The sequence below is a fragment of the Bradyrhizobium ontarionense genome (assembly GCF_021088345.1).
Classification (GTDB): Bacteria; Pseudomonadota; Alphaproteobacteria; order Rhizobiales; family Xanthobacteraceae; genus Bradyrhizobium; species Bradyrhizobium ontarionense.
In genome coordinates this window covers 7,771,242-7,992,851 of record NZ_CP088156.1, presented here as the reverse complement: position 1 = coordinate 7,992,851, position 221,610 = coordinate 7,771,242, and the positions used below count along the sequence as shown (strand labels likewise).

Annotated in this window: 239 protein-coding genes and 1 pseudogene; 100 read left to right on the top strand and 140 right to left on the bottom strand. The window is 64.1% G+C overall.

The annotated features are described in order from the left end of the window. The first annotated feature begins 130 nt into the window (after positions 1-130). Positions 131-859, top strand: a complete 729-nt coding sequence (locus tag LQG66_RS35150) for a hypothetical protein (protein WP_231320554.1) — start codon at positions 131-133, stop codon at positions 857-859. Positions 860-1,032: 173 nt separating this feature from the next. Further along, positions 1,033-1,764 carry an alanyl-tRNA editing protein gene (locus tag LQG66_RS35145; protein WP_231320552.1) on the top strand — a complete coding sequence of 244 codons (732 nt, stop codon included), beginning with the start codon at positions 1,033-1,035 and terminating at the stop codon, positions 1,762-1,764. A gap of 235 nt (positions 1,765-1,999) precedes the next feature. On the opposite strand, the gene LQG66_RS35140 is transcribed toward LQG66_RS35145, so the two are convergent. Further along, positions 2,000-2,491, bottom strand: a complete 492-nt coding sequence (locus LQG66_RS35140) for a P-loop nucleotide/nucleoside kinase family protein (protein ID WP_231320550.1) — start codon at positions 2,489-2,491, stop codon at positions 2,000-2,002. A 638-nt stretch (positions 2,492-3,129) separates the two neighbouring features. Here LQG66_RS35140 and LQG66_RS35135 point away from each other — a divergent pair. Further along, the gene (locus tag LQG66_RS35135) at positions 3,130-3,420 is read left to right on the top strand and encodes a PepSY domain-containing protein (RefSeq protein ID WP_231320548.1); all 291 of its coding nucleotides are present in this window, start codon (positions 3,130-3,132) and stop codon (positions 3,418-3,420) included. 53 nt (positions 3,421-3,473) lie between these two features. Beyond that, positions 3,474-4,073 carry a cytochrome b/b6 domain-containing protein gene (locus tag LQG66_RS35130; RefSeq protein ID WP_231320546.1) on the top strand — a complete coding sequence of 200 codons (600 nt, stop codon included), beginning with the start codon at positions 3,474-3,476 and terminating at the stop codon, positions 4,071-4,073. A gap of 5 nt (positions 4,074-4,078) precedes the next feature. Here the strand turns inward: LQG66_RS35130 and LQG66_RS35125 are convergent, their stop codons facing one another. Further along, complete coding sequence (locus tag LQG66_RS35125) at positions 4,079-4,258, bottom strand: hypothetical protein (protein ID WP_231320543.1); 180 nt, start codon at positions 4,256-4,258, stop codon at positions 4,079-4,081. A 301-nt stretch (positions 4,259-4,559) separates the two neighbouring features. Here LQG66_RS35125 and LQG66_RS35120 point away from each other — a divergent pair, with 301 nt between their 5' ends. Next, entirely contained in the window at positions 4,560-5,597 is a 1,038-nt protein-coding gene (locus LQG66_RS35120) for a M15 family metallopeptidase domain-containing protein (protein WP_231320541.1), read from the top strand. 160 nt (positions 5,598-5,757) lie between these two features. After that, positions 5,758-6,624, top strand: coding sequence for an urea carboxylase-associated family protein (locus LQG66_RS35115; protein ID WP_231320539.1), 867 nt, complete (start codon positions 5,758-5,760; stop codon positions 6,622-6,624). Between the two features lie 75 nt (positions 6,625-6,699). Here the strand turns inward: LQG66_RS35115 and ahcY are convergent, their stop codons facing one another. The 3 genes from ahcY to LQG66_RS35100 all read right to left on the bottom strand — a co-directional run bounded on the left by ahcY (position 6,700) and on the right by LQG66_RS35100 (position 10,927). Next, the gene (gene ahcY / locus LQG66_RS35110) at positions 6,700-8,136 is read right to left on the bottom strand and encodes an adenosylhomocysteinase (RefSeq protein ID WP_231320537.1); all 1,437 of its coding nucleotides are present in this window, start codon (positions 8,134-8,136) and stop codon (positions 6,700-6,702) included. 189 nt (positions 8,137-8,325) lie between these two features. Next, positions 8,326-9,522 carry a methionine adenosyltransferase gene (metK, locus tag LQG66_RS35105; protein ID WP_231320535.1) on the bottom strand — a complete coding sequence of 399 codons (1,197 nt, stop codon included), beginning with the start codon at positions 9,520-9,522 and terminating at the stop codon, positions 8,326-8,328. A gap of 55 nt (positions 9,523-9,577) precedes the next feature. Continuing rightward, positions 9,578-10,927: a hypothetical protein gene (locus LQG66_RS35100; protein WP_231320533.1), complete on the bottom strand. Its 1,350-nt coding sequence runs from the start codon at positions 10,925-10,927 to the stop codon at positions 9,578-9,580. Positions 10,928-11,077: 150 nt separating this feature from the next. Between LQG66_RS35100 and LQG66_RS35095 the strand changes: the two genes are divergently transcribed. From LQG66_RS35095 to LQG66_RS35065, 7 genes are all read left to right on the top strand, one after another. Then, on the top strand, positions 11,078-12,178 hold the full coding sequence (locus LQG66_RS35095; protein ID WP_231320531.1) for a retropepsin-like aspartic protease: 1,101 nt from the start codon (positions 11,078-11,080) through the stop codon (positions 12,176-12,178). Between the two features lie 163 nt (positions 12,179-12,341). Then, complete coding sequence (locus tag LQG66_RS35090; RefSeq protein ID WP_231320528.1) at positions 12,342-14,006, top strand: caspase family protein; 1,665 nt, start codon at positions 12,342-12,344, stop codon at positions 14,004-14,006. A gap of 196 nt (positions 14,007-14,202) precedes the next feature. Further along, a complete protein-coding gene (locus LQG66_RS35085) occupies positions 14,203-14,580 on the top strand; it encodes a DUF2147 domain-containing protein (protein ID WP_231320526.1) in 378 nt (125 codons plus the stop codon). 58 nt (positions 14,581-14,638) lie between these two features. Then, entirely contained in the window at positions 14,639-15,331 is a 693-nt protein-coding gene (locus LQG66_RS35080) for an SGNH/GDSL hydrolase family protein (protein WP_231320524.1), read from the top strand. A 103-nt stretch (positions 15,332-15,434) separates the two neighbouring features. Further along, a complete protein-coding gene (locus LQG66_RS35075; protein ID WP_231320522.1) occupies positions 15,435-16,559 on the top strand; it encodes an acyltransferase family protein in 1,125 nt (374 codons plus the stop codon). Between the two features lie 100 nt (positions 16,560-16,659). Then, complete coding sequence (locus LQG66_RS35070) at positions 16,660-16,953, top strand: type II toxin-antitoxin system RelE/ParE family toxin (RefSeq protein ID WP_231320520.1); 294 nt, start codon at positions 16,660-16,662, stop codon at positions 16,951-16,953. Between the two features lie 3 nt (positions 16,954-16,956). Beyond that, the gene (locus tag LQG66_RS35065; protein WP_231320518.1) at positions 16,957-17,286 is read left to right on the top strand and encodes an addiction module antidote protein; all 330 of its coding nucleotides are present in this window, start codon (positions 16,957-16,959) and stop codon (positions 17,284-17,286) included. A gap of 310 nt (positions 17,287-17,596) precedes the next feature. Here LQG66_RS35065 and LQG66_RS35060 read toward each other — a convergent pair whose 3' ends face one another. The 6 genes from LQG66_RS35060 to LQG66_RS35035 all read right to left on the bottom strand — a co-directional run bounded on the left by LQG66_RS35060 (position 17,597) and on the right by LQG66_RS35035 (position 23,984). Continuing rightward, on the bottom strand, positions 17,597-18,715 hold the full coding sequence (locus LQG66_RS35060; protein WP_231320516.1) for a cobalamin-independent methionine synthase II family protein: 1,119 nt from the start codon (positions 18,713-18,715) through the stop codon (positions 17,597-17,599). A gap of 471 nt (positions 18,716-19,186) precedes the next feature. Continuing rightward, complete coding sequence (locus LQG66_RS35055; protein ID WP_231320514.1) at positions 19,187-19,906, bottom strand: ABC transporter ATP-binding protein; 720 nt, start codon at positions 19,904-19,906, stop codon at positions 19,187-19,189. Then, complete coding sequence (locus tag LQG66_RS35050) at positions 19,906-20,652, bottom strand: ABC transporter ATP-binding protein (RefSeq protein WP_231320512.1); 747 nt, start codon at positions 20,650-20,652, stop codon at positions 19,906-19,908. Before LQG66_RS35050 ends, LQG66_RS35055 begins: the two co-directional genes overlap by 1 nt. Further along, complete coding sequence (locus LQG66_RS35045; RefSeq protein WP_231320510.1) at positions 20,649-21,686, bottom strand: branched-chain amino acid ABC transporter permease; 1,038 nt, start codon at positions 21,684-21,686, stop codon at positions 20,649-20,651. The genes LQG66_RS35050 and LQG66_RS35045 overlap by 4 nt, the downstream gene beginning before the upstream one ends. A gap of 7 nt (positions 21,687-21,693) precedes the next feature. Next, a complete protein-coding gene (locus LQG66_RS35040) occupies positions 21,694-22,563 on the bottom strand; it encodes a branched-chain amino acid ABC transporter permease (protein WP_231320508.1) in 870 nt (289 codons plus the stop codon). Between the two features lie 239 nt (positions 22,564-22,802). Continuing rightward, positions 22,803-23,984 carry an ABC transporter substrate-binding protein gene (locus tag LQG66_RS35035; protein WP_231320506.1) on the bottom strand — a complete coding sequence of 394 codons (1,182 nt, stop codon included), beginning with the start codon at positions 23,982-23,984 and terminating at the stop codon, positions 22,803-22,805. Positions 23,985-24,266: 282 nt separating this feature from the next. Between LQG66_RS35035 and LQG66_RS35030 the strand changes: the two genes are divergently transcribed. After that, on the top strand, positions 24,267-24,563 hold the full coding sequence (locus LQG66_RS35030; protein WP_425601268.1) for a hypothetical protein: 297 nt from the start codon (positions 24,267-24,269) through the stop codon (positions 24,561-24,563). Positions 24,564-24,575: 12 nt separating this feature from the next. Here LQG66_RS35030 and purU read toward each other — a convergent pair whose 3' ends face one another. Further along, positions 24,576-25,439 carry a formyltetrahydrofolate deformylase gene (gene purU / locus LQG66_RS35025; protein ID WP_231320503.1) on the bottom strand — a complete coding sequence of 288 codons (864 nt, stop codon included), beginning with the start codon at positions 25,437-25,439 and terminating at the stop codon, positions 24,576-24,578. Positions 25,440-25,594: 155 nt separating this feature from the next. On the opposite strand from purU, the gene LQG66_RS35020 reads away from it, so the two are divergent. Continuing rightward, positions 25,595-26,437, top strand: coding sequence for a uroporphyrinogen-III synthase (locus LQG66_RS35020; protein ID WP_231320501.1), 843 nt, complete (start codon positions 25,595-25,597; stop codon positions 26,435-26,437). 12 nt (positions 26,438-26,449) lie between these two features. Here the strand turns inward: LQG66_RS35020 and LQG66_RS35015 are convergent, their stop codons facing one another. Next, positions 26,450-27,244 (bottom strand): N-acyl homoserine lactonase family protein, encoded by a 795-nt coding sequence (locus LQG66_RS35015; RefSeq protein WP_231320499.1) that lies wholly within the window; start codon positions 27,242-27,244, stop codon positions 26,450-26,452. A 25-nt stretch (positions 27,245-27,269) separates the two neighbouring features. Further along, the gene (locus LQG66_RS35010) at positions 27,270-28,025 is read right to left on the bottom strand and encodes an SDR family NAD(P)-dependent oxidoreductase (protein WP_231320497.1); all 756 of its coding nucleotides are present in this window, start codon (positions 28,023-28,025) and stop codon (positions 27,270-27,272) included. 138 nt (positions 28,026-28,163) lie between these two features. Here LQG66_RS35010 and LQG66_RS35005 point away from each other — a divergent pair, with 138 nt between their 5' ends. Continuing rightward, positions 28,164-29,081 (top strand): AraC family transcriptional regulator, encoded by a 918-nt coding sequence (locus tag LQG66_RS35005; protein WP_231320495.1) that lies wholly within the window; start codon positions 28,164-28,166, stop codon positions 29,079-29,081. A gap of 80 nt (positions 29,082-29,161) precedes the next feature. Here LQG66_RS35005 and fcl read toward each other — a convergent pair whose 3' ends face one another. From fcl to LQG66_RS34990, 3 genes are all read right to left on the bottom strand, one after another. Then, positions 29,162-30,136: a GDP-L-fucose synthase gene (fcl, locus tag LQG66_RS35000; RefSeq protein ID WP_256460596.1), complete on the bottom strand. Its 975-nt coding sequence runs from the start codon at positions 30,134-30,136 to the stop codon at positions 29,162-29,164. Next, positions 30,099-31,178 carry a GDP-mannose 4,6-dehydratase gene (gene gmd, locus LQG66_RS34995; protein ID WP_231320493.1) on the bottom strand — a complete coding sequence of 360 codons (1,080 nt, stop codon included), beginning with the start codon at positions 31,176-31,178 and terminating at the stop codon, positions 30,099-30,101. The genes fcl and gmd overlap by 38 nt, the downstream gene beginning before the upstream one ends. 133 nt (positions 31,179-31,311) lie before the next feature. Next, positions 31,312-31,986 (bottom strand): Crp/Fnr family transcriptional regulator, encoded by a 675-nt coding sequence (locus LQG66_RS34990; protein WP_231320477.1) that lies wholly within the window; start codon positions 31,984-31,986, stop codon positions 31,312-31,314. Positions 31,987-32,331: 345 nt separating this feature from the next. On the opposite strand from LQG66_RS34990, the gene LQG66_RS34985 reads away from it, so the two are divergent. The 10 genes from LQG66_RS34985 (at position 32,332) to LQG66_RS34940 (ending at position 46,679) form a co-directional block, all read left to right on the top strand. Next, entirely contained in the window at positions 32,332-33,153 is an 822-nt protein-coding gene (locus LQG66_RS34985) for an ABC transporter ATP-binding protein (protein WP_231320475.1), read from the top strand. Further along, positions 33,150-35,081 carry a long-chain fatty acid--CoA ligase gene (locus LQG66_RS34980; RefSeq protein ID WP_231320472.1) on the top strand — a complete coding sequence of 644 codons (1,932 nt, stop codon included), beginning with the start codon at positions 33,150-33,152 and terminating at the stop codon, positions 35,079-35,081. Before LQG66_RS34985 ends, LQG66_RS34980 begins: the two co-directional genes overlap by 4 nt. A gap of 304 nt (positions 35,082-35,385) precedes the next feature. Next, a complete protein-coding gene (locus tag LQG66_RS34975) occupies positions 35,386-36,279 on the top strand; it encodes a branched-chain amino acid ABC transporter permease (RefSeq protein ID WP_231320470.1) in 894 nt (297 codons plus the stop codon). 3 nt (positions 36,280-36,282) lie between these two features. Then, positions 36,283-37,356 carry a branched-chain amino acid ABC transporter permease gene (locus LQG66_RS34970; RefSeq protein WP_231320460.1) on the top strand — a complete coding sequence of 358 codons (1,074 nt, stop codon included), beginning with the start codon at positions 36,283-36,285 and terminating at the stop codon, positions 37,354-37,356. Positions 37,357-37,409: 53 nt separating this feature from the next. After that, positions 37,410-38,693 (top strand): ABC transporter substrate-binding protein, encoded by a 1,284-nt coding sequence (locus tag LQG66_RS34965; protein WP_231320458.1) that lies wholly within the window; start codon positions 37,410-37,412, stop codon positions 38,691-38,693. A 166-nt stretch (positions 38,694-38,859) separates the two neighbouring features. After that, complete coding sequence (locus tag LQG66_RS34960) at positions 38,860-39,699, top strand: ABC transporter ATP-binding protein (protein WP_231320456.1); 840 nt, start codon at positions 38,860-38,862, stop codon at positions 39,697-39,699. 164 nt (positions 39,700-39,863) lie between these two features. Then, positions 39,864-41,087 (top strand): phenylacetate--CoA ligase family protein, encoded by a 1,224-nt coding sequence (locus LQG66_RS34955; RefSeq protein WP_231320452.1) that lies wholly within the window; start codon positions 39,864-39,866, stop codon positions 41,085-41,087. A 130-nt stretch (positions 41,088-41,217) separates the two neighbouring features. Then, complete coding sequence (locus LQG66_RS34950; protein ID WP_231320449.1) at positions 41,218-42,408, top strand: CaiB/BaiF CoA transferase family protein; 1,191 nt, start codon at positions 41,218-41,220, stop codon at positions 42,406-42,408. Between the two features lie 167 nt (positions 42,409-42,575). Beyond that, positions 42,576-42,737, top strand: coding sequence for a hypothetical protein (locus LQG66_RS34945; protein ID WP_231320447.1), 162 nt, complete (start codon positions 42,576-42,578; stop codon positions 42,735-42,737). 597 nt (positions 42,738-43,334) lie between these two features. Then, the gene (locus tag LQG66_RS34940) at positions 43,335-46,679 is read left to right on the top strand and encodes an autotransporter domain-containing protein (RefSeq protein WP_425601267.1); all 3,345 of its coding nucleotides are present in this window, start codon (positions 43,335-43,337) and stop codon (positions 46,677-46,679) included. 202 nt (positions 46,680-46,881) lie between these two features. On the opposite strand, the gene LQG66_RS34935 is transcribed toward LQG66_RS34940, so the two are convergent. The 6 genes from LQG66_RS34935 to LQG66_RS34910 form a co-directional block, all read right to left on the bottom strand. Beyond that, entirely contained in the window at positions 46,882-48,402 is a 1,521-nt protein-coding gene (locus tag LQG66_RS34935; RefSeq protein WP_231320443.1) for a tripartite tricarboxylate transporter permease, read from the bottom strand. 120 nt (positions 48,403-48,522) lie between these two features. Continuing rightward, the gene (locus LQG66_RS34930) at positions 48,523-49,065 is read right to left on the bottom strand and encodes a tripartite tricarboxylate transporter TctB family protein (protein ID WP_231320440.1); all 543 of its coding nucleotides are present in this window, start codon (positions 49,063-49,065) and stop codon (positions 48,523-48,525) included. Positions 49,066-49,093: 28 nt separating this feature from the next. Further along, positions 49,094-50,080: a tripartite tricarboxylate transporter substrate binding protein gene (locus LQG66_RS34925; protein WP_231320438.1), complete on the bottom strand. Its 987-nt coding sequence runs from the start codon at positions 50,078-50,080 to the stop codon at positions 49,094-49,096. 132 nt (positions 50,081-50,212) lie between these two features. Beyond that, a complete protein-coding gene (locus tag LQG66_RS34920; protein ID WP_231328064.1) occupies positions 50,213-51,010 on the bottom strand; it encodes an enoyl-CoA hydratase/isomerase family protein in 798 nt (265 codons plus the stop codon). Continuing rightward, positions 51,010-52,203: a pyridoxal-phosphate-dependent aminotransferase family protein gene (locus LQG66_RS34915; protein WP_231320436.1), complete on the bottom strand. Its 1,194-nt coding sequence runs from the start codon at positions 52,201-52,203 to the stop codon at positions 51,010-51,012. Before LQG66_RS34915 ends, LQG66_RS34920 begins: the two co-directional genes overlap by 1 nt. Before the next feature lie 208 nt (positions 52,204-52,411). After that, entirely contained in the window at positions 52,412-53,617 is a 1,206-nt protein-coding gene (locus tag LQG66_RS34910; RefSeq protein WP_231320434.1) for a pyridoxal-phosphate-dependent aminotransferase family protein, read from the bottom strand. Positions 53,618-53,741: 124 nt separating this feature from the next. Between LQG66_RS34910 and LQG66_RS34905 the strand changes: the two genes are divergently transcribed. The 4 genes from LQG66_RS34905 (at position 53,742) to LQG66_RS34890 (ending at position 58,598) form a co-directional block, all read left to right on the top strand. Beyond that, positions 53,742-54,509 carry a GntR family transcriptional regulator gene (locus LQG66_RS34905; RefSeq protein WP_231328063.1) on the top strand — a complete coding sequence of 256 codons (768 nt, stop codon included), beginning with the start codon at positions 53,742-53,744 and terminating at the stop codon, positions 54,507-54,509. A 117-nt stretch (positions 54,510-54,626) separates the two neighbouring features. Next, positions 54,627-57,581, top strand: a complete 2,955-nt coding sequence (locus LQG66_RS34900; RefSeq protein WP_231320432.1) for an FAD-binding and (Fe-S)-binding domain-containing protein — start codon at positions 54,627-54,629, stop codon at positions 57,579-57,581. Between the two features lie 89 nt (positions 57,582-57,670). Further along, entirely contained in the window at positions 57,671-58,099 is a 429-nt protein-coding gene (locus tag LQG66_RS34895; RefSeq protein WP_231320430.1) for a GlcG/HbpS family heme-binding protein, read from the top strand. 136 nt (positions 58,100-58,235) lie between these two features. After that, complete coding sequence (locus tag LQG66_RS34890) at positions 58,236-58,598, top strand: VOC family protein (RefSeq protein ID WP_231320422.1); 363 nt, start codon at positions 58,236-58,238, stop codon at positions 58,596-58,598. A gap of 1 nt (position 58,599) precedes the next feature. Here the strand turns inward: LQG66_RS34890 and LQG66_RS34885 are convergent, their stop codons facing one another. Further along, a complete protein-coding gene (locus tag LQG66_RS34885) occupies positions 58,600-59,472 on the bottom strand; it encodes a GNAT family N-acetyltransferase (protein ID WP_231320408.1) in 873 nt (290 codons plus the stop codon). Positions 59,473-59,611: 139 nt separating this feature from the next. Here LQG66_RS34885 and LQG66_RS34880 point away from each other — a divergent pair, with 139 nt between their 5' ends. Continuing rightward, on the top strand, positions 59,612-60,826 hold the full coding sequence (locus LQG66_RS34880; protein ID WP_231320406.1) for a DUF418 domain-containing protein: 1,215 nt from the start codon (positions 59,612-59,614) through the stop codon (positions 60,824-60,826). Positions 60,827-60,914: 88 nt separating this feature from the next. On the opposite strand, the gene LQG66_RS34875 is transcribed toward LQG66_RS34880, so the two are convergent. The 3 genes from LQG66_RS34875 to LQG66_RS34865 form a co-directional block, all read right to left on the bottom strand. Then, positions 60,915-61,694 (bottom strand): enoyl-CoA hydratase/isomerase family protein, encoded by a 780-nt coding sequence (locus LQG66_RS34875; RefSeq protein WP_231320396.1) that lies wholly within the window; start codon positions 61,692-61,694, stop codon positions 60,915-60,917. Between the two features lie 72 nt (positions 61,695-61,766). Next, positions 61,767-62,504, bottom strand: coding sequence for an alpha/beta fold hydrolase (locus LQG66_RS34870; protein WP_231320394.1), 738 nt, complete (start codon positions 62,502-62,504; stop codon positions 61,767-61,769). Next, positions 62,504-65,920, bottom strand: coding sequence for an acyl-[ACP]--phospholipid O-acyltransferase (locus LQG66_RS34865; RefSeq protein WP_231320392.1), 3,417 nt, complete (start codon positions 65,918-65,920; stop codon positions 62,504-62,506). Before LQG66_RS34865 ends, LQG66_RS34870 begins: the two co-directional genes overlap by 1 nt. A gap of 345 nt (positions 65,921-66,265) precedes the next feature. Here LQG66_RS34865 and LQG66_RS34860 point away from each other — a divergent pair, with 345 nt between their 5' ends. Continuing rightward, a complete protein-coding gene (locus LQG66_RS34860) occupies positions 66,266-66,616 on the top strand; it encodes a hypothetical protein (protein WP_231320390.1) in 351 nt (116 codons plus the stop codon). 146 nt (positions 66,617-66,762) lie between these two features. Here the strand turns inward: LQG66_RS34860 and LQG66_RS34855 are convergent, their stop codons facing one another. Beyond that, positions 66,763-68,850, bottom strand: a complete 2,088-nt coding sequence (locus LQG66_RS34855) for a molybdopterin oxidoreductase family protein (RefSeq protein WP_231320388.1) — start codon at positions 68,848-68,850, stop codon at positions 66,763-66,765. A 486-nt stretch (positions 68,851-69,336) separates the two neighbouring features. On the opposite strand from LQG66_RS34855, the gene LQG66_RS34850 reads away from it, so the two are divergent. From LQG66_RS34850 to LQG66_RS34835, 4 genes are read left to right on the top strand one after another with little or no spacing between them, the layout of a single operon-like run. Next, positions 69,337-70,032, top strand: coding sequence for a GntR family transcriptional regulator (locus LQG66_RS34850; RefSeq protein ID WP_231320386.1), 696 nt, complete (start codon positions 69,337-69,339; stop codon positions 70,030-70,032). Positions 70,033-70,087: 55 nt separating this feature from the next. Then, positions 70,088-71,086, top strand: coding sequence for a TRAP transporter substrate-binding protein (locus LQG66_RS34845; RefSeq protein WP_231320384.1), 999 nt, complete (start codon positions 70,088-70,090; stop codon positions 71,084-71,086). 38 nt (positions 71,087-71,124) lie between these two features. After that, positions 71,125-71,637 carry a TRAP transporter small permease gene (locus tag LQG66_RS34840; protein WP_231320382.1) on the top strand — a complete coding sequence of 171 codons (513 nt, stop codon included), beginning with the start codon at positions 71,125-71,127 and terminating at the stop codon, positions 71,635-71,637. A gap of 22 nt (positions 71,638-71,659) precedes the next feature. Next, positions 71,660-72,949, top strand: coding sequence for a TRAP transporter large permease (locus LQG66_RS34835; RefSeq protein WP_231320374.1), 1,290 nt, complete (start codon positions 71,660-71,662; stop codon positions 72,947-72,949). A 174-nt stretch (positions 72,950-73,123) separates the two neighbouring features. Here the strand turns inward: LQG66_RS34835 and LQG66_RS34830 are convergent, their stop codons facing one another. After that, positions 73,124-73,855, bottom strand: coding sequence for a Crp/Fnr family transcriptional regulator (locus LQG66_RS34830; protein WP_231320371.1), 732 nt, complete (start codon positions 73,853-73,855; stop codon positions 73,124-73,126). Positions 73,856-74,605: 750 nt separating this feature from the next. Continuing rightward, positions 74,606-75,319 carry a helix-turn-helix domain-containing protein gene (locus tag LQG66_RS34825; RefSeq protein ID WP_231320369.1) on the bottom strand — a complete coding sequence of 238 codons (714 nt, stop codon included), beginning with the start codon at positions 75,317-75,319 and terminating at the stop codon, positions 74,606-74,608. A gap of 141 nt (positions 75,320-75,460) precedes the next feature. On the opposite strand from LQG66_RS34825, the gene LQG66_RS34820 reads away from it, so the two are divergent. After that, positions 75,461-75,775: a c-type cytochrome gene (locus LQG66_RS34820; protein WP_231320367.1), complete on the top strand. Its 315-nt coding sequence runs from the start codon at positions 75,461-75,463 to the stop codon at positions 75,773-75,775. A gap of 27 nt (positions 75,776-75,802) precedes the next feature. On the opposite strand, the gene LQG66_RS34815 is transcribed toward LQG66_RS34820, so the two are convergent. The 3 genes from LQG66_RS34815 to LQG66_RS34805 are packed head-to-tail and all read right to left on the bottom strand — an operon-like array spanning position 75,803 to position 78,828. Continuing rightward, positions 75,803-76,906, bottom strand: coding sequence for an ABC-type transport auxiliary lipoprotein family protein (locus tag LQG66_RS34815; protein WP_231320359.1), 1,104 nt, complete (start codon positions 76,904-76,906; stop codon positions 75,803-75,805). A gap of 3 nt (positions 76,907-76,909) precedes the next feature. Further along, complete coding sequence (locus LQG66_RS34810; RefSeq protein WP_231320357.1) at positions 76,910-77,689, bottom strand: ABC transporter ATP-binding protein; 780 nt, start codon at positions 77,687-77,689, stop codon at positions 76,910-76,912. Between the two features lie 2 nt (positions 77,690-77,691). Further along, positions 77,692-78,828, bottom strand: coding sequence for an ABC transporter permease (locus tag LQG66_RS34805; protein ID WP_231320355.1), 1,137 nt, complete (start codon positions 78,826-78,828; stop codon positions 77,692-77,694). Between the two features lie 160 nt (positions 78,829-78,988). On the opposite strand from LQG66_RS34805, the gene LQG66_RS34800 reads away from it, so the two are divergent. Together LQG66_RS34800 and LQG66_RS34795 are read left to right on the top strand one after the other, a co-directional pair. Next, complete coding sequence (locus tag LQG66_RS34800; RefSeq protein WP_231320353.1) at positions 78,989-79,261, top strand: hypothetical protein; 273 nt, start codon at positions 78,989-78,991, stop codon at positions 79,259-79,261. Further along, entirely contained in the window at positions 79,262-79,765 is a 504-nt protein-coding gene (locus LQG66_RS34795; protein WP_231320351.1) for a phage holin family protein, read from the top strand. Between the two features lie 11 nt (positions 79,766-79,776). Here the strand turns inward: LQG66_RS34795 and LQG66_RS34790 are convergent, their stop codons facing one another. After that, a complete protein-coding gene (locus LQG66_RS34790; RefSeq protein ID WP_231320349.1) occupies positions 79,777-82,473 on the bottom strand; it encodes a bifunctional acetate--CoA ligase family protein/GNAT family N-acetyltransferase in 2,697 nt (898 codons plus the stop codon). Positions 82,474-82,724: 251 nt separating this feature from the next. Between LQG66_RS34790 and LQG66_RS34785 the strand changes: the two genes are divergently transcribed. Then, complete coding sequence (locus LQG66_RS34785; RefSeq protein WP_231320347.1) at positions 82,725-83,714, top strand: zinc-dependent alcohol dehydrogenase family protein; 990 nt, start codon at positions 82,725-82,727, stop codon at positions 83,712-83,714. A 22-nt stretch (positions 83,715-83,736) separates the two neighbouring features. Further along, positions 83,737-85,266 carry a bifunctional aminoglycoside phosphotransferase/ATP-binding protein gene (locus tag LQG66_RS34780; protein ID WP_231320345.1) on the top strand — a complete coding sequence of 510 codons (1,530 nt, stop codon included), beginning with the start codon at positions 83,737-83,739 and terminating at the stop codon, positions 85,264-85,266. A gap of 72 nt (positions 85,267-85,338) precedes the next feature. Here the strand turns inward: LQG66_RS34780 and LQG66_RS34775 are convergent, their stop codons facing one another. Continuing rightward, positions 85,339-87,015, bottom strand: coding sequence for a PHA/PHB synthase family protein (locus LQG66_RS34775; protein WP_231328062.1), 1,677 nt, complete (start codon positions 87,013-87,015; stop codon positions 85,339-85,341). 218 nt (positions 87,016-87,233) lie between these two features. Continuing rightward, positions 87,234-87,596: a hypothetical protein gene (locus LQG66_RS34770; protein ID WP_231320343.1), complete on the bottom strand. Its 363-nt coding sequence runs from the start codon at positions 87,594-87,596 to the stop codon at positions 87,234-87,236. A gap of 158 nt (positions 87,597-87,754) precedes the next feature. On the opposite strand from LQG66_RS34770, the gene LQG66_RS34765 reads away from it, so the two are divergent. Beyond that, positions 87,755-88,483 carry a CBS domain-containing protein gene (locus LQG66_RS34765; protein ID WP_231320341.1) on the top strand — a complete coding sequence of 243 codons (729 nt, stop codon included), beginning with the start codon at positions 87,755-87,757 and terminating at the stop codon, positions 88,481-88,483. A gap of 222 nt (positions 88,484-88,705) precedes the next feature. Here the strand turns inward: LQG66_RS34765 and LQG66_RS34760 are convergent, their stop codons facing one another. From LQG66_RS34760 to LQG66_RS34750, 3 genes are all read right to left on the bottom strand, one after another. Continuing rightward, positions 88,706-89,968 (bottom strand): CaiB/BaiF CoA transferase family protein, encoded by a 1,263-nt coding sequence (locus tag LQG66_RS34760; protein WP_231320339.1) that lies wholly within the window; start codon positions 89,966-89,968, stop codon positions 88,706-88,708. 198 nt (positions 89,969-90,166) lie between these two features. Next, positions 90,167-90,613, bottom strand: a complete 447-nt coding sequence (locus LQG66_RS34755) for a GNAT family N-acetyltransferase (RefSeq protein ID WP_425601375.1) — start codon at positions 90,611-90,613, stop codon at positions 90,167-90,169. 19 nt (positions 90,614-90,632) lie between these two features. Continuing rightward, positions 90,633-90,800, bottom strand: coding sequence for a hypothetical protein (locus LQG66_RS34750; RefSeq protein WP_231328090.1), 168 nt, complete (start codon positions 90,798-90,800; stop codon positions 90,633-90,635). 709 nt (positions 90,801-91,509) lie between these two features. On the opposite strand from LQG66_RS34750, the gene LQG66_RS34745 reads away from it, so the two are divergent. Beyond that, entirely contained in the window at positions 91,510-91,695 is a 186-nt protein-coding gene (locus tag LQG66_RS34745) for a hypothetical protein (RefSeq protein ID WP_231320335.1), read from the top strand. Positions 91,696-91,725: 30 nt separating this feature from the next. Here LQG66_RS34745 and LQG66_RS34740 read toward each other — a convergent pair whose 3' ends face one another. Continuing rightward, the gene (locus tag LQG66_RS34740; protein ID WP_425601374.1) at positions 91,726-92,646 is read right to left on the bottom strand and encodes a hypothetical protein; all 921 of its coding nucleotides are present in this window, start codon (positions 92,644-92,646) and stop codon (positions 91,726-91,728) included. Between the two features lie 138 nt (positions 92,647-92,784). After that, positions 92,785-96,693 (bottom strand): ATP-binding protein, encoded by a 3,909-nt coding sequence (locus LQG66_RS34735; protein WP_231320330.1) that lies wholly within the window; start codon positions 96,691-96,693, stop codon positions 92,785-92,787. 112 nt (positions 96,694-96,805) lie between these two features. Here LQG66_RS34735 and LQG66_RS34730 point away from each other — a divergent pair, with 112 nt between their 5' ends. Beyond that, positions 96,806-98,110: an NRAMP family divalent metal transporter gene (locus LQG66_RS34730; RefSeq protein WP_231320319.1), complete on the top strand. Its 1,305-nt coding sequence runs from the start codon at positions 96,806-96,808 to the stop codon at positions 98,108-98,110. 189 nt (positions 98,111-98,299) lie between these two features. Then, positions 98,300-99,931, top strand: a complete 1,632-nt coding sequence (locus tag LQG66_RS34725) for an NAD-dependent malic enzyme (protein ID WP_231328061.1) — start codon at positions 98,300-98,302, stop codon at positions 99,929-99,931. A 99-nt stretch (positions 99,932-100,030) separates the two neighbouring features. Here LQG66_RS34725 and rocF read toward each other — a convergent pair whose 3' ends face one another. Beyond that, positions 100,031-101,002, bottom strand: coding sequence for an arginase (rocF, locus tag LQG66_RS34720; protein WP_231320317.1), 972 nt, complete (start codon positions 101,000-101,002; stop codon positions 100,031-100,033). Positions 101,003-101,228: 226 nt separating this feature from the next. Between rocF and LQG66_RS34715 the strand changes: the two genes are divergently transcribed. Further along, positions 101,229-101,489 carry a hypothetical protein gene (locus tag LQG66_RS34715; RefSeq protein WP_231320314.1) on the top strand — a complete coding sequence of 87 codons (261 nt, stop codon included), beginning with the start codon at positions 101,229-101,231 and terminating at the stop codon, positions 101,487-101,489. 15 nt (positions 101,490-101,504) lie between these two features. Here LQG66_RS34715 and LQG66_RS34710 read toward each other — a convergent pair whose 3' ends face one another. Then, complete coding sequence (locus LQG66_RS34710; RefSeq protein ID WP_231320304.1) at positions 101,505-102,695, bottom strand: OpgC domain-containing protein; 1,191 nt, start codon at positions 102,693-102,695, stop codon at positions 101,505-101,507. Between the two features lie 345 nt (positions 102,696-103,040). On the opposite strand from LQG66_RS34710, the gene LQG66_RS34705 reads away from it, so the two are divergent. From LQG66_RS34705 to LQG66_RS34700, 3 genes are all read left to right on the top strand, one after another. Next, complete coding sequence (locus LQG66_RS34705) at positions 103,041-103,289, top strand: hypothetical protein (RefSeq protein WP_231320302.1); 249 nt, start codon at positions 103,041-103,043, stop codon at positions 103,287-103,289. A 277-nt stretch (positions 103,290-103,566) separates the two neighbouring features. Next, complete coding sequence (locus LQG66_RS37300) at positions 103,567-103,698, top strand: hypothetical protein (protein WP_256460594.1); 132 nt, start codon at positions 103,567-103,569, stop codon at positions 103,696-103,698. A gap of 137 nt (positions 103,699-103,835) precedes the next feature. After that, complete coding sequence (locus LQG66_RS34700) at positions 103,836-104,147, top strand: c-type cytochrome (RefSeq protein ID WP_231328060.1); 312 nt, start codon at positions 103,836-103,838, stop codon at positions 104,145-104,147. A 107-nt stretch (positions 104,148-104,254) separates the two neighbouring features. Here LQG66_RS34700 and LQG66_RS34695 read toward each other — a convergent pair whose 3' ends face one another. The 3 genes from LQG66_RS34695 to LQG66_RS34685 all read right to left on the bottom strand — a co-directional run bounded on the left by LQG66_RS34695 (position 104,255) and on the right by LQG66_RS34685 (position 106,218). Next, positions 104,255-104,608, bottom strand: a complete 354-nt coding sequence (locus LQG66_RS34695) for a phasin (RefSeq protein WP_231320300.1) — start codon at positions 104,606-104,608, stop codon at positions 104,255-104,257. Between the two features lie 106 nt (positions 104,609-104,714). Then, the gene (locus tag LQG66_RS34690; RefSeq protein ID WP_231320298.1) at positions 104,715-105,104 is read right to left on the bottom strand and encodes a hypothetical protein; all 390 of its coding nucleotides are present in this window, start codon (positions 105,102-105,104) and stop codon (positions 104,715-104,717) included. Positions 105,105-105,201: 97 nt separating this feature from the next. Then, positions 105,202-106,218 carry a GlxA family transcriptional regulator gene (locus LQG66_RS34685; RefSeq protein ID WP_231320295.1) on the bottom strand — a complete coding sequence of 339 codons (1,017 nt, stop codon included), beginning with the start codon at positions 106,216-106,218 and terminating at the stop codon, positions 105,202-105,204. 65 nt (positions 106,219-106,283) lie between these two features. Between LQG66_RS34685 and LQG66_RS34680 the strand changes: the two genes are divergently transcribed. From LQG66_RS34680 to LQG66_RS34665, 4 genes are read left to right on the top strand one after another with little or no spacing between them, the layout of a single operon-like run. Further along, positions 106,284-106,994, top strand: coding sequence for a hypothetical protein (locus LQG66_RS34680; protein ID WP_231320293.1), 711 nt, complete (start codon positions 106,284-106,286; stop codon positions 106,992-106,994). Beyond that, entirely contained in the window at positions 106,994-108,286 is a 1,293-nt protein-coding gene (locus LQG66_RS34675; RefSeq protein WP_231320291.1) for an MFS transporter, read from the top strand. Before LQG66_RS34680 ends, LQG66_RS34675 begins: the two co-directional genes overlap by 1 nt. Positions 108,287-108,309: 23 nt before the next feature. Continuing rightward, complete coding sequence (locus LQG66_RS34670) at positions 108,310-109,065, top strand: YqcI/YcgG family protein (protein ID WP_231320282.1); 756 nt, start codon at positions 108,310-108,312, stop codon at positions 109,063-109,065. After that, positions 109,062-109,388, top strand: coding sequence for a cupin domain-containing protein (locus LQG66_RS34665; RefSeq protein ID WP_231320281.1), 327 nt, complete (start codon positions 109,062-109,064; stop codon positions 109,386-109,388). The genes LQG66_RS34670 and LQG66_RS34665 overlap by 4 nt, the downstream gene beginning before the upstream one ends. Before the next feature lies 1 nt (position 109,389). Here the strand turns inward: LQG66_RS34665 and LQG66_RS34660 are convergent, their stop codons facing one another. Next, on the bottom strand, positions 109,390-109,578 hold the full coding sequence (locus LQG66_RS34660) for a hypothetical protein (protein ID WP_231320280.1): 189 nt from the start codon (positions 109,576-109,578) through the stop codon (positions 109,390-109,392). 25 nt (positions 109,579-109,603) lie between these two features. On the opposite strand from LQG66_RS34660, the gene LQG66_RS34655 reads away from it, so the two are divergent. Further along, the gene (locus tag LQG66_RS34655; RefSeq protein WP_015665493.1) at positions 109,604-109,789 is read left to right on the top strand and encodes a hypothetical protein; all 186 of its coding nucleotides are present in this window, start codon (positions 109,604-109,606) and stop codon (positions 109,787-109,789) included. 224 nt (positions 109,790-110,013) lie between these two features. Continuing rightward, a complete protein-coding gene (locus LQG66_RS34650) occupies positions 110,014-110,247 on the top strand; it encodes a DUF6894 family protein (protein WP_231320279.1) in 234 nt (77 codons plus the stop codon). 214 nt (positions 110,248-110,461) lie between these two features. Here LQG66_RS34650 and LQG66_RS34645 read toward each other — a convergent pair whose 3' ends face one another. Together LQG66_RS34645 and LQG66_RS34640 are read right to left on the bottom strand one after the other, a co-directional pair. Then, on the bottom strand, positions 110,462-111,136 hold the full coding sequence (locus LQG66_RS34645) for a methyltransferase family protein (RefSeq protein ID WP_231320278.1): 675 nt from the start codon (positions 111,134-111,136) through the stop codon (positions 110,462-110,464). A 40-nt stretch (positions 111,137-111,176) separates the two neighbouring features. Next, the gene (locus LQG66_RS34640) at positions 111,177-112,232 is read right to left on the bottom strand and encodes a hypothetical protein (protein WP_231320277.1); all 1,056 of its coding nucleotides are present in this window, start codon (positions 112,230-112,232) and stop codon (positions 111,177-111,179) included. A gap of 236 nt (positions 112,233-112,468) precedes the next feature. Here LQG66_RS34640 and bamA point away from each other — a divergent pair, with 236 nt between their 5' ends. After that, entirely contained in the window at positions 112,469-114,790 is a 2,322-nt protein-coding gene (gene bamA, locus LQG66_RS34635; protein ID WP_231320276.1) for an outer membrane protein assembly factor BamA, read from the top strand. Positions 114,791-114,847: 57 nt separating this feature from the next. Here bamA and LQG66_RS34630 read toward each other — a convergent pair whose 3' ends face one another. Beyond that, positions 114,848-115,279, bottom strand: coding sequence for a hypothetical protein (locus LQG66_RS34630; RefSeq protein WP_231320275.1), 432 nt, complete (start codon positions 115,277-115,279; stop codon positions 114,848-114,850). A 300-nt stretch (positions 115,280-115,579) separates the two neighbouring features. Between LQG66_RS34630 and LQG66_RS34625 the strand changes: the two genes are divergently transcribed. Further along, entirely contained in the window at positions 115,580-115,888 is a 309-nt protein-coding gene (locus LQG66_RS34625) for a hypothetical protein (RefSeq protein ID WP_231328059.1), read from the top strand. Positions 115,889-115,956: 68 nt separating this feature from the next. On the opposite strand, the gene LQG66_RS34620 is transcribed toward LQG66_RS34625, so the two are convergent. Then, positions 115,957-116,556 (bottom strand): DUF6456 domain-containing protein, encoded by a 600-nt coding sequence (locus LQG66_RS34620; protein ID WP_231320274.1) that lies wholly within the window; start codon positions 116,554-116,556, stop codon positions 115,957-115,959. Between the two features lie 54 nt (positions 116,557-116,610). After that, on the bottom strand, positions 116,611-117,147 hold the full coding sequence (locus LQG66_RS34615; RefSeq protein WP_231320273.1) for a GcrA family cell cycle regulator: 537 nt from the start codon (positions 117,145-117,147) through the stop codon (positions 116,611-116,613). 161 nt (positions 117,148-117,308) lie between these two features. On the opposite strand from LQG66_RS34615, the gene LQG66_RS34610 reads away from it, so the two are divergent. Together LQG66_RS34610 and LQG66_RS34605 are read left to right on the top strand one after the other, a co-directional pair. Then, positions 117,309-117,926, top strand: a complete 618-nt coding sequence (locus LQG66_RS34610; RefSeq protein WP_231320272.1) for a LexA family transcriptional regulator — start codon at positions 117,309-117,311, stop codon at positions 117,924-117,926. Positions 117,927-118,067: 141 nt separating this feature from the next. Next, positions 118,068-118,343 carry a hypothetical protein gene (locus tag LQG66_RS34605; RefSeq protein ID WP_231320271.1) on the top strand — a complete coding sequence of 92 codons (276 nt, stop codon included), beginning with the start codon at positions 118,068-118,070 and terminating at the stop codon, positions 118,341-118,343. 78 nt (positions 118,344-118,421) lie between these two features. Here LQG66_RS34605 and LQG66_RS34600 read toward each other — a convergent pair whose 3' ends face one another. Continuing rightward, entirely contained in the window at positions 118,422-119,396 is a 975-nt protein-coding gene (locus tag LQG66_RS34600) for a quinone oxidoreductase family protein (protein ID WP_231320270.1), read from the bottom strand. Positions 119,397-119,612: 216 nt separating this feature from the next. Between LQG66_RS34600 and LQG66_RS34595 the strand changes: the two genes are divergently transcribed. Then, a complete protein-coding gene (locus tag LQG66_RS34595; protein WP_231320269.1) occupies positions 119,613-119,873 on the top strand; it encodes a hypothetical protein in 261 nt (86 codons plus the stop codon). A 16-nt stretch (positions 119,874-119,889) separates the two neighbouring features. Here LQG66_RS34595 and LQG66_RS34590 read toward each other — a convergent pair whose 3' ends face one another. Then, positions 119,890-120,558: an NAD(P)H-dependent oxidoreductase gene (locus LQG66_RS34590; protein ID WP_231320268.1), complete on the bottom strand. Its 669-nt coding sequence runs from the start codon at positions 120,556-120,558 to the stop codon at positions 119,890-119,892. 345 nt (positions 120,559-120,903) lie between these two features. On the opposite strand from LQG66_RS34590, the gene LQG66_RS34585 reads away from it, so the two are divergent. Further along, a complete protein-coding gene (locus LQG66_RS34585; RefSeq protein ID WP_231320267.1) occupies positions 120,904-121,230 on the top strand; it encodes a DMT family transporter in 327 nt (108 codons plus the stop codon). Between the two features lie 1,295 nt (positions 121,231-122,525). Continuing rightward, on the top strand, positions 122,526-122,747 hold the full coding sequence (locus tag LQG66_RS34580; RefSeq protein WP_231320266.1) for a hypothetical protein: 222 nt from the start codon (positions 122,526-122,528) through the stop codon (positions 122,745-122,747). 41 nt (positions 122,748-122,788) lie between these two features. Here the strand turns inward: LQG66_RS34580 and LQG66_RS34575 are convergent, their stop codons facing one another. From LQG66_RS34575 to phnG, 9 genes are read right to left on the bottom strand one after another with little or no spacing between them, the layout of a single operon-like run. Continuing rightward, entirely contained in the window at positions 122,789-123,400 is a 612-nt protein-coding gene (locus LQG66_RS34575) for a pyridoxamine 5'-phosphate oxidase family protein (protein WP_231320265.1), read from the bottom strand. Further along, entirely contained in the window at positions 123,378-124,022 is a 645-nt protein-coding gene (gene phnN, locus LQG66_RS34570) for a phosphonate metabolism protein/1,5-bisphosphokinase (PRPP-forming) PhnN (RefSeq protein ID WP_231320264.1), read from the bottom strand. The genes LQG66_RS34575 and phnN overlap by 23 nt, the downstream gene beginning before the upstream one ends. After that, on the bottom strand, positions 124,019-125,176 hold the full coding sequence (locus LQG66_RS34565; RefSeq protein WP_231320263.1) for an alpha-D-ribose 1-methylphosphonate 5-triphosphate diphosphatase: 1,158 nt from the start codon (positions 125,174-125,176) through the stop codon (positions 124,019-124,021). The genes phnN and LQG66_RS34565 overlap by 4 nt, the downstream gene beginning before the upstream one ends. Before the next feature lie 16 nt (positions 125,177-125,192). Then, entirely contained in the window at positions 125,193-125,891 is a 699-nt protein-coding gene (gene phnL / locus LQG66_RS34560) for a phosphonate C-P lyase system protein PhnL (protein WP_231320262.1), read from the bottom strand. Between the two features lie 10 nt (positions 125,892-125,901). Continuing rightward, complete coding sequence (gene phnK, locus LQG66_RS34555) at positions 125,902-126,696, bottom strand: phosphonate C-P lyase system protein PhnK (protein WP_231320261.1); 795 nt, start codon at positions 126,694-126,696, stop codon at positions 125,902-125,904. Further along, positions 126,689-127,573, bottom strand: coding sequence for an alpha-D-ribose 1-methylphosphonate 5-phosphate C-P-lyase PhnJ (locus LQG66_RS34550; RefSeq protein ID WP_231320260.1), 885 nt, complete (start codon positions 127,571-127,573; stop codon positions 126,689-126,691). Before LQG66_RS34550 ends, phnK begins: the two co-directional genes overlap by 8 nt. Next, the gene (locus LQG66_RS34545) at positions 127,570-128,673 is read right to left on the bottom strand and encodes a carbon-phosphorus lyase complex subunit (RefSeq protein WP_231320259.1); all 1,104 of its coding nucleotides are present in this window, start codon (positions 128,671-128,673) and stop codon (positions 127,570-127,572) included. Before LQG66_RS34545 ends, LQG66_RS34550 begins: the two co-directional genes overlap by 4 nt. A gap of 3 nt (positions 128,674-128,676) precedes the next feature. Then, a complete protein-coding gene (gene phnH / locus LQG66_RS34540; protein ID WP_231320258.1) occupies positions 128,677-129,288 on the bottom strand; it encodes a phosphonate C-P lyase system protein PhnH in 612 nt (203 codons plus the stop codon). After that, positions 129,288-129,743, bottom strand: a complete 456-nt coding sequence (gene phnG, locus LQG66_RS34535; RefSeq protein ID WP_231320257.1) for a phosphonate C-P lyase system protein PhnG — start codon at positions 129,741-129,743, stop codon at positions 129,288-129,290. Before phnG ends, phnH begins: the two co-directional genes overlap by 1 nt. 118 nt (positions 129,744-129,861) lie before the next feature. On the opposite strand from phnG, the gene phnF reads away from it, so the two are divergent. After that, positions 129,862-130,587, top strand: coding sequence for a phosphonate metabolism transcriptional regulator PhnF (phnF, locus tag LQG66_RS34530; protein WP_231320256.1), 726 nt, complete (start codon positions 129,862-129,864; stop codon positions 130,585-130,587). Positions 130,588-130,643: 56 nt separating this feature from the next. Here the strand turns inward: phnF and LQG66_RS34525 are convergent, their stop codons facing one another. From LQG66_RS34525 to phnC, 9 genes are all read right to left on the bottom strand, one after another. After that, positions 130,644-131,486: a phosphodiesterase gene (locus tag LQG66_RS34525; RefSeq protein WP_231320255.1), complete on the bottom strand. Its 843-nt coding sequence runs from the start codon at positions 131,484-131,486 to the stop codon at positions 130,644-130,646. Positions 131,487-131,493: 7 nt separating this feature from the next. Next, a complete protein-coding gene (locus tag LQG66_RS34520) occupies positions 131,494-132,549 on the bottom strand; it encodes an ABC transporter ATP-binding protein (RefSeq protein WP_231320254.1) in 1,056 nt (351 codons plus the stop codon). A gap of 2 nt (positions 132,550-132,551) precedes the next feature. Next, the gene (locus LQG66_RS34515; RefSeq protein ID WP_231320253.1) at positions 132,552-133,337 is read right to left on the bottom strand and encodes an ABC transporter permease; all 786 of its coding nucleotides are present in this window, start codon (positions 133,335-133,337) and stop codon (positions 132,552-132,554) included. 4 nt (positions 133,338-133,341) lie between these two features. After that, positions 133,342-134,157, bottom strand: a complete 816-nt coding sequence (locus LQG66_RS34510) for an ABC transporter permease (RefSeq protein ID WP_231320252.1) — start codon at positions 134,155-134,157, stop codon at positions 133,342-133,344. A gap of 51 nt (positions 134,158-134,208) precedes the next feature. After that, positions 134,209-135,216, bottom strand: coding sequence for an ABC transporter substrate-binding protein (locus LQG66_RS34505; RefSeq protein ID WP_231320251.1), 1,008 nt, complete (start codon positions 135,214-135,216; stop codon positions 134,209-134,211). Positions 135,217-135,374: 158 nt separating this feature from the next. Beyond that, the gene (phnE, locus tag LQG66_RS34500) at positions 135,375-136,223 is read right to left on the bottom strand and encodes a phosphonate ABC transporter, permease protein PhnE (RefSeq protein ID WP_231320250.1); all 849 of its coding nucleotides are present in this window, start codon (positions 136,221-136,223) and stop codon (positions 135,375-135,377) included. Continuing rightward, complete coding sequence (gene phnE / locus LQG66_RS34495) at positions 136,220-137,104, bottom strand: phosphonate ABC transporter, permease protein PhnE (RefSeq protein WP_231320249.1); 885 nt, start codon at positions 137,102-137,104, stop codon at positions 136,220-136,222. The genes phnE (LQG66_RS34500) and phnE (LQG66_RS34495) overlap by 4 nt, the downstream gene beginning before the upstream one ends. Before the next feature lie 74 nt (positions 137,105-137,178). Continuing rightward, the gene (phnD, locus tag LQG66_RS34490) at positions 137,179-138,108 is read right to left on the bottom strand and encodes a phosphonate ABC transporter substrate-binding protein (RefSeq protein ID WP_231320248.1); all 930 of its coding nucleotides are present in this window, start codon (positions 138,106-138,108) and stop codon (positions 137,179-137,181) included. Between the two features lie 74 nt (positions 138,109-138,182). Then, a complete protein-coding gene (gene phnC, locus LQG66_RS34485; RefSeq protein WP_231320247.1) occupies positions 138,183-138,995 on the bottom strand; it encodes a phosphonate ABC transporter ATP-binding protein in 813 nt (270 codons plus the stop codon). A 184-nt stretch (positions 138,996-139,179) separates the two neighbouring features. On the opposite strand from phnC, the gene LQG66_RS34480 reads away from it, so the two are divergent. Genes LQG66_RS34480 through LQG66_RS34470 form a run of 3 tightly spaced genes read left to right on the top strand, consistent with a single transcriptional unit; the run spans position 139,180 to position 141,743 of the window. Further along, positions 139,180-139,842, top strand: coding sequence for an LbetaH domain-containing protein (locus tag LQG66_RS34480; RefSeq protein WP_305879305.1), 663 nt, complete (start codon positions 139,180-139,182; stop codon positions 139,840-139,842). Then, positions 139,839-141,026, top strand: a complete 1,188-nt coding sequence (locus tag LQG66_RS34475) for an alpha-D-ribose 1-methylphosphonate 5-triphosphate diphosphatase (protein ID WP_231320245.1) — start codon at positions 139,839-139,841, stop codon at positions 141,024-141,026. The genes LQG66_RS34480 and LQG66_RS34475 overlap by 4 nt, the downstream gene beginning before the upstream one ends. Positions 141,027-141,032: 6 nt before the next feature. Then, on the top strand, positions 141,033-141,743 hold the full coding sequence (locus LQG66_RS34470; RefSeq protein WP_231320244.1) for a DUF1045 domain-containing protein: 711 nt from the start codon (positions 141,033-141,035) through the stop codon (positions 141,741-141,743). Between the two features lie 77 nt (positions 141,744-141,820). Here LQG66_RS34470 and LQG66_RS34465 read toward each other — a convergent pair whose 3' ends face one another. Then, positions 141,821-142,576: an SDR family NAD(P)-dependent oxidoreductase gene (locus tag LQG66_RS34465; RefSeq protein ID WP_231320243.1), complete on the bottom strand. Its 756-nt coding sequence runs from the start codon at positions 142,574-142,576 to the stop codon at positions 141,821-141,823. A gap of 31 nt (positions 142,577-142,607) precedes the next feature. After that, entirely contained in the window at positions 142,608-142,787 is a 180-nt protein-coding gene (locus LQG66_RS34460; RefSeq protein WP_231320242.1) for a hypothetical protein, read from the bottom strand. A 624-nt stretch (positions 142,788-143,411) separates the two neighbouring features. Between LQG66_RS34460 and LQG66_RS34455 the strand changes: the two genes are divergently transcribed. The 4 genes from LQG66_RS34455 (at position 143,412) to LQG66_RS34440 (ending at position 148,553) form a co-directional block, all read left to right on the top strand. After that, entirely contained in the window at positions 143,412-143,966 is a 555-nt protein-coding gene (locus LQG66_RS34455; protein WP_231320241.1) for a peroxiredoxin, read from the top strand. 2 nt (positions 143,967-143,968) lie between these two features. Beyond that, complete coding sequence (gene ahpD, locus LQG66_RS34450) at positions 143,969-144,514, top strand: alkylhydroperoxidase, AhpD family (protein ID WP_231320240.1); 546 nt, start codon at positions 143,969-143,971, stop codon at positions 144,512-144,514. Between the two features lie 504 nt (positions 144,515-145,018). After that, positions 145,019-145,939, top strand: coding sequence for an SEL1-like repeat protein (locus LQG66_RS34445; RefSeq protein WP_231320239.1), 921 nt, complete (start codon positions 145,019-145,021; stop codon positions 145,937-145,939). 268 nt (positions 145,940-146,207) lie between these two features. Beyond that, a complete protein-coding gene (locus LQG66_RS34440) occupies positions 146,208-148,553 on the top strand; it encodes an ABC transporter substrate-binding protein (protein ID WP_231320238.1) in 2,346 nt (781 codons plus the stop codon). A gap of 13 nt (positions 148,554-148,566) precedes the next feature. Here LQG66_RS34440 and modD read toward each other — a convergent pair whose 3' ends face one another. Then, positions 148,567-149,433: a ModD protein gene (gene modD / locus LQG66_RS34435; protein ID WP_231320237.1), complete on the bottom strand. Its 867-nt coding sequence runs from the start codon at positions 149,431-149,433 to the stop codon at positions 148,567-148,569. A 129-nt stretch (positions 149,434-149,562) separates the two neighbouring features. Between modD and LQG66_RS34430 the strand changes: the two genes are divergently transcribed. Next, on the top strand, positions 149,563-150,126 hold the full coding sequence (locus LQG66_RS34430; RefSeq protein WP_231328058.1) for a DUF2478 domain-containing protein: 564 nt from the start codon (positions 149,563-149,565) through the stop codon (positions 150,124-150,126). 24 nt (positions 150,127-150,150) lie between these two features. Here the strand turns inward: LQG66_RS34430 and LQG66_RS34425 are convergent, their stop codons facing one another. The 11 genes from LQG66_RS34425 to nifH (LQG66_RS34375) all read right to left on the bottom strand — a co-directional run bounded on the left by LQG66_RS34425 (position 150,151) and on the right by nifH (LQG66_RS34375) (position 159,401). Beyond that, a complete protein-coding gene (locus LQG66_RS34425; protein WP_231320236.1) occupies positions 150,151-150,357 on the bottom strand; it encodes a TOBE domain-containing protein in 207 nt (68 codons plus the stop codon). Between the two features lie 163 nt (positions 150,358-150,520). Next, on the bottom strand, positions 150,521-150,817 hold the full coding sequence (locus LQG66_RS34420; RefSeq protein WP_231320235.1) for a ferredoxin family protein: 297 nt from the start codon (positions 150,815-150,817) through the stop codon (positions 150,521-150,523). Positions 150,818-150,858: 41 nt separating this feature from the next. Further along, entirely contained in the window at positions 150,859-152,166 is a 1,308-nt protein-coding gene (locus LQG66_RS34415; protein ID WP_231320234.1) for an FAD-dependent monooxygenase, read from the bottom strand. Between the two features lie 22 nt (positions 152,167-152,188). Continuing rightward, positions 152,189-153,295, bottom strand: coding sequence for an electron transfer flavoprotein subunit alpha/FixB family protein (locus tag LQG66_RS34410; protein WP_231320233.1), 1,107 nt, complete (start codon positions 153,293-153,295; stop codon positions 152,189-152,191). A gap of 61 nt (positions 153,296-153,356) precedes the next feature. After that, entirely contained in the window at positions 153,357-154,202 is an 846-nt protein-coding gene (locus tag LQG66_RS34405) for an electron transfer flavoprotein subunit beta/FixA family protein (protein ID WP_231320232.1), read from the bottom strand. 262 nt (positions 154,203-154,464) lie between these two features. Further along, positions 154,465-154,803, bottom strand: a complete 339-nt coding sequence (gene nifW / locus LQG66_RS34400; RefSeq protein WP_231320231.1) for a nitrogenase stabilizing/protective protein NifW — start codon at positions 154,801-154,803, stop codon at positions 154,465-154,467. Next, positions 154,800-155,591, bottom strand: a complete 792-nt coding sequence (gene cysE / locus LQG66_RS34395) for a serine O-acetyltransferase (RefSeq protein ID WP_231320230.1) — start codon at positions 155,589-155,591, stop codon at positions 154,800-154,802. The genes nifW and cysE overlap by 4 nt, the downstream gene beginning before the upstream one ends. 2 nt (positions 155,592-155,593) lie before the next feature. Continuing rightward, positions 155,594-156,733 carry a homocitrate synthase gene (nifV, locus tag LQG66_RS34390; protein ID WP_231320229.1) on the bottom strand — a complete coding sequence of 380 codons (1,140 nt, stop codon included), beginning with the start codon at positions 156,731-156,733 and terminating at the stop codon, positions 155,594-155,596. Between the two features lie 449 nt (positions 156,734-157,182). Continuing rightward, positions 157,183-157,677, bottom strand: a complete 495-nt coding sequence (irrA, locus tag LQG66_RS34385; RefSeq protein WP_231328057.1) for an iron response transcriptional regulator IrrA — start codon at positions 157,675-157,677, stop codon at positions 157,183-157,185. 18 nt (positions 157,678-157,695) lie between these two features. Next, positions 157,696-158,430, bottom strand: coding sequence for a nitrogen fixation protein NifQ (locus LQG66_RS34380; RefSeq protein WP_231320228.1), 735 nt, complete (start codon positions 158,428-158,430; stop codon positions 157,696-157,698). Between the two features lie 83 nt (positions 158,431-158,513). Then, a complete protein-coding gene (gene nifH, locus LQG66_RS34375) occupies positions 158,514-159,401 on the bottom strand; it encodes a nitrogenase iron protein (protein ID WP_231320227.1) in 888 nt (295 codons plus the stop codon). A gap of 416 nt (positions 159,402-159,817) precedes the next feature. Between nifH (LQG66_RS34375) and LQG66_RS34370 the strand changes: the two genes are divergently transcribed. Together LQG66_RS34370 and LQG66_RS34365 are read left to right on the top strand one after the other, a co-directional pair. Beyond that, entirely contained in the window at positions 159,818-160,249 is a 432-nt protein-coding gene (locus LQG66_RS34370; RefSeq protein ID WP_231320226.1) for a response regulator, read from the top strand. Between the two features lies 1 nt (position 160,250). Next, positions 160,251-160,670 (top strand): ArsC/Spx/MgsR family protein, encoded by a 420-nt coding sequence (locus LQG66_RS34365; protein ID WP_231328056.1) that lies wholly within the window; start codon positions 160,251-160,253, stop codon positions 160,668-160,670. A gap of 21 nt (positions 160,671-160,691) precedes the next feature. Here the strand turns inward: LQG66_RS34365 and LQG66_RS34360 are convergent, their stop codons facing one another. From LQG66_RS34360 to LQG66_RS34350, 3 genes are read right to left on the bottom strand one after another with little or no spacing between them, the layout of a single operon-like run. Continuing rightward, positions 160,692-161,054: a (2Fe-2S) ferredoxin domain-containing protein gene (locus LQG66_RS34360; RefSeq protein WP_231320225.1), complete on the bottom strand. Its 363-nt coding sequence runs from the start codon at positions 161,052-161,054 to the stop codon at positions 160,692-160,694. After that, positions 161,051-161,380, bottom strand: a complete 330-nt coding sequence (gene grxD / locus LQG66_RS34355; protein ID WP_231320224.1) for a Grx4 family monothiol glutaredoxin — start codon at positions 161,378-161,380, stop codon at positions 161,051-161,053. Before grxD ends, LQG66_RS34360 begins: the two co-directional genes overlap by 4 nt. Before the next feature lie 51 nt (positions 161,381-161,431). Further along, positions 161,432-161,665, bottom strand: a complete 234-nt coding sequence (locus LQG66_RS34350; RefSeq protein ID WP_231320223.1) for a BolA/IbaG family iron-sulfur metabolism protein — start codon at positions 161,663-161,665, stop codon at positions 161,432-161,434. Between the two features lie 274 nt (positions 161,666-161,939). Here LQG66_RS34350 and LQG66_RS34345 point away from each other — a divergent pair, with 274 nt between their 5' ends. The 4 genes from LQG66_RS34345 (at position 161,940) to LQG66_RS34330 (ending at position 163,985) form a co-directional block, all read left to right on the top strand. Further along, positions 161,940-162,431, top strand: a complete 492-nt coding sequence (locus tag LQG66_RS34345; RefSeq protein WP_231320222.1) for a tetratricopeptide repeat protein — start codon at positions 161,940-161,942, stop codon at positions 162,429-162,431. 95 nt (positions 162,432-162,526) lie between these two features. Then, positions 162,527-162,889: an iron-sulfur cluster assembly protein gene (locus LQG66_RS34340; RefSeq protein WP_231328055.1), complete on the top strand. Its 363-nt coding sequence runs from the start codon at positions 162,527-162,529 to the stop codon at positions 162,887-162,889. 35 nt (positions 162,890-162,924) lie between these two features. Further along, positions 162,925-163,683 (top strand): dienelactone hydrolase family protein, encoded by a 759-nt coding sequence (locus LQG66_RS34335; protein WP_231320221.1) that lies wholly within the window; start codon positions 162,925-162,927, stop codon positions 163,681-163,683. A 59-nt stretch (positions 163,684-163,742) separates the two neighbouring features. Beyond that, entirely contained in the window at positions 163,743-163,985 is a 243-nt protein-coding gene (locus LQG66_RS34330; protein ID WP_231320220.1) for a hypothetical protein, read from the top strand. A gap of 409 nt (positions 163,986-164,394) precedes the next feature. On the opposite strand, the gene LQG66_RS34325 is transcribed toward LQG66_RS34330, so the two are convergent. The 20 genes from LQG66_RS34325 to LQG66_RS34230 all read right to left on the bottom strand — a co-directional run bounded on the left by LQG66_RS34325 (position 164,395) and on the right by LQG66_RS34230 (position 175,109). Then, entirely contained in the window at positions 164,395-164,853 is a 459-nt protein-coding gene (locus tag LQG66_RS34325) for a group II truncated hemoglobin (protein ID WP_231320219.1), read from the bottom strand. Positions 164,854-164,868: 15 nt separating this feature from the next. Continuing rightward, positions 164,869-165,036: a hypothetical protein gene (locus tag LQG66_RS34320; protein ID WP_015665429.1), complete on the bottom strand. Its 168-nt coding sequence runs from the start codon at positions 165,034-165,036 to the stop codon at positions 164,869-164,871. A gap of 12 nt (positions 165,037-165,048) precedes the next feature. After that, positions 165,049-165,363: a DUF6156 family protein gene (locus LQG66_RS34315; RefSeq protein ID WP_231320218.1), complete on the bottom strand. Its 315-nt coding sequence runs from the start codon at positions 165,361-165,363 to the stop codon at positions 165,049-165,051. A 38-nt stretch (positions 165,364-165,401) separates the two neighbouring features. Then, positions 165,402-165,614 carry a hypothetical protein gene (locus tag LQG66_RS34310; protein WP_231320217.1) on the bottom strand — a complete coding sequence of 71 codons (213 nt, stop codon included), beginning with the start codon at positions 165,612-165,614 and terminating at the stop codon, positions 165,402-165,404. A 12-nt stretch (positions 165,615-165,626) separates the two neighbouring features. Continuing rightward, positions 165,627-165,935, bottom strand: coding sequence for a 2Fe-2S iron-sulfur cluster-binding protein (locus LQG66_RS34305; RefSeq protein WP_231320216.1), 309 nt, complete (start codon positions 165,933-165,935; stop codon positions 165,627-165,629). A 36-nt stretch (positions 165,936-165,971) separates the two neighbouring features. Further along, complete coding sequence (locus LQG66_RS34300) at positions 165,972-167,186, bottom strand: DegT/DnrJ/EryC1/StrS family aminotransferase (RefSeq protein ID WP_231320215.1); 1,215 nt, start codon at positions 167,184-167,186, stop codon at positions 165,972-165,974. A 2-nt stretch (positions 167,187-167,188) separates the two neighbouring features. Then, complete coding sequence (locus LQG66_RS34295) at positions 167,189-167,449, bottom strand: hypothetical protein (RefSeq protein WP_231320214.1); 261 nt, start codon at positions 167,447-167,449, stop codon at positions 167,189-167,191. Positions 167,450-167,468: 19 nt separating this feature from the next. Then, complete coding sequence (locus tag LQG66_RS34290; RefSeq protein ID WP_231320213.1) at positions 167,469-167,825, bottom strand: DUF3024 domain-containing protein; 357 nt, start codon at positions 167,823-167,825, stop codon at positions 167,469-167,471. A 16-nt stretch (positions 167,826-167,841) separates the two neighbouring features. Next, entirely contained in the window at positions 167,842-168,081 is a 240-nt protein-coding gene (locus tag LQG66_RS34285; protein ID WP_231320212.1) for a nitrogen fixation protein NifZ, read from the bottom strand. Continuing rightward, positions 168,078-168,401, bottom strand: a complete 324-nt coding sequence (locus LQG66_RS34280) for a nitrogen fixation protein NifZ (protein ID WP_231320211.1) — start codon at positions 168,399-168,401, stop codon at positions 168,078-168,080. Before LQG66_RS34280 ends, LQG66_RS34285 begins: the two co-directional genes overlap by 4 nt. Next, positions 168,398-169,171, bottom strand: coding sequence for a 4Fe4S-binding leucine-rich repeat protein (locus LQG66_RS34275; protein WP_231320210.1), 774 nt, complete (start codon positions 169,169-169,171; stop codon positions 168,398-168,400). Before LQG66_RS34275 ends, LQG66_RS34280 begins: the two co-directional genes overlap by 4 nt. Next, positions 169,164-169,697 (bottom strand): hypothetical protein, encoded by a 534-nt coding sequence (locus LQG66_RS34270; protein ID WP_231320209.1) that lies wholly within the window; start codon positions 169,695-169,697, stop codon positions 169,164-169,166. Before LQG66_RS34270 ends, LQG66_RS34275 begins: the two co-directional genes overlap by 8 nt. A gap of 9 nt (positions 169,698-169,706) precedes the next feature. After that, positions 169,707-170,036, bottom strand: coding sequence for a HesB/IscA family protein (locus LQG66_RS34265; protein WP_231320208.1), 330 nt, complete (start codon positions 170,034-170,036; stop codon positions 169,707-169,709). An 11-nt stretch (positions 170,037-170,047) separates the two neighbouring features. Then, positions 170,048-170,272 carry a YfhL family 4Fe-4S dicluster ferredoxin gene (locus tag LQG66_RS34260; RefSeq protein ID WP_015665417.1) on the bottom strand — a complete coding sequence of 75 codons (225 nt, stop codon included), beginning with the start codon at positions 170,270-170,272 and terminating at the stop codon, positions 170,048-170,050. A 54-nt stretch (positions 170,273-170,326) separates the two neighbouring features. Then, positions 170,327-171,889, bottom strand: coding sequence for a nitrogenase cofactor biosynthesis protein NifB (gene nifB / locus LQG66_RS34255; RefSeq protein WP_231320207.1), 1,563 nt, complete (start codon positions 171,887-171,889; stop codon positions 170,327-170,329). 271 nt (positions 171,890-172,160) lie between these two features. Continuing rightward, a complete protein-coding gene (locus LQG66_RS34250; protein ID WP_231320206.1) occupies positions 172,161-173,027 on the bottom strand; it encodes an SIR2 family NAD-dependent protein deacylase in 867 nt (288 codons plus the stop codon). Then, entirely contained in the window at positions 173,027-173,248 is a 222-nt protein-coding gene (gene nifT, locus LQG66_RS34245; protein WP_012029022.1) for a putative nitrogen fixation protein NifT, read from the bottom strand. The genes LQG66_RS34250 and nifT overlap by 1 nt, the downstream gene beginning before the upstream one ends. Continuing rightward, complete coding sequence (nifS, locus tag LQG66_RS34240; protein ID WP_231320205.1) at positions 173,248-174,459, bottom strand: cysteine desulfurase NifS; 1,212 nt, start codon at positions 174,457-174,459, stop codon at positions 173,248-173,250. Before nifS ends, nifT begins: the two co-directional genes overlap by 1 nt. 9 nt (positions 174,460-174,468) lie before the next feature. After that, positions 174,469-174,759 carry a NifU family protein gene (locus tag LQG66_RS34235; RefSeq protein ID WP_231320204.1) on the bottom strand — a complete coding sequence of 97 codons (291 nt, stop codon included), beginning with the start codon at positions 174,757-174,759 and terminating at the stop codon, positions 174,469-174,471. A 29-nt stretch (positions 174,760-174,788) separates the two neighbouring features. Further along, positions 174,789-175,109 (bottom strand): HesB/IscA family protein, encoded by a 321-nt coding sequence (locus LQG66_RS34230; RefSeq protein WP_231328054.1) that lies wholly within the window; start codon positions 175,107-175,109, stop codon positions 174,789-174,791. 324 nt (positions 175,110-175,433) lie between these two features. Between LQG66_RS34230 and LQG66_RS34225 the strand changes: the two genes are divergently transcribed. After that, complete coding sequence (locus LQG66_RS34225) at positions 175,434-176,042, top strand: hypothetical protein (protein ID WP_231320203.1); 609 nt, start codon at positions 175,434-175,436, stop codon at positions 176,040-176,042. 96 nt (positions 176,043-176,138) lie between these two features. On the opposite strand, the gene LQG66_RS34220 is transcribed toward LQG66_RS34225, so the two are convergent. Beyond that, positions 176,139-176,558 carry a Rieske (2Fe-2S) protein gene (locus LQG66_RS34220; RefSeq protein ID WP_231320202.1) on the bottom strand — a complete coding sequence of 140 codons (420 nt, stop codon included), beginning with the start codon at positions 176,556-176,558 and terminating at the stop codon, positions 176,139-176,141. A gap of 198 nt (positions 176,559-176,756) precedes the next feature. On the opposite strand from LQG66_RS34220, the gene LQG66_RS34215 reads away from it, so the two are divergent. The 3 genes from LQG66_RS34215 to LQG66_RS34205 all read left to right on the top strand — a co-directional run bounded on the left by LQG66_RS34215 (position 176,757) and on the right by LQG66_RS34205 (position 178,482). Further along, a complete protein-coding gene (locus tag LQG66_RS34215; protein ID WP_231320201.1) occupies positions 176,757-177,215 on the top strand; it encodes a hypothetical protein in 459 nt (152 codons plus the stop codon). Between the two features lie 66 nt (positions 177,216-177,281). Further along, a complete protein-coding gene (locus LQG66_RS34210) occupies positions 177,282-178,133 on the top strand; it encodes a sulfurtransferase (RefSeq protein ID WP_231320200.1) in 852 nt (283 codons plus the stop codon). A 31-nt stretch (positions 178,134-178,164) separates the two neighbouring features. Further along, complete coding sequence (locus tag LQG66_RS34205; protein ID WP_015665406.1) at positions 178,165-178,482, top strand: hypothetical protein; 318 nt, start codon at positions 178,165-178,167, stop codon at positions 178,480-178,482. A 568-nt stretch (positions 178,483-179,050) separates the two neighbouring features. On the opposite strand, the gene LQG66_RS34200 is transcribed toward LQG66_RS34205, so the two are convergent. From LQG66_RS34200 to nifH (LQG66_RS34150), 11 genes are all read right to left on the bottom strand, one after another. Next, positions 179,051-180,202 (bottom strand): IS110 family RNA-guided transposase, encoded by a 1,152-nt coding sequence (locus tag LQG66_RS34200; protein WP_231317924.1) that lies wholly within the window; start codon positions 180,200-180,202, stop codon positions 179,051-179,053. Between the two features lie 86 nt (positions 180,203-180,288). Then, on the bottom strand, positions 180,289-180,615 hold the full coding sequence (gene hspQ / locus LQG66_RS34195) for a heat shock protein HspQ (protein WP_231320199.1): 327 nt from the start codon (positions 180,613-180,615) through the stop codon (positions 180,289-180,291). Positions 180,616-180,635: 20 nt separating this feature from the next. Further along, positions 180,636-180,923 carry a ferredoxin III, nif-specific gene (gene fdxB / locus LQG66_RS34190; RefSeq protein ID WP_231320198.1) on the bottom strand — a complete coding sequence of 96 codons (288 nt, stop codon included), beginning with the start codon at positions 180,921-180,923 and terminating at the stop codon, positions 180,636-180,638. A 22-nt stretch (positions 180,924-180,945) separates the two neighbouring features. Beyond that, the gene (locus LQG66_RS34185) at positions 180,946-181,146 is read right to left on the bottom strand and encodes a CCE_0567 family metalloprotein (protein ID WP_231320197.1); all 201 of its coding nucleotides are present in this window, start codon (positions 181,144-181,146) and stop codon (positions 180,946-180,948) included. 18 nt (positions 181,147-181,164) lie between these two features. Further along, positions 181,165-181,635 (bottom strand): NifX-associated nitrogen fixation protein, encoded by a 471-nt coding sequence (locus tag LQG66_RS34180; protein ID WP_231320196.1) that lies wholly within the window; start codon positions 181,633-181,635, stop codon positions 181,165-181,167. 10 nt (positions 181,636-181,645) lie between these two features. Then, positions 181,646-182,041, bottom strand: coding sequence for a nitrogen fixation protein NifX (nifX, locus tag LQG66_RS34175; RefSeq protein ID WP_231320195.1), 396 nt, complete (start codon positions 182,039-182,041; stop codon positions 181,646-181,648). Between the two features lie 25 nt (positions 182,042-182,066). Next, the gene (gene nifN, locus LQG66_RS34170) at positions 182,067-183,464 is read right to left on the bottom strand and encodes a nitrogenase iron-molybdenum cofactor biosynthesis protein NifN (protein WP_231320194.1); all 1,398 of its coding nucleotides are present in this window, start codon (positions 183,462-183,464) and stop codon (positions 182,067-182,069) included. A 9-nt stretch (positions 183,465-183,473) separates the two neighbouring features. Next, positions 183,474-185,147: a nitrogenase iron-molybdenum cofactor biosynthesis protein NifE gene (gene nifE / locus LQG66_RS34165; RefSeq protein WP_231320193.1), complete on the bottom strand. Its 1,674-nt coding sequence runs from the start codon at positions 185,145-185,147 to the stop codon at positions 183,474-183,476. 127 nt (positions 185,148-185,274) lie between these two features. Beyond that, positions 185,275-186,834 carry a nitrogenase molybdenum-iron protein subunit beta gene (gene nifK, locus LQG66_RS34160; protein WP_231320192.1) on the bottom strand — a complete coding sequence of 520 codons (1,560 nt, stop codon included), beginning with the start codon at positions 186,832-186,834 and terminating at the stop codon, positions 185,275-185,277. A gap of 83 nt (positions 186,835-186,917) precedes the next feature. Further along, entirely contained in the window at positions 186,918-188,420 is a 1,503-nt protein-coding gene (gene nifD, locus LQG66_RS34155) for a nitrogenase molybdenum-iron protein alpha chain (protein WP_231320191.1), read from the bottom strand. Positions 188,421-188,493: 73 nt separating this feature from the next. Then, positions 188,494-189,381: a nitrogenase iron protein gene (nifH, locus tag LQG66_RS34150; RefSeq protein ID WP_231320190.1), complete on the bottom strand. Its 888-nt coding sequence runs from the start codon at positions 189,379-189,381 to the stop codon at positions 188,494-188,496. Positions 189,382-189,827: 446 nt separating this feature from the next. Here nifH (LQG66_RS34150) and LQG66_RS34145 point away from each other — a divergent pair, with 446 nt between their 5' ends. Together LQG66_RS34145 and LQG66_RS34140 are read left to right on the top strand one after the other, a co-directional pair. Next, positions 189,828-190,253, top strand: coding sequence for a response regulator (locus tag LQG66_RS34145; protein WP_231320189.1), 426 nt, complete (start codon positions 189,828-189,830; stop codon positions 190,251-190,253). 13 nt (positions 190,254-190,266) lie between these two features. Then, the gene (locus LQG66_RS34140; protein ID WP_231320188.1) at positions 190,267-190,728 is read left to right on the top strand and encodes a SufE family protein; all 462 of its coding nucleotides are present in this window, start codon (positions 190,267-190,269) and stop codon (positions 190,726-190,728) included. Between the two features lie 256 nt (positions 190,729-190,984). Here the strand turns inward: LQG66_RS34140 and LQG66_RS34135 are convergent, their stop codons facing one another. The 7 genes from LQG66_RS34135 to LQG66_RS34105 all read right to left on the bottom strand — a co-directional run bounded on the left by LQG66_RS34135 (position 190,985) and on the right by LQG66_RS34105 (position 199,571). Further along, positions 190,985-192,226 carry a cysteine desulfurase gene (locus tag LQG66_RS34135; RefSeq protein ID WP_231320187.1) on the bottom strand — a complete coding sequence of 414 codons (1,242 nt, stop codon included), beginning with the start codon at positions 192,224-192,226 and terminating at the stop codon, positions 190,985-190,987. A 3-nt stretch (positions 192,227-192,229) separates the two neighbouring features. Further along, on the bottom strand, positions 192,230-193,555 hold the full coding sequence (gene sufD / locus LQG66_RS34130) for a Fe-S cluster assembly protein SufD (protein WP_231320186.1): 1,326 nt from the start codon (positions 193,553-193,555) through the stop codon (positions 192,230-192,232). 18 nt (positions 193,556-193,573) lie between these two features. Further along, a complete protein-coding gene (gene sufC / locus LQG66_RS34125) occupies positions 193,574-194,335 on the bottom strand; it encodes a Fe-S cluster assembly ATPase SufC (protein WP_231320185.1) in 762 nt (253 codons plus the stop codon). Between the two features lie 39 nt (positions 194,336-194,374). Beyond that, positions 194,375-195,883 carry a Fe-S cluster assembly protein SufB gene (sufB, locus tag LQG66_RS34120; protein WP_231320184.1) on the bottom strand — a complete coding sequence of 503 codons (1,509 nt, stop codon included), beginning with the start codon at positions 195,881-195,883 and terminating at the stop codon, positions 194,375-194,377. 40 nt (positions 195,884-195,923) lie between these two features. After that, the gene (locus tag LQG66_RS34115; RefSeq protein WP_006609648.1) at positions 195,924-196,118 is read right to left on the bottom strand and encodes a 4Fe-4S dicluster domain-containing protein; all 195 of its coding nucleotides are present in this window, start codon (positions 196,116-196,118) and stop codon (positions 195,924-195,926) included. 451 nt (positions 196,119-196,569) lie between these two features. After that, positions 196,570-198,309 carry a nif-specific transcriptional activator NifA gene (gene nifA / locus LQG66_RS34110; protein ID WP_231328053.1) on the bottom strand — a complete coding sequence of 580 codons (1,740 nt, stop codon included), beginning with the start codon at positions 198,307-198,309 and terminating at the stop codon, positions 196,570-196,572. Positions 198,310-198,722: 413 nt separating this feature from the next. Beyond that, the gene (locus LQG66_RS34105) at positions 198,723-199,571 is read right to left on the bottom strand and encodes an SDR family NAD(P)-dependent oxidoreductase (protein ID WP_231320183.1); all 849 of its coding nucleotides are present in this window, start codon (positions 199,569-199,571) and stop codon (positions 198,723-198,725) included. Positions 199,572-199,977: 406 nt separating this feature from the next. Here LQG66_RS34105 and LQG66_RS34100 point away from each other — a divergent pair, with 406 nt between their 5' ends. Beyond that, positions 199,978-200,829, top strand: coding sequence for a xanthine dehydrogenase (locus LQG66_RS34100; RefSeq protein ID WP_231320182.1), 852 nt, complete (start codon positions 199,978-199,980; stop codon positions 200,827-200,829). Positions 200,830-200,923: 94 nt separating this feature from the next. Continuing rightward, entirely contained in the window at positions 200,924-201,166 is a 243-nt protein-coding gene (locus LQG66_RS34095) for a (2Fe-2S)-binding protein (RefSeq protein ID WP_231320181.1), read from the top strand. Positions 201,167-201,254: 88 nt separating this feature from the next. Here the strand turns inward: LQG66_RS34095 and LQG66_RS37485 are convergent. The 4 genes and pseudogenes from LQG66_RS37485 to LQG66_RS34080 form a co-directional block, all read right to left on the bottom strand. Next, positions 201,255-201,347: pseudogene (locus tag LQG66_RS37485) on the bottom strand (NAD(P)-dependent oxidoreductase); the annotation flags it as partial. Between the two features lie 35 nt (positions 201,348-201,382). Beyond that, positions 201,383-201,538: a hypothetical protein gene (locus LQG66_RS34090; RefSeq protein ID WP_231320180.1), complete on the bottom strand. Its 156-nt coding sequence runs from the start codon at positions 201,536-201,538 to the stop codon at positions 201,383-201,385. Positions 201,539-201,597: 59 nt separating this feature from the next. Beyond that, positions 201,598-201,786, bottom strand: a complete 189-nt coding sequence (locus LQG66_RS34085) for a DUF2934 domain-containing protein (protein WP_231320179.1) — start codon at positions 201,784-201,786, stop codon at positions 201,598-201,600. Between the two features lie 213 nt (positions 201,787-201,999). Further along, positions 202,000-203,349: a sensor histidine kinase gene (locus LQG66_RS34080; protein ID WP_231320178.1), complete on the bottom strand. Its 1,350-nt coding sequence runs from the start codon at positions 203,347-203,349 to the stop codon at positions 202,000-202,002. A 154-nt stretch (positions 203,350-203,503) separates the two neighbouring features. Between LQG66_RS34080 and LQG66_RS34075 the strand changes: the two genes are divergently transcribed. The 3 genes from LQG66_RS34075 (at position 203,504) to LQG66_RS34065 (ending at position 205,334) form a co-directional block, all read left to right on the top strand. Then, positions 203,504-204,124 carry a response regulator transcription factor gene (locus LQG66_RS34075; protein ID WP_231320177.1) on the top strand — a complete coding sequence of 207 codons (621 nt, stop codon included), beginning with the start codon at positions 203,504-203,506 and terminating at the stop codon, positions 204,122-204,124. A gap of 61 nt (positions 204,125-204,185) precedes the next feature. After that, on the top strand, positions 204,186-205,031 hold the full coding sequence (gene fghA, locus LQG66_RS34070) for an S-formylglutathione hydrolase (protein WP_231320176.1): 846 nt from the start codon (positions 204,186-204,188) through the stop codon (positions 205,029-205,031). A gap of 93 nt (positions 205,032-205,124) precedes the next feature. Continuing rightward, entirely contained in the window at positions 205,125-205,334 is a 210-nt protein-coding gene (locus tag LQG66_RS34065) for a hypothetical protein (protein WP_231320175.1), read from the top strand. A 902-nt stretch (positions 205,335-206,236) separates the two neighbouring features. Here LQG66_RS34065 and LQG66_RS34060 read toward each other — a convergent pair. Beyond that, positions 206,237-206,752: a DUF3280 domain-containing protein gene (locus LQG66_RS34060; protein WP_231320174.1), complete on the bottom strand. Its 516-nt coding sequence runs from the start codon at positions 206,750-206,752 to the stop codon at positions 206,237-206,239. 107 nt (positions 206,753-206,859) lie between these two features. Here LQG66_RS34060 and LQG66_RS34055 point away from each other — a divergent pair, with 107 nt between their 5' ends. From LQG66_RS34055 to LQG66_RS34035, 5 genes are all read left to right on the top strand, one after another. Beyond that, on the top strand, positions 206,860-208,068 hold the full coding sequence (locus tag LQG66_RS34055) for an ABC transporter substrate-binding protein (RefSeq protein ID WP_231320173.1): 1,209 nt from the start codon (positions 206,860-206,862) through the stop codon (positions 208,066-208,068). A 269-nt stretch (positions 208,069-208,337) separates the two neighbouring features. Further along, the gene (locus LQG66_RS34050) at positions 208,338-209,291 is read left to right on the top strand and encodes a YVTN family beta-propeller repeat protein (RefSeq protein ID WP_231328052.1); all 954 of its coding nucleotides are present in this window, start codon (positions 208,338-208,340) and stop codon (positions 209,289-209,291) included. Then, positions 209,288-210,103, top strand: a complete 816-nt coding sequence (locus LQG66_RS34045; RefSeq protein WP_231320172.1) for an ABC transporter ATP-binding protein — start codon at positions 209,288-209,290, stop codon at positions 210,101-210,103. Before LQG66_RS34050 ends, LQG66_RS34045 begins: the two co-directional genes overlap by 4 nt. Further along, a complete protein-coding gene (locus LQG66_RS34040) occupies positions 210,100-210,954 on the top strand; it encodes an ABC transporter permease (RefSeq protein ID WP_231320171.1) in 855 nt (284 codons plus the stop codon). Before LQG66_RS34045 ends, LQG66_RS34040 begins: the two co-directional genes overlap by 4 nt. Then, on the top strand, positions 210,951-211,565 hold the full coding sequence (locus tag LQG66_RS34035) for a hypothetical protein (protein ID WP_231320170.1): 615 nt from the start codon (positions 210,951-210,953) through the stop codon (positions 211,563-211,565). The genes LQG66_RS34040 and LQG66_RS34035 overlap by 4 nt, the downstream gene beginning before the upstream one ends. Before the next feature lie 191 nt (positions 211,566-211,756). Here LQG66_RS34035 and LQG66_RS34030 read toward each other — a convergent pair whose 3' ends face one another. Both LQG66_RS34030 and LQG66_RS34025 read right to left on the bottom strand, forming a co-directional pair. After that, positions 211,757-212,317, bottom strand: a complete 561-nt coding sequence (locus tag LQG66_RS34030) for a PQQ-dependent catabolism-associated CXXCW motif protein (RefSeq protein WP_231320169.1) — start codon at positions 212,315-212,317, stop codon at positions 211,757-211,759. Further along, positions 212,314-213,195 (bottom strand): substrate-binding domain-containing protein, encoded by an 882-nt coding sequence (locus LQG66_RS34025; RefSeq protein ID WP_231320168.1) that lies wholly within the window; start codon positions 213,193-213,195, stop codon positions 212,314-212,316. The genes LQG66_RS34030 and LQG66_RS34025 overlap by 4 nt, the downstream gene beginning before the upstream one ends. A gap of 161 nt (positions 213,196-213,356) precedes the next feature. On the opposite strand from LQG66_RS34025, the gene LQG66_RS34020 reads away from it, so the two are divergent. Both LQG66_RS34020 and LQG66_RS34015 read left to right on the top strand, forming a co-directional pair. Beyond that, on the top strand, positions 213,357-214,283 hold the full coding sequence (locus LQG66_RS34020) for a quinoprotein relay system zinc metallohydrolase 2 (protein ID WP_231320167.1): 927 nt from the start codon (positions 213,357-213,359) through the stop codon (positions 214,281-214,283). 50 nt (positions 214,284-214,333) lie between these two features. Continuing rightward, positions 214,334-215,155, top strand: a complete 822-nt coding sequence (locus LQG66_RS34015; protein ID WP_231320166.1) for a quinoprotein dehydrogenase-associated SoxYZ-like carrier — start codon at positions 214,334-214,336, stop codon at positions 215,153-215,155. Between the two features lie 23 nt (positions 215,156-215,178). On the opposite strand, the gene LQG66_RS34010 is transcribed toward LQG66_RS34015, so the two are convergent. Further along, positions 215,179-215,538, bottom strand: a complete 360-nt coding sequence (locus LQG66_RS34010) for a hypothetical protein (RefSeq protein WP_231320165.1) — start codon at positions 215,536-215,538, stop codon at positions 215,179-215,181. 86 nt (positions 215,539-215,624) lie between these two features. On the opposite strand from LQG66_RS34010, the gene LQG66_RS34005 reads away from it, so the two are divergent. From LQG66_RS34005 to LQG66_RS33990, 4 genes are read left to right on the top strand one after another with little or no spacing between them, the layout of a single operon-like run. Next, entirely contained in the window at positions 215,625-216,605 is a 981-nt protein-coding gene (locus tag LQG66_RS34005; protein ID WP_231320164.1) for an ABC transporter substrate-binding protein, read from the top strand. 2 nt (positions 216,606-216,607) lie between these two features. After that, the gene (locus LQG66_RS34000; protein ID WP_231320163.1) at positions 216,608-217,345 is read left to right on the top strand and encodes an ABC transporter permease; all 738 of its coding nucleotides are present in this window, start codon (positions 216,608-216,610) and stop codon (positions 217,343-217,345) included. Beyond that, positions 217,335-218,045, top strand: a complete 711-nt coding sequence (locus tag LQG66_RS33995) for an ABC transporter ATP-binding protein (protein ID WP_231320162.1) — start codon at positions 217,335-217,337, stop codon at positions 218,043-218,045. The genes LQG66_RS34000 and LQG66_RS33995 overlap by 11 nt, the downstream gene beginning before the upstream one ends. 39 nt (positions 218,046-218,084) lie before the next feature. Further along, positions 218,085-218,432 carry a hypothetical protein gene (locus LQG66_RS33990; RefSeq protein WP_231320161.1) on the top strand — a complete coding sequence of 116 codons (348 nt, stop codon included), beginning with the start codon at positions 218,085-218,087 and terminating at the stop codon, positions 218,430-218,432. A gap of 40 nt (positions 218,433-218,472) precedes the next feature. On the opposite strand, the gene LQG66_RS33985 is transcribed toward LQG66_RS33990, so the two are convergent. Next, positions 218,473-218,685, bottom strand: coding sequence for a hypothetical protein (locus tag LQG66_RS33985; protein ID WP_231320160.1), 213 nt, complete (start codon positions 218,683-218,685; stop codon positions 218,473-218,475). 217 nt (positions 218,686-218,902) lie between these two features. On the opposite strand from LQG66_RS33985, the gene LQG66_RS33980 reads away from it, so the two are divergent. Continuing rightward, positions 218,903-219,211: an EthD family reductase gene (locus LQG66_RS33980; RefSeq protein WP_231320159.1), complete on the top strand. Its 309-nt coding sequence runs from the start codon at positions 218,903-218,905 to the stop codon at positions 219,209-219,211. Between the two features lie 147 nt (positions 219,212-219,358). Here LQG66_RS33980 and pqqA read toward each other — a convergent pair whose 3' ends face one another. The 3 genes from pqqA to LQG66_RS33965 all read right to left on the bottom strand — a co-directional run bounded on the left by pqqA (position 219,359) and on the right by LQG66_RS33965 (position 221,520). Then, positions 219,359-219,439 carry a pyrroloquinoline quinone precursor peptide PqqA gene (pqqA, locus tag LQG66_RS33975; RefSeq protein ID WP_009031067.1) on the bottom strand — a complete coding sequence of 27 codons (81 nt, stop codon included), beginning with the start codon at positions 219,437-219,439 and terminating at the stop codon, positions 219,359-219,361. 277 nt (positions 219,440-219,716) lie between these two features. Next, a complete protein-coding gene (locus LQG66_RS33970; RefSeq protein ID WP_231320158.1) occupies positions 219,717-219,989 on the bottom strand; it encodes a hypothetical protein in 273 nt (90 codons plus the stop codon). Positions 219,990-220,572: 583 nt separating this feature from the next. Continuing rightward, positions 220,573-221,520, bottom strand: a complete 948-nt coding sequence (locus LQG66_RS33965) for a helix-turn-helix domain-containing protein (RefSeq protein ID WP_231320157.1) — start codon at positions 221,518-221,520, stop codon at positions 220,573-220,575. Between the last annotated feature and the right edge of the window lie 90 nt (positions 221,521-221,610).

The following is a 221,610-nucleotide window of genomic DNA, read 5'->3' as shown; positions in this document are numbered from 1 at the left end:
CCTGAAATCCAAGCCCTGAAATCCAAGACCTGAAATCCAAGACCTGAACTTGACCCGAAATCCAGGGCCTGTTCGCATTCGATCAACCCTCCTCCTCTATTGAGGAGGTCAGCCTCAGACGGACCTCGTGATGAACGCCTCCGACCCGCTCGACCACAGGCCCGACGACAGCGACAGCCGGGGACGCGGCAGCGTGCAGGCGCAGCTTCAGGCCACGGGGTTCACCATCATCGCCGTCGCGCTGGCACTGTGGTCTTTGTTTCCGAGCTTCCCGGCCGGACAGTTGATTGCGGTGGTCGTCGCCATTCCACTCGTGGCGCTGATCCTCACCTTGCGTTTCCCGGGCCGGTTCCGCATCGGCCTCGGCTCCGGCTATGCCGGCGCCAATCTCGGCACCGGATGCATCGTGGCGGCCGGCACGCTCGCCGCGCGCACGCTGTCGGACGTCAATCTCGTCAGCTGGCTGCCGTTGACGGCGTTCGCGATCGCGGTCGCCGTCATCTTCCTGCTGGTCGCCGCACGCTTCGAAACCCAGCTGCGGCGGCGCGGCTGGCGGCTGCTGCTTGCCGCGCTGTTCGTCGGCGCCTATGCGTTCGGGACGCTCGGCCAGTTCAACACCGCGCTCGACCGCTCGGCGCCTTCGCTGCTGCGCAGCCGCGTGCTGTCAAAGCATCTCGGCCATAGCCGCCTGGCGACCTACCAGCTTACGCTGGAGCCCTGGGGTCCGTTCGCGACGCCGACCGACGCGCATGTACCGCAGGCGCTCTACGAGCGGCTGCAGCCGGGCGACACCGTGTGCCTCCGCCTGCGCGACGGCGCGTTCCGCATGGCGTGGTTCACGGTTGCGGCGTGCCGCTGAGTCCGTGCCGGGACTGCGACAGACCAGCAAGAGAGTCAATTTGCGCAGCGCTGCGATGCTGCGTATGTCTAGGAGGGGCCCGTGGCCTGCATGAGCGTAGCGACATGCAGGACCGCCCGTCCCGGATGTCGCTTACGCTCAATCCGGGCTCCGATGTAGCGAGACGTTTTCGCATGACCGACTTTTTGCCGAGACCCTTTGCGGTCGATCATCCGGGAGTGCTGGAGCTTGACGTCACGGCGCTGGATGCGCGCCCCGGCGCGGTGCTGCTGGCGTGCTCGCCGTTCTACCCCGGCGGCGGCGGTCAGCTGCCCGACCACGGCACCATCGCGTGGAACGGCATCGTCCGCGACGTCACCGGCTTCGAGCCGACCGCCGATGGCATCTGGCATCTGATCGGCGGTGAGGTCGTTCCCGCAGGATCGATGCAATTGCGCGTCGATCCGGCGTTCCGGCAGCGCATGAGCGAGCAGCACACGGTCGCCCATCTCGTCAACAGCGCCGTCTACACGCTGTTCGACGGCGCGCTGCTGACCGGCGTCCGCATGACCGAGACCGACGCGTTCAGCGTCGATTTCGATCTGCCCAAGGTGGCGCCGGAGCAGCTGCGCGCGGTGGAGGACGCCGTCAACGCGGCGATCTCGGATGATCGCCCGGTGCGCGCGTTCGATATCGGCTATGACGACGCACAGGCGACGGCGGGCCTGTTCCGCGCCAAGTCGGTCGCGCCGCCGCGGCAGGCTGACGGCCTGATCCGCATCGTCGACATCGACGGCCTCGACCGCCAGGCCTGCGGCGGCACGCACCTCATCTCCACCGCGCAGGCCCGGCGTATCCGCATCCTCAAGGTCGACAACAAGGGCCGGCAGAACCGGCGGTTTCGGATCGGGCTGGTGATCGACTAAGAGCCGCATGCATCGGCTCGCGACGCGTAGCCCGGATGAGCGGAGGCCTGCGCCCAGCGGGCGCCGGCCGACGCGATATCCGGGGTCTCACGCGCTGCACAGGTGAAATCCGGATGTCGCGTCGCTCATCCGGGCTACGAGAAACGTCGTTCATGATGACCGTCCCTCTCCCACCGTTATTCCGGCGCCTGCGAAGGCCGAAGTCAACGCATCGCATCCGCTCCGGAGCGTGAGCTTACGGCCGATGCACGATCACGTCGAATCCTTCCTCGGGCGTCGGCGCCACGAAGTAGGACGTGAACAGGTCGAACTCATCGTCGGTCACCGCGAAGGCGTGGCGGCCTTCCTCATTGCGGGCGCGCAGGCGTGCCTTGCAGACATCATCGGGCACGTCGAGATGATGCAGCTGATGTGCGACGCCGGCGGCTTCGAACAGGCCGCGCATCCAGGCGCGGCTTGCCAGCGTGTTGGCGGGAAAGTCGAGCACGACCGACACGCCGGCGCGCAACAGCGCCACCACGTGGGGCCCCATCACGCTGCGCAGCCGGCTCGAATTACGCACGTAGTCCGCAAGTGTTTTCTGCTCGCCGGGATAGAGCTGCGCCAGCCATTGATCCTCGGCGACGACGACGGTGTGCGGCCTCTGGCCCAGCTCGGCGGTGAGCGTCGATTTGCCGGCAGCGATCTTGCCGCACACGAGGTGCAGCGCGACTTGGTTCGGAGACATCGGAAGAGACCTCGCGTGCGGCGCCTCTCGGGCGCCATTAATGTTCACAGACTCTGTTCACAGGCAACAACGCCCGGCCCGACGGATCAGGCCGGGTCGGTAATTCGGCTGCACGAGGCGGCGCCTGTGATGTGAACGCGGAAGGTCATAAGATACTTCTGACAGATGTTCGCGGCGGCGTCCAGCTCCAGGCAGTGATGACGATCATCAGATCCGAGAACCAGGACGGCTCCCGGATTGCTTCGCTTCGCTCGCAATGATGGCGCGGCAGCATTAGGCTTTGGCAACGTCTCAGGTGCTCGTGGCCGGACTTGGTCCATCACCGTCGTCATTGCGAGCGAAGCGAAGCAATCCAGTCGACCCGCGCAACGAGATGTTCAACGCATGGGACACCATGGTCTGCCAGAGGACGATCTAGAGCATCAAAGCGCACCGGTTGCTTGCTCACGGGGGGATAGCGAGACCTAACGTCGCGGATGCGACGATTGTCGCTGCGCCCCTTGGATTCCAGGCCTTTCACGAATCTGGAAACACTCTAAGAGCGATTCCAGCTGACGCTCCGTTGACACATCCGGCCCGTTGCCATCTCCACTGATCCCACGATGCATCGTATTTGAATTTGCTCATTGGAGGACATGATGAGACTGACCACCGCGGCCATGCTCGCCGTCGCACTCGCCGGCCTTGCCGGCTCCGCCGCCATCTCGCCGGCCCTGGCTGACGGCTACAAGACCTGCACCAAGCTCGACAAGGCCCAGTGGAAGCCGGCCACCGAGGCCGAGGCAAAGGCCAAGGACGCGGGCTACGAGGTGCGCCGCTCCAAGGTCGAGGGCACCTGCTACGAGGTCTACGGCGTCAAGGGCGGCAAGCTCTATGAGCTGTTCTACAGCCCTGAGGATCTCAGCCTGAAGCACACGATCGCCAAGTAGTTGGCACGACGTGGCCGTCGTCCAGCGCCTCTGCACGACGTGACGTGATAAGCATGCACGGGACAGCCCCCAGAGCCACGGTGCGAGACCCAGACCCTGCCGAGACTGTGCAGGTCTGGGATCTCCCGTTGCGTCTGTGGCATTGGTGGCTTGCCGTGCTGGTGCTCGTCGCCTGGGTGACGCCGAACGTCCATCACGGGCTGCATCGGCTCGCCGGCTATGCGATCCTCGGACTGCTCGCGTTCCGCCTGATCTGGGGCGTGCTCGGCACGCGCCACTCGCGGTTTCGCAGCATCGCCGCCCGGCTGCGGGCCACGCCGGCCTATCTATGGAATCTGCGGCGCGGCCGCACCGGGCGCTATCTCGGCCTCAACCCCGCTGGCACCGCGATGCAGCTCGCGCTGCTGCTCGTGCTCATCGTCTCCGCCGTGACCGGCGCGATGCAAGTGACAGTGCGCTTCTTCGGCGTCTGGTGGGTCGAGGACACCCACGAGGTGACGTCAGATCTCGTGATCGTGCTCATCGTGCTGCATGTCGCCGGCGTCGCGCTGGTCAGCCGCCTGCAGCACGAGAACCTTGCGCGTGCCATGCTGACGGGACGCAAGCTGCTGCGGCGTAGCCCTCGCGCGGTGGATGCGCCCGTCGAGCGCTGACCTGCTCAGCCCCTCACGGCATAGGGCGTCTGTGCCAGCCGGTCGGCTCCAACAGCGAGATCGCGCTGCGCATCCGCCAACGCCTTCCGCTCGCGCTTCTCCTCCGGCAGCGACCAGATCGAATCATCGGGCGCGTAATCCCGGATCAGCCTGATGCCACCGACGACGATCTCGATGGTGCTCATGACATCAGCTCCACGAACCAGTCGTAACAGACTACGCCGCGCTGCTGCCGCCGGCAACCGATCGGCCTGATGTGGTCGAGGTTGCGCGCGTTGCCGGCAAGGTGTGCACAAGCTGAACGGCAGTTCGCAAGCCGGCGCCACTCGCGGAACTCCCGATCGTTGCGCGCAAGCCACAGTTCCCGCAAAAGCTGCGCGGGAGCGGCACTACGATGTTGCGCCCCGCCGCCATGCGCCGAACAATCAGGGGTATCGGATGCCTGACCGCTCCTGTTCGCAGGAGCCTGGATCTTGGGGGGCCGGGATGATGAGCTCGCAGCAGTTCACCACGCGTGCGTTGTACCGATCTGTTGTCCTCGCCGGCTGCGTGATGGCCTGGCCTGCAGGCGCCGCCGAGATCGAGGCGATAACGACGCCGGCCGTCGCGGCGGCTGCAGCCACGATCACCGAGCAGACCGCGGCGCAGTCGCCATCACCGGAGGCTGCGCTCACCACCGCATCGATCAACCCATCGGCGGCCCTGCCTGCGGACGAACAGGCTGCGCCGCGTGCGACGGTCGAACCGCCCCAGGCCACTGTCGCCAGCGCCGACCGCATCGAGATTCTCGACGAATGCCCGGTCATCGACGTCTGCGTCGACCGCTATCTGTGGGCGCTGTATCAGCGCGCGCCGAAGCTCGACAAGATCAGGGAAACCGAGCGCCGCGTCGTCACGGTGAAGCGCAAGGGCCGCATGGTGAAGGTCACGCGAAGCTTCACCAAACTGGTGGACAATGACTTCACCTGGAAGGATCCCAAGGCCGCCAATCGCGTCGGCCGGACCATGATGGAGTACGTGATTGGGGGCATGGACCGCGGCTTCAAGCTGAAGCTGTTTCATACGCTGCATGCCGCCGAGGCCGCCGGCCTCGCGCCCGGCATCACCAGCGCCTTTCGGGACGATTACCGCCAGGAAATCGCGAGCGGGCTGAAGGCGGCCACCAACCGCTCCTATCACGGCGGCAGCCTGCGCGGCGGCTATGGCCACGGGCTCGCGGCCGACATCGTCAGTGTCAATGGCGCGACGCGCGCCCAGCGCTGGGTGGCGACAGAGGCGCTGTGGAAGTGGGTCGACGCCAACGGCAAGCCGCTCGGCATCGGTCGCCCCTATCTCGATCACGACCCGCCGCATGTCGGCCCCGTCGACGGCGAGGAATACGCCAAGCATCGCGCGCCTGCAGTGAAGGTGGCCGCGGCCGAGACCAGGAAGCACAAGCGTCTCGCCGCGCGGCAGGAGCATGGCGCAGCCAAGCGTCCAAAGGCGGTGCGGGCGTCGGCGCTGGGCTCGCGGCGGACGGGTTGAGGCCGGCCGGCTCGATCAGGACGTCCGACAGCTGGTGAGAGCCGTCTGACGCAACGAGCCTCGCCTCTGGACGGCGGGAAGCGGTGTCGGGCGCGGCAGGGCGCGCGCGTGGACGACATGCTGCTATGCTGGCTCATTGCCTCCCTGCCTCGAGATCGACATGTCCCCACGCCCGCCTGCCGAACCCGCCGATGCCGCATCGCGCCGTGCGGCACCCGCTGCGATCGTCTATCCCGCCGGCATGCAGGCCGAGCCCGACATGACCGTGCTGGAGCGTGCGCGGCGGGCCCTGGTCAAGACCGGCGAGGTCGTGGTGCCGCCGCGCGATGCCCGCATCTTCCGGGTCGCGCGCGGGCAATTCTTTCGCATCGTCAGCATCGACGGTCCGCAGGTCGGCGACCTCAACCTGTGGAATGCGCACGATCTGTCGGAGCGCTTCTTCAGCGGCAAGACGCGCGCGCTGCACGCCACCCATGTGTCGACCGGCGACCGGCTGTGGAGCACGATGCCGAGCCTGCGGCCGATGGCCACGATCAGCCACGACACGCTCGGCTGGTATGGCTTCGACGCCGACGGCGCCGGCATCCACGACGTGATCGGCACCCGCTGCGATCCCTACACCAACCGTCTGCTGAGGGGGACCAACTATGATTTCTGCTGCCATTCGAATCTCGCACGGGCATTGGCCGGCGAACTGAATGCGGAGCCCTGTGCCGTGGAGCATCACGTCCACGACGTGCTCAACGTCTTCATGTGCACCGGCTTTACGCGCGACACACACCAGTATTTCATGAAGGCGAGCCCGGTGCGGCCCGGCGACTTCATCGAGCTCTTCGCCGAGATCGACCTGCTCGGCGCGCTGTCGGCCTGCCCCGGCGGCGACTGCGGATCGACGCATTCGAGCGACAGCGCGGCCTGCCATCCGCTGCGCATCGAGATCTTCGAGCCGGACCGGACGACGCTCGCCGATTGGCCCTGGCCGTCGCCGAGCAGCTATCATCGCCGCCACGGGGCGGCGTCCCCATGACCGCCCGCTCGACAGCAAAAAGGCCGGGGCGCTGCCCCGGCCTTCGCTTCAACGCAGCATCTGCCGCGCTGAATATCAGTAGCGGTAGTGGTCCGACTTGAACGGGCCTTCCTGCTTGACGCCGATGTAGGAGGCCTGGTCGGGACGAAGCTTGGTGAGATTCACGCCGATCTTGGCGAGATGCAGCATCGCCACCTTCTCATCCAGCGACTTCGGCAGCACATAGACTTCCTTCTTGTACTTGCCGTCCTTGTTGTTGGCGTAGAGCTCGATCTGCGCCAAGGTCTGGTTGGTGAACGACGCCGACATCACGAAGGACGGATGGCCCATGGCGTTGCCGAGGTTCACGAGCCGGCCTTCCGAGAGCAGGATCATGCGCTTGCCGTCGGCGAAGGTGATCTCGTCGACCTGCGGCTTGATGTTGGTCCACTTCAGGTTCTTCAGCGAAGCGACCTGGATCTCATTGTCGAAGTGGCCGATGTTGCAGACGATGGCGCGATCCTTCATCGCGCGCATGTGCTCGATGGTGATGATGTCCTTGTTGCCGGTGGCGGTGACGAAGATGTCGGCGCGCGGCGCGGCGTCCTCCATCGTCACGACCTCGTAGCCTTCCATCGCCGCCTGCAGCGCGCAGATCGGATCGATCTCGGACACCAGCACGCGGCAGCCGGCCTGGCGCAGCGAGGCGGCCGAGCCCTTGCCGACATCGCCGAAGCCGGCGACCATCGCGACCTTGCCCGACATCATCACGTCGGTGCCGCGGCGGATGCCGTCGACCAGCGACTCGCGGCAGCCATAGAGGTTGTCGAACTTCGACTTGGTGACGCTGTCGTTGACGTTGATGGCGGGCCACAGCAGCGTGCCGGCCTTCTGCATGTCGTACAGACGGTGCACGCCCGTGGTGGTCTCCTCCGAGACGCCCTTGATCGACTTGGCGATGGCGGCAAAGTAGCCCTTCGGCTTCTCCTTGAGCTGCTTCTTGAGCAGCGCGAAGAACACTTCCTCTTCTTCCGAACCGGGCTTGTCCAGGAAAGCCGCGTCGCCGTTCTCGGCCCTGAGGCCGAGATGGACGTACATGGTGGCGTCGCCGCCGTCATCGAGGATCATGTTGGGATGCAAGGCTTCACCGGGTTTTGCGCCATGCCAGTCGAACAGCTTGGCGGTGTAGTCCCAATAGTCGACCAGCGTCTCGCCCTTGACGGCGAACACCGGGATGCCGGCGGCGGCGATCGCGGCCGCGGCGTGATCCTGGGTCGAATAGATGTTGCAGGAGACCCAGCGGATGTCGGCGCCGAGCGCCTTCAGCGTCTCGATCAGGACGCCGGTCTGGATCGTCATGTGCAGGGAGCCTGCGATGCGCGCGCCCTTCAAGGGCTGCTTCGGGCCGTATTCCTCGCGCGTCGCCATCAGGCCGGGCATCTCCGTCTCGGCCAGCGAGAGCTCCTTGCGCCCGAAATCGGCGAGCGAAATGTCCTTGACGATGTAGTCGGTGAAACCAGGCTTGGCGGTCATGAGATCATCCTCTGTCTTCGCGCGAAGGCGACATTCAGCAAATCGAACAGCAATCGTTCGTCATGCCCGGCCTTGTGCCGGGCATCCACGTCGTCAGTCGTATCCGTCACCTCAACTCAAGACGTGGATGGCCGGGACAAGCCCGGCCATGACGCCTCAAACATCTCGGCGGCCAAGGGCCGGCAGCGCTCACACCGCGCGCTTGAACTGCTCGACGAGGTCGATCTTCTCCCAGGAGAAGCCGCCCTCATTGTCCGGCGTGCGGCCGAAATGGCCGTAGGACGAGGTGCGCGCGTAGATCGGCCGGTTGAGATCGAGGTGGCTGCGGATGCCGCGGGGGGTGAGATCCATCACCTCGGCGGCTGCCTTCTCGAGCTGCTCCTCGGGCACCTTACCGGTACCGTGGGTGTCGATGTAGATCGACAGCGGCCGCGCCACGCCGATCGCGTAAGCGAGCTGCAGCGTGCAGCGGTCGGCGAGACCGGCGGCGACGATGTTCTTGGCAACGTAGCGCGCAGCATAAGCGGCGGAACGGTCGACCTTGGTCGGATCCTTGCCCGAGAAGGCGCCGCCGCCATGCGGGGCCGCGCCACCATAGGTGTCGACGATGATCTTGCGACCGGTGAGGCCAGCGTCGCCGTCGGGACCGCCGATGAAGAACTTGCCGGTCGGATTGATGTGCCAGATGGTCTTCGGGGTGATCCAGCCTTCCGGCAGCGCCTTGCGTACATAAGGCTCGACGCGCTCGCGCACCTGCTCCGAGGTCATGTCCTCGACCAGATGCTGGTGCGAGACCACGATCTCGCGGACGCCGACCGGCTTGCCGTTCTCATACTGCACGGTGACCTGGCTCTTGGAGTCCGGCCCAAGCACCTTCTCGACACCCGAGTGACGGGCTTCCGAGATCAGGCGCAGGATCTTGTGGGCGTAGAAGATGGGCGCCGGCATCAGGTCCGGCGTCTCGTTGGTCGCGTAACCGAACATGATGCCCTGGTCGCCCGCGCCCTCTTCCTTCCTCTCGCCGGGCTGCAGCGCGTCGACGCCCTGCGCGATGTCGGCCGACTGCGGATGCAGGAGAATCTCGATGTCGCAGGTCTTCCAGTGGAAGCCTTCCTGCTCGTAGCCGATGTCCTTGATGGCCTCGCGCACGACGTGCTCGATGTGCTCGTTGGTGACCGAGGCGGGGCCGCGGGTCTCGCCGGCGATCACGACCTTGTTGGTGGTGGCGAGCGTCTCGCAGGCGGCGCGGATCGCCCACGGATCGATGCCGGCCTTCGGCCCCTCGCGGTAGAACAGGTCGACGATCTCGTCGGAAATACGGTCGCAGACCTTGTCCGGATGGCCCTCGGACACCGATTCCGAGGTGAACAGATAAGACGCGCGCATCAAGCAACCCCTTCTTCGCCGCCCACGGCGGTCGTTTGTATTGATCCCAAGGATGTCAGTCGCGACGCCGCGAGATGACGTAGGACTCGTCGTAGAACCACAGCCCGTTGTGCTTTCGCAGAACCTCTCTGGCGGCGTCGAGCGCACGAGACGAGTGTGCGACCTCCGTCAGGCGGTCTTCCTCGATCTGCGCGACATACACCGCCGCGTTCCAGGCTGCAAAGGCCGTCGAGGTTCCGATGGTGCCGGTGACCTCGTTGGGCAGAGCCTCCATCTCATACCTGAAAATCGAGCGATTGTCCGCATAGGCGTTAAAATTTAAGTCTCGCCCACCGGAGCCCAGCTCGTACTTGACGGCGCGCAATAGCTCATGGCGGCTGACCGAGAAAGGATTTTCTCCAGGCCAGACCGCCTGGATGATATCCAGGCCCGGATCCTGGCCGTGGGAGTGGATTCCGATCAGCCGGCCGCCCGGCTTCAGCGCCCGCGCCAGCGGTGCGATGATGCGCTTGGCGCGGAAATTGACCGAGGAGCGCGCCCGATAGGGCTGCGAGGCGATGATCAGGTCGAAATTGGCCTCGACCCGGCCAGCCCTGGGGATGATGCCGTCGAGCAGGAAGCGGTGGTCCTCGCGGTAGAGCACCAGCGCGATCGGTCGCTCATAGACCGGCATGCCGGTGCGCTGGGACACATTGGCGCGCCAGTTCTGCTCCAGGAACGGCTTCAGCGCCGCGATCTGGGTCTCGAAATCCCCGGACGAATCGCCCTGCAGCACGACCTCGTGCCAGATCATCGAGGCCGCCACAGACGGCGAGGCCGGCGTCAGCCAGGGCGCCTCGGCATAGTTCATGTTGGTGAACACGAACACGCTGGCCGGGTGCTCGAACAGCCGGTCCGGCACTTTTTCCAAGGTCAGCCGGACGTCCTCCAGGCTCAGCTCCTTGCCCGCGACATAGAACGGGATGTGCGGAAAGCGGCCATGCATGGTCCGCAGCACCTTCGACAGCACGGTGCCGTCGCCGACGCCGGCATCGAACAGACGCAGTGCCGGCGGCCGCGGATGGATGCTGGCGAGCTCGAGCCCCACCCGTTCCGCCACCACCCGCTTCTCGCTGCAGGTGTGCACGAACAGCAGATATTTCTGGCGGTTCTCGAAGAAGCGGAAATTGCTCTTGGGATCGCGCTTCTCGGGTACGACATCGAGCCGCGGCGGCGGCAGCGTGCCGGTGGATGCCGCGATATAGGCCTGGATGCGGTCGAGCGTGTCGATCGTGATGCGCTTGCCCTCACGCAGGCGCTGCACCAGCTTGCCGTCGTTGACCGCGCGCCGGCCGAACGTCGACTCCGCCATGTCCGACTGGCGGCAGAACTCCGTGATCTGGGCGAGCAGCTGGTCGTTCTTCATCGGCCAAGTGGGTGGGAAATGAGGATGGGCAGCGGCCCGTTGGCCCAATGCTCTATCACCGTCTGCCCACCAAGGAAAGACACGGTCGGTACCTTGTTGCATCACTCTTTGCGGCTATAAAGTTCCCACCAGATCAACGTTGGGGTGTGCATGTCGAGGTATTTCGGGGCCAGGCTGACGGCGGCCGCGCTGCTGCTGACCGCCATGCTGGGACCAGCTGCCGCCGGCTACCTCGACGAAAATCCAGACGAGGTCTTTGCGGGCGTCTACGAACGCCTGGGCACGCTGCCGTTGCAGGCCGCCCGCGATCCCTTCGTCTGGCTGCGCCTTCAGGAGCTGAAGCGTGAGCCCTGCGACCAGAAGAGCGTCAGCGATCTCGCGCTGATGCTCGACAAGCTCGGCTACCGCCGCCAGGCTGCGGAGGGCCTCTACCGCTTCGTGAGGGAGTGCGGTGCCCCGCTCACGGCTCTGCAACGCGCGGCCGACACCTACATGAAGCTCACCGACTATCCCAAGGCCGTCGAGGTTGCCGACGAATATGTCCGCCGTGCACCGTCGAACCGCGAAGCGCATTATCTCCGCGCCACGGCGCTCGCCGGTGCGGGCGATCATCAGCGCGCGCTGGCCGATTACTCCGACACGATCGAACTGTCGCCGGACAAGGCCAAGGTGGCCAGCCGTGTCTTCACGCAGATGGCCGAGACCTATGCGGCGCTGAAGCGCTATTGCGAAGCGGTTGCGCCGATCAGCCTGTGGGTGTCGTTCGATCCACGCGCCCGGGACACCAGCCAGACCCAGCGGATGATCGCCGACTACGAACGCCAGGGCAATTGCGCCGCTTCGACCGACGCTCATCACGAGCGCTTCCCCCTGCGCGGACAGAAGAGCGTCGTCGTGGTCAAGGCGGAGATCAACGGGGTCAAGGGATCGTTCATCCTCGACACCGGCGCGAGCTACGTTTCGGTTCGCACCGCCTTCGCCGAGCGCGCCAAGCTGCCTCAGGGCGGAGGCAGCGACATCACACTGATGACGGCGAACGGAGAAACGAAAGCACGGCTGTCCCGCGCGGACAAGGTCAAGCTCAATTCGCTCCAGGCGACCGGCATTCCAGTCGCGGTTCAGGACGGCGACCGCAAGGATTACGGCAGCGGTATCGACGGGCTGCTGGGCATGAGCTTCCTCTCCCGCTTCGATGTCCAGATCACGGCCGACTTCGTCGAGGTCCGTCCCCGCCGCACGCAGAAGCCGTAGCACCACGCATATTCTTTTTATTTTCGCCTGCGATCGCGCTCGGTTACCCGCGCGCTGGGAACGAGGGTGGGCGCGCCCCGCATCTGGCTGTTGAACCGCTGGATCGCCCGAGGCAACCAAGCGGATGGGGATCCCCCTGCTCTTCCCATCCCGGTCCGTGCCGATGCGCCATTCGTTCCTGCTGCTCCCGCTGCTTGTCACCCTGCTCGCGCAGCCGGCCTCCGCCCAGTCCCGCTCGCAGCTGGGCCCGCTCTGCACCACCGAGACGACTCCGGCGGATCAGATGATCGCTGCCTGCAACAAGATCATCGCGCTGAAGGTGTTTTCCGGCGGACAACTCGCGACCATCTACTTCTGGCGCGCGGTCGGCTGGAACAAGAAGGGCGACTACGCCCACGTGGTTGCCGACGCGACCGAGGCGCTGCGGCTGCAGCCGGCGCAGGCCATCTACAATTTGCGCGGCTCGGCCTATTACGACAAGGGCGAGTACGAGATCGCGATCGCCGACTTCAATGACGCGGTCAAAAGTGGTCCGCCGAGCGGCACGATCTTCCACAACCGCGGCAACGCCTACCGCGGCACGAGCGACTACGCCAAGGCCATCGCCGACTACGATCAGGCGATCAAGCTGACGCCGAAATCAGCGCTGTCCTGGCAGAATCGCGGCATCGCCAAGGAGGCGCTCGGCGATCTCGATGGCGCGCTCACCGACATCAACGAGGCGATCCGGCTCGACCCGGCGCTGGCCTCGCCCCTGATCAATCGCAGCGTGATCTGGCGCGCCAAGGGCAATCTCGAGCGCGCCATCGCCGACGCTTCCGAGGCGGTCCGGCTGGCGCAGAACCCGCCGGCCAATGTGATGACACCGCCCGGCAGCGTGGTCATCGCCGCCCATGTGCATCGCGCGCTGGCCCATGAGGCCAAGGGCGAGTTCGATGCAGCCAAGGCGGATTATGCCGCCGCGCTGAAGCCCACGGCGTCCGACGCTGGCAGCAAGGCCAACCAGGCGACCGCCAAGGTGCGGCTGTCGCTGCTGTCGGAGCCGGCGGTGCAGCCGCAGCAGCGGGCGGAGACGGCGGCGCCCTCCTCCACCGCAGCAGCTGCGACGGGGCAGCGCATGGCGCTCGTCATCGGCAACGGCGCCTATACACATGTGCAGCCGCTGCCCAATCCGCCACGCGATGCGCGTGCGATCGCCAGGAGCCTGCATGACATCGGGTTTACCGTGGTCGAAGGCATCGATCTCGATCGCGCGGCGATGCAGGCCAAGACGCGCGACTTCCTGCGCGAGGCGACACGGGCGCAGGTGGCGGTGGTGTTCTACGCCGGGCACGGCGTGCAGATCGACGGCCGCAACTATCTCGTGCCGACCGATATCGCGCTGTCTGCGGGCAGCGACGTCGTCACCGCCCTGGTCGACATGGACCAGATCCTGGCCGGGCTCGACGACGAGGTCCGCACCAACATCCTGATCCTCGATGCCTGCCGCAACAATCCGTTCGCGGCGCCGGCCACCACGGCCGAAACCGGCCGCGGGCTTGCGGGGGCGACGGGCCTCGCCGCGCCCACCTCCCTCGGCACGGGCGCGACCTCGGGTGCCGGCACGCTGATCGCATTCGCGACGGCGCCCGGCAAGGTCGCGCTCGATGGCGTAGGCGACAACAGCCCGTTCTCGGCAGCGCTGTCGCGTCATATCGGCACGCCGGGCCTCGAGGTGCAGCAGATGCTGACGCGGGTGCGCGCCGAGGTCGTCTCGGCCACGAAGAACAAGCAGGTGCCGTGGTCGAACTCCTCGCTGCTCGGCGAAGTCTACCTCGCGTCGAAATAGACCGACGGCGCCGCGTCAGGCCGGCTGCTGCGATCGTCGGACCCAAGGCCGCCCGCACCGAGGCAGGTGCGGCATGCCCGAATCCTGCTATCGTCCTCGATCAACAGAGACGACGCGGATCATCGGCGACACGCCGCTTCGCTGACACGATCCGCTTGCAACGTGCCCGTCTCGAAATGGTGCAAGGGAGGCCCGCATGGTCGGTCGGTTTGTCATTGGAATTGGCTTTGCGCTCGCACTCGCCGCGAGTCCGGCGCTCGCCGATGACGTGACCGGCGTCTGGCTGCGCGAGAGTGGTGCCTCCAAGGTCAAGTTCGCGCCCTGCGGCGGCGCCATCTGCGGCACGCTGGTCTGGATCAAGGAAGGCACCGACACGCCGGCGAAGGTCGGCCAGCGGCTGTTCTCAGGCATGAAATCGACCGGCCCCAATGCCTGGGCCGGCAGCTACAGCAATCCCGACGACGGCAAGACCTATGACGCCAAGATGACGCTGTCCGGTAACACGCTGACGACCTCGGGCTGCGCCTTCGGCGGCGTCATCTGCCGCTCCTCGACCTGGACGCGGGCGAATTAGAGATCCGTTCGCGCATTCGCGCTAGCGTAAACGGGATCGAAAGGCATCAATCGTCCGCATGGCAGCGAACACGCAGGCGCGACTGGGCATTGTGCTGTTTGCGGTGATTGCCGCGGCAGCCGCGACCTTCGTGCTGGCGCGCCGCTCTGCGGCGCCGTCCGGCGGCGATCACCGCACCGTTCGCCAGCTCGTCGTCCACTACAACCTGCTGGCGCGCCCTGATGATCCGATCATCGTGCTCGGTGACAGCATCGTCGAGGCATCGACGTTGCCGGCCAGCGCCTGCGGACATCCGATCGTCAATGCCGGTCTGGCAGGAGCCGGAACGCGCAGCGACCTCGCCGGCTGGCTCAAGCCCGCGCTTGGACCGAAGCGGGCGTTCGCCATCATCGTGTCCCTCGGCGTCAACGACGCGCTGACCGCCAAGCCCGATTCCCCCGCCGTCTTTGCCGAGCGCTACGAGGCCCTGTTGCGCGACCTGTCGAAGCTCACGGAGCGCATCTTCATCGTCGCGTTCCCCCCGGTCGAGGCGCGCGGGCCGTTCACGCCGGCGATGGAGAAGGCCGCCATGGCGAGCATCACCGGCTACCGCGCCGTGCTGCCGGACCTTGCGCGGCGCACCGGCGCGACCCTGCTGCCCTTGCCGCCGGTGGAGTCGCCGTTCACGCTCGAGGGCATCCATCTCAATGCTGCGGGCTACCGGTCCTGGGACCAGGCGATCCAGCGTGGAACCGAGCTCGCCTGCGGTTGACCCCGAACGCCCCGCACGCGCTGCGGCCGACGAAAACAATCCTTCATTTCGACCCTGCTAGGATCGGCCAGCGCATCCCGTCGCGACGGTTAACGAACACTGCATGGCCCTGCCTCAAACGTCGACATCGCCTGGGACTCACAAGCTCCTCGGACTGGAGCTGCTGCGCTTCCTCGCCACCATCTCGGTGCTGTTGTGGCACTACCCGCACTTCGCCTACGTGGCCGACGCGCCGGTTGATCTCGTCCGCAGCGAGCTGCCGTTCTACCGCGTCCTGTTCCCGTTCTATGAGCTCGGCGAATACGGCGTCGTAATCTTCTGGTGCATCTCCGGCTTCATCTTCTTCTGGAAGTACAGCGCGATCATCCCGGACGGCACGGTCGACGGCTGGACCTTCTTCGTCAACCGGCTGTCGCGGCTCTACCCGCTGCATCTCGCGACGCTGCTGCTGGTCGCGGGGCTGCAGGTCATCTACGTCGTGCAGCATGGCTTCTTCTTCGTCTACCAGAGCAACGATCTCGGCCATTTCGTCGCGCAACTGTTCATGGCGAGCGACTGGTTGCCGCCGACCGGCGTCAGCTTCAACGGACCGATCTGGTCGGTCTCCATCGAGGTCCTGGTCTATGCAGCGTTCTTCGTAAGCTTGCGCTTCGTAACCACATCGCCGCTGTTGAACCTGGCGATGATCCTGGCCGGGATCGCGAGCGGCACGCTTGTCGGCAAATGTTTTGTCTTCTTCTATGCCGGCGGACTTGCCGCCATGGCGCGGCAGGGCGTTGCCGATGCCTGGTATCGGCCGAAGCTGGAGGCGTTCGCCGCGTGCGCCGTCGTCGGCATTCCGTCGGCACTCTGGCTTTCCGGCATTGAGCTGGCCGAGCGCGCCGCAGTGCTCCTGCTCGTCACTACGCCGATCCTGTTGTTCGTCTGTACGAGGCCCATCACCCTGCCGCGGCGCATCGAGGACCTGCTGCAGGCCGCCGGCAACATGACCTATTCGTGCTATCTGCTGCACTTCCCGATCCAGCTTGCGATCGCGCTGGTGTTCACGTCGCTGGGGAGAGCGATTCCGTACGGCACCCATCCGTTCTGGATCGGCTTCATGGGGCTGACCTTGTCGGCGGCGTACGTCACCTATCGCGGATTCGAGGCGCCGGCGCAGCGGCTGATCCGGCGCGCACTGCTGCGCAAAAACGAAACGGGGCGGATTGCTCCGGCCGCCCAACCCTGATCGGAAGACCCCGGAGCCCGGCGCACAGGCAGGAGGGCATAGCCGGCGCGCTTCGCTCTCGCGCCCTTGCGCCCCTGTACCTTTTAAGATACGCTCCTTCATGCTCGAGGTCCGGCAGACCAGCGAGTTCAAGGAATGGCTTCTTGGTCTGCGAGATGCGAGAGCAAAGGCACGTATTGCGGCTCGCATTGCCCGTGCTGAAGGTGGCAACCTCGGTGACAGCAAGCCGGTTGGTGGGGGCGTCTCCCAAATGCTGATCGATTACGGCCCCGGCTATCGGGTCTATTTGCGCCAGAAAGGCAACGTCCTGGTGATCCTGCTTTGCGGTGGTGACAAGAGCATCCAGCGCTCCGATATCCGGCGCGCTCAAGAATTGGCCGAGAGAGAGGGGTAGCGAATGGCAACGACGCGCTTCGATGCCGCGGAATATCTTGCAGAGCCGGAGGCCCAAGCCGAGTTTCTGGCGGCGGCGCTTGAGGACGGCACCGCTGATGAAATCCGCGCCGCGATCAACACAATTGCCCGAGCGCGCGGCATGACGGAAGTCGCCAAGGCAACCGGCATCCGTCGCGAACAGCTTTATCGGGCACTTGGTGAAGACGGGAATCCGGAGTTCGCCACCATCCTCAAGGTGATCCGCGCTCTCGGCGTGAAGCTCACCTCAGCGCCGCCCAAGGCTGCTCCGAAGCGGAAGTCTGCCAAGAAAGCAGGCCGCCGGGCCGCGTAGCGACATCTTTGAGATGGAATTGGATGTGCTGGTCGTTAGCAGCCGTTCAGCAGATCACCGGCCTCTTGCCACGGAGCCAAGACCCGAAGGGATTTCTCCGGCGACTCGATGAGCCCACCTCCTGCCAACCTTTCGAAATCGCGATCGTCAAAAAGCAGGTCACCTGCAACGGATGTGGCGGCTCTTGCATCCACCGCCGTGAAGGATCGCCGCGCGTTGCCGCGGCGATCCTGTTCAGAAGCGACCGTGATGGTCAGCTGCCCCGGGTAAGGTCCGGGTCCAGCTTCAATAGGCTCCGTCTGGGGCAAGCTTACTTCCCCCAGATCTCCTCGGCCAGCTCGACGCAGAGGCGCAGCTTCGCCCACTGCTCTTCTTCGCTCAGGATGTTGCCTTCCTCGGTCGAGGCGAAGCCGCATTGCGGGGACAGCGCAAGCTGATCGAGCGGCGCGAACTTGGAGGCCTCCTCCATGCGGCGCTTGATGTCGTCCTTCTTCTCGAGCTCTCCGACCTTCGACGTCACCAGGCCGACCACGACCACCTTGTTGCCCTTGGGCAGGAAACGCAGCGGCTCGAAGCCGCCGGCACGCTCGCTATCGTATTCGAGGAAGTAGCCGTCGTAGTTGGTCTTGGCGAGCATGGTCTCGGCGACCGGCTCGTAACCGCCTGAGGAGATCCAGGTCGAGCGGAAATTGCCGCGACAGACGTGGGTCGAGATCGTCATGTCGGCGGGACGCTCGGCGATCGCGTAGTTGATGATGCGCGAATAGATCTCCTGCAGGCCGTCGGGATTGTCGCCGCGCTCCCTGGCCTTCTGCAGCTCCTCCTGCGAGCACAGATAGGCCCACACGGTGTCGTCGAACTGCAGGTAGCGGCAGCCGGCGTCGTAGAACGCCTTGACGGCCTTGCGGTAGGTCTTGCCGAGATCCTCGTAGAAGGCGTCGAGATCGGGATAGACGTCCTTGGAGATCGACTTGCGGCCACCGCGGAAGTGCAGCACCGCCGGAGACGGGATGGTCATCTTCGCCGTCACATGCGCGGCGTCGGCGTGCTTCTTCAGGAAGCGGAAGTGATTCAGCATCGGGTGATCAGCCGGGAAATCGAGCTTGTCGATCACGCGCACCGAATCGTGCCGGGTCTGCACGCCCGCGAACTGAATACCGGCGTCGGGATGGAACAGCTCGCAGCCGGTCAGCTTGGCCAGGAAGTCGAAATGCCACCAGGAGCGGCGGAATTCGCCGTCGGTCGCGAGCTTGAGCCCGGTCGATGCCTGGCGGTGCACGACCTTCTCGATCTCCATGTCCTCGATCTTGCGGAGATCGTCGGCCGAAATCTCGCCCTTCTCGAGCTTGGCGCGGGCCTCCTTGATCTTCTGCGGACGCAGGAGGCTGCCGACTTCGTCGGCGCGGAACGGGGGCTTGGTGCGTTGCATCTGTTCACTCCTTGGAAGGGGTCGATTCGTTCGGTATGATTGTTGGATCGGTTGCGATCTGACTTGGCGTGCTGTCCGGGGTCGGCCGTGCAGCATGGATTGGATCCATCCCCTACCCCGTATCCGACCGGTATACAATTCCATTGAGATCGGGATCACCAGAGGATCCCGCGGCGGCCGCGGTCACCTGGCTGCATGATCCGTCGGCCATCCTCCGATGCTTCATTCTGCTGTAGTCCGGCCATTTTCCGGCCTCCGGACCCGTTAATGCGACGGCACGGCCGCATCGAGCGTCGAGGGCGTCGCGTCGGGGCTGACCGCGTGACGCCGCCGTCCTGCATACCAGGCTGGCCACCGCTGCCCTATACCGCTCGGAAGCACGATCCGGAGAGTCAGCCAACGAGGCGAGCCAAATCGCTTCTACAACCCAGAATGACGCTTGCGAGGCCGGCGTTCAAGCCTCTCGATCAGTCAATGCGCGGTGGCGGCGCTCGCGACCCCGAGATGCCGCTCCAGCGGGCTCGGATCGGCTTTCAACTCGCTCGACGGCGCGTCGTGCACGACGGTGCCGCGCTCGAGGATCACGACGCGATCGGCAAGGCTGAGGAGCTTCTGCGCGTGCTGCTCGACGATAACCGAGCACAGCCCGCCGGCTCGGCTGATGGTGCCGATCGCGGCCAGCAGCTCCTCGACGATGATCGGCGCCAGCCCTTCGGTCGGCTCGTCCAGCAACAGCACCTTCGGATTGAGCGTCAGCGCACGGCCGATCGCCAGCATCTGCTGCTCGCCGCCCGAAAGTTGGTTGCCGAAATTGTTGCGACGCTCCTTGAGCCGCGGAAACATCTGGTAGACCCGCTCGACCGTCCACGGCCCGGGCTGCGCCACCGCGGTCATGTTCTCTTCGACCGTGAGCGAGCGGAAGATGTTGCGCTCCTGCGGCACCCAGCCGATGCCGGCGCGCGCGCGCTGGTCGGCGCGCAGGCTCGTGATGTCCTGCCCCGCCAATGCGATCCTGCCGGAAAAGCGGCGGGTGACGCCGACGATGGAGTTGATCAGCGTGGTCTTGCCGGTGCCGTTACGTCCGAGCAGCGCCAGCACCTGACCCTCCGGCAGCTTCAGCGACATGTTCGGCAATACGACCGCCTGGCCATAGCCGGCACGCAGGTTCTCGATGGCGAGCAGGTCCGTCATCACGCGGCCTCGCCGAGATAGACCGCCTTGACCTGCGGATCGCGTGCGACCTCGTCGGGAGCGCCCTCGACCAGCAGAGCCCCCGAAACGAGAACCGAGATGCGGTCGGCAAAGGAGAAGACGAGGTCCATGTCGTGCTCGATCAGCAGCACCGTCACGTCACGCGGCAACGCGGCGACGGCGGCGAGAATGTCCTTGCGCTCGCCCTCCGGCACGCCGGCGGCCGGCTCGTCGAGCAGCAGCACGCGGGGCTTGGCGGCGATGGCGACGGCGATCTCGAGCAGGCGCTGCTTGCCATAGGGCAAGGTCGAGGTCGGATCGTTCATCACGTCGAGCAGCCGGAAGCGCTCCAAGGTCTCGGCGATCTCGGCATTGATGTCGTCGCGCGTGCCCATGCGCCGCCACCAATTGCCACCGCCGCCGAGCCGCTCGGACACCGCGAGCCCGATGGTCTCGAGCGGCGTCAGGTCCGGGTAGAGCTGGTTGATCTGGAAGGTGCGCGACAGGCCGCGCAGCACGCGCTTGTGCACGGGGAGATCGGTGATGTCCTGGCCTTCGAGCAGGATTCGTCCCGCGCTCGGCTCCAGCACGCCGGTGAGCTGATTGATGACGGTGGTCTTGCCGGCGCCGTTCGGACCGATCAGCGCGTGCCGCGCACCGGGCGCGATCTTCAGCGACAGGTCGCGCGTCACATGAAGACCGCCGAAATGCTTGTCCAGCCCGCGGGTTTCGAGCGCGTAGCTCATGGCGCCTCGTTATCGGTCAGGGCCACCGCGGCCTTGCGGCCGGCGATCTGCCGGAGAATGAGGTTGGGCAGCCACAGCGCATAGGCATGGATGCGGTGGCGGCCGACCATGACGATCACGACCAGCACGAGGCCGATCCAGAACATCCAGTATTGCGGGGTGATCCACTGGAACAGCTCCTGCAGCATCCGGAACACGGCGGCGCCGATCAGCCCGCCATAGAGATAGCCGGAGCCGCCGATCACGAGCATCAGAACGAGGTCGGCGGAGCGCTCGAACGAGAACACGTCGAGCGAGGCCAGCGCCGTGGTCTGCGTGAACAATGCTCCCGCAATGCCGGCATAGAACGCCGCGACCGTGTAGATCGCGATCAGGCGCCGGTTGACGGGAATGCCGACCGCGGCCGCGCGCAGCGGATTGTTCTTGATCGCGCGCAGCGACAGGCCGAACGGCGAATGCACGATCCGCCGCGCCAGCAGGAACAGCACGAACAGCACCGCGAGCGAATAGAAGAAGCCGGTCTTGCCGAACATGTCGAAGGCGAACAGGCCGAAGATCGGCTGGATGTCGATGCCCTGCAGGCCGTCGGTGCCGCCGGTGATGTTGGAGAAGCGCTCCGCCAGCGCTTCCATCAAGAGCGCAATGCCGAGTGTCACCATCAGCCGCGTCAGGTCGACGCCGCGGATCACCAGGAAGCTGGTGGCGAAGCCGAGCACCGTAGCGGCAAGGCCGGCCACGATCAGCGCCAGCACCGGCTCGTTGATGATGCCGTGGACCGACAGCAGTCCGGCGCAGTAGGCACCGACGCCGAAGAAGGCGGCGTGCCCCAGCGAGACGATGCCGGCATAGCCGAGGATGAGATCGAGCGACATCGCGAACAGCGCGAGCCGCAGGATCTCGGTCATGATCAGGTAGCGCGAGGGAAAGGCGAGTCCGACCGCCAGCACGACGATCCAGAAGGCGAACTCGCTCCAATGCCAGCGGCCATGCTGCCTGGCGTGGAAGCCGACGTCGGATTGTGCATTCGTTGTCATGCGATCCTCACCGCGTCGCCGTGCGGCCGAACAGGCCGTTCGGGCGCCAGATCAGGATCACGATCATGATGGTGTAGATGACGAACGGCCCGAGCTTCGGCACGTAGTATTTGCCGGCGACGTCGCCGATGCCGAGCAGCAGCGAGGCCAGGAACGGACCGGTGATCGAAGACGAACCGCCGACCGTGACCACGATCAGGAAGTAGATCATGAACTTGAGAGGGAAATACGGATCGAGGCCGAGGATCTCGGCGCTGAGCGCGCCGCCCAGTCCGGCCAGTCCGCAGCCGAACGCGAAGGTGAAGGCGAACACCTGCGGCACGTTGATGCCGAGCCCGCTGGCCGCCCTGGGATCATCGACCGCCGCGCGCAGCCGGCTGCCGAACCGGGTCTTGGACAGAACGAGCTGCAGCCCCACCGTGAGCAGGCCGCAAATGACGATGATCATCAGCCGGTAGCGGCCGATGCCGACACCGAACACATCGAACTGCCCCTGCAGCGCCGCCGGCAGCTTGATGAAGAGCCGCGACGAGCCCATGACGTAGTCGGCCGCGGCCACCGACATGAACACAAGCCCGATCGAGAACAGCACCTGATCGAGATGGCTGCGCGCATAGAGATGCTGGTACAGCGTCCGCTCCAGCGCCGCGCCGATCACCGCGCTGACGATGAAGGCGAACGGCAGCGCGGCAAAGAACGGCCAGCCCAGCTGATTGGCCAGAACGGCACAGACGTAGCCGCCGGTCATGGCGAAGGCGCCGTGGGCGAGATTGACGAAGTTCATCAGGCCGAGCGTCACGGCGAGCCCGCAGGCCAGCACGAACAGCAGCATGCCGTAGGCAACACCGTCGAACAGGTTGGTAAGGATGGCGGTCATGGCAGTCTAGGTTCGGTCCCCGGTCTCATCCCTTCTTCCGAAGGGCACGCATGTGACGCTTGGCTCGGTCTGCACCTCCCCCGCCTGCGGGGGAGGTCGCATCGCATCGAAGATGCGATGCGGGTGGGGGAAAGTCTCTCCTCACAAACAGTGCGCCGTGGGGCGCCCCCACCCCAGCCCTCCCCCGCACGCGGGGGAGGGAGCGCACCATCTATGCGCTCCCGATGACGCCTACGGCGTCACTTCTTCGCCTTGCCCGGATCCTTGACGGCCTCGAAGGTCTGGAACTCGACGTTATAGAGCTCGCCGTCGACCTTCTCGACCTTGCGGATGTAGACGTTCTGGACGATGTCGCGCGTCTCCGGATCGATCGAGATCGGGCCGCGCGGGCTCTCCCAGGCCATGCCCTTCATCGCCGCCAGCAGCGAATCGCCGTCGGTCTTGCCGTCGCTCTTCTTCAGGGCCTCGTAGATCAGATGGATGCCGTCATAGCCGCCGACCGCCATGAAGCCCGGGCGGCTGTTGAACGCCTTCTTGTAGGCCGCCACGAACTCCTTGTTCTTGGCGGACGGATGCGCGGCCGAATAGATGTGCGCGGTCACCGTACCGAGCACCGCATCGCCCATGTCGTTGAGCAGGTCGTCGTCGGTCACGTCACCCGGTCCGATCACCTTGATGCCGCTCTTGTCGAGCCCGCGCTCGGCATACTGCTTCATGAAGTTGCCGCCCTGGCCGGCCGGCACGAACACGAACATCGCGTCCGGCTTGGCATCCTTCATGCGCTGCAGGAACGGCGCGAAGTCCGGATTGGCCAGGGGGACCTTCACTTCCTCGACGATCTCGCCGCCACCGGCGGTGAAGCGCTCCTTGAAGGAGGCCAGCGCATCATTGCCCGGCGCGTAGTCCGAGGTCAGGGTCGCGACCTTCTTGATGCCGTTCTTGACCGCCCAGTCGCCGATGATGGTGGAGGACTGCGGCAGGGTGAAGCTGGTGCGGACGATGTAGGGCGACTTCTCGGTGATAACAGAGGTGCCCGCGGCCATCACCACTTCCGGGACCTTGCCCTGGGTGGCGAGCGGCGCGGCCGCGAACGCCGCCGGCGTCACGCCGAAGCCGGCGATGACGTTGACCTTGTCGTTGACGATCAGTTCCTGCGCCAGCCGCTTGGTGTTGTCGGGCAGCGCGGCGTCATCCTTGAGAATGACCTGGATCTTCTTGCCGGCAACGGTGTCGCCGTTCTGCTGCATGTAGAGCTTGATCGCGTTGTCGATCTGCTTGCCGGTCGACGCCTGGCCGCCGGTCATCGGCACGATCAGGCCGATCTTGAACACGTCGTCGGCCCGCGCCGCACCGGACGCGATCGCAGCCGCGGCCAAAGCCGCGCTGGCAGCCAGCGTCAGTGTCTTGTTTCGCACGAACATTGAAACTACCTCCCTGGTCGGATCAGGACCGCAGCCCCCGGCCATTGTTGTCTCAGTTGTCTCACCTGGGCGATGTCGTTCACGATATCGCGCGCGCATCGCTGCGGACTCGGCACGATATTGTCAATGGCGATCATGAGGCAGTGCGTGGACGGTCGGTTTCCGGAACGGGCCATGAACTTTTTATAGGTATTATAATACTCCGACTTCGAACGGCCAAATTTTACCAATTGATGGCAAGTCGTTAGAGTCGCGACTGCGACGATGAAAGGTCACCCCTCCATGCCGGCCAGGACTGCAATTCGCGCGAGATTGCTTGCCGCGATGACCGTGCTGGCCTTGGCTGCGCCGGCTCTGGCCGGCTGCTCGTCGATCAACGAGAAGGTCGGCGCCGGCATGGGCGACATTATCCCGCAATGGGCCGGCGGCCTGCCGGCCAATGCCCCGCCGCGGCCCGGCACCGCGGAGTATGACCGTTTCATGCAGGAGCGCGAGCGGCAGCGGCAGATGCCGGCGGCCGAGCGCGACAAGGAGACGCAGTCGAATGCCAACGCGCAGGCGACCGCCCCGGGCCGCTGACGGCCAGCGTCATCAATCCATGAACACCACGGTCTTGCGCCCGTTGAGGATGACGCGGTCCTCGAGGTGATAGCGGATCGCCCGCGCCAGCACCCGGCGTTCGATGTCGCGGCCCTTGCGCACGAGGTCGTCGGGGGTGTCGCGATGGCTGATGCGCTCGACGTCCTGGTCGATGATCGGGCCTTCGTCGAGATCGCGCGTGACGTAATGGGCGGTGGCGCCGATCAGCTTGACGCCGCGCTCATAGGCCTGGTGGTAGGGCTTGGCGCCCTTGAAGCCCGGCAGGAACGAATGATGGATGTTGATGCAGCGCCCGGACAGGCTCGCCGACATCTCGTCGGACAGGATCTGCATGTAGCGCGCCAGCACCACGAGATCGGTCTTGGTGTCGTCGACTAGCTTCAGGACCGCCTGCTCCTGCTCGCGCTTGGTGTCCCTGGTGACCGGCATGTGGTGGAACGGGATGTCGCCGAAATCGAGCCCGGCATAGGTCTCGCGCGGATGGTTGGAGACGATCGCGGTCGGGATCATCGACAGGTCGCGGGTGCGCCAGCGGTAGAGAATGTCGACCAGGCAATGATCGAACTTCGACACCAGCAGCATGACGCGGCGTTGGCCGGCGCGGTCGCGCATCTGCCAATCCATCGCAAACCGGTCGGCGATCGCGGTGAAACCGGTCTGCAGCGACGGCAGGTTGACGGCGAGGTCGGCGGCCGTGAACACCACGCGCATGAAGAAGTGACCCGTCTCGAAATCGCCGAACTGCTGGGCGTCGAGAATGTTCTGGCCGTTATGGGCGAGGAAGGTGGAGACGGCCGAGACGATCCCGGGACGATCCGGGCAGGACAGGGTCAGGACATATTGGTGGTCGGACATGGCGATGATGCAACCGGGACGGATGGGTGAGGAGGAACGCGCGGCAGGCTTGGCGCCCGTTTGCGCCTGCTCTATCACCCTCGCCCCGCTTGCGCCAACGCTCGGCGCGGGGGCAGGATGAACAAAACATCAACTCTCAACCTTCGAGCATCGCCATGGCTGACAGGCTGACCGGCAACCGCATCCTGATCCTGGAAACGCGCGAGGAAGCGCAGTTCTCGCGGCTGCTTGCCGAGCAAGGCGCCGACGTGCTGCAATGTCCGATGTTCACGATCCAGGACGCACCGGACCCGGGTCCGATCGAGGCCTGGATTCGCCGGTTCATCGCGCGGCCTTGCGACGATCTCGTGCTGATGACCGGCGAAGGCCTGCGGCGGCTGATGACCGTCGTGCGACGGATCGGCGTCGAAGCGGATTTCATCAGCGCGCTCGGTAAGGCGCGCAAATTCACCCGCGGACCCAAGCCCGGTCGCGCCTTGCGCGAGCTTGGACTCGAGCCGCAGGTCACGACCGAGAAGCCGACGTCGGAAGGCGTCGCCGAGCTGCTGGCCCGATACGACCTGAAGGGCCATCGGCTGGGCCTGCAGCTCTACCCCGACAAGGATCACGCGGCGCTGATCGGCGCCATCACCGCTGGCAGCGCCGAGGTCGATCCCGTCCTGCCTTATGTCTACGACGCCAAGGCGGCGGATACGAACATCCTCACCGCCATCGACGAGATGATCGCAGGCAAGGTCGACGCCATTGCATTGACGAGCTCGGGCCAGCCGCGGCGGCTGTTCGACGTCGCCAAGGCACATGGCGTCGAAGACCGCCTGCGCCAGGGACTGGCGCGCACGCCGATCGCCTCGGTCGGGCCTGTGGTCACCGAGGAGCTTGCCGTCCACGGCCTCGCGCCGTCGATCATTCCCGCGGGCGAGGCCTATTTCATGAAGCCGCTGATCTCGGCGATGGCGGTGGCGCTCAGTGGGAAGCCGCCGCGGACGGCGACGAACTGAACTGGCCGGAACTCAATCGAAGTAGGACGGCGCGTGTACGATCGTCGCGTTCTGCACGATGTCGTGGTTGATCCAGAGCTGCGCCCCCTCGGCCTGAACGATGGCCTCGACGCGCGCCATCGATCGTCGCGTCTCCTCCGCATCGGCGTTCATGGTCGGCACGCGGCGATGCTCCATGTTGTAGCGGTCATGCGCAACATCGCCTGACAGCAGGATCGGCCCGGTATTCGCGAGGCGGACCAGCAGCGAACTGTGCCCCGGCGTATGTCCGGACGTCGCGATCACACGGATCGAACCATCACCGAACATGTCATGGTCTCCGTCCATCAGTTCGACCTTTGCCTGCCTCAGGCATTCGTAAAGCAAAGGCACATAGCCATGCTGTCGATAGTCGGGGCCGAACATCGCCCGATGCTCGTCCCGCTGGATGTGCCACGTGGCATGCCCGAACAGCCGCGCATTGCCGACATGGTCGAAATGAGCATGGGACAGAATGACCGTCGTCACGTCCTCGGGCCCAAGTCCGATATCGGCGAGTTGGCGGACGATCGGGCGCGCAACGACGCCCCTGATGCCGTGGGCGATGATCCGGCCGCCGGCCTCCTCTGCGATCGTATCCTCGATGCCGGTATCCCACATGATCCAGGCGCCGCCACGACGGATCAGGTAGGCATTGCAGCTCAACGTGACCTGTTCGCCCTCCCACTGTCCCGGCGTATAAGCCGATCGATCTGGTGCGACCGCGAGCCCGGCATCCAGCACGTAGAGCCGATCGATGGTGCCGGCGGGTCCTGCAGAAACTGACATGGGCGATCTCCCGGATTCGCTCGTCTCAGATGCCCTGTCCACCTGACACTTCGATCCGCTGCGCGTTGACCCAGCGATTGTCCTCAGACAGCAGGCTCGCGATCATCGGCCCGATGTCGTCGGGCAGGCCGGCGCGGCCGAGCGCGGTCATGTCCGCAAACACCTTGTTGATCTCGGCATTGTCGCGAACCACCCCGCCGCCGAAATCGGTTTCGATCGCGCCGGGGGCCACCGTGTTGACCGCGATACCGCGGTCACCCAATTCCTTGGCCATGTAACGGGTCAGCACCTCGACCGCGCCTTTGACCGCCGCATAGGCGGCGTAACCGGGAAACGACGTATGGGTCAGGCCGGAGGACAGGTTCACAATGCGACCACCATCGGCGAGCAGTGGCAGCAATGTCTGCGTCAGGAAATAGACGCCCTTGAAATGGACGTTGACCAGACGATCGAATTGCGCCTCGGTGGTCTGGCCGATCAAGGCATAGTCGCCATGGCCGGCATTGTTGACGAGATGGTCAAACGTCTCGCGCCGCCAGGTCTCGCGCAACGCGGTCCGCAGCCGCTCGGCAAACGACATGAAACTTGCGACGTCCCCGGTGTCCAATTGCAAGGCGACAGCCTTGCGGCCCAGCGCAGCGATCTCCGCCATAGCCGCGTGAGCGTCGTCCACCCTGCTCTGGTAGGTGAGAACGACGTCGCCACCATGGCGAGCGATGTTGAGCGCGGCGTTGCGGCCGAGGCCCCGGCTCGAACCGGTCACGAGAGCAATCTTGGTCATGGTCTGAACTCCTGCGGTCTTGACCACCCCGATATCGACCAGGCGCGCACGCCTTTGTTGCCGGAAGCTCGCCGCTTCTTGCCCAATCCTCCAAAATGCGGTGCATCGCCGGCGTCGACCGGTTAGGCTCGGTCCATCATGAGCACGCTCCTTCACGCCGTGGGCCGCCACGCCGAAGCCCATGCCGACGGTGCCGGTATTGGCCAACCCCCAATCGCGGGCCTGATGACCGTACGGGCGACCGCGCCCAGCGGCCTCCTCTACGCGATCTCGCGGCCGCTGGTCTGCCTCGTGGTGCAGGGAAGCAAGCATGTCACGATGGGCGGCCAGGGCTTCGGCTTTTCCGCTGGCGATTCGCTGTTGATCACGGCCGACGTGCCGACCGTCAGCCAGATCACGCGCGCAAGCATCGCGGTGCCCTATCTCTCGCTCGTGCTCGAGCTCGATCCGGCGATTCTCACCGATCTCTCGGCACAGATGGGTGACGCCGGCGGAGACGACCACGCGCCGGTCCGAGTCGACCCGACCGATCGCGAGGTGGCCGACGCTGCGCTACGTCTGATGCGCTTGCTCGATCGTCCGGAATCGATACCGGTGCTGCAGGGACAGCTGTTGCGCGAGATGCACTACTGGCTGTTGACTGGCCGGCATGGAACGGCGATCCGTCGTCTCGGCTGGCCGGATGGCCACGCGCAGCGCATCGCACGCGCGGTCGCCGTGCTGCGCACCGAGTTTGCGGGGCCCTTGCGCGTGGAGCAATTGGCGGCCGTCGCGGGCATGAGCCCGTCGTCATTCCACCAGTACTTCCGCCGCCTCACCTCACTGTCGCCGCTGCAGTTCCAGAAGCAGCTTCGGCTGATCGAGGCGCGACGGCTGATGCTGGCGGAAGGCATGACCGCAGGCAGCGCGGCCTTTGCCGTCGGCTATCAGAGCGTGCCGCAGTTCACGCGCGAATACGGCCGGATGTTCGGCTCGTCGCCGGTCCGCGAGATCAAGGCGGTGCGCAGCAAGATAGGGGCTGTGCAAGGAGCCGCCGAGGGACGCGCGGCCGAATGACAGGGTTCGCGAAGCAAGGCGGAGTCTCGTGTTCGCGTCCTGGACGGCTTCGACGCTTCCGCGGCTCGCAAGGACGGACGCTACTCTGCGCCCTGCCCCGTCTCCTTGAGGAACGACTGATACGCGCGCGCGATGCCGTCCTGAAGCGAGGTCGTGGCGCGCCAGCCGAGCTTCGCGAGCCGGGACACGTCGAGCAGCTTGCGCGGCGTGCCATCGGGCCTCGAGGTATCGAAGCTGACGGCTCCCGTGTAGCCGACGGCGGCTGCAACGACGCGGGCAAAATCGGCGATCGTGATGTCCTCGCCGGTGCCGATGTTGACCAGCTCTGAATCCGAATAGGTCTTCATCAGATGCACACAGGCATCCGCCATGTCGTCGACATAGAGGAATTCGCGCCGCGGCGTGCCGGTGCCCCAGACCACGACCTGGCGGGCATCCGCAAGCTTGGCCTCGTGGAAACGCCGGATCAGCGCCGCGACCACGTGGCTGTACTCCGGATGATAGTTGTCGCCGGGGCCATAGAGATTGGTCGGCATCACGTTGATGAAGTCGGCGCCGTATTGGCTGCGGTAGGCCTCGACCATCTTGATGCCGGCGATCTTGGCAATCGCGTAGGGCTCGTTGGTGGGCTCCAAGGGGCCGGTCAGCATCGCATCTTCACGCAGCGGCTGCGGGGCGAGCTTCGGATAGATGCAGGAGGAGCCGAGAAACATCAGCTTCTCGGCGCTGTTCACATGCGCGGCGTGGATGACGTTGGTGGCAATCGCGATGTTGTCGTAGATGAATTCAGCGCGCAGCGTGTTGTTGGCGACGATGCCGCCGACCTTGGCGGCGGCGAGGAACACGACTTGCGGCTTGGTCCTGGCGAACCAGGAGAACACGGCGGTCTGGTCGCGTAGATCGACGTCGCGGCGCGGCACGGTCAGCAGCTCGACGCCCTCGCTCGCCAATCGCCGCACCAGCGCGCTGCCGACCATGCCGCGATGGCCGGCAACGAAGACGCGCTTGCCCCGGAGATCAAAGGCCGCCACGGACGGCCTCCTTGCGTGCGGCATCCAGGTCGCTCGCGACCATTTCCTTGACGAGCTGGGCGAAGCTCGTCTTCGGCGCCCAGCCGAGCTTATCGCGCGCCTTGCTGCAGTCGCCGATCAGAAGGTCGACCTCGGTCGGCCGGAAATAAGTCGGGTCGATGCGCACCACCGTCTTGCCGGACTTGCAATCGATCCCGGCCTCGTCGACGCCCTCACCGCGCCATTCGATGCGGCGATCGACCTCGGCGAAGGCGAGCTCGACGAGCTCGCGCACCGAATGGGTCTCGCCGGTCGCCAGCACGAAGTCGTCGGGCGTATCCGCCTGCAGGATACGATGCATGCCCTCGACATAGTCGCGGGCGTGACCCCAGTCGCGCTTGGCCTCGAGATTGCCGAGATAGATGGTCTCCTCCAGGCCGGTCTCGATGCGGGCGACGCCACGGGTGATCTTGCGCGTGACGAAGGTCTCGCCGCGGATCGGGCTCTCGTGATTGAACAGGATGCCGTTGCAGGCGAACATGCCGTAGGCTTCGCGATAGTTCACCGTGATCCAGTAGCCGTAGAGCTTGGCGCAGCCGTAAGGCGAGCGCGGATAGAACGGCGTGGTCTCCTTCTGCGGGATCTCCTGGACCAGGCCGTACAGCTCGGAGGTCGAAGCCTGGTAGAAGCGGGTCTCCTTCTCCATCCCGAGAATGCGAATGGCTTCCAACAGGCGGAGAACGCCGAGCGCATCGGCATTGGCGGTATATTCCGGGCTCTCGAAGCTGACGCCGACATGGCTCTGTGCCGCCAGATTGTAGATCTCGTGCGGGCGGATCTGCTGCACCAGCCGGATCAGGTTGGTCGAGTCGGTCATGTCGCCGTAGTGCAGCAGGAACGGCACGTTGCCGTGGTGCGGATCCTGATAGAGATGATCGACCCTCGCGGTATTGAAGGACGACGACCGCCGCTTGATGCCGTGGACCGTATAGCCGAGGCCAAGCAGATATTCGGCCAGATAGGCGCCGTCCTGCCCGGTGACCCCGGTGATCAGCGCCACGCGACCCCTGCAATCCTGCCTCGCCATACCCACTCCAACTCTCTCCCGACGCCACGCCCGATGTTCCCGCGATAGCGAGGCCATAGCACCTCGCGACGGTCAAGCCCAACGGAAAGGTATGTCCGATCAATGCTCTGCCGCCAGGACGGCACCGCTTCCGTCAGTCCCCGTAACAGCGCAGGCGGTCGAGATCGAGGATCGTGACCCCGCCATATTCCAGCCGCAGCAGGCCCTCGCGCTCCAGCGTCTTCAGGCACTGATTGGCGTTCTGCCGCGACAGGCCCGACAAGGCGCCAATCTCCTCCTGGGTGATCTCCAGGTGCCGGGTCGTATTCGGGTAGAGGATCGGGTTGAACAGCGAGGCGATGCTGCGGGCGAGCCGCGCCGTCGCATCCAGCGTGCGGCCGACTTCGACGAGACCGATGAATTGGCCGAGCCGCTCGTTGAGCTGGGTGACGAGAAAGCGATTGAAGCCGACGCTGTTCTCGAACAGCCACATGAAGGTCGGCCGCTCCATCAGCGCGAGCCGCGTGTCGCGCAGCGCGACGACGTCATAGCGGCGCGGCTCGTTCTTGAGCACGCTGCCTTCGCCGAACCAGGCGCCCGCGGACATGCCGGCGAAGGTCGTGGCCTTTCCGCCGCGCGACACCGTGCTCATGCGCGCGAGACCTGTGACGATGCCGGTCCAATAATCGAACTGGTCGCCGCGCATGAAGATATGCTCGTTGGCCGCGAAGGAGCGCTCGACGATCCCCGCACAGGTCGCGTCTATCTCCTCGGGCTTCAGATGGCGCGACCACGGCGCGATGCGCAAAAGGGTATCGGGAGAGATCAAGCCGTCATCTCGTCACTGCAAATCTCGCGCCCATCATATTGCGCCGCAACAAATCCATCGTGAAATTTGCCTGGGAATTGTCGGGCGCAAGACAGTTCCTGATAGCGCTTTCCCCTATCCAGGACCACCGCATTCGGCTCGTGAGGTCGTGGTTCATCCCCAGTGCGGGTGACGCTGGACGGTCTGAGATGCGGCAAAATGCACCCAGCCGGGTGGCCCGTCATTCGTCGGATGGCGCGGAACCTGAGCACGGGATAGGATTGCGGCCAATGCGACGCACTTAACGTCGCGGAACACGACGCCTGAAGAGCGCGCCAAGCGCCGAAGACAGTTCGGGAGGACGATTTGGACTATACGTTGGAAGCGCGCGGAGTCTCGCTGCGTTTCGGTGGCGTTCGTGCGCTGACCGATGTCAGCTTCGGCGTGCGCGACGGCGAGCTGTTTTCGATCATCGGCCCGAATGGCGCCGGCAAGACCTCGATCGTCAACTGCATCTCCGGCCGTTACAAGCCGACCGAGGGTCGCCTGTTCCATCGCGGCCGCGACATCACCGGCCTGCCGCCAAACGCGCGCGCCACGTTCGGCATCGGCCGCACCTTCCAGAACCTTGCGCTGTTCCACCACATGAGCGTGCTCGACAACATCATGGTCGGGCGCCATCACCTGCTGAAGAACAACTTTCTGACTGGGGCCCTGTACTGGCTCAGCGGCGCGCGGCGCGAGGAGCTGCGGCACCGCGAGAAGGTCGAGGAGATCATCGACTTCCTCGACCTGCAGTCGGTGCGCAAGGCGCCGGCCGGCACCCTCTCCTACGGTCTGCGCAAGCGCGTGGAGCTGGCGCGCGCGATGGCGCTCGAACCGCATCTGATCCTTCTCGACGAGCCGATGGCCGGCATGAACTTCGAGGAGAAGGAGGACATGGCCCGCTACATCGTCGACCTCAACGAGGAATTCGGCATGACCGTCGTGATGATCGAGCACGACATGGGCGTCGTCATGGACATTTCCCATCGCGTCATGGTGCTCGATTTCGGCCGCAAGATCGCCGAAGGCGACCCGGCCGCCGTGCTCGCCGATCCGCACGTCAAGCGCGCCTATCTTGGCGAGGAGGACGAACTGCTGGTCGATCCCGATGAGGTGCCTTCGATCGCGGAGGACGCGGCATGATGGACTATGCAGGCCGCGTCAAGCAGGCCGACACCTATCCGAAGCTGCTGCGGCTGAACGCGCGGGAGCACGGCAAGGAGGTCGCGCTGCGCGAGAAGGATCTCGGGTTGTGGCGGCTGTTCACCTGGGCCGACTACCAGGCGCGGGTCCGCGACTTCGCCCTCGGCATGGTCGAGCTCGGACTCGGCAAGGATGACGTGATCGGCATCATCGGCGACAACCGGCCGGACTGGGTTGCAGCCGAGATCGCGACGCATGCCATCCGGGGCCTGAGCCTTGGGCTCTACCGCGACGTGCTCGACGAGGAAGCCGCCTATCTGCTGAACTATGGCGAGGCGCGGCTGGTGTTCGCCGAGGACGAGGAGCAGGTCGACAAGCTGTTGAATCTCGCCGACCGCGCACCGGCGCTCAAGCACATCATCTATTCCGATCCGCGCGGCATGCGGAAATATGATGATCCGAGATTGATGCCGGCGGACAGGCTCGCCGAGCTCGGCCGCAACAGAGCCGCGCGCGAGCCGGATCTCTACGACTGCATGGTCGACGCGACCAAAGGCGAGGACGTCGCGATCCTCTGCACCACCTCGGGCACGACGTCGCATCCCAAGCTTGCGATGCTTGCCGCCGCGCGGGTGCTCAGGCATTGCGCGACCTATCTCAGCTTCGATCCGAAGGGGCCCGACGACGAATATGTCTCGGTGCTACCGCTGCCCTGGATCATGGAACAGGTCTACGTGCTCGGCAAAGGGCTGCTCTGCCGGATGAAGGTCAACTTCGTCGAAGAGCCTGATACGATGATGAACGACTTCCGCGAGATTGCGCCGACCTTCGTGCTGTTCGCACCGCGGGTCTGGGAGCAGATCGCGGCCGACGTCCGCGCAGGCGTCATGGACGCCTCTCCGCTCAAGCAGCGGCTCTATCATCTGGGCATGTCGACGGGCCTTGCCGCACTCGAGAAGGGCCAGCATTCCAGCGTCGCCGACGTGCTGTTGTTCCGGGCGCTACGCGACCGGCTCGGCTTCACGCGGCTGCGCTCGGCCGCGACAGGCGGTGCCGCGCTCGGACCCGACACGTTCAAGTTCTTCCGCGCCATGGGCGTTCCGCTGCGCACGCTGTACGGCCAGACCGAGCTGCTCGGCGCCTACACGCTGCACCCGAACAACAAGGTCGATCCGGACACGACCGGCATCCCGATGGGTGAGGACATCGAGATCAAGATCGACGCGCCCGACAGCCAGGGCATCGGCGAGATCGTCGTGCGCCATCCCAACATGTTCCTGGGCTATTACAAGAGCCCCGAGGCCTCCGCCGCCGACATCAAGGACGGCTGGATGCAGTCCGGCGATGCCGGCTATTTCAACGGCGAGAGGCAACTCGTCGTCATCGACCGCATCAAGGATCTCGCCGAGACCGCGCGCGGCGAGCGCTTCTCGCCGCAATATATCGAGAACAAGCTGAAATTCTCGCCCTACATCGCCGAGGCGGTCGTGCTCGGCGACGGCCGCGAGCACCTCGCGGCCATGATCTGCATCCGCTACTCGATCATCTCGAAATGGGCGGAGAAGAGCCGCATCGCCTTCACCACCTATTCCGACCTCGCCTCGCGCAACGAGGTCTATGCGCTGTTGCAGAAGGAAGTGGAAACGGTCAACGCGACCCTGCCGCCCGCGCAGCGCATCGCCCGCTTCCTGCTGCTGTACAAGGAGCTCGACGCCGATGACGGCGAGCTCACCCGCACGCGAAAGGTGCGCCGCAGCGTCATCAACGAGAAATATGCAGATATCATCGACGCGATCTACGGCGGCAGGCCGACCATCCCGGTCGACACCGTGATCCGCTTCCAGGACGGCACCACTCAGCGCATCCGCACCACCTTGAAGGTGGTCGATCTCGGCGGCCATGGACCGATGGCGGAGGCCGCGGAGTGATGAGCCTTCCGTCACATGAGATCGTCATGCGCGGGCTCGACCCGCGCATCCATCTCCTTCCGCAGACCTCTCTCGCGATGGATCGCCGGGTCGAGCCCGGCGATGACGAAGACGAGTTCACGCTGCACATGGCTGCGCCCTCTCCCCTTGCGGGAGAGGGCATCTCCGCTGGCCGACGCAAGCTCAGTCGGGTGAGGGGTCCCTCTCCTCTTGCTCACCCGCTGAGACAACCCCTCACCCGGCTGCGCTCCGCGCAGCCACCCTCTCCCACAAGGGGAGAGGATCACAGCGTGCCCACACGATCATGAACCTCTTCTTCCTCCTCCAGCTGCTCGCCAACGGGCTCGTCGTCGGCACGCTCTATGGCGTCGTCGCGATGTCGTTCGTGCTGATCTACAAGGCGACGCAGGTCGTCAATTTCGCGCAAGGCGAGCTGCTGCTGATCGGCGCCTGGGTGTGCTGGACACTGCTGACCAAATTCCAGGTGCCGTTCTGGGCCGGAATGCCGCTCACGCTGGTCTTCATGTTCGTCTTCGGCATTGCGATCCAGGTCGTGATCCTCCGTCCCATGATCGGCGAGCCCATCATCTCCGTCATCATGGTCACGATCGGCCTGTCGACCGTGTTCCAGGCGGCGCTGAAATGGATGTACGGCGTCAACCCGCAGCCGTTCCCGCAGGTGTTCGCGAGCACGTCCGTCGACATCTTCGGACTGCAGATCCAGACCGTCTACGTCATGAGCCTCGTGGTGTCGCTGCTGATGATGCTGGGCATGGCCTGGTTCTTCCGCGTGTCCAAATATGGTCTCGCGATGCGCGCCACCGCATTCAACCAGCAGGTCGCGCAGTCGCTCGGCATCTCCGTGAAGAACGTGTTCGCGATGGCCTGGGCGATCTCGGCGACGGTCTCGGCGGTCGCGGGCGTCGTCGTCGCCGTGGTCAACGGCGTGTCGTCGGGCCTGTCGGCCTACGGCATCAAGGTGTTTCCGGCGGCGATCCTCGGCGGCCTCGATTCGGTCGGCGGCGCCGTGCTCGGCGGCATCATCATCGGCCTGCTCGAGAACGTCGCGCAATATGTCGACAGCCAGTACCTGCACTGGGGCAATCTGTACGAGATCGCGCCGTTCTACGTGCTGATCATCATCCTGATGATCAAGCCCTATGGCCTGTTCGGCACCAAAGACATCGAGCGGATCTAGATCATGGTGGCACGTTCAACCATTCCCGCCGGTGACTTCCGCAGTTCTTATGCGGCCGACACCACGATCTTCCCGACCCGGACGAGCCGCAATTTCGCGATTGCCGGCGTGATCCTGCTATGCTTCGCGCCGCTGGTCTTCTCCGAATACTGGCTGTCGGTGTCGATCCAGATCGGCATCTTTGCCATCGCCGCACTGGGGCTGAACATCCTGGTCGGCTTCACCGGTCAGATCTCGATCGGGCATGCCGCCTTCTTCCTGCTCGGCGCTTTCACTTCGGCCTATATCAACAACACCTATGCGATCCCGGTGTTCTTCGCGATCCCGCTCGCGGGCGTGGTCACCGCGCTGGTCGGGCTGATCTTCGGCATTCCGGCGGCACGCCTCAAGGGGCTCTATCTCGTCATTGCGACACTGGCCGCGCAATATATCCTGCTCGACTTCTTCTCCCGCGCGGAATGGTTCTCCGGCGGCTCGGTGCCGGCCTCGGCGAATCCGTTCTCGCTCTTCGGCTACACGCTGCGCGGCGACCGGCAATATTTCTACGTCGTGCTGGCCTATGTCCTGGTCAGCTACATCCTGGTCACCAACCTGATGCGCACCCGCGACGGCCGCGCGCTGGTCGCGATCCGCGACCATTATCTCTCGGCCGAGATCATGGGCATCAACCTCACCAAATACCGTACCCTGTCGTTCGGCCTCGCCGCCTTCTTCGCCGGCATTGCGGGTGCGCTCTATGCGCACTACCAGCTCGTGATCTCCCAGGAGGGTTTCGGCATCGAGCGCTCGATCCTGTTCCTGGCGATGATCATCATCGGCGGCACAGGCTCGATCATGGGCACCCTGATGGGCACGGCCTTCGTGGTGCTACTGCCGGAATCGATGGAGTGGATCAGCCACAACCTGAAGGGCAGCGCGATCGACAGGGCGCTGTCGCTCAACAACAACATCACCTTCCTGCGCGAGATCGCGATCGGCCTGATCATCATCGCCTTCCTGATGTTCGAGCCGGACGGCCTCGCGCATCGCTGGCGCCAGATCAAGACCTACTGGAAGCTCTACCCGTTCTCACATTGAAGCCAACCAAAGGGAACCGGTGATAATCCGGCCCGAACACAGGAGGAAACCACATGACGATTAAATCATTGCTCGGCTCGGCCGCACTGGCGCTGCTGGCAGGCGCATTCGGCTCGTCGGCGCAGGCGCAGATCGCAATCGGCCATCTGCAGGACCTCTCGGGCGGCACGTCCGACGTCGGCACGCCCTATGGCCAGGGCGTCGCGGACACCTTCGCCTGGGTCAACAAGAACGGCGGCATCGGCGGCAAGCAGCTCGCGGTCGACAGCAACGACTACGGCTACCAGGTGCCGCGTGCGATCAACCTCTACAAGAAGTGGTCGGCGCCGGACAACAAGGTCGCGGCGATCATGGGCTGGGGTACCGCCGACACCGAGGCGTTGACCGGCTTCCTCGCCAACGACAAGATCCCGGATCTCTCTGGCTCCTATGCCGCCGCGCTGACTGATCCCGAGGGCACCAGCGGCAAGGCCAAGGCGGCGCCTTACAATTTCTTCTACGGCCCGAGCTACTCGGACGCGTTGCGCGCCGAGCTGACCTGGGCGGCCGAGGACTGGAAGGCCAAGGGCAAGCCCGGCAAGCCGAAATTCGTTCACATGGGCGCCAACCATCCCTACCCCAACGCGCCGAAGGCGGCCGGCGAGGCGCTCGCCACCGAGCTCGGCTTCGAAGTCCTGCCGCCGCTGGTGTTCGCGCTCGCGCCCGGCGACTACAGCGCGCAATGCCTGAGCCTGAAGAGCTCCGGCGCCAACTACGCTTATCTGGGCAACACCGCGGCCTCCAACATCTCGGTGATGAAGGCCTGCAAGAATGCCGGCGTCGACGTGCAATTCCTGTCCAACGTCTGGGGCATGGACGAGAACGCGGCCAAGACCGCCGGCGACGCCGCCGATGGCGTGGTCTTCCCGCTGCGCACGGCTGTGGCCTGGGGCGGCGACGCGCCCGGCATGAAGACAGTGCAGGAGATCTCCAAAATGTCCGATCCCACCGGCAAGGTCTATCGCCCGGTGCATTACGTCGCGGCGGTCTGCTCGTCGCTCTACATGAAAGAAGCGATCGAGTGGGCTGCGAAGAATGGCGGTCCGACCGGAGAAAACGTCGCCAAGGGTTTCCATCAGAAGAAGGACTGGGTGCCGGCCGGCATGGAAGGCGTGTGCAGCCCCTCGACCTGGACCGAGAAGGACCATCGCGGCACGATGAAGGTCGACCTCTATCGCGCCAAGGTCACCGGCCCGACCGATGGCGACCTCAACGACATCATGGCCAAGGGCACGATCAAGCTCGAGAAGGTCAAGACCATCGAGCTGCCGCGCAAGGCGGAATGGGCTGGGTGGTAAGTTGCTGAGCTGCTGCCGAGATGACTCGGCAGCCGCCCCACACACGATCGTCATCCCCCGCGAAAGCGGGGGATCCAGTACGCCGCGGCTTCTCCGTGAAGCATTGGCGTCTCTGGAATACTGGGTCCCCCGCTTTCGCGGGGGACGACAGCGGTGGATAACCACAATGACTGAAACACTCGACATTCCGCGAACCGGTTCAGGCAGCGCGACACCTCCTCCCCTGCTCTCCGTCCGCAACATCGAGGTCGTCTATGACGACGTCATCCTGGTGCTGCGCGGCCTCAGCCTCGATGTGCCCAAAGGCGCCATCGTCGCGCTGCTGGGCGCGAACGGCGCCGGGAAGTCGACGACGCTGAAGGCGATCTCCGGCCTGCTCAAGACCGAGGACGGCGAGGTCACGCGCGGCGAGATCATGTTCGAGGGCGCCCGCATCGACGGCGTCGATCCGGAGAAGATCGTCCGCCGCGGCATCTTCCAGGTGATGGAGGGCCGCCGCATCATCTCCGACATGACCTCGCTGGAAAATCTCAGGCTCGGCGCGTTCACGCGCTCCGACCGCGAGGTCGGCAGCGACATCGAGATGGTGTTCAACTATTTCCCGCGTCTGAAGGAGCGGACAGGCTTGGCCGGCTATCTCTCCGGTGGCGAGCAGCAGATGCTCGCGATCGGGCGGGCGCTGATGGCGCGGCCGAAGATGATCCTGATGGACGAGCCGTCGATGGGCCTGTCGCCGCTGCTCGTCAAGGAAGTGTTCGCGATCATCAAGGAGATCAACCGCGATCTCGGTGTCACCATCCTGCTGGTCGAGCAGAATGCGCGCGCGGCGCTGTCGGTCGCAAGCCACGGCTACATCATGGAACAGGGCAAGGTGGTGCTCGACGGCACCGCGGACAGCTTGCGCGATAATGAGGACGTCAAGGAATTCTACCTTGGCGGCGCCGGCGACCAGCGCAAGAGCTTCAAGAACCTGAAGAGCTTCAAGCGGCGGAAGCGGTGGCTGTGACTTTTTCTTCTTCCTCTCCCCGTTCTTACGGGAAGAGGGTCGGGGTGAGGGGTAATTCCGGGCACGGCGCCCGCTGAGAGCCCCCTCACCCGCATCGCATCTCGCGATGCGATGCGACCTCTCCCCGCAAGCGGGGAGAGGTCGAGCTACACCGGGGACCAAACATGACCACCCATTACGACGCCCTCGAGACCCGTGATCCCGCAGTGCGCGAGCAGGATCTGTTCAGCCGGCTTCCCAACGTGCTGCGCGCGGCGATGACCGCGCCGGCCTACGCCGAGCGGCTCAAGGGCATCGATCCCGGCCAGATCACGACCCGTGCTGCGCTGGCGCAACTGCCCGTGCTGCGCAAATCGGAGCTGCCCGCCCTGCACAAGGCGGCACCGCCGTTCGGCGGCTTCGTCGCGCAGCCACCCGGCGCGTTCTCGCGTCTCTTCACCTCGCCCGGCCCGATCTTCGAACCGGAAGCCGCGCACAACGATCCCTGGCGCGGCGCCCGCGCGCTGTTCGCCTCGGGCCTCCGCAGCGGCGACGTCGTACTCAACACCTTCAGCTATCATCTGACACCCGGCGGCTTCATCTTCGACGCCTCGGCGCGCGCGCTCGGCTGCGCCGTGATCCCGGCCGGGCCCGGCAACACCGAGGCGCAATTCGAGCTGATCGCGGCCTATCGCCCGATCGGCTACAGCGGCACGCCCGACTTCCTGAAGATCCTGCTCGACGCCGCCGCCAGCGCCGGCCGCGACGTCTCGTCGATCAAGCGAGCGCTGGTGTCGGGCGCGGCGTTTCCGCCGTCGCTGCAGGCCGAGATCAAGGCGCGCGGCATCGATGCCTACCAGGCGTTCGGCACCGCCGATCTCGGCATCATCGCCTTTGAGACCTCCGCGCGCGAGGGCATGGTGGTCAACGAGGACCTGATTTTCGAGATCGTCCGCCCCGGCACCGGCGATCCGGTCGCAGAGGGTGATGTCGGCGAAATCGTCGTGACCTCGCTCGATCCTGACCATCCCTGGATCCGGCTCACGCTCGGCGATCTCACCGCTGCCCTGCCCGGCATCAGCGCCTGCGGCCGCACCAACATGCGCATCAAGGGCTGGATGGGGCGCGCCGACCAGACCACCAAGATCAAGGGCATGTTCGTGCGCCCCGAGCAGGTCGCCGAGATCGGCAAGCGCCATCCCGAACTCGGCCGCCTCAGGCTGGTGGTGACCCGCACTGGCGAGACCGATGCGATGACGCTGCAGGCCGAATGCGCCGATACGACCGACAGCCTGCAGGAGGCGTTGGCCATGAGCCTGCGCAACGTCACCAAGCTCGGCGGCAACGTCGAGCTGGTTGCGCCCGGTGCGCTGCCGAACGACGGCAAGGTCATCGCCGACGAGCGCTGACGGGACGCTTTGCGCCTGTGCAGCCCTGCACCGGCGTCATGAGGAGCACCGGTCACACGGCTCCCGCGCAATTGTCGATCCCCCGCGCGTCTCCTATACAGCCATGTCACGTCTAACGGAGTTCGTCCGCATGGCCTTTCCGCGCGCGTCCAAAGCCCTGTCCCGCTTCACCGTGCTCGACCTGACGCGGGTGCGCGCTGGCCCGACATGCGCGCGGCAGTTCGCCGACTGGGGCGCCAACGTCATCAAGATCGACGCGATGATGGAGGATGGCGGGGAGGCTTTGGGCGGCCCGCGCCGCGGTGCCGATTTCCAGAACCTGCATCGCAACAAGCGCGCGATGGCCCTGAACCTGAAGGACCCCAAAGGGGTCGAGGTCTTCATGCGGCTTGCTGAAAAGGCCGACGTCGTGATCGAGAACTACCGGCCTGACGTGAAGACCAAGCTCGGCATCGACTACGAGGCCGTCCGCAAGGTCAATCCGCGCATCGTCTATGGCAGCATCTCCGGCTTTGGCCAGGACGGCCCCTATTCCAAGCGGCCCGGTTTCGACCAGATCGCGCAAGGCATGGGCGGGCTGATGTCGATCACCGGCGCGCCCGGCGAAGGACCGATGCGCGCGGGCATCCCGATCGCCGACCTCTCCGCGGGCCTGTCCTGCGCGATGGGCATCCTCACTGCGCTGCTGGAGCGCGAGGTCTCCGGCGAGGGCCAGTGGGTGCAGACCTCGCTCTTGCAGGCCCAGATCTTCATGCTCGACTTCCAGGCCGCGCGCTGGCTGATGGAGAAGGATGTCGCGCCACAGGCCGGCAACAACCATCCGACCAGCATCCCGACCGGCGTGTTCAAGACCTCCGACGGCTACATCAACATCGCCGCCACCGGCGGCCGCATCTGGGAGCGGCTGTGCCAGACGCTCGGCGCGCCGGAATGGATTGACCATCTGGACTACGCAACCGCGCCGGCACGCTCGAAGAATCGCGACGCGCTCAACGCGGAGATCGACAAGCGCACGGTCGCCAAGTCGAGCGAGCAGTGGGTGACCGAGCTCAACGCGGCCGGCGTGCCCTGCGGGCCGATCTACGCCATCGATCAGATGTTCGAGGATCCGCAGGTCAAACACTTGGGCATGGCGCAGCCGGTACCAAACGAAGACGGCCGCGACATCACGCTGGTCAGCCAGCCCTTCACCTTGTCGCGCACACCGAGCCGGATGGCGGCGCGGCCACCGGAATTTGGCGAGCAGACCGAGGAGATCCTGTCCGAGTTCGGCTTCACCGACGGCGAGATCGCCGATCTCAGGCTGCATCGCGTCGTGTGAGCAGGTGCAATATGACCAAGCTGCGGCATCCCGCCGCTGTGGCCCGAATGTCACCACTTTGGAACTTCAGACTTGGCCGGATTGAGGCCAAGGCAAGACCGCGTTAATCTCTTCTCATCGGTTGATCGCGGACCTCTTGGGCCCGCGCGTGTGAGGAGTAGCCTTCCATGAGCGCGACGGAATTGAACGAGTTTCTGACGGCGATGAATATGGTGCGCGACGTCAACGCGGCCGCGCTCAACCACGGTGGCGCTCTGCCCTTCGACGAGACGATGCTCGACAACGACTCCGACTGGTACCACATGCCGGTGGCGGAGAAGGCCAACTAAGATTGATCTGCCGCGGATTCGCGCGCTCTCTTTCCAACATCGCCTCTGCTCGAAGCCTTCGTTCCGACAAGCCGGACGGAGGCTTTTGCTTTTCAGGGCTGCAGGATGAGTCGAGACGCGAACTGGCGCACATCTGATCCGCCGGCGCGGGAGCGAAAAAAAAGCCCGACGCAAGCGCCGGGCAAGGTGATCGTCTCGGGAGGAAACATCGGGCGCGATGATCATCGATCAGGCGCACCGCACGTGAGCAGCAGATCGACTGCCCATGAAAAAAGCCTACCACTCTCCTGCCTAAAAAGCTGTCATCGCAAAGACACAACCTCAGGGGAAGCGCTGTAGCACTTCGAACAACGGTCCGATTGCCCCTGCGGTTCCAAGTCGTGGGAGTGGCGCCGGTGTCACAGTCCGCCGCCGAATGACGGCAGGTTCCAATTCACCCAAAAAGTCACAATACCCACCAGCGCCGTTTTGCGTGCTCTTCGTCACGACCGGCGTCGCATATCGGCGCCCGGCCTGATGTTCGAGTTTTGCAAAAGGGCTGACGTGCTGACCACAGGCAGAGTCGAATCCAACCGTTCAGCCTCCTCACGGCGCTCAATGCGACTGCGCTGGCTGACGGCGACGACCGCGCTGGTATCGTTGGCTCTGGCGAGCCCCGCCTTGGCGCAGACCAGCAGCGGCGGCGATGGCGGCAACGCAAGTCAAGCTGGAGGCTTTGGCGGAACAAGCTCGGCGACCGGCACGGGCAGTGACGGAACCGCAGGTTCGAATCTCACACAGGGCGGTGGCGGCGGCGGTGCTGGCATTACTGGCGGCAGCGGCGGATCCGATTACTCCGGCGCCTTCCACGGCGGCAATGGCGGCTTGTCGGCAGGGGCCTCCGGATCTCCCGGTCAAAATGGAGGCGGCACATCCAGCGGCGGCGGCGGGGGTGGCGGCGCCCATGGCGCGGTCGCAACCACCGACGGCAGCAATACGGCGACGATCACCGGGGGCAACGGCGGACGCGGCGGCTCGGCCAGCAACAGCTGGGGTGGCGGTGGCGGCGGCGCTGGCGGCTATGGCGTAGTCGTCGATGGCAGCGGCTTGACCTACACCAACACTGGCCTGATCGGCGGTGGGATCGGCGCCCCTGGCGGCGTCGCCAACAACAATGGCCATGGCGGCAATGGCGGCGACGGCGGCTATGGCGTCTATGTCACCGGTCCGAGCGTGCTGACCAATTCCGGCGCCATCACCGGTGGCGCGGGTGGCAACGGCGGCGACGCCCTGAACAGCACCCAGAGTCGCGCCGGTGGCGATGGCGGCAATGGCGGCATCGGAGTCTACTTCACATCCGGCGGCACGCTGATCAATTCCGGTAGCATCACCGGAGGCGCGGCAGGTGTACGCGGACTTGGTCAAACCGGCGCATATGATGGCATCTTCGGCTCGGCCGGTGACGGCGTCCGCGGCGCCAACCTCACCATCGTCAACAGCGGCACGATCTCGGCCGGGACCGACCTCCTGGGCCCCGTCCCCCCCAACGCCATCACTTTCACCGGCGGCAGCAACGTCCTGGAGATCTGGGCGAGCTCAATCATCAACGGCAACGTCGCCGGCACCGGTACCGACACGTTACGGCTCGGCGGCGCGGCCAACGGCACGTTCGATGTCTCGAGCATCGGCGCGTCGGCGCAATACCGGGGTTTCTCGAATGTCGCGAAAACGGGCGCCGGCACATGGACCCTGACCGGCACCACCACGGCGGTGACGCCCTGGGCGATCAACCAGGGCACGCTGGAAGTCTCGTCGGACGCCAACCTGGGCGGCAGCTCCGGTGCTCTCACATTCGGCGGCGGCACGCTGCGCTATCTCGCCGGCTTCAGCTCCAATCGGGACGTGACGCTCAATGCCGGCGGCGGCAGCTTCGACACCAATGGCAACGACGCGACGCTTGGCGGCACCATCAGCGGCACCGGCAGATTCACCAAGCTCGGCGCCGGCACCCTCACTCTGAGCAACACCTCCAACGTCTCCTACTCCGGCGACACCTTCATCAATGCCGGCACCTTGCGGGCAGGCGCGCCAGGCGTGTTGTCGTTTGCCAGCGCCTACACGGTCGCGAGCGGCGCCACGCTCGATCTCAATGGCTTCAGCAGCATGATCGGCTCGCTCGCAGGCAGCGGCAGCGTCCTGCTCGGCGCGGGCTCGCTGACGGCGGGCGGCAACGACGGCAGCACGACCTTCGCCGGCACGATCTCCGGGACCGGCGGGTTCATCAAGACCGGCACCGGCCGGACGACGTTGACCGGCACCAGCAGCTACACCGGCGCGACGATCATCAACGGCGGCGTGCTCGACATCGAAGGTGCGATCACCAACACCTCCGGAGTCTCGGTGAACCCCGGCGGCACGCTGATGGGCGCAGGCCTTGTCGATCCGCCGATGACCGTCAGCATCAATGCCGGCGGCACGCTGGCACCCGGCAACGGCACCGCCGGCTCGTCGATGACCATCGTCGGCAATCTCGCCTTTCAGTCCGGCGCCTACTATCTGGTGCAGCTCGATCCGACGGCAGCCTCGTTCGCGAGCGTCACCGGCTCGGCCACGCTCGGCGGCGCCACCGTGAATGCCGTGTTCGGCACCGGCGGCTATGTCGACAAGCGCTACACGATCCTGACCACCAGCGGCGGCATCTCGGGCAGCTTCGGGTCTGTTGTGAAGACCAACCTGCCCTCCGGCTTCAAGACCAGCCTGAGCTACGACGCCACCAACGTCTATCTCGATTTGATCCTCGCCTTCGCCCTGCCCGGCGGGCTCAACGGCAATCAGAAAGCAGTCGGCTCGACGCTGTCGGCGTTCTTCGATCGCACCGGCGACATTCCGCTCGTGTTCGGCCGGTTGAACCAGGCCGGCCTGACGCAGGCCACCGGCGAGAGCGCCACGGGAGTCCAGCAGACCACCTTCAACGCGATGAGCCAGTTCGCTGGGCTGCTGACCGATCCCTTCGCGCAACGCCAAGGCGGTGGCGGCACGAACGGCTATGCGGACACGACCCGCAAGCGTACCGACGCCTTCGCGATGCTGCCCGACGACAGGCCGGCGGATTTCGCGCAGCGCTGGAACGTCTGGGCGGCGGGCTTCGGCGGCTCGCAATCGACCAGCGGCAATGCAAGTGTGGGTTCGAACGGCACCACCAGCCGCATCGCCGGCACCGCGGTCGGCGCCGACTACCGGCTCGCACCGCAGACCATCGCAGGCTTTGCGCTCGGCGGCAGCGGCACCAGCTTCAGCGTCAACGGTCTCGGCTCGGGCCGCTCCGACCTATTCCAGGCTGGCGCCTATCTGCATTACTATGCAGGTCCGAACTATCTGAGAGCGGCGCTGGCCTATGGCTGGCAGGACGTCACCACGGATCGTACCGTCACCATCTCCGGCACTGACGGGCTGCGCGCGAGCTATCAGGCGAATGCGTGGACCGGCCGGATCGAGGGCGGCACGCGTTTCGTCGCGCCACTCGGCGGCGTGGGCCTGACGCCGTACGCGGCTGCCCAGGTGACGAGCCTGCGCCTGCCCGCCTACGTCGAGCAGGCGACAGTGGGCGCATCGACCTTCGCCTTGAGCTACGCCGGCAAGACCGTCACCGCGACGCGCAGCGAGCTCGGCCTACGCACCGACAAATCCTATGCGCTGGCAGACTGCGCCCTCACCTTGCGCGGCCGTCTCGCCTGGGCGCACGACTTCAATCCCGACCGTTCCGTTTCGGCGACGTTCCAGACGCTGCCCGGCGCGAGCTTCGTCGTCAACGGCGCAGCGCAGGCACGCGACTCCGCGCTGACCGCGACGTCGATCGAGATGAGCTGGCTGAACGGCTGGAGCGCGATGGCAACGTTCGAGAGCGAGATCTCGAACGTGACGCGTTCTTACAGCGGCAAGGGGACCGTGCGTTACGCGTGGTGAGAGCTGGCTCGCGCTCATGTCCCCTGCGGCCGTCCTTCGAGACGCCCGCCTCCGGCGGGCTCCTCAGGACGAGGATTTGATCGCGCGGCAGTATCTCAACCCTCATGGTGAGGAGCGCTGCGCCCCAAACGACAGTAGAACTCGCATACTGCCGAACGCAGCGCGTCTCGAACCATGAGGCCCGGAACGCAGCGGCAGCTCTCTACGCCTCGGCCTTCGCCGCCGGCGGCACGGACTTGCCGAAGCTCGCCACCAGCCGATCGATCAGCGGCCAGAACAGCAGCAGGATCGCCAGCGTCGTGATGGTGCCCACCAGCCCGTTCGCCCAGAACACCTTCATGTTGCCGCCGGAGATGATCATCGACTGCCGGAACGCGTCCTCGGCGCGGCTGCCGAGCACGAGCGCCAGCGTGAACGGCGCCAGCGGAATCTTGATCTTCTTGAAGACATAGCCGACCACGCCGAAGCCGAGCATCAGCCAGACGTCGAACATCGCGTTCTGGATTGCATAGGCGCCGATCGCGCAAGACACGACGATCATCGGCGCCACCGCCGCGAACGGCACCCGCAGGATCGAGGCGAAGATCGGCACGGTGGAGAGCACCAGCACGAGGCCGACGACGTTGCCGAGGTACATCGAGGCAATCAGGCCCCAAACGAAATCCTTGTGCTCCACGAACAACAGCGGGCCGGGATTGAGGCCCCACACCATCAGGCCCCCGAGCAGGATCGCCGCCGTGCCCGAGCCGGGAATGCCGAGCGCCAGCATCGGCAGCAGCGCTGCGGTACCGGACGCGTGTGCGGCGGTCTCAGGGGCAAACACGCCTTCGATGCGCCCCTTGCCGAAGCTGTCCGGGTCCTTCGAGAAGCGCTTGGCGAGATTGTAGCCCATGAAGGAGGCGGCGATCGCGCCGCCCGGGGTGATGCCGAGCCAACAGCCGATCACCGAGGAGCGCAGCAAGGTCATCCAGTATTTGGGCAGGTCCTTCCACACCGCCAGCACGGTGCGCAGCGAGATCGAGGCGGCATGGCCCCGCAAGGCCAGGCGCTCCTCCATCGTCAGCAGGATCTCGCTGATGCCGAACAGGCCGATGACGGCGACCAGGAAGTTGATGCCGCGGAGCAGATCGGTCGAGCCGAAAGTCATCCGCAACTGGCCGGACACGGTGTCCATGCCGACGCCGGCGAGCAGCAGCCCGAGCGACATCGCAACGACAGTCTTATGCTTGTCCTCGCGCCCCAGCCCGACGAACGAGCAGAAGGTGAGCAGATAGACCGCAAAGAATTCAGGCGGGCCGAATTTCAGCGCGAAAGACGAGATCCATGGCGCCAGGAAGGTGATCAGCAACACCGCGACCAGCGAACCGATGAAGGACGAGGTGAAGGCCGCCGTCAGCGCCTCGGCCGCCTTGCCCTGCTGCGCCATCGGATAGCCGTCGAAGGTAGTGGCCACCGACCAGGCCTCGCCGGGAATGTTGAACAGGATGGAGGTGATCGCGCCACCGAACAGCGCGCCCCAGTAGATGCAGGACAGCATGACGATGGCCGAGGTCGGGTCCATCGAGAAAGTCAGCGGCAGCAAAATCGCAACGCCGTTGGGACCGCCCAGCCCCGGCAGCACGCCGACGAAGACGCCGAGCACGAGCCCGACCATCATCAGCGCCAGCGTCTTCCAGGTCAGGAGGACAGCAAACCCGTGCAGCAGGAGACCCAAGGCTTCCATGACTTCATTCCAGCTGTTTCCGTCATTGCAAGCGCATCGAAGCCATCCAGTTCAGGCGACCAGGTCTGGATTGCGTCGTCGCTTCGTTCCTCGCAATGATGGGTGGAGATACCAGTTGCGTCAGTACCCGAACGCCGCTTCGAGCGGCCCCTTCGGCATGATCACGTCGAATACGAGATCGAAGGTCACGAACATCACGGCACTGAACAGGAAGGCCGTGAGCAACGACTTCCACAGCGCGATCTTGCCGACGATACGCATGAAGCCCACGATCAGTAGGAAGCTCGCGACGTAGATGCCGAGAACCTGCATGGCGACACAGAACAGCAGCGTCGGCAGGAACACCGCCATCACCCGGCGCAGCTGCGCGCGCGTCACGAAGGTCTCGACCGCCTCCTTGTTCGACAGGAAAGCGGCACCGATCCCATACAGGCTGGCGCCGCCGAGGATCACCGAGAGATAGAACGGAAAGTAGCCGGGTTCGGGACCGGTCGAGTCCCACGACGCACCGGTCCGCCAATTGTCCCATGCCAGCACCGCTGCGAGCGCGAGCAGCAGCAGCGAGACGGCAACGTCCACGGTGCGGCTATTGGTGACGGCCGGAGAATCCTCCTCCGGCGCGGTCGGATCGTCGACGTCGATTTCGAGTTCAGCGTTTGACATCGATCCTCCGTACCCCGTTGGCCTCGCCTCACTTGGCGACGAAGCCGGCTTCCATCATCAGCTGTTTGTTGAGCGAGCCGTCCTCTTCGAGGAACTGCAGCATGTCCTTGCCGGTGAGGAAGATCGGCTTCAGCGCCTGCTTCTCCATGTAGTCCTTGTATTCCGCCGTCTGCACCAGCTTGCTGAACAGGTCGACGTAGAACTCCTGCTGCTCCTGGGTGACCTTGCCCGGCAGGAACATGCCGCGCAGCATCAGGTACTGCACGTCCAGCCCCTGCTCCTTGCAGGTCGGAATGTCGTTCCAGGACTGCGTCTCCGTGACCTTGGTCGTGTAGGAGATGCGCTCCTTGTCGAACACGCAGAGCGGGCGGACCTGGCCGGCACGCCAGACCTCGAGATTCTCGGAAGGATTGTTGACGTTGGATTCGGTATGGCCGCCGACCAGCTGGGTCGCGGCCTCGCCGCCCGACTTATAGGGCAGATAGGAGAACTTGGCGCCGGACTTCTTCTCGAGGAACACGGTGAGCACGTGATCCTCACGCTTCGACCCGGTGCCGCCCATCTTGAACGGCGAGCTCGATGCCTTGGCGGCCTCGATGAACTCCTTGACGCTCTTCGGCCCGTTGGCATTGTCCCACAGCACGAACTGGTCGAGCGCGATCACCGCGACCGGCGACAGCTCATGCCAGTCGAAGGGCAGCTTGGCCGAGAGCGGCAGCATGTAGATCAGCGAATAGGCGATCAGGACCTTGTTCGCGTCGCCGTCGCTGGATTTCATGTACATCAGCGCTTCGGCCCCGGACGCACCGCCCTTCAGCGACACGACGACCGGCTGCTTCAGCAGGTTGTTCTTCTGAATCGCGGCTTGCATCATCCGCGCCATCTGGTCGGATGCGCCACCGGCGCCCGCGGCCACGACGATCTCGACCGGCTTGGTCGGCTCCCAGCCGGCAAAGGCCGGCGCACTTGCGAAAATGGCCGCCGTCGCGGCCGCGATCTTGATCAGGTTACGCACGTGTTTTCATCCCCGTTCGAAGCGCCTGCTTGCATCCTACCAGGATACTGCTGGCTTATTGTGGTCAGTTCAAGAACACAAGCATGATGCCGCCTCATGACATTGGCATAAGGTCGCAAGCACAGCATCGGACTACTTGCCCTTCCAGTTCGGTGTCCGCTTGTTCAGGAACGCGTCCATGCCCTCGCGGAAATCCTCGCTCATATAGGCCCGCAGGATCAGGTCCTCGCCCTCGTCGCGCGACAGCGTCCGGCGGATGCGGCGCACCGCCTCCTTGGTCACTTCGAGCGTGATCGGCGCATGGCTCGCCACCAGCTTCGCCGTCTCCAGCGCGCGGGTCTGCAAGGCCCCGACATCGGGCACGATCTCGTTGAGGAGGCCAAGCGCGAGCGCCTCGGGCGCCTCGACCAGCCTGGCCTTGAAAATCAGGTCCTTGGTGCGAGCCGGCCCGATCAGGGAAACGACACGCGAGATGTTCGACATCGACAGGCAGTTACCGAGCGTGCGCGCGATCGGAAAGCCGATGCGCGTGGATTCGGTGCCGATGCGGATATCACAGCAGGCAGCGATGCCCGCGCCGCCGCCGGTGCAGGCACCCGCGATGGCTGCAATCACCGGCACGCGGCACAGTTCCAAGGTGCCAAGCACGCGATCGATCCGCGCCTCGTAGTCGAGCGCATCCTGGGCGGTCTTGAAGGCACGGAACTGGGAGATGTCGGTGCCGGAGGCAAACGCCTTGTCGCCCGCCCCAGTGAGGATCAGCGCCTTGATCGACCGGTCGGCGTTGATGGCCTCGCAGATCGAGGCCATCTGGTCGTACATCGCGAACGTCATCGCGTTGCGCGCCTGCGGCCGGTTGAAGGTGATCTTGGCGATGCCGTCGTCGACGGCATAGATGAGATCGTCGGAGCCGGTCACAGGTGCGTTCATCATGCAACCTTCGAAATCGGCGCAGCGTCGCGCGCCTTCAGGACGTCCATCGCCGCAAGCACGCCACCGGCGCGGTGCGGCACGTTAGCGAGCGCAAGGCCCATCTCGACGCCGGCGAGCGTGCCCATCAGCATCAGGTCGTTGAAATGGCCGATATGGCCGATGCGGAACACCTTGCCCTTGATCTTGTTGAGGCCGGTCCCGAGCGACATGTCGAAGTTTTCGAGCACCGTCTTGCGGAACTGATCGGCATCATGGCCGTCGGGCATGACCACGCCCGTCAGCGCCGGCGAATGCGCCTGCGGATCGACGCATTGCGTGTCGAGTCCCCACGCCTTGACCGCAGCGCGCGTGGCTTGGCTGTGGCGGCGATGGCGTGCGAACACGTTCTCGTGCCCCTCCTCCTCCAGCATCTTCAGGGCTTCGTTGAGGCCCATCAGCAGATTGCAGGCCGGCGTGTACGGGAAGGTGCCGAGCTTGTTGAAGGTGATGACCTCCTGCCAGTCCCAGTAGGAGCGCATGCCGGGATTGGCCTTGGCGGCGGCGAGCGCCTTCTCCGAAACCGCGTTGAAGCCGAGGCCCGGCGGCAACATGAGCCCCTTCTGCGAGCCGGCGACGGAGACGTCAACACCCCAGGCGTCGTGCTCATATTCCATCGAGCCGAGGCCGGAGATCGTGTCGACCATCAGCAGAGCGGGATGGCCCGCACGGTCGAGCGCCTTGCGCACCTCGAGCGGCGGCGTGAGGCAGCCGGTCGATGTCTCGTTGTGCACGACGCACACGGCCTTGATCGTGTGCGCCTTGTCGGCCACGAGCCGCTGCTCGATCGCGGCGATATCGGCGCCATGACGCCAGTCGCCCGGGATGAAGTCGACATCGAGCTTGAACTTGTCAGCGATGCCACGCCAGAGCACCGCGAACTGACCGGTCTCAGCCATCAGCACCTTGTCACCGGGGGCAAGCGTGTTGACGATGGCCGCTTCCCACGCGCCGGTGCCGGACGACGGATAGATGATCACCGGCTGCTTGGTGCGGAAAATCCGCTGCGAGGCGGCCAGCACGGCGAAGCCGAGTTCGGCGAACTCAGGACCTCGATGGTCCAGCGTCGGCATATCCATCGCGCGCAAGACGCGGTCGGGCACATTGGTCGGCCCCGGAATCTGAAGAAAATGCCGTCCTGTGTGCACAGTCATTGGCGTCCATCCCCGGTCGTTTGGTTGGTGCGCGGACGTGGCATGCCACGCGCTCGCCGCGCTTTTCTCCCGCCAGACCGCTGGCGTCAATGGCCAAGACGCAGCCGCCGATTGCTTCGGGCTGACATCTCTCAGGTGCACACGGACCCTCCTCTTCTGTGCAGTGCGGCATGACCTGAATGAGTTGGTCGCCGCACGCGATTGTGGCTTATTTCACGACCGAAAGATGCAGCGGGGCGTTGCCGGCGGCCGATGGCTCGAGCATCGCCATCGCGGCATCGACGCCACCGGCGCGATGCGGCACGCCGGCGGCGCGCAGGCCCATCTCGACGCCAGTCAGAGCGGCCATCAAAGTCAGCTCGTTGCATTCGCCGAGATGACCGATGCGGAACACCTTGCCCGCGACCTTGGACAGGCCCGAGCCGAGCGACATGTTGAAGTTGTCCAGCACAACCTGGCGGAACTGATCGGCGTCATGGCCGGGTGGCATCAGCACCGCAGTCAGCACCGGCGAAAAGTCCCTCGGCTCCTGGCACAGCACCTCCAGGCCCCAATGATCGACTGCGGCGCGCGTTGCCGCCGCCAGCCGCTGATGGCGAGCGAACACCTGGTCGAGCCCTTCCTCGAGCAGCATCGCAATCGCTTCACGCAGCCCATAAAGCAGGTTGGTGGCGGGCGTGTAAGGGAAGAAGCCGTTCACGTTGAGCTTCAGCATGTCCTCCCAGTCCCAGAACGAGCGCGGCATCTTGCTGGTCTTGGCGACAGCCAGCGCCCGGTCCGAGATCGCGTTGAATCCAAGACCCGGCGGCAGCATCAAGCCTTTCTGCGAGCAGGACACAGCGACGTCGACCTTCCACTCGTCGAAGCGGAAATCGGCCGAGGCGAGGCCGGAGATCGTATCGACCATCAGCAGCGCCGGATGATCAGCCCGATCCATGGCGGCGCGAACCTCGCCGACGCGGCTGGTCGCCCCCGTCGACGTCTCATTGTGCACGACCATCACGGCCTTGATCTGCTGGGCCGTGTCGGCCGCGAGCCTTTCCTCGATCACGGCCGGGTCGACGCCACGGCGCCAGTCGCCGGGAATGAAGTCGACCTCGATGCCCCAGCGCGCCGCCATCTGGCGCCACAGCGTGGCGAAATGGCCGGTCTCCACCATCAGCACCTTGTCGCCCGGCGACAGCGTGTTGACGATCGCGGCCTCCCACGCCCCAGTACCTGACGACGGGTAGATGATGACCGGGCTCGTGGTCTTGAAGATCGTCTTGGCGCCGTCGAGCACAGCCTTGCCGAGCTCGGCGAACTCGGCGCTGCGGTGATCGATCACCGGCATGTCCATCGCGCGCAACACCCGCTCGGGCACTGGACTTGGCCCCGGAATGTGCAGGAAATGACGGCCTTGATGACGGGTCACAGGCAATTCTCCGAGCGCAGCGGCGTTTAGATACCAAAGATTGCATGCAATTATGAGACTTACAAGAGGATATAGCATGCATTTCATCGGTCGACCGAAAGCGGAACTGCCGTTACAATCCAGCATGACCTCCACGATTTTGGATACCTTGGCTATGCCCGTGACGGAGCCGGGCGAACGTCCTGCCCCGGTGCGCGACGAGACCTCGCTTCATGACGAGATCCTGGCGCGGCTGCGCGACTACATCGTCGAGGGCCACGTCCCGGACGGCGGCCGCCTGTCCGAGCGGCAGCTGTGCGAGATGCTGAAGGTCTCACGCACCCCGCTGCGCGAAGCCTTGAAGGTGCTCGCTGCTGAAGGATTGGTTGAACTGCTACCGAACCGCGGCGCCCGGGTCCGCCCTTTGAGTGCCGCCGACATCCGCGAATTGTTCGACCTGATGGGCGGGCTAGAGGGACTCGCCGGGCGCCTCGCCTGCGAGAAGATTACGGATGAAGATGTCGAAAAAATTCAGCAACTTCATCATGATATGTATGGTTTTTACATGCGCCAGGACATGCAGGGTTATTTCCGCATGAACCAGCTCATCCACCGCGCCATCGTTGATGCCGCCGCCAACGTCACGCTTCACGCGACCTATGAGAGTCTTGCGGGGCGTATCCGCCGGGTGCGCTTCTCGGCCAATTTCGCCCGCAAGCGCGAGCGCTGGAGCGAGGCCATGCGCGAGCATGAGCTGATCCTGGACGCGCTGCGCCGGCGGGCCGGCGGCGAGCTTTCCGATATCCTGTTCCAGCACCTGCGCAACAAGGGTGCGGCCGCGATCGCCTACTTTGCCGAGGCCCAACCCGCAGCCGCGCCACCTAGCGCCGGCAAACCGGCTAAGGTCGAATGAAGCCAGCGACTGGCTTAATTTTGCATGCAATCGGATTGACGCCTTCTTGTAAATGAATGACACCGGCCGAGGCCCGCGAGGGAACGCGGCGGGACCAGAGCCGCCTAGGGATCATCCATGCCGAACGCCAAAGCCGGTCCGTCCAGGCTCGAACAGAAGCTCCGTGCCGAGATCACCGGCGACGTCTTCTTTGATCGCTTCAACCGCGGCCGCTATGCCACCGATGCCTCGTTCTACCAGGTCGTCCCGGCCGGCGTGGTCGTGCCGCGCACGATGGACGAGGCGTTGCGGACGCTCGCCATCGCCCGCGGCGACGGCCGCATCGTCACCCCGCGCGGCGGCGGCACCTCGCAATGCGGCCAGACCGTCAACGAGGGTCTCGTCGTCGACTTCTCCAAGCACCTGAACCGCATCGTCTCGCTCGATGTCGAGAACAAGGCCTGCGTGGTCGAGCCGGGCATCGTGCTTGACGACCTCAACCGCCAGCTCAAGAAACATGGTCTGTGGTTTCCGGTCGACGTCTCCACCGCCTCACGCGCCACGATCGGCGGTATGGCGGGCAATAATTCCTGCGGCGGCCGCTCGCTGCGCTATGGCACCATGCGCGACAACACGATCGCGATCGATGCCGCCCTCGCGGACGGCACGCTGGCACATTTCGGCGAGGTGCCGCGCGATGTCCGCGACATCAACGCGCCGGACAGCGCCCGCACGCTGTTCCGCGACCTGTTGGCGCTCGGTGAGCGCGAGGCCGCCGAGATCGCCGACAAGTTTCCGAAGGTGCAGCGCCGCGTCGGTGGCTACAATCTCGATGCGCTCACTCCGCGCAACGCTGCCAACAACCTGGCCCATCTGCTGGTCGGCTCGGAGGGCACGCTGGCTTTCTCGACCCGGATCGAGCTCAAGCTGTGGCCGCTGATCGGCACCAAGGCGCTTGGCGTCTGCCATTTCGGCAGCTTCTACGAGGCGATGGATGCGGCCCAGCACCTCGTCAAGTTGAAGCCGATCGCGGTCGAACTGGTCGATCGCACCATGATCGGGCTCGGACGCGACATCGCCATGTTCCAGCCGGTGATCGCGGCGGCCGTGCGCGGCGATCCCGATGCGATCCTGGTGGTGGAGTTCGCCGAGGAGACGCGCGAGGAGAACCTCGCCAAGCTGAAGCAGCTCGCCGAGCTGATGGGCGATCTCGGCTTCGCCTGGAATCATGAGCCGCGCAAATGGGGCGGCGTGGTCGAGATCACCGACCCCGCCCTGCAGACCGCAGTCGCTGACTTCCGCGCCGCCGGCCTCAACGTCATGATGTCGATGAAGGAAGCCGGCAAGCCGGTGTCCTTCGTCGAGGACTGCGCCGTGCCGCTGCCGCATCTCGCCGACTATACCGCACGTCTCAACGAGGTCTTCGCCAGGCACGGCACCCGCGGCACGATGTATGCGCACGCCTCCGAAGGCTGCCTGCACGTCCGCCCGGTGCTGAACCTGAAGCTGGAGAAGGACGTCAAGGCGATGCGCGCCATCGCCGAGGAAGCCTTCGCCATGGTGCGCGAGTACAAGGGCTCGCATTCCGGCGAGCACGGTGACGGCATCGTGCGCTCGGAATTTCATACGCAGATGTTCGGCAGCCGGATCGTCGCCGACTTCAAGGAGGTGAAGCAGCGCTTCGATCCCGGCAATGTGCTCAACCCCGGCCGCATCGTCGATCCACCCAAGATGGACGACCGTTCGCTGTTCCGCTACCCGCCGGACTACCGCGTCGAGGATCTCAAGACCGTGCTCGACTGGTCGGCCTATCCGGGCGCCGCCGGCGGATTTCAGGGCGCCGTCGAGATGTGCAACAACAACGGCGCCTGCCGCAAGCTCGACGGCGGCGTGATGTGCCCGTCCTATCGCGCCACCCGCGACGAGAAGGACGTCACGCGAGGCCGCGCCAATACGCTACGGCTTGCGATCTCCGGCCAGCTAGGCCCCGGTGCGCTGTCATCCGACGAGATGATGGAGACCTTGAAGCTGTGCGTCTCCTGCAAGGCCTGCCGCCGCGAGTGCCCTGTTGGTGTCGACATGGCCAAGATGAAGATCGAGGTGCTTGCGGCACGGGCGAGGACACACGGCCTCACCTTGCGCGATCGGCTCGTGGCCTATCTGCCACGCTACGCCGACCTCGCCGCACGCTTCGCGCCGCTCGTGAACCTGCGCAACCAAAGCGGCGTGCTGCGCGCGCTCATGGAGCGGACCGCCGGCATCAGCGCGCGTCGCAAGCTGCCGGCGTTCCGCAGCGACACCTTCCGCGTCGATGCCGAGGCCTTCGGCCCCGAGAACGGCCGTGAGGTCGTGCTGTTCGGCGACACCTTCAACCGCGTCTATGAACGCGAAAATCTCGATGCCGCGTTGCGCGTGCTCGTCGCCGGCGGCTATCGCGTCCATGTACCGAAACCGGTCGACGGCGGCCGGCCACTGTGCTGCGGCCGCACCTTCCTCTCCGCCGGCCTCGTCGACGAGGCCAAGTCGGAGCTGCAGCGCCTGGTCGAGACCTACGCGCCGTTCGCAGCACGCGGCGTCCCGATCATCGGGCTGGAGCCGAGCTGCCTGCTGACGCTGCGCGACGAGCTGTTGTCATTGCGCAGCGACACCGCAGCGAAGACGATCAGCGCGCACGCGCTGCTGCTGGAGGAATTTCTCGCGCGTGAGGCCGAAGCCGGCCGCCTCGCTTTGCCGCTCGGGCCCCTTCCCGGCAAGGCACTGCTGCACGGCCATTGTCATCAGAAGTCCTTCGCAGCCTTCAAGCCGGTCGAGCAGCTGCTGCGACTGATTCCGGAGCTCGAGGTCCAGACCATCGAATCCTCCTGCTGCGGCATGGCCGGCGCCTTCGGCTATGGCGCCGAGACCTACGAGGTCTCGCTACAGATGGCGGAAGCGTCGCTGCTGCCGGCCGTGCGCGAGGCCGACGCCTCCACCTTCATCGTTGCCGACGGGACATCCTGCCGGCACCAGATCCAGGACGGTGCCGATCGCGGCGCCGTCCACGCCGCGCAGCTCCTGGCGATGAGCCTGGATCGCGCACAAGCGCGTTCGTAGTTCGTAAGGGTGGGCAGGCGAAGCGTGCCCACCACGCTTTGCCTACCCTGCACACCTAAGCTACTTCACCACCAAAAAAGGACACCGACATGGCCGACCTCACGCTCGACACCGCCCGCAAGATCCTCGACGCCACGCTCGCCAAAGGCGTCGAGAACAAGCTGAAGCCGCTCGCTGTCATGGTGCTCGATGCCCGCGGCTGCCTGAAGGCCGCCGCCGCTCAGGACGGCACCAGCCTGATGCGGGCCGAGGTCGCGCATGGCAAGGCCTATGGCGCGCTCGCGCTCGGCCTTGGCTCGCGGGCGCTGTTCCAGCGCGCCCAGGAGCAGGCCTACTTCGTCGACGCCGTGAACACGTTGGCGCAAGGTCGCATGGTGCCGGTGCCCGGCGGCGTCCTGATCCTGGACGGCACCACCCTGCTCGGCGCGGTCGGCGTCTCCGGCGATACCTCCGACAATGACGAGATCTGCGCGATCGCCGGCATCGAGGCCGCCGGCCTCAAGGCCAATCCGGGCTGATGCGCAATTGCGATTCCATGCGCCCGGCCTGGTCGGAGCGCATGGATGGCTGGGCCTCTTGATGCGTGCTCTTGCGCCACACCGGTGATCTGCGCTTCCCTGCGGCGCGGCGTTCAGTCCGGTCCGGAGGGCCTCCATGACCATCGAGAGCATCAGCGCGATCACGCTCGCCACCCACGACATGGCCCGCGCCGTCGCCTTCTATCGCGCACTCGGCTTCGACGACATCCCCTATGGCGGCGCTGACGCGGCGTTCACCACCTTCCGCGTCGGCGCTGGCTATCTCAACCTGATCGCCACGCCCCGGGACAAGCAGTGGAGCTGGTGGGGGCGCATCATCTTCCACGTCGCCGATGTCGACGCGGTCTACTCAAAGGCGCTGTCAGCCGGCTTCTCACCCTCGACGACGCCGCGCGATGCCGAATGGGGCGAGCGCTATTTTCACCTCACCGATCCTGACGGCCACGAGCTGAGCTTCGCGCGACCGCTGGGCAAGTGAGCTAACCGAGCTCGAAGGTGGTGACGCCGAACACGCGTTCGATCCGGAGCGGCGGGATCGGTCCCGTATACATCCGCGCCGTCTCGAACACGGGTTTGAGACCAAGACCTTCTGCGAGCGCCACCGCGTCCGGGTTGATCGCGGGCACGTCAAGAAAAACCTCGACGTCGCCCACCGCGGTCAACAGGGTCGACGCGACGGCCTCAGCATCAGCGCGGCTCTCGGCCACCAGCGGGCCGATCTTGTAGCCGGTTCGGCACGGACGGATCACGCCCCAGGCGGAAAGCGCACCGTTGCGGATGAGCGCCCGGCCGACGTGTTCGGGCGTGCCGATCCAAGCCTGCAGGAACGCGCGGCGCGGCGCCGGGAACACGGCCGCATCGGAAGCTTCGATGTCTGCCAAAGGCACATCGGCCAAAGCCACGATATTGGCCTGCGCTGCCGACGATGGCTCAACCGCGAGCCGGCCACCATAGCGGATATTGGCATAGGCGAAGCTGAAGCCGGACCTCCGGTAGTTGTCCTGCTGCGCGACGACGCCGTCGAGCCCGACGATACGTGGCCCCGCATGAGCCATCGCCGCCTGCCAAAGGCGCAGGCCGTAGCCATGCCCACGCAAATCGGGGCGTACGATGTAGAAGCCGAGAAAGGCGAAGCGGTCGTCATAGTCGACGCAAGAGACGGTAGCGACCGGCACGCCGTCGCGCTCGGCAACGAGAAAGCCCTGGGGATCAACCACAGCAAAACAAGCCGCATCGGACAGGCCGGGATTCCAACCTTCGGCCGCCGCCCAGTCAAGGATCAGCGGAATCTCCTCGGGGCTCATGGGCCGGATGGTGAGACCGTCGGTTGCAGCCGTGCCGGAAGACGTCATGCTCCTATCCTAAATCCATCAGCGCTGCCGTGCACTAACAACAACGCCTTGACTGGAGCTGTCTCGACTGCTCCACATTCAGGCGCGGCACCGATCTGGCCCAGTGCGCCGGTGACGCGTCGTAGCGGCCGAGGTCGATTTGAGGGCTCCTGCAGATACCAACAACGCGCACGGTCCGCCACTCCCTGTCGCGGCCATAGACCGTCTCTTCAGCATCGACATCCTGCGTGGCCTCGCGCTGTTCGGTGTCATGGCCATCAACGTCGTGTTCGAATTCCGGGTTTCGATCTTCCGGCAATTTCTGCCGGCGCTGAGAACGCAAGAGGCCGAAACGACTTTCTTCGCCGGATCCCTATCGCCGGATATGGTCGCGTTGTTGTGGGCCGTCATGGCCGACTCGCCATTCAATCGTACCATTGAAGATATCCTCGAGCGCGCCATCGCGATGAAGGCCTTCGCGCTGTTTTCGCTGCTGTTCGGCGTCGGCCTGGCGATGCAGTTCGACCGGATCATCCCGCACCGTCGTACGATCCTATTGCTGCGACGCCTGCTGGTCCTGCTCGCGATCGGCCTCCTGCACCTGACGCTGTTGTGGAATGGCGACATCCTGACCGAATATGCGCTGGCCGGGCTGAGCGTGCTGCCGTTTCTGTTTGCGCCCGCCTGGCTCATCGGAGCAGGCAGTTTCGCATTCCTCGGGCTCTATTTCAGCGGCTGGCTGATGCAACTGATGCCCCTGCCCGGGAAGGCCTGGATGCTGCCACATGTGGCCGACGCCAACCATGTCTACGCGACCGGGAGCTTCGCCCAGGTGCTGGCTTTCCGCCTCGCCGAGATTGGTGCGATCGCGCCGCTGCATCTGTGGATCTTTCCACGTACGCTCGGCCTGTTCCTGCTCGGGATCCTGATCTGGCGCTGCGGCGTGCTGCGACATGCACGAGATCATCGCACGGAATTCGTGCTGACTGCGCTCGCGGCGCTCGTCATGACCATCGACGCCGGCCCCACGCTTGTGACGGTCACCTTGGCACTCGCCTATGGTGCGCTGATCCTGGCGGTCGCGAACACGGCACTCGGTCTTCGTCTGCTGGGCTGGGCTGCTCCGGTCGGCCGCATGGCCTTTACCAACTACCTCATGCAATCCGCGATCTTCAGCCTCGTGTTCTACGGCTATGGTTTCGGCCTGTTCGGCAGGCTCAGCGTCGCGCCGGCACTTGCGATCGGCATGGTCGTCTATGCCCTGCAGGCGATCGCGAGCCGCTGGTGGCTGGCGTACTTTCGCTTCGGTCCGGTCGAATGGCTGTGGCGCAGCCTGATGTATGGAAGACGACAACCCATGCGGATCGCCTCGTAATCGTCGGCTGAAAAAATTGGATCGCCCTGCGGCACCTGTCAGCGGGCCTGCGCGTTCGCACCGATCGTTCGATCGCAAGACGAACGCGCTACTTCCCCGGCCAGACCGGCTTGCGCTTCTCGGCGAAGGCCTTCAGGCCTTCCTTGGCATCCTCGGTCATCGCCAGCAGCGCGATCTGGCTCTCGAGATAGGCGATGGCCTCGTCGAACGACATCGACGCGATCGCGCGCATGGCATATTTGCCGCGCCGGATCGCGGTCGGCGACTTGTCGACGATCCGACCGATCAGCCAGTCGATCTTGGCGTCGAGCTCGGCGGCCGGTACGACGTAGTTGAGCAGGCCTGCAGCCTGGGCGATCTTGGCGTCGAAAGGCTCACCGGTCAACGCCCATTCACTGACGAGCCGCGGCGGCGCGATACTCTGCAGCAGGCTCAGCACCTGCATCGGGAACACGCCGACCTTGACCTCCGGCAGGCCGAAGATCACGTGGTCGGCCGCAACCGCCATGTCTGTCATGCACAGAAGACCCATGCCGCCGGCCATGCAGACGCCACCGACACGCGCGATCGCGGGCTTGGTCGCATTCTGCGACAGCCTCAGTAGATCGGCATAGTCGACATTGGGCCGCGAGAAATCCATCGCGAAGGCTGCGCCGGAGTTCTGCAGGTCGGCACCCGCGCAGAACGCCTTGTCGCCCGCTCCCGTCAGCACGATCACGCGCACCTCCGCATCGTCATGCGCCTGGCGGTAGCCGCGCGCGATTCCGGCGATGACATCGCCGTTCAGCGCGTTGCGCTTCTCAGGACGGTTGATGGTGATCCAGAGGGCTTGCCCGCGCTTGTCGAGAATCACGCTGTCGTCGGTCATCGCCTTGCCTGTCTCTTGATGTCGGATGCGAGATTGTCGCGGGATAGCCGCGGCGGGCAAGGAAAACTTGCGTCAGCTGGCCGCGCGGCGGCCGATGTCGGAGAAGACGCTGTGCAGCGGCGGACGAGCGGGGTCGAACTGGCCATTGCGCAGGAACGCGATCGTCTGCCGGAACGACGTCGGATGCATCAGGAGGCCCATATGCGAGGCCTTGACGGTCGTATAGTCGGCCATCTCCGCGAGCTTGCAGCTCTCGACCGACACGCGGCCGTCGTTCGGCCAGGGCAGCAGGAACAGCGCGCAGATCGGATCGAGGAAACGGTTGCCAGCGATGACGCCGATCTCGTAATCGGCCGCAGGAAGCGATGCGAGGGTGACGTCCTTGGTTGTCACCAGTTGCAGGCCGGCGGGGCCGAAATAGGCGCGATAGAGCCCGACATTCTGCAGCCGGTCGGCAAGCTCGCTGCCGCCGTTGGGCGTCCCCAGCATGACGACGCGGCCGAGCCGCGCCGGACGATGCCTGGCAATGTAGACCTGCGCCAACAGCCCGCCCATCGAATGGGTCACGAAGTGGACCGGCCCGTCCAGCCGCGCAGCAAAGTCGGACACTGCGGCACGAATGTCCTCAGCGAGCAGCTCCAGCGGCTTCTTGCGGCTCTCATAGTCGATGTTGAGCGTCGCAAACCCGGCGCGCTGCAGCGACTTTTCGAACGGGCGCAGCATCAATGACCGGCCCGCAATCCCATGCAGCAGGACAACCCCCGCGTGGCGGGGACTGTTCTGCTGATGGCGCCGGCGCAGCGATGCCATCAAGCCACCTCCCGCTCCGCCGACTCCGACGACGGCGTGGCCGACTCTTCGGCAAGGGCCTTGGCACCGACATAATCGGTCTTGCCGGAGCCGAGCAACGGGATCTTGTCGACCACCATCACCACGGCCGGCACCGCGAGTTCGGGCGCCCCCTGCGCCTTGGCCTGGCGCTGCATCGCAGAGCGCTCGGCGTCCTTCTGCGTCGTGATCAGCACGATGCGCTCGCCCTTGCGCTGGTCGGGGATCGACACCGCGACGGAGCCGGCCTGCGGCCACAGCGCAGCGGCGATCTGCTCGACCACCGAGAGCGAGACCATCTCGCCGGCGATCTTGGCAAAGCGCTTGGCGCGGCCCTTGATCGTGATGAAGCCCTGCCCGTCGATGGTGACGATATCGCCGGTGTCGTGCCAGCCTTCAGGCAGCGCTTCCAGCACGCCGGGGTTTTCGGCGCGGAGATAACCGAGCATGACATTCGGGCCACGGACCGAGAGCCGGCCGCCCTCCTCGATGCCCGGCACCTTGTCGAGCCGGTACTCCATCAGCGGCGACAGGCGGCCGACGGTGCCGACGCGGTTGGCCATCGGCGTGTTCATCGCCAGCACCGGCGCGGTCTCGGTCACGCCGTAACCTTCGAGAACACGGATGCCATAACGCTCCATGTAGATCTGCCGTGTCCGGTCCTTCACCGGCTCGGCGCCGGCGATGACCAGCCGCAGTGTACGGAAATCATAGGCATGGGCCGAGCGCGCGTAGCCCGTCAGGAAGGTGTCAGTGCCGAACAGGATCGTAGCGCCAGTCTGGTAGATCAGTTCGGGGACGATCCGGTAATGCAGCGGCGACGGGTACATGTAGATGGGGATGCCCGCCAACATGGGCATCATCATGCCGCCGGTGAGGCCGAAGGAGTGGAACACCGGCAGAACGTTGAACACAAGATCGTTAGCGTTGGCGTCCACACGAGCGAGCGCCTGCGCGGCATTGGCCAGGATGTTACGGTGGGACAAGACCACGCCCTTGGGCGTGCCCTCCGAGCCCGAGGTGAACAGGATCACGGCCGGGTGGTCGGCGTTGCGAGCCACACGCGGCTTGATGCCATCGGCCACGCCCTTGAGCTTGTCGGCGAAGCCGATCGATGCCTTGACGTCCTCGAGATAGACCAAGCGCGCCTGCCCGTCGATCGCGGCGATCAGCTTGTCGAGCTTGCCCTTCTCGATGAAAGCGCGCGAGGTCAGAACGGTCGTGACCTGCGCCGCCTTCATGGCGGCCAGCACGTTCACCGGCCCCGCGGAGAAGTTCAGCATCGCCGGTACCCGGCCGATCGACTGCAGCGCCATGAAGACGACGGCGACGCCGGCCGAGTTCGGCAGCATCACGCCGATGTTCTCGCCGACCATCGTGCCCTGCTCGAGTTTGCGCGACAGCACCTGGGAGCCGAGCAGCAGCTTGCGATAGGTCAGCTTGGTGCCGAGCGGATCCTCGATCATCACCTTGCCGGTGTCGTGGTCACGATGGGCATGCGCCAGCGCTTCGAACAGCGTGCGGTCCAGCATGGCGTTCTTGACCATCGCATCGATCATAACGTCCTGCAACGCAGCCCCTGCCGCGTTGCGACGGGTCTTGCCCTTCAGCGCTGCATCGACGTCGAGCTTCACAGGCGGAAGGATCGTCACGGTCACCTTGGGAAACCAGGAACGCTTGATCTGGCCGTTCTTGAGATAGCTGAGATGCGAGCGCTGCGCGCCCTCGATGCGCACGGGCACGACCACGGCATCGGCCTTGTCGGCGATCATCGCAGTGCCGTCATAGACCTTCATCAGCGATCCCGACACCGTGATACGGCCCTCGGGGAAGATCACCACCGGCTCCTGGCTGGCGACTAGCTTGATCAGGTCGCGCGCGCCGAGCGGCTTGGTAGGGTCGATCGTGATGTGGCTGACCATCTTGAGGAAGACTTTCGCCCACCACGCCTGCGAGATGCCGGTATCGACCGCGAAGGTCGCATCGATCGGCAGGATCGCATGCAGCAGCGGACCGTCGATCAGGCTGACATGGTTGGGCGCGATCAGCATGCGGGTGCCGGCGGGCGGCAGGTTTTCCAGGCCGCGCACCTCGGTGCGGAACAAGGCCCGGAACAGCAGCGCACCGAAGTCGCGCACGCCTTCCCGGCCCCATTTCCTGAGCACGAACCAGACCGAGCCGAAGCTCGCCAGCGCCAGGCCGAAGAAAATCCAGGCGATCGAGACGCCGGCCGCCTGCAGGCCGGCGACACACAGCGATCCGACCACCATGAAGGCGGCCTGCAGCACGTTGCCGGCGGCGATGATTCGGGCCCGCTCGGACGGCTCCGACCAGGCCTGAACGGCGGCAAAGGACGGCACCACGAACAGGCCGCCACCGAAGGCGAACAGCGCGAAGTCGATCAGCATGCGAATGCCGCTCCACGACCCGATGAAGGCCAGCGGCGTGATGTCCTTGGCGGTCTCGGTCGTACCGATCGCCCAGGCGAGATCGAGGCCGAGCACGCCCATCACGATCGCGCCGATCGGCACCAGGGCGAGGTTCGGCCGCACGTGGCTCAGATGCGCCGCAAACAGCGAGCCGACAGCGATTCCGATGGCGAAGATCGCGAGGCACAGCGTGACAACCCCCTCAGTGCCGCCGACGACACCCTTGACCAGTGCTGGCAGCAGCGACAGCACGACGGCGCCTGCCAGCCAGAACCACGACACGATCAGCATGCCGTCCCACAGCCGGTGCGCGGCATAGAGCGACTTCAACAAATGAGAAGTGGATGACCAGGGGTTGGCAGTGAGGCGCAGCTCCGGCGCGGACGGCGTCGTGTGCGGAATGCGCGCGGCCGAGGCCCACGACATCAAAGCGAGGCCAACCACCGCCAGCGCGACCCAGCCCATATGCGACGATCCCGACACGAGCTGACCGCCGGCAATGGTGCCGATCAGGATCGCCATGAACGTTGCGCCCTCGACCAGCGCGTTGCCGGTGGCGAGTTCGCCGACCGTCAGCTGATCGGGCAGCATCGCGTATTTCACCGGGCCGAACAGCGCTGCGATGATCCCGAACATTCCGAGAGCAACGAACAGCAGCGGGACCGAATGCATGAAGAAGCCAAGCGCCGCAAAGCCGGCCGCAAAGATCTCGGCGAATTTCAGCCGGCGTGCGATGATGCCCTTGACGTATTTGTCGGCAAGCTCACCGCCCAGCCCGGACAGGATGAAGAACGGGAAAATGAAGACGGCACCAGCTACGGTCACCAGCGCATCGCCATGCGCCGCGACGGCGCCGTAGAGCAGCATGATGACGAGCGCATTCTTCAGGACGTTGTCGTTCAGCGCGGAGCAGAACTGCGCCCAGAACAGCGGGGCAAAGCGGCGCGACGACATCAACTGCTTGATCATGGTCGTTTCCTGATGTGCTGCGGCTGTTTGGCCGCAAGGATCTTGAAGCTTGGTGCTGAAATGGGAACCTGTGCCGCGCGAGACCCCTCTTATGCGCGACGACTCATCGATCTGTCGTTCGCCCCCCGCGAAGAACTTCGCGAGAGTAGCGTCATCGTGTCGGCCGGCGTGAAGGACGACCACACCAGCGCAATGTGCCCCGCTGCAAGTCCACCCCGCAGCGGCCAGTCGAGCAGCAACGCAACGATGCCGCGGCCGACGAGCACGAAGAGTACCGCAAAGGTCATATGCAAAAGGCTTATCGAGAGCGAGGGCCGCTGCACAGAAGGCATGGGATGTGAGGACATGGTGACCGCTTTGTTGCACACGACTAGGAGATTTGAGCTGTCATCAGGTCAGATCGCTCAAGTAGTGAAAGCAGCCCAACAGCCCGCCGCGGCGGAGCCGGCGCCCTTCGCGATGAGCGGCGCGAAAGAGCTTCTCTCCGGCAAGCCGCCGTGTTCGTCGAGCCGCCAGGAGACCGGCAACGTCACAGGCGTTGGCGATGCGCTCAACGCGCGCCGTCACAAGGTGAGACGCTGCAAGCGCCAAACCGTTCAGCAACGCATGGGCATCGGCAGCGAAAAGTTGCGGACCGCGGAAACTGAGAGCCTGCATGGATCAATCCTCATTTTGAGCAACGCTCAAAATACATAGCCCAAAAATGAGCGTCGCTCAAGAGAATTCAGAGCTAGGGGGCGATCGCGTAAACAAGGCCTTACCAGCCGTCGGCGGCACGCGCCGACGTCCAGCAACCCGTTGTATTTACGTTCTATTTTTGGAAGAACCCCTACCGACCGAGGTCAACCCGCCGCTTTGCGCAGCCAGACCTTGTTGTCGTGAAAGGCAGCGCCACCGATCGGTGCGACGGTATCCGCGGCCGTGAGGGAATTTATGCCGCGGCCGCCGATATGGGCAGCATTGGGATGGATCGATTCGGCGATCAGCACGCCACGCCGGACTCCGTCGAACAGCCGGGCTGTCAGCGAGGTCTGGCCGCGCTCATTCCCGAGCATGACAGCCTCACCGTCCGCAATGCCCAGCGAGGCCGCATCGAGCGGATGGATCATCACCGAGGGCGCGCCTTCCCGCGCCTGCGACGATGGCGTCTCGTTGAAGGAGGTGTTGAGGAAAGAGCGCGCAGGGCTGGTTGCAAGCCGGAACGGATGCTGCTGGTCAACCTCTTCGGTCACCGCCCAATGGTCCGGCAGCGACGGCATGCGCTCGGGATTGCCCATCACCCGCCCGAACGGCGGATGAGCCCAGTCGGCCTTGAAGTGGAATTTGCCGTCCTTGTGCGCGAAGCCGTCGAGATAATGCGAGGTGCGGAAATCCGGCTGCAGGTCGCGCCAGACATCGGCCTCGAGCGCCGCGATGTCGCCGTGGCCGCTCTTCTTCAGCGTGGCATCGATCAGCTCACGCGGCGTCATCTCGAAGCCCGGGTGCACGGCCCGAAGCCGGCGCGCCAAGCCTTGCAGCACCTCGTGATTGGAGCGGCACTCGCCGGGCGGATCGATCAGCTTCGGACCGACGGAAATATGCTGATGACCACCACCGTAATAGAGGTCGTCGTGCTCCATGAACATCGTGGCGGGCAGCACGATATCTGCCATCTTCGCAGTCTCGGTCATGAACTGCTCATGGACCGCAACGAACAGATCCTCGCGCGCAAAGCCCTGGCGGACGAGATCCTGCTCCGGCGCCACGGTCATCGGATTGGTGTTCTGGATCAGCATGGCCTTGACCGGCGGACCGGCGCACAGCGCCTCGCGATCTCCGGTCAGAATGCGTCCGATCTGGGATTGATCGAGAAAGCGGGTGGAGTGATCGATCGCGTCATGGCCTTCGATGATCGATTCGTCGAAGTGCCAAAGCGCAGCGTTATTGAAGAAGGCTCCGCCTCCTTCGTACTGCCAGGCGCCGGTCACCGCCGGAATGCAGGACGCCGCGTGCATCTGCGTCGCGCCATTCCGGCTGCGCGTGAAGCCATAGCCGAGACGGAAGAAGGTTCGCTTGGTCTCTCCGACCAGTTTCGCAAAGGCCTCGATCTCGGCGACAGGAACCCCGGATATCTGCGAGGCCCACTCCGGCGTTCGTGTCTCAAGATGAGCCTCGAGCGCGCCGGGACTGTCGGTGTACTTCGCCATGTAATCGCGATCGGCATAGCCATCGCGAAACAGGACGTGCATCACACTGCAGGCGAATGCCCCGTCGGTACCGGGACGCAGGATGATCTTGATGTCCGCCTGCTTCATCGTCTCATTGTCGTAGACGTCGACCGCAGCGATCTTGGCGCCGCGCTCCTTGCGGGCGCGCGCGGCATGGGTCATGACATTGACCTGCGTATTTACCGGGTTCGTGCCCCAGATCACAATCAGATCAGAGAGCGCCATCTCGCGAGGATCAACGCCGGCGATCTTGCCGGTGCCGATCGCGAAACCGACCCGTCCCACGTTTGCGCAGATCGTCGAGTAGAACCGCGAATACTTCTTCACATGGGTGAGACGGTTGAGGCCGTCTCGCATCACGAGGCCCATCGTGCCGGCGTAGTAATAGGGCCAGACCGACTGAGCGCCAAAGTCGCGCTCTGCTTGCAGAAAGCGCGCGGCGATTTCATCGAGCGCCTCGTCCCAGGAGATCCGCGCGAACTGCCCCGAGCCTTTGATGCCAACCCGACGCATCGGATGCATCAGACGTTCGGGATGATGAATCCGCTCAGCATAGCGCGCGACCTTGGCGCAGACCACACCAGCCGTATAGGTCTGCCGCTTCGAGCCGCGCACGCGGCCAATCGTCGTGTCGTCGAGGACCTCGACATCGAGCGCGCAGGCTGACGGGCAATCGTGAGGACAGGTGGAGTGACGGATTTTGACACGCGGCTGCTGGTTCATGACTCGATTGGTAGCACCAAAGACCACGACAGCCGAGAGCATTCGCGAGGCATTCGCATGAACAAGATTCGTGCGCATTCAGTCCACGCCAAAAGGAACCGCCTGGGTGAAGACCGCCCGGTTGGTCAGGGATTAACCCGGCAGCGCCAACTCCGCCTGGTCCATTCTTCGAACCGCCGAAGGCCTATCACCCCTAACCAGCGCGGCTACAGAGTGAGATCCGAAAGCAGCGGCGCGGATGAGGTGAGGTCCAGGCCGCACATCGCACTCTGTCCTTCGTGCTTCCCATCCCTCGCGTCCGAGCTGCCCGCCCCTCAGGTTTGACCGATTCTGACGCTTCGCAGCGCAACATGATGATGCGTCGGGCAATCGGGATTTTCTGTTGCCAAAGCAGATTCGTATATTAATATATTAGTTGAGGAAACGCAGATGCCCAGCCGTGCTCCAAGGAAATTGGCGCCAGCGCCACGTCCTGTGGTCGCTCGCATGCGCCGCAATGGTCGGCCACGCGGCGCGACAGCAGCCTCGCGCATCTACACGGATCTCAGGGCCGAGCTGGTCTCTCTGGTACGCCGGCCGGGCGAGCCGATCTCGGAGGCGCAGATCGCAACAGCCTACGGCGTCAGCCGGACGCCAGTCCGCGAAGCTATCCTGAAGCTTTCGGATGAAGGGCTGGTCGAGATCTTCCCTCAGTCCGGCATCTTCGTCTCGCGTATTCCAGTCGCGACGCTCCCCGAGACGATCATCATCCGCAGATCTCTTGAGGAGACCACCGCGCGGATGGCAGCCGAGCACGCGACGTCCAGCCAACTCCTGAATCTGCACGCAACGCTCGAACGCCAGCGCGAAGCGTGCGCTGCGAAGGATCGCGAAGCCTTTCACCAGGCGGACGAGAGGTTTCATGCGGGTATCGCCGAGGTTGCCGGCTATCCTGGAATATGGAAGCTGATCCTGCAAGTGAAGGTTCACGTCGATCGCTATCGACGCCTCACCCTGCCTCAGATCGGGCGGATGGCGGAAGTCATCGCCGAACATGAGCCGATCCTGGCGGCAATCGAACGGCACGATCCGGATCGCGCTCGCGCCGCCATGGCAAGTCATCTGGAACGATTACTCGACGACATCTCTGAAATTCAGACCCTCAATCCAGAATATTTCGACCAACCAACCCAGCAAATGTGACCGCGGCATCCGACTGCGGTTCGACGATCAGGCAAAAGTCCGTGGGAGGGACGCCATGAAGAGACGCGATTTCATCAAATTGACTGCAGGCCTTGCCGGAGCGACAACGCTGCCGCCTCTCTCAGCCGCGCTCGCGCAATCGAAGGCGGTGTTCAAGGCGTCCGACGTGCAGCCGCCCGGCTACCCGACGGTCGCGGCGACGGAAAACCTCGGCAAGAAGCTCGCAGCGGCGACCAATGGCCGGCTGACGATCCAGATGTATCCTTCCGCGCAGCTCGGCGGTGAGAAGGAGACCATCGAACAGACCCAGATCGGGGCGATCCAGATGCTGCGCGTTAGCGCCGGTGCGCTCGGCCCGATCGTCGACGACGTGAACGTCGTCAACATGCCGTTCCTGTTCAAGAGCATCGAACATTCCGAAAAGATGATGGACGGCCCGATCGGCCAGGATCTGCTCGACCGTGTCAGTGCCAATCCGAGCGCGAATCTCGTCGCCCTCTGCTGGATGAACTCCGGCGCGAGGAGCATCTACAACACCAAGAAGCCGATCAGGACGATCGATGACGTCAAGGGCCTGAAGATCCGCGTCATCGGCAATCCAATCTTCATCGACATGATGAACGCGCTCGGCGGAAACGGCGTTGCGATGGGCTACGATCAGGTCTTCAGCGCTCTGCAGACCGGCGTGATCGACGGAGCCGAAAACAATCCACCCAGCTACGTCTTCAGCAATCACTATACGGCCGCAAAGTACTACTCGCTGACACAGCATCTCGTGATTCCGGAAGTGCTCGTCTTTTCAAAGCGATCATGGGCGAACCTCTCGACCGACGATCAGACCCTCGTCAAGAAGTTCGCGCGCGAAGCGCAGATGGAGGAGCGCGAGCTCTGGAAAGCCTATGAGCGGGAGGCGATGGAGAAGGCCAAAGCCGCCGGTTGTGAGATCATAGAGATTGCCGACAAGACGCCGTTCCAGAGGGCGGTGAAGCCGGTCTGGGACAAATACGGGCCGAAGTACCAAGAGATGATCAAGCGCATTCAAGAGATCGCGTAACGACCGCGCACCCGGTTCGGGCAATCAGGAGGTTTACCATGGCCGGACTCTATCGCCGGGCGATGGACGGGCTTTATCTGGCCTGCGTCATCGTCGGCGTGACAGCGCTGGTGCTGATCTCAGCCGTCATCCCCTATGCGGTCTTCACCCGCTACGTTCTGAACAGCGCCGCCTCCTGGCCCGAACCGATGGCCGTTCTACTGACCATTCTTCTCACGTTCATCGGCGCGGCCGCCGGCTACAGGCTCAATCTACACATGAGCCTGGCCTATTTTGCCAACCAGACGCCCCCCTCCGTGAGGAAGGCTCTCGATGTCCTCGTGCAATTGCTGATGGCCCTCATCGCGATCTTCATGATCGTCTGGGGCGCAAGGCTGGTCGAGGTCACCTGGAACAACACGATCGGGGATTTCCCATTCCTTTCGGTCGGCGTCACCTATCTGCCGATTCCGGTCGGCGGCCTTTGCCTGCTGCTGTTCATCATCGAACGGCTCTTCATCGGTGCGCCGCCCGATCCCATCCCCCACCACGACACCGATTCGTTCGAGTAAGTCAGCCAGCCGAGTCAGACCGATGGACATCTTTATCCTGCTCGCGACAATGCTGGTGTGCTTCCTGATCGGGATGCCCATCGCCTATTCCCTGGCACTCGCCGCAATCGCCGGTGCGCTCTCGGTCGGCATACCGCTGGAAGCCGTCATGCTGAAGATCTCGGATGGAGTCAGCAAAGTCGCCATGCTGACGATTCCCTTCTTCGTGCTTGCCGGGGCCATCATGGCGGAGGGTGGCATGGCCAAGCGGCTCGTCGCCTTCGCCGACGTGCTGGTTGGCCTGACCCGCCTGCGCGGCGGCCTCTCGATCGTGAACGTGCTGGCAACCACCTTTTTAAGCGGCATCTCCGGTTCGGCGGTCGCCGACACATCCGCAATCGGCTCGGTGATGATCCCGCAGATGGAGCGAAACGGCTATCCGCGCGTGTTCGCCACTAATCTCACCATCAGCTCATCGGTCCAGGCGCTGCTCGTTCCACCAAGTCACAATGCCGTTCTCTATTCTCTCGCAACCGGCGGCACGATTTCGATCAGCGCACTGTTCATGGCGGGCGTATTTCCGGGCCTGCTGCTCGGCTTTTCCCTGATCCTGCTCTGTATTGTGATCGCCTACCGCGAAGGCCACCCCCACGGCCAGATCGTGCCCGCCAAGGATGCGGTGAAGATCACGATCGATGCTGCGTGGGGCCTCATCACACTCGTGATCATCCTCGGCGGCATTCTCGGAGGCATTTTCACAGCTATCGAAGCCGGCGCGGTCGCCTGCATTTGGGCCTTCTTCGTGACGATGTTCATCTATCGCGACTATCGATGGCGCGACCTTCCGTTGCTGCTGCACCGGACGCTGCGCACGGTCGCGATGGTCATGACCCTGATCGCCTGCGCCTCCGCAGTCGGCTACATCATGGCGCTCACGCAGATGCCGGCGAAGATGACGCAATTCTTCCTGTCGATCTCGAGCAACAAATACGTCATTCTGTTCCTGATCAACGTGCTGCTGCTGCTGCTCGGAACACTGGTTGACATGGCACCTTCGATCCTGATCGCCACGCCCATCCTGCTTCCCGTCATGCAGAATTTCGGCGTCGATCCGGTTCATTTCGGCATGATCATGCTGCTCAATCTCGGCATCGGTCTGTGTCATCCTCCCGTCGGCGCAATTCTGTTCGTCGGCTGCGCCGTCGGCAAGGTCTCGATCGAGCAGGTCATGCGCAAGATCTGGCCCTTCTATGCGGTCATGTTTGCCGTGCTGATGGCCGTGACCTACATCCCGGAAATTTCGCTCTGGCTGCCGCGCCAGATCTTGCACTGACGCCCTCGGCACGACGCATCGCGGCCCGAGCGAGGGCAATCCGTTTCGTCCCGGCAGCGCACGCGCTGTCGACCGATCGCGACGAAAGCGGATGCATCTGATCGTCGTCGAGGCCATCGTCTGCGACGTCGACACGAACGGCGAAGATCGGATAGCCGAGCGCGGCGTGAATGCTTACTCGTCGTCGTCGTGGCTGGCCTCGGTCAGTCCGCGTAGCGGCTCCGGATTCAGGAGCACGATTGCGCCATGCTCGAGGCGAACCCAGTCACGCGCGGCCCAGGCACGCAACTGCTTGTTGATGCTCTCCCGCGTCATGCCCACCATCTCGCTGATCTCCTGCTGGGTGATGGCAATGGTGCGGCTTGCCGGGTCGAGCTTGCGCTTCTCGGTCAGGCCAAGCAGAGCGCTGGCGAGCCGCCGGGGAAGATCCTGCAGGATGACCTGCTCGACCTGATCGCTGGTCCAGCGCAGCCGATCGCAAAGCAGCTCGATGAACTTCATTGCGAGCACGGGCTGGCTCTTTACGAAAGGCAGGAACTCGCGGCGATCGATGACCAGAATCTCGCAGTTCGTGTTCGCCGTCGCATCAGCAGTTCGTTCTCTGCCGTCGAGCACGGCGACTTCGCCGAAGATTTCGCCCGCACTGATCAGGTTCAGGATCGCGTTGCGACCGTCGGGCGACGAAACGCTGATTTTGACGGTCCCGTTGATGACGGCGTACAGGCACGAGCCGGGATCGCCCTTTGAGAAAATGGTTGCCCCACGCTTCAGCGAAGTGGGCTTGGCGTAGCGGCAGAGCTGATCAAGTGCATCGGATTCGAGTTCGCAAAAAATGGGATGCTGCCGGAGCACCGACAGCTTGCCGCTGGTAGACGACCGGCCACTCGCCTTCTTCTCCTCAGTCACGCTGCATCTCCCAGGCGTCATATCCCGCCGGCCAAGGGAGATGTCGAAAGCCGATGACCCGGCCCCACGGATGTCAAGGGACCACGGCCACGCCTACAGGCTCCGGCAAAGACGTTCCCTCGGCCTCGCGACCGCCGATCCCTCGATTTCCGCTCCGCTTCGGAATACGGCAGATCGGCAGATTGTCCAGGAAAATACCGCGAAGACCAATAGGATAAGAAAAACGCTCATGCAGCGGATTTGAGGCTTGCATCGCTTGCCCGGCGGGTCAGTGATGCAAACATCAAATCCAAAGCTGCACACGCAACAATGGTTTAGCTGGTGTTCGTACGGCGTCAGCCGTCCGCTGAAATGCACCCGAGGGAACGAATTTTACCGCCGGAAGGCGAAAGCCCTCCGGGCGTTTCCGCCGGTCCAGAACAGCCGTTTATTTCAAGGCCCGTCGTCGCCGAGAATCAACACTCCCCCTTCCGAGGGTCGGTGGGCCCGATGCTAGTCGCAGAATGCTCGTCGCAGAGGCCTTTCGGCTTCGCCGCCCTCGGGCTCAGACGCGATGCTTCGTCTGCGAGTCCGCCCAAAGCAGAACGCCGGCAAACACAACGAAAACCCCCACCACCGCAAAGCTGACCACCATGGCATCAAACGGCATGTCTCTCTCCCCATTAGAGTTTGAGACATTGTTCCCCAACGGCTGTGCGGCAGTCTTTGACCCAGATCAAATGCTAGTCCGAGCCTCGACTTGCGTGAGCGTCAGGCGGCAGCCAGTGCTTCAGCGCGCGCCGAATCCCGCAGTGAGACGCCTCCCTGAAGTATGGCGATGATTCCTTCCCGCTCGAGCTTCGTGAACGTTCGGCTGACCGTCTCGATGGTGAGGCCGAGATAATCGGCGATGTCCTGCCGGCTCATCGGCAGGGGCACGATGCTGGAAGGCCCCCGAAGTTCGAGCAACCGGTCCCTCCAACCGATGAGGAAGGTCGCGACCTTTTCCTCGGCCGACCGGCGACCCAGCAGAACCATGTGGTCTCGCGCCTGATTGAGCTCCTGGACAGCCAGTTCGTTCATCCGGCGCAAGAGATTAGGCTTGTCTTCGGCGAAACGGGTAAACGGCACCTTCGCGAACTGGCAGACGGTTACGGGGCCGATTGCATCAGCGGAAAACCCGTGTCGTTCTTCGGTGGTCATGCCGACGAAATCACCAGGCAGGACGAAACCGACGATCTGCCTTCGACCGTCGGGCAGCAGCTTGTAAAGCCGCATCACCCCGTCGAGCAGATTGTAGAAACATGAAGATGTATCTTCTTGCGCGAAAACCGTCTCGCAGGTCGCAAAATGCGCCCGGCGGCTCAGCTGCTCGAATTCGCGCATCTCGAACTGGTCTAGCGATGCACAGACACTGAATCCCCGCACTGCACAATCGGCGCAGGCCTGGCCGTGGAAATCGACTGCGACAAGAGGCGTCTTCATACAGGGCTCCGCTGGGCCAAGCGCAAGGAGGATGGTTGCATTCTAACGGATGCTCGAAGTTCCGGTTGATTCAAATCAAACGAGCGAGCAATCGTGGCCCTATCGTGACGGTAAAATGTCCCGCGCCGATGGACCTAATGCATGCAGCGATTTGTTTTCTGCCTTCTTGTGACGGTATCGATGACCCTGCCGTCCTATGCTGCATCGACGCCGGAACAGCGCGGGCGTGCCTACGCCAAGGCGAATTGTGCGCGCTGTCACGCGATCGGCCGGGCCGGAGAAAGTCCTTTCAAGCCGGCCCCTCCCTTTCGAACCCTGCACTTGCATTATCCGATCGAAACACTGGGCGAGGCGCTCGCCGAGGGAATTGTCACTGGTCACCCAGCGATGCCGCAATTCGAACTTGCGCCGGCGCAGATCCACGACCTGCTGTCCTATCTGAAGAGCCTGGAATAGGCTCGTTCAGTCGATGGGCGCATCGAGCTAGAGTGCTTGTAAGGTCCATGTCAAAATCGACGTCGCAACCCGGCCGAAGGCTTGATCGAAGGCTGCGACGGAATCAGTTGGATCGACTTGAACAAGCTGCTGGCTGTCGTCAAACAGCCGCGACGCGATGACCTTTCCGGCCTTGTCGACCAGACGGGCCGACAATCCGATTTCCACCCGAGCTCCGCCATCTGTGGCGATCCGGAAGCGCCGGACGTCGATCAGCAACTGAAATTCCGGCTGGCCGATATCCGAAGTTCGCAGCGGAGCATGAGCAACGTCGTAGTTTTCGAACGTATCGATCAGCCGGGACTGAAGCAGTTTCGGAATGCTGTCTGCCCACAAGAAATCGCCAAACCCCGGATATTCCTTTGCCGGCGAAAACAGCATGCGCTGGGTCTGCAGCATCGCGACGGCCGTCGGCTCGGGAATGGCGAGCTGGCCCTTGATGGTCTTGTTTACCGGCCCGGGATTTCGTGGTGCCGTCAGATCATAGGTGACCTTCTGTACCGGCGCACCGCCGCCCGTCAACTTCTCCAGCCCCGCGACGATCCCATCGAGCTTTCCGGTATTCCGAGCCAGACCGTCCGAGAACGTCTTGAGATTGGCAATCGTATCCTTCAGCGGTCCGGCGTTTTCCGCAAGCACCGCGTCAACGCGCCGCAAGGCATCGCGAGCCGCCTGCGTCATGCTCTGTCCCGCGCCCGGCTCTGCCATCAAGGTCGATACCGGGCCCGACCCGACGGTCGATGCGCCGCCCTCGAGCGCGATCACTGGCACACCCGTCAACCCCTGGAATTCCAGGCCAACCTTGGTGTCTGAACGCACGGGGGTCGCCGACGCGACGGAGATCGTTGCATTGACCCGGCGCGGATTCTCGGGCGCCAAACCGAGGTCAGTCACCTCGCCGACCCGAATTCCGTTGAACAAAACCGCAGCACCAACCAGGAGGCCGGGCACAGAGCCCTCGAATTGTACGTGATAGGTCGCGCGCGGCCCGAGTCCGCCGGTATTGTTGAGCCAGTAGACGAAGCCGAAGACCGCGACGATGGCCGCCATCACAAAGCCGCCGATCACCGCGAATGGCGCACGCGTTTCCATCTCTCAACTCGCTTTTGGTTGCAGCATCTGCGATCGCTTGCCATGGAAGTAGGCCTTGACCCAGGGATGTTCTGATCGAAGCAGATCGCTCATCGGGCCAATTGCGACAATCTTGCCGTCGGCCAATGCAGCGACCCGGTCGCAGACCGTATTGAGGCTGGCCAGGTCGTGCGTCACCATGAAGACGGTCAGTCCCAGCGTCCGCTGAAGGGTCTTGATCAGGACGTCGAAATCACCGGCGGAGATCGGATCGAGGCCGGACGTCGGCTCGTCGAGAAACACGATCGCTGGATCGAGCGCGAGGGCCCGCGCCAGCGCAGCGCGCTTCGTCATGCCGCCAGACAGTTCGGCCGGAAATTTGTCGCCATCCTCCGCCCGCAGGCCGACCATCTCGAGCTTTGCGGTCGCGATCTCGTCCATCAGCTCCTGCGACATCTGGCGATTCTCGCGCAGCGGAAACTGGACATTCTGCTTGACTGTCAGTGACGAGAACAGCGCGCCCTGCTGAAACAAAATGCCCCAGCGGGCCGCCGCATTCTGCGTGGCACGCTCTCCTGCGCCGCCGACCGGTGTCCCCATGACCTCGATCGTCCCGCTTCGCCTCGGGATGAGACCAATGATCGTCCGCATCAGGACGGATTTTCCACCACCGGACGCCCCGACCAGCCCTAGAATCTCACCGCGGCGAACTTCCAAGCACAATCCGTTGAGGACAATCTGCCGACCGAATCCGACAACCAGATCGGTGACACGGATGGCGCTGGATAACCCGATATCATCCATTGCTACATTCCAATGGACGCAAAGAACACGGCGAACAGACCATCGAGCACGATGACGAGAAAGATGGACTTTACGACCGACGTCGTCGTCTGCTGGCCCAGCGACTCGGCACTGCCCTTGACGCGAAGTCCTTCGCTGCACGCAACGACGCCGATCACCAACGCCATGAATGGCGCCTTCCACATCCCCACTTCGAAATGCGTGACTGAAACCGCCTCGTGCAGCCGTGCGATGAAGATCGCCGGCCCCATGCCTCCATAGAGCTGAGCAACCAGCCCTCCACCATACAGTGCCGCCATCGAGCCGATAAAAGCCAAGATCGGCAAAGTCAGGATCAAAGCGACGATCCGAGGCAAAATCAGAACCTCGACCGGATCGAGCCCCATCGTCGAGAGCGCATCGATCTCCTCGCGCATCTTCATTGACCCAATTTCGGCCGTATATGCGCTTCCAGATCGCCCCGCTACCATGATCGCGACGATCAGGACGCCGAGCTCGCGCAGCACCAGAATTCCCACCATGTCGACGACATACGACTCGGCGCCGAAGCGTCGAAAATGAAAGATTCCCTGCTGGGCGATGATTGCTCCAATCAAGAACGTGATCAACACCACGATCGGGATGGCTTGCCACCCAATGCGGTACATCTGATATACCAACGATGTGATACGCAACGATCCCGGCCGACGCAGCGCCCGCAACAGCGCAAACGACAGCGCGGCAATCATATCCAGAAAGACGGCGACGTCCTGGGCGGCACCAAACGTCGAGCGGCCGAGATCGGAGAGCTTGGCCACAGCGGGGTTCTGCTTTGGCGCCGGCGTTATCGCTCGCCGATTGACCTGTCGAACCTCTTCGACGAGTCCGGCGTAATGCTCCGCGACACCGGTCATCTCGACCGGGCGGCCGTCCGCGGCAGCCCGACGGGTCAGCTTTTCCAGCAACCAGGCACCGACCGTATCGATCTCGCTGACGGCGCCGAGATCGAGCTTCACTGTCCTCGCGTGGCCGACCTCAGCGCCGACTGAACCCGTTAAATTTTCGAGCTCTGCCACGTTGAGGGAAATCCAGGGCCCGCTAGGACGGAGTTCTAGCAGCTCTCCCGTTGCTTCGGCGGTCAGACCTGGATGGGTCCGCAATTGGATATCTCCGTCACATGGCATGTCGAGGCCTACCCGTTCCTAAATCGCGCCAATCTGCCTCGCTTGATCTGTGTCAACGGCTCGGCGCGAACGGTTGAGCGAAATCAAGCTTCCATCGGGGCTGTGTTCTACAGTTCAATCGACCATAGGGCAAAACATGGCCATCGACTCGACAACACTTAATCATGAGCTGGACCGTGTGACGCGGGAGCTAGGCCGGCTGCTGCGGATGGCCGGCGAGGCGGGGCAATCGAGTTCCCACGCTCAACCGGCTGCCGTCTCGCTCTATACGACGATCGAGGCTCTGGGCGCAGCTCTGACCGAGGCCGACTTTCATCCGAAGCAGCTGGTCCGGGCACATCCGATCATGGCGACGGCCTCGGCATTTGCGCTTGGTATCGTCGTTGGCCTCCTATTCAGGAGAACTTAAGTGGATACTGACAATGTCATTAAGCATGTGCGCCTGCTTTGGCGTACGGACCGGGTGATCGCCGACATCAGGCTTCGGCACCTGCTCGTCGGGCTCGGACTGCGTGCTTTTGCGGCGCTGATTGCCGTATTTGGCCTTCTGATGTTCGAGCTGGCGGCCTATCTTGCATTGGTGCAGGTCACGTCTGCGGTCGTGGCGGCTGCAGCGCTCGGCGCCAGCAACTTCGGAATCGCTGCTATCCTGCTTGCCTTCGCAGCCCGAAACCCATCCGGTCGCGAACTCGAGCTGGCGAATGAAATCCATTCATCGTCGATGGACGCACTACAAATCGAAGCACGATCCTTGCAATCCCGGGTTTCGAGCGTGATCAACCATCCTCTGAACAATCTCATTCCCCTTCTCATCATTCCGCTCGCAACGATAATCATCAGGAATCTGCGTTCGCACGACACCCCCGACACCACGTCTGCGAACTCGCCGACGGAAGGCGCGCCGTCACCTTGACGAGCCCCCGATCACGATAGTCGCAGCTTGACGTTGCACAGATCGCGCTCCGTCGGGTCAGTTTTGACCTCGAAACCGAGACTTCTGCACATTTCCAGCATGACGATATTTTCCTGCAGCACGTCGCCGGAAATCATCTTGAGGCCTTCCGCCTTCGCATATTCGATGATCAGCTGCATCAACGCCCAGCCAAGGCCTCGGCCTTTCAGGTCCGACCGCAGCAGGATTGCATATTCTCCGCTCTCATAGATCGAGTCGGAGTGGATCCTCACGACGCCGACCATTTCGTTCGTGGTCTCGTCGAGTGCCACGAACGCCATCGCACGCGCATAGTCGAGCTGCGTCAATCGGGCGATGAACTCGTGCGTAAACTCCTTCATCGGCGCGAAAAAGCGCAGCCGCAGATCCTCGGCAGTCACATGCTTGAGAAACTCATGGATGATCGGCTCGTCCTCGGGCCGGATCGGTCGCGCAAAGATGCGCCATCCATCCTTCACCTGGAGATGACGCTCCCATTGGGTCGGATACGGGCGGACTGCAAAGTTCGACGGCCCTGATCCCTTGAATTTTGGCGGAACCTTCCCAACGGCGACCCGCGCATCGACGGCCATGACTCCACTCTCGTCTGCGAGCAGGGGATTGATGTCGAGTTCGCGAACCTCGGGAATGTCAGCAGCGAGCTGCGCAAGCTTGACCAGAACCATCGCGACCGCGTCCGGCTTGACCGCCGGAACATCGCGGTACGCGCGCAGCAACCGTGAGACACGCGTACGCTCGATCAGATTGCGCGCCAAATGGAGATCAAGCGGAGGCAACCCCAGCGCCCTGTCGTTGATGATCTCGACAGCCGTGCCGCCTCGACCAAATACGACCACAGTCCCGAACGTCGGATCATCCGCGATACCCATGATGAGCTCGCGCGCCTTGGCGCGCACGATCATCGCCTGCACGATGACACCGGAAATCCGCGCCTCCGGCCGAAGCACCTTGGCACGAGCGATGATCTCATTCGCCGCGTTGCGAACCGCCTCCGCCGTGGTCAGATTGAGGACGACGCCGCCCACATCGGACTTGTGGACGATGTCGCGCGAGAGGATCTTGAGCACGACGGTCGCGCCCTGGGCAAACAGCTGATTTGAATAACCGACCGCTTCATCGATGGTCGAGGCGGCGAACGTCGGCACCATCGCGATGTCGTAGGCCTCCAGCAATCGGCTGATTTCGACCGGATCGAGCCAGGTTCGCCCGTCCGCCAGCGCCGATGCGACGATGTTGCGAGCTGATTCGACATCAGGCGCAAAGGTGCTTGGCATCGCAGGCGGGACCGCCGCGAGCGATTCGACCACCTCACGATGGCGCACCAGGTGCATGAAGCCGCGGACGGCATCGTCCTCGGTCGGGTAGTTTGGAATCCCCGCGCTACTCAGTGTTTCCACGACCGGCTGCTCCGCACCGATCCAGGCCGCCAGAACCGGCTTCGCCCACCGGCGATGTTGTTTCCGGTAGGCACTGACTAACTGGGTAACCGCGGTGGCAATGTCGCTCGCGGATGCAATCGCGGTCTGAACGTTCATCACCAGAATCGCATCGTTGGCTTGATCCGCCAGCAGCGCTTCGAGCGAGGAGGTATAGCGCGCCGCATCCGCATCGCCGACGATGTCGACGGGGTTGGATCCGGACCAGGTCGGCGGCAGGATGGCGTCGAGCTTGTCGCGCACGGCTGGCGAAAGCGTTGCCGCCAGACCTCCGAGTTCGACCAGGCGGTCCACGGCGAGCACTCCGATTCCACCACCATTGGTGAGAATGGCAAGCCTCTTGCCCGTCGGCGACTCCACCCGTCCCAAAGTCTCTGCGCAGTCGAACAGCTCGCGCAGATCGGAGACCCGCAGAACGCCGGCACGGCGAAAGGCAGCTTCATAGACCGCGTCCGCTCCCGCCAACGCGCCGGTGTGCGTCGCCGCAGCTCTCGCTCCGACAGCGCCGCGGCCCGACTTCACCACCACGACCGGCTTGACCCTTGCCGCCGCTCGAGCCGCAGACATGAACTTGCGGGCGTCCTTGACGGCCTCGATGTACAGCAGAATGGCACGCGTCCCGCCATCCAGCGCGAAATGATCCAGGAGATCGGCGAGATCGACGTCCAGCTGATCGCCGATCGAGACAATCCCGGAGAACCCGACTCCGCGCTGGGCCGCCCAATCCACCATGCCGGCAGCGATTGCGCCCGACTGCGAGATGAGCGCCAAGCTGCCGGCGCACGGCATATGCGCCGAGAAGCTCGCATTGAGCTTGATGGTGGGCATCATGATGCCCAGGCAGTTTGGGCCGACGAGCCGCATGCCGTATTTCTGCGCGGCCTTCTCGGTTTGGTCGGCAAGCGATCCCGGGCCATGTCCAAGACCGGACGTGATGATCAGCGCGCCTGCTGTCCCCAAGGCGCCGGCGCGATCGACCAGATCTGGAATGGACTGCGGAGGCGTCGTGATCACGACCAGTTCTGGCACGAACGGCAGATCGGCGAGACTGCTCACAGCGGCAATGTTGGAGATCTCGGGATACCGCGAATTGATCAGACCGAGCTTGCCCTCGAACCGCGCCTTCACGATGTTGTCGAGAATGGCTTTTCCCACCGAGTTTGATCGAGGACTCCCTCCGATCAGAGCGATCGATCGTGGCAGGAGCAGGTTCCGCAATCGATAGGTCGACATTTGAACGTCCTGCATCAGCCGGCCGAAGGCCGTGAGTTCTACGCGGCGATCTTAGTTCTAATTCGCCGCGGGTCTAGCGCGACTTATCACCCCAGCATAACGACGGATTGACATTGCTCCGTCCCTGCCCTCGCTTGGCGCCTCCGCTTTTGGTAGGATACGATATCCGCCTCGGTCCTTGATGGACATCAAATGGCCGCTGACCGGACTGTCTTAATGCCGCTTCATAACGTCGTTTGGGAGGCTCTCCGATGCACGCGATGGTGTTGCGCAAGCCTGGAGCATCCCTTAGCTCCGAAATTCTTGCGGACCCCGAGCCCGGCCCTGGCGAGATCCGCGTCCGCGTCAGCGCATGCGGCGTGTGCCGTACCGACCTGCATTTGTGCGACGGCGAGCTCTCCGACATCCGGTATCCGATCATCCCCGGGCACGAGATCGTCGGTCATGTGGACCTGATCGGTCCCGGCGTGACGACGCACCGGCCCGGCGAACGCGTCGGAATTCCGTGGCTGGGGCACACATGCGGCCACTGCGGGTTCTGCACGCACGGGATGGAAAATCTTTGTGATGAGCCGGCCTTTACCGGCTACACACGCAACGGCGGCTATGCAACTCTCGCAATCGCGGATGCCCGCTATGCATTTCCACTTGAAGGCCTGGAAGATGATATCGCCACGGCACCGTTGCTATGTGCCGGGCTGATCGGCTGGCGATCCCTGGTTATGGCCGGCGATGCTCAACGGCTCGGCATTTACGGATTTGGCGCGGCAGGCCACATCGTTGCCCAGGTCGCCCGTTGGCAAGGGCGCCAGATCTATGCGTTCACACGGGAGCATGATCGCGCCGCGCAAGATCTCGCGCACGAACTTGGCGCAACATGGGCCGGCGGATCGGAGCAGCGACCTGACGTCGCTCTGGATGCCGCGATCATCTATGCCCCCGCCGGCGAACTTGTCCCCGCAGCTCTACGAGCTGTCCGAAAGGGCGGCCGGGTCGTCTGCGCAGGCATCCACATGAGCGACATTCCAAGCTTCCCATATTCCCTCCTCTGGGGAGAGCGCCACCTCGTCTCGGTGGCCAATCTCACCCGGCAGGACGGGCTCGACTTCCTGCGTATTGCCAGGGAAGTCCGAATTCACACCCACACAACCCCTTATCCTCTATCGGACGCAAACCACGTCCTCGCCCGGCTGAAGCGAGGCGACATTCTCGGCGCAGCCGTTCTTGTGCCTGACGTTTAGAGCAGCACAGGACCTGCAGCTCATGGCAACGTTATCCGATCAGGACCTCGTCTTCTCGTTTCTGGGCGACCCGACGCGTCGTCCAAACGTGCGCCGCATCGACACGCATGCGGCTTCCGTATTCCTGTTCGGCGATCGTGCCCTCAAGATCAAGCGCGCCGTTCGTCTTCCATTTCTCGATTATTCGACGCTGGCATTGCGGAAGGCGGCGTGCACGAAAGAGATCGAGATCAATCGACCGTTTGCCCCCGACATCTACCTGCGCGTGGCCGCAATTACGAAGGCGCCGGATGGATCGCTCGATATCGACGGTCCCGGCAGCCCAATCGAATATGCTGTCGAGATGCGCCGGTTCGATGACAGCCAGACTCTCGACCATCTTGCAGCACGAGGTCACCTGAGCGCTGGGCTGCCGGAGCTCCTGGCGGACTCCATCAGCGCGTCTCACGCGGTCGCACCTCGGGCCTCGACCAGCGCATGGATCGAGTCGATACCGGCTTGGATCGACGCATTCGCCGCGAGTTTTCGAGGCAGCCAACGATTTGTGGAAGAGGACGTCAATGAACTCCGCACGCTGTGCCACGCGGCGTTCTCGCAGCTGAGACCGCGGCTCGAGCAGCGCGCACGTGACGGCTACGTCCGGCGCTGCCACGGCGACCTCCATCTGGCCAACATCGTTGTGATCCAGGACAAGCCCGTGCTGTTCGATGCCATCGAGTTCGATGAGCGAATAGCCACGATCGACGTCCTTTATGATCTCGCCTTTCCGCTGATGGATCTGCTGCACTTCGAGCAACCGTTCGCCGCCAACCATCTCTTGAACCGCTATTTCTCGACCGCGGTGAACGACCAGACCGGCGGATTGGCCACGTTACCCCTGTTCATGACGATCCGGGCGGCCATCCGCGCCCAAGTCTTTCTTGCAAGGCTCGACCGCGACGACGGAGATCGCTCTGCCACGCTCGAGATTGCCGAAAGCTACTTCCAACTCGCCCGTCGCCTGATCCGGCCGGCCACACCGATGATGATCGCAGTCGGCGGCCTGTCCGGGACGGGAAAATCCGCGCTTGCCCGCGCGCTCGCTCCGCTCCTGGGCCCTCCACCCGGCGCGGTCGTGCTGCGAAGCGATGTGCTGCGCAAGCATCTGTTCGGCGTCCAAGAAACCGAGCGGCTCCCCGCCGCGGCCTATACGCCCGACTCCAGCTTACAGGTCTACCAGGAACTCGCCAAACAGGCGGAGCGCGTGCTTGCTCAGGGTTTCACGGTGATCGTCGACGCCGTCTTTTCGCGTGACGATGAACGCGCTGCGATCGATGACTTGGCAAAGCGTTTGAAGATCCCTCTCGTCGGGCTTTTTCTCGTGGCAGACCTGCGCATCCGGCAAGCCCGCGTTCGCGATCGGTCGAACGACGCTTCCGATGCAACGGAGAGCGTCGCCCTTCGGCAGGAGGACTACGAGATCGGCCCGCTGACGTGGACGCAGGTTGATGCATCCGGAACGCCGGAAACAACCTTGGCCCGAAGCTTGTCGTTGCTGCCGACGAGCCCCTGATCTCGATCAAGGGTGCGCGTCATCAAGCGACGACGCACTTCACCTGAAGCGACGACGCACTTCAACCTGACGTCACGTATGAACGTAGTCTCCTGGAGCATTCCCGAGATCATCCGCATTTCCGATCCCAAGCTGCGGCGGGTCGACAGGCGTTCCCGACTGCCGCTCGAGCCAACCGATCCAGGCTGGCCACCACGATCCCTCGACGCGCGGCGACACCTGCTGCCACTCATCGGGCCCGAGATAAGGCGCATCCGCGCCTTTGGTGCGGACCTGATGCGAATGCCCCTGTTCACCCGGTGGGGCCACGATGCCGGCATTGTGCCCGCCACTCGCAAGCACGAAAGTGACATCGGCATCGACCTCGTAGTGGACCTTGTAGGTCGATTTCCACGGCGCGACATGATCGCGCAAGGTCCCGACGACGAACATCGGCGTGTGGATATCCGACAAGACGATCGGCTTGCCGTCGACCCGGTAGCGTCCCTCGGCGAGATCATTGTTCAGGAACAGCTTGCGCAGATATTCCGAATGCATGCGGTACGGCAGCCGCGTCGCGTCTGCGTTCCACGCCATCAGATCGCTGGCGTGCGCGCGTTCGCCGAGCAGATAGTCGCGCGAGACCCGTGACCAGATCAGATCATTGGATCGCAGCAGCTGAAACGCTCCGGCCATCTGCGTCGTGTCGAGATATCCGCGCTCCCACATCATGTCTTCGAGGAACGCGACCTGGCTTTCGTTGATGAAGAGCGTCAGCTCGCCGGCCTCGGTGAAGTCCGTCTGGGCCGCAAACAGCGTGATAGTCTTGAGCCGCTCGTCACCGTCGCGCGCCATGGCCGCCGCCGTGATCGAAAGCAGCGTGCCTCCGAGACAATAGCCGGCCGCGTGGATCGGCCGGTCCGGAACGATTTTTCCGATCGTGTCCAGCGCGGTCATCACCCCAAGCGAGCGGTAATCGTCAAAAGCGAGGTCGCGATCCTCCGCCCCGGGGTTTCGCCACGAGATCATGAAAACCGTGAAGCCCTGGTCGGTCAGATACCGCACCAGCGAATTGTGTGGCGACAGGTCCAGGATGTAGTACTTCATGATCCACGCCGGCACGATCAGGAGCGGTTCGGGCCGCACCTTCTCGGTCGTCGGAGCATACTGGATGAGCTCGATCAGCCGGTTGCGAAACACGATCCGGCCCGGTGCCGTCGCCACCGTTTCGCCGACCACGAATTTGGCGTCACCACTCGATGGCGTCCCGGGCCGCAGCACCTGCATCAGATCGGCAAGCCAGTTCTGCCAGCCGAAAGCGAGATTCTCACCACCGCTCTGAAAGGTCCTTTCCAGGACCTCCGGGTTGGTCGCAGCGAAGTTCGACGGCGCGAACATATCGAGCAGCTGACGAATCGAGAAATCGACCACGGCCTCATTGGCCGGGTCGACCCCGCGGATTCCGGTCGTAGCGTTGTGCCACCACTCCTCCCCCAGCAGGAACGCCTGCGCAAACAGATTGAACGGCTGAGTCGCCCATTGCGGCTTGGAAAAACGGTGGTCGGCGGCCTGAGGTTTGATCAGGTCCCACGCGCCGCGCCTCGGATCAGAAAAATGCAACGACCGCTCGGCGACCAGCCGCATCGCATGCCATGCATTGTGCGCGATCTCTATCTGACGCTGCGGCGCAGCCGCAAGATGGCATGCCCAATCCAGATACGCCATCGACAGCGCCGCTGGCGAAATTCCCCCGGTCATGCGCGCCAGCATGGCACTGAACGCCTTGTCGAGCTCGTGATCGTCGGGTCGGAACGCATCGGAGCCGTCATCGACTTCGCGTATGGCCGGCTTCTCCTGTGAAGCGGCCGGCATGATCGACGATGCTAATGCCTCGGTCACTGCCGAAACCATCGGGTTCATTCCCGGCTGTCCCGCTTCGCCGCGACGCGCACACCTGCGTTCGGCCTTGCTCGAGGCACCCGTACTTCTCAGTTTCGCCACCGCTGCCCCACGAGATTCACACTGGCATCGATCAGGCGCTGCCCATGCTTGAACAGCCGGTCGCAATCCCGCCTGACAAAGTCGAGCTGATGCCGTCCACATTCCTCGACCATGACCTGGACGCCCTTGACCGAGTGGACGGCGGCCAGCTTCGAGACGAATTCGGCGAACAGATGCGTTTCCGTTCGTGCACGATCGAGCATCTCGTTGCTCGCAAAGAGCAGTTCCTCCAACACGATCTGCTGAGAGCCGACCAGCAGCTCGACGGCATGCTTGTTGGACAACGCGACACGCTCGGATATCTTGGCCGTTTCTTCGGCGACGGCATTCGCCCCGGAGAGCTCGGACATGGGTACCTCCCCTCCTGCTGGATCTGATATTCCCTAGCTCAGCGTCCACGCCTCGTCCTTGAGCTGCATCAATGATGCATCGGCGCCCGTTTGACCTGGGTCAACCTCCAGCCACGCCCGCCGGTTAGGATTTGCCAACCTCGATAGCGGAGTTCGCCATGCGCGCCCATCAGATCATGACCCGTCCCGTCATTACCGTCACACCCGAGACATCGATCGTGGAAGCTGCCAACCTCATGCTTCAGCGTCATGTCAGCGGCCTTCCCGTCGTCGATTCCGCCGGCAAGCTCGTCGGCGTCGTCTCCGAAGGCGACTTCATCCGCCGCTCCGAAATCGGCACCGGGCGCAAGCGCGGCCGCTGGCTGCGCTTCATCCTTGGACCGGGCAAGTCCGCCTCCGACTTCGTTCACGAGCATGGACGCAAAGTGGCCGAGGTGATGACCAAGTCTCCGCTGACGATCACCGAGGACGCGGCGCTGGCCGAGATCGTGGAACTGATGGAAAAGAACCACGTCAAGCGCTTGCCGGTGGTCACGGGAGACCAAGTGGTCGGCATCGTATCACGGGCGAACCTGCTGCAGGCCGTTGCAACGCTGGCGCGCCAGGTGCCGGATCCGACCGCCGACGATGATCACATCCGCAACCGCGTCATCGACACCCTCGAGAAGAACGACTGGTGCCCGTTCGGACTGTCGGTCATCGTCAAGGATGGCATCGTTCATCTGAGCGGCGTCATCACCGAAGAACGGTCGCGGCAGGCGACGGTTGTCGCCGCCGAAAACGTGGACGGGGTCAAGAAGGTTCATGATCATTTGTGCTGGGTGGACACCATGTCCGGCATGTATCTGAACTCCCCTGAAGACGATGATATGGCAAAGGCCAGCTGATTTAAGAGCGGGCTGAACGGGGACAGGCCGCCGTTCAGGAGATCGGATTCCTCTGGCGCGCAACGCACGAATACCTGCCGACCTGCTCGCTACGAATATTTGCAGCGAGGGGATGCTGGTGACCGGGTCACAGTTGCGTTACGAGCGTGACGGATCTGGCATTTGTAAGCGAGCTTTCGGCGACTGATGCGAATGTCGGAGTCGGGCCACTAGGTTGGGCCACTAGATCTTTTCGAGCGGCTCGTCGCCTCCAAAGACGCCCGCCACGCGCAGCGCGTCGATGTCTTTTTCATCGTAGCCCAACTTCTCGCGCAGAACCGCGATCGTGTGCTCGCCGAGACGCGGCGCAGCCTTGGGCTCGACAGCCGGCGTCGTCTGCATCGTTATCGCCGTCTCGATGTTCGGTATCCAGCCGGCCGCCGCATGCGGAATGCGACAGATTCGTCCTCGCGCACGGACCTCGGGTGCGTTGAAGGCCTGCTCGACGGTTCGCACGCGACCAACCGGGACGCCGGCTCGGTTCATCCGGGAAATCCAGGCCTCTACCCGATCAGTCGCAATGATGTCGGCAATGATGCTGCGCAACGTGGCCCGGTTGGACCATCTTGCCTTGCGCGTAGCTAAGCGAGGATCGCTCAAGAGATCCGGCCGATCAAGAACCTCTGTGACCAGCCGGCGGTAAAGACGATCATTCGCGCAGGCCACATAAAGCGGACCGTCGGACGCTTCGTAGACGCCCACCGTCGGCGACTCGTTCGGCGAATTGCCCGTTCGCGTCGGATTGACCCCATTCATCAGGTAGGCCGTTCCAAAGAAGGTCGTCATCGCCAAAGCGACGTCAAAGAGAGCGACCTCGACGTGCTGCCCGCGGCCGAACCGCTGACGGGCCGCGAGAGCCAGCAGAATGGCATTGCAGGCCGACATACCGGTTGCCAGGTCCACGATTGGCGGACCAGTCCGCACCGGTGGACCGTCGGCAAAACCATTGAGCGACATGAAACCGCTTTCGGCCTGCGTAATCGGGTCGAAGCCGGATCGCCACGCGAAAGGACCTGTCCGGCCATAGGCCGAGATGGAGCAATAGATCAGTCCCGGATTGGACTTCGATACCGAGTAATAGTCCAGCCCAAACTTCTCCATGACGGCGGACGAAAAGTTCTCCACGACCACATCGGCCTTGGCGATCAGCGCACGCGCGATGTCCTGGGCTTGCGGAACCGTGAGATCCAACACCATTCCGCGCTTATTGCGATTCAAGCTGAGGAAAGCAGCACTTTCGCCGGCGCGTTCTGCATGCTCATACGCACGGGTATCATCCCCCGTCACCGGCTGTTCGATCTTGATGACCTCGGCGCCGAAGTCGCCCAGCGTCTGCGTACACGCAGGTCCTGCGACTACGCGCGTGAAGTCGATCACCACCAATCCCGCCAGCGCCGCGGGCGCGTCGTGCGGCCGCGACGCACGATCTGGCAGGTCTACAGCCATGCCGAAGGTTCCTTCCCTCGCGTCAATCGTCTCAAGCGATCTTTCGCCGTGACTTCGGCCGGCCTTGCCGCCAGCCTCGGCTGACCTCCTGGTTAGCTCAACCGCGGCTACAAAAAAAGCCCGACGGCCGATGCCGTCGGGCACTTGTTCTGTTGCATCGCAACCGCATACCACATGCGCGATGTCGGGTCGCCGAAATCAGCAACGAATCATCTTGCGCCAATAGAGGGAGCTTGCCCAAGCCCACGGTCGGCGTGGTTGGAACAAGACATATCCGCAGCGGATGAAGTTGTTTGCAGAGACGACATTGCCGGTCGTATCCGAAACGATGCAATACAATCCGGACCGGCGCCCGCGCTGCTCGACCGCGCGCATAAACCGTCGCTGAAGACCGTGTCCGCAGTGCTCCCTCAGAACACCGACCCTGGAGAGATAGCCTGTACCAGTGGCCATGGTCGACGCGACCATCCCGGCGAATGCGACCGGCTGTCCCAGCTCGGTCGCGATCCACCAATGGCCGGCTTCAAAATCAGGAAAAGGCGCGCGATCGAGAAATGTCTGCGTGTGAAGCTCCTTCAGCGTGTCGAGCACGTCGGGCTCGCATGCGTCCACCTCCCTTATGCGAAAGCGATGTTCCCGCCGCATGATCCGGTTTGCCACGGGATCACCTCCCGAGTACGACTTTGATGCCAAGCCAGATCGCGCCGACGAGACCGGTGGCAATGACGGTGATGACCGCCTTGAAGGTGTAGCTCTGAGCTTGCTCGACGCTTTTTCGCCATCGCCGCAGATGCTGGAAATCCGCCCGCAGCTCAGTGATCGATTTCGACATGGCGGCTTCCGGAATGATTGACTGTGAGGTCAAGTGGCGCGATCACGCCAGCGCATCGGCGGCAGCGACGATCACGAGACCGAGCAAGGCAAGCGAGATCAGATAGGCGGTCATCATCTTCTCCTGATGAGAAATTAAAAAAATGCGCGGCAGATCGCGGCCAACGCGATCGTTTCGGGCGCGAACCCTATCCCTCACATCGAGGGGCCGCGGCGGGCGTGGCGACGGTCGCCACGTCCGCGGTCCGACCCGTTCGCGCGGGCCGGCCAATATCCAGATTGTCGTGAGCGCGATTGCGTCCTTGGGCACGCGCTGCGAGACGATGACGTCCGATGATCGAAGAGCCCGCGCTAGCGCGCTCGGCAACAGACTGCATGACGTAAAACAATGCCCGCGGGGCGATCAGCCGCGGGCTCGCATCATCATCCGTTTCTGAAAAACCGACAATGCCATCATGCCGGTGATTTGCCCGACGTGTCAAATTTGATCGAAATGCGGCCGTCAGGTTTTGCGAGTTCGATAACCGCCGCTCCAGTTCCTGCCCGCGCAAACAAAAAGCCCGCTGCCGAGTTCTCGGCGCGGGCTCTATGATTTCTTCGATGGTGCCAAAATGCACCTGATTTGCCCGACGTGTCAAGCGCAACGACGGCCGGTCCTGGTCCCGCGCGACATGGACGGGGATCGCGTGGCGAAGGGAGGATGTTTTCTGATGTACGCCGTTGCCATCGTCCTGGCCGTCTTGTCTGCGTTGTTCTTCGCCGCCGGCCAGCATCAGCTCGGATCGGTCGGTGCGGACGTCTGCCAATATGGCAGCCTGTTCTGCGACAAGCCGCACTACATGATCACGGGAGCGGTGCTCGCAGGTCTATGGGGCAAGTTCGTCAGCATGCGTTGACGGAGCACGGCGCAGACCTTCGATCAGCCATCAGTTCTTGATCGCGTAGAGCGGAGTCCTCACGGTCAGCTGATAGACCGGCTTCGGCGCCCAGGCGATCTGCGCCGTGACGCCGAACAGGCGGTTGTCGTCGTCGTCCATGCGATCGAGATCCAGCCTGATCAGCGGCTGCGTGTAGGACGCGAGCGGCGTGACGGCGAGCAGCTGCGCGCCGCCGAAGGACTGGATGCCTGCTCGCGCGGAGACCTTCCAATTGTTGTCCCACTGATAGAAGCCGCCGACATAGCCGGCCGTCGTGCTCCCGACCCGCGCGAGAGCCGAGTCGACCTCGACATGGGTATATTGAACGCCGGCGAGCCAGCCTCGCGTCTCATCCGGGTCGAGCGCGTATTTGGCCTCGACGACCGTGTTCACCGAGGTGGTCGCCAATGGCGCGTCTGGCACCGACCGGGTCAATGTCGACTGCAGCGTCAGGGTTGGAAACACGCCGCCGTTCTGCTGATAGACATCGGCCTGGAAGCCGAGGAACCAGCTGGTCACCGCGACGTCGGACCATCCGGACAGGCCGTTGTAGGACGTGCTGCCGGTGAAGCCGCCATACAGCGACAGCGAGTCGCCGAGATCGACCGTGAGCGGAACGTCGACGCCGATGCCCTGGTTGGTCGGAGCCGACAATTGCGGCCGCCCGGGCAGGACCGGGCGATCGAGCAATTTCCGCAAGGTCGCGATCTCCGACAGCGCTCCGAACAGCGACGTGTCGCCGAGGCCTGTCGACAGGGCCCCGCCGGGCACATAGGCATAGTTGGTTCGGAAGTCGATATAGACGTTGGCGATGCCGGACGGTGCCGGCTCGCCCGTCTCATCGTCGGTCTTGTCATTCCGTGCGACGGCGCTGCCGCTGGTTGCCAGCATCGCCAACATGACCAGGGCAAACGTCAGCCGCGGCGCCATGCGATCGCGCGACAACAACGCGTCATGTGTCATGTGACGGCCTCCCACCCCGCCTCAAACTACTCCGGAGAGAAGTGCAGCTTCAAGTGCGGGATGAGGACGCGACAGCGAACGGCGGGGGAAAGCCACCGCGCGGCTTCACTCGGACGGCAGCGGCCTGAAGGCCCTCTTCGCGGCCATCACCTGACGCAAGACGCGTGACAGCTCGTCCACTGAATAGGGCTTTTGAATCAGGCTGAAACCATGGCGGTCGCCGTCGGCGAGGGTATGGCTGTAGCCGCTGTTGAGCACGATCGGGATCGTGGGAAGCCGCCGGCGGATCTCCTGACCCAGCGTCACGCCGTCCATACCGGGCATCACGACGTCGCTCAGCACGAGATCGAAGCCATCGGGATCCTCGTCGATCATGCGCAGCGCATCGGTGCCGCTGCGCGCCAGAACGGTTCGATAGCCGAGGTCCTCGAGCAGCTGCGTGGAGAATTCTCCGATCTCGGGGTTGTCCTCGACGACGAGGACGTTCCAGCGCTCCGTGAGCAGTTCGGGGCCTCGCTCGGTCCGCTCATGCGGCCCGAGCGGCTTCTGGGTCAGGGGAAGCAACAGGGTCAGCGTCGTTCCCTTGCCGACCTCACTCTCGGTCAGAACCCGGCCGCCGGACTGATGGACGAACCCATAGACCTGCGACAGGCCGAGTCCTGTACCGCGGCCAACGCCCTTGGTCGTGAAGAACGGCTCGAAGATGCGGTTGATCTGATCCGGCGGAATGCCGCATCCGGTGTCACTCACCGCGATCGACACGAATTGCTGCGGTCCTGCGGGGCCGTCGTGCTGGACACGTTCGCCGCGAATGATCAGAACGCCCCGACCAGTCATGGCGTCGCGAGCATTGGCGACGAGGTTCACGAGCGCTGTCTCGAACTGATTGACGTCGACGTCGACCGGCAGCGGTCGCACCCGCAGCTCGAGCTGGATCTCGGCGGGCGCGCCGAGCACGGTCTGAAGCATCTCCTCGATCTGCTCGATGTGTCTGGCCGCATCGAAGACGCGGCGTTCCATCGGCGTGCGGCGCGCGAACGCGAGCAGCTGCCCGGTGAGCTTCGCCGCACGGTCCGCCGTATCGGAGATCGCGTCCACGTAGCGCCGCATGCGCTCCGGCGACAGCTGACGCCGGCGCAGGAGATCGGCCGACGATCTGATCACGGTCAGGAGATTGTTGAAGTCGTGGGCAACACCGCCGGTGAGCTGACCGATGGCCTCCATCTTCTGCGCCTGGCGGAACGCCTCTTCGGCCTGGCGGCGCTCTGTCAGCTCGACCGCCTCGGGCACGATGGCCGCGATCTGCCCGGTCTCATCACGCACCGGCCGCATCTGCAAGTCGAACCATCGCCAGCCACCGACCGGAAGATCGAGCTGAACTTCCTGGCGCGCGACCTCGCCACGCGCAACGGCATCGACGAGCGATCGGATCACCTCGGGCATCCCTGGTGTTCCCGTGAACCACGGCGTCTCCCAGAACGGCTGCCCCACGACCTCTTTCAGCGGCGCGGCGATCGCCTCGAGCGACGTCGCATTGGCGTCCAGAAGCACGCCCTCGCTCGACAGCAGCGCCTGAAACGTATAGCTCGCCTCGAAGACTGTCCGAAGCCGCGCTTCCTTGGCCTGCAGCTCCGCCGTGCGCTCGGAGACCTGCACCTCCAGTCGCTCGTTCAGATCGCGCAGCGTCGTCTCGGCCTCACGCCGCACCCGCGCGAGATCGATATTGGCCCGTACCCGGGCGAGCAGTTCGCGGGCGCTGAAGGGCTTGCTGAGATAGTCGCTTGCACCCGCGTCGAGGCCTTCGACCTTCGCCTCCTCGCCGGCGCGCGCCGACAAGATCACCACGGGAATATCCCGCAGCTGCGCATCGTCGCGCAGCGCCTTCAGGAGGCCGAAGCCGTCGAGCTGCGGCATCATCACATCGGTCAATACGAGGTCGGGGCGACGCCGTCGCACGGCTTCCAAGGCGGCGTTGCCGTCGGCGACCGCTTCCACGTCATAGTCCTGGCCGAGCAAGCGGCGTACATAGTCGCGCATATCGGGATTGTCGTCCGCAAGCACCACGCGGTCCCGACCGAATGCAGCGGAGGCGTGCAGTCCGAGGTCGTCCGGTGACGACGGGTGCGGCGGTTCGAGGGGGATCTCTCCCTTCAGCCAGCCCAGCGCCTCATCGATATAGGCCTGCGCCCGCATGTTGGTCGCGACCTGCGCCCGTGACGTTCCGAGCTGGCCAGGTGGCAGATGCGCCGAGCCGAGCGGGATCCGCACGGCGAAAACCGAACCGCGGCCGAGCTCGCTCTCGGCTGTGATCTCGCCGCCATGAAGCTTCACCAGCTCCTGGACCAAGGCGAGACCGATGCCGCTCCCCTCATAGGATCGGCCGCGCGCCCCCTCGACGCGACGAAACCGCTCGAACAGATGCGGCACTTCGCCCGACGGAATCCCGGTCCCGGTGTCGCGGACCTTCAGTTCGGCGTGGCGCCGGTCCGCTGCCAAGCCGATGGAGACCGCGATTTCCCCGTCGAAGGTGAACTTGAACGCGTTCGACATCAGGTTGAGGACGATCTTCTCCCACATGTCACGGTCGACATGGACAGGCGCGGACAGAGGCGCAGCGTCGATGACGAGGCGCAGGCCGGCGCGATCGGTCGCCGATCGAAAATTGGAAACGAGTTCCGTGGTGAATGTCACGAGATCCACCGGCTCAAAGCTCGCGGTCATGCGGCCGGCCTCGATCCTGGAGAAATCCAGAAGCGTGTTCACGAGCTTCAGAAGACGGATTCCATTGCGGTGAATCACGGTCATAACGGACCGCTCGTCGGCACCGAGCTCGGCGTCGTCGCGGACGAGCATGTCTTCCAACGGACTCAACATCAGCGTCAGCGGGGTTCGAAACTCGTGGCTGATGTTGGAGAAGAACGTCGTCTTGGCGCGGTCCACTTCCGCCAGAGCCTCGGTGCGGCGCCGTTCCGCCTCATAGGCTCCGCCGTTGCTGACGGCAGCCGCAATCTGGCCGGCCACGAGGTTCAGGAAGCGGGCATAGCTCTCACCATATAGACGAAACGGATTGAGGCCCGCGATGACGAAGCCGCCCTGGCCAGTCTCACCGGACGCTGGGACCGGGATCACGACGGCCTGCTTCGGCGGCTGACGCCATCCACCGCTGGGAAAGTCGACGCTGAACAGCCGCGGCAGGTCGCGGACCAGCACCGGCGCCTGCAGCTGCCGCGCTTCTGCCAATGGCCACCTCCCTCCCGCTTCGATCGAGAGGGTCGGTTGGACCGCAGGGTGATCATGGTCGATGCCGGTCAGTGCTTCGAGCCGCGCCACGTCGCCATTCGAATCGATCATATAGATCATGACGAACGGAAGATCGCGCGGCTCCTGCGCCACGGCACGTGCACAGCTCGCGCAGGCCTGCTCGACACTGCGCGCTGCCGCCGCTGCATTGGCGAGCTCACGCAACAGCGACAGCTGGCGCTCGCTGATCACCCGCTGCGTGTCGTCGGTATTGGCGCAGAAGATGCCGCCGGGCGAGCCGTCATCGTCAGGAATGGGACTGTAGGAAAAGGTGTAGTACGTCTCCTCGGGAAAGCCGTTGCGCTCCATGATCAGCAGCTGCGCCTCGACATAGGTCCCCTGATCGCCGCCACTCGCCTGGGCCAGCAGCGGACCGATGTCCTCCCAGATCTCGTGCCAGACCACCGATGTCGGACGACCGAGCGCCCAGGGGTGCTTGCCGCCGATAATGGCCTTGTAGGCATCGTTGTAGAGGTAGATCAGCTGCTTTCCCCAGCCGATCCATATCGGCTGCTGGGATGTGAGCATGATCCTGACGGCCGTCTTCAGGCTCTGCGGCCAATGCTCCGGCGGTCCGATCGGGTTGTCGTCCCAATCGAACCGCGACATCAGCCCGGCGAGCTCGCTGCCTCCGGAAAAAAGCCTTTCGCGCTCGGCGATGCCGAGCCCTTGATTGTGCCCTGGTTGCGGCTGACCCGGCAAACGTGTCCCCATTTCGCAAGATTGACCGGTTTGCAAACGTCCGCCCTTCCTCCCAGGTTCCAAGACCGGGAACAAAAAGTGGCCTTCCGACTTCCCGTCACATGCATTGTGGGAGGTTGGTCACTTGACGATCATCGCTGCATCCGAGCCGAACAAGCCGAAGACATCAGCCTGGGGTGTGCTCAGGCTGTTGGGCCCCGGTCTCGTCACGGGAGCCGCCGACGATGATCCGTCGGGTATTGCCACCTACTCCCAGGCCGGCGCTCAATTCGGCTATGGGCTGCTCTGGACGGTCTTTCTCACAACGCCGTTCATGATCGCCATTCAGCTCGTCAGTGCGCGGATCGGCCGCGTCACCGGCAGGGGCCTGGCGGCCAATATCACCTCGCTCGCGCCACGCTGGATCGTCCTCGTCCTGGTGGCTCTCCTCGTCGGCGCCAACACGTTCAATATTGCCGCCGACATCGCCGCGATGGCCGAATCATTGTCACTGGTGATCGGCGGTCTCAACCACGAGCACGCGCTGATCTTCGCCGCGGCATCGACCTTGCTGCAGGTGTTCTTGCCGTACCGGCGCTACGCACCCGTGATCAAGCTCCTGACTCTCAGTCTTTTCGCTTATGTAGCGACGGCGCTGATGGTCGATGTGCCCTGGAGCACTGCTCTGCTCGCCGCGGTCTGGCCGAGCCCCTCGGCGGATGCCGACTATCTGCTGACCGTCGTGGCCGTCCTGGGCACCACCATCAGTCCCTACCTGTTCTTCTGGCAGGCCTCCCAGGAAGTCGAGGAAATGAACCAGGGCAAGGTCGATCGACCGCTGCGCGAGCTCTCGAAGAAGGATCACCCCGACCTGCAGCGGATCAGAATCGACACCACGATCGGCATGATATTCTCGAACGCGATTGCCTTCTTCATCATCCTCACCACCGCGACCGTCCTGCACGCGCATGGTGTCACCAAGATCGACTCGGCGACCCAGGCGGCCGAAGCGCTGCGTCCCCTGGCCGGCAACTTCACCTTTCTGCTGTTTGCGCTCGGCATCATCGGCACCGGAATGCTGGCCATACCGGTGCTCGCGGGATCCGCAGCCTACGGCGTGGCCGAGATTTTCGGCTGGCATGCGACGTTGGAAGCCAAGCCCGACGAAGCGGCCGGCTTCTACAGCATCATCGCCGCAGCAACCATCATCGGCTTCGGCCTCGGCTTTACCGGCATCGATTCGATCCACATGCTGGTGTGGAGCGCCGTCCTCAATGGCATCGTCGCAGTCCCGATCATGGCAATGATGATGGTGATCGTGTCCAACGCCGGGCTGATGGGCCGCTTCCGGGCCCGCTCCTGGCTGGTCGCATTGGGATGGATGGGCACCGGGGTCATGGCCATCGCCGTCCTGGCGCTGCTGTGGTCGTTCGTCTCCGGTCGCTCCTAGCTCTCGCCGAGAACCCGGCTCGTCGACGCAATTGCACAACGTCATTGGTGCAACGCGGCGCGGAATCTATGGTAACAAAACGATCCCGTCTTGCCGCCCCGATTGATGCCGATCAACGCGAACCGGCTCCGGTATGGCGAGGCTCGAACGAGGACCTCGGAGACAGCCGCCTTGACCCAACCGCAACGTATGAGCGCCCCGACGCCACCCACCTACTCCCCGCGCGGACTTGCGCTGCTGCGTGATCCGCTGCTCAACAAGGGGACCGGCTTCACCGAGCAGGAGCGTGATGCGCTCGGTCTGCGCGGTTTTCTGCCGGCTGGCGTCATGTCGATGCAGGCACAGGCCGAGCGCATCCTCGTCAATCTTCGCAGCCTGTCCAACGACCTTGAAAAATTCGTCGCCCTGAATGCGCTGCACGACCGCAACGAAGCGCTGTTCTTCCGGGTGGTCTGTGACAACATCGATGAGATCCAGCCGCTGATCTACACGCCGACCGTGGGCCTCGCCTGCCAGAAATACGGGCTGATCTTCCAGCGGCCCCGTGGCCTGTTCATCTCCGCCAATGACCGCGGCCGGATTGCAGAGATCATCGCCAATTGGCCGTATCGCGCCAAGCTCATCGTCGTCACCGACGGCGAGCGCATCCTCGGCCTCGGCGATCTCGGCGCCAACGGCATGGGCATTCCCGTCGGCAAGCTCTCGCTGTACTCCGCCTGTGCCGGCATTCATCCAGAAGAGTGCCTGCCGGTGATGCTCGACGTCGGCACCAACAATGAGGAATTGTTGAATGACCCCTACTACATCGGCCTGCGCCAGAAGCGCATCGCCGGCGTCGCCTATGACGCGTTCGTCGACGAGTTCATGACGGCGGCTCGCGCAGCCTTTCCTGGCGTGCTGATCCAGTTCGAGGATTTTGCGAACCACGCGGCGTTCAAGCTGCTGCACAAATACCGCGACGACGCCTGCGTCTTCAACGACGACATCCAGGGCACGGCAGCCGTCGCGCTGGCGGGCCTGTTCTCGGCGCTGCGCATCAACGGCGGCAAGCTGCGCGACCAGACCGTGCTGTTCCTCGGCGCCGGCGAGGCGGCGACCGGCATCGCCGATCTTGTCGTCTCGGCCATGATGGCCGAAGGCCTGTCGGAAGCCGATGCGTTGCGGCGCAACTGGCTGACCGACTCCCGCGGGCTCGTCGTCAAGGGGCGCGAAAACCTGCACGGGCACAAGCTGCGCTACGCGCATGAGCAGGCGCCGATCGGAGACTTCCTGACCGCGATCAAGACGCTCAAGCCGACCGCGATCATCGGCGTTGCCGCGGTGGGTGGCGCCTTCACCCCCGAAGTGCTGCAGACGATGGCGGAACTGAACGAGCGGCCGATCATCTTCGCGCTCTCCAACCCGACATCGAAGGCCGAGTGTTCAGCAGAATCCGCCTATCGCTACACGCGAGGGCGGGCGCTGTTTGCCTGCGGCAGCCCCTATGATCCGGTCAAGCTGGACGGCAAGACCTTCGTGCCACGCCAGGGCAACAATTCCTACATCTTCCCCGGGGTCGGCCTCGGCGTCATCGCCAGCGGTGCACGCCTGGTGACGGATGAGATGTTCATGGCCGCTGCACATACGCTGGCGAACTCCGTCACCGGCGCCGATCTCGAACAGGGCAGTCTGTACCCTGCCTTGCCGCGCATCCGCGAAGTGTCCGCCCATATCGCCGCTGCGGTCGCAGGCGTGGCTTATCAAAACAGCCTCGCCGTCGGACCGGCGCCGAATGATCTGCTCGGCTTCGTCGAGTCACAGATGTACGACGCGCGCTATTGATCTCGACATTGCGGATGCCTCGGCGAGCCACAGGCGATCGATGAGGCATCCGCGCCTGCGACAGACGGTTCAAAGTAGCAGCCGCCGCTTCCCCGGTTGTCAATCCGGGATGATCGCGTTGCTCGGCGTCGGACGGTCCGTGATCTGCTGGCCGAACAGGCTGGCGATCAGCTCCACCGCGACCCGTGCGGTCTTGCCGCGCTCATCGAGGAACGGATTGAGCTCGACGATATCGACCGAACGAACCAGACCGGAATCGTGCAGCATCTCCATGATGAGATGCGCCTCGCGATAGGTTGCTCCGCCGGGAACGGTGGTGCCGACCCCGGGGGCCAGTTCGGGATCGAGAAAATCCACGTCGAAGCTGACATGCAGGACGCCGTTCCGCGCGTGAACCTTGTCGATGATCCGCCGCATCAGAACGCCGACGCCGAACTCGTCGATGGCCCGCATGTCGGCAATGCTGGTGCGGCGCAGACGCAGCAGCTCCTTTTCAGCCTTGTCGATCGATCGGATTCCGAACAGCTCGAGCTGCCCCGGCGCAATGGCCGCGCGCGTCTCGTCACCGAGCAGGCCATCGAGACCCGGCTCGCCGCAAAGGAAGGCGGCGGACATCCCGTGCATGTTGGCCGTGATCGTCGTGTGGGGCGTGTTGTAGTCGGCGTGCGCATCGAGCCAGAGCACGAACAGGTCCCGACCAACCTCGCGACAGTGGCGCGCGACCCCGTTCACCGATCCCATCGACAGCGAATGGTCGCCGCCCAGGAACACCGGGATGGCGCCGGTCTGGGCCAATTCATGGCTTCGACGCGCCAGCACCCGGGACCAGCGCTGGATCTGACGATAGTGCTTGGCCTTTGCAGGAGGCTCATCACCGAGCTCGGCCACGTCGGCGATGCCGACGTCACCGTAGTCGATGACGTCGAGACCGAGGCTCTCCAGCACGGTGACGAGCCCGGCAGTTCTGAGCGCGGCCGGCCCCATCAACGTGCCGCGCACGGAGGCGCCGAGATCGATGGGCGCTCCGAGAACGGCGATACGCTGCGGCGATGCGGTGTCTGAAGAAGCCACGGCCAGATCCTTTCACTTTGCCGAACGAACATAGCGGGTCCGGACATTCGAACGGCGCGCATTCGCTGGGCGATCCACCGGATTCGCGGATTGCCCTCCCCGCTGGCGGAACCAATCTCGTCAGCCGGCATTTCTTGGAACGTCACATTCTACGGTCGGCCGGGACACTTCGGTCGGTCCGAGGGGTGAGGTCAATCCAGCTGATGAGCGTCAAGAGGCAACAGAAGTGAGCACGGAAACGTTCGAAACCACTCCGCAGCCAGGCGTCGCCGAGCGCGCGCTCGACACGGCAACGGACATGTCCCACTCCCTGGGCGAGATGCTCGGCACGTTGCGTGCCGCCGTCGACCGGCTGGGCGAGGCCGCACGGAATGCGCAGCGGCCGGGAACCGCCCTGTCGACGTTGAGCGCGATCACGCGCGAAGCTCCGCTGGCAAGCCTGTTCGTCGCCTTCCTGTTTGGTGTGGCCGTCGCACGTCGGCGTTGACGGCGCGGTCGCTGGTCAAAACAGCCGAGGTCCGCGCCGGTCGAGTAGCGATTCCCACGTCAGCAGCGTGGCGGCGGCGATCATGATCGCGATCCCTGCGACGCTGATCAGGACCTGCATCGCAAACCCGCTGGACACATCGGTCAGTACGACCTCGCCGACGAACGCGAGCAACACGCCGATGCAATAGATCGGGAGCGAGTTCTCGCCGCACCTGATCATCGCGGTCATCAGCGGCTTGATCGGACCACGCCATTCCAGGGGGGCCAGCCGCGACACCACGAAGGCGAGCGACAGGAAATGCAGCAGCCGGACGGGAGCCAGATGGCTCTTGTAGATCGGATAGATCAGACCGGTCACGGTCGAGGGGATCAGGCCTTCGAGGCTCTTGAACTCCCAGCTCAATGCCACGACCAGGCTGAAAGCCAGATAGGCCAGCGCTGCAATCAGCAGTGCGCGGGAGTTCAGAATCCGCCGCAGACTTGCCGTTCCCACATGGGCGTACCAGCCGCCGATCACGAACAGGAACTGCCAGGCGAACGGATTGAAGTAGAGTTCTCCGCTTGGCCAGGCCGGCACATGCCAGCTGAACAGCTGAACCATCATGTAGAGCAGGAACGATAGGGCGAGCGTCAACATGCCGCTGCTCATCATCAGCCACAGGACGACGGGAAAGCAGATGTGCAGGATCGCGAAGGTCAGCAGGATGTCGGTGTTGACGGGCGCAAACTGCAGCAGCGCCACATGCACGAGCGTAGGACCGGGCTCGCGGAAGAAAAATCCCGTGTTCGTCTCGTCGATGAAGCGTGTACCGCCGCCCATGACCCAGACCAATGCGGCATAGGCGAGCAGCAACACCAGAAAAGCAGCATAGATCTCCCACGCCCGCCGCAGCGCGCGCACCGTTGTGGTCGCCCACCCCTGCTCGGACAATGACCCGCCATAAGCCAGCATGCAGGTGTAGCCGGACACGAACACGAACACTTCGGACGTATCGCTGAAGCCGTAGTTGCGCAACGTCAGCCAGGCCAGCGAATTGTCCGGGATGTGGTCGATGAAGATGAACCAGAGCGCAAGGCCGCGGAATGCATCGAGCCGGAGATCGCGACGCTCCTTGCCGGTCTCGACCACGGCGCCCTTCGTCTCGCCCGGCTCTGGACCGTCGGCGGTCAAGGTGAGCCCCATCTTGTGTGGCGGATCTGACATTCGCTTCAGCATGTCCACGTGTTCTCAGGAGCCCCGCCGTCGTCTTGATCGTAACGCCAAACGAGCCCGCGAGATGTTCCGGCCTTCTTGCAGATTCCGTACAGGTTATCTGTAAACCGAGCCTGCGCCGCCAGCGTTGTTCCCCAGCCTTCCCTGACCTGCGCGGCGGTGGGTGGCGCAAAAAGTACGCACGGAAACCGGGCACCCCGGGGAACATTACCGGCATGGTGGTGTTAACCGTCTTACCGTCGTGCAGCTGGCAATTGTTCCAGTCCCGTAGTTGCCCGGATTGATTGTATGTTGTTTAGACGATGACTTGCAGTGGAAGCGTCAGAGGGGGTTTCCGTGATCCACCGAGGTGTCCAATATACGGTCGCGGCGACTGCTGAACCGGACATTTGGGAATGGCGGTACGAGTTCGGCGATCAGGTCAAGACCGGACGAACCCAGACCAGGCTGGCCGCGCTGGCTGCCCGCCGTGTAAAGTCGAAGATCGACGCGGCGCTCCGCGCAGCGCAGACGGGTCCGGTGCCAGGGGCCAATGTCGCGGAGCGGCTGGAGCTATCGAAGGCAGCCTCGCACGGTTTGACCTGACGTTTTTTTCCTCCGCGCGGCAGGCTCATCCTCGACGTCCGATTTCCGCCTGTTGAGACAGATCAAGGCCTCCGCGCCGGGATTTGTCATGGTTAGGCATGGAAACTCTGGTTTTTCGCTGCTCCCAGACGGGATCGAACGTACAGATCGGCTTGGTCGGACCGCTCAGCGACGACCATGCCGACGCATACGAAGTCGTCGCATGTCTGGCTTGCGGACGCATGCACCTCGTCAACACGCAGACGGGAAAGACGCTGAGCGACAGGGAGGACCGGACATGTCCTACGCTGCCCAAGAACTGACGGCTCCCCCGCCGGGTGCGTCTTTGCTGCGCCGCCTCATGACCCTGTTCAAGGCGATCGCCAGCCGAATCGACCTATCCGACTTTCCCAAGTCGTGCTGCGGCTGATGCACGCACCGCATGCTGACCAGATGCTTTCCCGTCCCGGGCAAGTCTGTTGACCTCACGCCATGAGCCTGCTCATCGTTGCCCTCCGGGCCGAAGAGACGCTTGACCTGAAACGCCACGAGATCGGGAGTAGCTTGATGCGCGCCTTCGTAACGAGAGTTCTGGCCGTTGCCCTTGCGACGGTGGCGAGCTCGGCATGGGCTGCCGATGCAGATCACGGTGCCGACCTCGCTCGGCGCTGGTGTGCCTCATGCCATCTCGTCGAAGGGACGCAGAAGCAGGCCAGTGCCGACGTTCCCTCGTTCTCCCAGATCGCGCAGAAGGTGGACTTCACCCCGGAAAAGGTCGCCTTCTTCCTGCTCGACCCGCACCCGAAAATGCCCAGCTTTCCGCTGAACCGGCTAGAGGCGGCCGATATTGCCGCCTACATCGGCTCGCTGCGGAAATAGCTTCTCCCGGCGGTCAGCCTACAGAGCATCGGGGGCCGAATGGCCACCGGTGCCGTTGCATCTGCCGGTTGCGGCGTAACAGCTCAGATCCGGGGTTCAGGTTGGGCTCAGCTCTTGGGTTCGACGGCTTTGCCCGCAGCGGACAGGATGCCTGCGGTGATCGTCTTCATATGCTCACCGGCGTTGGTGAACTGACTGCGCAGGAACTCCGACTGGATCCGCATCGCCTCTTCCAGTTCGGTCGCGTGGACGAGTTTACGAGCGTGCTCGAAGGCCGTCTTGATGTTCTGTTCGGTGAGCGAGAGAGCCTGCTTGGACATGTCGGCGGCGGGCCCTGGAACCGTGGTGATCGATTTCCCTGCCGCATCAAAGAACATCTCGAAGGCCTTTTCGGCCTGCGCGATGGTCTTTTCCGCAAGGTCGCGCAGCTCAGCGGGCACTTCCAGTTTAGTTTGGGTCATTGTTCTATCCTCCACGACAGACCCAACTACCACATCTGGCTCCCTGCGTCCCCGTGCAATTGCATTGGTCCGTGACGAGGACTGCTGAAGCCATACATGTGCGAACTCAGAACCGGACGAGGCGCTCGCGCGCGATCCGGAGAGAGTATTCGATCGACGAAAGATGACGATCATAGGTCTTCCGCGCCTGGTCGTCGTCGACCAGGCTTGCAAGCTCCCGTGCATGCTGCAAAGCAAGATCGAGCAGGATGATCGTCTTGCGGAGATCGTCCCTGGCGTCCAATCGACCGGATCGAGCAACGTCGCGCCGGCCCGCGCCCGCAACCGCGGCTTCACCCTGAGGCCTTGCGAATGACGAATGAGACGAGAGCGTCTTCGAGCGGAAGGGAACGATGTTCGTCATGGCCCTTTCCGCTGCGTCGCAAAGGCGAATGTGAATCAATTTCTCGATTGAATACACATGGCATTTTACTGAAGTCTTGGACTGATCACCCACGGCGAGGCCGTTCCGGTCCCACCTTGCCGGGCTGGATTAACCCGAACGCAAAATGGCCGGGCCTTCCCAGAACAAGGCCATGGAGCAGTGCACACTGTCAGCCCGAGAAGCGGCGGCGATATTCCGATGGCGACACACCCAGATGCCGCAGGAAGGCGCGCCGCATGCGCTCGTCATCGCCGAAGCCCGCCCGCTTCGCGACTTCGACCACGTTGTCAATCTGGCGGCTTTCGAGCAGAAGGCGTGCCGTCTCGACCCTGAGCGCCTCGACACCGTGCGCGGGAGTCATGCCGGTGCGATTGACATAGGTGCGTGCGAAGGTACGGGGCGACATGCCGGCCTTTGCGGCCAAGGTCTCGACCCGCAGATCGCTCGCGATGTTTTCGATGATCCAGGCATGGAGGGAGCTGAAGCGGCCTTCGACGTCGGAGGCCTGGGCAGCCAGCACCGTCGAAAACTGACTCTGGCCACCCGGACGCTTGAGGAACACGACGAGCCGCCGCGCAACGTCGAGCGCGATCGTGTGACCGAAATCCTCCTCGATCATCGCGAGCGCGAGATCGATGCCGGCACTGACGCCGGCGGAGGTCCAGACCCGTCCGTCCTGCACGAAGATCGCATCCGGCTCGACCTTCACGTTCGGGAAGCTGTCCTGCAGACGGGGGCAATAGCGCCAATGTGTAGCGGCCCGCTTGCCCTCGAGCGCCCCTGCCCATGCCAGCGCGAATGCACCCAGGCAGACGGACGCGATCCGCCGGGCGTTGGGCAGCACCTGCGCAATCCATCGCATCACGGCTTCGTCCTGCCGTAGCTTCCAGATCCCCGGTCCACCGGGGATGAGAAGCGTATCGATCTCGTCCGGCTTCATCGTCGAGAGCGGCGCCGTGTCGATCATCAAACCGACATCCGTCGGCACCAGCCCGCCGTCCTTGGACACGTAGCTCAGCGCGTAGCCCGGCGCAGGCAGATCGATCTCGCCAAGTTCGGCGAAGACTTGGGCGGGCCCGGACACGTCGAGCAGTGTCACTCCGGGGAACGCCACCATGGCCAGCCGCCGTTCGGCACCGTCTTGGCGCACCGCGGAACGCCGGAGCTTGGCAGAATTCGAGGGCATATTGTCCTTTAAGCCATCGGATGGCGGCCTGTATAGCTCTACCTTGCAGTGCCGGAGTTCATGCGATGTCGTGCAACCTGAATGGCAGATACCCGACCATCGCCTCGCCTTGGGACGACTACGCCGTCTACAGCTTCCGCGATACTTCGCAGATCGAAGCATCTGATCGGCAGCCGATCATGGATGCGATGAATTCGATCATTGCTATTAACTGGAAAGCAATCGAACCGCATTGGACCTCGGCGTCATCGCCATTCGACAGCAAATACAGCCTTGTTCTGGTCTACGATCACATCGGGTTGGTGGCTTTCTCCGTCTATCGCGTCATGACGATCGCACAGCGGGCGGCCATCTACCGCAGTGGGACCGAAGTGCTGCCCGCGCATCAGGGTCGTGGCCTGTATGGGTTCTTTACGTCGCAGATTCTCAAGCATCCCCACTTCCCCACAGGCAGCGAGGGAATTCTGTACGGATGGCGAACGCGCAACCCGATCGTGTGGGCTGCGAACGCCAGGATCTGCGAGAAGGTCGCGCCCTCATTACTCGATGACGCCGCAGATCCTGAACTGCAGGCGGCAGGCGTCGAAATGTGCGCCGCGCTCTATCCGGGCAAGCCGCTCGAAATGCCGCGCATGATCATGCGCGGTGCCTATGGACACATCAAACAGATCCGGCAGGACTATCACGGCACGGCCTCGCTCGTGGACGCGGCGATGTCGCGGATCATCCCGGACTCGGCCGATGCACTGTTCTCCGTCGGTTATGCGAGGGTGTGATGGCGGTGCTCGGACAACAGGCCGTCGCTTCGTCTCCGATCAGGTTCGCCGATCGTGCCTATATCGCATGGGGCACGGTTGCGTTGGCCTACGCGATCGCTTTTCTGCAGCGTATGTCGCCGCAGACGGTCGGCCTCAGCTTCATGCGCGATTTCGGCACCGATGCCTCGGGCGTCGCGATGCTCGCGTCCAGCTATTTCTGGGGCTACACGCTGATGCAGATCCCGGCCGGCGTGCTGGTCGATCGCTACGGCGTCAAGCGCGTCGTCTTGTGCAGCATGGCGGCCTCGGTGGCCGGCAGCGCCGCCTTTGCTCTGTCGCCCAACCTGCTAGACGTGTTCATCGCGCGCGTGATCGTCGCCTGCGGCGACGCGCTGGTGTTCACGGCCCTGTTGAAGCTCGTCGCGCAGAGCTTTTCCGATGAACGTTTCGGCCTGATGTCCGGGATCTCCCAGGTGTCGGGCTATGCCGGCGGCGCCATGGCCACGACGCCGCTCGCGGCAGCGGTGAGCGGCTTCGGCTGGCGCGCCTGCTTCCTCTTCATCGCCTGCGTCGGCATCGCGAATTGCGCGTGTGCGTTCGTCGCCTTGAAACCCGCGGCCGCGAACTACACCGGGCGAACACTGAACAGCGTCCTGCTTGCGAGTTGGCACGCGCTCGGATCGGTGGCGAACTGGGGTTGCGCACTGAGCTTCGCATCACATTTCGCGGTCGTGACCACGCTCGCAGGCGTGTGGGGCATTCCCATGGTCGCGCACTATTTCGGCGTGTCGCCATCTGCTGCCGGAGGCCCCCTGCTCGCCTTCATGGTCGGCAACGCAATCGGGTCGATCTTTCTCGGCCACGCGGCGGATCGCACGCAATCATTGGACACGGCACTGATCCGCATCAGCCTGCTGCGAATGCTGCTCGTGGCGATGCTGTGGCCGTTCCTCGCCCACACTTTCGGCCTGCTCTATGTCGGCACGGTGTTTGCCGTGCTCGGGCTGGTGGCCGGCGGCACCGTTCCTCTGGTCCTGAAATGCACCAAGCATCTGTACACGGCGGAACGGATCGGCGTTGGCGCGTCGATCAACACCACGTCCGCCGGCGTGTTTGCCGGGCTGGCCCAGCCGGTCATCGCCATTGCGATGATGAGCGCGAGCGGCCTCGGGGCCGACGCGGGATCGAGCCTGCGCACTGTCGCCAACGATGCCGGCTACTCGGCCCTGATCGAAATTCTTCTGCTGATGTCGCTACCGGGAATTCTCGGGCCACTGATGATGAGGCGCAAATTGATACTTCGTAAGTAAGCATAAGAACAGAGAGGGTCAGTATGTCGCGTTTGTATTTGAGAAAGGACGAAGTCCGATCCGTTCATCGGGTCGGCAGCTGGCAGAGCGTCCTGTTTTCGGAATTCGAAGCTCAGATGAGCAGCGAAGCAAGACCCTTTCCTTGCGTGTTCGGCGTGGCCGGTTATCGCCAGGACCAGTTGCGTTATCTGTTTCTCGACCCCATCGACGTCGATACCCTCGGCAAGCAGCTTGCCCAGTTCGTATCGGAAAGCCGTTCACACGGACCCAACACGTCACTCGTCCTGTTCACGCGCCCGCGGCCGGTGCAGACGCTCGACGCCTATTACAAGAAGTTCTGGCGAATTCTGGATCAGCTGGCACGGATCGACAAGCAACCATGGCCTGGCGAAATTCCCGAGGCGATCGATGACCCGATGTGGGAATTCTCGTTCGCCGGTGAACCCATCTTCGTCGTGTGCAGCACGCCCGCCCATGTGATGCGGCAAAGCCGGCGCTCGAGCGCCTTCATGCTCACCTTCCAGCCGCGCTGGGTGTTCGAGAGGATGCTCGGCACCGAGCAGGCGGCGGCCAAGGCATTCGGCGAGGTGCGCAAGCGCCTCGTGCCATTCGACACGATCGCGCCGTCTCCGCTGCTCGGGCGTTACGGCAATCCGGAAGGCCGCGAATACAAGCAGTACTTCCTTCATGACGACAACCAGCCGCCGCCAGCCTGCCCCTTCCACAAGCTCGCACAGGCCAAACCAACGTCCATCGGAGATAAGGAGGAAGCCGCATGACCCAGATCATCGCTGGAACGAAGACCGAGTTCGCGATCGATTCCGACATCCTCGCACTGCTGCCGGCACAGGGCTGCATCGAGCTGCAGCACGACGCCGCCGGCAAGATCCATCCCTTCCACACGCATCCCGTCGACGAAATCCTGGTCGTGATCGCGGGACGACTGACCTTCAGATGGGAGGGCGGCGAGCGCATCTGCTCCGCCGGCGACAAGATCCTGTTGCCAGCCGGGACGCTGCACGAATCGGAAGCTCTGGATGATGCAATTTATGCGATCGCAACGCGGCCACCGGCAACCATTGCGGGCAATGAGGAGAGGTGAGTCAGGACAGCGGCAGATCCGTCTCCGAACGAGATTCGGCGTTCAACCGCTCGACCATTTCGATCACTTCGATGCGCTGGCCGGGTGCCAGTTTCAGGAAAGCCTTCAGCAGCCGAAGGCTCTCGACGGCCTCGCTCGAGGGGGCTCCGAGCTTGGTGTGCAGCTCCGCGATGAATGTGGAATTCTTCATCTCGCACCTTTGACAGGAAACAGTAATGCCAGTCCTCAGCAAACGTGAAGGCCTTGCACGCAAGGTAGATACTGCAGCAATCGAGGCTGAAAGTCTCGGTCTGACGACCGCGACGCTCATCCTCAGAATGGCCCGCTTGGAAATCGACCGAGCAGAACCCGATGAGGTTGAAAGTATGCCAGCGAACAACTCCTGCAGCAAGCCGAACTGACCGGAGGGTTGATTTCGACGGCACAATCTGAGCTTTCTGGCAGTTTCTGGCTGATCTTGCCAGCTAAAATGGTCGATTGGCGAACAAGGCAGAGAATTACGGCAGAGGTAAGCTTGTCCTCCATCTTAGAGGTCTTCTATAGTTTGCGCGGGAGGACAATGGCTTGCGGATGACCCTTTTGGCTCCGTGTCCCCCTCCCGCGACACATTGGCGGCAGGAAGACCATGCGCACTTATTATTTCGATATGAATGATGGCATTCCGACCAGGGACCGCACCGGCCTGGAATTTGCGACGAGTGCCGGGGCGATTGAACACAGCCGGGATCTGGCGCGGCGGCTTCGCCATGACCCCCGCATTACCGATCGTAGGCTGTCGATCGTGGTCGTCGACGAATCGGGCGCGGAGGTTCACCGCGAACCGGTCTACCCGGCTGCGGTGAAGGCCGGCCTGTCCTGAATTTCAGTGCGGCACCAGCGACGGCTGCCGAATAGCTCGAGATTCTACCATTTGTAGAGAGGCTTAAAAACGAAATCTAGAGTTACGTCTATTCGGGCTGACCGGAGCGCGATGCGTCGCCTTCAACAGTTCGACTGGTCGGAGACTGCGAGGAAACAGGCCGGGGTCGGCAGCAGCTCCCTCCTCCGCTCCCGTTGCGCGGCGCTCCCCGCGTCTACCAGACTGACGGAACGAGCCGCCAGCGCACCCTCGCCAGGTAGTCGCGGTAACCTGGCAACTGCTCGGCCAGCATGCGCTCCTCGTGCAACAGCCGCCACACCAAGGCCGGGACGATTGCCGCCATGACGAAAAGCCCCCACCACGATCCGAGTGCGATCGGAATGCCGGCCATCAATACGACAGCGGCGGCATACATCGGGTGGCGCAGGATCGCGTATGGGCCGGTCGCTATGACGGTCTGATCGGAAGCCACCTCTACGGTAGCCGCTGAGAAGCTGTTTTCCCGGAACACGCGCAAGATCCCCGCGAACCCGAGCACGACGAGCAGGTCACCGCCAACGACGAGCAGCGGTGGCATCCGCGACCACCCGAACCGGTGGTCGAAGGCCGGCACCAGCAGCAGTCCCAGATACGCGACGGAAATGATCGTCATGATGAGGCGCTGTACCGGCTCCCTTTCCGCGAACGGGCCCCCTTTCAATCGGCGCCGGAGCAGCGCGCGATCGCGTCGCATGAGGTCGATCGTCCCGACCAAGGAAGCGCCGGAATAGACGAGAAGGAAAAGCCAGGCCTGCCAATAGAAGGTCCCTGCAGCGGCAAAGATTATCGCGGCCATGACGGCCAGCAGAGCGGAAAGACTTGCCAGGGTCTTGGCATCGAGCCGGTTCATGCCGCCACAACCGTTCCGAAACGCATCCGTTCCAGCCTGTCTATTGCTGCTTCTCCCAGAACGACAGAAGTCCTTGCGACGCAGAACCGCCGATCACGCAGGGAATTCCGACGGCGACCTGCCCCAACGCGGCGGCCGAGACGCAGCCGAGCGCCAGGGCGCCGACGCCGAGTTGGCCCCAGAAGTCCATGTTGCGCCTGGCATCGGAGCCCTTGGTCTTGAGTTCTTCCACCGCGGCGACGGCATCCTTGCGCACGGCGCCGAGCTGGACCGTGTCGGCCGCCTCGACCACCTCCGTCAGCGGCGCCTTGGCCGGACCCGACTGCCTCGCCAGTTCGCCGCGGAGATAGTCGCGCAAGCCGGCGTCGCGCACGGAATAGCTCGCGAGCGTGTAGCGCGCCATGCTTCCGATGGTCAGCTTCTCGACCGTGTCGCGGCTCTTGGACCAGGGCAGCATCTGCACGATGCGCTGGATCGGCACGTGCGAGCCGGTCGCGAAGTAGTACCCCCAGAGGATGTCGAGCAGATCCTGATGGGTCGCGTAGCTCAGCCGCGTATCGAGCTTGCGTTCCTCCTTCTTGAACGGGTTCTGCGTCAAGGCACCGCGCAGCTTGTCCATCACGCCCGGTTTGGTCTCCTCCAGCGGGATGTCCATGAGTGTCGGCTGCGCACCGCTGAGATAGCCTTCGATCATCACGCGGCGGCCCGGCATCTGCGGCGCCACCTTGCGCATGAGATTGCGCCAATCCGGCAGACCGGAATAGGCAATGGCCCGCACGACGACCCACTCGTCTTCGGGAGGCACCGGGAAGAAGCCGTTGACCAGCTGCCCGGCCTTGGCCGGGTTGGAGCCGATCGCGCCTGCGATGAAGCCGAGATAGATGCCGGCGTTCTCCGGCTCCTTGAACGTCTGAGAGTGGAACAACACACGCACCGCCGCCGGGACATGGGCGTAATCAGGCTTGGTCCGATAGTTGTAGATCCACTGCTGCACCACGCCGAGCGACGCACGGGGATCGATCTCCGGCGCGACGGCGGCAGCAAGGGCTGACTGAACGAAGCTACAAGCGATGAGGGCCAGGGCGATCGCGCGCATGGTCTGCTCCCGTCAAACGTTCGCCGCATCAGCATCTGCTGGCGCGCACGGACGAGCAAATTGACTGGCAAGCGTTTGAATCGACTCTGCGTCAATTCTGCGACCTGCTTCGGTTCCCGGGTGCGTCACCTTCGCAGCCGTGATCGCGGGCCAACAAGTCTCCACAGCCCCGACATGATTTGGCCGCCCACCCGCTCTTGCATCACGGCGAAGACCAGCAGGCAGGAGCGCACGTCATGACCGCCCGGAACAGGCGTCACCATCGCTTCGGCAGATCTCGGCATGTCGCGACGCTCGTTGCGGCGTTGTCGGTGCTGACGTGTCCGCTTGCAGCGGCGGCTGCAGAAACCCTTGCGGTGCAGGGCAATCGCCGGGTCGATGCAGAGACCATACGGTCCTATTTCCACGCCGATGCCAATGGCCGTTACGACGCCGCCGCGCTCGATGCCGGCCTCAAGGCCCTGGTCGCGACCGGCCTTTTCGACGACGTGAAAATCAGTCGCGCCGACGCGCGGATCGTGGTCCTGTTGTCGGAAGCAAAGGTGCTCGATCGCGTCGCCTTCGAAGGTAACAAGAAGGTGAAGGATGCCGATCTCACCAATGCCGTGCTGTCGAAGCCGCGCGCGGGCCTGCAACGCGCAACCGTCCAGGGCGACGTCGCGCGGATCATCGCGGCATATCATCGTGCCGGGCGCGACGACGTCAGCGTCGTGCCCGAGATCATCGACCGCGGCAACGAACGGGTCGATCTGGTCTTCACCATCACCGAAGGCAAGAAAACGCCGGTCAGAACGATCAACTTCGTCGGCAATCACGCCTATGGCGCGCGACAGCTGCACGCAGTGATCAAGACGTCCGCAACCAACATGCTCAGCTTCGTGACCGGCGGCGACGCCTACGACGCCGACCGGGTCAACGAGGACCGCGAGCAGCTGCGGCAGTACTATCGCAACCACGGTTATGCCGATGCCGAGGTCACGAACGTCAGCGTCGACTACGATCGCGTGAACAGCGGCTTCAACCTGACCTTTGCGATCGAGGAAGGCGCGCTCTACCGCTTCGGCGCGATCGATGTCTCCTGCAATATTCCGGGGCTTGCCTGCGATCGTCTGCGCGCGCTGTTGCTGATGCAGCAGGGCGACATGTTCAACGAGAGCAAACTCGACAAGACCGCCGAAGCCCTGACGGCTGAACTGGGCAAGCTCGGCTTTCCGTTCGTGCAGGTCGAGCCCAGGATCAATCGCAACGCTCAGGCCAGACTGGCCGATGTCATCTTCCAGATCGAGCAAGGCCGGCGCAGCTATGTCGAGCGCATCGAGATTCACGGCAACGCGCGTACGCGCGACGACGTGATCCGACGCGAGTTCGATATCGGTGAAGGCGACGCCTACAACAAGACGCTGATCGACCGCGCCGAACGGCGCCTGCGGACTCTCAACTACTTCAAGACCGTCAAGATCTCGACGCGGCCGGGATCGGCTGGCGATCGCGTGGTGCTGGACGTGGAGGCGGTCGACCAGGCAACCGGCGACTTCAACGTCTCGGGAGGATATTCATCCACGGACGGGCTGCTCGCCGAGGTCAAGATCGGTGACCGCAACGTGCTCGGAACCGGCAATACCGCGCAGGCCTCGTTCACCTACGGTCAGTTTGCACGCGGTGCCAACCTGTCGTTCACCTCGCCCTACGCGCTCGGCCGGATGACGCCGGGCGTCGAACTGTTCGCGCGGCAGAGCATGGTCAATACGGTCCAATCCTTTGGCAGCGACACCTATGGCGGCGCCTTGACCCTCGGCATGCCTGTGAGCGAGCAGACCGCCATGCTGTGGCGCTATTCGCTCTACGACCAGAAGGTGGTGCTGGCGCCCGCGATCTCGCCTGCAGCGGTGTCCTTGCCTGTCCGGCAGGCGGTCGCCGCAGGACGGCAAACGGTGTCCTCGATCGGCAATACGGTCACGACCAGCACGCTCGACAACAGCAAGATGCCGACCAGCGGCATTCGCTCACAACTGAGCCAGGATCTTGCGGGCCTCGGCGGCGATGTCCGCTTCATGCGCACGACCGAAGACGTCCGCTACTACCGATCCATCACTAGCGACCTGACCGGCATGGTTCGCGCCCAGGGCGGTTACGTCACCGGATGGGGCGGGCAGCAGGCGCCGTTGCTCAACAACTTCTTCGGCGGTCCCACGATGGTGCGTGGTTTCGCGCCCGGCGGCTTCGGGCCGCGCGATCTCACACCGGGATCGACGATGGATAATGTCGGCGGCAGTCTCTATTGGGCGACGACGGCGGAGCTGCAGAGCAACATTCCGGGGTTGCCCCAGGAATACGGCCTGCGCGCATCGGCCTTCGTCGATGCCGGCAGCGTGTTCGGCTACCGGGGTCCGACCCAGAACGCCCAGGTCGCGAACAAGAACGTGGTGCGCTCCTCGGTCGGCGTCGGCCTGACCTGGGCATCGCCGTTCGGGCCGCTATCGGTCGATTATGCCGTCCCGATCAGCAAAGCGGCCTATGATGTCGTGCAGCCGCTGCGCTTCAGCGCCGGCGGTTTCTGAGGGTCACCGCCCCGCGGAGCAGCAGGGCTGGCGGCGCTCGGCGCCGCCTGCTCCGTCTCAGTACGGATGATAGTAACGAACCCGCGGTCCGTAATAGGGATGGCCGTAATACGGGTGGCCATAATACGGACGAGGCGCGTAGTAGACCGGCGGCGGCCCGTAATAGCCGGGCCCGGGATAATAGCCAGGCCCATAGTAATAGTCGTCGTCGTGCTGATGCGCGGCGATCGCTCCGATCGTCCCGATCATCGCGCCCATGATGGCAAGGCCAGCGGCCGGATTACCCCGGTAGACGCGGCGATAACGCCGACGCGCACTGAGATCGGTCACATCGCCGGCTGCCGTCTTGATCACCGCCTGCTTGCCGGCCTGGCCAGCCGCCCGCGCGAAAGCCGGCGCCGGCTCGCTCGCCGCGACGACCATCGCTGCAACGCCTGCAAGCACGATCTTCCCGCTGGCTGAACGGAACAGATATTTAACGCTGGACATGGCATCCCCCGTCGTTTCGTTCGTCTCGAATACAACAAGCCGAGCCGAACCTCTTGACCTGCATCAACGACGCGATCCATCCAGGTCATTTGCCCTCGGCTCGCATCGTTCCCCAACGATGTCTTAGCCGCAGCCCTCAGCAGCAGGGTTCAATCCCGACCGTGACTTTTTTTCGCGAACCGAACGGCGAGCGGAGGAAACCAATGCCTGCACGCTCGACGACGTTTTGTAGCGGAGCGGACGGGAGACGCCATGACTTCAGGACTGACACGCTCGATCTTCGGCACGCTCGCACTTGTCATGATCGCCGCATCAACGGCGACGGCAGAGGAAAGCAGGACGTCGCTGTTCAAGGTCGTCACCGTCAAGGACGAGATCGTCATCGGTCTCAGCAGCGACGAATTGGCAACGATCGGCGGCAACGACGCGGGCGCAGTCGCGCACGCGCTGGCACAGAAGGGCGACCTCACGGCCTGGCAATACAACGTCCATCGCGGGCCGAACGGTGAACTGCAGATGGCCCCCTCTGCCAAAATCGCGCTGCTTGCCCATGCCTCGCTGCGGGTCGAGCCCTACAGCACGACCTATGCCATCACGCCACATCCTTGAACAGGACGATCGGCGAACCGGCGCTCGCGCCCATCGACGTGGGCCGCGAGCGCTGCTCGTGCAACCCGCTAGGTCTCGACCGGATGGCGTGATCGCGCAGCGTGGTCATATTTCCTGGCGATTCGGCCGGTGGAAAAGCCGTAGACCACCGCCAGCCGATCCAGGCACTCCTTGAACCGGCGTGCGAAATAGTCATTCCAGCGCTGGCTGGCCAGACCGCGCTTATGCCCGACCTGCTCCATCGTGAGACCATGCACCAGGATATCGTGGGTGATCGCCGCCCCGTCGGCACCGAGCTCGCGCTCGGCCCGGTTCAGCCGCAGCACCGCCTGCCGCTGACCTTCCGTCACGAGCTCCCGCCCCTGCGCGCCATCGACATGGTCGCGCGACGGGTCGATCGCCTGCGGGCCCCGCTCGGCCCGCTCCCAATCGTTCTGGAATGCTCGTCCGGCCCGGTACTGCGCATCGTCGAGCTGCTTGTGCGCATGCAGCCGCCCGAGCGGATCGTTGCGGACGGAGCGCAGCGCGACGATCTTCTCGCCCGGCTCCTGCGCGAGCGGATCGTCGATCTCGACCGGGATCACGTCCGCGTTCCTCGGCTGGTCATGAGCACGACGATCGTGGCTCTTGGACATGCGGTGGGACTTGCTGCGTCTGGCGCGCGCCATGTCTAGTCTCCGTAAAATGGGGATGGAATCAGGCCGATCGGCAGGGTCTTGCGGTCACGCCGCCGCGACGAGCCGCAGGGTCAGGGGGCCGGCCGGGCGATCCGCGGCGGCCTCGGGATTTCTGGTCAGATGAAAATGCGGCGTGCAATAGCAGGAGCCGGCCTGGCGCGGGTGGCCGCAAAAGGTGATGGGATCGCCGTCGCGGTCGCCGCCATAGGGATAGCGGCAATCGCCGGGTTCGAGCTGGTCCAGCGACAGCAGCCGCGGGCTGATGCCGACGCAGCGAAGCCGAACCGGAGCGGCGGCTGGCGCGGGCGGCAGGGGTGCGATCGGCCGGCCTGCAGGCTCTCGGCTCCGCCGGCCGGTTCCGGCGGACGCAGACATCCGCCGGGGTTCGGGCCAGCGGGCCGGTTTGGGGGCCGCCGGCGCGACGAGTCCCATCCGCTTGCCGCGGCTGAGCGCTGCATTCCGCGTATAGGCCGTTCCAAACCGTGCATTGAGGGCGCGCGCGATCTCCGCATAGGACTGTCCCTTGGCATGGAGCTCCCGCAGCATTTTTGAGTGTTGATCCGGCCAATCGGTGGACTGCATTCTCGCCTCTTCGTCTCGTGGGAAACGCCGGGGAGCGGCGGCCCCTTGCGGCCCTCACCCGACTGCTGTAATTTCCGATATTCAGAACAAAAAGTCAAGCTTGAATTCTGATTATACGAAACATATACTCGCAGCCGAGATTCGCAAAAGAGGTCAAAGCCATGTTGGACGTCGCCATGATCGAGCGTGCACTCGAGAAGCCGGGAAAAACGAAGGGGGGGCTGGCCCGTGCCATGGGCGTCAGGCCCGGGGCCGTGTCCGAGATCCTCGGCGGCCAGCGCCTGATCAAGGCGGCCGAAATCGCCCTCATTACGGACTATCTGGAGCTCAATTCGGTCCCCGTCATGGGGCGGGTGGGCGCCGGAGCCGTCATCGAGCCGGAATACGAGCAGGTGCCCGCCGAGGGGCTCGGCGAGGTCGCCCTGCCGTTTCCGATCTCCGAGGAGACGGTCGCCTTCGAAGTCTCGGGCGATTCGATGCTGCCCAAATATGAGAACGGTGACGTGATCGTCGTCTACCGCGATCAGCGCCATCCGCTGTCGAGCTTCTACGGCGAGGAAGCCATCGTGCGCCTCAAGACCGGCGAGCGCTACCTGAAGACGATCGAGCGCGGCAAATCGTCGTCCCTCGTCAATCTGAAGAGCTTCAACGCCAAGCCGATCATGGGCGTCAAGCTGGAATGGATCGGCGAGATCTTCGTGACCCTGCCGCGCGGCCAGATCCAGCGGATGCGCGCCAAGACGGCGGCCAAGTCCCGGTCGCGCTCATCGAGCAAATGAGACGCGATCGCACGACACGACACGAGGGGGCGCCAGGCGTCCCCTCGCGGAACTGCATTCCGGGACGATAGCCCCTTGACAAATTCTGTTTTTCGGAAATAATGGAGCCATTAGTTTCAGCCGAAGGCGACCTGGCGCTTCATGCAGTATTTCGTCGTCATGATCGATTACGGCCGTCGTGGACGCGAGGCGGTGGTCGATCCCGAACTGACCCGGCGCGACGTGGTCGCCCGGATCGCGTCAGGGGAGTATTCCAACGTCAGTTTCATTCACGAGATCGTCGACAAGTCCGTCGAGGACATTACCGCCGACATCATGTCCGAAGCTGCGCTGCCCGTCCTCGACGGACAGGATACCGACCTGCAGGCCGCGCGCTTCGATCACGTCCGTGACCTGCGCAAGCATGAGCGGGTCTGACCGGACATGCGCAAGCCGGCGGAGATCACCGGGTGGAGCCCTGCTGGCACCCCACCCGGCCGGACATCTTTGGTTGCGTCAAACCAGAAAGACGGTGGACCCGGTCGTCTTTCGGGCGGCGAGATCCGCGTGGGCCCGGGCGGCCTCCTTGAGAGGATAGGTCTGGTGCACTTCGATCTTCACCGCGCCTGACCTCACGACCGCGAACAGCTCGTTGGCCATCGCGACGAGGTTGTCGCGCTTGGCGGCATAGGTGAACAACGTGGGCCTGGTCACGAACAGCGACCCCTTCTGCGCCAGAAGGCCGAGATTGAGCGGATCGACGCTGCCGGAGGATTGACCGAACAGCACGGCATAGCCGAGCGGCGCCAGACAATCGAGCGACTTCAGGAACGTATCCTTGCCGACGGAATCATAGACCACGGGCACCTTTTTGCCGCCGGTGATCTCGCTCACGCGCGCGACGAAATCCTCGCGCGTATAGACGATCGTGTGATCGCAGCCATGCGCCTTGGCCAGTTGCGCCTTGTCGTCGCTCGACACCGTGCCGATGACGGTGGCGCCGAGATGCTTGGCCCATTGGCTGAGGATCAGGCCGACGCCGCCAGCGGCCGCATGCAGCAGCAGCGTGTCGCCAGCTTTGACACGGTAGGTCTGCCGGATCAGGTACTGGACCGTCAGGCCCTTGAGCATCATGGCGGCTGCCGTCTTGTCGTCGATCTCATCCGGCAGCTTGAGCAGCTGCGCAGCCGGGATCAGCCGCTCCTCGGCGTAGGCACCGAGCGGTGAGGAGCCATAGGCGACACGATCGCCGACCTTGAGGTCGGTGACCCCCTCCCCCAGTTCCTCGATTACGCCGGCACCTTCGCTCCCCAAGCCGCTCGGAAGCTGAACGGGATAGAGACCGGACCGGTTGTAGATGTCGACGAAGTTGAGCCCGACCGCCGTGTGGCGGATGCGCGCCTCGCCGGGTCCGGGCTTGCCGACAGGGACATCCTCCCAGACCAGGACGTCGGGGCCGCCGGCTTTGTGGAAGCGAATGGCGTTGGTCATTGTTGCGTGTCCTCCCTGTTGGACGCCCAATGCCGCGGCACTTGGTCGCGTGATGGCCGGCCTGCACGGCAGCTTCGTCATCGGGCGGTTTCGAACGGATCATTCCGTAGCGGCTCTCGCCGCCGCTTGGCAATCTTCTTTGCGCCTCTCGACGCGCGGAACAGGAACCACGCCCATCGTTTCTGCGTTCTCGGGCGATAGCGGAGGACAAGCCCCATGCCGCCGAAAAAGCGTCCAGTGGCCATCAAGCCGGCGATCCTGATCGAGCTTGCCTGTCACACCTTCATGGGCACGGCGCTCGGGCTCGGCTTCGCCTTTACGCTCACCCAGGCGGATGCGTTCGGCATCTCGACACTGATCGCCCACAGCCTCGACCCCGGTATGACGTTCACGATCTTCGTCGGTACGTTCACGCTGGCGTTCGCTGTCGGTGCGACCCTGACCGGCCTCGTCTTCACCATGATGGAAGAGAGGTAGTCGAAACACCCTCGGGTCAATACGATCCTACGTCGATCGGCTGCTCGCTCGTGACGGCCTGCAGGCGAGCGGCGTAGGCTTCGAGAAGCTGCGTCCTCGCGGGCCGCGAGAGCCGCACCGGCCCGTAAACGATCTGCGGCGCCAGCACATCGAACCCCGTGAATTGCAGAATACCGCGCTGGATGGGGCGCAGGATCGCCGTCAGGTCGCCATTGAAGCCGCCCTTCTCGTAGGCCGCGGCCGGTCCGCCCGTGGTCAGCGACAGCATGGCGCGCTTACCACGGAAGACGCCGTTGGCGTAGATCCTGTCGCCGCCGTAGGTGCGTCCCATCGCGAACACGCGATCGACCCAGCCCTTCAGAATTCCCGGCAAGCCGAACCACCACAACGGAAACTGCCATATCATCAGATCGCACCACTCGATGTTCTGGATCTCGCGCTCGATCTCGTCGGCAAAGCCGTAGCTCTCCGAGGCATACAGCTCCTCGGTCTGCTGCTTGTAGTAATCCGGGTCCTTCACCGTCAGGAAATTTGTCCGGCTCGACACCGGATCGAACCGCAACGCGTAGAGATCCGATGTCTTGATCTCGTGACCTGCGGCGCCCAGGACATCGACCGCTGTCCGGAACATGGCGCCGTTGAAGCTCTGGTGTTCGGGATGCGCGAGCACGATGAAGACCTTCATGATTCCTCTCCTCGCTTGCTACCGGAGGCACTGATCCTGCCCGAACGCTACAGGATCGCCGCTGCGGCACAACTCGCATCCTGGCATCCCGCAGCCGGTTCGAGATGCGGCAGATCAAGATCCTCAGCGATGCCCTGGACAAGGAGATGCCGTCCTCTCGCGTCCGGCGGTCAGGGCTCGTCATATCCCTGTCGCGCAAAAACTGCAGATCAACGGCATTGTCGACCGGCACGGAGACGACGGAATGCCCGGACTGCCGTGTGCAATCGCTCTGCTGTCACCGGCCGCAGACCGCCCGCCCACCAGCATCGTCATAGGGTGGCATGTGTACGCGAGCGCGCGGCCATGATGAGCGGATGGCTCGCGCTGTTGGCGGCAGGTCTGCTCGAGATCATCTGGGCGCTCGGTCTCAAGCACTCCGACGGACTGACCCGCTTCTGGCCCAGTGTGGCGACCGTCGTCGCAATCCTGCTCAGCTTCTCGATGATGTCGCTGGCGCTGCGATCACTGCCGTTTGGTACCGCCTACGCGGTATGGACCGGGATCGGCGCTGCCGGGAGCATCATCGTCGGCATGATCCTCTACAGCGAGCCGGCCGATCCGACGCGGCTGATCTGCCTCTCCCTGATCGTTGCCGGCATGATCGGGCTGAAGTTGAACTCGCCGGTCTGACGCCCCTGCGGATGGACGCAAGCTGCGCGACAGTTCGACGCCGCCGAAGACGGCGAGAGAGAGCACGAACGGCAGCAGGTGATAGAGGATGCGGAAGATCAGGAGCGCCGCAAGCAACGCCTCCTGATCGTCGCCGCCCAGTCCGAGCAGGATCGTCGCATCGAACAGTCCGATGCCGGCCGGAGCATGACTGGCAAATCCGAGCAGCGTTGCGGCAATGAAGACCGCCATCAGCCGCGTCACGTCGATGCCGAGATCGGCCGGAATCAGCACATGCATCGCGAGCGCCGCGGTGCTGAGATCGAACAGTCCGATTGCGATCTGCAGCAGCACCGTCGGACCGGATGGCAGCCGGACCGGCCACCGCCGGCTGCGCCGCCCCGGCCAGCTCCAGATGACGAAGGCGATCACGCCGCAGAGCAAGGCGGCAGCGATCAGGCGGTTGAGCGTCGGCGGCCAGTATTCCACCCAGCCGAAGGCATCGGGATCGATCATCAGGCTCAGGCCGAGCGCCGTCAGGTTGCCGAGCCAGAAGGTCAGTCCGGTGAGAAAGCTGATCTTGGCGATGTCGATCGCGCCGAGCCTGTAGGGCGCATAGATCCGATAGCGGACCAGCGGTGAGATCAGCGCGACCGCGCCGATCGCGTGGGCAATCGGATAGCTCGTGAAGCTGCCCAGAGCCGCAGCTCGATAAGGAATGTCGTTGCGGCCGATCGTGCGCAACGCAAACAGATCATAGAGCGTGAGGCCGGCGTAGGACAGCGCGATCAGCGCCAATGCGAGACCGATGAGCTTCGGATCCGTCGCCTCCGCGATCGACACGACGTGAGAGACATCGAGCTTCTTGACCGCCCGCATGAGCACATAGACCGCAATTCCTGCAATCAAGATGCTCAGCGCCAATCCGCCCAGACCGCGCAGCCAGGCCCTGCGCTTCAGCTGCGGCGGCAGGTCGTCGTTCGGGACAGCCATTCAACAGATCTTTGAGCCAGCGATACGCGCCGGCCGATTCGAGCGGGATGATGGCGCCGTTTGACACGCCGATGTGACAGTTGCGTTACCGCTCTACCAGCTCGGTGGCTTTAATCTTCTCTTAACGACACACAATCAATGCCGCGGGCAAATCCAAAAAAGGTTCAACGTTGCAGCGCAACTTCCGGATCATTCAAATTTGAATTAAGGGGCGCGTGGTTCGGGCGTAATGAACGAACCGTATCAATACGGATGCATGAGGGTCGCATCTTCGTCACGCCGACTTTCTAAGACGAATGCGGGACGGCAACATTCGAGGCAGCATGAACGCGGAATTCGAGCACGAGCTCACGCCGGATCAATGGGAGACGCTCAAGGCGCTCCGCACTCCCGCGCGCGAGGGCCGCAGGCTGAACGGCGGCGTCGTCGATCAGCTCATTGCACTCGAACTGGCGGTCATCAAAAATGGAACTGCTGCCATCACGCCAGCCGGGCGGACGGTTCTCATCCGGGGCTCATCACGCCTGCTCGATGTCGCCGCCTGACTCTCGACGCTGATCGTACGGCGACGCCGTCGTGCGAGCGTTCACCACATCGACTGCCGCGCGCGCTCCGGCCACTCGCGGTCGTATTCCGCGCCGTCGACGGCATTCGCGGTCATCGCAGCCAGGATCTGTCCCGGCGTCGGCAATTGTCTCGGATCGACGCGCTTGTCCGGATTCCAGAGATCAGCGCGCACAATCGCGCGTGCACACTGGAAGTAGATCTCTTCGACGGTCATGACGAGCACCGTCCTCGGCAGCTTGCCTTCCATTCGGAACGACTCGAGAAGATCCGGATCGGTCGACAGCCGACCATGCCCATTCACCCGCAGCGTATTGCCAGATCCCGGAATCAGGAACAACAGGCCGATCCGCGGATCGCGCACGATGTTCCGCAATGAATCGACCCGATTGTTGCCGCGCCGGTCCGGCAACATCAGTGTCTTATCGTCGTGGATACGGACGAAACCCGGGAGATCGCCGCGCGGCGAACAATCCAGACCTTCCGGACCGCAGGTCGCAAGCGCGACGAAGGGCGACTTCTCGATCATGATGCGGTAGTGCGGCGTCACACGATCGGAGACTTTGGCCGTCGATGTGATCCCGGTCTGGCCGTAGATCGCCTCGAGCTGCTCAAGGGTTGTGATGATCGACATAGCCGCCGCCTCCCGTCGCTCCGATGAGCGCCTCTTCAACAGGTGCCTTGATCACCTCTGCCAGTCGGTGACCGTGCGTTTCGGGATCGCCCACATTGACGATGGTGACATCCGCCGCCACCGCCTCCTCGTCGATGGTCCGATGAAGCCGCTCGCCGATGTCGGCATCACTCGGGCGATGCCGCTTGCTCAGACGTTCGGCCAGAACCTCGGCGGGCGCGGTGATGGCCACCACAACGACATGGGCGTAGTCGCGCCGTGCCACTGGGATCACCGTCCGCGACACGTTCACCACGACGGTGCGGCCAACGACGATGTCGTCCCTGATCGCGCGCGGCACGCCGTAGCCATGCCCGTGCGCATCCCAATGCAGTGCGAATGCGCCAGCGGCGAGCGCCTCGCGAAACGGCGCCTCGCCCATCTCCTGATTGTCCTCGAATGCCGAGGCCGCGCGGGTGACGACCCGCCGCGGAAACACGATGCGATCATTGCCGGCACATTCGCTGCGCGCCACATTGAGCAGGGTGTCCTTGCCCGCGCCGCTCGGCCCCACGACGAGCACGAGCTTGCCTGGGCCGAGCCTTTCGGACCCGTCAACCGAAGGAGCCGACACCTCGCTCATGCCACCCGCGTTCCTTCCCGCCAGACACTGCGCACGACTGGCACATCGCCAGCGACATGAACGCGGATCAGATCCGCGCGCTTACCGGCAGCAATTTCACCGCGATCATCGAGACCGACCGCCTCGGCCGGCGTCTTTGTAACGGTACGAACCGCGGCAGCCAGATCGATCGAAGGAACGCGCCGCGGCAGCTGCAGCGCCCCCATCAGCAGGCTCGACGGCACATAATCCGACGATAGAATGTCGAGCAGACCCTCGCGCGCGAGATCCACGGCGGCGATGTTGCCGGAATGTGAGCCGCCGCGTACGACGTTCGGAGCCCCCATCAGGATGCTGATGCCGGCCTGGTGAAGGCCCCACGCAGCTTCCATCGTGGTCGGAAACTCCGCCACCGCTATGCCGTCCTTGATCGCGTCGGCGACATTCTCCTCGGTGGTGTCGTCATGACTGGCCAGAGGCACGTCATGAGTCTTCGCCAGCGCAACGATGTCGCGCATGTTCGGCGCCGCATAGGCCTGCTGATAGGCGAAGCGCCGCGCGAACATGACGTCGAGCTCCGCGTCGGTCTTGCCGCCGCTCTTGCCGCGATAGTAGTCGCGCAGCTTGCCCTCGTCGCGGAACTGCCGTTGACCCGGCGTATGATCCATCAGCGACATCAGCCGGACATCGCGACGGCCCGCCAGCTGCTTCGCTTCCTCGACCACCGTCGGCATCGGCACCTCGCAGCGAAGATGCAGAAAGTGATCGGCGCGCAGCAAGTGTCCGTCGCGCGCCGTCGCGATCGCCTGCGCCAGCACATTGGCCTGTCCGTCGACGCCCTCAGCCCCCTCCTCGCTCCACACCCGCAACGAATCGAGCACGGTCGTGATGCCTGCAGTCGCCAGCTGCCCATCGTAGGAAACGACTGCCGCGACCGGATCCCAATAGACCTTCGGGCGCGGCATGACGTGCGCTTCCAGGTGATCGGTGTGCAGTTCGACGAGCCCCGGCATGAGCAGGTCGCCGCCCGCGTCGAGGCTGCCGGACGGGGCCGCGCCTTCTCCCAGCTCGGCGATCCGGCCATCCACCATCGCCACCCATCCCCGCTGTATGATCCCGTCTGCAAGGACCAGCCGGGCATTTCCTATCACGGTTTCGGACATGTTCGAGCTCATTCGTATCTGTACTTCTCTATGCCGCTGCAGCGAAGCTCGTCACGTCGACGGTCCGGTCGGCAATATCAGCGCGGATTTCGTCGTCGTGAACGATCGCGATCATCGCCACGCCGGCCTGCTTCTTCGCTGCGATCAGATCGACGACAACCGCTCGGTTGGCTGCGTCCAGCGACGCCGTCGGTTCGTCCAGCAACAGGATCGGCACCTCGGAGATGAAGCCGCGCGCGATGTTGACGCGCTGCTGCTCGCCACCGGAGAAGGTCGAGGGCGGCAAGGACCACAGCCGCTCCGGAATGTTCAACCGACGGAGCAGCGCACCGGCGCGTACCCGGGACTGGTCGCGCGACAGGCCGGCTGCGACCAGCGGCTCGGCGACGACGTCGAGCGCAGGCACGCGCGGCACCGCGCGCAGGAACTGACTGACATAGCCGATCGTCTGCCGTCTGGCGTTGAGGACGAGACGTGGCTCGGCGCGTGCGAGGTCCGTCATCTCGCCCTGATGCCGCACGTCGATCCGGCCGGCGTCGCAGCGATAGTTGCCGAAGATCATCTTCAGGATCGACGATTTCCCGGCTCCAGATGGTCCCGACAGGACGACACATTCCCCGGCCCGGACCTGGAACGACACGCCGCGCACGACCGGCAGCATGATCCCACCCTGCAGATGCATGGTGAAGGTCTTCTCGGCATTCGCGATATCGATCATCACGGTCATTGCAACGGGCTCATGGTGGCAGGATGGAGGACACGAGGAGCTGTGTGTAGGGCTCGCGCGGATCGTCGAGCACCTGGTCGGTGAGGCCGGTCTCGATCACCCGCCCTTCCTTCATCACCATCACACGATGGGACAACAGGCGCGCTACGGCAAGATCATGGGTCACCACGATCGCGGCGAGGCCGAGCTCGTTGACGAGGCTGCGCATCAGGTCGAGCAGCCGCGCCTGCACCGACACGTCGAGCCCGCCGGTCGGCTCATCCATGAAGACGAGCCGCGGTTCGGTCACCAGATTGCGCGCGATCTGCAGCCGCTGCCGCATTCCGCCGGAATAGGTGCGCGGCGCATCGTCGATGCGGGCGACGTCGATCTCCACGCGCTCCAGCCAGGACGAGGCCGTCTGACGTATGCGACCGTAATTGTCCCAACCGACTGCCATCAGCCGCTCGCCGACATTGGCCCCGGCCGACACCGCCATGCGCAGCCCCTGCGCGGGATCCTGATGCACATAGCCCCAATCGGTGCGGAACAGGAAGCGGCGTTCGGCCTCGCCGAGGACGGCGAGATCGCGCAGCACACCGTCACGCATCCGGTAGGAGACGCGGCCCGCGCTCGGCGCTAGCTGCGCCGAGAGCATCTGCAACAGCGTCGACTTGCCGGAGCCCGATTCACCGACGATGGCGAGCACCTCGCCGGAATGGAGCGTGAAGGAGACGTCGCGGCAGGCGTTCAGCCGGCCGTAGCTCTTGGCAAGTCCTTCGGCGACCAGCAGCGGCTGATCGGACGCATTGACCGCTTCAGCCATGAGCGCTCTCCTTGTGTGGCGCGGCGTTCTCCACACCGCGGTGCCCGGCCGCCTGACGGCCCTCGCAGTAATCCGTGTCGGAACACACGAACATGCGGCTGCCCTTGTCGTCGGTCACGATCTCATCGAGATAAGAGTCTTCCGCGCCGCACAGCGCACAGGGCGCATCGAACTTGTAGCGCGTGAACGGATGATCCTCGAAGTCCAGCGACACGACCGACGTATAGGGCGGGATGGCATAGATCCGCTTCTCGCGCCCGGCCCCGAACAGCTGCAGCGCCGGGCAATTGTCCATCTTCGGATTGTCGAATTTCGGCGTCGGCGACGGATCCATCACGTAGCGCGCATTGACCTTGACGGGATAAGCATAGGACGTCGCGATGTGGCCGAAGCGCGCGATGTCTTCGTACAGCTTGACGTGCATCAGGCCGTACTCCGCCAGCGCATGCATGCGGCGCGTCTCGGTCTCGCGGGGCTCGAGAAAGCGCAGCGGCTCCGGGATCGGCACCTGATAGACGAGCACCTGTCCCTCGTGCAACGGCGCCTCCGGAATACGGTGGCGGGTCTGGATCACGGTTGCGGTTTCCGTCGACGTCGTCGTTGCGACGCCGGCCGTCTTGGCGAAGAACTTCCGGATCGAGATCGCATTGGTGGTGTCGTCGGAACCCTGGTCGATCACCTTGAGCACGTCGTCGGGGCCGAGAATGGCCGCGGTGACCTGCACGCCGCCGGTGCCCCAGCCATAGGGCATCGGCATTTCGCGGCTGGCGAACGGCACCTGATAGCCGGGAATGGCGATCGCCTTCAGGATCGCGCGGCGGATCATCCGCTTGGTCTGCTCATCCAGATAGGCGAAATTATACGTCGGCGCGTTCATTCCGCGGCTTCCTTCAAGACCGGAGCGGCATTCGCATCGGCAAATTCCCTGCGCAACTTGCGCAGGAGGCCGAGCTCGGACTGGAAGTCGACATAGTGCGGCAGCTTGAGATGCTCGACGAACCCGGTCGCCTGCACGTTGTCGGAGTGCGACATCACGAACTCCTCGTCCTGCGCCGGTGCTGCGACATCCTCTCCCAGTTCCCGCGCGCGCAAGGCACGGTCGACAAGCGCCATCGACATCGTCTTGCGCTCGCTCTGGCCGAAGGCGAGACCGTAACCGCGGGTGAAACACGGCGGCTCCGTTGCGGATCCTTTGAACTGGTTGACCATCTGGCATTCCGTCAGCTCAATCGACCCTAGCGGAACGGCGAAGCCGACCTCCTCGGCGACGAACTCGACCTCAACCTCGCCGAAGCGGATCTCGCCGGCGAACGGATGGTTGCGGCCGTAGCCCCGTTGCGTCGAGTAGCCGAGCGCCAGCAGAAACCCCTCGTCGCCACGCGCGAGGTTCTGCAACCGCAGATCCCGCCCGGCCGGAAAGCTCAGCGGATCCCGCGTCAGATCGCCGACAACAGCGCCGGCCTCTGTTTGCGGCGAGGGCTCGATCAACCCGTCCTGGCCGAGAATATCTGTCACCCGCGGTGTCGGCGCATCCGAAGCCTGCGCGACGGCTGGCGGTGCCGGCTCCCCACCCTCTGCCAATTGCGGATCGAGCAGCCGGTGCGTGTAATCGAAGGTCGGCCCCAGCACCTGTCCGCCTGGAATGTCCTTGAAGGTCGACGAGACACGCCGCTGCACCCGCATCGCGCCGGTATCGACCGGCTCGGTCGCGCCGAAGCGCGGCAGGGTGGCGCGGAAGGCGCGCACCAGGAAGATCGCCTCGATGAGGTCTCCCCGCGCCTGCTTGATCGCGAGCGCCGCAAGCTCACGGTCATACAGCGAGCCCTCGCTCATGACACGGTCGACCGCAAGCCCGAGCTGCTCGGAGATCTGTGAAAGCGACAGCTCCGGCACGTTACGGTCGCCACGGCGCTCGTGCGCCAGCAGGCTATGTGCATTTTCGATGGCGCGTTCGCCACCTTTGACGGCCACATACATGCGTCAAACTCCTGCGGCAACCAGCCGCGCGGTACGAGGAATTGCAACGACCGAGGTGCCATCGATCAGCACGACATCGATCCCGCGCGGGAACAAGCGTTCGTTGATCGACAGCCGCTCGAACAGATCGGCCGGTGCGATCGTTGCGCGGAGCGAAATCGTCCTGTCGATCCCGGGCCCCCGCAGCCGATACGTCTCTCCGCTGGACAGGCTGGGCACCTGCATGATCAAGGTCGTCGAGCGGTCGGGATATTCGGCCGAGCCGAGCGCGAACGAGTCAAGATCAGGCAGCGCTCCGGGCTCTGCCACCAGCGCGAAACTGGCGAGCGCGAGATCGGCGACCATCGGCGCGCCGGTATGGAACTTGAGCCACGCACCGACATCCGGAGCGCTCGACAAGATTGGATCGAGCCAGACCGGCGTATCGTGATCGAACAGCGTCAAGGCGATCGCAGCCGCTCCGGGCATCAGCGACGAAGGCCGGCCAACCTCGACGTCAACCCGCTGAGGACGCCCCGGGCGCGCCATCGCTTCCATGACCGCACGGAAGGTCGATTGCGCCGCGAGCGTCTGATCGACGAAGCCTGGCTGCAGCGCGGATGTGACAGCAGCCATCAGCCCTCTCCCCGCACCATCGTATAGAAATCAACGCGCGTGGCGGCGGCTTCGGCTGCTCGGCGCTCACGCGATTCGCGCATCTGCGTCTGCAACGGCGCAACGACCTCCTTCTCGATCGCCGGGCGATGCGCAGGCGACTGGATCATCGCGTCACAGAGCGCGATCAGCCGCGCCTTGTCGCCGTCACGCCCCAGCACATAGCCGAAGCCGACCTCGCCGCTTGCGAGCCGAACCGCGGCGCGTGACACCGTCGCCTCGCCGAGATTGAACGGCGCACCGTCGCCGCCGATCCGGCCGCGGACCATGACGAGGCCGTTCTCTGCCGCGCGCAGATGGTGATGATCGGGCAGATCGAGCGCCGCGAGCCTGGCGGAGATGTCCGCATGCGACGCATGCACCAATACCTGCATCGCGGTCCTGCGCCGTTCCGGCATCGCCGTGTTGCCGCCCATGTCCATTCCGATCTTGCCACACTGAAGTTGTCTATGATATTAGACAACTTCGTAGCGAGGCGCCATGACTGTTTGATGACATGGACGTGATTTTCAGGCCGGAGACCGGAGAGCCGCGATGAGCATGCCGGACGTCCCTTCGGGGGTGACGCTGTGGCGGCGGGTCGCCGATGGCATCGAACGCGACATCGCCGAGGGCCGTTTCGCGCCCGGAACACGCCTGCCCGGTGAGACCGAGATTGCGGAGACCTATCGGGTGAACCGCCATACGGTGCGGCGCGCGCTCGCAACCTTGGCCGAGCGCGGCCTGGTGCGCGCCGAGCGCGGCAGCGGGACCTATGTCGAGGCGCCACGCCTGTCCTATCCACTGCGATCGCGGACGCGGTTCTCTGAAATCGTCGGCGCCGGCGGCCGCGAGCCACATGGGCAGTTGCTCGCTGCCTCGCAAGAGCCGGCGACGCGCGAGATCGCGCGCGTCCTCGGGCTGAAAGTGGGTTCGCCGCTGGTGCGCATCGAGGCGCTACGCTTCGCCGACAAGACCCCCATCTGCGTCAGCACGTCCTGGCTTTCAGCCGAGCGGTTTCCGGACGCAGGGCGCGTGTTCGCCGCGACCCGCTCGATGACGGCCCTGCTCGCACATTACGGCATTCGCGATTACCGTCGCGGCTCGACCCGCATCACCGCAGCCATCGCCGACGCGAGCGACGCCGCGCGCCTGGACCTCGCGCTGGGGCGCCCGGTGCTGGTGGTCGACAGCGCCGACGTCGACGCCGACAGCACGCCGCTCGTTGTCAAGCGTTCGCGCTTCGCGGCCGAACGCGTCACCTTCGAGATCGAGAGCTAGACTCTCTGCCTTGCGACGCCTCGCTCCCGGCCGGACAACATGTCGGCGTCGGGCGGTCAATCGATCAGCGTGCCGTCTTCGTTGAAGAATGGATGCGGCCCCTCGAAGTCGCCGATCGGAATCTGATGCGTGACGACCGTGCCGAATCCGGGACCGGGAAACCAGGCATGGAGATGGAACGCCGGCGGCTCGATCCGGAACGATGGCGGCCGGAGCATTGCCAGATCGAGATCGACTGCGTGGTTCGGTGCCGGACAGATCGTGCAGGGAATGCCGGCAAACCGGGTCAGCGCGGCGCGGTGCACGTGACCGCATCCGATCAGTTGCACGCGAGGATGACGCGCGACGATTGCCGCGAGATCGTCGGCATTGCGCAGGTTCTGCCGGTCCATATGCCAGATGCCCGCAGCAAATGGCGGATGGTGCAGGAACAGCAGCGCCGGGCGGCCGGCGCCGGTCGACAGTATCGCGTCGAGCCAGTCGAGGCTTTGCGGGTCGAGCTCGCCGTGCGGATGACCGGGCACACTCGAATCGAGCAGGATCAGGTCGAGCTCCGCCAGTTGCACGTGCCGGTTCAGCGGACCCGAGGGCCCCGCATAGGGATGACCGGGCAATGCGATCCGCATCAGCTCGCGCGAATCGTGATTGCCCGGAATGGCCACGAACGGGGTCCTGAGCTCGCCCAGGAGATCTGTGAGATGCTCGTACTCGGCGGACGACGGCGTATCGGCGAGATCGCCGGAGATCACCACCAGATCGAGCTTGGGCTCGAACCGATTGAGCTCGGCGATGCAGCGGGAAAGGGCCAGGGCCGTGTCGACCCGCCGATAGGCAAGACGCCCGGGCGTCTTGATGTGCAGGTCGGATATCTGGGCAATATGGACGGGACTCTTGGTCATTCGGCTATCAGCCTTCCTCGGGAAGCAGGCGGATCGCATCCGGCGCAATGCAAAGGCCGATCCGCTCGCCGGCGCTGACCTTGATCGTATTCGGTGCATCCACGGCAAGCGGAACGGCAGCCGCCTCGCGGACGATGATGCGCTGACGGTCGCCGGTAAAGCGGACGCTGTCGACCACGCCGGAGAGCGTCGATGTCGACGCGTCGACGATCCCAATCGTTTCAGGTCGGACCATCGCCACCGCCTTGGTACGCTGTCCCGGTTCGGCGACTGGCTGCCGGCCGCCCGGCAGAATGAGGTGGCCTCCCTCGATGGCCGTCTCGATGATGTTGGCCGCGCCGACGAATTCGGCGACAAAGCGGTTGGCGGGCGTGAAATAGATCTCCCGCGGCGTACCAACCTGGGCGATGGCGCCCTTGCGCATCACCACGATGCGGTCGCCCAATTCCATCGCCTCGGCCTGGTCGTGGGTCACATAGATCGCCGTGATTCCGAGCGTGCGCAACAGGCCGTTGAGCTCGCCCCGCAGGCGCTCGCGCAAGGCCGCGTCGAGCGCCGTCAGCGGCTCGTCGAGCAGAAGCACGCTCGGCCGGATGGCGACCGCGCGCGCCAGGGCGACGCGCTGACGCTGGCCGCCCGAGAGCTGATCGATGCGCCGACCCTCCAGGCCGCCCAGATTGGTCAGTGCGACCAGTTCGGCCACCCGCGCGGCCCGTTCCGTCCTGGGCACACTGCGAATCTTCAATCCGTAGCCGATGTTGTCGGCGACGCTCATGTTGGGAAACAACGCGTAGGACTGAAACACCATGCCGACATTGCGCTTCTCGATCGGCTGCCGCGTCAGGTCCTTGCCATCGAACAGCACACGCCCGCCCGCATCGGGGGTCTCCAGCCCCGCCACGATCCGCAGCAGCGTGGTCTTGCCGCAGCCCGACGGGCCGAGCAGCACCAGCGTCTCGCTTTGCGCGATGTCGAGCGTGGCGCGCGCGAGCGCGCAGGTTCCGTCGGCGAAGGTCTTGCCGCAATTCTCGACCTTCAGGGCCGCTCCGTGCCGGGTCATCATGCTCACCTCGCGTTTCCTCTCTCCCCGATCCATTGCATGGCGACCAGCAGCGGAATGATCATGACGAAGAAGATCAGCGTGTAGGCGGAGGCCACTTCCAGCCGCATCGATGCATAGCTGTCGGCGAGGCCGACCGGCAGGGTCTTGGTCAACGGCGTGTGCAACATCCAGGTCAGGTTGAATTCTCCAAGCGACAGCGTGACGACCATGAGGCTGCCGGCCAGGATCCCAGGCGCGGCATTTGGAACGATGATGTCGACGAAGCGGCGCCATGGCGCGGCCCCGACCGACGCGGCGCCTTCATCGAGCGACTTGACATCGATGGTGGCGAACACGGCCATCACCGAGCGGACCATGAACGGCATCGTGAAGATCACATGCCCTGCAAGAATGAACAGCCACGACCGGCGGAAGCTTCCGAAGCCGCCATAGGTCAGCAGAAGACCAAGGGCAATCGCGAGTCCGGGAATGGCGAGCGGCAGCGTGATGATCTCTTCGACGAGCCGTGCCAGCCGGCCCCCGCGAACGTAGAGCGCGTAGGCGGCGGGCACGCCGACCACGAGCGTGACGGCCAGCGTCCCCAACGCAATCAGGATCGAGGCCAGCATCGTGTCCGCATACAGCTCCCAGACCTGGACGACCCATTGCAGGGTCACACCGGACTGGATGCCGCGGAAATAATTGACCGTCACGCCCGCGGCGATCGACAGACCTGCAGGCACGGCAAGAAAGGCGGCGACGAGCACTGTGAACAGGAATTGCAGGGTAAAGATGACTCGGTTGCGCACGTGCCTAGCCCGCCGCCGCAACGGAGTTGCCGGTAAAGGAGCGCGCAAGCGCCAGGATCAGCCAGGTCATCACGCCAAGCCCGACCGACAGGGCCGCCGACGTGGCGAGATTTCCCGCAAGTGTGAACTCCGTGTAGATCAGCATCGGCAGCACGTCGATGTTGGTAGCCAGCGTGAAAGCCGTGCCGAACGCCCCCATCGCCGTCGCGAACGCGATGGCGCCCGAGGCAACCAAAGCCGGCACAAGCGCCGGCAGGATCACGTCACGCAGCACGGCCCACGGGCCTGCGCCGAGCGACCGAGCCGCCTCCTCCAGGCCAGGATCCAGCTTCTGCGCTGCGGCCATGATGGTGAGGATGACGCGTGGGATCGAGAAGTAGAGATAGCCCAAAAATAGCCCGTAGATCGAATAGGCGAAGACGAGCTTGTCTCCGGTGAGACGTGAGGAGACCTCGCCGACGAGGCCCTGGCGGCCGGCGAGCAGGATGATCATGAAGCCGATCACGACGCCGGGGAAAGCGAGCGGAAACGTCAGGATCGCGACAAGGATGGCGCGCCCCGGAAAGCGGTGACGTTGCAGGAACAGACCGGCGATCGTTGCGACCACCAGCGTCGCAATCGTGGTCGCTGCTGCCAGCAGCACCGTGTTGAGAAGCGTGGCGCGGTAGCGAGGCTCGAGCAGGATCGCGAGATATTCCGCCAGTCCGCGCGGTCCCTCAGCGCCGGTGACGAGCAGCCTCGTCATGGGTAACAGAAAGAAGGCTGCCGTCACCGCCGCTAGTGGCAGCAGACAGATCCAGACGAAAGATTTGTGCGACATGGGATCAGGGACACCCCGCCGGATCATCGCCCGGCGGGGCGTTGCGCTCCTTTAGCGGACTTCGGACAGATAGCGGTCGACGAACCCCTTCTGCGCGGCTTCCATGTCGCCCCAGTTCACGCTCTTGGCACGGGCGTAGTCGCTGTCAGGCAGGAACTTGCTCTTCACCGCCTCGGGCAGCTCGATCGGGCGGGCCGGACGCAGATAGGCATTGGTCCAGATCGCCTGTCCCTTGTCGGAGAGCAGATAGTCCATGACCTTCTTCGCCTTGTCCTTGTCGGGCGCGTTCTTCACCAGGCCGACGACATACGGGAAGATCACCGATCCTTCGCACGGAATGACGAATTCGAAATTGCCCTTCTCCGAGTACTTCGCGCGGTAGGCATTGAAGTCGTAGTCGAACAGGATCGGGACTTCGCCCGACACCACCCGCGCATAGGACGTCTGCTTCGGCACGATCGGATCGTTCTTGCGCAACTCCTTGAAGAAGGTGACGGCAGGATCGAAATTGGATTGCGAACCGCCGAGGGCGAGGTTGACTGCGACGGCGCCGACATAGCCGACGGCCGCGGAGCTCGGATCGAGATAGCCCACCATGCCCTTGTAGTCGGGCTTGAGCAGGTCCTTCCAGCAGGCGGGCACCGGCTTGCCGCCGAGGGCGTCCTTGTTCACGAACAGGCCGATCGTACCCGAATGGATCGTCGTCCAGTAGCCGTCCGCGTCCTTCAGACCGGCCGGGACCTGATCCCAGTTGACGGGCTTGTAGGCTTCCAGCGCATCCTGCGCCTTCGCCTTCATGCCGAAGGTCACGCCGAAATAGCCGATGTCGCCGACGGGATTGCTCTTCTCCGCGAGAATCTGGGCCAACGCCTGGCCGGAATTCTTGTTGTCGTGCGGAATGTCGTAGCCGAGATCGGTCTTGATCGCCTTGAGCATCGAGGCCCAGTCGGCCCATTCCGGCGGACAATTGTAGCAGATGACATCGGCGGCCTTGGCCGGCTGCCACGGCCCCAGAACACACAGCGCGAGCAGAGCGAGAACGAGGCGGGTGACCTTCATGAAGACTGACTCCGTATTCCTGGCATGACGGCTAGTTCCGGAGCTTCCCCTAAAGCCCGCACATGAAGGATTTGCGACAGCGCGTGCAGTGCACACAGCCCGCGCGACATCCTGATCGTTTGTCTACGAACGACCGCAACCTTCGGATGCCGATCCGTTCACGCGACCGCGCGGCGCCCGATGATCGCAAAACGCAGCTTGCCCGAGATCCAGTCGATCGCAGCCACCGCCACCAGGATCATCAGGATCAGGAACGACACCTTCTGCCATTCCAGCACGCGGATCTGTTCGGCGAGCTGCAGCCCGATGCCGCCGGCGCCGACGATGCCGATGATCGTCGCCGAGCGCGTGTTGGACTCGATGAAATAGAGCACCTGGCCGGCGATCACCGGCAGGACCTGTGGCAGCAGGCCAAACCGAATCTCGTGCAGCGCGCTGCCGCCGGAGGCGCGGACACCCTCGACCTGCTTGCGATCAGCGGCTTCGAACGCCTCGGAAAACAGCTTTCCGAAGGCGCCAAAGTCGGAAACCGCAATCGCCAGCACGCCGGCGAACGGACCAAGGCCGACGACATTGATCCAGACCAGTGCCCAGATCAGCGTGTCCACGCCCCGGATCGTGTCGAAGAAGCGCCGCACCGGAAAGCGGAAGATCGCCGATGGCACGATGTTGCGGGCCGCGAGCAGGCTGACCGGCAGCGCCGTAACCGCAGCAAGCGTCGTGCCCAACAGCGCGATCGACAAGGTCTCTCCCAGCGCCTGCAGATAAGCCGCCAGCGAGCTTCCCGGATCGGGCGGCAGCATCATCAGCGTGATCCAGCCGAGCTGACGCAGGCCGGCGGCGAGCCGCACCGGCGAAAACTCCAGATCGACCAGACCGAATACAAAAATCGCCAACGCCAGGATCAGCATCGAGGGGACCGCGAGCCGCGCCGAGACCGGCTTGACGAAAATATGCGGATAACGGCTGCGCAGCTCGGCTTGATCTGCCGGCACAACGGGCTTCATGGCCGGCCCTCAGCGCCAAATAGGCGGGCACGCAGCCAGCCGGTGCTTATATCGATCAGGAACACGGCAACGATGATCAGGACCAAGATCGCGCTGACGTCGGAATAATAGAACTTGCGGATCGCGACCACCAGTTCCTGTCCGATCCCGCCCGCACCGACGAAGCCCATCACCGAGGCCTCACGCACGTTGATCTCGAAGCGCAGCAGCGTATAGCTCGCATAACCGGCGATCACCTGTGGCAGCACCCCAAAACGCATGCAGGCCAGCCAGCTTGCGCCGGTGGAGCGGATGCCCTCGACCGGCTTCATGTCGGCATTCTCAACGACCTCGGTGAACAGCTTGCCCAGAGCGCCGGTCGAATGCAGGGCGATCGCGAGTACGCCGGCCATCGGCCCGAGCCCAAATGCCATTACAAAGACCAACGCGAAGACGATGCCCGGGACCGTGCGGACGAATTCGAGCAGCCGGCGCACGGCAAAGCGCAGCCACGGTGCGGGCGACGTGTTCTCTGCCGCCAGGAAATTCAATGCGAAGCCCAGAACCGCACCAAGCAGGGTGCCGACATAGCTGATCAGCAGGGTCTCGCCGAGCATCAGGAGCCACTTGCGGAAGCCCCAGAACCATTCCGGAATGTTGGTCCAGACGCGGTTGCCGTCGTCGAGCTTCAGGAGACGGTCGAAGTAGCTGACGAAATTGCCGAAATAGGTGAACAAGGTCCGCAGGTTCACTTCCGCGCCGACGCTGGCGACAACGAGCAGGACCACGAACAGCGCCGCCCCGAGCGCAAGCCGCAGCCGCTTGCGCGCGACTGCCTTGCGATAGGCCTCGTTCAGGCTGGCGAGCTGAGCATTCGGAAGAATGGAAACGGCTGAAGCCATTGCAAGCCTGACGAGACGGAACAAAGGGAAAGGCCGGGTCAGCCAGACCCGGCCTTCGAAAGCGGTGCCGACGCTTACGATCCCTTCTTGCGGAGATTGTCGACGAACTTGATCAGCTCGATGGTCTTGTTGAAATCCTCGTTGCTGGTCGACTCCCACGGCTTGTTCTTGCCGTCCGACAGCTTGTTGAAGGTGTCCGGCTCCTTCGTCGCCGCGTCCAGGAACGCCTTCTTGATCGCGGCCTTCATGTCTTCAGGAAGATCGCTGAGGTAGGCGAAAGGCGAGTTGATGATCAGCTCGGACTTCGCGATGATGCGGAAATCGTCCTTGGTCAGCGTCTTGCCGTCAGCCGACTTCACCATGTTCTTGGTGATCATGCGGGCCAGGTTGGAATCGTCATCGGTCTTCCACCAGTTGGCGGCGACCTCGACGGTGCCTTGCGCCAGCGCCAGCACCGCGTTCTCATGACTGCCGGTGAACACGACCTTGGAGAAATAGGAATCGGCGTCGATCCCCTTCTGGTTCAGGCTGAAGCGCGGCATGTTGTTGCCGGACGTCGAGTTCGGATCGACCAGGCCCAGGTTCTTTCCCTTCAGGTCCTCGATCTTCCGATAGGGGCTCTTGGCGAGCACGTAGAACACCGAGTAATAGCCCTTCGAGCCGTCGGCATTGACGTCGATCACGAAGGCGTCGGTCTTCACGCCGGTCAGCCGGGCGCGCGCAAACGAGGCCGGACCATAATAGCCGATGTGAATATTGCCCGCGCGCTGCCCCTCGATCACCGCCGCGTAATCGTTGGCGATGCGCAGCGTGACCTTCACGCCGAGTTCCTTCGAAAGGTAGTTGACGAACGGGGTGTAGCGCTCGGTCACGCCAGATGCATTTTCTTCCGGATGAACGGCGAACGTGATTTCCGGATATTTCGTCCGCCAATCTTCGGCGGACGCAGACGCGGTCAGGGCCAGCGACGCCAGGCCGGCAACAATGAGACGACGGTTGATCATAGGGTCACCTTTCAAGTCAGGTTGAACTGAGAACTCGGTGTGCGGCGCGCGCCGCAGTCGAACGCAGGACAAGATCAGGCCGCGGCAACTTCGCCGAGAGCCGGAATTGCGGTACCGGAAACCGGCGGCGGCACGGTACCCATCACCTCGTCGGCTTCGAGGTCGTAAAGCTCGCGAGCGATCTGGGCGGTCAGCGCGGCAGGCACGTCATCGAACACGAGGCGGCCTGTCGCCATGCCGATCAGGCGGTCACAATAGGTCCGCGCGAGATCGAGCGAGTGCAGGTTGCAGATCACCGTGATGCCGAAATGCTTGTTGATGCGCAGCAGCGCATCCATCACGATCTTGGTGTTGCGAGGATCGAGCGAGGCGATCGGCTCGTCGGCGAGGATGATCTCCGGGTTCTGCACTAGCGCGCGCGCGATCGCGACACGTTGCTGCTGGCCGCCCGACAATTGGTCCGCACGTTGAGCAGCCAACGCGGCGATGTCGAACTGCTCGAGCGCCGACAGCGCGACCGCGATATCCTCGGCCGGCCAGAGCTGCGCCAGCGATCGCCAGGAGGACACTTCAGCCAAGCGCCCCATCAGCACGTTGCTCAGCACGTCAAGCCGGCCGACCAGGTTGAACTGTTGGAAGATCATCGCCGAGCGGGCGCGCCACTGCCGCAACTCGCGGCCGCGCAGCGTCGTGACGTCGATGTCCTTATAGAGGATCCGGCCATCGCTCACCGGGTTCAGCCGGTTGATGGACCGCAGCAGCGTGGATTTGCCGGCGCCGGAACGGCCGATCACGCCGACGAAGCTGCCCGGCGTCACCGAAAACGTCACGTTGTCGATTGCGGCTTTCGTGCCGAAGCGGCACGTCAGGCCTTCCACTACCAGCATTCACAACTCCACAGGCTAAGCCTGGAGCATCGCTAGCGCGTGGTTTCTACAGTTATGTGACAATCGTCCCGCATGACAGAGACGGTCCACACCCGCCTCCGCGAGGCGCAATTGTCATCCCATTGTCATGTTGGATGCCGAATACGGTGACAGCAAAGCTTCGAGGCCGAGACAAGAACATCAGATGGCAGGCAACATCCTTTCCGTGAAACCGACAATTGATCCCAGCGCGAAGGTCCAGGGGACGACGCTGGGTGCCTATTGCGAGGTCGGAGCCCGCACCATGCTCCTGGAGGTGACGATGGGCGACTACTCCTATGTCGTCAACGACGCCCAGATCACCTACACGAGCATCGGAAAGTTCTGCTCGATCGCCGCGATGACCCGGATCAATCCCGGCAATCATCCGATGCATCGCGCCACGCAGGCGCACTTCACCTACCGCGCCAGTGCCTATTTCCCAGGTGAGCCGGACGACGCTGACTTCTTCGCCTGGCGCAGGGAGCATCACGTCGACATCGGTCACGACGTCTGGATCGGCCATGGCGCGATCGTGCTGCCGGGCCGCAGCATCGGGACGGGTGCCGTCGTGGCGGCCGGAGCCATCGTCACCAAGGATGTCCCGGCGTACACGATCGTCGCCGGCAACCCAGCCCGCGTGATCAAGCGCCGGTTTCCGATCGATATCGAACAGCGGCTCGTAAATCTTGCCTGGTGGGATTGGGACCATGGGGCGTTGCGGACGGCTCTACCGGATTTCAGGCGTCTTGGGATCGCAGAGTTCCTGGACAAGTACGAAGCAACTCTCGACGCCCCGGCCTCGATGCGGCAGAGTGCCGTCCCATGAGAGAAATATTGATCTCCGGCGGCCGCGGCCTGATCGGCCCCGACCTTGTCGGCACGTCCTTGGTTGTTTCCGACGGAATCATCACAGAGGTCGACACCTTCCCGCAGCGGCCGGGTCTCGCGCTCGATGCCGGCGGATTAACCGTGCTGCCAGGCATCGTCGACGTTCACGGCGACGCTTTTGAACGGCAGATGATGCCGCGCGCCGGCGTCGATTTCCCGACCGACGTGGCGCTGATCGACAGCGACCGCCAGGCGATCGGCAACGGTATCACGACCGTCTTCCATGCGACGACCTGGTCGTGGGAGCCGGGCCTGCGCAGCGCCGACAATGCGCGACGGCTGCTCGAGTCGATCGAGGCCCTGCGCCCGCGGCTTGCCGCCGACACGCGCTTCCACCTGCGTCACGAGACATACAATCTCGACGACGAGGACGAGATCCGACAGTGGCTCGCCGATCGGCGCGTCGACCTGTTCGCCTTCAACGATCACATGGATTCGACGGTCGCGAGCCTCGAGAAGCCGCACAAGCGCCAGCGCATGGTCGACCGCACCGGACTGTCCGGCCCGGAGTTCGATCGCCTGGTCGAGCGCATGGTCTCCCGCGCCGATGCCGTTCCGGCTTCGATCGCTCGTCTGGCTGAAGTTGCCCGCAAAGCGGACATCCGCATGCTGTCGCACGATGACGATAGCCCGGCGATGCGCAAGGCATTTCGAAGCCAAGGCGTGACCATCGCCGAGTTTCCCGTCAATGAGGAGACCGCGCGTGAAGCCGCCGAAGGCGGCGACGCCATCGTGTTCGGTGCACCCAACGTGGTCCGCGGCGGCAGCCATACCGGATGGACCAAGGCGAGCGACATGATCGCCAAGGGGCTGTGCTCCGTCCTGGCATCGGACTACTATTATCCCGCGCCGTTGCTGGCCGCGTATCGGCTGGTCGCCGACGGCATTCTTCCTTTGTCCCGTGCCTGGGCCCTGGTCTCGGATGGGCCGGCGCGAGCCGCGGGACTGTCGGACCGCGGTTCGCTCGCAGAAGGCCGCCGCGCCGATATCATCCTGGTCGACGACAGCGCTCCGCTGCGACCACGCGTCGTTGCCGTGATCGCATCCGGCCGGCTGGTCCATCTCACCGAGGCCAATCGGCTGAGCATGGCCCTGCCGGCGCGCGCTGCTGCTGCGGAGTAGGCGCCCGTGGCCGGCCTCCCGCGTTATGCCATCTACTATGCGCCTGCGGCCGGGACGGCGCTGTCGCAGTTCGGCGCGAGCCTCCTCGGCTACGACGCATGGGCGGGCGAAGACGTCGGGTTTCCCGAGGACATCGTGAACCTGATCCCCGACTGGTCGGAGCTGACTGCCGACGCGCGCAAATACGGCTTCCATGCCACGCTGAAGGCACCGTTTGCCTTGGCCGACACCAAGAGCGAAGCCGAGCTGTGCGCAGCCTGCGCCGACTTCGCGGCTGCGCCGAGGGTGCTGCCGATCATCCGGCCGGTCGTGGACGCGATCAGCGGTTTCATCGCAGCGATTCCCGGCGATGCTTCGCCGGCATTGCAAATGCTCGCGACCGATTGCGTCGAGGCCTTCGAGCCGTTTCGTGCACCGACGACGGCGGAGGATCGCGCGCGCCGCAAGCCCGAGCTGCTGACGCCGCGCCAGCGCGATCATCTCGACCGCTGGGGCTATCCGTATGTCATGGAGGATTTCCGCTTCCACATGACGCTGACCTGCCGCCTCTCCGACGAACGGCGTCGTCCCATTCTGTCCATGCTCCAGAGCCGCTTCGAAGCGCTCGCACTGGCGACCTTGGCAATCGACCGGATCGTGCTGTTCCGTCAAGCCGACGCCCGGGCCGGTTTCCGCATCATCGCAGACTGGCCGCTCACGGCTGCTCGACAGCCGTAGTGGCCGTCAACTCGGCATGGCCGCGACATGCGGTGGCGCCTGCCAGGCGAACACCGACGATCGCTATCTCAACGGACCTAGACCGCCTTCGTCAGAGCGCCATCGATGATCAGGTTGGTTCCGGAGATCCGGCTCGCCAGCGGACTGGCGAGGATGACGACGCCGTAAGCCACCTCCTCGGCGGTGCCCATACGCCCCGTCGGATTCAGGCCCATCGCGGTCTTGAACAGGTCCGGCGACCCATTCTCGATGTTCTGCCAGATGCCGCCATCGAAGTAGGTGTTGCCCGGAGAGACCGCGTTGACACGGATCCCCTTGCCGACGAGCTGATGTGCAAGCCCCTTCGCGTAGTGGATCAAGGCGCCCTTGATCGCCCCATAGGATCCCGCAGCGAAGTCGACCTCAAATCCGGATACGCTGGAGATGATGATGATCGAGGCGGATGTCGACTTCTCGAGATAGGGAACGGCCGCGGCCACCGTGTTGACGGTGTGCATCATGTCGATGCGGAAGGATTTTTCCCAGGTCTCGGGAGAATCGCCGACGGCGAGCGAGCTGACATTGCAGACCACGCAATCGACGCCGCCGAACTCCGCGGCGGCCCCATCCACCCAGCCCTTCAGCGCGACGGCGTCGGCGACGTCGATCCCCTGCCCCCACGCCTTGACGCCTCTGCTTATGAGCTTCGCGACAGCATTGCCGACGGCTGCCGCATCGCGCGCGCAGATCGCGACATTCGCGCCTTCAGCGGCGAACAGTTCGGCGATCGCAAGCCCGATGCCCTTGCTGCCGCCGGTCACCAGCACGCCCTTGCCGGCCAATCCCAGATCCATGATCCTCTCCCCTATGTGTACGTCTACGGATTCAGCCGTGGTAGCCGACCAGCACGGCCTTGTTGGTCTTGCAGATGTAGGTGTATTTCGGATTGACCACCTGGGTGCAGCGCGCCTCGGCGATCTGGCCGAGCAGCATGCAGGCCTCGGGCGCCGGAATCTTCCAATCGTCCTCCAGCCAGTTGATCACTTTCTCGAACGCAATCCGCATTGCGTCCTCGAGCGGACGCGCACAGCCCAATGTGCAGATATGTGTCGGTGTCTCGATCCACGGGTGGTTCAGTCGCGCTGGCGAGACTATGTTCGCTTGGTGCAGCAGCAAGGCGAAATAACAGACGCGATCTGCTGAAAAGCTGACGGTGCAAGGTCCGCTGCCGCGTCTCGGGCTGCGCACTGCCGAGAGGATGTCGCGTTGCTGCCGCTTGGCGAGTCGCTTTGATCAAACATGCATCGCAGCCGCGGCCATAATGTCAATTTTGCCACGATGCCCGCACAAAGAAATTGCAGGCCCGCCGCAGCTGCGGACGCGGCTCCTGTCCCGCATCGGACATCCAGTCGAGGCCGACCGCATCAACTCTTCTTTGTGACCTGGACCGGACGCACGCTCTGCATGTGTGCACGCGCATTCAGCCGAATGTTACGAATCGGACGCTGCGCCGTCATCTCATCACGCCCATGGGCACGTCTCGAACATCGCTCGCATTCGCAACCGCAACATCATCAAAGCCGACTGTCGACTTTCCGACAAAGCATTGATGTTGATAGCTAATGGCATATCGCTTGCAATGCACAATGAGCCTCGCTATTGCAGCGCAGAAATTTCTTGGAGTGCGACATGCTCGGAATTGGAAGTAAGCTGCCATCGTTCGAAATCGTCGGCGTGAAGCCCGGTTTTCATATTCAGGAGGAGAAGGGCGAGAGCGCCTTCGAGACCCTGACCGAGACCAGCTTCCCCGGAAAGTGGAAGATCATCTTCTTCTATCCGAAGGACTTCACTTTCGTCTGCCCGACCGAGATCGCCGAGTTCGCTCGCCTCTCGAAGGACTTCGCGGACCGCGACGCCGTGGTGCTCGGCGGCTCGACCGACAACGAGTTCTGCAAGCTGGCCTGGCGTCGCGACCACAAGGACCTGCATAAGCTGCCGATCTGGCAATTCGCCGACACCAAGGGTGCGCTGGTCGACGGTCTCGGCGTCCGCTCACCGGACGGCGTGGCCTACCGCTATACGTTCATCGTCGATCCCGACAACACGATCCAGCACGTCTACGCGACCAACCTCAATGTCGGCCGCGCGCCGAAGGATACGTTGCGCGTGCTCGACGCCCTGCAGACCGATGAGCTCTGCCCCTGCAACCGCGAAGTTGGCGGCGAGACCCTGAAGGTCGCTTGATCATGTCGATCGAGCAGCTGAAGGACCAGATCCCGGATTTCGCCAAGGACGTCAGGCTCAACCTGTCGTCCATGGCGTCGGATGAGACGCTGTCGCCGCAGGCCAAATACGGCCTGTTCGTTGCCTGCGGAATCGCAACCCGCAATCCGACGGTGACGGCGGCCCTCGAATCGGTCGCGGCCGCGCATCTGTCGCCGGCTGCATTGGCGGCGGCGAAATCAGCCGCCGCGATCATGGCCATGAACAACGTCTACTATCGCTTCGTGCATCTTGCGTCGAACAAGGAATACGCGACGATGCCGGCCCGTCTGCGAATGAACGTCATCGCCAATCCCGGCGTCGACAAGGCCGACTTCGAGCTGTGGTCGCTCGCGGTGTCGGCGATCAACGGCTGCGGCACCTGTATCGACGCGCACGAAAAGGTTCTGCAGGACGCGGGCGTCGACGCCGCCGCAATCCAGACCGCGGTGCGCTTTGCCGCCATCATCCAGTCGGTCGCCGTCGCGATCGAAGCCGCTGGTGTGACCGTCGCACTGGCAGCTGAATAGAAATCGACCGGATATGTGAATGCGGCCGGCATCGTCCGGCCGCATTTGCTTTTCGTCACTTCACGCAGGGGTTGCAGGATTATCCGACGGCGCCCGCAACCTTTCAGGCAGCTAAGCCCCTGACCTCGCGGCAAAGTCGAAATGGCTGCGGCATCCCGATACTCCAGTCCATCTTCCCGCGTCAGGCGCGATTTACTCCAAACCTCGCGTATTGCGAGCATTCATCGGCGCGAGCGGCCGGGAAATTTCCATCAAATAGCCTTACCTACTCACCCTTCCCGCCAAGAACATTGATCAGCTTAGGGGCCAAGCAACATCGATTGTGACCACGACGCGCGAAAAGGGTGGCGCGCATGTCGGAAGGAAACCAAACCTGTTAGTCTCGGCGGAAGAGTTGGTGCAGACCCCCCGAACCCGCATCATGCGACCTTCGGTTGGACCGCGTGCGCCCGACGCGCTGAAGCTTTCTCCCGCGACCCGCACGTCGGAGACAGGAGGCTAGTGATGAGTGCTCCAGTTCAGAACGACCCGGCGAAGCCGACGCCGCCTTGGGCGACTGAAGAACTCCGCAAATACGCGCCGCGCCGCCATCAGGCTCAAGGCGGTCCGGCAACGTACGACCAGCCCCTCGACGATTCCCATCTGCCGCATCACCTGCTCGCCCGTCCAAATACGATGCCGGCGCAGCCGGCCGCCAATGGCGACGATGATGAACTCCCTCGTGGCCTCTGGAGTTCGAAGCTCGATCCGGTCGTCATGCCGCTGCCGCCGGAGGATACGGACAGGTCGTCCCGTCTCGGCGGCATCATCAAGATCGGCGCAGCCATCGGCATCGCTGCGTCTGTCGCCATGATCGTCGTGAACATGGTCACTTTCGAGGACCACGGCGCAACACAAGGCGGCCCCAGCCAGATGATGCCGTCCACGGTGCTGGAAAGCCTGGCTCAAATCGATCCGGCAGAAGCCAAGGTCGCACAGGAGGATCCGCCACAAACGGTGGCGTCCATCATGGTCCCGACCAGCACCGACGTTGCGACGCGCGCGTTGGCGCCGTCCCCGGCATCGCCGGCCCCCGCTCTCTCCGGCGCGTCGGCGTTCTCCAATCCCGCTCCCGCTGCCTCGACAGCATCGCCACGCCCGACCGTGCCATTGCCCCGTGACGAGGTCAGTTCGCTGATGAAGCGAGGACGCGACCTGCTTGCGGCAGGTGACGTCGCGAGCGCACGCCTGATCCTGACCCGGCTTTCCGACGCAGGAAGCGCCGAAGCCTCGCTCCTGCTCGCGCGAACCTATGACCCGGCAGAACTGACGAAATCGCGAATCCTCGGCGCCATCCCCGACGCCGCCAAGGCCCGCGCCTGGTACCTCAAGGCCGCAGAGCAAGGATCGCCGGAAGCCAGCCGCCGCATCTCCGCCGTGCGGTAGCGTTCCAACTCTCACGTTCGTATCGGTCCGCCGCAGGTTCATCTGCGAACGTCAGAGACGAGCGACACGAGCAGAATGAAAGATCTGGTGTGGCTTTGGCTCCGGCCTTCGCCTGGAGAACGCGCGGACAGACTGAAGCGAATGTCAGATTCGCCACGCGAGCAATCGCTGCACGCCCACAGAACGCGATAGGGACCGCCCGGTGCGACGGTCGGTCGTCATCGATCGTTTACGCTGGAACAACAAGACATCGACGGGAGGATGCATAATGCAGGGTATCAACGGTGCGGTTCGCGCCTGCGCAGCCCCGATGGGGGGCCGAGGTCTCCAGGAGCGGCATCATCGTATCAACCGCATCGCACAGGCCGCATGTCTCGCTTTGGCGCTGGCCGGGCCGATCCTGCTGGCCCAGCATCGCGCGGCCGCAGCCGCCGGCAAGGAAATCCGCATCGGCAACACGATGCCTTACAGCGGTCCGGCCCTCGCTTATGGCGTCATCGGCAAGGCGATCGCCGCCTATTTCAACAAGGTCAATGCCGAGGGCGGCATCAACGGCCGGCCTATCACTTTCATCTCCTACGACGACGGCTACGTCCCGCAGAAGGCGGTCGAGATGACGCGCAAGCTGGTAGAAGAGGACAAGGTCCTGCTGATGTTCGCGAGCCTGGGCACGGCCCCCAACCTGGCGGTCCGCCCCTATCTCAACGCCAACAAAGTCCCCCAATTGTTCGTAGCATCCGGCTCCTCGCAGTGGGACCAGCCGCACGACTTTCCCTGGACCATGGGTTTTCAGCCCAGCTACCAGGCAGAGGCGCACGTCTATGCGCAGTACCTGCTGGAGACACACAGCCGCGGCAAGATCGCGATCCTCTCTCAGGATGATGATTTCGGCAAGGATTACGTCAAGGGATTGAAGGAGGGCCTAGGTGGCAAGCTTCCGATCGTGGCGGAGGCGACCTACAAGGTGACGGACGCCAACGTCAATCAGCAGATCGCCACGCTGAAGGCCTCAGGGGCCGACATATTCTTCGATGTGACGACACCCAAATTCGCCGTCATGGCAATCCGCCGTGCGGCCGAGATCGGCTGGCGGCCGGACCACATCATCTCGACGGTCTCGGAGTCGGTGTCGGCAGTGATGCAGCCGGCAGGCCTGCAGAATGCCGAAGGCATCATGTCCGCGGGATACTACTACGAGGGCGACGAGGCAGCGACGGCAGGCGACCCATCCTACCAGGAATGGTCTGCATTCATGGACCGCTATTTGCCCGATGTTCCGAGGAGCAACGGTCTTGCGACGTTCGGCTACCTCGCCGCCAACGCCATGGTGGCGGTGTTGAGGAATTGCGGCGATGACCTGTCGCGCGACAACATCATGAAGCACGCGGCGTCGCTGAAGGGCCTCAAATTGCCGATGCTGACGCCCGGCATCAGCGTCAACACCAGCGCCCATGACTATGCGCCGCTCGAGCAGATGCAGATGATGCAATTCACGGGCGGCAAGTGGCAGCGTTTCGGCCCCGTGCGCAGCGGCATCGATCCCGGCAGCGTCAGCGACTCCTTCAAGACCATCTTCCGTTACGGCACGGCGAAGCGTGACCTGGCGAACCAGCTGAATGCCAACACGGTGACGCTGATGACGGGATCGTTCGGCAGCACCTACGCGAACATGGGCGCGGATCTCGCCTCGGTCCTCGACAAGGGGACCGAGTTGCGCGTTCTTCCCGTGATCGGCCGCGGCTCGGTCCAATCGGTCGCCGACATCCTGCTGCTGCGTGGTGTCGATGCCGGCATCATCCGCAAGGACACGCTGGCCTTTCTCGAGCGCAAGGATTTCGCCAACAATGTGCGTGAACAGCTGGTCTATGTGGCCAAGTTGTTCAATGAAGAGATGCACGTTGTGGCACCCAAGTCGATCACCAGCCTCAGCGAGCTCGACGGCAAGACCATCGCGGTCGACCTGCCCGATGGTGGCACCTTCGTCACCTCGATCAACGTATTCGAACGCTTGGGGATCAGGCCGCACCTTCTCTATATCGAGCCGCGGCTGGCGCTGGACATGCTGCGACGAGGCGACATCGACGCGATCATCGCGGTTGAAGGCAAGCCGTTGCAATGGCTGAATCAGGTCAACGACCCCAATCTGCATCTCGTGCCCGTCGAGTACGACAAGGCCCTGCATGACGAGTATCTTCCGGCGCAATTGTCCGCCGAAGACTATCCCAACCTCGTGAGCGCCTCAGCGCCGGTGAACACGATTGCCGCCGAGGCCTTGCTGGCGTCGTACAACTGGCAACCCGGCAGCGATCGCCATCGCCGGCTGTCTCTGCTGGTCGAAGCGCTGTTCAACAATCTGCAGGTGTTGCAGCGGCCGCCGTTTCATCCCAAATGGCAGGAGGTGGCGCCGCTGGCGCCCATCGCCGGCTGGACCAGGTTCAAGGTGGCGCAGGAATGGCTCGACCGCAACATGCCGGCCGCTCAGGTCCTGGGAGCCAACGCTCAGGCCAACGAGCAGCAGGCGAATGGCGTGCCGACCGACGCCCGGCTGTTCCGCGAATTCCTGGAATGGCGAGCGAACCGCCAGAAGCGCCCCGCCGTGCATCAGCCTCAGTAGCCGGCCCGCGCGATCAAGCCGCGGCCGATGCCCGGGTAATCCGCACCTGCACGTCGCAGGGACGGGCGAGGTACGGCGCTGACGTGACCAGCAAGTCGGCGCCGGCCGCTGCGTACGCCGCAGCGTTCTGCGCATTGACGCCGCCGGCGGCCGCAATGATGGGCCGTATCGGCAACGCCGCCATCGTGTTCATTTGCTTCACCAGCGCCTCGATCTCCGCGGGCCGAAACTTCTCGGCCTGAATGACGTCGAACCCGGCCACGGCAGCAGCCACGGCCTGCTCGAGATTGTTGACCTCGATGACGAGCCGTTTCTCCGGGGCACTACGCCGCAGCCGTTCGGCCACGTCACCGAGCGGCGTGTCGCCGAGAAACGCCCGATGTTCCGGAAATACCAGGATTGTCTCGGACAGGCCGAGCCGATGCATCACCGCGCCACCCGCCTTTACTGCGGCCACGGCAAACAGCTTCGCGCCGGGGACGTTCTTGCGGGTGCAGGCGACCGCGATGCCCGGCGCCACCGCGCGCGCCGCGCGCACGATCGCCTCGGCCTCGGTCGCGACGCCCGACCAGATCTCGATGAGCGTTTGCGCCACCTTCCAGCTGCGCAGCAGGCTCGCGGCGGCTCCTTCAGCCTTCAGAATCGGCGCTCCCTTCTCCAGCACCGCTCCGCTGGCAGCCAGCAGTTCGACCCGGCCCCCCGCGAGTTCGATCAGTGCCGCCGCGTCCTCGGCCAGCGCCAGCACCATCCGGCCGCGCGCTGCGAATTGCATCAGGCCAGGCTCAGCGCCGATCCCAAGCGTCTCGGTGGTCAGATCGCCATAGGGGACATCGTCACGAAGCAAGGCTTCCAGATCATGGTGGGCGGCGGTGGTCGGCACGCGCGACATCTCCTCTTTGTCTCAAGGCCACATCATCGGTATAATCACGGCCGGCTGCCCGCCCACGACCTCCGGACCAACATTGCGTGGACCCCGGACCGGATGACGGCCGCCTCTCGAGGCCAACGCATGACGCCGCACGATCTCACCGAGCCAACCGAACTCAATCCACCCCGTCTCGCCGCCATCCTCTACGGGCCGGGCGACGATGCCGATGTCCTGCTGGACGATTTTGTCCAGGGCCTCCTGCAGCGCGGGGTGCGCGTCGGCGGCATCGTTCAACGCAATACGAGAGACGAGGTCGGCAAGAAGAGCGGGATGGACGTGATCGACCTTGCCAATGGCGACACAATCTCGATCTGCCAGGACCTCGGCACCGGATCCATGGCCTGCAAGCTGGATGCAGCGGGCCTTGCCGAAGCCGGCATGGCCGTTCACCGCGCCATCGCCGCTCATGCCGACCTCATCGTGATCAACAAATTTTCCAAGCAGGAGGCCTCCGGAAGCGGATTGCGCGGCGAGCTGGCCGACGCGATCACGTCAGGGATCCCAGTCCTGACGGCCGTGCCGCAGAAATGCATCGAGGACTGGCGGACTTTTACCGGCGACCTCGGCACCTTGCTGCCGCCTTCACGGCCAGCAATGGATGCCTGGTGGCTCACGCTGAGCTCACAGGCGGAAAGCGCCCGCTGAACTCGGTCATGGCCTCCGACGTCATTATTTGCCGATCATCACGTCGGACGACTTGATCACGGCCGAGACGCTGTCGCCAACCGCGAGCTCGAGCTCTTCCACGGCCTCATTGGTGATGGCCGAGAACACCGTCAGTCCCGGGGCGAGCTCGACCTTGACGTGGGCGGTGGTCGCTCCCTTGGCAACAGAGATAACTTTCCCCGGCAAAACGTTCCGCGCGCTCAGCTTCACGTGCAGCTCCTCATCCGTAGCAGCACCGTTGCTGCGGCCGGATCTAAGCAGAGAGATCGCCCGGACTCAATGACCTATATCATTCTCGATATAGCATGAGAGGGCGGCAGCGCGCTTTCATGTGCGATGGCACGTCGCCTGCCCGACCTCTGCCGTTCGGGCCTCAGCCGAACTTGAACAGCACACCGTAGCCGCCGCGCGGATAGCTCCACTCGATGTCGCCGCTCGGTTCGCCGATGACGCGGCAGGTGCCGCATTCGATGCAGCCGTCGACCGTGATTTCGACCTGCCCCTTGTCGTTGAGCTCGTAACAGCGTGCCGGGCACGCGTTCAGGAGCGCCTTGAGCTGCGGCGTCGGCGTTGTATGCGGACGGACCTTGATATGGGCCCGGCCCGGATCGACCTGATAGCGATTGTAGAACAGCTTGTCCTCGACCCGTACCGCGACATCCGTGCTCATGTCTGATCTCCCTTGGCCCAGTTGTTTCGTTCGCTCGACAATCAGCGCCACGCCCGCGCGAAGCGGAACGCATCGCCGAACAGACCCGTCCACGACCTCGCGCTCACGAACGAGCGCAGGGTGCTGCTTTCCTTCTCCTTCTTCGGCGTGCCGTCGACACGCACGAAGTTCTGCATCGCCTTCGAGACGAGCTGCGGATAGGTCAGGAAGAAGTTCTGCGACTGATTATGCAGCAGCGCCGGCATGTCCTTGTATTTCTTCAGATCCTTGATGACGAAGGAGTCCTCCAGCATCTTCTTGTAGAGCGCGAGGTTCGCTTTGGTCATCGGATCGCGACGTGACTTCACCTGGAAGATCGCCTCGGCCGCGATGCGGCCGGAGGTCATCGCCAGATTCGAGCCCTCGCGGTGAACAGCATTGTTGAGCTGGGCAGCGTCGCCGACCACGACCCAGCCGTCGCCGCAGAGCTCCGGGATTGCGTTGTAGCCGCCCTCGGGGATGAGATGCGCCGAATACTCCTTGACCTCCGAGCCCTCGATCAGCGGCGCCACCGAGGGATGCTGCTTGAAGCGCTCCAGCAGGCCATAGGGCGTCTCGCCGGTCTTCTGGAAGTCGGAGACGAGACAGCCGATGCCGAGCGAGATGCACTCCTTGTTGGAGTAGATGAAGCCCATGCCCGTCATGCCGCGGGAGATCGTGCCGACGGCCTCGATGACGGCACCTTCGTCACCCTTGAGATTGAAGCGCGCCTCGATCGTCTCGCGCGGCAGGAAGTGCATCTCCTTGACCGCCAGCGCGACGTTTTCCGGCTTCGGCCGCTCACGCAGGCCCGCACGGGTCCCGAGCAGGCCGTTGACGCCTTCGGCGAGCACGACCACATCGGCATGGATCTCACCGTCGCGCCGGTCGGTCTTGACGCCGATCACCTTGCCATAGGCGTCCTGCGCCAGCTCGGTCACCGTCGTCTCACACAGCACGGTGGCGCCCGCCTCCTTGACCTTGGACGAGAACCATTTGTCGAACTGGGCGCGGATGATGGTGTAGCGGTTCGGCTTCTCCTCGTTGAAGTCGTCCGACTTGTAGTGCAGGCCGACATGCGATTTGTCGTCGAGCATCCAGAAGCGCTGCTCGACCAGATGCCGCTCCAGCGGCGCTTCCTCGCGAAAGTCGGGAATCAGCTTCTCTAGCATGTCAGCATAGAGGATCGCGCCCTGCACGTTCTTCGAACCGGAATATTCACCGCGCTCGAGCTGCAGCACCTTCATGCCGCGCTGGGCCATGGTCAGCGCAGCCGCATTGCCGGCCATGCCGGCACCCACGACGATCGCGTCGAACCGTTCCTCGATCATTGCCCTGCTCCCTCTCTGGTGCCTAGCTTGCGATGCGGTCGCGCGAATGCGGCGACAGTCGTGCGCGAAATGCCTCGGTGAGCGCCGGCAGCAGCCGGATCGCGTCGGTGACGATGCCGACATGGGCGAAGTCGAAGATCGGGGCGTTCTTGTCGGTGTTGATCGCGACGATCAGGTCTGCGCCCTCGACGCCCACCCGATGCTGGATCGCGCCGGAAATGCCGGCCGCGATGTAGAGCTTGGGCCGGATGGTCTTGCCGGTCTGGCCGATCTGGCGGTCCGACGTCACCCAGCCCTTCTGCACCAGCGGCCGCGAGCAGCCGAACTCGGCGCCGAGCACCGCGGCGAGTCCTTTCACGAGTTGGAAGTTCTCGGGCGAGCCGAGCCCGAGACCGCCGGCGACGACGACGTCGGCATAGGCGAGATTGGATTTCGCGGAGTCGCGGTCCGGAATGAAGGACAGCACTTTGGTGACGATGTCCTCCTCGACCAGGCCGAGCTTGTGCTCGATGATGCGGGTCGCGGGGTTCTCCACGCGCTCCGGCATCGGCATCACGCGCGGACGCACGGTCGCCATCTGCGGCCGATAGTTGAGCGTGTAGATCGTGCAGAGCAGCGAGCCGCCGAAGGTCGGCCGCGTCGCCGCGAGCGAGCCGTCGGCATCGACGTCGAGCTCGGTGCAGTCGGCGGTGAGGCCGGTGAGCAGCGTCGTCGCCACGGAGCCAGCGAGGTCGCGGCCGAGCGTGGTGGCGCCGAGCAGCAGGATCTCCGGCTTATAGGTGTTGACGACGTCGGTCAGCGCCTTGGTATAGGCCTCGTTGCGATAGTCGGTGAGAACGTCATCGGCGACGATGTAGGCGAGATCGGCGCCATAGCAGAACGACTCCGCGGCAGCGTGCTGGACGGCTTCGCCGGGCGGTCCGATGACGACGGCGGCGAGATCGACCTTCAGCTTGTCGGCGAGCTTGCGTCCGGCGCCCATCAGCTCCCAGGAGACCGAGTGGACCTGGCCGCGCTCCTGTTCGATGAACACCCAGACGTGCTTGTAGGCCTTGAAATGCTCCGGCAGCTCCTTCTTGGTCGCGGCGCGACCGGCTGCGGCAGGCGGTGCTTTGGTGGGTTCGTTCATGGTCGTCGTCCCGTTGATCCGTCAGAAGCCCGATGTCTGAAACCGATGTCAGATGGCGAAGTCAGAAGCCGTGGGCCGATGTGATAAGCTCGGCTTCGAGCTTCGGCTGGCGCTTGAACAGTTCCTCGATCAGGGCGTCAGCCGGTGGGCGACTGGAGAAATCGACGAATGTCGCCTTCTCGGCCCGCGCGGACGGTGCGAACACGCGCTTCACGATCGTCGGCGAGCCCTTCAGGCCGCATTTCGAGATATCCTCGACGCCGGCGTCCTTCGCGCTCCAGGTCACGATCTTCGCGCGCGCGGCGCGCAGCGCATCGGCCATCGCGCCGCGGCGGATTTCGTTGGTCGCCTCCAGCATCGTGACCAGGCACGGCAGCCTGGTCTTGAGGACCTGCACGCCGCCCTCGGACCGGCGCTCGGCTTCGATCGTGCGCGCGACCGGATCGACCTCGCTGATCTTCGCCACATAGGTCAGCTGCAACAGGCCGAGCCGCTTGGCGATACCCGGGCCGACCTGGGCGGTGTCGCCATCGATCGTCTGCTTGCCGGTGAACACGATGTCCGGCGCGCCGAAGGTCTCGCTGATCTTGCGAATGGCTGTCGCCAGCGCGTAGGTCGTGGCCAGCGTGTCGGCGCCGGCAAAGAAGCGGTCCGTGAGCAGCACGGCACGATCGGCGCCGTAGGTCAGCGCCCGGCGCAGGGAGTCCTCGGCGGATGGCGGTCCCATCGTCAGCACGGTCACTTCGCCGCCCAACTTGTCACGGAGCTGCAGCGCAGCTTCCAGCGCGAACAGGTCGTAGGGGTTGATGATGGTCGGCACACCCTGGCGCATGATGGTGTTGGTGACGGGATGAACGCGGATCTGCGCAGAGTCCGGAACCTGCTTGATGCAGACGACGATATGCATGCGATCACTCCCGGTGTGTGGGCCTCTCGGGAGGAACAGCAATTGTCGTACCAGTTTGGATCGGAACGAATCTTGGCGCTGTTTCAGCGACTTGGCGACGCATCCTGATTTGCTGCTCAGGATTCCCGCAGAGGTCCGACACGTCGCAAGCAACACGCGTCGGGAATGCGACAGGAGCTTGAACGCACGACGCTCGCTTGAAAGCGGAAGCGCCGCCAGTTGTGGCTGGCGGCGCTTGGAGGAGTGATCGTCAGTTCATCCGCTACTTGAGTGTCGTCAACGACACGAACGGCTTGGGGGCCGGCTTGGGCGGCGCCACCGCTTCCTTGAGCACCTTGAACACGCGCTGATCAAGCGGTGTGGAGACGAGGAAATCCTGATAGGCCTGCTCCAGGAATGACTTGCAGCGGGCTGCGACATCCTCGTTGGAAACGTTCGAGAAGTCCTCGCTGACGAGATACTGGCCCATTCGCCGGAGAATATGCAGCCGGCAGACATTGAGCACCTTCGGATCGTAGTCGACACCGAGCAGCTTGAAGAACTCTTCGGCGGCAGAGGTCTTCTTCAGTTCGTCGAGAACGTTGGGCGTAGCCGCGGTCATTGCTTTGCTCCTTGTGTCAGAATCGGATCGACCTCGCAGGCACTGGTTGGCGCCGGCAGCGGCGGTCCCTGGCGCACCTTCTGCCGGACATGAGCGAGCTGCGCTTCGAGGAACTCGATCCGGTCCAGCATCACGGAAAGTGCCTCTCCCACCGGATCAGGCATCAGATGATGGTCCAGATCGATGCGGCCGACAGTCCGGCGATGCGTGAACTCCGGTCGTACGACCTTGGCGGGGATGCCGACCACCGTCACGTCGGGCGGTGTGCTCTGGATGACGACGGAATTGGCCCCCACCCGGGTGCGCGGCCCGATCGTGATCGGTCCGAGGATCTTGGCACCGGCACCAACGACGACCCCGTTTTCCAAGGTCGGGTGCCGCTTGCCCGGTGACCACGACGTGCCACCCAAGGTGACACCGTGATACAGCGTGACGTCATCGCCGACCTCTGCCGTCTCGCCGATCACGACGCAGGCGCCATGATCGATGAAGAAGCGACGCCCGATCTCTGCGCCCGGATGGATGTCGACGTTCGACAGGAATCGTCCGAGCCACGACAGCAGACGGGCCGGGAAACGCCAGCCGCGGATCCACAGCCGGTGCGCCAGGCGGTGCCAGATCAGCGCGTGGATGCCGGGATAGGTCAGCAGCGTCTCGAACTCGCTGCGCGCCGCGGGATCGCGGGAGCGCACGCAGCCGATGTCCTCGCGGAGCAGGCGGAGCAGCGAGGGCGCGCCGGCTACGGCCGCGATGGGCTTGGCAATCGGCGTATCGACGACATCGCTCATGATCAGGCAAAGCTCGCTAGCGGGTGATCACAGACCTCGCGCCAGATGGCGGCGACCGCCTCTTTCGGCACGGGCCCCTTGTGGGCAACCGCATGCTTGCGCACGCGGGCGAGAATCCGCTGCGCCTGGTCGGCACTCACAGGCAGGCGCAGATCGGATAGCAGCGAGGTGATCGCGGAGAGGCCAGAGTGCTTGCCGATCACGATCCGGTTGGAGCGCCCGAACAGCACAGGATCGAGCGCCTGATAGGTCCGCTGATCCTTCAGCAATCCGTCGACATGAATGCCCGATTCATGCGTGAACACGTGCTCCCCGACGATCGCCTTGTTGAGCGGGATAGCGCGCACGGCTGCAGCGGCAACGACATTCGCGACATGGTCCAGCTCGGCGAGCAGAATGCCCGTGTCGCGCCGATAGAGCTGCCGCAAGGCGACCGCGACCTCCTCGAGCGGCGCGTTGCCGGCGCGCTCGCCGAGGCCGATGACGGTGACCGACGCGTGGGTCGCGCCGGCCTTGATCGCGGCGAGCGTGTTGGCCGTGGCGAGCCCGAGATCATCATGGCCGTGAAACTCGATCTCGAGGTCCGTCGTCGCCCGCAAGGCCCCGACCAGCGCCGAGGTGGCGTCGGGATCGAGCACGCTCAACGTATCCGCCACACGGAAGCGGCGCGCGCCGAGCGACTTCGCCGTCGCGATCACCTCGGCGAGGAATCCGACATCCGCGCGGGAGGAATCCTCGCCGCCGACGGCAACCGCCAGCCCGCGCTCCCTGGCATAGCCGACCACGCGCTTGAGCAGATCCAGGGCGGCGCTCCGGCCGCCGCCGAGCTTGGCCGCGATCTGGATATCGGATGTCGGAATGGACACATTCACCATCGACACGCCGGCCGCGATTGCCGCGTCGACGTCCGCCTCGCGCATCCGGCACCAGCCGATGATGGTCGCCGGCAGACCGGCTTCGACGATCGCCCGGATCGCGGCGATCTCGTCGGCGCCCATCGCCGGCGTCCCCGCCTCGATCTCCGGAACGCCGGCGCGTGCCAATGCGCGTGCAATCGCAAGCTTCTCTCCGAGAGCGAAGGCCACGCCCGGTGCCTGCTCACCGTCGCGCAACGTGGTGTCGTTCAGGATCACCCGGGGCATCGGGCTCCCAAATGTTGGGCTCGCGGCAGAGCCGGCATCCTGGGCGGTGTGCGGCCCACGCTGTCCGGGGACGTCAGGCATTCACTTGCTCCGTCGCAACCTGGTCGACCGCTGGAGCGAGACACTCCGTCGCGGCCTCGAAATCACACTGAGCAACGGCTGTGCCACCGCCGAAAATCACTCCAATCCCTTGAGAACTTGATGATTTTTCCTGCCGAGCCGATTGTCGGATTCGTAACAGGGTCGGAAATCCAACGCAGGAGAGGGTGCAAGCGGGGCGAGGTGCACCGAGCAAGCCGCGCGACGGTCGCGCCCAATGACAGTGGGCTCCCCCGCCCCGTCCTTTACGGGGCCGCGACGAGCTTCGCTCGCGCTGAGAAGGCTGGGATGAGGGACTGCCGCACCGGGACCTGCGCGCAGCGGTGATGCTGCCGCACCGGCCGATGCCGTCAGGCATGGCGCTTGCGACGCAGGTGGATGATGACGTCGATCCGCTCCATGCCGTAGCCCGGCAGCGGCTCAGGCAGCTGGTCGAACGCGACGTGTTCGGGCACGTCGACGAGCACGCCCTCGTCCTCATAGAAAAAGTGCGGATGCACCGTCGTATTGGTGTCGAAGAACGACCTGGAACCATCGACCCCGATCTGCCGCAGCAGTCCAAGCTCCACGAACTGATTGAGCGTGTTGTAGATCGTCGCCTGCGAGATCTTCATGCCGGTCGCGACCGCTGCAGCGTAGAGCGCATCGGCGGTGATGTGACAATCGCCATTGCCGAACAGAATGCGGCTCAATTGCTGGCGCTGCTGAGTGGGGCGCAGCCCGGCCCCGCGCAGCGCGTCCTCGCAGCGGCGCATCAGGATCTCGCCCGCTTCGCAGGTCTCCGCGACGGCGCACAGCCCACCATCAAGGGTGCACGGGGATTCGAGCCGGGTTTCCATCAACATCATCGCAGTCCTCGAAACTCACATCGCGGCGCTTGCCGCCTCCTGCAGCGCGACCTCGCGGCGCCGCTCCGCCATCCGGCTTTCGCCGCTCTCCTCACCGAAGCAGAGCTGGAAATCATTGCACTGGGTGCAGACCGGCGTCGTGCACATGACGAAGCCATCGTCCTCGCACAGCATGCGGTAGAAGAAGCGCTTCCAGCGCATGTTTCTGGTGTTGCGGCTGGCCAGCGGCGCGAAGTGGCGCAGCAGCAGACGTGACAGCTCGGAGCGCTCGCGCAGGCCGAGGTCTTCCCAGAGATGGTTCGGCTCCATCGCGCGTCGCGCCACCATGGCCGCGAGCCAGCGGCTGACGTCGCTTTCGGTCGAGCGCTGCGCCGCGAGCAGATCACGCACCATCGTGATCTCGTCGTCATCGGGCGCCGCCGAGGCGCCGCTGATCGGCAGCCATGAGGAATCGATCGGCGCTGCCGGGAACAGCTGCGCCAGCAGCGCAATCAGCTCGACGGTCGACAGCCCCGCCCGCTCTGCCAGCGCGCCAGGTTCCATCGCAGACACCGCCAAGATCGATGCGATCACATGACGGTCGAAACTAGGATCGTTGTCGATCTGCGCGTCGGCCGGATCGGCACCTGTCAACAGGCGGTAGATCTGACGGCCGCGATGCCGCTTGTCGTCTTCGAAAGACCCGTCGTTCGGCGACGGTTGCAGGCCTGCAGCGGCGGATTGCGAGATATCGACGATTGCGATTGCCATAGCGCGATCCCCTGCTGCCTGCCGGTGGGACATGCGAAGAGGTGCCGGCCTTCCGACGGGAGGAAGGCCGGCACCAAGACTGCTTAAGCCGTTGCGGCGAGATCGGCGGCAGTCTTTCCGATTTGGCTCTCGTCGACGGCCTTCATGATGCCGTGCTCCATCAGCATGTCTTCGAGCTCGTCCATCGTGATCGGGGTCGGGATGATGCCCTTGCCGGCGTTGTTGTGGATCTTGTGCGCCAACGAGCGGTAGTGGCCGGCCTGGACCGAGTCCGGCGCATATTCCAGAACGGTCATGCGGCGCAACTCGGCGTGCTGCACGATGTTGTCGCGCGGCACGAAGTAGATCAGATGGGTGCCGAGCTTCTTGGCCATGGCTTCCGCAAGCTCCAGCTCCTTGTCGGTCTGGCGCTCGTTGCAGACCAGGCCGCCCAGGCGCACGCCGCCGGAATTGGCGTATTTCAGAATGCCCTTGGAGATGTTGTTGGCGGCATACATCGCCATCATCTCGCCGGACATCACGATGTAGATTTCCTGCGCCTTGTTCTCGCGGATCGGCATCGCGAAGCCGCCGCAGACCACGTCGCCGAGCACGTCGTAGGACACGTAGTCGATGTCCTCATAAGCGCCGTTCTCTTCCAGGAAGTTGATCGAGGTGATGACGCCGCGGCCGGCGCAGCCGACGCCCGGCTCCGGACCGCCGGACTCGACGCACTTGATGTCGCGATAGCCGACCTTCATGACCTCTTCGATCTCGAGATCCTCGACGCTGCCGGCGGCAGCGGCCAGGCTCAGGATGGTGTCCTGCGCCTTGGCATGCAGGATCAGGCGGGTCGAATCCGCCTTGGGGTCGCAGCCGACGATCAGGATCCGATGACCCATCTCGGCCAGCGCGGCCAGGGTGTTTTGCGACGTCGTCGATTTGCCGATGCCGCCTTTGCCGTAGAATGCGATTTGTCGCAGTGATGACATTCTGCTCTCCATCAACCGATTGCTATGTCGCGCCCGCTTCCGCAGAGCGTGACCGCGTCCTCTGTGTGTCCGAACCGGCAGACGGGTTGTTGGGAAGGATTGCATCGCTCGTCCGAAGCGTCGGCGTGCACTCAGCCCTCAACCATTGCCTGAACGGAAGTTTTGCAACGGCTGTGCCAGAGTCCACAAAGAACGAAAACAGCCACGTTTTGAAGGAGATGGCGAACAGTCTGCAGTCGCTCGCGACTTGTTGCAAACCCGACATCGGAATGCCTCGCAAGATCTGATGACGCGCTGCGCTGTCCGAAACGACACAACAGCGGCGACTTTGCAGCCGCGCAAGGCCCGGAACGAGATTTGCTAGATCCCCTTTGCAGCCCTGCGGCACAGACGCTGATAACGTTGAGGAGGATGCGATGCAGATCGGAGTTGAAACGGCGAAAGCAGTGGACCAGCGGCGCGTGTTCGTGATCGACGATGACGAGATCACGCGTGCGGCCCTGCAGTTCATGTTGCATGATGAGATCGAGACACATGAGCTGGCGACGCCGGAGGAAGCTTATGAGAAAGGCGTCGACTGGCTGGCGCCCCACGTGGTGATGCTCGGCGTCTCCTTCCTCAAGCAGCGGGGCCCCGACCTGGTCCGCGAGATCATGACGAAGTTCAAGGGCGTGCGGGTCCTGATCGTGACCGCCAAGGCCGACGAGGCGATCGCGATCGAGGGCCTCAAAGCCGGCGCGCACGGCGCCGTGGTCAAGCCGCTCACGATCGAAACGGTACGCAAGAAGGTCGACACCATTCTCGGCCGCGCCGGCGGTGCGACGCTCGTGCAGCTCGGCGGTGTCTGACGTGACCACGGTCGTGTTCTACGAGAAGCCGGGCTGCGGCACCAATGCCCGGCAGAAGCTGATGCTGGAGCGCGCCGGCCACGAGGTCGTCGCCAGGAGCCTGTTGACCGAACCCTGGACCGGCGAGCGGCTGCGCGCGTTCTTCGCTGACACGCCTGTCGCAGCCTGGTTCAACCCGGCCTCACCGCGCGTCAAATCAGGTGAGATCAAGCCGGAGACGGTCGAGCCCGTGGCGGCCATCGATCTGATGCTGGAGGATCCGCTGCTGATCCGCCGTCCGCTGATCGAGGCCTCTGGCCAGTGCTGCGCCGGCTTCGACCGCGAGCCCGTGCTCTCGCTGCTGGGACAACGCGATGATCTGGACGATGTCCAGGGCTGCACGCGTCCGGATGCGTCGACACCCTGCCCGGAGCCGCGCTGAGCAGCTCCGGTTGACGCAGTCTTATCGTTTCAGGACCATCACGAGACGATCGACGCGCTTGCCCTGCTTGAAGTGGGATTCGACGATCTCGTCGATATCCTCGGGCTTGGTCGGCCGATACCAGATGCCATCGGGATAGACCACCATCATCGGCCCTGCGCTGCAGAAGCCGAAACAGCCGGCGGCAGTGATGCCGATATCCGTCAGCCGCTGCGCCTCGATCGTCTTGGTGAGCCGGTCCCACAGCGGCTGCACGCCGAGCGCACCGCAGCTGCCGCGCGGATGTCCGGGCGGCCGCTGCGTCAGGCAGACGAAGGCGTGATATTTGTAGAGCTGCGGAATCTCAAAAGCGTCATCCGCTTCGACCACACCCGTGTCGCTCATGACGCCGGCGCCTTGATGCCCTTGTCGGTCAGCAAGGTCGCGAGCTCACCGGCCTGGAACATCTCGCGCACGATGTCGCAGCCGCCGACGAACTCGCCCTTCACATAGAGCTGCGGAATGGTCGGCCAGTTCGAGAATTCCTTGATTCCTTCGCGGATGAAGGGATCTGCCAGCACGTTGACGCTCTCATATGGTACGTCGAGCTTGGCCAGGATCTGCGCGACGGCAGCCGAGAAGCCGCATTGCGGCGCCGCCGGCACGCCCTTCATGAAGAGAACGATATCATTGCTGTCGATCAGCTTCTGAATGCGCTCGGATGTCGACATTGACGTAATCCTTTCATCCCTGGATGCGACCGATCAGTTCGGCAGCAACGATCATTTCGGCAATGATGTCTCGAGCGCGAGCGCATGCAGAACGCCGCCCATCTGGCCCTTGAGGGCCGAATAGACCATCTGATGCTGCTGCACCCGGCTCTTCCCGGCGAAAGCCTGTGAGGTGACGCGCGCCGAATAATGGTCGCCGTCACCGGCCAGGTCCTCGATCACGACGACGGCATCCGGGAACGACTCCTTGATCAGACGTTCGATATCAGTTGCTGCCATCGCCATCGCTGTGACTCCCGCTGGATTGATGGGGCGTCATGCAAGCTCCGAACCAGTCGTTTGCACGCCACAATCGCCGGCGTGTCGGCGTCCGACGGCTCATCCGCGCCAAAACAATCCCCAGGGCGCGTCGACTTTGCGACATCAGCGATGATGCGGCGAAACGCCGGCGTTGAAAATGCAACATCAGCCCCGTCTTTCGCCCGCTTGGCACCCGCGATGGCCCCTGCCGCATCGGCGCAAAAACGGTCCGCGTCTTGCAATGATTTGATCGAGGTCAATGCAGATGCTCGAACTCGTCAGCGAACCCGACACGATCAACTTCGGCGATCTTCCCGAAGAGATCGACGCGCTGTTGCAGCAGGGCGTGGCGGCTTACCGTCGCGACCACGCGCGCGCAGACCGGCTGTTTCGACAGGCGCTGGCCGCGGCTCCGCAAGAGCTGCCGACCTACTTCTGCCTCTATAAGATTCACACCTATCAGGGCCATCTCGACGAGGCGAAGGCGGTCGCCGAGCTCGGCCTCGACGAGGCCGCGCGCCAGGCCGGCTGGCCTGCCGACTGGCGACGCTGGGTGCCGCATGATCCGCTGCCCGACGGCGCGGGTCGCTTCGCGCTCTACACACTGAAGGCGCTCGCCTTCATTCACCTGCGCAAGAACGACTCCGACGGCGCCGCCGAGATGCTCGCAGCATTGCGCCAACTCGACCCGACCGGTGCCGTCGGATGGCCGGTCGTCGCCGCGCTCGCCGAGGGGCTCGGCGCACAGTGAGGCACCGCCATGCATGACGCAATGCGCAATATGGACACGAATCCAAACGACCATCGCCCGGAGCGAACCAGAAACCAGAGAGGAACCAACGCATGATGACCATGCACACCGCGCCCCCTCCCTCCACGGCACAGACCGCGCTGTCGACCGGCTCCCAGGATGCCGCCGAGAGCGTGATCGCCGCCTTGCGCACGGTCTACGACCCCGAGATTCCGGTGAACGTCTACGACCTCGGATTGATCTACCGGATCGCTCATCAGGGTGGCGGCGCGATCGAGATCGACATGACCTTGACGGCGCCCGGCTGCCCGGTCGCGAGCGAGATCGTCCGCATGGTGGAGGATGCGGTTCAAACCGTCGACGGCGTCGCCTCAGTCAAAGTCACGCTCGTCTTCGAGCCGCCATGGGACAAGTCGCGCATGTCCGAAGAGACCGCCTTGGAGCTGGGTTTGTTGTAACGCGCGGCGCCGCGCCGAAAGAATAGGAGCATCGGATGCCTACGGAGAGTACGGTCAGGCTGACCGCGAACGACGGCCACACATTCCAGGCGTTTCGCGCCGATCCCGCCGATACCCCCAAGGGGGCCATCGTCGTTCTGCCGGACGGCACCGACGCCGCCAGCAAGCTTCGCAAGGTCGCCGATGCCTTCGCTGCAGGCGGCTATGTCGTGATCGCGCCGGAGCTGTCGCCTCCTGCAACAGCAGAGCCAGCGCCCGACAGCGAGCCCGCCGCGGCCACGCAGGATCCGGCAGCACCTCTGCTCGCCGAGATCCAGTCGACCGTCGATAGCGTCAAGGACTACGGCAAGGTCGCAGTGGTCGGCTTTGGCGGCGGCGGCGGTCTGGCCTACAACGCGGCCAACCGTGTGTCGGGGCTGGCCTGCGCCGTGAGCTACTACGCGACCGGCGTGGTCGATGCGGCCGGCGCCAAGCGCAAAGTGCCGACGCTGCTGCATTTCGGCGAGGCCGACGCGGTCGTCCCCTTCACCGAAGTGAGCATGTTCCGCGCCTACCATCCCGAGGTCAGCGCCTTCTCCTATCCCGGCGCCTCCCACGCGTTCGATGGCGAGGGCGAAACCTACGATGAGGCCGCCGCCGCGCTCGCGCATGAGCGAACCATGGCGTGGATCTCGCAATACGTCGTGGGCCAGCCGCCGATCACGCTGAAGAACGCCGGCGCCTACGCGCTCGCCAAGACCGACAAGAAAAAGAAGAAGAAGGCGGACGACGACATGGGGCCGCCGGCTGACTAATTGACCACAGATCGACAGGCCATTGATTGAGAGCCCATGGGGCGATGGAGAGCGCTGCGATGCTGCCGACCACCATCCTGATCGACGAGAGACCGCGCTGCGTCGTGCGCCCCAACGACGCCAAGGATCTCAATCGCTTCATCCGCAACGGCAAGCTCTATCTGCTGGCCGAGAAGCCGGACGGCAAGGTCACCCACCGCAACGCCAGCGATGCCGAGATGATGCATTGGCAGAACGCGCTGGCGTTGCATCGCGCCTGGGGCGGCGACGACGAGAACTTCTTCGGCGTGCCGTTGTATTAGTTAATGCGTAGGGTGGGCAAAGGCGCCACCAGCGGCAGTTGGCTTGGGTCGCCCGAAGCTCGCCGTGCCCACCATCCCAACGATATCATCAGCCGATAGAGTCGCGGCGGGCACGCTTCGCTTTGCCCGCCCTACAGATTGAGTTGGGTAGGCCAGTGTCGCGCTGTTCGATACGGTGCCCTCTCCCCTTGCGGGAGAGGGCATCTCCGATCCATCCACGCACTCAGTTGGGTGAGGGGTATGTCTCCGCAAACAACACTCGTGGAGGCATACCCCTCACCCGACTGAGCTTGCCGCTCTGTCTGAGATGCCCTCTCCCGCAAGGGGAGAGGGCGCATTCATGAGCACCGCAGCTCATCTTTCGATCTTCTTGCCGCTATGAGTTCAGTGTTGGCTACGGCAGATCAACTCACGGCCGCGCCGCCCGGGCGTCGTGCGGGTTGCCGGCCTGGTTGCGCATCCAGTCGGCGAGCTTGGTCATGGCGGCGTCGACGTCCTGCCGCGCCTGAACGTCGGCCACCGTCTCCTCCAACGCACCGCGCATGCACCTCAGCCAGGCGTCGCGCTCGGCATTGCCGATGGAAAAGCCCATGTGGCGCTGACGCAGCCGCGGATGGCCCTTCTCCGGCGAATACAGTTTTGGACCGCCGAGCCATTCCGAGAGGTATCGCTTCAGGATGTGCTTGATCGGTCCAAGATTGGTGCCGTGCATGTCGCGGATAACCTTTGCCTCTGGCAGCGTGTCCATCCGATGGTAGAAGGATTCGACCAGACGATCGACCACGATGGCGCCGCCGATGCGTTCATAGGGCGTGACGACCGGTCCTGCTTCCGAAGTTTCGGTCTCTGAAGTCCCAGCATCCGCCATCGGCCGTTCCTGTCTTTACTCGTCCAAGCTCGGCTGCAGGATGACCTCAGCCGGGGCGCCGGGCCCCTGCTCGTCCACGAGCTCCAGCGCATCGACCCGCGACAATCCGGCGCCGCTGTCCATCAGCACGATAGCGTCCTTTGGCATGCTGGCAAGGGCCTCGATCAGCTTGGCGACGGTCACGGTCCCTCCCCCTCACGCAGCGTCTTGCGCGGCAACAGGCGCGCCGTTCTCGTCGAAATTGAGCGTCACCGGATCCTCGTCGAGCATCACGATCTCGGCACGGCTCAGCGCCCCATTGGCGTGGTAGCTGTAGCGATGCGTGAGCTCGATCTCGCCATAGACGACCTTGTCGAATCCGGTCAGTGCACCCGCGGCATCGTAATAGCCGCGGATGAAGGTGTTGCGGTTCGACAGCTGCTGCGGCGCGATCGCCGTGACCAGCCGCAACGGCAGCTTGACGCCGGTATACGAGACGAAGAACTTGCAATCCTGCCCTGTATCCGCCATCACGCCGCCGCTTCAAGCATGGGTCCGCAGTGCAGCCGTCACGCCACGGCTGCGGTCTTCAAGGCCTCGATCTGGTCGCGCGCCACCTTGAACACGCCGCGGCCGCCGGCGAAGGTCTGATAAGCCTTCATTCCGATCGCCTCACTCAACTTGTCGAACCATTGCTGCGGCGTCAGCCCGACCGGCCGCTCGCTGATTTCGGCCACGGTGCCGTCATTGGCAAAGCGAACATGCAGCGTCACGTTGTCCATGTGAACCTCCTCTTACAGACCGGAGCCAAAGCCGAGCAGCTCGATCTTGACGTTCTCCGTGCCCAGGATGGTCGCCTGGCACGCGAGCCGGGATTTCGAGCCGACGCCGACGATGCTGTCGAGCTTCTCGTTCTCCAGCTTGGAGACCTTCGACACACCCTTGCGGCCCTCCTGCAGGAAGATGTGGCACGAGCCGCACTTCGCCTGGCCCTCGCACTTGTGCTGGATCTCGACCTCGGCACCGAGCAGCGCCGCCAGAATGGTGGTGCCCTCGCCCACCTCGATCGTCTTGCCTGATGGCATTACCGTCAATGTCGCCACTTGGATTCTCCTTCTTCAGTTTGAGATCAGAACTTGTCAGTAGATCGCCGCGCCCGCTCCGACATTGACCGATGCGTCCTTCATGGTCGCGACGATGAAGGCGATCTGGTCCGTGGTCAGATGAACGTGGAAGGGTAAGGCCACGACGCGATCGGCGACCTTCTCGGTCACGAGGCAGTCGCCGCGCCGATAGCCCATGTCGAAATAATGCCGCTGCAGATGCAATGGATTCGAATAGGCGATGGCTTCAACCTGTTCGACCCTGAGATCCTCGACGATCGAGTCGCGGCTCGATTTCGAGAACCGCGTACCGAGATGGACCTGATACAGGAACCAGTTCACCTCCGTCACCTCGGGGCCGACATAGGGGTCCTTGATGCCCTCGAACGACTGAACCTCGCTGTAATAGATCTGCTCGATCAGTTTGCGGCGCTCGAGGATCTCGTCGATCCGCTTCAGCTGCGCCAGCCCGAGCGCCGCGGTAACGTCGCTCATGACGGCCTGATGCGACGCGCTGCTGCTCACCACGACCGATGCGCGCTCGTCGAGCCTGTGGGAGCGATGACGGCGTACGGCGACAGCGATGTCGACGTCGTCGGTCACGACCATGCCGCCCTCGCCGCAAGTCAGCGCGAACGGCTGGGAGAAGTCGAACACCGAGGCGGCGCCGAAAGTGCCGACCAGCGCGCCCTGATATTTCGAGCCGATGGCCTCGGTCGAATCCTCGATGACAGGCAGACTGTGCGCTTTGGCGATCGCCTGCAGCTCCGACCATTTGGCCGGATGGCCGTTGGTATTGCCAGCCAGGATGGCCTTGGTCTGCGCCGTGATCCGGGCCTCGACCTTGCTGGGTGCCAAGGTGCCCGAGTAGTAGTCGATATCGACAAACACCGGCTTGGCGCCGACGATGCTGATCGCATGCGCGACCTCGCGGAACGAATAGGACGACGCGATCACCTCGTCGCCGGGGCCGATCCCCAGCGCCTTGAGGATGAGCAGCAGGCCGAGCGTCCCGGTCGGCACCGCGATGGCATATTTGCGTCCGAGATAGGCGGCGAAGGCCGCCTCGAACTCCTCGACGAGCGGACCGCAGGATAGCCGCGGCGAGCGCAACGTCGCCTCCACCGCCGCGATCTCCGCCGTCGTGATATCGGGATCGGACAAGGGGATGAAGTCGGAGCCGACCGGCGTCAGCTCGGCCTCGTCCTGCTCCTGTCGATCCGCATCATGCACCAGAACGGGCTTGTTCATGATCAGCTCCGCTTGGCCAGGATCAGGCCGGTGGCCTTGGCGGGATCGTCGGTCACCAGGGCGCAATGGTCGCTGGTGTCGAGGAGATGCAGGTCGAACGCCGGATAGCTGCGGAACGGCTGCTCCGTCACATCGGAGGCATCGCAACGCGTCAGAGCCAGTTTAGGAAACCGACGGCGCAATTCGCCGAATGCAGCGCTGCCGGCCTCGGATCCGTTAAGGACCTGCTCGATCTCATTCAGTTCCTGCTCGGCAAGTGCCATGTCGCCCGTCCTCTTCGCTCTACTGCCAGAATATCCGCTCAGGGTCGGCGTTCAGCTCGTCGACCGCCGCGGTCAACCGCTTGTGCACGCTGTGCAGCTCCCAACTCCCCTGGGCGTGATCTCTCCAGAACAGTTTCCACATCGCATTCGCCGGATCGTGACGCAGCAATGCGACATCGATCACTCCGCCGTCCTTGTCGATGTTGCGTGAGCAGCACGGACTCTGGACGTGATAGCCCTCATTGGCCGGCAAGACTGTCGGCTCGACATAGCGGTAGCGCTTGCGCGACTTCAGCGCGCGCTCGATCCGCTTGCGATCCAGCTCATTGGGATGCGCAGGCAGGACGAAACTCGGCTTGAGCGCGGTTGCCGCCATGGCTGATCATCGCCCCTCAAACCGGGACGATCTCCTCTTCGAGACAACCCACGACGAGCTTCTCGCCGAACTCGACGAGATAGATCGGCATGTTTGCTTCCGTATGCGTGCCGACCTGAACGATCTCGCCCAGATCACCGACGCCGACCAGCTTGGCCTCGGCCGGTGCGTTGGGGAACGAGCCGTCATTGACGAGGTCGATCAGCGCCTTCACGCGCTGACCCCATTGATATCTAGGCAGGCGCGGCTCGATCATGATCTATATCCTCCCGGCAGCGGCAGCTCGTCCTCGGCCTCCCCGCGGGGAACGGTCGACTCGAGCTCCTTGCGTTTCATGCCGACGCGGTTTCCGCTTTCGAGAAACTCGACGCCGTAGATGTAGAATTGCTGCAGGAAGGTGCCGATCGAGACGACGTAGCCGATCTCGCCCTTCTTCGCGAGGATCTCGCCGATCTCCTTGCCCGCATAGGTGCCGTCATTGCGGATCGTGCGCTTCGCCTTGACCTTTTCGCCGAAGGTGAAATAGGGCGGCGCCGACAGCTCCACGACCTCGCTGTCACGAACGATGTTGCTCATGCAGGCTTCTCCATCGCAGCTCCGGAACGGTTCTCGAGCCGGCCACGCGCCATCTCCTGCACCAGCGGATCCTCGTCGCGCGCGAGCTCCGCGAGCTCGCTGAGCGGGATCCGGCTCGCAACTTCGTGGCGCACGCGCCAGTCAGCATCCCTGCGCATCGCCGTCAGCAGATCCGGCGCCAGACGCTCGGCGATCTCCAGCCGCACCCGTGCGTCGGGATCGCTGATCATGCCGAGCAGCCAGTCGCTCGGGATCCGCCGCGCGACCACGCGCCGAACCTCGGCTTCCGGGTCCCCCATCATGCGGCCGAGCACCGACGGCACGATGCGGCGCGCGACGACGAGGCGGACGTAATAGTCGTCGTCCATCATCATCGGCATCAAGTCTTCCGGGTCGAGCACGGTCGCGATGCGGATGCGGACCTCGCGATGCGGATCATGGCGCAGCCGCAGCACCAGCCGCTTCGGCAGCCGCCGCGCCGCATTCCAGCGCACCGTCTCCTCGGGATCATCGAGCAGCGGCGGCAGATAGAACGGACTGGCGTGCTTGGCCGCGATCGCGCGCACCTCGAAATGGGGATGCTTGACGTAGTCGTTGGCGAGCGCCGGATTCCAGTTGAAGAAGCGGTCGATGCGCCGGGCGTAGCGGTCGTGCACGCAGGCGTGCCGGAGCCGGCAGCGGCCGGATGCGTTCAGCTCTTGGTGCGCACAACCCGCACAGCTGATCTCGTTGCCCTGCCAGTCGATGGCCTCGTCGATGTCGTCATTCATCGTCGAGCTCCACCCGGTCGACCACCTCGAGCAGAACCCGCGCCCCGATCTTGTCGCTCGGGTCGAGCTCGAGCAGCTTCTGCACCGCGAGCCGCCCCTCCACGAGATTGCCGAGGCGCATCTGCAAATAGGCGTAGCCCTTGAGCGTGAACATGAAAAAGCGCGGCAGCATGTTGTCGTAGCTGCCGAACTCGGCATGGCCGGCGCGCACGTCGCGCCAATGCGGCGGCAGGCGATTTTCGACCGCAGCCTTGGTCAGGCACCGCTTGGCAATGCGAAGCGCGTCCGTCAGCCGTCCCTTGTAGAAGTAGAAGCGGTAGAACCCGATCAGGACCGCCGCATGATCGGGCGCCAGCGCCTCGGCTTGCTTCAGATGCGCCTCGGCGACCTCATCGAGATGATAGCTCTGGCCCGCCTGCCACAGATGATGCTCGGCCTCCTCGGGCAGGCCGCCACCGAGCAGCGCGTCGGCAAGCAGCGCGTCCTCGATGGCAGTCTGGGAGCTGGGCCGGGCATCGGTGGGCATGGCGCTGTCCTAGTGCTCCAAGGCCTTCAGGGCGTGGGTCGAGCACGAGACCTGCTTCGGATCGTGGAATACGAGGCCGGTCTGGGTCGCGGTATCAGCGAAGTCGATGGTGACACCGTCGAGCAGCAGCCGGCTCTCGGCCGGCAGGAAAAGCTTGATGCCGTCGCGCTCGACCACCGCATCGCCGGGCCGCGGCGTGGCGAGCACGCTGATGTCGGCAGCGAGGCCGGAACAGCCGCCGGGAGAGACCGCGAGCCGGAAGCCCGAGCCTGCCGTCCCGTCGGACCGCAGCATCATGCGCATGAACTTCTGCGCAGCAGACGTGAGAGTGAAGTTCATCTCGATCTCCCTCAGGCCGGCGGCTGATAGCGCGGAAACGAATTGTCGATCACGCAGGTGTTGTCGACCGGGCAGACCGCCGCGCATTGCGGCTCGTCGAAATGACCGAGGCATTCGGTGCACTTCTTGGGGTCGATCACGAAGGTGCCGTTCTTCTCGGAGATCGCCACGTTCGGACATTCGGGCTCGCAGGCCGAGCAGCTCGTGCACTGCGAGGCAATGATCTTCAAAGTCATCAAATGCTCCTGTCAAAGGGTCCGGCGACGCCGTCGCGCCGCCGGAATTGGATGTCACGCCGCCGAGGTCAGAGCGCCCTGGCGGATTTCGGCGTCGCCGCGCACGACGTGCTGCATCTCGCCGCTGTTGACCTTGTCGAGATAGCTCTTGAACCAGGCGATCGCCGACTTCTCGATGAACTCATGGGCGAACTGGTCGACCGGCTCGATGCCTGCGGCCTGCAGGTCGCTCTTCGGACAGCCGCCGATCTTGGCCACGAACACCGCATGGCAGTCGTTGATGGCGCGGATGACGGTCTCCAGGCTGTCCTCGTCGCCATAGCCGCCCTGGCAGTACAGGTCGACGCGGCGGTGACCGACGAACTTCGCACCGGCCGTGGAAAGCTCGTAGACCTGGAACTCCTTGGCGTGGCCGAAATGCTCATTGATCAGGCCCGAGCCCTTGGTCGCGACCGCGACCAGCAGCTTGATGTCGCTGGACTGGCCGGCGAGCGAGGCGAGCTCCTCCTGCCGGGCGACGACCTTGGCCACGCGCTCGCTCTCGACCGCCTCCTGATAGGCCTTGCGGCTGTCGATGTCGTAGTTCACTTCCATCGCCATGATCTTGTCGGTGGTGAACTCGGCGGAGCGGTCCTCGCCGAGCAGGCCCACGGCATCGGCGCGGCACTGGCGGCAATGCCGCATCATGTTCATCTCGCCTTCGCACTCGTCCTGCAGGGCCTTCAGCTCCTGCGCGGTCGGGCCGCGCTGTCCGGTCAGGCCGAACACGGTGCCATGCTCCGGCGAGGAGATCAGCGGCATGATGTTGTGCAGGAAGGCGCCGCGCGACTTCACCGCCTTGTTGACTTCGACGAGGTGCTTGTCGTTGACGCCGGGGATCATCACCGAGTTGACCTTGCAGAGGATGCCGCGCTCGGTCAGCATCTCCAGGCCCTGCAGCTGGCGGTCGGTGAGCAGCTTGGCGGCTTCGACGCCGGTGTAGCGCTTGTGCTTCCAGAACACCCACGGATAGATCTTGGCGCCGACCTCGGGGTCGACCATGTTGATCGTGATCGTGACGTGGTCGACGTTGAAGCCGGCGATGGTGTCGACATGGTCGGGCAGCGCAAGGCCGTTGGTCGACAGGCAGAGCTTGATGTCGGGCGCGGTCCGGGCGATCAGCTCGAAGGTCTTGAACGTCTTCTCGGGGTTGGCGAGCGGGTCGCCGGGGCCGGCAATGCCGAGCACGGTCATCTGCGGAATGGTCGAAGCGACGGCGAGCACCTTCTTGGCGGCCTGCTCCGGCGAGAGCTTCTCGCTGACCACGCCCGGACGCGACTCGTTGGCGCAGTCATATTTGCGGTTGCAGTAGTTGCACTGGATGTTACAGGCGGGCGCCACGGCGACGTGCATGCGCGCATAGTGATGATGCGCCTCTTCGCTGTAGCAGGGATGGTTCTTCACCTTTTCCCAGATATCCGGCGGCAGGTCGTTCTCGCCGGCGCCCGAGCCGCAGCTCGCCTTGCCGCTGCTGCCCGATGTGCCGCAGCCCTTGTGTTCTGCGATGGTCTGCATCACCGAGCTCAGCTTGTCGCCGTCCGGTATCGTCGCCTGTTCGTGCTGCACTGACGCGTCCATGTCCGCTCCTTAACGTTGCTGGCGAGCCGCAAACCGCCTTGACGATGGTTCAGCAACTCGCGTGCCACGCCGCGGACACGATCATTTCGTCGGACTATCAACGTGTTAGCAGAACGAATACGCCTGTCGCCTTGCCAACATGCGAGAGGCTCGCGTTCGTCCCGATGTTAGAAACGTTACAGACAAGGCTCGGCGCGCGACGAGGGCGGATCGAACAACGAAACAGCGCGGCTTGCGCCGCGCTGCTCGATGATCCGACAGACAGTTTCGCTCAGCCGGCGATGATGATCTCGGTCGCCCGCGGCAGCGGAATCGCGATCGGCGTCAGCCGCTCGGCGATGAAGAACTTGAGCTCGTTCTTCGACAGCGAGTCCGGCTCGACCAGCACATAATGCTCCGTACCCGAGCGCTTGATGACCTGGCGGCCATAGGTGCGCAGCAGCTGGTCGTTGAAGCGGCAGCCGATGAACAGGAAGCTGCGGTCGGTGCGGCGATCCTTCACGGTGTCGGGAATCGGCGTCTGGATGTCGATGTCGGTCAGGACTTCGACATAGTCGGCGTCGGTGATCAGGAAGTTCTTGGCCGGCGTAGTGCCGCCGTGGGGCTTGTAGAGCAGCGTCGCCCAGCCGCCCGCCGTTTCGCGATTGGCCTCGGCGCCGCCAGCGTCGTAGAAGCGATACCAGCGGTCCTCGCCAATGCCGGCGCGGGTGATGCCCTGCACCTCGCCCCAGTCGCTGCGCCCGGCCAGCGCCGTCCGCATCGCGCCGTCATACCAGCTGTCGACGATCATCGGCAGCGGCAGCGACGCGAGGTGCTGCTGCAGCGGCGTCGGCGCGACGGGTGCTGCGAACGCCTCCGCCATCAGCGCCGTCACCGTCGAGCGGTGACGCGTGCTTTCGATGTGCTGGGCCGCAGCCCAAGCGTTGCCCTTGGCGCGGCGGGGGAGTGCCACCTTTGTGCCGAAGAAGGCAGCCAGCGCCTCGGGGTTCATCGGCACTGCGGCGCCGGACTGCTCCGAGACCGCCGGTCCGAGATAGGGGATCACCGTGCCGGCCCCGAGCCTGGCGACGACATCCTTGAGCAGCGCCTCGGCGTCGGCCTGCCTGATGATATCGATGTGCGGAAGCGGCGCATTCATTACTCGTCCCCTTCTCCACCGCGCTTGCGCGCATTGATCGTGATCGGCAGCCGCGTGTCGGCCGCCATCTGCGGCAGCTCGAGCACCCAGCCGTTGGCGATGCGGATCCAGCCGCCCCATAGCGTCTCGTGCTCGGTCTCGACGATCGGCTCCTCCAGGTCCTTCTTCGGGACATAGATAGAGAGGCCGGTTTCCGGCGAGCGGCGGATCATGACTTTCATTACGTAAGCTCCGTGGATCGAATGGGGTCCGCCGATTGCGAGGGATGATGCTGCAGCCACGCCGGCGACGTCTCGCGCAGCCTGGCGACGATGTCGGGCAGCACTTGGAGCACGCGCATGATGTCGTCCTCCGTGGAGTCGCGCGACAGCGAGAAGCGGACGGCGCCGCGCAACAGATCCGGCGGCACGTTCATCGCCCGCAGCACGTGCGACGGCTCCATCGAGCCGGACGCGCAGGCTGAGCCGAGCGAGGCGGCGATGCCGGCCTGGTTCAGGCGCATCACGATCGGCTCGCCTTCGAGATGCTGGAAGGCGATGTTCAACGTGTTGGGCAGCCGGTGCTCGATATCGCCCAGCACGGCGCAATGGCCGACGCCCTCGATGATGCCCTGCTCCAGCCGGTCGCGCAGCGCGCGCACCCGGCCCTGCTCGTCGCCGAGGTATTGTCCAGCGAGCTCGGCCGCCTTGCCGAGTCCGATGATGGCGGGAACGTTCTCGGTGCCGCCGCGGCGGCGGCGCTCCTGCGGGCCACCGCGCACCAGCGGCGCGAACGGCGTGCCCTTCTTGAGGTACAGCGCACCGACGCCCTTGGGGCCATGCAGCTTGTGACCCGACAGCGACAGCATGTCGACATCGGCGGATTTCAGATTGATCGCGATCTTGCCGACGGCCTGCACGGCATCGGTATGGAATAGCGCACCGGCGTCATGCGCGAGCTTCGCCAGCTCCGGAATCGGAAACAGCGTGCCGGTCTCGTTGTTGGCCCACATCACCGAGGCGATCGCGGTGCGCGGCCCGAGCGCACGCATGTAGGCGTCGAGATCGAGGCAACCGGCCGCATCGACGCCGATCAGATGCACCTTGATGCCGCGCTTATCGCTGAGATATTCGACCAGCGACAGGATCGCGGGATGCTCCACCGCCGTCGTGACGATCTCGTCGCGTGCGTCCTGCGTCTCCAGCGCCGACAGGATCGCGCTGTTGTCGGATTCCGTCCCACCGGAGGTGAAGACGATCTCATGATCGAAGACGGCGCCCAACAGAGCCTGCAGGCTCCTGCGCGCCTGCCTCACGGCACCGGCCACCTCGCTGCCGAAGGCATGCGAGGACGAGGCATTGCCGAACTGGTCCGAGAAGAACGGCAACATTGCCGCGACGACTGCGGGATCCGCACGGGTCGTCGCGTTGTTGTCGAGATAGACCGGACGCAAGACCGCTCCTTAATGCCGCGCCTTGGGTGCGCCGGCCACCGGAACGAGGCGAACGAACTCGCCGAGCTTCTCGATCATGCGGGCCTGGATGCCCTCCAAGGTCGCGCTGGCAAGCTTGCAGAAGATGCAGGCACCTGCGAGCTTGACCATGACCTTGTTGCCGTCGATCTCGACGAGCTCGCAATCGCCGCCGTCACGCTTGAGGTTCGGACGGATCTCCTCGATCACGGCCCGGATGATCCGTTCGCGCTCGCTCATCTGGGCCGGCGCTTCGACGATACCCTGGGATTCGACCAGCATGATTTCAGTTCTCTCGAATGTTTAAGGGATCAAGCAAACGACTTGCCGCAGCCGCAGCTGGACTTGGCATTCGGGTTCTCGAAGGTGAAGCCGGAGCCCTCCAGCGCGACGACGAAATCAATCGTCGTACCCTCGAGATATTCGAGACTCTTGTGATCGACGAGCACGCGCACACCCTCGCGCTCGATCACGGTGTCCTCCGCCTCGCTGCCGCTGACGAGACCCATGTTGTATTTGAGCCCGGCGCAGCCGCCGGCCTCGACCATGATCCGCAAGCCATCGACCGGCTTGTCGGAGGTCGTGATCGCGTTGCGAACCGCATTGATTGCGCTGTCGGTCAGGTTGATCATCATCGCTTCGCCTTTCCCATTCGGCTGTTGCGAACAGGATTGGCAAGTCCCGTGCCACGCAGCAATTGGCTGAAAGCGCTCGACTTTTTGCTTTGCCGCTGTGGCGTTTCCGACGTGTGTCGGATTTCCGACACGGGCGGTTTACGCCGCGTCGCTGGTGTGTCGGCAGGATGTCAGGGCGCAAACCCGACAATGCACCTGCGCGACGGGCACAATCACCAACCAAATCAAGGCGAGAAACGCAGCGGCAGACAATTTGCATCACGTCGCCATGACCGCGCCGTGCGGCGAGACGGCTCATGACGACATGCGAGGGGATTGCTGATGACGACATTGGAGAAGACGGTTGCGATCGAGACCACCGCGCTCGCGCAGCTCGACAAGGACGGACGGCTGCTCAACGCTGTCCTGAAGGCGCCCACCACCAAGCCCGGACGGTTCGGCTTCCGCGGCGACATCGCGCTGAAGTTCCAGACCCAGGTCGCCGATGAGAAGCGTCCGCCGGACTTCTCGATCGAGCAGGTGCTGACGATCGTCAACGACGGCGAGGCGACCATTCCGGTGCTCGTCGGCTACATCCACTCGCTGGCCTATCTTGAGACCGCGGTCGAGGTGCTCAAGACCCTGCTGCAGCCAAACGGCAAGTACTTCATGTTCTGCAACAACATCGACCTCTTGGCGAAGTACCGCATCAAGATGGGCGACGTGACGTTCTATGTCCTGCCCTGCGACGAATCGACGGTCTGGAAGGAGATGCTGGACCTGTTGTCGATCGACAAGAACGACATCAAGAAGCTCGATACCGCGGGCAAGCTCGACTACGTGCTGGATGCCGCCAAGGAGTTCAGCGAATCCTACGAGCTCATTCCCTATGCGGATGCACTGGCCAAGATGGAGCCGGTCAAGAACCGCAACGAGAACCGTCCGGTCTGACATCGTCCCGCTCGATCATCGCTTTTCGAAGCTGATTCTGAAAAACAAGGTGAAGTCCCAGCATCCGTCGCGGGGACTTCACTTCAGCTCACAGCCTCAACCTTCCTCACACTGCAGACCGGTTTCGTCCTCATCTTCTTCGTCCTCGACCAGCGTCACCCCGGACACGCAAATGTCGTCGTCCAGAACGGTGAGCGCGACCGGCGTCAGGCTCTCGCCCTTGCACGGACCGTCGACGCACAGCCCGGTGCCGATCTCGAACAGCGAGCCGTGCTTGCCGCAGAGGATGCGCAGGCCGTTGCCATCCAGGAACTGATTGCGCTCCCAGTCGAGATTGACCTTGTCGTGCGGACACATGTTCAGATAGCCGAATACCTGCTTGCCCCAGCGGATGACGACGATCGGCCACGGACGGTGGCTGCCGTCCTCGGCCACGATCATGAGCTCGAAGCCCATCGCACGGCGGCTTGGGATGTCGTTGAAGCTGCAGATGGCGTAGGCGACGTCGGTCGTCATGTCGGGCCTCATCGATGTCTGGCGCATGTCCGACATTGCCGCTTTCAGCACATCGAAAGCGACGGTCGGCTCGCTGAGGAGACACGTTGCAAGATTCGCGCAACTCCGCCGCCCCAGCGAACTTTCTTCGCTTCTGCGAGAGACTGGCACAGAACTTGAAATTTTCTCCAGCAAACGCGCCTTTGTAAGGAGATCGACATGAACGTGACACTGGACTTCGTCGAAAGCTCGCTCGACGACATCAAGGCGGCCTTGGACGGCGGCACGCTGACGGTCTACTCGGTGGCGCGCCCGACCACCGCGGACAAGCCGGTCGACCGCAGCGGCGTGCTCGCGACCTTCACCTTCGCCTCGCCCGCCTTCGGTCCGGCCACGGATGGCCTGGAGCAGCCGAACTTCGTTGCAGCCTCCGTGCCGGCGGCCACCGTCGGCACGCCCGGCTTCGCGCGCGCCCGCAAGGCCGACGGCACCACGGTCGCCGATTTCTCCGCCGGCCCGGGCGAACGCGAGATCAAGTTCACCGAAGTGTCGTGCTCGCCCGGCGCGCCGGTGACCGTCGCGACGTTCAAGATCATTCCCGACGGCGGCTGGCCGGAGCGTCCGGAATATTACGACACCCGTCCGCGCCCGGGCTACCCGATGCCGAAGACGCTCTGACGGGCGACAGCCGTCAGTCATCGGATCGCCCTTCCCGTTGGCTTCACAACAATCGCGAGCGCATGCATGAGCACAGACTTCTCTGACGCCCTGGTCAGCTCCGACTGGCTGGCGCAGCACCTCACCGATCCTGATATCAAGATCCTCGACTGCACCTGGCATCATCCGAGCACCAACCTCGATGGCCGCACCCAATATCGCGGCCGGCATCTGCCGGGCTCGGTGCATTTCGACATCGACCAGGTCGCCGACAAATCGACCCCGCTGCCACACATGCTGCCGACTGCGGAGGAATTTGCCCACAAGGTCGGACTGCTCGGTATCGGCAATTCCGACCGCGTCATCGTCTATGACCGCCACTATGGCGGCTCGGCCGCCGGCAGGGTGTGGTGGACGTTCCGCGTGTTCGGGCATGACAATGTCGCCCTGCTCGATGGCGGCTTCGGCAAGTGGACCAAGGAGAAGCTCCCGGCCGAGATGACGCCGGTGCGCCCGGCGCCGGCGAGCTTCACCGCGAGCTTTACACCCGGCTTGATCGCGACCTCGGCCGACGTGCAGAGCCTGCTGCAGAGTGGCGGCCAGCTGATCGACGCGCGTGGCCCAGGCAAGTTCGACGGCACGCAGGCAGACGTGTTCACCTTCAAGCGCCAGGGCCACATCCCCGGCGCGATCAACCTGCCCTGGGCCGATCTGGTCGATCCCGACACCGGCGTGCTCCTGGCGCCCGACGCGCTCGCCGCACGCTTCACGGCGGCAGGCATCGACCTCAGCAAGCCGATCGTCACCACCTGCGCCTCGGGCATCACCTCATGCATGCTGGCACTGGCGCTGTATCGGCTCGGCGTTCCCAATGCCGCCGTCTATGACGGCTCCTGGGCGGAATGGAGCCAGCTCGACGATACGGCGGCGGCGGCGTGATTTGCGCAAAACGAATGACGGGAGCACGAGCATGGCAAAGACCCTGGTCAAGACCACGCAGGACGGTCGCAAGGTCGAGGTGATTGGTCTCGCAATCTGCCTCGACGGCGAGCTCGAAGCGTTCGAGCTGGTCGAGGTCAAGCTGCATCCAAACCGTCGCAAGATCTGGGAGGCTGCACCCGATGCAACCCACATGGCCGGCCGCATCACCCTGACCAAGGACGAGGCCGCGATTGTCGAGGGCGCCTTTGCCGCAGCCCAGGCCGATATCCTCGCCAATCCCGCCGCGATCAACGAACGCTTCCGGATTGCAGCGATGTGGAAGGCCAGGGAACAGGGGATCGAGTAGGCATTGATTCGTAGGGTGGGCAAAGCCGGCGGGCGACGCGAAGCGGCGTCCGATGGCGTGCCCACCGTTCCCATCCGACGCGTCGAAAGATGGTGGGCACGGCGCGTTAGCTGAATCGGCGGGGAAAGACCGCCAAGGCGCCTTTGCCCACCCTCATATGGGGTCTTGTGAGTCAAGTCTCGTTCGATAGGTCGAGGTTGTTTTTTCGAGGATGCCGTTCGTTTCCTTAGAGGTGGTGTGTTCGGCGGAGCAAAGCCGACGTCCGCGCGCTCTCGATTTTGCGCCGTAGCGGACGGCGGCTTTGCGGGTGGGCAGGGCGACGTCTGGCGCCACGAACCTGCGGTCTCGGTCGAGGACTGGCTTGCGAAGATTCTGCAGCTGTCCGCTGCATCACCTCATATCCGGTCGGATGAAGTCATCCGGGCCCATGTTCCGCATGCTTGCGGCGAGAAGCCAAAGAGGATGAGACCCATCTACAAGACGGCTGGTGGTACGGCCCTAGGGTGGCACGGTCATCATCCATCCTCGCAAGACCGCGGCGAACCGCGGGCCTGATCGCGAAGTTCGTTTACGCCTTCATCAGGGCCTCCTCGGGCACGAGGCCGGTCTCGAGATAGCGCCACAGCGCCACGACGAGCTTGCGCGCCAGCGCCACGATCGCAATGCGCCTGACACGCTTGCCGGTGTTGAGCGTGCGGGTCTGGAACCAGCGGCTGAGCGCGCTGTCCGGCTGATGGCGGACCCAGAGCCAAGCCAGCTCGATCGTCTTCAGGCGGACGTGCGGATTGCCCGCCTTGCTGATGCCCTGCTCACGATCGATGCCGCCGCTCTTCCATGGGCTCGGTGTCAGGCCGCAATAGCTGGCGACCTCGCGCCGGTTGCGGAAGTCCTTGTAGAACAGCTCGCCCGCCAATGTCGTGGCGAAGGCCGGCCCGAGCCCCTTGAGCCGCTGCAGCTGCTCCCGCCGCTTGGCCATCGCCTCCGGAACGACAGCCGCCTGCGCGGCCTCCTGGCTCTGCTCCAGCGCCGCGAGCTGCTCGCGCACCAGCATCAGACGCGCGTGCTCGCGCTTGACCTCGGCCAGAACGTGGGGCGGCAGCGGCTCACCCTGCCAGTCGCGTTGCTGCTCCAGCCAGGTGAGCCAGTTGCGGCGGCGCGGCGCGCCGACCTCCAGGCCGGACAGCCGCAGCAGCGCCTTGATCCGGTTGGTGTGGGCCGTCTGCTCCGTGACCAGCCGGTCGCGCTCGCGGCTGACCCGCCGGGCGTCCTCCTGCTCCACCGTCGGCACCCGGACGATCCGGACCACCCGGGGCTCGCCGCGCAAATAGGCCATCAGCGTGCGCAGCAACAGCTCGCCGTCGATCCGATCCGTCTTTGCCCGCCGTGCGCGCTGCTCGACCGCGATGCTTGCCGGATCGAACACCAGATTGTCGATTCCGTTCGCGACCAGCAACCGGTGCAGCCAGAAGCCGTCATAGCCGGCCTCGTAGCAGCTCGCCACGCGCGGCTCCGATCCGAGCTTCTGCGCCGCCCGGGCCCGCGTCTTGGCGATCAACGCCAGCAACCCGACCTGATCGACTCCGTCGAGCTTGTGCCGCGACATCCGTCCCTGATCGGGACTGTGCAACGTGATCAGCCAGCTCTTCTGGCTGAGTTCAATTGCAACGAAAATCGTGCCAGTATCTCCGGCGGTGAGCGTGCCTTGGGTCGAAGCTTGCATCTGACTCTCCGAGGGTTCGAGTGTGGAAACCCAAACCTATCGGAAGGGCTCGCTCACCGCTCCCCCATGGAATCTACAGAATCCGATTACTGGAAAATCCGTCCGCGATACCGATAGCTGCCCTCGTCATCGACATCGAACAGCTCGCCGATATCGGGATGCTTGACCGGCTCTCCGGAGGCATCCGCCACCAGGTTCTGTTCGGGCACATAGGCGATGTAGCTGCTGTCGCCGCATTCGGCGAGCAGGTAGTAGAACGGCTGCTTCTTGTCGAGCCGGGCATCCATGGTGATGGCGCGCCAGCCCTCCTGTTCGGAGAACGACAGGTCGACGTCGAACACGACACCGCGCAGATCGTAGACGCGATGCCGGGTCACCTGGCCGATCGTGAATTTTGCATCCATTCGTACCATGGCAGCACGCTCCGGGGATCTCACGCCGCCGGCGAATGGGTCTGGCAGTTGGTCGGGCAGACGCGGGCGCAGGCACCGCAGCCGATGCAGGCACCGGTGTCGTGCATGACCATGATCTTCTTCTCGACCTCGTCATCCTCGTCGTCGTCGAGCTCGACGAACTCGCCCTCGTCGTTGATGCCCTTCAGGGTCATGACCTCGCGGCCACAGACCTTGTAGCAGCGGCCGCAGCCGATGCACTTGGCGGCATCGATGGCGACCAGATAATCCGGCCGCCAGTCGCGGCCGTCACGGGTTGCATTGGACATGATGACGGGTCCTCAGTTCGGCTCACGCAGTCTCGAGCTTCTTCAGATCGGCGCGCTTCTTTTCCAGCTCGGCAAACGCCTCATGGGCCTTCTGCGCGGTCGGGAGGATCTGGTCCCAATTGATGGGCAGTTCCTCCGACAGGTCGTGCAGATCCATCTTGGCCTGCATGGCGCGCGCCGACAGCTTCTTGATCTCGGCCTTCATCGTATCCAGGTCGCTCATCTCTTTGGTCCTCGCCGTTCAGTAATTCGCGACGTCCTTGAATTTCTCGATCATCTCGACGCCGGCGTTGACGAACTTGTCGCCCTCGTCCGCAAGCTTGCCAAGATTATCGAAACCGAAGCGGTGCACGTCGCGCAGCTGCTTGTTGACCACGATCAGCCGGCCGCCGATCAGCACCATGCGGCCGAAGCCTTCGTGGCTCATCTTCAGCATCGGCGAGATCATCACGCCGGTGGCCTTCTCGATCGACAGTGCGATCGCGTTGAAGAACAGCTCCAGCCGCCAGATCGTCTCCGGATCGGGATCGCCGATGATCGGCAGCGCCCGCCGCTTCTCCTTGTCCAGGATGTAGGGCTCGAGCAGATCGATATCCTTCTTGCCCTCCCAGGCGCCATGGGTGTCCTGGGCGCGCCAGACCTTGATGAGTTCCTTGACGAAGGGCCGCTGCTCGGCGGGCACCGTGTCGACTGCTACCGCGGTATCGGACATGTTGGTTTCCTCATTCCTCGAAATCGAGAACACGTTCCTGGCCCTTGGCCAGCGCCTTGCGCAGCCAGGGCGGCGGCGTGCCGGCCAGCACGGCCTGCAGCTTGCCGAGGAGATCGCTGATCTCCTCGGGCTGGTTGACCTTCATCGGATGGATGTTGTTGGCGACGACGCGCGCCGCGCCCGAGCCGCCGATTGCCGCGACATAGAGGATCGCGCAATCCTTGATCGCCTCGATCTTCGGCGCCAGCTTGTCCTCGTTGCCATCCTCCTTGAGATCGCCGTCGAACTCGACGGTCTCGACGAAGCGATGCCCCACGGTGTCGACATCGTAGATCGCGATGTTCTTGGCCCAGCCGAAATGGGCGTCGACGCGCTTCAGATCCTGGGTAGCAAATGCGACCTTCATGACATCGGTCCTCTCTCCTGAAACGTCAATGCAGTGGCGCCACGACGGCGGAGTCCGACGACTCCTGACGGGATTCGGCCCAGGGCTCGAGCCAGGTGTCAGGGGTCGGCTGATGGTTGTCCTCGCGATCGGCGATGATGAGATTGGCGAGCGCGAAGATCAGGTCGCGGGTGCCGCGATAGCCGACCGTCAGTAGGTGCCCTGCCCCGAGCCGGTCGAACATCGGAAAGCCGATCCGGTAGAACGGGATCTTCAGGCGCGATGCCGCCTGGCGGCCGTGCGAATGCGTCATCATGAGGTTGCAGCCGCGCGCCTTCGCGAGGGTCTCCAGGTCTTCGAGATCGCCGATCAGCACCTCCTCGCACCGCATGCGTTCGAGCACCGGCGACTGCGTCGTGGTCACGGCCACGGCGACGTGAGCGCCCATGTCGTGCAGCATGCTGGAGACGTCGAACAGCAGGTCCGGCTCGGCGCCGATCGCGAGCTTGCGGCCGCCGATGTGGAAATGCGCATCCAGCATGGCATCCGCGAGCTGACCGCGCTGGCGGCGATATTTCGCGGGCACAGGACGTCCCGAGATCTCGCTTAGAAAGGTCATGAATTCGTCGTTCGGCAATAGCCCGCAGAGGCGCTCGAACAGCCGGTACGGCACCCCCGTCTTGGCCTGCATCGCCTCCGCCGCGCGCTTCATCTGGGCGCCGATCGCGATCGTCCAGGCTGCGCTGCCCATGGTCGCGATCTCCTCGAGCCCGATGCCGCCGATCGTGGTCGGCGTGAACTCGTCGGGGATGTGACCGTCGAGCGAGCCGCCGATATCGGGCAGGAACGACGGCTCCAGGCCGAAATCCTCGAAGATGGTGCGCAGCTCCTCGATGTCGCCCGGCGTCAGGTGGCAGCCGGGCAACACGTTGACGCGCGCCGGATCGCGCCGGGTCGAGGTCGGCTTGTCGACCAGCACCTCGACCATCTTGGCGACGGTCTTATCCCAGCCGTCCTGGAACGCATCCTTGAAGTCGGGCGTCGAGACATAGACCAGCGGATAGGTCGCAAGCTCCGGATGCTTCTCGCGGATCAGCCTGATGTAGCCGTCGACGTCGTCGCCCTTGGTCTCGGTGACCCCGGTCGAGCAGATGCCGATGATCTCCGGCTTCTGCCTCTTATGGATGTTGAGGATCGCCTGCTCGACGTTCTCGTAGCCGCCGAGCACGGTGGCGACCTCGCTCATCGCCGTGGTCTGCATCGGCACCGCTTCCTTGAAGTGGCGCACGAACAGCGTCAGCCCGAACGAGGTGCAGCCCTGCGAGCCGTGCAGCAGCGGCATCGCTCCGCGCAGGCCGAGGAAGGCGAACGAGCCGCCGATCGGCTGGCTCATCTTGAGCGGATTGACCGCGCAGGCTTTCTTTCCGGTCGTGACCTTGGCCATGCGCGCCGCCTATTCCGCCGCCTGCAGCAGCTCGGCCGGCGCGCTCACGCGGGCCAGGATGTCCTCGACCCGGCCGGCGCAGGCGCCGCAGCCGCCGGAGGCGTTGGTGTGCTCGCGCACGCCGGTGACGTCACCTAAGCCGTGCGCCTTGATCGCATCCTCGATGGTGCCGAGATCGACCGACTTGCAGTGGCAGATCTTCTTGGCGCGGCGCGCCGCTTCCGCAGCGACCGGATCGGCGGCGAGGGCTGCTGCCTCCGCATTGGCCTGCGCGATCGCTCTCGCCTGCCAGTTGCTGTCGGCCTTCTCCCAGGGCGCCGGCTTGCGCAGCTGCGCCCACATCGGGTTGTAGATCGCCTTGTCGATCTCCTCGACCAGCTTCACCATGCCGATATAGCCCATGAAGGCGTGAGCGCGCTCCTGGTTGATGTCGAGCCAGGGCATCGCCGCCTTCAGCGCCACGAATTGCGACTTGCCGCCGGACAGCATGATGTCGGCCTTGGCGTCCTTGAGCATCTTGTACATTTCGCGCGGCGCCATATCGTCGATCATGTGGGCGTCCTGGCCCATCAGCTCCTTGATGCGCTCCTTGTCCTCCTTGGTGGACTTCTTGACCGACGTGCCGACCAGCTCCATGCCGGCCTCCTGCAGCGCCGCCACCACCGACCACGACTTCACGCCGCCGGTGATCAGCAGCACCTTCTTGCCCGTCAGCCGCTGCTTGAACGGCTCGATCGCGGCCCAGGCCTTGGCTTCCTCGCGCGCGATCACAGCCTCGGTCCGGTCGAGCAGATCGGCCGGCGCGCCGCGCTCGACCAGCAGCCGCGCGATCTCGCGCAACGAATCCGAGGAATCCTGGATGCCGTAGAACGAGCCCTCGAAGAACGGAATCCCGTAGCGCTCCTCCATCTTGCGGGCGACGTTGATCATCGCCTTGGAGCACACCATCATCGCCGCGCGGGCGCGGTGCGACGACGCTACGTCCTTGTAGCGGCCGTCGCCGGAGATGCAGGCGGAGATGCGGATGCCGAGCTCGTCGAACAGCGGCTTCACCTGCCAGAGCTCGCCGGACAGGTTGTATTCGCCGATGATGTTGAGGTCGTAGGGCGTGGTGACCTCGGGCTCAACGGTACCGATGACATGGTCGAGCAGCGCCTCGCCGGCGAGCTTGTTGCCGAGGTTCTTCGGTCCGACGAAGCCGGGCGAATTGACGGGAATGCAGGGCTTGCCGAACTTGGCGGAGGCCGCCTTGCAGACCGCGTTGATGTCATCGCCGGTCATGGCGGGCACGCAGGTCTGGTAGACGAAGACCGCCGGCGGATCGTATTTCTCGATGATTTCCTTGATCGCCTTGTACAGGCGCTTTTCGCCGCCGAACACGACGTCGGTCTCGTTGATGTCGGTGGTGAACCCGGTGCGCCAGATCGAGGCGCCCGAGGAGGCCGCGCCACGATTGTCCCAGGAGTTGCCCTCGCAGGCGATCGGGCCGTGAACCAGGTGAGCGACGTCGGTCAGCGGCTGCAATGCGACCTTGGCGCCGTCGAAGGCGCAACCACCGGCCGCACCACCCGGCTGCAGCTGCTTGGTGCAGCCCTTCTTGCGCTCGGCCTCGGACTTGTTGGCGTTCTTGCCGCAACCCGGCTCGTTGAAGACGTTCTGGATCGTGGCCGAAAGCGAGCTCATTGGCTTCTCCTGTTGACGACCGATTGCGCGTCTTTCGAAAGACAAGGCTCAGGCACGACATGCCTCCCCGTGAGCCCTGCTCCCAACACCGAAACGCGGCGGCCCCGAAAGGCCGCCGCGCCGTCACTCAGCGGATGATGTCGAAGCTGTAGTCCGACTTGGCCGGCACGTTGGTGTTGCGGTCGATCTCGTCGAAGATCTTGTCGAGGATCGTGACCAGCACGTTCAGGCCGCCCTGATAGCCCCACACCGGATAGCGATGCTTGTGGTGGCGATCGAAGATCGGGAAGCCGATGCGGATCAGCGGCGTACCGGTGTCGCGCTCCAGATACTTGCCGTAGGTGTTGCCGATCAGGAAGTCGACCGGCTCGGTGAACAGCAGCGAGCGCATGTGCCAGAGATCCTTGCCGGGATACACGTGGCAGTTCTTGCCGAACGGCGAGCTGTCGAACACCGCCTGCACCTTCTCGGCCCAGTGCTTGTTGCCGTTGGTGGCGAGCACGTGGGTCGGCTCAGCGCCGAGCTCGAGCAGGAACGAGGCGAGGCCGAGGCAGAGGTCGGGATCGCCGTAGATCGCGAACTTCTTGCCGTGGATGTGGGCGCTGGAGTCCGCGATCGCGTCGACCAGACGGCCACGCTCGAGCGCAAGCTCTTCCGGGATCTCCTTGCCGGTGATGCGTGACAGCGCCATGACGAAGGCATCGGTGCCGGTGACGCCGACCGGATGGTTGAATGCGACCACTTCCTGGCCGTGGTTCTTGATCAGCGGCAGGGTCTTCTCGGTGCAATATTCCTGCATCGAGATGGTCGCCTTGGCGTGGACGGCGTTGGCAGCCTCCTCCAAGGTCGTGCCGCCATCATACATGCGGAACTCGCCGTCGGTCGGCGTGTCGAACACGTTCGAATTGTCGCCGAGGATCGTGTATTCGATCCCCATCGCCTCGAAGATGTGCTTGACCTCTCGGATGTTGCCGACGGTGTAGCCGTCGAAGCCGCCGATGAAGTTGATCTTCTCGTTAGGGACGCGCTCGAGCTTCGGCGCGGTGCCGGCCTTGCCGTCCCAGAAGTGCTCCAGGATGCCCTTCATCGCGTTGTCGTATCCGGTGACATGGCTGCCGACGAAAGCAGGCGTGTGGGCGAACGGGACGTCGTACTCAGCTGGCACGGAGCCTTTCTCCTTCGACGTCTTGATGAAGGCGTTGAGGTCGTCACCGATGACTTCCGCCATGCAGGTGGTCGAGACCGCAATCATCTTCGGCTTGTACATGTTGTAGGCGTTGGCGAGGCCGTCGATCATGTTGTTGAGGCCGCCGAACACGGCGGCGTCCTCGGTCATCGACGACGACACGCAGGAGCTCGGCTCCTTGAAGTGGCGCGACAGATGGCTGCGATAATAGGCGACGCAGCCCTGCGAGCCGTGCACGAACGGCAGGGTCTTCTCGAAGCCGACGGCCACGAACACCGCACCGAGCGGCTGGCAGGCCTTGGCCGGATTGACGGTCAGCGCCTCACGGGCGAAATTCTTCTCGCGATATTCGGGCGTCTTGGCCCATTCGCGGATGCGCTCGACTTCCGCGGGATCGCGCGGATTCTCGAACATCTTCTTCTTGTTCGCCAGCATCTGCTGGTATTCGGGACCACGGAAAAGCTCGAAGTGATCGAGCACATGTTCGGCAGACTGCGTCATGGGATAACCCTCTCAATTTTCCTGTGTCGATCAGGGAGCGCTGGCTCTCCGCCGAAGGAGAGCCAGGCCGTGGGTGGTGGTGATTACTCGGCCGCCTGCAGCAACGGCTTGGGCGCCTGCTTCCAGGGCGCCTTTGCCATCTTCCAGACCGGCGAGTTGATGGCCATGTCCATGTCGCGGGCGAAGATCGCGAACCCGTCATAGCCATGGTAGGGACCCGAGTAGTCCCAGGAGTGCATCTGGCGGAACGGCACACCCATCTTCTGGAACACGTACTTTTCCTTGATGCCCGAGCCGACCAGGTCCGGCTGGACCTTCTCGACGAACTTCTCGAACTCGTAGCCGGTCACGTCGTCATAGATCAGCGTGCCGTCCTTGACGTAGTGCTGGGCGGTGCGCTGATAGTCGTCGTTATGGCCGAACTCGTAGCCGGTGCCGACGACCTCCATGCCGAGGTCCTCGTAGGCGCCGATCACGTGGCGCGGACGCAGGCCGCCGACGAACAGCATCACGGTCTTGCCTTCCAGGCGCGGCCGGTACTTGGCGATCACGGCATCCATCAGGGGCTGGTACTTGGCGATGACGCGCTCGGCACCTTCCTTGATCTTGTCGTCGAAATAGCTGGCGATCTTGCGCAGCGATTCCGCGATCTTGCTCGGCCCGAAGAAGTTGTATTCGCACCACGGAATGTTGTACTTCTCTTCCATGTGACGCGATATGTAGTTCATCGATCGATAGCAGTGCAGCACGTTGAGCTTCGCCTTCGGCGTCGCCTCAAGCTCGGCCAGCGAGCCGTCGCCCGACCACTGGGCAATCACGCGCAGGCCCATCTCCTCGAGCAGGATGCGCGACGACCAGGCGTCGCCGCCGATGTTGTAGTCGCCGATGATCGCGACGTCGTAATCCGACGGCTCGAAGCGCGGCGCGGCGTCGGCCGGGATCTTGTCGAACACCCAATCCCGGATCGCGTCGTTGGCGATGTGGTGGCCGAGCGACTGCGAGACACCGCGGAAGCCCTCGCAACGCACCGGGACGATGGTCTTGCCGTCATACTCCTTCGACTTGACCTTGGAGACCGCCTCGATGTCGTCGCCGATCAGGCCGATCGGGCATTCCGACTGCACGGTGATGCCGTTGTTCAGCGGGAACAGTTCCTGGATCTCGTCCATGATCTTGGCGAGCTTCTTGTCGCCGCCGAACACGATGTCCTTCTCCTGAAAATCGGAGGTGAACTGCATCGTCACGAAGGTGTCGATGCCGGTCGTGCCGATGTAGTAGTTGCGGCGCGCCGCCCAGGAGTACTGGCCGCAGCCGACCGGGCCGTGGCTGATGTGGATCATGTCCTTGATCGGGCCCCACACCACGCCCTTGGAACCGGCATAGGCGCAACCGCGAATGGTCATGACGCCGGGGATCGACTTGATGTTCGACTTGACGCCGCAGTCCGACTTGCCGTTCTCATGCACGTTGAGGTGCTTGGCGCGGCGCTTGGCGGTCTTTTCCGGATAGACCTTCAAGACCTCGGCGATCAGTTCCTTGTTGCGTGCCTTGATCTCGGCAACGCTTTGTTTCTCGATGACGCTCATCTGGCTTTCCTCGATGATCGGTTGCGGAGGTCATCCGGCCCTTGAAGATGATGGGCCGGATGACCGGTGGCGGTTACGCCGTTGCGGCGAGGTCGGCGGCAGTCTTTCCGATCTGGCTCTCGTCGACGGCCTTCATGATGCCGTGCTCCATCAGCATGTCCTCGAGCTCGTCCATCGTGATCGGGGTCGGGATGATGCCCTTGCCGGCGTTGGCGTGGATCTTGGTCGCCAGCGAGCGGTAGTGGCCGGCCTGAACCGAGTCCGGCGCATATTCCAGCACGGTCATGCGGCGCAGCTCGGCGTGCTGCACGATGTTGTCGCGCGGCACGAAGTAGATCAGGTGCGTGCCGAGCTTCTTGGCCATGGCCTCGGCGAGCTCGAGCTCCTTGTCGGTCTGGCGTTCGTTGCAGACCAGGCCGCCCAGCCGCACGCCGCCGGAATTGGCATATTTCAGAATGCCCTTCGAGATGTTGTTGGCGGCATACATCGCCATCATCTCGCCGGACATCACGATGTAGATTTCCTGCGCCTTGTTCTCGCGGATCGGCATCGCGAAGCCGCCGCAGACCACGTCGCCGAGCACGTCGTAGGACACGTAATCGATGTCCTCATAGGCGCCGTTCTCTTCCAGGAAGTTGATCGAGGTGATGACGCCGCGGCCGGCGCAGCCGACGCCCGGCTCCGGACCGCCGGACTCGACGCACTTGATGTCGCGATAGCCGACCTTCATGACCTCTTCGATCTCGAGGTCCTCGACGCTGCCCGCGGCAGCGGCCAGGCTCAGGATGGTGTCCTGCGCCTTCGCGTGCAGGATCAGGCGGGTCGAATCCGCCTTGGGGTCGCAGCCGACGATCAGGATCCGATGACCCATCTCGGCCAGCGCGGCCAGGGTGTTTTGCGACGTCGTCGACTTGCCGATGCCGCCTTTGCCGTAGAATGCGATTTGTCGCAGCGATGCCATGATGCTCTCCATCAACCGATTGCCAATGCCCCGCATGCACCTTGCATGGCGAGACCGCGTCCTCTCTCCAGAACCGGCAGACGGGTTGTTGGGAAGGATTGCATCGCTCGTCCGAAGCGTCGGCGTGCACTCAGCCCTCAACCTTTGCCTGATCGGAAGTTTTGCAACGGCTGTGCCAGAGCTTTGGAATCGTTAAAAAGGCCATCTTTTGAAGGAGATGCGGACAACCTCGAAGCTAGACTACGCTTGTTGCAAACCCGACATCGGGGGTTTTCACCCGACGCACCCGCGCCGTGCTGTCCGAAACGACACACGGCGGCGCGGCTCGAAGCGGCGCTCCAGCGAAAAACGTTCGTAGCGCCAGCGCCGAGCCGCCTCGGAGCGCGGTACGGAGTTTGCTTGATCGAATCCAAGCCGTTTCCGAACGGGCCAGCAGGAGTACTTTGATGTCGAGCAAGGCGCGCATCTTTGTCATTGAAGCCGATCAGGTGATCCGCTCGGCGCTCGGCTACATTCTCAGCGAGCGTCATGAGACCTTCACCTTCGCAGAGACCGCGGACGCCCTGACCAAGGCCGCGCGGGCCACGCCCGACGCCGTGCTCGTCGGGATGAGCATCCTGGAGGACGACGGCGCCGAGACGGTCGGTATGCTCGCACGGAAGCTGCATCAGGCCGGCATCATCGTGGTCGCAGGATCGACCAAGTCACCACTCGCGCTGGCGGGACTGCGACAGGGCGCCGAGGCCATCATCGCCAAGCCGATCACCTTCGACGGCGTCACGCACGCGGTCGATTCGGTCCTGGCGCGGCGCGGTACGGAACCTGGCCTGGCGGCATCGCCGCGGCTGGCGCCCAGCGAGATCAGCAGATGACGAGGAGAGGATCATGTTGAAGATGACCCAGACCACGACAACAGGGACGCCCGACATCGAGGACATCGTCGAGAATTTCGCCCTGCTGGACGACTGGGACGATCGCTACCGCTACGTCATCGAGCTCGGCCGCGGCCTGTCGCCGCTGCCCGATGCGGACCGCCGCGACAGCAACAAGGTCCAGGGCTGCACCAGCCAGGTCTGGCTCGCCACCACCGTGCGGCGCAGTGCAGCAGCGCCGGCGCTCGATTTCATCGGCGACAGCGATGCGCACATCGTGCGCGGCCTGGTTGCCATCCTGCTCGCGATGGTCTCGGGCCGCACCGCCAGCGAGATCCTGGCCGCCGATCCGATCGCATTGTTCGAGAAGCTCGGCCTGCGCGAGCACCTCACCCCGCAGCGCTCCAACGGCTTCCGCTCGATGGTCGCCCGCATCAGGGCCGATGCTCAGGCCGCGTTGGCGGCGGCGGCGTAGTCTTGTTTGTCGATTTGATTAGACTCGCTTAGCACGGCGCACTCGGTGCACCCTCTCCCCTTGTGGGAGAGGGTGGCGGCCGAAGGCCGCCGGGTGAGGGGTTCTCTCGGCAAACACAGGCGATAGTTGTTCGCGGAAACATACCCCTCACCCGAGCGAGCTTGGGGCTGACAGCGGCGCTGCCCTCTCCCGCAAGGGGAGAGGGCACATGCATGCGCACCGCTTCTTCGTGATCTGCGCGTAGGAAACGCCGCCTCTAGGCAAAGAACTCCTGCGCCTTCCTCAGCGCGCGCACCAGGGCATCGACCTCTTCCCGCGTGTTGTACATCGCGAACGAGGCGCGGCAGGTCGCGGTGACGCCGAAGCGCTCCAGCAGCGGCATGGCGCAATGGGTGCCGGCGCGGACGGCGACGCCCGCGCGGTCGATGACGGTGGCGAAGTCATGGGCGTGGGCGCCCTGCATCTCGAACGAGACGATGGCGCCCTTGTCCGCGGCGTTGCCGATGATACGCAGCGAGTTGATCTCGCGCAGCTGCTCCGTCGCGTAGGCGACGAGATCATGCTCATGCGCCGCGATCCGCTGCTTGCCGATCGACGCGACGTAGTCGATTGCGGCCCCCAGCCCGGCGGCTTCGACGATCGGCGGCGTGCCGGCCTCGAAGCGATGCGGCGGGTCGCCATAGGTGACCCAGTCCCGCGACACCTCGCGGATCATCTCGCCGCCGCCGTTGAACGGCGGCATCGCCGCCAGCAGCTCGCGCTTGCCGTAGAGCGCGCCGATCCCGGTCGGGCCGTAGATCTTGTGGCCGGTGATGCAGTAGAAGTCGGCATCGAGGTCGCGGACGTCGACCTCCATGTGCACGGCGGCCTGCGAGCCGTCGATCAGCACGGGAATGCCGCGCGCATGCGCGATGCGGATGACCTCCTTGACCGGGACGACGGTGCCGAGCACGTTCGACATCTGCGTCATCGCCACCATCTTGGTGCGCGGCGAGAGCAGCTTCTCGAATTCGTCGAGCAGAAAGTTGCCGTCGTCGTCCACCGGAGCCCATTTGATCACCGCGCCCTGGCGCTCCCTGAGGAAATGCCAGGGGATGATGTTGGCGTGGTGCTCCATGATCGAAAGCACGATCTCGTCGCCCGGCCCGATGCGTTCGCGGCCGAAGGTCTGCGCCACCAGGTTCACGGCTTCGGTGGCGCCGCGGGTGAAGATGATCTGCTCGGGGCTTTCGGCATTGAGGAAGGTCGCCACCTTGGCGCGGGCGCCCTCATAGGCCTCGGTGGCGGCGTTGGCGAGATAATGCAGCCCGCGATGCACGTTGGCGTATTCGGACGTGTAGACCTGGTTCATCCGCTCCAGCACGGCCTGCGGCTTCTGCGCCGAGGCCGCGTTGTCGAGATAGACCAGCGGCTTGCCGTGCACCTGCATGCCGAGGATCGGAAAATCCGCACGGATGCGGCCGACGTCGTAGCCGCTTCCGTTCACCGCTGCATGCATCACCTACTCCCGTTGTCCGAGCCAGCCCAGCATCGCCTCGGTCAGCGCGCCCCTGACGCTCTCATTGGCCGCCCCCTCGATGATCTCACCGATGAAGGCCTGGATCAGCAGGGCCCTCGCCTCCTTCGGCGGGATGCCGCGCGCCATCAAATAGAACAGCAGCTCATCGTCGATGGCGCCGGTCGTGGTGCCGTGACCGCACTGCACGTCGTCGGCAAAGATCTCGAGCTCCGGCTTGCTATAGGCTTCCGCCTCGTCCGACAGCAGCAGCGCCCGCGACATCATCTTCGCGTCGGTCTTCTGGGCGCCGGGGCTCACCGTGATCTTGCCCTGGAACACCGCGCGCGCCGTATCGCCGACGACGGCCTTGAAGGTCTCGCGGCTCTGACAATCCTCAGCCGAATGCTCGATCGCGAGCGTGGTGTCGGCATGCTGGGTGCCAGCCAGCAGCGACGCGCCGCGGATGTCGGCAACGGTACCCTCGCCCGCGATGCGAACGAACAGCTGATTGCGAACCAGGCTGCCGCCGGCCACGAAGCCGAGCTGGTTGAAGGTCGCGCGCGCGCCGATATTGGCCAGCAGCGACGAGACGTGCAGCGCGCTATTGCCTTCGCGCGTCACCTTGACGTGGTCGATCCGGGCCTCATCGCCAACCACGAGCTGAAGCGCAGTGTTGACCTGATACTCGGTGCCATCGGGGCCCTGATGCGTCTCCACGACGGTGGCACTGGCGCCGGCGCCGATATTGACCAGCGAGCGCGTGTACATCGAGGTCGCGACCCAGTTGGTCGTGACGAACGCGACATGGATCGGCCGGCTCAGGGCCGTGCCCGGCGCGACCAGGATGACGACGCCGTTGGCGGCGAGCGCGGTGTTGAGCGCCAGCGCCGGATCATCATCCGGCACCACGGGGCCGAGACGCTGCGACAGCAGCGGCTTGTCGGCGGCGAGCGCATCGGCCATCGGCTGGATGGTCAGACCGGGTTCGAGATCGGCCAGATCCGACAATTCTGGCACGAACGCGCCATCGACGATCATCAGCTTGCGGAAGCCGGCGCCAGCAAACAGGTCCTGCGCGTCGCGCGCCTTCGCCTTGGCGGCATCGTCCGGCAGCGAGGCCAGCCGCTTGGCCTCCTTCATCTGCGTGCGCAGATCGGTGTAGCGCCAGGCCTCGACGCGCCGGTGCGGCAGGCCGACCGTGTTGAAGCGGTCGAACGCCGCAGCACGTACGGCGGTGATCTCCTCACCGCCCGGCAGGTATCTGCGGGCGCCCTGATACAGATCGGCCAGTCCGAGCTCGGCCTTGGTCTTGCGGATCGCGACGCCCATGATCGTACTCCCCGGCCCTTACGCCGCTTCGCTCTGGTACTGGGCGTAACCGGTGGCCTCGAGCTCGCGCGCGAGATCCTTTCCGCCGGTGCGGACGATGCGGCCCGCCGCGAAGACATGGACGATGTCGGGCACGATGTAGTCGAGCAGCCGCTGATAATGGGTGATCACGATCATGCCGCGCTCGGCCGAGCGCAGCGCGTTGACGCCATTGGCGACCACCTTCAGCGCGTCGATGTCGAGGCCCGAGTCCGTCTCGTCGAGCACGCAGAGCGAAGGCTGCAGCAGCGCCATCTGCAGGGTCTCGTTGCGCTTCTTCTCGCCGCCGGAGAAGCCGACATTGAGCGGCCGCTTCAGCATGTCGGCATCGATGTTCAGCGTCTTGGCGATCTCGCGGACGCGCTTGATCAGGTCCGGCGAGGACAGCTCCGCCTCGCCGCGCGCCTTGCGCTGGGCGTTGAAGGCGGCACGCAGGAAAGTCAGCGTCGCGACGCCCGGGATCTCCATCGGATATTGGAAGGCGAGGAACACGCCCTTGGCGGCGCGCTCGTCGGCCGACATCGCCAGCAGGTCCTCGCCGTTGAGATAGACCTCGCCGGCCGTGATCTCGTAACCGGGCTTGCCGGCCAGCACATAGGACAGCGTCGACTTGCCGGCGCCGTTCGGCCCCATGATGGCGTGGATCTCGCCCTTGTTCACGGTCAGATCCAGGCCCTGGATGATCTTTCGTCCGCCGGCGATCTCGGCATGGAGCCCCTTGATTTCGAGCAAGGCCGTCATCGAACACTCCTCCTCATGATGTCGCGAGGCGACACGTTCCTATCCGACCGAGCCTTCGAGCGAGATCGAGATCAGCTTCTGCGCCTCGACCGCGAACTCCATCGGCAACTGCTGCAGCACGTCCTTGACGAAGCCGTTGACGACGAGGCCGACTGCCTCCTCCTGGCTGAGGCCGCGCTGGATGCAGTAGAACAGCACGTCCTCGGAGATCTTCGACGTCGTGGCCTCATGCTCGAACACCGCCGAGGAATTCTTGGCCTCGATATAGGGCACGGTGTGCGCGCCGCATTTGTCGCCTATCAGGAGCGAATCGCAGGCGGTGAAGTTGCGCGCGCCCGACGCCTTGCGGTGCGCACTGACCAGGCCGCGATAGGTGTTCTGCGACTTGCCGGCGGCGATGCCCTTGGAGATGATCCGGCTCGACGTGTTCTTGCCGAGATGGATCATCTTGGTCCCCGAATCGACCTGCTGGAAGCCGTTCGAGATCGCGATCGAGTAGAACTCGCCGCTGGAATTGTCGCCACGCAGGATGCAGCTCGGATATTTCCAGGTGATGGCAGAGCCCGTCTCGACCTGGGTCCAGGAGATCTTGGAATTGGCGCCGCGGCAATCGCCACGCTTGGTGACGAAATTGTAGATGCCGCCGACGCCTTCGGAATTGCCGGGGTACCAGTTCTGCACCGTCGAATATTTGATCTCGGCATCGTCGAGCGCGACCAGCTCGACCACGGCGGCGTGCAGCTGGTTCTCGTCGCGCTGCGGCGCCGTACAGCCTTCGAGATAGGAGACGTAGGCGCCCTTGTCGGCGATGATCAGGGTGCGCTCGAACTGGCCGGTGTTGCGCTCGTTGATGCGGAAGTAGGTCGACAGCTCCATCGGGCAGCGCACGCCGGGCGGGATATAGACGAACGACCCGTCGGAGAACACCGCCGAGTTCAGCGTCGCGAAATAGTTGTCGGTGGTCGGCACCACCGTGCCGAGATATTTCTGCACCAGGTCAGGATGCTCGCGCAGCGCCTCGGAGATCGGCATGAAGATCACGCCGGCCTTCTTCAGCTCCTCCTTGAAGGTGGTCGCGACCGAGACCGAGTCGAACACCGCATCGACCGCGATCCTGCTGCGTGGCGCGACGGCTTCGCCATCGGCATCTCCGGCCGGGCGCTCGACGCCTTCGAGGATCTCGACCTCGCGCAAGGGAATTCCGAGCTTCTCGTAGGTCTTCAGGATCTCCGGATCGATCTCGTCGAGCGAAGCGACCTTCTTCTTCGGCTTCGGCGCGGAGTAGTAATACAGATCCTGATAGTCGATCCTGGGGTAGCCGACCCGCGCCCAGGTCGGCTCCTGCATGGTCAGCCAGCGGCGATACGCCTCCAGCCGCCATTCGAGCATCCAGGCCGGCTCGTTCTTCTTGCCCGAGATGAAGCGGATGGTGTCTTCGGAAAGCCCCTTGGGCGGCTTCTCGGACTCGATGACGGTCTCGAACCCGTAGCGATACTGATCGACGTCAATGCCCTTGACCCGATCAATGGTCTCCTGAACCGCTGCCATCTCTCACTCCGCTTCCAATGATATCCTGCGCGCGTCCGCTTCAGGCGGGGACGCAGGTGTCCGGCACCGGACAGACGGCAGCGCATTGCGGGGCGTCGAAGTGGCCTTCGCACTCGGTGCACTTCTTCGGATCGATGATGTACATGTCGTTCTTCAGCCGGATGGCCGCATTCGGACATTCGAACTCGCAAGCCCCGCAGACCGTGCATTGTGAGGCGATGATCTTGTAGGTCATGTGCAGCTCCCCGCGATCCCTGCGACATCGGACGACGTCATTCACGCGCTATCTTTCAAGCCGCGTGCCAGAGCTCACTTGGTTGATTTCTAAGGACTATTCTAAACTTCGCGGGCGACGGCCAGCTGTCGCTCTCCCGACAGCATGTCGCAAGTGCGACAGGGCGGGAGGGCGTATCACCAGCCGGCTCCCGCCGCGATGACGCTCAACTCTTCTCCCCATGCCGCACCAGCCCGAGATGCTCGCCGATCGCTCCTCCGTCATTCCGGGGCGTGCGAAGCACGAGCCCGGAATCCATCGTGTGGCAGAGCGCGCGGCGAAATGGATTCCGGGCTCGCCGCGCTGGCGCGCGTCGCCCCGGAATGACGCCGAAGTTTGAAGCTGGCGCAATGTCCAAAACGCAAAAAGGGCGCGCCGAGCGCGCCCTTTAGCAGCTGCGAGCAAAGCCCGCTCAGAACCGCTTGACCTCGATGTTGTGCTTCTTCAGCGCGTAGCCGATCTGGCGCGGCGTGAGCCCCAGGAGACGCGCGGCCTTGGCCTGGACCCAGCCGGACCGTTCCATCGCCTGCACGATGCGATCGCGCTCCGGCACTGCGCCGCCGTCCATTGCCTCGGAGAACTCCTGATCATCGACATCGACCGCCGGCAACTCGGCGGGCGCATCGAGCGGCGCCGAGTTGCGCGGCAGGATCGGCAGCGGCACCATCGGCTGCGCGCGCGGCGGCGGCGGCGTCACCGTGTTGCCCTTCCACAGGATCGCCGACATGCACTCGTTGCGGCTGCAGGCGAAGTCGTCCATGCCGATCGAGGAGCCGGTCGCCATGGTCGCGGTCCGCTGCACGCAGTTCTCGAGCTCGCGCACATTGCCGGGGAAGCCGCAATGCATCAGCACCTCGATGGCGCTGACATCGAAGGTGAGATCCCGCTCGTTCTCGCAATTGAACCGGCGCAGGAATTCGCGGGCCAGCTGCGGAATGTCGCTGCGCCGCTCCCGCAAGGGAGGCAGCTTGATCGGGACAACGCTGATCCGATAGTAGAGGTCGGCGCGAAATTCGTTGCGCGACACCGCCTCTTCGAGATTGCGGTTGGTCGCGGTGACGATGCGGACGTCGACCTTGATGGTCTGGTTGCCGCCGACGCGCTCGAACTCCTGCTCCTGCAGCACGCGCAGCAGCTTGGCCTGGAACGCGGGCGAGATCTCGCCGATCTCGTCGAGGAACAGCGTGCCCTTGTCCGCCAGCTCGAAGCGCCCCTTGCGCGAATTGATCGCGCCGGTGAACGCACCCTTCTCGTGTCCGAACAGCTCCGATTCCAGGACGGTCTCGGGCAGGGCCGCGCAGTTGATCTTGATGAAGGGCCGCTTGGCGCGGTTCGACAATTCGTGGATCGCCTTCGCGACCAATTCCTTGCCGGTGCCGGACTCGCCGCGCAGCAGCACCGGCGCGTTCGACTTGGCCACGACGTTGATCTTGTCGAGCAGCGCGCGCAGCGCCGGGCTGTCGCCGACGATGCCGTCGACCAGCACCTTCTTGCGATCCTTCGGCACAGGCTTCAGCTCGGACAGCTCCTTCTGCAGCCGGTGGCTTTCCGCCATCAGCCGCTCGCGGTCACGCGCCACGACACGGTGCAGCTTGATGGTCTGGCCGATCAGGTTGGCGACCATCGTCAGGAAGCGGACGTCGGAATCGAGCCGGAACACGGCGCGGCCGTCCCAGACGCGATCGATCGTCAGCGTGCCGACGACGCGCTGATCGATCCGGATGGGAACGCCGAGGAAGGACACCCGGACGTCGGCACCGGCGCCGAGCGTAGCCGCGTCGGCCAAGCTGAAGGAGGGATGATCGGCGACGTTCTCGGCGATCAGCGGCACGGCGGTCGCCACGATCTGATCGATCGCCTTCTGCGGAAGGCGTTCGCGATAGCGCTGATCGCTGCCCTCGCTCCAGCCTGCCCCGACCGCAAGATCGGGGATGCCGTCATCGGCGAGCAGCGAGACGACGCCATGACGCATCTGCATGAACGATTGCAGCAGGTTGACGACGTTGGCGAGGGTGATCTCCAGCCGCGTCGGCGCAGCGAGAATCTTCGAGATCTCGAAGATCCCGGTCAGCGCGATCTCGCTGAGCGGTATCGGGGCTGCGTTGGACCTGACGTCCTGAGCTTCGACCTGACGTGTTTCCATGTGGACCATGGTCGCTTCTCTGATAGTCACGGACGCTCCTTCAGACCGCTCGTGTTTGTACGCGTTCTAACATCCTCCCCCAACTGCGGATGATTGTCGTGCCTAACTTTGCTGCATTGCCGCAGAAGTAGTGGGCACGAAAGGAATAGAAAAGCTGCAGAACTTCATGGTGTTAACAAATTAGTTTGCACCCCGCGCCGCGCGTGCGGCGCAGGGCCAGCCGAGGAGCCAAACGGCCCCTGCAATTCGTGTTGTCTGACCGACACCTAACCGTCGAACGCCGCGCGCGCTGTTGCGAGATGATCGCAAGCGGTAAAGCTGAACAGCAACTTTCCACCCTTCCGTGGAACTCGAGTGGTGCAGCAGCCAACCCCGCGCGCCTCTTCACATCAACGTGTAGACAGCGCCGTGCTCCGATCGACCTACAGGTGCTGCCCTCCGTTGATCTGGATCTCCTCGCCGGTCACGTAGCTCGCGGCGTCCGAGCAGAGGAAGAACAGCACCTTGGCGACCTCTTCCGGCGCACCGATCCGGCGCATCGGGATCAGCGGCGAGAACCGCGCCTCGGTCTCCGGCGACACCATCTCGGTCTTGATCTCGCCGGGCGCGATGGCGTTGACGCGAATGCCATGCGGCGCGAAGTCGTGCGCCATCTCGCGGGTCAGGCAGGCGAGCGCCGCCTTGGAGGTTGCGTAGGCCGTGCCGGCAAAGGGATGGACGCGGGTGCCGGCGATCGACGTCACGTTCACGACAGCGCCCTGCCCGCGCTTCAGCTCCTCGAACAGCCCGCGCGCCAGCAGGATCGGGCCGAGGAAATTGACATGGAAGACGGTCATCCAGGTCTCGACCGGGGTCGAGAGCGAGTCGAGCCGGCCGCCGTCGCCGGTTTTCGGCGAGATCGCGGCGTTGTTGATCAGGGCATGAAGCGGCGCACCGTCGAGTTTGCCCTTGATCTCCGCAATCGCGCGCGGGATCGCCGCGCGGTCACTCAGGTCGAACTGGACATGGTTGTCTGCACCCGAATCCCACGGACAACGAGCGCCGTCGAACGGCTGGCGCGAGCAGGTGAGGATGCGCCAGCCGGCGTCGGAGAACAGCCTGGCGGTGGCATGACCGATGCCGCGCGAACCGCCGGTGAGCACCAGCGTTCTCTGCTCAGTCCGCCCCGGCCGCTCGGCGGCCGCGAGATCCCGGTGAAACGGACACGACTCGATCGCCGCAGCCGCTTCGGCGGCAGGCTCGCGGACGTCCTGGTCGAGATCGAGGCTCACCTCATGCGGTCCTGATCATGGGCCGATGCACCAGTTCCGGCCCCGGCTGTCGATAATCGTCTGCTGAACTCGCCCATCCGGGATTTGCGGGCTCTCGGCATCCGCAGATTGATCTGAGCAGCCTGTGGTATCGCCATGCGGTGGTTGTGCAGAATCCGGGCCAGCGAAAATCACGCGCAAAGCCGCATCTCATTGTCGCGTTCCCGACAAGTTGGCCGATTCAGCACCATGTCCAGCGTCGGCTTTCCGCCGCGCCGGTCGCAAGGCCTTCAAACCGCGGCTCTTTTTGAAGAGCCTTGGCGATGGTCCAACTCTTGCTCGACGAGCAGGCCATCCGAACTGGAATCAGGCTTTCCAGTCTCAAGAAAGAATCAGCCGCGAGACCCAACGCTGTATGGACCAAGACATGGGGACGAATGCAGCACTCGGCTTCGCGGTGGTGCTGGGGACCAACGAGACGGCTTCGGCGCTCGGCGTCCACCTGCATCGCGCCGGCTATTGCGTGGTGCTGTCGCACGATCCCAATCCGCCGGTCATGCGCCGCAAGATGGCCTTCCACGATGCCCTGTATGGCGACTACACCTGCATCGACAACGTGATCGGTGAGCGCATCGAGAGCACGATGGAGGTGTTCAAGGCGCTGCGCGCCCCGCAGCACGTGCTCGTCACCTGGCTCGGGCTGCTCGATCTCTTGCCGGTCCGCGCAATCGACGTGCTGATCGACGCGCGCATGCAGACACGCGATGTGACCCCCGACCTGCGCGGCATGACGCGGCTGTCGATCGGCATCGGCCCGGGCTTCTCGCCGTCGGCCAATTGCGATGTGGCCATCGAGACCCGGCCGGACCGGCTCGGGCAGATCGTGCGCGACGGCTGGACCCTGGCGAAGGATGATGTCGGCGAGCTCGGCGGCGTCGGGGCCGAGCGTCTGGTGCATTCGCCCTATGAGGGCCGCTGGCACACGCCGGTCGAAATCGGCACGCGCATCTACAAAGGCTTCGTCGTCGGCCATCTCTCGGGCGCCCCCGTCACCGCGCCCTACGACGGCATCCTGCGCGGCATCGTCCGCGACGGCAGCGACGTACCGGCCGGTATCGCGCTCGGCGAGATCGACCCGCGCGGCCGCCACGCGCAATGGACCGGCATCGACGCGCGTGGCCAGGCGCTCGCGCAGGCCACACTCGCTGCAATCCGCCAGCACGCGGTTGATCGCGCCCGCAAGGGCGCGACCGGCGCCGCGCCGGCCCGCTCGCGCTGATCCCAGCAGTTTCGAACGATTCTGATTAGCCGCTTTTCCGCGCGGCGCCGTTGGCATCCCGGTTGCTTATTGTTTGCAGAAGCGAGCAACAGCCATGATCATTTGTTCCTGCAACGTCATCAGCGACACGGCCATTCGCGACATCGTCACGACGGCCGACATCACCTTCGGGTCGCCGGCACAAGTCTATGACTGTCTCGGCTGCGCGGTTCAGTGCGGCCTCTGCTCGCGCTCCGTGAAGCGCATTCTCGACGAGCGGCAGGGCGACACGGCCGCCGCTTCCATCTGGCCGGTGCAGGTCGAGCCCGCGCCGTGCGAGCAGATGTCCTTTGCATGACGAGACGACGGAGCGCGCGACGTGTCGCATCGCGCGCTGTCGGACATCCGACAAATCCGACGCGAGCTCTCGTCACGGGTGATCATCAGCGGATGCCCTTCTCGACCAACAACTGCGCGCGCCAGCCGGTGAAATCCCGGATTGCGCCCTTGGTGACGGCAGTCCGGCAGACCAGGGTTGGCCAATGGGCTCGCTGACGCGCAAAGCACGCGCACATCAGTGGGTCTTGGTCTCAGCCCACTTCTCCAGGTCCTTGGCGGAATCGGAGCGCTGTTCCTTCTCCGGGTTTCCGGCCCAGGGCTTGTCGGTCTGCTTCACCGATCCCTCGTCGGTCTGCTGGCGCGGATCATCCTTCGGTGTTTCCTTGCTCATCAGTTGGTCCTTTGATCGCTTGAGGATCGCTAGCCGTGCCCACGCGCTACGCACGGCATTCAACCCGGCAGCATCGTCGGCGGGGGTGCGGTGGCCTCCTCGTGCAACTGCTCCATCTCCTGGATATCGTGCTCGGCCTGGTGCCAGAACTCATCCTGACGGCCCTCCGGCCGCCCGGACTGCTCCCACAGCGCGTGGGCGCGGTCACGGATGCGTTGCTGCAGACCCAATTCGTCGATTTGTCCCATGGCTCGTCCCTGTTTGCCGCAGCTCTGTTCTCCTCGGACGCGAGGAAGGCGAGAACGTGCAAACCGCAGCCGGCGCACGTCCCGCTTTGGCAATCGTGAAGGTGAGGCGATGTTCCAACCCGAGGCCGTGCTGACGACGATGCACCGCAGGGGCGCAAGCTGGATGGCCCGACGCGCCGTCAACGACGAGGACGACAGCTGTACCGGTCCGGCCTACGCCGCATCAGCCGGCACCATCGCCTCGATCGTGACGCCCGCGCCGGTCGAAGCCACGGTCAATGTGCCGCCGAGCGCCAGCAGCCGCTCGCGCATGCCGACGAGGCCGAAGCCGAGCTTGTGCTCGGGCTTCAGCCCGCGGCCGTCGTCGCGCACGCGCACCCGCGTGTAGCTGCGGCGGTGGCCCGCCATGGTCTGCTGCAGCGGCTCGATGGTGACGTCGACCGCGGTGGCATCGGCGTGACGGAACACGTTGGTCAATGCTTCCTGCACCACGCGGTAGATCGTCAGCTCGGCGGTCTCGTTGCTGCGCACGACGGTGTCGGTAAATCTGGTCTCGATCACGATCTCCGGCCGCGACTCCCGCCACAGCCGCACCAGCGCGCCGAGCGCCTCGCGCAGGCCGAGTTCGGCGAGCCCAACCGGGCGCAGCCGTTCCAGGATGCGGCGGTTGAACTGCTGCACGGCGTTGACCTGGTCGAGGATCGCCTGGCCATGCCGGCGCAGCGCCACCATGTCGGGCGGGGTGTCGGTCTCGGATAGCCGCATCAGCGCGCTGGCATGCGCGCGCAGCGCGAATAGATGCGGCCCGAACTCGTCATGCAGCTCGCGCGCGATCTCCTTGCGCTCGATGTCCTGCAGCGACACGGTGCGCTCCGCGAGGCGCCGCTTCTCCTCGACAGCCTCGCCGAGCGCGCCGGCGAGATGGTTGAGCTTGCCACAGAGCGCGGCGAGCTCCGGCGCGCCGCCCGGCTTGACGCGGGAATCATAGGCGCCGGCCTCGATCCGGCTCATCGCATCCGACAGATCCGCAAGCGGCGCCAGGGCGCGACCGACCACGAGCATCGTGATCCCGAACAGGGCCACGCCGATCAGCGAGCCGACGACGAGCTGGGTGACGATCCCGTCCCAGATCTCGGCGATCTCGTCGTCCGGGTGCGACGTGATCACCAGCGTATCGCCCTTCCCGGCGACGATCACCGGCATGCTCACCGAGGTCTTGTCCGGATGCACCAGCGCGATGAACCAGGCCGGTGCCGCGCGACCCGCGCCCGGCGACGGCCGCATCGGCTCCGGCATCGCCTGTCGCGTCACGCTGACATGCCGCAGCTGCCCGAGATCGCCGACGATCCGGTTCAGCCGGGCATCCGGGTCCGGCGCGTCATTGACCTCGTCCATGATGGTTTCGACGAAGGCGCGGGCGAGGCGGATGACGCTCTGATCCTCGGCCAGGACGCGGGGCGCGGCTTCCAGCGCGAGACGACCGATGTTGATGGCGAGCCCCAGCGCCAGAACCAGCGCCAGCAGCAGGTTGATGCGCGCCCGCAACGATAATTTCTGCCACATTTTCTTCGCCTCGACGCCACCGTGTTTCCTGCGCGCTCACATTGACAGACAAATCCGCGAGCGATCTAATCGCAGCATGACCCAACATCGCGCAGGATGCATCTTTGATGCACCGCAACAATGACGCGATGCAGACGTCAGGGACCCCAAGGCCATGCGCGTTCTGATCGTTGACGACCATCCCATCGTGGCATCGGGTTGCCGTGCCCTGCTGTCGACCGATCCGGACCTCGAGCTGCTCGAAGCATCCGATGCCGAGAGCGGCGAGGCGAGCTTCATCGCGCGCCGGCCGGACGTCAGCGTGGTCGACATCAACCTGCCGACGGTCTCAGGCTTCGAGCTGGCGCGCCGCATCCTGGCACGCGATCCGACCGCCCGCCTGATCATGTTCAGCATGAACGACGATCCGGTGTTCGCGGCGCGCGCCATCGACCTCGGCGCCAAGGGCTACGTGTCGAAGAGCGGCGACCCGAACGACCTCGCCGAAGCGATCCGCGAAGTCGCGCGCGGCGGCAGCTATCTGCCGCCCTCCATTGCGCGCAGCATCGCGTTTGCGGGCGCGGCCGTCGCGCAGAGCCCGCTGACCAAGCTGACCTCGCGCGAGCTCGAGATCCTCAGGCTGCTCAGCGCCGGCAAGAGCCTCTCGGAGATTGCCTGGCTGATCCACTCGTCCTACAAGACCGTCGCCAATACGTCCTCGATCATACGCCAGAAGCTCGGCGTCAGAACGTCCGGCGAGCTGGTGCGTTTGGCCATCGAGAACGGCGTCGCTTGACTCGCGACCTGGCGGCGCGGTGCTTTCCGCCGCTCCCATATCTTTTCTGACAGGTGATCCCATGACGCTCACGACCGTCTCCCAGAACAAGTCCCATGGCGGCGTCCAGGGCGTGTACCGGCATGCCAGCCAGGAGACGAAGACCGAGATGACGTTCTCGGTGTTCGTGCCGCCGCATGCCGACGGCACGAAGCTGCCCGTCGTGTGGTATCTGTCGGGCCTGACCTGCACTCACGCCAATGTCACCGAGAAGGGCGAGTTCCGCGCCGCCTGCGCCGAGCTCGGCCTGGTCTTCGTCGCGCCCGACACCTCGCCGCGCGGCGACGGCGTGCCCGGCGATCCGAACAATGCCTATGATTTCGGCCTCGGCGCCGGTTTCTATGTCGATGCGACCCAGGAGCCGTTCGCGAAGAACTACCGCATGTGGAGCTATGTCACCGAGGAGCTGCCGAGCGTGGTCGCGGCGAACTTCCCCGTCGACCCGCGAAGGCAATCGGTGATGGGCCACTCGATGGGCGGCCATGGCGCGCTGACGGTGGCACTGCGCAATCCGAGCCGCTATCGCGCGGCAAGCGCGTTCTCCCCGATCGTGGCGCCCTCGCAGGTGCCGTGGGGCGAGAAGGCCCTGGGCGGCTATCTCGGCGCCGACAAGGCCGCCTGGCGCAAGCACGACGCGGTGGCGCTGATCGAGGATGGCGCGCGCGTCTCCGACCTGCTGGTCGATGTCGGCGATGCCGACCAGTTCCTGGTCCAGCAGCTGCGCCCCGAGTTGCTCAAGGCCGCGTGCGAGAAGGCCAACATCCCGCTGCTGCTGCGCAAGCAGGAGGGCTACGACCACAGCTACTACTTCATCTCGACCTACATGGCCGATCACCTGCGCTGGCACGCGGCGCGGCTCGGGCGCTGACGACGGCCTGCTTCAGAAGCTAGAATTGACTGATACTATAAACTGAGAATCTACCGACGCCCTTTCAGCCTCAAAATATCAACGGAGAATACTATGGAAGTGAGGATCAAAGATTTTAACGTGGAAATGGAAGTTAAGACTAAAGGTATTGAGTTCGAGGTTCGCGATAACGACGGAAGCTTCTTGGGAGACTGCTATATTACCAAAACAGGATTAGAATGGTGCAATGGCAAAATTAGTCAGGGTAACGGCAAGAAAATCTCATGGACAAAATTTATCGAGGAAATGAAGAAAATGGATTGATGAGCCAGGAAGCATTGGCTGGTTGATCAAACTCACGGAGCTACGACGTCTACAATCTTTTCTCAGTTTCTACCCTGTCTGTGCGGCCATCCGCTACGGCTGATTACACGCTGCCCGTCGGGTTCATATGTCGCACCCCGACAGCCATTGCCCTGTCGAGAAAATCAGACGTACATTTTCGTGCATCCCGCCTCATCGAGAGGGCGTATCGCGGTCGTCACGAACGTGGAGGTGGGATGCGGTGGACGCCGGCGGCGCGCAGCATGCATTGGGCATAGATGCCCAGAGCATGCGGACGAACGCGCCACGGCGTACGGCCAAGTCGCGTGGTCCTGGCATCCCGATGCCGATGTCCCGCGGCGGCACGTGAGAAGCGTGTTGTCGCGCACGGTGACCAGAAAGCCCGGCGCACCGGGGAGAACGCGAAGCAACCGTGAAAACCATCGCGCAGGGAGGGCCGGGATGTCCCAGCCGAACCTGTGGTACCTGCCGCCTGCATTCTTTTCTGCAGGCGGGCCATGGGGGCGGCAGGCTCCCGGCCTTCCCTGCGCCTCTCTGTTTTTCGAGAGGCGATCGACAAGCAAAGCTCGGGCGTCGTCCGCCGCGAGAATGCGCCGTCATGCCTGACCGAGCGCATCTGAGTCGGGCGACAGCTTATGAGGCCGACGCAGCATTCCGGGCCTCATGGTTCGAGACGCGCCGTCTGATGAATCAATGGCTTGGCTGGCGTCGGCGCACGGCGCTCCTCACCATGAGGGTCTCGAGCGGCAGTCTCGACGAGGAGAGTCTTGGATCTCACCACGCATTCAGCCCTCATCCTGAGGAGCCCGCCCTTGGGCGGGCGTCTCGAAGGATGGCCGCGGGCACCATCGGCGCCACGCTCCTCGCATGCCAGTCGACGGCTACTGCGCCTGCGGCGCGCCGTAGTTCGGCGCCAGCAGGCGGTTGCGGATCAGCCAGGCCATGGTGCGCGTCCAGGACTCGTCGGTATTGCCGCGCATGTCGGCGGTAACAGCCGCGACCGGCTTACCGGTGCGAACGTCGTGCAGATAGATGTTCATGTTGAGGATGAGGTTGGAGGCCTTCTGCACCGTGCCGGTGATGGCGAGATCAGCGCCGATGTCGGAAGCCAGCTTGACGTCGCAGCCGCCGCAGGCCTGCAGATTGCTGTGGTGCGCCGCATCGTTAACGGGCGCGATGTCGAGCACGCGAAATTGTCCGGACTCCTGCAGCGCCGACCGCAGCTGCTCGGCCGCATGCGCCAGCCGCGCCTGCTCGTCCTTGCGCGGCCCCTGCATCTCGCCCTGCAGGCTGGTGTCGATCAGCTCGAAATCGAACACCGCCACCTTGGGCGGCTCGGCATGCAATGGTGTCGCAAGCAACAGAACCAGGGACGCGAGCAGACGAGCGAGTTTCAAGGTCGTGATCCGAAATGATGCGAGCGCGTCCAAAAGTGGGGTTGAAAGCTAGGCCAATTCGGTCATCTTGCAAGACGAAACCTCGTCCGGCACGTGATGAGGGAACAATGGGAGGACATGTGGTCCTGGGAGTTCTGGCGCGATCTCTGATCGGCGCGATCGGCCTCATTGCTGCCGCAACCGCTGCTGGCGCTGCGGAGCCGGTCGACATTGCGATCGGCTATCTCGGCCGTGCCGGCGTGCCGCAGACATTGTCGCCGCTCGACCAGCCGGCGCCCGATGATGGCGTGGCCGGCGCCCGGCTCGCGATCGAGGACAACAACACCACCGGCAAGTTCCTCAACCAGCGCTTCACCCTGATCGACCGCCGCGTCAAGGACGACGAGGACGCAGCTCAGGCCGCCAACGAGCTCGCCGGCCAGACCGGCTTCATCCTCGCCGATCTGCCCGCGGATACGCTGTTGAAAGTGGCCGATACCTTGCGCCCGCGCGGCATCACCTTGCTCAATGTCGGCACCACCGACGACCGCCTGCGCGAGCAGGACTGCCGCGCCAACGTGATCCATGTCGCGCCGACGCGCTCGATGCTGGCCGATGGCCTCGCGCAATATCTGGTCTGGAAGCAGTGGAAGCGGTGGCTGCTCGTCACCGGCTCGCACGACAACGACAGGCTGTTCGCCGACGCACTGCGCCGCGCCGCCACCCGCTTCGGCGCCAAGATCGTGGAGGAGCGCACCTTCGAGGACACAGGCGGCGCGCGCCGCACCGATAGCGGCGTGACCTTGATCCAGCGCCAGATGCCGGTGTTCACGCAGAAGGCGCCGGCCTATGACGTGCTGGTCGCGGCCGATGAGAGCGAGGTGTTCGCGTCCTACCTGCCCTATCGCACCTGGGATGCGCGGCCCGTCGCCGGCTCGGCCGGCCTGCGCCCCACGAGTTGGGACCCCTCGCAGGACCAGTGGGGCGCCACCCAGCTGCAGAACCGCTTCATGAAGCTGGCGTCTCGCCGGATGGATGCGTTGGACATGCAGGCCTGGATGGCCATCCGCATGGTCGGCGAAGCCGCCTCGCGCACCAACTCCGGCGACGCCAAGACGATGACCGACTACCTCAAGAGCCCGAACTTCACCATCGCCGCCTTCAAGGGCACCCGGCTGTCGCTGCGCGACTGGAACCTACAACTGCGCCAGCCGATCCTGCTCGCCGACGGCCGCATGATCGTCTCGGTCTCGCCGCAGGAGGGCTTCCTGCACCAGGTCTCCGAGCTCGACACCCTCGGCGTCGACCGCCCCGAAACCAAGTGCAAGCTGCAATGATGTCGGATCTGATCATGCTGATGACGATGCCTAATCCGACATGTGAGATTAAAGCGGCCGCAGGTCTGTGGCCTCATGGTTCGAGACGCGCCGAAGACGGCGCTCCTCACCATGAGGGGCGAGATCACGGGGGGCTTCACCAGAGAGGTCTCAAGCACGCGTGGTTTCGATCTCACCGCCAACACAGCCCTCGTCCTGAGGAGCCCGCCGGAGGCGGGCGTCTCGAAGGACGGCTACAACTTCGCAAGCACTTCGGCGGAGCAGCCTGCCTGCTCACCGCCGCCCTCTCACTGGCCCACGCAGCACCCGCCGCCGCCTTCGTCGCCTTCGTCTCCAACGAGAAGGGCAACACGGTCTCGGTGATCGACACCGACACCTGGACCGTGACCAAGACGATCAAGGTCGGCCAGCGTCCGCGTGGCATCGCGTACACGCGCGACGGCAAGTTCGTGATGGTCGCGGTCGGCGACGACGACACCATCCAGCTGATCGACGCCAGGAAGCAGGAGATCGTCGACACCCTGCCCTCCGGCCCCGATCCCGAGCTGTTCGCGCAGGACGAGGCCGGCAAGACGCTCTACGTCGCCAACGAGAACGACAACACGGTCACCGTGCTCGACCTGCAGAAGCGCATCCGCATCGGGGACGTCCAGGTCGGCGTCGAGCCGGAGGGCATGATGCTCAGCCCTGACGGCAAGACCCTGATCTGCACCTCCGAGACCACCAACATGGCGCATTTCATCGACACCGCCTCGCGCCAGATCGTGGGCAACGTGCTGGTCGACGCGCGGCCGCGCTATGCCGAGTTCAAGAGCGACGGATCGGAGCTGTGGGTATCCGCCGAAATCGGCGGCACGGTCTCGATCATCGATCCCACCAAGCGCGAGGTCACCGGCAAGATCAAGTTCGCCGTTCCCGGGCTGCGCAGCGAGGCGATCCAGCCGGTCGGCATCAGCCTGACCAAGGACGGCAAGACCGGCTTCGTCGCACTCGGCCCCGCCAACCGCGTCGCGGTGATCGACGGCGCCACCCATGAGGTGAAGAAATATCTGCTGGTCGGGCAGCGCGTCTGGCACATGGCATTCACGCCGGACGAGAAATATCTGCTCGTCACCAACGGCGTGTCCAACGACGTGTCGGTGATCGACGTTGCCGCGCAGAAGGTGATCAAGACCATCCAGGTCGGTGAGCTGCCCTGGGGCATCACGATTGCACAGCCATGACCACGCTCAACGCCCCCGCTCTCGATTCCACCGCGCCAGCGCAACAGCCGGACGCCAGCCAGGTCCCGGCGCTGTCGATCGCCCACGTCAGCCATTCCTACGGCGCCCGCAAGGCGCTCAACGACGTCAGCTTCGCGGTGAGGCCTGCGAGCTTCACCGCCCTGCTCGGCCTCAACGGCGCCGGCAAGAGCACCTTGTTTTCGCTGATCACGCGGCTGTTCGCGGTGCAGACCGGCCATATCGGCATATTCGGCCATGACATCGGCCGCACGCCGGGCGAGGCGCTGCGGCTGCTCGGCGTCGTGTTCCAGCCGCGCACGCTCGATCTCGATCTGTCGCTGACGCAGAACCTGCTCTATCACGCCGCGCTGCACGGCATCTCGCGCCGCGAGGCCCGCGCGCGCAGCGCGGAGCTGCTGGCACGGATCGGGCTCGCCGACCGCGCCGGCAGCAAGGTGCGCGATCTCTCCGGTGGCCAAATGCGCAGGCTCGAGATTGCTCGCGCGCTGCTGCACCGGCCGCGCCTGCTGCTGCTCGACGAGGCCACCGTCGGGCTCGACGTCAAGGCGCGTGCCGACATCCTCAGCCACGTCCGCCAGCTCGTCACCGAGCAAGGCATCGGCGTGCTCTGGGCGACGCATCTGTTCGACGAGATCGCAGCGACCGACGACCTCGTGGTGCTGCATCAGGGCCGCGTGCTGGCGCGCGGTCCGGTGCCGCAGGTCGTGGCCGAGGCCGGCGCCTCCGACGTCAACGCGGCGTTCGCGCGACTGACGACGCAGGCCAGTCCGGCGCGGAGTTCCGAGCCATGACCCTCACCACCGTGCACGCGCCCGCTCCGCCACGCAGCGGCTTCTCGGCCGGCGAATACATCACGTGTCTCACCGGCATCGTCTGGCGCGAAGGGCTGCGCTTCCTGCATCAGCGCGAGCGCTTCGTCTCGGCGCTGGTCCGGCCCCTGGTCTGGCTCTTCATCTTCGCCGCCGGCTTCCGCCAGGTGCTGGGCATCTCGATCATTCCGCCCTACGAGACCTACATCCCCTACGAGGTCTATATCGCGCCCGGCCTGATGGCGATGATCCAGCTGTTCAACGGCATGCAATCGTCGCTGTCGATGGTCTACGACCGCGAGATGGGCAACATGCGCACCCTGCTGGTGAGCCCGCTGCCGCGCGGCTATCTGCTGTTCTGCAAGCTGCTCGCGGGCACTGCCGTCTCGGTGCTGCAGGTCTACGCCTTCCTGGCGATCGCCTGGTTCTGGGACATCACGCCGCCGCCATCGGGCTATCTGACCGTGCTGCCGGCGCTGATCCTGTCCGGCCTGATGCTCGGCGCCTTGGGCATGCTGATCTCCTCCGGCATCAAGCAGCTGGAGAATTTCGCCGGCGTCATGAACTTCGTGATCTTCCCGATGTTCTTTGCCTCCTCGGCGCTCTACCCGCTCTGGCGCGTCGAGGAAGGCAGCCCCTGGCTCGCTTATCTCTGCGAGGCCAATCCTTTTACCCACGCGGTCGAGCTCATCCGGTTCGCGCTGTATGGCAAGATGAACTGGGTTTCGTTGGCCGTGGTCGCGGGCTGCACCGCCGTGTTCATGATCGGCGCGATCATCGCCTACGATCCTTCGCGTGGTTTGGTACGGCGTGGTCCCGGAGGCGAGGCATGATGTCGAGATATCTGTTGGCGGCAATCGTGCTGTTGTCGGCATCTACAAGCGCAGCACTAGCCGCCGATCCCCGCTATCCGGACTGGCCCTGCCCGCAGGCCAAGGTACCGGAGATCTCGATCGCGGCGGTGTGGGCCGGCCCGGCCATCGATGACGTCGGCGCGAGCTGGAAGGACGATGCAAAGGTTGCAGCCCTCGTCGCCAAGCTCGCCGCGCGCCGCGTCCCGCTCGAAGAGGCGCAGAAGGACGCCGCCGATTTCCTCACCGGCACGGCCGAGGAGAAGGCGCGCAAGGGCAAGCTGCTGTTCGCCGGCCTGTTCGATACGCTGAATGCGCAGCGCACCTCGGTCATGAACGGCCTCGAACGCGTCATGCGCAAGCAGCGCGAGGCTGTCGACAAGGTGCGTGGCGACACCATCGCGCTGCAGGAGTTGCAGAGCGGCGCGACGCCGGATCAGGCCAAGGTCGAGGAGCTGGCCAACCAGGTGAATTGGGAGACGCGCATCTTCGAGGACCGCCGTCGCGTGATGAAGTTCGTCTGCGAAGTGCCGACCGCGATCGACCAGCGCCTGTTCGCACTGGCCCGCGAGATTCAGCAAGACATGGAGTAGGTCTACGGATGTCGCTCGCTCTGGACCATGAACGCACCGAGAGAGCGCTCCGCTGTATCAGCATCGTCATGGCCGAGCCTGTCCCGGCCATCCACGTCGTGCCACGCGGCACCACGTGGATGCGCGGGTCAAGCCCGCGCATGACGAGCAAAATAGTTAGGAGCCGCGTTCGCGGGTGTGAGCGACAGCGATCACTCTTCCGGCCGCGGCTCTGGCTGCGTCTGCTGCAGCGGCAGGTCGGCGCGGCTCCAGCCGTCGGTGCCGTCAGGATACCAGGCGACGTTGCGATAGCCGTAGGTCAACGCCCGCCTGGCGGCGTTCCACGACATCCAGCAGTCTTCGAGGCAGTAGAAGACGAGGAGACGACCGGGATCGCCGCCCGACGCCTGGGCAAGCCCGCGCTTCAGATAGTCCTCGGTCGCCGGCGCCAGCACGCCATAGCCGGTATCGGGCAGCCAGATGCTGCCGGGAATGTCCTGGCGCGGCTGGTCGCGCCAGACCGTCCCTTCCGGCAGCTTCTTCGGCTTCGGCGGCCGCGGCAGCACATCGATGAAGGCGGCAGATTTCGCGCGCCAGATTGCTTCGGTATCTTGCGTCGACAGCACGCGCGCCCCGGCCAGCGTCGTCGGCACGGGCGCGCGGTAGTTCTCGGTGCGATAGCTGTCCGGCTCCGCCACGAGATCGTCGGCTCGCGCCGCCGGGACAATCAGCAGCGCGCCTGCCAACGCCACGACGGCGAGCCGAACCGTCATGGCGACGTCTTGGCCGCAGCCTCGGCGGTGATCAGATGATTGCCCTCGTCCAACAGCGGCACGCCAAAATCGAGCAGGATCTTGTTGATCTCGCCCTGGTTCTCCTGGATCAGCTTGTTGAGCTGGCGCCGCCAGTTCTGGTCGGCGCCGCGCACACCCATCGCGATGCGATAGATCAGCTTCGGCCCGCTGGTCTCGCTGACCAGCGGCGTCACGTGCAGCTGCGGGCTCGCCTGCTTGGCGTAGTAGCCGGCCATCGGGCCCCACAACACGCCGGCGTCGATCTCACCCGATTTCAGATCGTTGATCATCGCCTCGGCCGAGGAATCGACGCGGGTGTCGATCATCAGCGGATAGGGTTTTGCCGTCGTCATCAGCCCGGCCAGCGCCATGTTGGTGGCCGGCGGCGTGCCCGCCACGATGCCGATGTGCTTGCCCTTGAGCTTGGCATCTTCCAAGGTCGTGACATCGGCGAGATCGGAGCCCGGCTTGGTCACGATCGCGTAGGACGTCCGGTAATAGGGGCTGGTGCTCTGCACCAGATCGTCGCCTTGCGGGAAGCCCATGATCACGTCGCAGCGATGCGAGCCGAGCGTGAGGCGCACGAAGCCGGTCGCCTGCGGGAAGAAGGTGTAATCGACCTTCTTCTGCAGCTTGGCGGCAAAAAACTCGGCAAGCTTGTTTTCGAACCCCTCGCCTTTTTCGTTGGAGAACGGCAGGTTGCGCGGATCGGCGCAGACCCTGAGCACCTTGGGATCGACGAGCTCGATCGACAGGTCCAGGCCGTCATTGCTTTGCGCGTGAGACGTGACCGGTCCGATCAGGGTAAGCCCCGCGGCGAAAGCCAGCGAGCAGGCAAGCATGTGACGCTTCGTCATCCGTATTTCCATCCCTATGGAGCGCATCGAGGTATTTTTGAAAATGCTAGGCCGCCGGCCTCGCGGGCGCAACAGCTGCTGCTATCGCGAAGAGTTGACCGGATGTTGCGCCGCAGCGCTCGCAACGGGATGAGCCCGTCAAACACAAGCGAGGCGAGCCGATGGTAAGGCGGATCGTGGTCGGTTTCGCGCTCAGTTGCGCCTTGCTTCTCGGTGCCGCCCTGCACGCCGCACAACGGGAACTCGAGGTCGAGGAGATTGCACCCGGCGTTTTCGTCCATATCGGGCAGACCGCGCTGATGAATGCCGAGAACGAGGGCGCGATCGCGAATGTCGGGTTCATCATCGGCTCCGACGCGGTCGCCGTGATCGATACCGGCGGTAGCGTCCGCGAGGGACGCGCTTTGCTCGCGGCGATCCGCGCCCGCACCACCAGGCCAATCCGCTATGTCGTCAACACGCACGCTCATCCCGACCATGTGTTCGGCAACGCAGCGTTCCAGAACGACGGCACGACCTTCGTGGGTGCCAGGAATCTGCCGCGCGCGCTGGCGTTGCGCGGGCCGCACTATATCGAGGCGTTCCGCCGTCTGATGGGCGCCGAGCTGATCGACGAGGTCCGCCTCGTCGCGCCGTCGATCGTGGTCGACGGGGAGATGCCGCTCGACATCGGCGGCCGCACCCTGACGCTGAAAGCCTGGAGCACTGCTCACAGTGACTGCGACCTGACCGTCTATGATGACCAGAGCCGGACCCTGTTCGCCGGCGATCTCGTCTTCCTGCGTCACGTCCCGGTGATGGACGGAAGCCTGCGCGGCTGGATCGCGGATATCGGAGCTCTCGCTGAGATGCCTGCCGATCGCGTGGTACCGGGCCACGGGCCCGTCAGCCCCTGGCCGCTGGCGCTCACCGACGAACGCCGCTACCTCGACACATTGGCCTACGACGTTCGCGGCCTGATCGCGGCCGGCAAGCCGATTGCCGATGCCGCGGCGGCTGCGGACACGGAACGCGGCAAATGGGAGCTATTCGACGACTACAACGCCCGCAATGCGACCGCGGCGTTCTCAGAATTGGAATGGGAATGAGGGGAGCGACGCGTTATGATGATGTCAACAGCCGTCCTGGGAGGACTGCCATGATCCGGTCCCGTCTGTCGTTGTCCCTGCTCTTGAGCTTCGCATTCGCATCTGTGTTCGCACCTGCGAAAGCCGCAGATAGCTACGATCCCTGGCCAGGACTGGTCCAGGACATCTTCAACAACAAGGCGATGCAGGACGGCGCCGACATCATCGCGATCGAGATGCCGACCCGCGCCGAGGATGCCTCGGTCGTGCCGGTCACCCTGCGCAGCAAATTGTCTCCTGCCGACGAGCGCCGGATCAGGACGATCACGCTGGTCATCGACCAGAATCCGGCGCCGATGGCCGCCAAGTTCACGCTCGGCGCTGACGCCAACGTGACGGCGATTTCGACTCGCGTCCGCGTCAACAACTATACCGACGTGCATGCCGTGGCCGAGCTCACCGACGGTCAGCTCTATGTGGTCAAGACCTTCGTCAAGGCCTCCGGCGGCTGCTCGGCGCCGGCTGCGAAGAATCCGGACGAGGCCAAGGCGCACATCGGCCAGATGCGCTACCGGCAGTTCGCGCAAGCCGGCAATGGCGCGACCAGCGGCATGCGCGAGGCGCAGGTCATGATCGGGCATCCGAACAATTCCGGACTGCAGATGGACCAGGTCACGCAGCTCTACATCCCGGCCTTCTTCATCGACCGGCTGACGCTGTCCCAGGACGGCAGCCTGGTGCTGTCAGTCGAAGGCGGTATTTCGATCTCCGAAGACCCCAACATCCGCTTCAGCTACGTGTCCAACGGCGCCAAGCAATTCCGCGCTGAGGCCAAGGATACGCAAGGCCACGTGTTCGAGCACGATTGGCCGGCGGACGGTTCAGGAACCTGATGATCCGCGGGAGTGTCAAGGCTTCAGAAACATCTGACTTCGGCTTCGGCCTGCGCCCGGCGCAGGTCGTTCAGCGCGCTGGTGGCCTGCTCGGAGGTGCGGAACTGGGTCCCGAGGGTGCTTCGCACCTGGGACATGCTGAGCACGGTTTCTGCCGTCACGTACCGCTCATACGGGATGATCGACGCGATCACGTCGATCGAGCACGAGCATTGCGAGATCGCCTGGCGGGTCTCGCCATTGGCCTTCATGCAGCCGAACACATATTCGGCGCGCGCCGACGTCGGATAGTCGTTGAGGTCCTCGGCGCTGACAGGGCCGCTCATGCCGATCAACGCAAGACAAATGGCGACAATCGGTCCTACCGGAACAGCACAACGCATGACAGTCCTCCGCAGCATCGCAGCCAAAGCTATGCTAAGAAAATGAGGCTGAAAAGAACACATCTCGAGGAAACGCATACGGGCCCATGACGCAGATCGGTCGATGGTTGATCGCGATACTCGCCTGTGCAGTGCTGCCGGTGTCGGCATGCTGCGCCACCGAGACCGTCAAAGTTGCGGTGCAAAAGACCGGCACATTCGCCTGGGAATTGGCCGTGATCCGCGCCCATCAGCTCGACAAGCAGGCTGACATCGCGATCGACGCTGTCGAGCTTGCTAGTCCGGAGGCCGGCAAGATCGCGCTGCGTGCCGGCAATGCCGACATCATGGTGTCGGACTGGCTGTGGGTGTCGCGCGAGCGCGCGCTCGGCGCCAAATTGACGTTCTATCCCTATTCGAGCGCGCTCGGCGCCGTGATGGTGCCGGCCACGTCATCGATCAAGACTCTCGCCGATCTCAAGGGACGCAAGCTCGCAGTGGCCGGCGGTCCGCTCGACAAGAGCTGGCTGCTGCTGCAAGCCACGCTCAAGCGCAACGGCGTCGACCTGAAATCGCAGGCGACCATCACCTATGGGGCCCCGCCGCTGCTTGCCGCCAAGCTGGCGGACGGCGAGATGGATGCGGGTCTCAATTACTGGAATTTCTGCGCTGCGCTGGAGGCCAAAGGCTTTCGCCGTCTCGCCGGCGTCGAGGATCTGTTGCCGCCGTTCGGCGCCAAGGGTCGCACGGCCATGATCGGCTACGTCTTCGATGAGGACTGGGCCGGTACGCACCGCGATCTGGTCGCGCGCTTCTTGTCCGTCACCGCCAAGGCCAAGGAGATCCTGGCGACCTCGGATACCGACTGGCAGGCGATCGCCTCGCTGACCGGGGCACAGGACGATGCCACGTTGCGCGCCTATCGCGACCGCTACCGCGAGGGCATTCCGCGCCGGCCGGTGGCCGAGGAAGAGGCCGACGCCCGCATTCTCTATGGCGTGCTCGCCGCGATCGGCGGGCGCGATCTGGTCGGCCCCGCCGCTGAGCTCAGTCCCGGCACCTATTACAAGGCGGATGCGAGGGACTAGAGGTGCTGCGGCTGTTGTCTTTCGCGCTGTTCGTCGCGACGTGGTGGATTGCCGCCGCGATTGCCGGCAGTGCCAAGCTGCCGCCGCCGGCGGCCGTCCTGGCGGTCACCATGACCGAGGCCCAATCCGGCGCCTTGTTCCTTCACCTCGGCGCGACGCTCGCGCGGGTGGCTCTCGCCTTCACGCTCGCGATGACCCTGGGATCGGCCCTCGGTTACCTCATGGGACGCAGCCGGCTCGCCAACCGCCTCGGCGATCCCTGGCTGATCCTGCTGCTCAATTTGCCTGCGCTCGTCGTCATCGTTCTCGCCTATATCTGGGCGGGGCTGACTGAGGTCGCGGCCATCGCCGCCATCGCGATCAACAAGCTGCCGACGGCGGTCGTGACACTGCGCGAGGGCGCCCGGGCGCTCGATCCCGCACTCGACGAGATGGCGAAGGTGTTCGCTTTTCCGCGCGGGCGCATCCTGCGCCACGTCCTGCTGCCGCAACTCGCCCCCTATATTGCGGCCGCTGCGCGCTCCGGCCTGTCGCTGGTCTGGAAGATCGTGCTGGTCGCCGAGCTGCTCGGACGTCCCAACGGCGTCGGCTTCGAGATCGGCGTCGCCTTCCAGCTGTTCGACATCCCGCTCCTGCTGGCCTACTCGCTGAGCTTCGCCGCGGTGGTTCTGGTCTTCGAAACCCTCTTCGTCCAGCCGTTCGAGCAGCGGGCATCCCGGTGGCGGCTCCGTGCGGCTTGAGGTCGACATCCGCGCCAAGAGCTACACCGGCGCCAACGGCAAACGCCACGAGGTGATCGCCGGCATTGCGTTCGCGCTCCAATCAGGAGAGGTCGGAGTCGTGGTCGGGCCCTCCGGCTGCGGCAAGAGCACGATGCTCAGAATCCTCGCCGGTCTGGATACCGACTATCAGGGCCACGTGTCGCAACCCGCCGGCGCGCGGCTGGCGATGGTGTTCCAGGAGCCGCGATTGCTGCCGTGGCGCTCCGTGGAGGACAATGTCCGGCTTGCAGCACCCGGCATCGCTGATGCGAAGCTCGCAGCGATCTTTGGCGTGCTCGAACTCGACGCCCATCGCAGCCATTTTCCGGGTGAATTGTCGCTCGGCCTGGCCCGCCGCGTGGCGCTGGCGCGGGCGGTCGCGGTCGAGCCGGATTTTCTCATCCTGGATGAGCCGCTGGCCTCGCTCGACGATGCACTCGCCGCGCGGCTGCGCGAGGAGATCGCGACCCTCGTCGCCAACCGGCCGATGATCACGCTTCTGGTGACGCACAGCGTGGACGACGCCGTGCGGCTGGGCGACCGCATCTTCCTGCTGTCCTCGCGCCCTGCCCGCCTGCTCCACACTGTCCCGATCGAGATCCCGCGCGTGCAGCGCACAGATGCCATCGTCGCCGCGCTGAAGGCTGATCTGGCGCAACTGGATTTGTCCGTGTCATAGTCATGGCAATCAATGAACATTCGGCCACAGGGAAACGCCATGAGACCCGCACTTACCGTGACGGCAATCATTCTATCAAGCCTGCCGATCATGGCCTTCGCACAGGGCAAGGGCATTCGGCTTTGGAATTTGACCACCGCGACCATGACCGGCTTCCAGCTGTCGCCTGCCGGACAGAACAATTGGGGGCCCAACCACACGCTGAACGACAAGGACAAGGAGCTCGATCACGACGAACGGCTGCGGCTGACCGGGGTCGAACCGGGACGCTACGATGCCAAGGTGAGCTATGCCGGCAGCCGGCAGTGCATCGTTCGCGACCTGGACATCAAGGTCGACGCCGTGGTCTCGGTGGCGGACAAGGACCTCAAGGAGTGCACGAAGTAGGCAGCCACCGCGCCGCCTTTTCGCAGGTCGGCGCTGCGATTCAGGCCTTGTCGTTGGCGTGCGGATATTCGCAACGCCACCGCACCGCAGTCCATTTCGGGTGCTCACCGATCCACTGGGCGATGTACGGCGGCGCCTTCATCGCACATTGCTGCAGGGACGCGCCGCCATTCTCGAAAACGAGATGTTGCTCCTCGCATGTGGTTGGTGACAGCACCGCGCAGACCGTGATGACGAGATCGATGGGGCTCATGGCTCTGTGTCCTTCGATAAGCCTGATGTCGGAGACTACCTGAAACTACGACATCAGGCTGCATCGGTTTCTCATCGCGCCCCGCTTTATGGGCTGGAACCACGACAGGAACGACCATCATTAGGCGAATCGGGTCCCGACGCTTGATCCGAACCCGCAGATCGGCTGCAATGGCGTTGGTCGATCGACCTCAAGAAAGCGAATGCGGAGGAAGCAGATGCCCAAGGTTCTCGTACTCTACAAGACCCCGAAGAGCGCCGAGGCGTTCGACAAGCACTACATGACCATCCATGTGCCGCTGGCGAAGAAGATTCCGGGCCTGAAGACCTACGACATCAGCCGCGGCCCCGTGAATGGGCCGGCCGGCGCCACCAACATCCACCTCGTCGCCACCCTGACGTTCGATTCGATGCAGGCGCTGCAAGCGGGAATGGGCTCGCCCGAAGGCAAGGCGGCGGCGGGCGATCTGCCCAACTTCGCCGATGGCGGCGTCGACCTCTACCTGTTCGACACGCAAGACGTCTGATCGTTTCGCGGTCTCTGGTCGTCACCCTGATCGACCGAAGAGCCGACCATCGGGACCATCTCACGGATCGTCCCGAACACAAGAATGGATCCGCCAAGCCACTCGGTAGCGAATATCGCTCTTAAGGGCTTGGCAGATCGCTAGTCGTTACTTGCGCGCCGCGCAGGCATACATGTTGATTTCCATGCCAACGGGCACTTCGACAATCTTCGGTGTCTTCCAGGCCATTTCAAGCTCCCAAGTTCAGACTATCATTGACTGGCGCATTGCTCGCACCAGGACGGAAGCTAGGGCTGCGTACGATAGAACGCAAGGCTCGACGGGCTCTCTGCGCTTCTCGGCAGCTGTCGCTCAGTTGCACAAAGCGAAATCCGCTGTCTGAAGCGACGCCGTTCCGCCTCAATCATCGCATCGCTTGACTCAAGCTCCTCACCGGGCAAACGCAGCATGATCCGTGCGCGAGAATCGCCTGGCCGTCATTGACGATGATCCGGATCGGCAGCGCTCAGGCGCCGCCCGGCTGCACATAGCAGAACACATACCGATTGCGGCTCAAGAAGATGACACCGTGACCGGTCGGATTGCCCTTGTCCCACTTCAACTTATGATCAGGGACTTCGATTTCTGTGCCGACATCGATGTGCGGACGACCGCGCGGCTCATCAGGACGGTCATCCGTGATGATCACGTACGTCCGGCCGTCGCGGACATGGACTTCATCGGCAAAGTAGGCGTCGGCCTCGCCGCAACAGGACGCCGTCGGCACATCCGGCTGCATCAAGGCCTCATACCATTGGCGCAACGCGGGATCAGCCGATCCCCACTGACCGAGATCTCGCGCGCTCGCACTCACCCCCAGGCAACAAAGCATGCCAAGCCAAAGGATGGTTCGTCTCATCCACCTACTCCTCTGTTGACCCGGCATGTTGCAGTGAAGCAATGATCATGCCGCAAAGCAGCATAGAAGAGGTGTCATCATGCCGGTATCAATGAGCAGTAGCTGCAAGGTCTTAGTGGGACCTTCCATCTCCAGGGACAGCAATTCCGCCGTCGTGGGTGGACCCTGCCAACGTCTCCGCGTGGACGCTTCTTTATCGGGCGGCGTGCTGGTTCCGCAGCGCCACTCTTACAGCGACTGAAGGTACTTGAATGGATGGAGATGGAGACCGCGCCGACTGCCGCCGCACCTGCTCGCCCCACGCGGCGCAAGGCGAAAAGCGGCGACCATTCGGTCAGGCCGCCGCGCAAATCGGTAGCGGGAGCCGGCTGACCTTCTCGGTGACCTTCGACAGGGTGCGTTTTGCCGCGGGCGCGCGGCGCAATTCATGCCTCTCGGACCGTGCCGAGTGATCAATCCGAAATCAACGCGAAGCCGTCTTGTGGACGGACGACGGCATGACACCGAAATATTTCCGGAATACGCGACTGAAATGCGACGAACTCGAAAAGCCCCATGAGAAGGCCACGTCAGTGATCGTCTTGCCGCTCTGCGTTTCGAGTTCCTGCCGGCAGTGTTGAAGCCTGGCCCGCCAGATGTAGTCGCTGACGGTCATGCCGCGATCGCTGAAGACCATATGCAGGTAGCGTTTTGTACAACCTAAAGATGCCGATATCTCATCGATGCAAAGATCGGGATCGCGGAGATGCTCGCGGATGAAGGCTTGCGCGCGGACGTAGACGGCCTCGGGCCCTGCGCGATCCAGCATCCGGTCGGCTTCCCGTAACGGTAAGAGCAAAAGATCGATCAGCGACTCGGCGACGCTGGCCGCGGAGTTCGGCGACAGCCGGTTCGCTTCGTCGAAAGCAGCATGCGTCACATCATGCGCGATCCGGCCTGTTCCGCTTCGCGCCGACAATTTGTAGGCGGCCATCTTTTCCGAACGAAAGCCGCGCTCCTGCAGCAGCTCCTTGGGCACGATGACCACGTCGTGCCGGGTGAGCGCCGGACTGACGATGGTATGGGGCGTCGATACATCGTAGGCGAGGCAATCGCCGGGACCGATCTCGATGTGGCGCCCATCCTGTTCAAAATACGAGATTCCATACGTCTGGAACAGAATCTTGATGTAGGGGTGATTCGTCTCCCGCGAACGTGCGTAGCTGTGTGCAATGCGATGCTGGCTGGCCTCGATCTGGCAGAGTTTCAGGCGCGAGACCGTGGTGAAATTGATACGTCCTTCGAATGATGCTCCCTCCAGCGGGTCGACATCGAAGCGTCCGCAAAGATCGGTCAGCGCATCTGACCAACGTTGGATCTGGCTCTTCGGCGAGAACCCGGTAGTGCTGAGCGAGCTGATCGTATCGGACATGTCCATCCACCGATTCATGATCGAAACGCAACGTCCCGCCAAGGAGGGCGGGCGTGAGTGGAGCGGAATTACTCCCTTTTTGAGGCCGAC

Bases quoted from the DNA above. Each gene is read 5' to 3' on its own strand.
- LQG66_RS35150 (WP_231320554.1), top strand. From the start codon at position 131: ATGAACGCCTCCGACCCGCTCGACCACAGGCCCGACGACAGCGACAGC.
- LQG66_RS35145 (WP_231320552.1), top strand. From the start codon at position 1,033: ATGACCGACTTTTTGCCGAGACCCTTTGCGGTCGATCATCCGGGAGTG.
- LQG66_RS35140 (WP_231320550.1), bottom strand. From the start codon at position 2,491: ATGTCTCCGAACCAAGTCGCGCTGCACCTCGTGTGCGGCAAGATCGCT.
- LQG66_RS35135 (WP_231320548.1), top strand. From the start codon at position 3,130: ATGAGACTGACCACCGCGGCCATGCTCGCCGTCGCACTCGCCGGCCTT.
- LQG66_RS35130 (WP_231320546.1), top strand. From the start codon at position 3,474: ATGCACGGGACAGCCCCCAGAGCCACGGTGCGAGACCCAGACCCTGCC.
- LQG66_RS35125 (WP_231320543.1), bottom strand. From the start codon at position 4,258: ATGAGCACCATCGAGATCGTCGTCGGTGGCATCAGGCTGATCCGGGAT.
- LQG66_RS35120 (WP_231320541.1), top strand. From the start codon at position 4,560: ATGATGAGCTCGCAGCAGTTCACCACGCGTGCGTTGTACCGATCTGTT.
- LQG66_RS35115 (WP_231320539.1), top strand. From the start codon at position 5,758: ATGTCCCCACGCCCGCCTGCCGAACCCGCCGATGCCGCATCGCGCCGT.
- ahcY (WP_231320537.1), bottom strand. From the start codon at position 8,136: ATGACCGCCAAGCCTGGTTTCACCGACTACATCGTCAAGGACATTTCG.
- metK (WP_231320535.1), bottom strand. From the start codon at position 9,522: ATGCGCGCGTCTTATCTGTTCACCTCGGAATCGGTGTCCGAGGGCCAT.
- LQG66_RS35100 (WP_231320533.1), bottom strand. From the start codon at position 10,927: ATGAAGAACGACCAGCTGCTCGCCCAGATCACGGAGTTCTGCCGCCAG.
- LQG66_RS35095 (WP_231320531.1), top strand. From the start codon at position 11,078: ATGTCGAGGTATTTCGGGGCCAGGCTGACGGCGGCCGCGCTGCTGCTG.
- LQG66_RS35090 (WP_231320528.1), top strand. From the start codon at position 12,342: ATGCGCCATTCGTTCCTGCTGCTCCCGCTGCTTGTCACCCTGCTCGCG.
- LQG66_RS35085 (WP_231320526.1), top strand. From the start codon at position 14,203: ATGGTCGGTCGGTTTGTCATTGGAATTGGCTTTGCGCTCGCACTCGCC.
- LQG66_RS35080 (WP_231320524.1), top strand. From the start codon at position 14,639: ATGGCAGCGAACACGCAGGCGCGACTGGGCATTGTGCTGTTTGCGGTG.
- LQG66_RS35075 (WP_231320522.1), top strand. From the start codon at position 15,435: ATGGCCCTGCCTCAAACGTCGACATCGCCTGGGACTCACAAGCTCCTC.
- LQG66_RS35070 (WP_231320520.1), top strand. From the start codon at position 16,660: ATGCTCGAGGTCCGGCAGACCAGCGAGTTCAAGGAATGGCTTCTTGGT.
- LQG66_RS35065 (WP_231320518.1), top strand. From the start codon at position 16,957: ATGGCAACGACGCGCTTCGATGCCGCGGAATATCTTGCAGAGCCGGAG.
- LQG66_RS35060 (WP_231320516.1), bottom strand. From the start codon at position 18,715: ATGCAACGCACCAAGCCCCCGTTCCGCGCCGACGAAGTCGGCAGCCTC.
- LQG66_RS35055 (WP_231320514.1), bottom strand. From the start codon at position 19,906: ATGACGGACCTGCTCGCCATCGAGAACCTGCGTGCCGGCTATGGCCAG.
- LQG66_RS35050 (WP_231320512.1), bottom strand. From the start codon at position 20,652: ATGAGCTACGCGCTCGAAACCCGCGGGCTGGACAAGCATTTCGGCGGT.
- LQG66_RS35045 (WP_231320510.1), bottom strand. From the start codon at position 21,686: ATGACAACGAATGCACAATCCGACGTCGGCTTCCACGCCAGGCAGCAT.
- LQG66_RS35040 (WP_231320508.1), bottom strand. From the start codon at position 22,563: ATGACCGCCATCCTTACCAACCTGTTCGACGGTGTTGCCTACGGCATG.
- LQG66_RS35035 (WP_231320506.1), bottom strand. From the start codon at position 23,984: ATGTTCGTGCGAAACAAGACACTGACGCTGGCTGCCAGCGCGGCTTTG.
- LQG66_RS35030 (WP_425601268.1), top strand. From the start codon at position 24,267: ATGCCGGCCAGGACTGCAATTCGCGCGAGATTGCTTGCCGCGATGACC.
- purU (WP_231320503.1), bottom strand. From the start codon at position 25,439: ATGTCCGACCACCAATATGTCCTGACCCTGTCCTGCCCGGATCGTCCC.
- LQG66_RS35020 (WP_231320501.1), top strand. From the start codon at position 25,595: ATGGCTGACAGGCTGACCGGCAACCGCATCCTGATCCTGGAAACGCGC.
- LQG66_RS35015 (WP_231320499.1), bottom strand. From the start codon at position 27,244: ATGTCAGTTTCTGCAGGACCCGCCGGCACCATCGATCGGCTCTACGTG.
- LQG66_RS35010 (WP_231320497.1), bottom strand. From the start codon at position 28,025: ATGACCAAGATTGCTCTCGTGACCGGTTCGAGCCGGGGCCTCGGCCGC.
- LQG66_RS35005 (WP_231320495.1), top strand. From the start codon at position 28,164: ATGAGCACGCTCCTTCACGCCGTGGGCCGCCACGCCGAAGCCCATGCC.
- fcl (WP_256460596.1), bottom strand. From the start codon at position 30,136: ATGCCGCACGCAAGGAGGCCGTCCGTGGCGGCCTTTGATCTCCGGGGC.
- gmd (WP_231320493.1), bottom strand. From the start codon at position 31,178: ATGGCGAGGCAGGATTGCAGGGGTCGCGTGGCGCTGATCACCGGGGTC.
- LQG66_RS34980 (WP_231320472.1), top strand. From the start codon at position 33,150: ATGATGGACTATGCAGGCCGCGTCAAGCAGGCCGACACCTATCCGAAG.
- LQG66_RS34975 (WP_231320470.1), top strand. From the start codon at position 35,386: ATGAACCTCTTCTTCCTCCTCCAGCTGCTCGCCAACGGGCTCGTCGTC.
- LQG66_RS34970 (WP_231320460.1), top strand. From the start codon at position 36,283: ATGGTGGCACGTTCAACCATTCCCGCCGGTGACTTCCGCAGTTCTTAT.
- LQG66_RS34965 (WP_231320458.1), top strand. From the start codon at position 37,410: ATGACGATTAAATCATTGCTCGGCTCGGCCGCACTGGCGCTGCTGGCA.
- LQG66_RS34960 (WP_231320456.1), top strand. From the start codon at position 38,860: ATGACTGAAACACTCGACATTCCGCGAACCGGTTCAGGCAGCGCGACA.
- LQG66_RS34955 (WP_231320452.1), top strand. From the start codon at position 39,864: ATGACCACCCATTACGACGCCCTCGAGACCCGTGATCCCGCAGTGCGC.
- LQG66_RS34950 (WP_231320449.1), top strand. From the start codon at position 41,218: ATGGCCTTTCCGCGCGCGTCCAAAGCCCTGTCCCGCTTCACCGTGCTC.
- LQG66_RS34945 (WP_231320447.1), top strand. From the start codon at position 42,576: ATGAGCGCGACGGAATTGAACGAGTTTCTGACGGCGATGAATATGGTG.
- LQG66_RS34940 (WP_425601267.1), top strand. From the start codon at position 43,335: ATGCGACTGCGCTGGCTGACGGCGACGACCGCGCTGGTATCGTTGGCT.
- LQG66_RS34935 (WP_231320443.1), bottom strand. From the start codon at position 48,402: ATGGAAGCCTTGGGTCTCCTGCTGCACGGGTTTGCTGTCCTCCTGACC.
- LQG66_RS34930 (WP_231320440.1), bottom strand. From the start codon at position 49,065: ATGTCAAACGCTGAACTCGAAATCGACGTCGACGATCCGACCGCGCCG.
- LQG66_RS34920 (WP_231328064.1), bottom strand. From the start codon at position 51,010: ATGAACGCACCTGTGACCGGCTCCGACGATCTCATCTATGCCGTCGAC.
- LQG66_RS34915 (WP_231320436.1), bottom strand. From the start codon at position 52,203: ATGACTGTGCACACAGGACGGCATTTTCTTCAGATTCCGGGGCCGACC.
- LQG66_RS34905 (WP_231328063.1), top strand. From the start codon at position 53,742: ATGACCTCCACGATTTTGGATACCTTGGCTATGCCCGTGACGGAGCCG.
- LQG66_RS34900 (WP_231320432.1), top strand. From the start codon at position 54,627: ATGCCGAACGCCAAAGCCGGTCCGTCCAGGCTCGAACAGAAGCTCCGT.
- LQG66_RS34895 (WP_231320430.1), top strand. From the start codon at position 57,671: ATGGCCGACCTCACGCTCGACACCGCCCGCAAGATCCTCGACGCCACG.
- LQG66_RS34890 (WP_231320422.1), top strand. From the start codon at position 58,236: ATGACCATCGAGAGCATCAGCGCGATCACGCTCGCCACCCACGACATG.
- LQG66_RS34885 (WP_231320408.1), bottom strand. From the start codon at position 59,472: ATGACGTCTTCCGGCACGGCTGCAACCGACGGTCTCACCATCCGGCCC.
- LQG66_RS34875 (WP_231320396.1), bottom strand. From the start codon at position 61,694: ATGACCGACGACAGCGTGATTCTCGACAAGCGCGGGCAAGCCCTCTGG.
- LQG66_RS34870 (WP_231320394.1), bottom strand. From the start codon at position 62,504: ATGGCATCGCTGCGCCGGCGCCATCAGCAGAACAGTCCCCGCCACGCG.
- LQG66_RS34865 (WP_231320392.1), bottom strand. From the start codon at position 65,920: ATGATCAAGCAGTTGATGTCGTCGCGCCGCTTTGCCCCGCTGTTCTGG.
- LQG66_RS34860 (WP_231320390.1), top strand. From the start codon at position 66,266: ATGGTGACCGCTTTGTTGCACACGACTAGGAGATTTGAGCTGTCATCA.
- LQG66_RS34855 (WP_231320388.1), bottom strand. From the start codon at position 68,850: ATGAACCAGCAGCCGCGTGTCAAAATCCGTCACTCCACCTGTCCTCAC.
- LQG66_RS34850 (WP_231320386.1), top strand. From the start codon at position 69,337: ATGCGCCGCAATGGTCGGCCACGCGGCGCGACAGCAGCCTCGCGCATC.
- LQG66_RS34845 (WP_231320384.1), top strand. From the start codon at position 70,088: ATGAAGAGACGCGATTTCATCAAATTGACTGCAGGCCTTGCCGGAGCG.
- LQG66_RS34840 (WP_231320382.1), top strand. From the start codon at position 71,125: ATGGCCGGACTCTATCGCCGGGCGATGGACGGGCTTTATCTGGCCTGC.
- LQG66_RS34835 (WP_231320374.1), top strand. From the start codon at position 71,660: ATGGACATCTTTATCCTGCTCGCGACAATGCTGGTGTGCTTCCTGATC.
- LQG66_RS34825 (WP_231320369.1), bottom strand. From the start codon at position 75,319: ATGAAGACGCCTCTTGTCGCAGTCGATTTCCACGGCCAGGCCTGCGCC.
- LQG66_RS34820 (WP_231320367.1), top strand. From the start codon at position 75,461: ATGCAGCGATTTGTTTTCTGCCTTCTTGTGACGGTATCGATGACCCTG.
- LQG66_RS34815 (WP_231320359.1), bottom strand. From the start codon at position 76,906: ATGGAAACGCGTGCGCCATTCGCGGTGATCGGCGGCTTTGTGATGGCG.
- LQG66_RS34810 (WP_231320357.1), bottom strand. From the start codon at position 77,689: ATGGATGATATCGGGTTATCCAGCGCCATCCGTGTCACCGATCTGGTT.
- LQG66_RS34800 (WP_231320353.1), top strand. From the start codon at position 78,989: ATGGCCATCGACTCGACAACACTTAATCATGAGCTGGACCGTGTGACG.
- LQG66_RS34790 (WP_231320349.1), bottom strand. From the start codon at position 82,473: ATGTCGACCTATCGATTGCGGAACCTGCTCCTGCCACGATCGATCGCT.
- LQG66_RS34785 (WP_231320347.1), top strand. From the start codon at position 82,725: ATGCACGCGATGGTGTTGCGCAAGCCTGGAGCATCCCTTAGCTCCGAA.
- LQG66_RS34780 (WP_231320345.1), top strand. From the start codon at position 83,737: ATGGCAACGTTATCCGATCAGGACCTCGTCTTCTCGTTTCTGGGCGAC.
- LQG66_RS34775 (WP_231328062.1), bottom strand. From the start codon at position 87,015: ATGCTGGCGCGCATGACCGGGGGAATTTCGCCAGCGGCGCTGTCGATG.
- LQG66_RS34770 (WP_231320343.1), bottom strand. From the start codon at position 87,596: ATGTCCGAGCTCTCCGGGGCGAATGCCGTCGCCGAAGAAACGGCCAAG.
- LQG66_RS34765 (WP_231320341.1), top strand. From the start codon at position 87,755: ATGCGCGCCCATCAGATCATGACCCGTCCCGTCATTACCGTCACACCC.
- LQG66_RS34760 (WP_231320339.1), bottom strand. From the start codon at position 89,968: ATGGCTGTAGACCTGCCAGATCGTGCGTCGCGGCCGCACGACGCGCCC.
- LQG66_RS34755 (WP_425601375.1), bottom strand. From the start codon at position 90,613: ATGCGGCGGGAACATCGCTTTCGCATAAGGGAGGTGGACGCATGCGAG.
- LQG66_RS34750 (WP_231328090.1), bottom strand. From the start codon at position 90,800: ATGTCGAAATCGATCACTGAGCTGCGGGCGGATTTCCAGCATCTGCGG.
- LQG66_RS34745 (WP_231320335.1), top strand. From the start codon at position 91,510: ATGTACGCCGTTGCCATCGTCCTGGCCGTCTTGTCTGCGTTGTTCTTC.
- LQG66_RS34740 (WP_425601374.1), bottom strand. From the start codon at position 92,646: ATGGCGCCGCGGCTGACGTTTGCCCTGGTCATGTTGGCGATGCTGGCA.
- LQG66_RS34735 (WP_231320330.1), bottom strand. From the start codon at position 96,693: ATGGGGACACGTTTGCCGGGTCAGCCGCAACCAGGGCACAATCAAGGG.
- LQG66_RS34725 (WP_231328061.1), top strand. From the start codon at position 98,300: ATGAGCGCCCCGACGCCACCCACCTACTCCCCGCGCGGACTTGCGCTG.
- LQG66_RS34710 (WP_231320304.1), bottom strand. From the start codon at position 102,695: ATGTCAGATCCGCCACACAAGATGGGGCTCACCTTGACCGCCGACGGT.
- LQG66_RS37300 (WP_256460594.1), top strand. From the start codon at position 103,567: ATGTCCTACGCTGCCCAAGAACTGACGGCTCCCCCGCCGGGTGCGTCT.
- LQG66_RS34700 (WP_231328060.1), top strand. From the start codon at position 103,836: ATGCGCGCCTTCGTAACGAGAGTTCTGGCCGTTGCCCTTGCGACGGTG.
- LQG66_RS34695 (WP_231320300.1), bottom strand. From the start codon at position 104,608: ATGACCCAAACTAAACTGGAAGTGCCCGCTGAGCTGCGCGACCTTGCG.
- LQG66_RS34685 (WP_231320295.1), bottom strand. From the start codon at position 106,218: ATGCCCTCGAATTCTGCCAAGCTCCGGCGTTCCGCGGTGCGCCAAGAC.
- LQG66_RS34680 (WP_231320293.1), top strand. From the start codon at position 106,284: ATGTCGTGCAACCTGAATGGCAGATACCCGACCATCGCCTCGCCTTGG.
- LQG66_RS34675 (WP_231320291.1), top strand. From the start codon at position 106,994: ATGGCGGTGCTCGGACAACAGGCCGTCGCTTCGTCTCCGATCAGGTTC.
- LQG66_RS34670 (WP_231320282.1), top strand. From the start codon at position 108,310: ATGTCGCGTTTGTATTTGAGAAAGGACGAAGTCCGATCCGTTCATCGG.
- LQG66_RS34665 (WP_231320281.1), top strand. From the start codon at position 109,062: ATGACCCAGATCATCGCTGGAACGAAGACCGAGTTCGCGATCGATTCC.
- LQG66_RS34660 (WP_231320280.1), bottom strand. From the start codon at position 109,578: ATGAAGAATTCCACATTCATCGCGGAGCTGCACACCAAGCTCGGAGCC.
- LQG66_RS34655 (WP_015665493.1), top strand. From the start codon at position 109,604: ATGCCAGTCCTCAGCAAACGTGAAGGCCTTGCACGCAAGGTAGATACT.
- LQG66_RS34650 (WP_231320279.1), top strand. From the start codon at position 110,014: ATGCGCACTTATTATTTCGATATGAATGATGGCATTCCGACCAGGGAC.
- LQG66_RS34645 (WP_231320278.1), bottom strand. From the start codon at position 111,136: ATGAACCGGCTCGATGCCAAGACCCTGGCAAGTCTTTCCGCTCTGCTG.
- LQG66_RS34640 (WP_231320277.1), bottom strand. From the start codon at position 112,232: ATGCGCGCGATCGCCCTGGCCCTCATCGCTTGTAGCTTCGTTCAGTCA.
- bamA (WP_231320276.1), top strand. From the start codon at position 112,469: ATGACCGCCCGGAACAGGCGTCACCATCGCTTCGGCAGATCTCGGCAT.
- LQG66_RS34630 (WP_231320275.1), bottom strand. From the start codon at position 115,279: ATGTCCAGCGTTAAATATCTGTTCCGTTCAGCCAGCGGGAAGATCGTG.
- LQG66_RS34625 (WP_231328059.1), top strand. From the start codon at position 115,580: ATGATCGCCGCATCAACGGCGACGGCAGAGGAAAGCAGGACGTCGCTG.
- LQG66_RS34620 (WP_231320274.1), bottom strand. From the start codon at position 116,556: ATGGCGCGCGCCAGACGCAGCAAGTCCCACCGCATGTCCAAGAGCCAC.
- LQG66_RS34615 (WP_231320273.1), bottom strand. From the start codon at position 117,147: ATGCAGTCCACCGATTGGCCGGATCAACACTCAAAAATGCTGCGGGAG.
- LQG66_RS34610 (WP_231320272.1), top strand. From the start codon at position 117,309: ATGTTGGACGTCGCCATGATCGAGCGTGCACTCGAGAAGCCGGGAAAA.
- LQG66_RS34605 (WP_231320271.1), top strand. From the start codon at position 118,068: ATGCAGTATTTCGTCGTCATGATCGATTACGGCCGTCGTGGACGCGAG.
- LQG66_RS34600 (WP_231320270.1), bottom strand. From the start codon at position 119,396: ATGACCAACGCCATTCGCTTCCACAAAGCCGGCGGCCCCGACGTCCTG.
- LQG66_RS34595 (WP_231320269.1), top strand. From the start codon at position 119,613: ATGCCGCCGAAAAAGCGTCCAGTGGCCATCAAGCCGGCGATCCTGATC.
- LQG66_RS34590 (WP_231320268.1), bottom strand. From the start codon at position 120,558: ATGAAGGTCTTCATCGTGCTCGCGCATCCCGAACACCAGAGCTTCAAC.
- LQG66_RS34585 (WP_231320267.1), top strand. From the start codon at position 120,904: ATGATGAGCGGATGGCTCGCGCTGTTGGCGGCAGGTCTGCTCGAGATC.
- LQG66_RS34580 (WP_231320266.1), top strand. From the start codon at position 122,526: ATGAACGCGGAATTCGAGCACGAGCTCACGCCGGATCAATGGGAGACG.
- LQG66_RS34575 (WP_231320265.1), bottom strand. From the start codon at position 123,400: ATGTCGATCATCACAACCCTTGAGCAGCTCGAGGCGATCTACGGCCAG.
- phnN (WP_231320264.1), bottom strand. From the start codon at position 124,022: ATGAGCGAGGTGTCGGCTCCTTCGGTTGACGGGTCCGAAAGGCTCGGC.
- LQG66_RS34565 (WP_231320263.1), bottom strand. From the start codon at position 125,176: ATGAGCTCGAACATGTCCGAAACCGTGATAGGAAATGCCCGGCTGGTC.
- phnL (WP_231320262.1), bottom strand. From the start codon at position 125,891: ATGACCGTGATGATCGATATCGCGAATGCCGAGAAGACCTTCACCATG.
- phnK (WP_231320261.1), bottom strand. From the start codon at position 126,696: ATGGCTGAAGCGGTCAATGCGTCCGATCAGCCGCTGCTGGTCGCCGAA.
- LQG66_RS34550 (WP_231320260.1), bottom strand. From the start codon at position 127,573: ATGAACGCGCCGACGTATAATTTCGCCTATCTGGATGAGCAGACCAAG.
- LQG66_RS34545 (WP_231320259.1), bottom strand. From the start codon at position 128,673: ATGTATGTGGCCGTCAAAGGTGGCGAACGCGCCATCGAAAATGCACAT.
- phnH (WP_231320258.1), bottom strand. From the start codon at position 129,288: ATGGCTGCTGTCACATCCGCGCTGCAGCCAGGCTTCGTCGATCAGACG.
- phnG (WP_231320257.1), bottom strand. From the start codon at position 129,743: ATGGGCGGCAACACGGCGATGCCGGAACGGCGCAGGACCGCGATGCAG.
- phnF (WP_231320256.1), top strand. From the start codon at position 129,862: ATGAGCATGCCGGACGTCCCTTCGGGGGTGACGCTGTGGCGGCGGGTC.
- LQG66_RS34525 (WP_231320255.1), bottom strand. From the start codon at position 131,486: ATGACCAAGAGTCCCGTCCATATTGCCCAGATATCCGACCTGCACATC.
- LQG66_RS34520 (WP_231320254.1), bottom strand. From the start codon at position 132,549: ATGATGACCCGGCACGGAGCGGCCCTGAAGGTCGAGAATTGCGGCAAG.
- LQG66_RS34510 (WP_231320252.1), bottom strand. From the start codon at position 134,157: ATGTCGCACAAATCTTTCGTCTGGATCTGTCTGCTGCCACTAGCGGCG.
- LQG66_RS34505 (WP_231320251.1), bottom strand. From the start codon at position 135,216: ATGAAGGTCACCCGCCTCGTTCTCGCTCTGCTCGCGCTGTGTGTTCTG.
- phnE (WP_231320250.1), bottom strand. From the start codon at position 136,223: ATGAAGCCCGTTGTGCCGGCAGATCAAGCCGAGCTGCGCAGCCGTTAT.
- phnE (WP_231320249.1), bottom strand. From the start codon at position 137,104: ATGGCTTCAGCCGTTTCCATTCTTCCGAATGCTCAGCTCGCCAGCCTG.
- phnD (WP_231320248.1), bottom strand. From the start codon at position 138,108: ATGATCAACCGTCGTCTCATTGTTGCCGGCCTGGCGTCGCTGGCCCTG.
- phnC (WP_231320247.1), bottom strand. From the start codon at position 138,995: ATGCTGGTAGTGGAAGGCCTGACGTGCCGCTTCGGCACGAAAGCCGCA.
- LQG66_RS34480 (WP_305879305.1), top strand. From the start codon at position 139,180: ATGGCAGGCAACATCCTTTCCGTGAAACCGACAATTGATCCCAGCGCG.
- LQG66_RS34475 (WP_231320245.1), top strand. From the start codon at position 139,839: ATGAGAGAAATATTGATCTCCGGCGGCCGCGGCCTGATCGGCCCCGAC.
- LQG66_RS34465 (WP_231320243.1), bottom strand. From the start codon at position 142,576: ATGGATCTGGGATTGGCCGGCAAGGGCGTGCTGGTGACCGGCGGCAGC.
- LQG66_RS34460 (WP_231320242.1), bottom strand. From the start codon at position 142,787: ATGCGGATTGCGTTCGAGAAAGTGATCAACTGGCTGGAGGACGATTGG.
- LQG66_RS34455 (WP_231320241.1), top strand. From the start codon at position 143,412: ATGCTCGGAATTGGAAGTAAGCTGCCATCGTTCGAAATCGTCGGCGTG.
- ahpD (WP_231320240.1), top strand. From the start codon at position 143,969: ATGTCGATCGAGCAGCTGAAGGACCAGATCCCGGATTTCGCCAAGGAC.
- LQG66_RS34445 (WP_231320239.1), top strand. From the start codon at position 145,019: ATGAGTGCTCCAGTTCAGAACGACCCGGCGAAGCCGACGCCGCCTTGG.
- LQG66_RS34440 (WP_231320238.1), top strand. From the start codon at position 146,208: ATGCAGGGTATCAACGGTGCGGTTCGCGCCTGCGCAGCCCCGATGGGG.
- LQG66_RS34430 (WP_231328058.1), top strand. From the start codon at position 149,563: ATGACGCCGCACGATCTCACCGAGCCAACCGAACTCAATCCACCCCGT.
- LQG66_RS34420 (WP_231320235.1), bottom strand. From the start codon at position 150,817: ATGAGCACGGATGTCGCGGTACGGGTCGAGGACAAGCTGTTCTACAAT.
- LQG66_RS34415 (WP_231320234.1), bottom strand. From the start codon at position 152,166: ATGATCGAGGAACGGTTCGACGCGATCGTCGTGGGTGCCGGCATGGCC.
- LQG66_RS34410 (WP_231320233.1), bottom strand. From the start codon at position 153,295: ATGAACGAACCCACCAAAGCACCGCCTGCCGCAGCCGGTCGCGCCGCG.
- LQG66_RS34405 (WP_231320232.1), bottom strand. From the start codon at position 154,202: ATGCATATCGTCGTCTGCATCAAGCAGGTTCCGGACTCTGCGCAGATC.
- nifW (WP_231320231.1), bottom strand. From the start codon at position 154,803: ATGACCGCGGCTACGCCCAACGTTCTCGACGAACTGAAGAAGACCTCT.
- cysE (WP_231320230.1), bottom strand. From the start codon at position 155,591: ATGAGCGATGTCGTCGATACGCCGATTGCCAAGCCCATCGCGGCCGTA.
- nifV (WP_231320229.1), bottom strand. From the start codon at position 156,733: ATGCCCCGGGTGATCCTGAACGACACCACGTTGCGCGACGGTGAGCAG.
- irrA (WP_231328057.1), bottom strand. From the start codon at position 157,677: ATGTTGATGGAAACCCGGCTCGAATCCCCGTGCACCCTTGATGGTGGG.
- LQG66_RS34380 (WP_231320228.1), bottom strand. From the start codon at position 158,430: ATGGCAATCGCAATCGTCGATATCTCGCAATCCGCCGCTGCAGGCCTG.
- nifH (WP_231320227.1), bottom strand. From the start codon at position 159,401: ATGTCATCACTGCGACAAATCGCATTCTACGGCAAAGGCGGCATCGGC.
- LQG66_RS34370 (WP_231320226.1), top strand. From the start codon at position 159,818: ATGCAGATCGGAGTTGAAACGGCGAAAGCAGTGGACCAGCGGCGCGTG.
- LQG66_RS34360 (WP_231320225.1), bottom strand. From the start codon at position 161,054: ATGAGCGACACGGGTGTGGTCGAAGCGGATGACGCTTTTGAGATTCCG.
- grxD (WP_231320224.1), bottom strand. From the start codon at position 161,380: ATGTCGACATCCGAGCGCATTCAGAAGCTGATCGACAGCAATGATATC.
- LQG66_RS34350 (WP_231320223.1), bottom strand. From the start codon at position 161,665: ATGGCGATGGCAGCAACTGATATCGAACGTCTGATCAAGGAGTCGTTC.
- LQG66_RS34345 (WP_231320222.1), top strand. From the start codon at position 161,940: ATGCAGATGCTCGAACTCGTCAGCGAACCCGACACGATCAACTTCGGC.
- LQG66_RS34340 (WP_231328055.1), top strand. From the start codon at position 162,527: ATGACCATGCACACCGCGCCCCCTCCCTCCACGGCACAGACCGCGCTG.
- LQG66_RS34335 (WP_231320221.1), top strand. From the start codon at position 162,925: ATGCCTACGGAGAGTACGGTCAGGCTGACCGCGAACGACGGCCACACA.
- LQG66_RS34330 (WP_231320220.1), top strand. From the start codon at position 163,743: ATGCTGCCGACCACCATCCTGATCGACGAGAGACCGCGCTGCGTCGTG.
- LQG66_RS34325 (WP_231320219.1), bottom strand. From the start codon at position 164,853: ATGGCGGATGCTGGGACTTCAGAGACCGAAACTTCGGAAGCAGGACCG.
- LQG66_RS34315 (WP_231320218.1), bottom strand. From the start codon at position 165,363: ATGGCGGATACAGGGCAGGATTGCAAGTTCTTCGTCTCGTATACCGGC.
- LQG66_RS34310 (WP_231320217.1), bottom strand. From the start codon at position 165,614: ATGGACAACGTGACGCTGCATGTTCGCTTTGCCAATGACGGCACCGTG.
- LQG66_RS34300 (WP_231320215.1), bottom strand. From the start codon at position 167,186: ATGAACAAGCCCGTTCTGGTGCATGATGCGGATCGACAGGAGCAGGAC.
- LQG66_RS34295 (WP_231320214.1), bottom strand. From the start codon at position 167,449: ATGGCACTTGCCGAGCAGGAACTGAATGAGATCGAGCAGGTCCTTAAC.
- LQG66_RS34290 (WP_231320213.1), bottom strand. From the start codon at position 167,825: ATGGCGGCAACCGCGCTCAAGCCGAGTTTCGTCCTGCCTGCGCATCCC.
- LQG66_RS34285 (WP_231320212.1), bottom strand. From the start codon at position 168,081: ATGATCGAGCCGCGCCTGCCTAGATATCAATGGGGTCAGCGCGTGAAG.
- LQG66_RS34280 (WP_231320211.1), bottom strand. From the start codon at position 168,401: ATGAGCAACATCGTTCGTGACAGCGAGGTCGTGGAGCTGTCGGCGCCG.
- LQG66_RS34275 (WP_231320210.1), bottom strand. From the start codon at position 169,171: ATGAATGACGACATCGACGAGGCCATCGACTGGCAGGGCAACGAGATC.
- LQG66_RS34270 (WP_231320209.1), bottom strand. From the start codon at position 169,697: ATGCCCACCGATGCCCGGCCCAGCTCCCAGACTGCCATCGAGGACGCG.
- LQG66_RS34265 (WP_231320208.1), bottom strand. From the start codon at position 170,036: ATGAACTTCACTCTCACGTCTGCTGCGCAGAAGTTCATGCGCATGATG.
- LQG66_RS34260 (WP_015665417.1), bottom strand. From the start codon at position 170,272: ATGACTTTGAAGATCATTGCCTCGCAGTGCACGAGCTGCTCGGCCTGC.
- nifB (WP_231320207.1), bottom strand. From the start codon at position 171,889: ATGGACGCGTCAGTGCAGCACGAACAGGCGACGATACCGGACGGCGAC.
- LQG66_RS34250 (WP_231320206.1), bottom strand. From the start codon at position 173,027: ATGAATGCGCCGCTTCCGCACATCGATATCATCAGGCAGGCCGACGCC.
- nifT (WP_012029022.1), bottom strand. From the start codon at position 173,248: ATGAAAGTCATGATCCGCCGCTCGCCGGAAACCGGCCTCTCTATCTAT.
- LQG66_RS34235 (WP_231320204.1), bottom strand. From the start codon at position 174,759: ATGCTGGTCGAATCCCAGGGTATCGTCGAAGCGCCGGCCCAGATGAGC.
- LQG66_RS34230 (WP_231328054.1), bottom strand. From the start codon at position 175,109: ATGATCAACCTGACCGACAGCGCAATCAATGCGGTTCGCAACGCGATC.
- LQG66_RS34225 (WP_231320203.1), top strand. From the start codon at position 175,434: ATGACGACATTGGAGAAGACGGTTGCGATCGAGACCACCGCGCTCGCG.
- LQG66_RS34220 (WP_231320202.1), bottom strand. From the start codon at position 176,558: ATGACGACCGACGTCGCCTACGCCATCTGCAGCTTCAACGACATCCCA.
- LQG66_RS34215 (WP_231320201.1), top strand. From the start codon at position 176,757: ATGAACGTGACACTGGACTTCGTCGAAAGCTCGCTCGACGACATCAAG.
- LQG66_RS34210 (WP_231320200.1), top strand. From the start codon at position 177,282: ATGAGCACAGACTTCTCTGACGCCCTGGTCAGCTCCGACTGGCTGGCG.
- LQG66_RS34205 (WP_015665406.1), top strand. From the start codon at position 178,165: ATGGCAAAGACCCTGGTCAAGACCACGCAGGACGGTCGCAAGGTCGAG.
- LQG66_RS34200 (WP_231317924.1), bottom strand. From the start codon at position 180,202: ATGCAAGCTTCGACCCAAGGCACGCTCACCGCCGGAGATACTGGCACG.
- hspQ (WP_231320199.1), bottom strand. From the start codon at position 180,615: ATGGTACGAATGGATGCAAAATTCACGATCGGCCAGGTGACCCGGCAT.
- fdxB (WP_231320198.1), bottom strand. From the start codon at position 180,923: ATGTCCAATGCAACCCGTGACGGCCGCGACTGGCGGCCGGATTATCTG.
- LQG66_RS34185 (WP_231320197.1), bottom strand. From the start codon at position 181,146: ATGAGCGACCTGGATACGATGAAGGCCGAGATCAAGAAGCTGTCGGCG.
- LQG66_RS34180 (WP_231320196.1), bottom strand. From the start codon at position 181,635: ATGTCCGATACCGCGGTAGCAGTCGACACGGTGCCCGCCGAGCAGCGG.
- nifX (WP_231320195.1), bottom strand. From the start codon at position 182,041: ATGAAGGTCGCATTTGCTACCCAGGATCTGAAGCGCGTCGACGCCCAT.
- nifN (WP_231320194.1), bottom strand. From the start codon at position 183,464: ATGGCCAAGGTCACGACCGGAAAGAAAGCCTGCGCGGTCAATCCGCTC.
- nifE (WP_231320193.1), bottom strand. From the start codon at position 185,147: ATGAGCTCGCTTTCGGCCACGATCCAGAACGTCTTCAACGAGCCGGGT.
- nifK (WP_231320192.1), bottom strand. From the start codon at position 186,834: ATGACGCAGTCTGCCGAACATGTGCTCGATCACTTCGAGCTTTTCCGT.
- nifD (WP_231320191.1), bottom strand. From the start codon at position 188,420: ATGAGCGTCATCGAGAAACAAAGCGTTGCCGAGATCAAGGCACGCAAC.
- nifH (WP_231320190.1), bottom strand. From the start codon at position 189,381: ATGGCATCGCTGCGACAAATCGCATTCTACGGCAAAGGCGGCATCGGC.
- LQG66_RS34145 (WP_231320189.1), top strand. From the start codon at position 189,828: ATGTCGAGCAAGGCGCGCATCTTTGTCATTGAAGCCGATCAGGTGATC.
- LQG66_RS34140 (WP_231320188.1), top strand. From the start codon at position 190,267: ATGTTGAAGATGACCCAGACCACGACAACAGGGACGCCCGACATCGAG.
- LQG66_RS34135 (WP_231320187.1), bottom strand. From the start codon at position 192,226: ATGCATGCAGCGGTGAACGGAAGCGGCTACGACGTCGGCCGCATCCGT.
- sufD (WP_231320186.1), bottom strand. From the start codon at position 193,555: ATGGGCGTCGCGATCCGCAAGACCAAGGCCGAGCTCGGACTGGCCGAT.
- sufC (WP_231320185.1), bottom strand. From the start codon at position 194,335: ATGACGGCCTTGCTCGAAATCAAGGGGCTCCATGCCGAGATCGCCGGC.
- sufB (WP_231320184.1), bottom strand. From the start codon at position 195,883: ATGGCAGCGGTTCAGGAGACCATTGATCGGGTCAAGGGCATTGACGTC.
- LQG66_RS34115 (WP_006609648.1), bottom strand. From the start codon at position 196,118: ATGACCTACAAGATCATCGCCTCACAATGCACGGTCTGCGGGGCTTGC.
- nifA (WP_231328053.1), bottom strand. From the start codon at position 198,309: ATGGTCCACATGGAAACACGTCAGGTCGAAGCTCAGGACGTCAGGTCC.
- LQG66_RS34100 (WP_231320182.1), top strand. From the start codon at position 199,978: ATGGGGACGAATGCAGCACTCGGCTTCGCGGTGGTGCTGGGGACCAAC.
- LQG66_RS34095 (WP_231320181.1), top strand. From the start codon at position 200,924: ATGATCATTTGTTCCTGCAACGTCATCAGCGACACGGCCATTCGCGAC.
- LQG66_RS34090 (WP_231320180.1), bottom strand. From the start codon at position 201,538: ATGAGCAAGGAAACACCGAAGGATGATCCGCGCCAGCAGACCGACGAG.
- LQG66_RS34085 (WP_231320179.1), bottom strand. From the start codon at position 201,786: ATGGGACAAATCGACGAATTGGGTCTGCAGCAACGCATCCGTGACCGC.
- LQG66_RS34080 (WP_231320178.1), bottom strand. From the start codon at position 203,349: ATGTGGCAGAAATTATCGTTGCGGGCGCGCATCAACCTGCTGCTGGCG.
- LQG66_RS34075 (WP_231320177.1), top strand. From the start codon at position 203,504: ATGCGCGTTCTGATCGTTGACGACCATCCCATCGTGGCATCGGGTTGC.
- fghA (WP_231320176.1), top strand. From the start codon at position 204,186: ATGACGCTCACGACCGTCTCCCAGAACAAGTCCCATGGCGGCGTCCAG.
- LQG66_RS34065 (WP_231320175.1), top strand. From the start codon at position 205,125: ATGGAAGTGAGGATCAAAGATTTTAACGTGGAAATGGAAGTTAAGACT.
- LQG66_RS34055 (WP_231320173.1), top strand. From the start codon at position 206,860: ATGGGAGGACATGTGGTCCTGGGAGTTCTGGCGCGATCTCTGATCGGC.
- LQG66_RS34045 (WP_231320172.1), top strand. From the start codon at position 209,288: ATGACCACGCTCAACGCCCCCGCTCTCGATTCCACCGCGCCAGCGCAA.
- LQG66_RS34040 (WP_231320171.1), top strand. From the start codon at position 210,100: ATGACCCTCACCACCGTGCACGCGCCCGCTCCGCCACGCAGCGGCTTC.
- LQG66_RS34035 (WP_231320170.1), top strand. From the start codon at position 210,951: ATGATGTCGAGATATCTGTTGGCGGCAATCGTGCTGTTGTCGGCATCT.
- LQG66_RS34030 (WP_231320169.1), bottom strand. From the start codon at position 212,317: ATGACGGTTCGGCTCGCCGTCGTGGCGTTGGCAGGCGCGCTGCTGATT.
- LQG66_RS34025 (WP_231320168.1), bottom strand. From the start codon at position 213,195: ATGACGAAGCGTCACATGCTTGCCTGCTCGCTGGCTTTCGCCGCGGGG.
- LQG66_RS34020 (WP_231320167.1), top strand. From the start codon at position 213,357: ATGGTAAGGCGGATCGTGGTCGGTTTCGCGCTCAGTTGCGCCTTGCTT.
- LQG66_RS34015 (WP_231320166.1), top strand. From the start codon at position 214,334: ATGATCCGGTCCCGTCTGTCGTTGTCCCTGCTCTTGAGCTTCGCATTC.
- LQG66_RS34010 (WP_231320165.1), bottom strand. From the start codon at position 215,538: ATGCGTTGTGCTGTTCCGGTAGGACCGATTGTCGCCATTTGTCTTGCG.
- LQG66_RS34005 (WP_231320164.1), top strand. From the start codon at position 215,625: ATGACGCAGATCGGTCGATGGTTGATCGCGATACTCGCCTGTGCAGTG.
- LQG66_RS33990 (WP_231320161.1), top strand. From the start codon at position 218,085: ATGAGACCCGCACTTACCGTGACGGCAATCATTCTATCAAGCCTGCCG.
- LQG66_RS33985 (WP_231320160.1), bottom strand. From the start codon at position 218,685: ATGAGCCCCATCGATCTCGTCATCACGGTCTGCGCGGTGCTGTCACCA.
- LQG66_RS33980 (WP_231320159.1), top strand. From the start codon at position 218,903: ATGCCCAAGGTTCTCGTACTCTACAAGACCCCGAAGAGCGCCGAGGCG.
- pqqA (WP_009031067.1), bottom strand. From the start codon at position 219,439: ATGGCCTGGAAGACACCGAAGATTGTCGAAGTGCCCGTTGGCATGGAA.
- LQG66_RS33970 (WP_231320158.1), bottom strand. From the start codon at position 219,989: ATGCAGCCGGATGTGCCGACGGCGTCCTGTTGCGGCGAGGCCGACGCC.
- LQG66_RS33965 (WP_231320157.1), bottom strand. From the start codon at position 221,520: ATGTCCGATACGATCAGCTCGCTCAGCACTACCGGGTTCTCGCCGAAG.